Raw genomic sequence first — 229,038 nt, forward strand, 5'->3', positions numbered from 1 at the left:
GCGCGTCATGATCACCGGCGACCCAGGCGCCGGCAAGACATTGTTCTTCCGCGCCATTGCCGGCCTTTGGCCCTGGGGCAGCGGGAAAATCGGCCTGCCGGCTGGAGAAACTCTCATCTTCGTGCCGCGTGTTCCGTATTTGCCGGCCGGCACGTTGCGAGAGGTGCTCAATCACGCGAATGGGCATGCGCCCGCCAGCGATGCCGACATTTCGGCCGTGCTGACCGAGGTTGGTCTTGAACGGCTGTCATCGTCACTCGACCGCGTGGGACGCTGGGACCATGAGTTGGCCGATGACGAACAGCGCCTGCTGGGCGTGACCAGGCTCGCGTTGCGGCAGCCGAAGTGGGTGATCATCGACGAAGCGATGGATGCGTTCGACGGACCCTCGCTGAGGCGCGTGCTGACGATGCTGGAAAAGCATCTGAAGGGAGCCGCGATCATCAATATCGGGCGCGGCCAGCATCACAACCGGTTCTTTCCGCGTGGCCTGACAATCGTCAACGACACCGGTGCCAAGCCGCTGAAACCTGTTCGTGTCAGGGCCGGCGCCATTGATCCGGAGCCGGCTGCCGTCCGCCGCGAGCAATAGATCGATATTCAGATCGCATCGGGTGGTACCATCGCCTGTCCGGTTGGACAGCGTCCCTCACGTCCATATTTTGCGCGATGACTACGCAGTTCACTTGATGCAGCGCTTATCCTGCAGGGGACCTGCAGATCAGAGGTTCGCAGCGCGATTGAGGGTCGTGCCCGTTTGATCACCGAGCGATGGGCCCGCCCTGCCAGACCGACACCATGGTCTTGGCGACACGTTCGTCCAATCGCGGGCCAGCACCCAATGCATCATCTTCGAGGCACCGAGCAGGTAAACATCCAAGGAGCTTCCAGTGGACACCACGACAACCACCCCGCAGATTCGCCTGACACGCCGGACGCCCACCTATTGGCGAGTCACATTCGACAATGCCCCGCTCAACGTCATGGGTCCACAGATGGTGAAAGAGTTCACCCATCTGATTGACGCCATTGAGGCTGACGAAGATCTTCGGGTGGTGGTGTTCGACAGTAGCGTCGAGGGATACTTCCTCAACCATTCAGACTTCAAGGCGCGGATCGAGGATATGCTCGCGCTGCCGCCGGGACCGACGGGCCTGCCGCCCTGGCCGGATTTTCTTGTGCGGCTGACGCGCGCGCCGGTGGCCTCGATCGCCCTCATCCGGGGCCGCGCTACGGGCAACGGGAGCGAAATCACCCTTTCCTGCGATATGGCTTTCGCCAGTAAGGAAAAGGCCATCATTTCACAGTGGGAGGTTGGCGTGGGTATGGTCGCCGGCGGCGGACCGATGGCTCGCCTGCCTCACCTGATCGGTCGCAATCGCGCCATGGAGGTTCTGTTGACCTCCGAGGACATCCGTGGAGAACAGGCTGAGGCGTATGGCTACGTGAACAAAGCCCTGCCGGACGCAGAGCTCGACGCGTACGTTGATGCGCTCGCCACTCGGATTTCGAGGTTCGACAAATGGGCCATCGGGCAAACCAAGCGTTTGGTCAATACCAGTCTTCCGTCGGATGTAGAGCTGGGCGCAGGATGGGAAGCCTGCATAGCTTCGCTAAGCCGACCCGCCGCTCAGGAAGGCATCAAGTCGCTGACCGCCAAGGGCTTCCAGTCGCCGGGAGATGTCGAGAATCGGCTGGCTTTTCACCTGGGCGAGCTGCCTCAGCGATAGACCGCAGTCGATGGCGACGGCGTCCCCTCAACGATAAGGATCATTCCATGGATCTGCTCACGAAAGCGAAGTCGGTTGCCGAACGTGTGGAGGCAGAAGCGACAAAGGTCAACGTCCCTGTCGCCGTATGTATTATCGATGTTCACGGCAATCTGGTTCTCCAACACCGGATGAACGGCGCGCCTGTCTTCGCGCTCGAGATTTCCGAGCGCAAGGCGTATACTTCGGCACTGGTACGCCTTCGCACGGCGGACATCCTGCCGCTCGTACAGCCGGGCCAATCGCTATACGCGTTGCCCACAGTCGGCGGGGGGCGCTTTTGCCCTATGGGTGGAGGTGTTCCGCTGCTCGACGAGCATGGAAATGTGTATGCAGGTGTCGGCGTTAGCGGCGGCACTGCAGAAGAGGATGTTTGGATTGTGGAAGCTAGTGTCCGCTAACTGCGCTTCGGCCAAATTCGCCAGAACCCTCGGCTAGGGGCGACGGGATCACCTTGGAGCCCAACCGAACATCGGTGTGGGGGGAGAGCAGTAGCCGAGATTTCCATAGCGGTCCTGCGTCCTGTCACAAAATATTGGTCGGAGCGGTCTTGTGGCTAACGTCATGATCGACAAGCGCACCAGGCCATGCACTTTGACCGAGGTACACAGCGTCTCTCGGACACGTACGACGGCGAGTTCATGGGTTGCTCGCCAGATCTGCTGCGGAAGATTTGCTGAACCTTGCTTTGAGAAACATCCCCGGGGCACGATTGTTATCGACCGGCGGGCCGTCCACTACATATGCCTTTTTGAATATGATGATTGCCGGGAACATGGCGTTTTCGACGACGCGGCCCAGCTTACAAAGGCGTAGAACAAGGCGGGCTGCGGACGCCTTTTCCGCTCCGCCGTTGGGTGGCTAGCAGACCGAGTTGCTATAAGTCGAGGCAATCACGACGCTGGCTCAGGCTGCGGCGATAAATAGCGGTTTTGTTGAGCTTGTTGCTCGGCGCAGGCATTCTGCTGCAACCAAAAAGCATTTTCGTTGCCGAGTTCACCAAGTCGCCTTCGAAGTTCTACGGAGAATTAGCTCGGACGGCGGCAACGCCGGACTGTCCTCAGTTCAAGAGGTCAGGCTGACGCCGCTCGTTTCAATGAACTAGCATCGGCAGAGGCTCGAGCATCTCGCCATCGCTCCGGTAGCTCAGCAGATCGAGGATTTGCGCCTGGATCGTGCGTCGAGCATAACGGCTCGCTCATCAGGGACAAGCAAAGACAACTTCACAAGCGCAATGGGTATCATAACGCGCTGACGCATATATCGCCTGCTATCTGGTGCATATAGCTGTCGACGCGGGATCAGCGTCGGAAGTCTGGTACATGTTGCAACATACCAGACGCCCGCTTGCGCGCCTCGCGGCGGCCGACCGGATCGTGCAGCGCGACCATCTCTCGGCGAAGGTTGGCAGCCGGGTGCCCCTGGTCCTTGGCTCCCGGAAGATCACGGCGATCAAGGCTGCACATCCTGCTGGAACTGCTTTTCGCTGGAAGTAGCCTCCCTTCAGCGAGATGCAGGATGCTGTACTTGCCCGTCCGGAAGTGACGGCAATAATGAGCCTGTCATGGCTAAAATTATTGTCCTAACAACCAGCCATATAATCAGCAGGTTTGCGGCCGTAAAAATGGGAACAGCCAGAATGCCAGCCAAACCAGCGTCGCCACGAACGGCCAATTTTTCAATCGTTGTCGCCAACGCCGTGGCGCCGAAGCTGACGCTCCATAGACCGGCGGAAAAGCGGTCCATGATCCGTGGAAGCAAGCCGGCAAGAAGAATGGCCTGCAGGATTGCGTAACCGATGAGACAGTGAACAAAGACATCTCCGGATATAGCCGACGAGTTGACATAAGCTAGCGAACAAACCGCTGGAGGGGCGAGCTGTACGCCAAGGGTCGGCCTAATGTGATGTCCGAGCGGTTCGCCAAAATAGAGACGACGGAACAAGACGGAATCGATTGTAAGCCACGAGAAGAGCCCAGCGCCTAAAGCCAGTTGGGCCCACTCAAATTGCCCAAATGCCGACAGGCCAATGCTAAGGACGAACGACGCTGCGGCTACAGGCAGATATAAGGCGGGTGTCGCGTCCGATAGAGCAATTGCGTGTTTCCAGATCTTTTGCGAGTGCCAAAACCCAAATCCAATCGCGAGCACTCCACCGATGCATATCAGAATGGTGGCTACCGTCGCGTCGAACGGCAACACGCTTACCGCAGTTAGCATCATCCCGACACCCACCAGACCAGGGAAGCAACTCTGAACAGGATCCGCGAGCTCAGCTCGTACGGCCAATGGGGCCAACCACAACTTCAAAGCGTAAAGCGTCAAAAGAGCTGTCCATATGCACATGGCCAATACCACGGACGCCACAGCAATTCCTTTGGGGACCGCCCACAGTTGATGCGCGACCTGCCACATTATGGAGAACGAACTTGTCCCGAGGCCGATAGAAAAAAGCGAGGCGGGAAACCGAGCTATTGGAGATCGCTCCGTCGGGAGATGAATCAAGGCCTGGTGCTCTAGCGCCACCTTTCCCTTGGAATGCGGTCCAGTCACTTTCGCAACGCCTTCCGATTCGAACCACTCTTTAATATTGCATCCTCACGAGCCTGCCCCAAAATCGCAGAGCCATCCAATCAAAGGACATGGGCAGTTGAATGCACACCCTACGCCTTAGGTCGCTAACGCATCGCCGGCAATTTCAGCGTCACGACTGTGCCTGACCCGAGGATGCTTGCTAGATCGATGCTTCCACCCGAATCTTCAACGAAACGTTTGACCATCGGCAATCCAACTCCACCCAACCCCTCGCCTTTGGTCGTGAAGAAGAGATCAAATGCTCGCACCATCGTCTCGCTCGTCATCCCAATTCCTCGGTCTTCAACCCGAACATTCACCTCCCTGGGATTTCCCGACACCATGGCGTGAACTGATATCAAGCCGCCGTCGGGCATCGCATCGCGCGCATTGAGCAGAAGATTCAGGACGGCATTTTGCAGCCCGGCTCGATCGCACCTTACCAAAGGAAGGTCGGGGTCGATGCAAACCTCCACACGGAGGTTTTCATCCCACGCGCTACGTACAAGAGCTTCGACGTCGGCCAAGCAGATGCCCACATTCGCATGGGATACTACCTCTTCAATCTCTCTAGCTGTCCTAATGGTCTGCCTGACGAGACAACCCGCCTTTTCGAGAGCGGTCTTGGCGCCAGCAATCACCATCCCTGCGCCTGGAGCCGTTGCGATGTTAGGGTCTCTGCCCAGGTGGTTTAACGCGGATGACGCGACTTGAATGAGATTACCGAGGTCATGGACGACGCCGGCGGTGGACATCTGCAGGGCCAGGCGCCCTTGCGGAATGTTCCGATGCCCTTCAAATATACTATTATCTACTTGCAGGCTCGACATCCGACTTCTCCGCTTGTTCGATTCAACATTCGCTTACGTTCAGAAACCAAGCATAATCACTGCGTATCGTGATCGAGGACAAACCAACTGAATCCCAGGAGCGCTCTCCTCGCCGTTTGTTTCACACAGCTCCCGCATACAATCCCGCGCCAGCAGCCAGACAGATGATGACATCGTTACGTCAGTGGAGGATTGATGGAACCGGTTGAGAACTCGAGATGACAGTCCCTTGCGTCGTCCGATCTCGATACCTGTACATATGCCAATCAAAAGCGTTCAACTAATAGATTACTGACAGCGGTCAAAGTCCGGATATATTGAACGATGGTATTCCCGATACTTTGGTGTCGATCGATTCGGTGGCCCGACGTGCTAGTTTCCATTGGTGGGCGCTGACGCTAAGTATCCCCCGATCAGGGCTTACCCGAGCGCAACTGGCTGGTGGTGGCTGGCAGAAAGGACGCAGGGATGGCTCGCTTGCTGTCGGTCAATGTGGGTTTGCCGCGTGGCGTTCCTTGGAGCGGAAGGACAGTTGATACTGCAGTCTGGAAAACATCCGTTCAGGGCCCACGCCAGGTACGACGGCTCAACGTCGATGGCGACAAGCAGGGAGACATGGTGGGGCACGGCGGCGAACAGCGGGCCGTTTTGGTCTACCAATCCGAATCCTATCAGTATTGGCAACGCGAGCTGGGCCGCAATAATTTTTCCTACGGACAGTTTGGCGAGAACTTCACAGTCGATGGCCTGCCGGACCATGATGTGTGCATTGGCGATCGCTACCGGATTGGGAGCGCCTTGTTCGAAGTGACCCAACCGCGCGTCACTTGCTACCGGATCGGTATTCGCATGAATGAGCCGCGTATGGCTGCGCTGCTGGTTGCGCGAGCCAGGCCCGGCTTCTATCTGCGCGTCCTGGAAGAAGGCCAGGTCGAGGCTGGAGACGAGATCGTCCAGGTCGCGAGCGGCCCTGAGCAAATGACCGTGTCGGAGGTCAATGCCTTGCTATATTTGCCCAGTCACCCTCGCAGCCAAATCGAGCGAGCATTGCGCATCCCCGCGCTAAGCGAAGGCTGGCAGGGATCCTTCCGGGCATTGCTCGCACAAAGCAAGGACCGTGATGCCACGAGACGCAATGCCGGGCTTGATCCCATGTCGGAATCACCTCCTGCGTGGACGGGATTTCGCCCGCTGCGCGTGATGCACAAGATCCGCGAGAGCATCAGTGTGATGTCACTGGTCTTAGAGCCCGTTGATGGACCTCGCCTCGCAGCGGCGCTTCCTGGGCAGTTTGTCGTACTGCGCCTGCAAATGACGCCCGACGCCCCGGCCATTATGCGCAGTTATTCTTTGTCGGGTGAACCCGGTGAGCCCTACTACCGAATAAGCGTAAAGCGGGAAATACAAGGTGTGGCGAGTGCCTACATTGATGACCGGGTTGAAGTCGGAGACGTGCTGGAGATCAGCGCACCACGCGGCAGCTTCACTCTACGCCCAGGCAACGGTCCAATCGTGCTTCTAAGTGCCGGGGTGGGTTCGACGCCCGTGATTGCGATGCTCCATGCGTTGGCGGCAACGGGTTCGACAAGGGAAGTCTGGTGGCTCCACGGAGCTCGATGTGGCCACGAACATGCTTTTGCCCAAGAGGTTCGAGACTTGCTGAAAGACCTGCCCCGCAGCCACAGCCATGTAAGCTACAGCGCGCCTGATCGCGAGGACAGGCAAGGTTTGGATTTTGATTCCGCCGGACACTTGAACATCGAGGTGCTTCAACAACTCGATGTTCCGCGCCATGGCACCTTCTATCTCTGCGGGCCATCTGCGTTTATGGGCGACCTCGGCGCAGCGCTTGCAGACTGGGGTGTCGCCGCAGATGCAATCCATACGGAGCTGTTCGGCCCGCGTCCTTCGAGTACACCAGGTATTACTACATCCCCAGGGCGGCCGCCCCATCCACCTGCGGAATCCGCCGGCACGGGCCCTCTAGTTTCGTTCGCACGCAGTGGCTTGAGCGTCCATTGGGGGTCAGGATTCAAGAGTCTGCTTGAACTTGCTGAAGCGTGCGACGTCCCCACGCGATGGTCGTGCCGCACGGGGGTTTGTCACATTTGTCAGACCGGGCTCGTGGCTGGAACAGTCGCTTTTCAGCCTGATCCAATTGAGCCGCCGACAAGCAGCACCACCTTGATCTGCTGTTCCCAGCCTACTGGGGACGTCGTCCTTGATCTCTAAGGTAGTCAGACAGGACTTGTCGGACCGTCATGTGCCCGCACTGACCTGGATTACTGCATCGGCGAAAGCCCGCGGCGCTTCCTGCGGTAAATTGTGCCCTACGCCGCCCGTGATCAGGCGGTGAGAGTACCTTCCTGAGAACATCTTCGCGTAGGCGCTGGCTTCAGGGTGAGGCGCGCCATTAGCGTCGCCCTCCAGCGTGATTGTAGGAACGGTGATGACGGGCGCCTGCGCAAGCCGCTTCTCCAGGTTATCATATTGAGGTTCGCCCTCGGCGAGGCCTAGACGCCAACGGTAATTATGTATCACAATCGCCACATGATCGGGATTGTCAAAGGCGACCGCGCTACGGTCGAAAGTCGCATCGTCGAAATCCCATCGCGGCGAGGCGAGACGCCAGATCAGCTTTGCGAAATCGCGGGTAAATTTCCGATAGCCAGCCTGCCCGCGATCGGTCGCAAAGTAGTACTGATACCACCATTGCAATTCCGCGCTCGGTGGCAACGGCTGCCTCCCGGCCTGTTGACTGCCGATCAGATAGCCGCTCACCGAGACCATAGCCTTGCACCGTTCCGGCCATAGGGCTGCCATTATATTTGCCGTTCGGGCGCCCCAGTCACAGCCGGCAATAGTTGCCCGTTCAATACCGAGCGCATCCATCAGTGCAACGACGTCCAGGGCAACTGCCGACTGCTGACCGTTGCGCATCGTACTGTCCGAAAGGAACCGCGTTGTGCCGTATCCGCGCAGATACGGAACGATCACGCGATACCCCTCGGCAGCCAACAAAGGCGCCACACCGGCATAAGTCTGGATGTCGTATGGCCAGCCATGGAGGAGGACCACCGGCGCGCCGGTTCGCGATCCCATATCCGCGTATCCCATGTTAAGCATTCCGGCGTCGATCTGCCTCAAAGAATCCAGCAACTGTTGTGTCGCTTTGGTCGCGAGACCCTTGCTTGTGTGATCGACAGAGGATCTCGCCGCGGCGGGACTACCTGTCCCGAGCTCTAACGCAGTCATAGCCGCAACAGCCGTCCCGAGTAGGCGACGGCGATTGTGGTCAATTTGTTGGGGCACGTCATTCATTGTTAGCCTCCTTCAGGGAAATGATCCGTGTCTTCTTGCCCCCTGCAACTCAAACGCGCGGCCGGGGGGAGGGGGGACCCCCCCCCGCTACTGGGCGAAGGCGATGGGGGGAGGATCGCCTCTTTCGCCTCAGATTGATCGGCGTAACGATCTGAACGCCTCTCTGAGCTCGGCAGTGAAGACGTAAGGCTGCTCCCACGCCGCGAAATGGCCCCCTCTGTCCACTTCATTCCAATAAATGAGGTTGCGGAAGCTTCTCTCGCCCCAACTCCGTGGTGCGCGGTAGATCTCGGCCGGATACACGGTGACCGCCACAGGGACCTTTGGGATGTCAAACGCGTCAAACGGGCCACCGCCTGCTTGCGAGCTTTCCCAATACGTTCGCGATGATGAAGCTCCCGAGTTGGTAAACCAATAGAAAGAGATGGCATCCAGCATCTCGTTGTGGGTGAAGATCCGTTCTGGCTCTCCGTCGCTATCCGTCCACTCAGAGAACTTGTCGTAAAAGTAAGCTGCCATTGCGACGGGAGAATCGGAGAGGGCATAGCCGATGGTTTGGGGGCTCTGATTCATTATCGCCGCGTAGCCAAAGCCATCGCGATAGAAGTGCAGCAGCCGATCGTAGGCGTTCTTCTCCCGATCCGATAATTCGGCCGGCGCCGGGTCGAAATTGCGGAGATGCCGAAGAATGCCCGGCGGTACAGTACTTGGCATATTAACGTGAATGCCGAGAAGACCTTTCGGAGCCTGAACAGCCAACAACTGCGAGACAATCGCACCCCAATCGCCTCCCTGCGACACGTACTCGGTGTATTCCAGCCGGAGCATCAACTCATGAAACGCGGCAGCCGTCCGCGCCGGAGCCCAACCAGTGGCAGTTGGCTTACCCGAGAAGCCGTACCCCGGCATGGTTGGAAGAACGAGGTGAAAAGCATCTTCGATCCTCCCCCCGTGCGCAGTAGGATTAGTCAGCGGACCGATGACCTTCAAGAGCTCTATAATCGAGCCAGGCCAGCCGTGCGTCATAAGCAGGGGTAGTGCCCCGTCATGCTGTGAGCGAATGTGCGCAAATTGGATATCCACTCCGTCCACGCTGGTGATGAATTGCGGCAACTTGTTCAGTTTTGCCTCCACCCTGCGCCAGTCATAACGGCTGCCCCAATACTCAACGAGCGCCTGAAGCTTCGCCAGTTGGACGCCCTGCGAACGATCATCGACGGTCTCCCGTTCCGGCCACCTTACGGCTTTGATACGCCTGCGAAGATCTGCAAGCGCCCATGTCGGAACGTGGATATTGAACGGACGGATGGATTCTTCGCTAGCAGCTGCCCGCAACACTCTTGGCGCCAGATTGACAGCTCCAACCGCAGCGACCGCAACAACGACATCGCGACGAGTTGGTGATAACGACGTCGCTGACATTAAATCCTCCTGGTTCACGTCTATCCACACAATAATTACAAGGTCTTTATCCAAGGTGCAAAAATCTATAGAACGATGGTATCGGCGATACTTTCGCTGGTTGGATCAAGCGCCAAATACGCGCTGTCACGTCATCCAGAATCGTCAGGTACTGCGTGGTTAGAAAGCGCACCTGCTGGACATCGGCCGAAATCCTCCAATGGCCGTCAAGCCGTTGTCGAACAATCCTCGGGCTGGGTGTGCTTGTCGACGAATTTTGCGTTGTGCTTCACCTGCTCGAACAACGCCGCGCACCGCACTAATTACTACCCTGATACCCACGAACTTCGACGATTCCCACAACACAAACTCGTCCGATGCACCGTGGGCGTTATCCTTCTTGCGCCGGCGTGTACGAGTATGGCAGCACTCAGGCCGGCAGCGGTTTGCCGGTCTGCTCCGCTACAATGTACTCGGCGTACCAATCGGGCCAGCTGTCGTCCCTCTGTCCGCCCCTCCGCTTCTCATGCTCCCCATGGGCTTCTGCCGCGCGTCGGAGCGCAGCTGCAAGCTTGGCTGGCGAGGCAAACGTCGTGTCGCCATCGACGCGTCCCGGGAGTCTTGTGGTGATTTCCTGTAACAGCCACCCATTGCCGTCGGGATCCTTGAACGAAGTAAAGGAGTTGTAGGTTCGCCGCTCAGGATCCCTCCCTTTGATCGTCGGCTGTCCAGGCCCTGTACGATATGACACTTCGCTCGCATCGACCCCGCGAGCCGCGAGTTCGGCGTGCGCCGCTTCGATATCGGAGACGACGAGATAGAGCCCCTGTACGGAACCGGGCACGGCGGACGTGAGGCCGATACCGAAGTGGATCGAACTTGGCGAGCCGGGAGGCGTGAACTGGACAACCCGAAATGCGTCACCGACGGCAATGTCGGCATCGAGCCTCCAACCCAGGTCGCCGTAAAACCGCTTAGCCCGGTCGACATCCGAAACAGGAATGACAACGACCTCAAGCTTCATATCGACCGCCGGCAATTCCTGGCGCTTCTTGACTGCATCGGTGCGCTCTACATCATCGCTCATATCAAGCTCCATCGGTTCGGCGGCAACACTCCCCCCAGTGCCAACACGAGAGCAGAGCAACGCGACCCCATCAATTACCCGATGGTATCGGTGGTTGGCGTTCCACTGTACACAATGACTGGATCGAGCAGCCACCTCGCCACGGCCCTCGCCCGCTCGCTGAGAATCGTCTTGGATCCACGCCTTCAGCGTTCCGGGAGGGGCGCCGACGATCCCCACCGTCGCCAACGCCGCCAGGAACTCGCGCTCTGCAGGCAACAATGATCTCCTTGGCATAAGCTTCGGCCTCATTTGCTCCCGATGGAAAATCAAGGACCTATCTCCGGACACGTGCGCCACCTACTGAATGCAATTATCGTGCAAACCGAAATTGTGGGCCGCTTAAAGTATGGGATCCATGACGCTTTGGTATCAGGTGGAGCATTTGGCATCGCGCCAAGGACTACCTGCACACGGCGGGAAGCCATCGGAGAGCTGAGCAACAAGCCCCGATCGCACCGAATTCCTTCCTTGGCGTCCGACAGACGCACTTCAGGTCAGCATTTCTCGACGAACAATGCCAAAGTATCGGCGATACCATCGAACAATAGATTCGCGACGGTCTACAGGTACACTTCAATTCGTCCCGTTATAGCGTGGTCGGGAGAAGTATCGGTAGTTTATCGTGGCGATTGTCAGCTCGGCGGTTGCTCAGTGAGGAAAAGGAATACGTCATGGACGTTAGAGCTAAATGTCTCGTCACCGCATTTGCACTCTCAGTAATCGGGGGAAGCGCGTTTGCCGGCGCACTTGATGTCATCGACCCGATCAACCAGCTGTCGTTTAGCCATACCAGTTCCATTAAGAGGCAGACCCATACGGATCCGGTTATGAGGAGCAGGTTTAGGGCAGCCCTTGGAACCCTCCCAATGGGCAAGCGCAAGGCGATGATAAGAGAATGTCAGGACGCGGGGATGACCAAACCTTACGCAGAATTCTGTGCTGATCTGAATGCTCTTGGCCAGGGGCATTGAAGCTGTTCCGATCGAACAGGGGATCACCTATCCGTCAGTATTGTTCGAGGTGCCAGGTGATTCGGTCTATCGCTATCGGTTCGGGTGATTGCCGGGTCATGAGGTGTGCATTCTAAGAATCGCAGTCAGGGCGTTACTTTAACGCCAGGTTATTGGCGCTATCTACGATCATCAAATGATGTTCAGATTTATCGACAAACCGTCAATGTTAAATACTATTCGATGATAGGAGATTGTTATGCTTCTATACCGCTTCGCTATCTCGAGGGCAGCAGCAAGCGCCGGTTGTCTTATTCTCACTATTGGCTTCGGCTTGGCGCCAATCGGCGGTGCCCGCGCGGACACGTTGCCCGGACAGGCTGGTGCCCCTTACCAGAGTATGCCGTCGTTGGCGCCGATAGGCGCGCGCGTCGATCAGTACCTTCCGATTCCCAAGGAGGACGTAACCCCCGCCATCGACTGGAAGAAGGGATACCGGAGCCAAAAGCTGGGTCGCGGCCTCTACATGGTCACCGACAACGGGTACCAGTCGATGTTCCTGGTGTATGAAAAAGGTGTGGTTGTGATCGACGCCCCTCCGGGGTACTCGGCTCACATACGCCAGGCAATCGCTGAGGTGACGGATCGGCCTATCACATATCTCGTCTACAGCCATGCGCACGTGGATCATATTGGCGGCGCGAACGACCTCGGCGGCCGTCCAATTATCATCGCCCAGGAAGAAACCTTGAGGCTGCTCGATCGGGCCAAAGATCCCAGGCGCCCCCTACCGAGCGTCACATTCAAGGACCATTACACCTTGAACGTCGGTAGTCAGGTTCTTGAACTGACCTATCCCGGCAGCAGTCCACATGAGCCGGGCAACATCTTCATCTATGCTCCAGAACAGAAGGTCCTGATGGTGGTGGACGTGATCTTTCCTGGCTGGATGCCTTGGCGTCGCTTCGCACTTGCCAAGGACATCCCCGGCTACTTCGACCAAGTGGCCTATATCGATACATTGCCGTTCGAAACGCTTGTTGGGGGTCATGTCAATCGCGTAGGCACGCATTCCGACGTCCGTACTCAGCTCGAATTCATGAATGACCTGAAGGCCGCCGCAGCTGCTGCGCTGAAGTCAACGCCGCCCGGCGAAGAAATGGAAGCAGAAGACACGGCCAACCTCTGGGCTGTCTATGACAATTATATCGACCGCGTCGTCGTGCAATGCGTCAATGCGGTCACGCCCAAGTGGCAGTCCCGACTGGCCGGGTATGACGTGTTCATCTGGGACCAGTGCTACGCGATGGAGCAGAGCCTTCGTATCGATTGAAGGCCTACAATCCGAGGGTTTCAGACTGGGTTGTCCCTCTGGGCGATCTCGTCGAGGGGCGGTGCGGGGGCGTTCAATGGGTTTGCCGGACTAGCAGCCAATACGGCGACTGATCCGCGATCCGGCCACACCGAGCCAACTCGCAAGTTGACTAGCCACATGTTGGAGATTGGATCGTTGAAATGCTCCGAGCTGAAGGCTTTGAAGGACCCGCGCAACCGCCGTTTGAGAGTGATGACCAATCGCAACCAGCGGCATCTCCCGCAATCGGTTCTGTGGCTTCGTCTGCATCAACGCGAGCACCAATAGGTCAGGCTCGGAAGGTAGCTATCGTGGTGGTGGCGACTGTAACGATTTCGCTCTCGGGAGCCTGGGCCTGGCAATGGTATTTTCACGGCCGTTTCGAGGAGACCACGGACAACGCTTATCTGCGCGGCGATATAACGAGCATCGCGCCCAAGCTCTCCGGCTATGTGGTGGAAGTCCCGGTTGGAGACAACGCCAACGTTCGCAAGGGGAGTTTGCTGTTTCGCATCGACGATAGTGACTACCGGGCGAAACTCGACCAAGCCATTGCCACCCTGTCCACGCGACAAGCCGATATCGCAAACATTGGAGCAACGCAGAATCTGCAAGATGCCTTGATAGAACAAGCGGCGGCACAGGAGCGGTCGGTCTCAGCGGATCTGCTGTTTGCAAGAGCCAATCTTGACCGCTACACCGCTCTCCAGAAGAGCGGAACAGCCAGCGAACAAAAACTCCAGGATGCACAGACCGGGTTCACAAAAGCCGAGGCTGCGGATAAAGCCGCGGCGGCCAATACTCTGGCGCAGAGGCTCAAGCTTGGCGTGCTAAGTGCCCAACTCGCCGGCGCCCAAGCAGCGATGGCTCAGGCGAAAGCGTCAGTCAGCCTGGCCAGGATGGATCTTGCCAATACCCTCATACAGTCGCCAATCGACGGTGTCGTAGGCAACCGGCAAGTTCGCGTCGGGCGGTACGTCACTCCCGGCACCCCGGGTATGGACATCGTTCCGGTACAAGATGTGTGGGTCGTGGCCAATTTCAAGGAAACCCAGCTAAATCGAATGGAAATCGGGCAATCAGTTCGGGTGATGATTGACGAGTACCCTGGTGTTCAGATTGATGGTGTCGTTGACAGCTTTGCCCCGGGTAGCGGGGCTGCCTTCAGCGTGCTGCCACCGGACAATGCGACTGGTAACTTCATCCGCGTCGTTCAGCGCGTTCCAGTCAAGATAAGACTTACACACAATCCGTTGCCAGGCCGGCTGCTTCCCGGACTTTCAGCCCGCATTGCTGTCCGGGTGAGCCGAGAGACCGATCCCGCAACCACCTCTTCGAACCCGGTTGGCGAGCTTGCCGGAAATCGGCCTGGTGCGGCGAAATGAGCCGTCAGATCGGACCGCGACACTCAGTGGCGAAGCCCGAAGCGCTGGGCGACGTGTTGGTCTTGATCGGAGTTGTACTGACCGCCGTCATGGATTCGATCGCCAGCACGGCGCTCTCTATCGGGCGCCTGGATATGCTGGGCGACATACATGCCACGAGCGACGAATTCGCGACTTTAGACATCGCATTTCTCGCGGCCAAAATGACCGGCTTCTTGGTCGCGCCGCTGTTTGTTGCAGCGCTGAAGCCTACACCCTGTTTGCGCGCCGGCGCGGTCGCGCTTCTCCTGGCGTCTGCTGCAATGATCACTTCCGCCGATATTGCCTGGATTGACTTCTGCCGCATCGTTCAGGGTCTTGCCGGCGCGACTGTGCTCGTGGCAGGCCAGACGCTGCTGTTCTTGCGTTTCTCAAGCCCTCAGCAACCGGTAGTGCAAGCTGTTTTAGCCCTGGGCTCGGTGATGGCCCCGACGACCGTGACGCCAGCCCTGCAAGGCTGGCTTGTCGACCACCGGTCATGGGACTGGATATTCCTGAGCAACGTGCCGGTGGGCATTGTCGCCCTGGTCATGCTGGCGGCGGACCGGAGGCAAGCGTTCCGCGACAAGATCCGCCTCCCCTATCCCCAGGTCGTGCTGGTTGGAATCGCCGCTGCATCTTTGACGTATGTGTCGCAGCAAGGCAGCAGGTTCAATTGGTTCGATGACGGGCCCATCACTCTTTTCGCCCTGAGCGGCTTGCTGGCGGTCATCCTCCTGCCGCTGTGGGAACTTGGATTTGCATCGGACCGTTCGATCCTCCCCACGTCGCCTTTGGGTGATCCCGACTTTCGCTTCGCATTTGTCGTCAGTCTGGTAGCCGGATTCGCGTTGTCCGGCAGCGCCTTTCTCATCCCGGCCTTTGCCCTAAACGTTCTCAGTTTCACGGCTACGGATGCTGGAACACTCCTTTTGCCGAGTGGAGTAATCTTGGGGTGCACCCTGCTGCTGGCGGGGGTCGGGGTACAGAAAAGCAGAATAAATCCGCTTGCTTTGGCTCCTGTCGGTGTCGTGTGTTTCGCCTCGTCAATGTGGTTCCTGTCGGGTTCGACAAGCGACAGCGGAACTGTGGATCTGGAGTTTCCACTGCTCCTGCGCGGCTTTGGGCTGGGTCTCCTGTTCATCAGCCTGACGCTGTCTGCCTTCATGCGGCTTCCCGTCAAGGCCTTGCCATTCGGGATCGGTCTTTTCGGTCTTGGTAAACAGATTGGTGGTCTGACCGGTACTTCTCTGCTGCAAACTTATCTCGATCGACAACTTACTTATAACAGGACCATCCTGGCGTCCCACTTGGCCGTTGGCGATGTCTCGCTCGAGGAGCGTCTGAAAGCGGTGGCAGGCCAACTTGCGGGCAGGGGCCTCGACAGTGTTGTCTCTGGTAGGGCCGCGCTATCGCTTCTGCGGCAGGCTGTCGACAGGCAGGCGATCGCCATTTCCTTCAATGAGGCCTTCTTCGCGCTTGTGCTGTTGTTCTTGATCGCGGGGCCTTGCCTAGTCGTCTGCAAGAGGGTTCTTGGCCGTCGATCCTCGGGCGAATAAGTTTACCGAGGATCTAGGCTGCTATTGTCGGAAACGCCGGGGAAACATCTGTACTCAACAGATGACGAAACATAGTCGACCTAACTCAGGACTCGTCCTGGGGCGTTCCCATCGCCGCCTGTGCCTCTTGAGCATTGGCTGGGCCTCGGAGAATCTTGGCAGCGAATGCGGCAATAATCGCGCCTACGACCGGTCCCACGACGTAGACCCACCACGTTGACAGATCGCCTCGCGCCAGGTCGGGTCCGAAAGCACGGGCAGGGTTCATCGCTGCTCCTTCGTAGGGGCCCCCCAGGGTCCCCAGCGACATCACGTAGGCACCCACGGCGATAGGGATAAACTGGCCATTGAGCTTCGGGCCGTTTGCCATCGAGATCACCATCAAAACCATGCCAAATGTCAGGATGGCCTCGAAGAACACTGCTTGGATGAGTTGCTCAGGTTGCGGAATCGTGGCCGCGAGATTGCCTTCGATACCGAAGAACGAACGGGCAAGAAGTGATCCCGCCGCCGCGGCAATCAACTGCACAATGACGTAGGCCATGCACATCGGCCAACCCATATCGCCGCGCAAGGCAAACGCAAATGTCATGGCAGGATTGAAGTGCGAACTAATGTCGCCGAGAAAATAGATCGCCGCGACCAGCCACAATGCAGAAATCGCCGACAGGATGAACGCAGCGATGATGGGCTCAACCTTTATCCCGCCGTGCAAAACCAGAATGGCTGCACCGGCTGATAATACGAAAGTCAATCCTGCAGTGCCGATAAACTCTGACAATAGGCGCCTGAACCGATGTCGGGGACTTTTCCAGTTTGCGTTGAAACGAGACTCGCCGATCTGCAGTGCGAGAGCGGCCTCGCCGAAGCCAACAGGATGGGTGCTCATGGATATCCTCCTGGGAATAGCTAGTTGAAGGTGATGACCGCCTTGCCCAGGACGGCAGCAGCGGCCGCCGGCTTGGACGAGCTAACGCTCACCTAGGCGGATGTTGCGACGTACGGTCTCACCATCTTTTCTGGTTTAACCACGCGGTCGAACACTGCTTCGGAAACGAGGCCCAGCTTCAGAGCAGCTGCTTTCAGCGTGAGATCGTTGTCCATCGCATAGTGCGCAATCTTCGAAGCTTTATCATAACCAACGACAGGCGAGAGTGCGGTGACGAGCATCAGCGAATCGCGGACATCCCGGGCAATCTTCTTCGTGTTGGGCTTCGTACCCTCGATCAGGAACCGACGAAAGTTCGTGCAGCTGTCGGTGATGATCGTGATCGAGTGGGTGATGTTGTGGATGATCAGGGGCTTGTAGACGTTCATCTCAAGATATCCGCCGGCCCCGCCGAACCCCACTGCAACATCATTGGCCATCACTTGCACGGCAGCCATGGTTAGCGCTTCGGCCTGGGTGGGATTCACCTTGCCGGGCATAATGGAGGAACCCGGCTCGTTCTCCGGTATTATCAGTTCGGCGAAGCCTGTTCGGGGTCCGCACGACATGAGACGAATGTCGTTGCCAATCTTGTAAAGTGAAGTTGCCAGAGTGCGCATCGTGCCAGAAAACTGTACCAAGGCGTCGTGTGCGCCCTGGACGGCAAACTTGTTGGGCGCGGTTACAAATGGGAGCTGGGTCAGCCTCGCGATTTCGGCCGCGGCTGCTTCTGCGAAACCTGGTGCGGAATTGATCCCGGTGCCAACCGCCGTCCCGCCGAGGGCGAGACGATAGACGCCGCCTAATGAACTCTCGAGCCGATCAAGGTTGTCGGTCAGCATTTCAGCATATCCAGACCATTCCTGGCCCAAAGTCAGCGGCGTTGCATCCTGCATATGAGTACGGCCGATCTTGATGATGTCGTTCCACTCCTCGGACTTGGACCGGATGGCTTCCTCGAGCTGCTTGACCGCCGGAATCAGGCGCCGTTTAGCGTTGGTTGACGTCGCGATGTTCATCGCGGAAGGAAATGAATCGTTTGACGATTGCGCCATATTAACATGGTCGTTTGGATGAACTGGCGTCTTACTCCCAAGGACGGTCCCGGTCAGCTGACAGCACCGGTTGGAAATCACCTCATTAACGTTCATGTTGAACTGAGTACCGCTGCCCGTCATCCACACGTGGAGCGGAAACATGTCCTGATGCTGCCCCGCCAATATCTCGTCACATGCCTGCACAATCAGTCGATGGACTTGAGCATCGAGCCGTCCGCCTGCCTGATTGGCGTTGGCAGCGCCTTTCTTGAGCACCGCATAAGCTGTGATCATTTCCCGCGGAATCAAATCTCTCCCGATGGAAAAATGATCGAGAGACCTCTGCGTCTGAGCCCCCCACAGCTTGCGGGCTGGGACGTTCACCACACCCAGACTGTCGGTCTCCTTGCGCATGCGAGTCACGGTCCGTCCTCTTCACAACCCTTGATATTGCTCGTTGATTCGAGTCTCCGTAGACCGCTACCGATACTTGGCTGTATATTCGTTTAGGTTTCTCTCTACCTTTCCGGGCCGCTGTAGTCCTTCGTTGACGAGTACCTTTAGACGCGCCTGGGCCGCAGGCCGTTGTACGGAAGTGATGAACGCATCCCACCCCGGCTGCATCTCAGAGTCCGGTGGCAGGCTAGCTTGGTTGATCAAGGTCTTAGCGTCAGCGATCGCCTGCCCGTCGAACGACGCAATTCGCGTCGCCAAGGCGTCGATAAAACTGTCCAATTGTGAATCGGGCAGCGCCCGATTCACATAACCGTAGCGCTCGGCTAATTCGCCATCAAAGCCCTCGGCACCGATCAACATCTCGATAGCGCGGCCGCGGCCGACCAGCCGAGGCAGCCGCGCCATAGGGCCGCCCCCAGGGACGAAGCCGGCGCCAACTTCAAACTGCGACACAACCGCTTTCTCTCGACTGGCAAACCGCATATCCGCGGCGAGCGCAAGCTCACTGCCTATACCACTCGCCCGCCCACGAATTGAAACGATCGTCGCAGCCTTCAGCCGACTGATGCGTACCATGACATCAGGCACGGGATGCATACCTGTTGGCCCCGGCTCCATGCCTGTGGAATCCTTGAGGGGACCTAACAGGTCGTAGTGGGCGATGAAATAACCAGGGACCGCGCTGTCAAACACTACTACCTTGACCCTCCCATCAGCTTCGATCTGCCCAACAATTTTTGCAAGCTCGCGGACCTCGGACGGGCCAATGATATTGAGTGGAGGATTATTGAAAGTGACTTCCCAGTAGGCCTCGCTCTTGCGTGTCAGGCGGATCTTTTCGGTCGTTTTGCTCAGTGTCGCTGCAAGCGGCGCGCTAGCAACACTGGGCAACGTTGTTTCCTGTCCGAAAACGTTCGGAGGCCCCTGCAGGAATGCGACAACGGCCAACAATACTGACTTTTTGACCTTGGAATACATCATAGCCAATTTACCTCGCTAAATGTCAAAATCCGCCACATACAACATGATCACATCGCGACACCAAGGGTTCAGTTAAGCCACTTCACGCGCACAACTCACCCGTCACTGCCTCTTATCAGCAACAGAAGCTCTACTGTCCCTTTTATATATAAAATCTACTTCAGACACCACAATAATGTACGAATGTCGGGGCTGAGACGATAGCACCATGGTATCGTCAATACCTTGGGATTGATGGAGCCTCCCACCGCGCGATGGCGTTTGAATCGGTACCCAGTCGCGGAGAAAAGCGACTACTCAGCGGTGGCGAGTCGGGCTGCCATGTTCACCAGCTCGGCCAGCGAGCGGGCCTGCATTTTTCGCATAGCCTGGCCACGATGTGCCTTGACTGTGATTTCGCTGATGCCAAGCTCAAAGCCGACCTGCTTGTTCAAGAGACCAGAGACGACCAGCGTCATAACCTCTTGCTCGCGACGGCTGAGCGATCCGTGGCGATGCCTGAGAGCTTGCAAATCGGCGTCCAGAGCGAGAGCGGTCTTGCTCCTTTGGAGTGCCAGCTTGATTGCACCCAATAGTTCCTCTTCGTCGAATGGTTTGGTTAGAAACTCGACAGCCCCGGCCTTCATCGCCTTGACTGTCATCGGTACGTCCCCGTAGCCGGTTATGAAGATGATGGGCATAGGGGTACGCTCGTTAGCCATCAGACTCTGCAGGTCGAGCCCACTCAGATCCGGTAGATTGACGTCCAAGATGAGGCAGCTCGAAACCAGGGCAACCTGGGGTCGATCGAGGAATTCTTTTGCTGAACCGAACGCCTCCGGCTGCCAACCTGACGAGCAGATTAGCAACTCTAATGATTCACGCACCGAAATGTCGTCGTCTACAATGAACACCACGGATGCTTCGTCCGACATCGCGACACTGCCTAGTTCAGCCGCTACACCCGTGTACATGGCAATTATCCTCCTAAGCCGGCATTAACAATCCATCACTTTCAAGGCTTACAAACCGCCAGATGGAGAGCCTCCTGAAGGGCCCTATCGCTGAACGGCTTAAACAAGCACTCGACCGCACCCTGTTCGATGAGACGAAGCCGCATGGCACTGGTCCGCTGCGCGGTAATGTAGACGATCGGAATCTCTTGCCCGCGACGCGCTAGTTCCTGTTGCAGTTCGGGGCCTGTCATGACGGGCATGGTGACATCGAGAACCAGGCACTTGGCTTCATGAATGCTGTCAGACGCCAGAAACTCCGTTGCCGAAGCGAATGTGTCCACCCTGAAGCCCAACTCCTTGAGCAAATCTGGTAAGGACTCGCGCACAGACGTGTCGTCGTCAACCACTGACACCAGTGCATCCGCAGGCTTCATCTCGCTCCCGCCGATCTTCGAACACCACCGACCGCGGACGCCGTACCAACACTCACATCCTGCAAAGACAATCGCTCCCTGGAGTATTCGGGCACGGAGAACGTGAACGTCACTCCCGGGCCATCATTTGCTGCTGCCCATAGACGCCCGCAGTGACTCTCGATGATGGAACGGCTAACGGACAATCCCATCCCCATGCCTTCATTCTTGGTGGTGTAGAAGGGTTCAAAGAGCCGCTCCGCACCATCTGGGCCGAAACCTGTGCCGGAATCCCGTACAGACAGGCGCACATGGTCATTTCCATCCGCCTCGGTCTTTACTATCAACTGCCTTGGGCGATCATCTACCCCGCTCATGGCGTCCACCGCGTTTCGCATCAGGTTCATGATCACCTGCTGAAGCTGGACACGGTCGCCCGCAACGAGCGGCAGACCCTCAGCCAATTGGGGCTGAAGAACCACGCGACTGCTCTGAACGTCGCCCGACGACAAAGCGATCACCTCCCTTGCCGCCTCGTTCAAATCCACCGACTGAAGGGTAGGTGCTCGCTTGCTGAAGAGGGCGCGTAATCGCGTTATCACATCTGCGGCTAGATTGCCGTCGCGGATGGTTCGGCGGGCGGTTTCGCGTGCGCCGTCAATGTTTGGAGGATCGGCCGCCAACATGCGCAGGCAGGTGCTGGCGTTCGTAATGATCCCCGATAAAGGTTGACTGACTTCATGGGCAATCGAGGCTGTTAATACTCCGAGGCTCGAAACCCTGGTTACATGTGCGAGTTCAGACCGGGCTCTGCCAAGTGCTTGTTCAGCCTGTCGCCGCCCCGTCACGTCCTGCACTGCGGTGAGGCATTCCATGCGATCATCCTGATGGCGAATGACCTTGCCAAACGTGCGTAGAAATTTGACCCTGCTATCCGGCATCCGCAGCCGGATCTCATAGCCGAGATAACTCTGCCCGGCTCGAACCCGAGTCATCTGGGCGGACAGCGACTGGAGGTCATCCGCGTGGATTCGCTCACGGAGCCGTTCAAGCGTCACGGGGGAGTTCGGATCGAGTTCGAAGATATGATAGAGTTCCTCGGAAAAGGCGATCTCGTCAGTGTCCAAGCGCCAGGAGAACGCGCCCGTGGAACTTAAGCGTTGTGCTTCCGAAAGCAACGTTTCGCTCCGCCTGAGCGCTGCCTCGATAAGGGAACGTTCGATTGCAATGCTGGCGATTTGTGTGGCGTGCGCGATGAGATCCTGATGGTGCGGCGAAGGGCTCGCAGGCTTCCGTTGGACGATGCAAAAGGTGGCAAGCACCCGCCCCTCTCTGGAACAAATCGGAGTGCTCCACACCGACCTATATCCGTGCTTCAGAACATGTAGCCGCACAGGCGACGTATACCAACGGGGATCAGATTCCATGTCCACTGCGACCACCTGCGTTTTTTGATAGGCCGCTATGCCACATGGCAACAGGTCGCCGTCGACGGGCATGCCGGCAATCGGCGCGCTGTAGTCGGGAGGCAAGGAAGGAGCCACGGCATATTCGAATGTCGAGCTGCTCCAATTTATCAGGTGGACGTCGCAGAAGCAGTCGGGGGCGGCGTCTTCGACAAAAACGCACAACGCGCTGAGAACATCCCGAAGCAAATTGCCCGACGCGATCATCTTCAGCAAATGCTTCTCGCTGGCGAGAAAAGCTTCCGCCCGTTTCCGACCCTCAATATCGTGACTGATACCGTACCATCGGATCACCCGACCCGCTTTGTCGTGGACCGGCACGCGACGGGCAATGTGCCAGCGATATGTCCCGTCACTCGCACGAACGCGGTACTCATGCTCGAACGTTTCTCCGGTCGCGACACATGCGCGCCATTTGCTCTCTTCGAGCTCGATGTCATCTGGGTGGATTGCGCCCCTACAGCCACCATTCGTCACATCCTCAGCACACAGTCCAGTGAACTCGCGCCCCCGCTTTTTAATAGAAATTCGCGAGCCGTCGGGGTAATAAGCCGCAACCAGCGCCGGTATCCCGTCGATCGTTCGTTGTAGCTCGCCCTCAGCTTCGAGGGCCTTGTCCTCAGCCTGCTTCAGATCATCGATGTCAATGTTCAACCCATACCATTTGACGATGTTGCCCGACTCATCCCGCAACGGGTTAGCGCGGATAAGAAACCATCGATAAGTTCCATCAAATCGGCGCAATCTGGCTTCGGTTTCTCCGGCTTCGCCCGACACTATGATTGTCTGCCATAGGGTGAGCAGCCCATCCTGGTCGTCAGTATGGACCACAGTCGTCCAGCCCCACCCCCTCGCCTGCTCGCCGGAGAGGCCGGTGTACTCTAGATAATGCTGGCTTAGAAACTCAGTGAGGCCGTCTGGGCGAGCTGACCATGCCATCGCAGGAATGGTATCGATGATGAGTTTGAAATCGTGCTGGCTTGTCACGAGGGATTCATCGCTTTTTGCACAGTGCTTCTTCTGTTCTGCCGCGCTCACGCCAAAAACCTCATCGCCGTTGAAGAAAGAACAGCCATGACCCACGTCGCCGAGTTCAGATCCAGCGAAGGGAGCGGATGCGGCAGTTTCTTCATGACCGTTGCCGCCTACCAGAACAGGCCTACGTCCTGACACACCATGCCCCCGGGACAACACTAACGTCTATTATGCGTAGGTGTCGGTTTTGGGACGAGATCGAATGCGCGATGGGAAAAAGGAGTGCAACGCTGCAAGACAATGATCTGCGATCGACGGTTCGTCCATGTCTCTAGTAACGCGACTTTATCGTCCTCCATTCCTGCACGCTCGCGCGCCAGGGATCGAAACCACCGTCAGGCCATCACCTTTTTGCTCCAACTCGGCTAATCCTGGATCGATCTAGACGGACGTGTGTAGCGGCGGTTGTCAAACGTCACTCGGCAATAGGCAGTGACGAGTGGGTGAGTCGAAGTGCAGCATTTTCGTTTTCGTATTCATCCAAACCTCCTGCGGTGACACAGTGAAAACGCAAGGATTTGGGGCGGCTCCGGGCGGTCGCGATGATATCGGCTAGACCTGGTCTGGGGTCAGGATTGGACACGGACTTTGTCATCCAATGGTATTGTCAATACTATCGTATAAATGGATTTTGCGGTTTTCCTGCTATTGTATACTACTTGCTGTTTGCGTTAGCGACTTGACATTTATCAGTCGCAATCAGTGGTGCTATTATGCGATCCGATATTGTTCCCGGCTCTATTTTTCCGAATTATGAACTCTCAGATCACACTGCCGCGCGGCGAACGCTTTCCGAGTTGCAGGGACGGGATCCGTTGGTCCTCGTTCTCGGTAGGGGCGGGTATTGTCCCAAGGACCGCCGGCAGGCTGAAGGGCTAGTCCAGCTTCATCGAGAAATGGACGTGGGTTATTGCCGGCTTGTCACCATTACGACGGACAATCTTCTGGAGACGAGCGAATATCGTACTGGCGTGGGCGCCCATTGGCCTTTTCTCTCGGACCCGCGGCGCGTTGTGCAGAAGGACCTCGACATCGCGGAGTACACGGATCCGACGCACAACCCCATGATCCCTCACGTTATCGTCATGGAGCCGGGTCTTGTCGTCTATAAGGTCTACAATGGGTATTGGTTTTTCGGGCGACCCACGGTGGAGGAACTGCGGCAGGACATGCGAGCGGTGACTATGAAATGCCGGCCGGACTGGGACATCAACAGGCCGGAACTCAGGGCTGCGTGGCAGACTGGTCGTAAGGAGCTTTTCTATCCTTACGGAAAGACGCGCGTTCAAACATTTCGCGAACAGGAATGAATTCGAAAATTTGTGGGTGCGCGCTGTCCGTGCTGGCAAGGTGACGAGCTTTAGTCGCCGTGTGGGGTTTTGGCCTGAGGATGTTAAGAAGATCTAGCATGGAAGACTTGAGATACGAGCGGCTCTGGATCCCCACTGGGGTGCGATCGCTCGCTGTTTTTCGAGCGCGGTCACGCCTATTTCTATCTCGCCTACCGCATCTCGACATGCTGAATGTCTCGAGCTAGATCCCTGAGATCGGACCGGGCATGCCGAGTCGAAAGCTCGAGCCGCTCGAAGGCACTGCGATCATGCGGCTCAATCGCGGTATCGAGCGGTTCAGCGACCTGGCATGAGGACCGGGAAGGCTCGCCCAGGCGTTGCCGATCAATCATTCGCTCGACGGGCTCGATCTTTATAGCGAACGGCCGCTATGGCTCGTACGCGATGACCCACGGATCCGGCGATATCGGGCAGAGCATCAGGAATAAGAGACCGCCCCCTCCTGCTTTGGCCGCCATACAACACTTCAGTGTCACGCGCCGACTAGGATCAGTCATCGCGAAGCTCACGAATGAAGCGCAGGACGATCCCCGCCATTCTCTGCGTCAACGGACTTCGGGAGGGGTGTGTGCGACGAGTAGAGCACGGTCCGAGGGCGACGCCCCCACCATCCTGAACTAGTAGCTAGTGGAGAACAGCGTTGAGCGCATCAAGCAGCGCAGTATCAGTGAACGGTTTTAAGAGACATTCAATTGTCCCGCTCTGACGCAGACGCTGACAGACCCGATCATCTCCATGTGCTGTAATAAAGACGATCGGAATCTGCCGACCTTGGAGAGCCAGCTGGCGTTGGAGCTCGATGCCGGACATACCAGGCATTGCGATGTCAAGGACCAAGCACTTGGCTTGATTGACCCGTTTGGAAGCCAGGAATTCCTCTGCCGAGGAGAATGCTTCGGCTTCATGGCCAAAGATACCGATTAGATCCGGCAGAGACTCGCGAACAGACTCATCGTCGTCAACAACTGCGATGTATGCCCGTGTTATCATCATGTATGTCCAGTACTTTCCGCCAAACTCGACGGGACATTCCTAGAGCTGTTGAATGATGTTTGCGCAATCAGAGAAGGAACTGAGAAGTTGAACGTAGCGCCAAGGCCGTCGTTACGCTCAGCCCAAACACGGCCCTGATGATTCTCGACTATAGTTTTGCTAACGGACAAACCGATGCCCATACCGTCGCTTTTGGTCGTATAGAACGGGCCGAAGAGCTTCTCGACCAGAGCAGGATCGAAACCGCCGCCGGCGTCCTTGACCGAAACCCTAACATGGCCCGTTCGTTCTAGCTCAGTCGAGACGAACAATTCTCTCGGCCGATCCATCACTTCATCCATTGCTTCAGCGCCGTTCAGTATGAAGTTGAGAATTACCTGCTGCAGCTGAACGCGGTCACCTATTACGTGTGGTAGATTTTGGGCAAAATTGACTCGAAGGCTCACATTGCGTTTGTGTAATTCGTTCGATGACAATGCAACTACCTCTTGTGCGGCGGCATTCAGGTCCACGACCTCAGAGGTGGTGATTCTTTTGGTGAAGAGGGCGCGTAGCCGAGAAATTACCTCCGATGCGCGCTGAGCATCTCTGATTGTTCTCTTTGCAGTTTCACGAGCTCCGTCGATGTTCGGCGGTTCGGCAGTCAGCATGCGCAGGGCCGTACCGGCATTCGTCATGATGCCGGCCAAAGGCTGATTTAGCTCGTGGGCAATCGATGCTGTAAGCTGACTCATGGTCATCACGCGCGTTATGTAAGCGAGCGCCGCCTGGGTCTCGCGTAGTTCGTCTTGCGCCTCTTTCCATTCATGCATGTCGACACATACGCCGTACCACTTGAGGATTCGCCCGTCTTCATCACGCAGCGGTAGGCCTGTGGTTAGACACCAGCGAAACGAACGGTCGGCAGCGTGAATGAGGCGCGCTTCCACCTGATAAGGCCTGCCGGTCACGACACTCGTGGACCACGCGCGCGCAGCTTGAGCGAGATCATCCGGATGAACGAGACTTTTCCAACCGTCGCCCGTGATTTTCCCGGCAGTGAATCCGGCATAGTCAAGCAAACGCGTGTTGCAGTAGTCGATCGCCCCGTCAGGTTTGGCGCTCCAGAGCATCTGAGGAATGGTCTCCGTGAGATGACGCAGATTCCATTCGCTGGCGCGCAACCTCTCCTCCGCACGCTTCAATTCCTCGATATCTATCGTAACTCCGAACCATTTGACGGCACCAGTCTCATCACGAAGCGGATTTGCCCGAAACAAAAACCAACGGTATTCCCCGTCGAAACGACGGAAGCGGGCTTGTACTTCACCAGCACGTCCCGAAACTAACAAGTCCTTCCAGACACCGGCGCTTGCCTGACGATCGTCCGGATGAACCACGGCTGACCAGGGCCAATCCTGCATCTGGTCTCGCCCAATTCCGAGATATTCAAGATAGCCACTGTTGAGAAAATCGGTGCTACCATCGGCGCCAGCCGACCAAACATAGACCGGAATCGTATCGATAATTTGTGCGAGGGTTCGCTCGCTTGCTGCAATAGCTGATTCGGCCTCCTTTCGATCATGGATATCGATACAACTACCATACCATCGCAGAATTTGACCGAAGTCGTCATGGAGCGGCAACGCATCGGTCAAAACCCAGCGATAACTGCGGTCGGCAGCATGGAACGTCCGCACTTCGACCTGATAGGGCGTCCCATTCTCAATGGAAGCAAGCCAGACTTTCCTGGCCCGCTCGACATCGTCCGCGTGCAGCATTTTGATCCAACCACCGCCGATGATTTCACCAACCGAGAACCCCGTGTAATCCAACAAGCGCGCATTGCAGTAGTCAATGGATCCATCGGGTGTAGCGCTCCACAGCATCTGAGGGATGGTTTCAGTTAACTGACGAAGATTCCACTCACCAGTACGCAGCGCCTCCTCGGCTTTTTTGCGATCTTCGATGTCGATGTTGACACCAAACCATTTGACGACTCCGCCGGCCTCGTCGTGCAGAGGATTTGTACGAAACAGAAACCAGCGGTACTCGCCGTCGAAGCGCTTGAGCCGAGCCTCCGCTTCGCCTGCCTGACGTGAAGCCAACATCGCATGCCAACTCGCAATCAATCCCTCGAGATCCTCCGGATGAACTGCGTTCACCCAACCGGCCCCAAGCGCCTCGTCGACCGTAAGCCCGACGTAGTCGAGGTAGTGCTGGTTGAAGAACTCGGCCGAGCCATCGATCCGGGCGGACCACGCTAGACCCGGAATCGTGTTTACGAACTGCGCAAGATTACGCTCGTTTGCAGCGATCGCTTGCTCTGCATGGGCAGAGCGTTTCTCTTCGTCGAGTTGCAAAGCCGCCTGCAAGCCGATCGTCGCCTGAGCGGCCGCGACACTCAGGAGAACTGTTTCGGTCTCGCGCGGGAAATCCTCCCGCCGCGAACCTGTCACCAGCAGCCCGAACTCTCCAAGCGCGCCTAGGCGCACAGGCAGGATCGTAAGAACACTGCCGCCAACCGTAAGTCGTTGCGCCCATTCTGTCGCCTCGGCGGTCGTCAAGGGCCCCAGCATCGCCCCGAAATCCTCCGATGTGGCCACGCTTCGCGCCCATTGTGACAGTCGCGTTACTTGCCGTCGCGTATTGTCGTTGGCATCCTTGAAGTGCAAATGGGCGAAGTCGAGGTCCAGCATGCCGAGAACCAAGTCGAGTAGTTGACCGGCCATCAGGGATGGCTCGCGGCCACCCCATGTGCTGGGCAGCGCCATAACGCTACCCAGGTCGCTGAGACAGCGCTGAAGTCGGTTATTCTCGGCGAGGAGAACGTCGATTTGCATCATCAGCTTGCAGTTCGTTGCGAGAGCGCTTTGTCGGCACGGCGTTGAAGCAGTCTTTGAAGAAACTCTTGCGTGGTGGGTACGAAAGAATTTTTCTCGAGGATACCGAACTGACTGATGCCTGGGTCCAAGCCGGTAGTTCTGCGAAACTTCAACTCGTCAATGCGCTGCACTGTGATCGATCCCGTCGCTACCCCATTGGTTAGCATTGTGACGATGGCGACGTCGACCCGCCATCTGAACTACTCGATCGCCGCGGTCGAAGCATTTTATTAATGACATAAAACGCGATATCCTTGGTCCTCACTATTGAAGGAATACATAACGGCACGCGCTCGATCCAGCTGAGCGCCCTCAACCAGCACAGGCTGACCTGACGTGGCCACTTAACTGCCCAGCGCAGGACTTTCGTGTAACGCTGCTCCCTCCCATTCCGAAAATCCATAGCACCTTGGTATCGGTCTGAGTCTTTCTCGCCGGTCGCTGGGCAAAGATTCGCTCGTAAAAGGATACAGAATATCGCGCGTGCACGCTCTTCTTCCGAGACTAGAAAATGGTTCAATCTTGGAAATCGTAATTCGAAAGTCAGGTCCCTTGGATCACTCTTCCTCACTTCTTCTGGGAGATGATTTCGTTCAGACGCAGCATTTCTGCTGGTACTAGCAAGCGCCCTCGGGGACTGGCTGCCTGCCACGGGAACCTTGCTGTACGCATTGCTCGGCATGCTCCCTGTCGACTTCGTCTACGTGCTTCTCAATGGTGGCAGCGGCGCATTTGCGCCGTGGCCACCCTCGCACAATCGCTCGGAGAGACCCTTCAGCCGGGCGAGGTTGGTACGTCGTTGTCGGGGCGCTCGGAGGCTTGTCTCGCAGTGGCCGGCTGCCGGACGTACGGCTCTGGCGACGCCGAGTGTCGCCCGTGACAATGCCAATCGGGCTACCGGGATGATATTGGGATTATCGTTGTCGGATCACAAAAACCGGGGTTTTCCGACGCACCGATCAGCTGCTGTCGCAGCAAGTAGGGCGGCGTCGGGCTCTCCATTGGCCGCTCGATCGATGAGCACCACAAAGGACAGATCTGGGAGAGCGCATACCGGCCCGGGAGCGAGCGTTCCGTTCGCCATCCCTTACATCTCGGAACAAATCGCGGGCCTGAAACCGTGCATACGGAAAACGCGGCGCCCAGTCCGATGACCAACCGTCCGCTCGTGACGATCATCGATGATGACGTCCTGAAGCAGAGCCGGCCGCTCCGCCTGCGGGGACGGCCGGACTCTGCGCTCACCACGCCCACTTGGGAGGCGTGCAGGTCTGCACTGGCGGGGATCAGGCGCTACGTATCGACCTGAACGCAGCCCGGAGCTCGTTGGCGAAAACCTGCGGCTGTTCCCAGGCCGCGAAATGGCCGCCTTTCGGGAGACGGTTGTAATAGATCAGCTTTGGATAAGCCTTCTCAGTCCAGCTGCGCGGCGCTGTGTAGATCTCGTCCGGGAATGCACTCACCGCAGTGGGGAGCGGCACACCTTTCGGCGCAAAGAAAGCTAGCTTGCTTTCCCAGTAGAGGCGCGCCGAAGAGACCGCAGTGTTGGTGAGCCAGTAGAGCGCGATGTTGTCAACGACGTCTTCCTTGGACAGACCCTCGGACTTTCCGTCGAAGACTCGGGCGATCAGGTCGTAGCTGCGTGCATCGTGGTCGAGCATCCAGGCCGCGAGCCCGATGGGTGAATCCGCCAGCGCGTACAGCGTCTGCGGTCGGTTTGCCATCTCTTGGGCGTAGGCCAACCCATGCTTCCAAAAGAAGTCGAGTTGATCCCAGGCATAACGTTCGTCGGTCGATAGACCGGAGGGCGCAGGGCCGCCCGCCGCGAGCGCACTCGAGACCTCATCCGGCAACGTGGCCGGCATGTTCGTATGAATGCCGATCAGACCCGGCGGACTCTGCAGCGCCATCTGCTCGGTGACGGCATTTCCCCAATCGCCGCCCTGCGCCACGTATCGCGTGTACCCTAACCGCGTCATCAGTTCGCCCCAGGCTCGCGCGATCCGGATTGGATCCCAGCCAGCTGCCGTCGGCTTCCCTGAGAAGCCGTGTCCCGGCAGCGAGGGGATGACAAGGTCAAAGGCGTCTGCAGCGCCGCCCCCATGGGCCGTCGGATCGGTCAAGGGACCGATGATCTTCAACTGCTCGATGATCGAGCCCGGCCATCCATGGGTGACGATGGCCGGTAGCGCGTTCGCATGCTTCGAGCGAATGTGGATGAAATGGATATCCAGCCCGTCGATCTCGGTAACGAACTGCGGCAAGCCGTTCAGGTACGCCTCGCATTTGCGCCAGTCGTATTCGGTCTGCCAATAATGCGCGAGCGCCTTCATCGTCGCGAGCCTAACACCTTGGGCGGTGTCATTCACCGTCTCGCGCTCAGGCCACCGCGTAGCTTTGAGGCGGTGCTTGAGGTCGACGAGATCAGCGTCCTCAACGTGGACGCGGAACGGGCGAATGGTCTCAGACCCGCCACTCTTCATTGCTCCCGCGACACCCGGCAAGGTAATCATCGCAATAGCCCCTGCGGCGGATGCCGCGAGAACTTCCCGGCGGGTGGACATTGAAGATAATGATGACATCTGTACCTCCTCATAACTTGACTAAAGCTGCTCGCCTCGAGACAGCACGAATCAATGAGGCCAGTAAGTACCGGTCACTTCTATTGAACGTTGGTATCGCCGATACCTTGGTATGCTCCAAGTGCATCTCGCGACAACGCCGAGGCTCCGCCACTCGAGCTCAGGGCTGTTGCGGAGGCGCTTGCGGCAGACAGCGCGAAGGATTGGGCATTTCATCGTCGGCACAAAGGTATCGGCGATACTTGGGTCCAATTGATTTAGCGGGGCAGCGCGGGTCTCATACCCGCGAATCGATAATGGCCAGCGACTTCGATTTTCCGAAATGGATTCGGAATGAGAAAACGAAATCAGAGCCGCGGCGCTGATTCGTCCTGCCGTCCGCATTGACTGAGGCGCAAGATGTCACCGACACAGCAACGCCAGAGAGCCGTTAGCCATGGACCGCCGGCCCAATGGCCGCCGTAAGATCCACAGTATGTTGGCCGGGGCGGATTGAAACAGGCGACCCTAGCTATCAGCTCCGCCCGCCTGGCCAAGGGCTGGAGGCAGGAATGTCGGAGGCGATCTCAAATGCATCGGGAAGGGAGAAGAAGATGGCTGAATATCATACCAAACCGAACGGACCGGATCTGGTCAACGGCATCGCTTTATCTGACCTTCCCGATGGCGGAAAGCTCGTCGGTCATTCTGGCGGTGAACAGGTGTTGTTGGTACGCCGCGGGACTGAAGTTTTCGCCATCGGGGCGACATGCACCCACTACGGCGGGCCACTCGTTGATGGTCTTTTGGTTGAGAGCACGGTTCGGTGCCCATGGCATCACGCGTGCTTCGATTTGCGCACGGGCGAAGCATTGCGCGCGCCTGCCTTAAAACCACTCGCTTGCTGGTCGGTGGAGCTGCGCGATGATCGGATATTCGTGAGAGAAAAGCGAAAACGGACGGAACCAAAGCAGCGCGTAGGAGGGTCCAGCCATCCTCCCGGGAAGATCGTCATTGTCGGCGGCGGCGCGGCAGGCTTCGCAGCAGCCGAAAAACTGCGGCGCGAAAACTATCAAGGCAGCATCGTCATGCTCAGCAACGACGACGCGCCGCCGGTTGATCGGCCTATTCTTTCCAAAGACTATTTGGCTGGCAATGCGCCGGAGGATTGGGTTCCGCTTCGCCGGGAAAGCTTCTACGCAAAGAACGATATCGATCTGCGTCTCAATGCGGACGTCGCCAGCATCGATGCACGTTCCCATGAGGTTGTACTCGCGGACGGGACCCGGACACCCTACGACAGGCTACTGCTTGCGACCGGAGCCGAGCCGGTTCGCTTGGACATACCCGGCGCCGACCAGCCACACGTTCACACGCTGCGCTCGTTCGCGGATTGCAAGGCCATCATCGAGCACGCCTCGACCGCGCGCCGCGCCATCGTGCTCGGCGCCAGTTTCATTGGACTGGAAGTGGCCGCGGCCCTGCGCTCGCGTGGTATCGAAATTCACGTCGTGGCGCCGGATAAACGTCCTATGGAGCGGGTTCTTGGTTCGCAAATGGGCGACTTCATCCGCGCCCTCCACGAGGAGAACGGTGTCGTATTCCATCTCGAGGACATCGCGAGCAGCATCGATGGCAAGAAGCTGACTCTCAGGAGCGGAAATATGCTTGAGGCGGATTTCGTTGTCGCCGGTATCGGGGTGCGACCGCGGGTTAGGCTGGCCGAAAAGGCTGGACTCAACATAGATCGCGGTGTCGCAGTCAATGCCCTTCTGGAGACGAGCGCGCCTGGGATCTTCGCGGCAGGCGACATTGCGCGGTGGCCCGATCCAAATAGTGGCGAAAAGATTCGTGTCGAGCATTGGGTGGTTGCAGAGAGACAAGGGCAAACTGCAGCACTCAATATGCTCGGCCACAGCGAGAAATTCGTCGCACTGCCGTTCTTTTGGAGCCAGCATTACAACATACCGATCAACTACGTTGGTCATGCCGAGCGATGGGACGAGATCAAGGTTGATGGAGACATTGGTGCAAAAGACTGCCTGCTGCGCTTCAAGCGCGCAGGGCTTACGCTGGCCGTTGCTTCGATCTTCCGTGACATCGAGAGCTTGGAAGCTGAGGTGGAAATGGAGCGGCAAACAAGTGTTGGTAAGTCGTAGGGCTTGGGGACGAGCCACAGCGCTCCCGGTGGCCAAAAAGATCAGAGATGAGGGGCCGAGCGTTGGCGGTACAAATCCATGAAGGACGGTAGTCTGTTGACTTACCCACGTAGTCCGACGGTGAAGCGTTTTTTCGCTGATCCGCACGCAAGGATTTCTTTGGAGGGCAGATAGCTCCGGTTCTGCATATCTCCTCAATACCGTCAGTCCCGAGCCGGCAGTTGCACATTTGAATGCAAGGCAGGTCACGTATTTCAATATTGAGACCAGCCACGGAAGGGCGATGGCGGTTCGAGTCCGATCTGATTCGCCCTATTCAAGCTGAACACACCTACACCAAGGTGTCGACGACACCTTAGTGCGATAGATTTGGCGACACTGAGCGGCTCTGGTGGCGGAGTAGTTAACAGAAAGGTTGAATCATGCGCAGTTTCGTCAATATCGGTGCGATAGTCGGGGCATTTAGTCTGGCCGGCGCCACCGTCGCCCTCGGCGACGAGCCAAAGCCCACAATCGTCCTGGTCCACGGCGCATTCGCGGAGTCTGCCAGCTGGAACGGCGTGATCGCGGATCTGATCCATGACGGATTCACTGTGATCGCGGCGGCCAACCCTTTGCGAAGCGTCTCTGGTGACGCGGCTTATGTCGCAAGCGTCATTGGTTCAGTAAAGGGACCGGTCGTTCTTGTCGGCCATTCTTACGCTGGGGCGGTGATCTCCGCCATGGCGGGCCAGTTATCTAATGTGCGGGCGCTCGTCTATGTTGCTGCCTTCGAGCCCGAGATTGGTGAGAGCAGCCTCGAACTAACTGGTAAATTTCCGGGAAGCACACTCGGGTCCACGCTTGCGCCTCCAGTCAATCTGCCGAACGGTGACCAGGACCTGTACATACAGCAAGACAAATTCCATGCCCAGTTCGCCGCAGACCTCCCCGAGGCGGACGCGCGGCTGATGAGTGCGGCGCAGCGTCCAGTGAATCAGGCCGCCCTGGCCGAACGGGCAGTTCGTGCGGCCTGGAAAACCATTCCGTCCTGGTCGATTTACGGCGGTTCAGACCGCAACATCCCGCCGGCCGCTATGGCTTTCATGGCTGAACGTGCCCATGCGCGGAAGACAGTGGTCGTCCCAGGCGCTTCCCATTTGGTTATGGTCTCCCACCCTCGGGAGGTGGCTGCTCTGATCGAGGATGCGGCGAACGCAAAATGATAATGCGTCACAAGCGCAGATCCAAGTCCGATGAACCTACATTGCAGCATTTGCAACACTGAATAGAGTCGCGACCCTGGTTGATATGGGAGCCGTCAATTCGTCCGGTGGACGCGGTCCTGACGCTTCTCCGTACCGTCATGAGTTCGCTTCGCAGTGCGATCCGATCGGCCAAGAACCAACCGATGCTCACGCTGGGCAACGAATGCCTTTCTCGTTGCCCCACGACGATCATGAAGCCCCTCAGGCCGGGTGTCTTGAGCGAAATATCGGCCCGAAGACGCCGGCTAAATGCATCTGCGTACCTTCGGCGATTAGACCCGAGACTCCGCCTCTTGACGCCCCATTCGCAGTACTTTAATACGTATTAATAGGTTGTTGTTACGTATAAGGGACGATTTTGATTGCGCACTGGTCGGGCCACACAGAAAGACGTTGCGCGGCTGGCGGGCGTATCGCAGGCGAGCGTGTCGATGGTGATGAGCGGTGGCGGGTCTCCGGCGATTTCGTCGGAGACCTGGGAGCGGATCACCAAGGCGGCGGCGGACCTTGGCTATACGCCGAACCGGTTCGCGCAGGCGCTCAAGACCAACCGCACCATGACCATCGCCTGCGTCGTGCCCGACATCACCAACCCTTTCTATCCGGCGCTGATGCGCGGCATCCAGTCGGTGGCCGAAAACCTCAGCTATGACGTGATCGCGGTCAGCACCGACGGCTCGGCCGAGCGCGAGCGGCATTTTCTCGACTGGTCCCGTCAGGGGCGGGTCGACGGTGTGATCGGCGTGTTCTTCACCTTGCGCGCCGGCGACTTCAAACCGCTGCTCGATGCCGGCGTGCCGGTGGTGCGTATCGAGTCCAGCAAGAAGCGCGGCGGCGACATCGCCATCGACGACATTTTTGTCGACAGCTACGCCGCCGCCTTCTCGGTAACGCAGTTTCTCATCGGCCGCGGCCACAGGCGCATCGCCATGGTCGCCGGCCGCGGTGGCCCCCAGGGCGTGCGGGTCGAAGGCTATCGCACCGCGCTGACCGAGGCCGGCGGCACGCCCTACATCCTCGTCGACGAGGAATTCAGCGAGACCGGCGGCGCCCGTGCCGCCGAGGCGGTGCTGGCCAGCGGCTATGCGCCGACGGCGATCTTTGCCGCCAACGATTTGATGGCCATCGGCGTCATGCAGGCGCTGCGCGATCGCGGCATCGCCATTCCCGGCGACATTGCGGTTGCCGGCTTCGACGACATTTCGGCGGCGCGGCTGGTCACACCATCGCTGACCACGGTCGCGCAATTCCAGGGCGACATGGGGGAAAAGGCTGCACAGATCCTGATGGAGCGCCTGCGCGGCGCCTCACCGGGCGCGGGGACCGCGCTCGAAATGCCCTACAGCCTGATCGAACGCGGTTCGACCTGACTGCCATAAGAAACGATATCGGAGGAGAACATCATGCAACGCCGTACATTGGTCAAGACCGGCCTCGGGCTTGTCGCCCTGCCGCTGCTGCCGCGCCTTTCCTTTGCCGACGACAAGAAGCCGGTCGGCTTCTGGTACGAATCCGCTTCACCGGAAAACCAGGACAACCTCAAGACCATTCTGATCGACCCGTTCAATGCGGCGCATCCGGAGGATGATCTGTCGATCGACTTCCGCGGCTCCGACCTCGACAAGCAATTGCGCATCGCCATGCTGTCGGGCAATGGCCCGGACGTCGTCTTCACCGCCGGCCCGAGCTATGTCGCGTCGATGGCGCAGGCCGGGCAGTTGCTGCCGCTCGACGACTACGCGGCAAAGCTCGGCTGGAACGACCGGCTGCTGCCGCTGTTCACGGAACTCGGCAAGTACGAGGGCAAGCTCTATGCGCTGGCCAAGACCTACGAGACGCTCGGTCTGTTCTACAACAAGACACTGTTCGACAAGAGCAGCTGGAAGGCGCCGACCACCATCGCCGAGCTCGAGGCGCTGGCCGACGAGATGAAGGCCAAGGGCCTGGTGCCGTTCGGCGCCGGCAATGCCGACTGGCGGCCGGCCAACGAGCACCATGTCTCGATCGTGCTCAATTCGGTGGCTGGTCCCGACAATGTCTACAAGGCGCTGACGGGCGCCATTCCATGGACCGATCCGTCCATCCAGGCGGCCATCGATAAGCTCGATGAGTGGTGGCAGAAGGGCTATTTCGGCCCCAACTATTTCTCGCTGACGCTGGAGCAGGCCTTTGCCCAGGTGGCAACCGGCCAGGCCGGCATGGCGCCGAGCGGAACCTGGAGCTTTACCAACGTCCCGACCTATTTCCCGCCCAACAATGCCGAACCGGCTTTCGTCGGTTTCCCGAGCACGAGCGGCCCGCCGGTCTATGCGCTCGGCATCGGCTCGACGCTCTCGGTCAACGCGAAATCCGAAAATCCGGACGGCGCGGCGGCGGTGCTCGACTATATCTTCAGCGACACATTCTACGGCGCCATGAACTCGGCCTGGCAGGGCGAGTGGAACCTGCCTTTGAAGGATCTGTCAGGGGTAAAACTCTCCGACAAGGTGCTGCCGCTCTACACCGAGTCGATGAAGAACCTGTCGACCGCCGTCGGCGCCGGCCAATATGGCTACACGACATGGACCTTCCTGCCGCCCGCCACCGACACCTATCTGGTCAGCGGCATGGAGGAAGTCTGGCTGAAGAAGATCTCGTCGAAGGACTACCTCAAGAAGCTCGACGAAACGTTTCAGCAGGAAAAGACGGCCGGCAAGGTGCCGGCGGCACCGAAGCGGGCTTGAGGCACCGCAAAACCCAACCGAACCAGCGACGGAGCGGCGCCTGACCGGCGCTAAATCAATAGAGCATGATGTCGTCCGAAAACCGCTTCACACTTTTCGGCATCATGCTCCAAAACCCAGGGCAATTGTCCATGCACCGGCTCTATCTCGTCCCGACGCTGATCATCAATTTCGTCATCGTGCTGGTTCCGGCACTGCTGACGGTTGTCCTGGCATTCTGCAACTGGGACGGTATTTCGACGACGACTTTCTCCGGGCTGGACAATTTCCGGGCGCTGCTCGCCGATGGCGTGTTCTGGTCGGCGCTGACCAACAACATCATCTGGACCGGCATCTTCCTCGTGGTGCCGATCGCCATGGGGCTGCTGGCGGCGTCGATGCTCTTGATCGTGCGGCGCGGCAGCAATTTCTTCCAGGTCGTCTACTTCCTGCCGGTCGTCATCGCCACGGTCATCACCGCGCGCGTCTGGCAAGGCATGATCTACAGCCCGGTCACCGGCGTGTTCGGCATGCTGCAGCGCATGGGCCTGCCGGTCGCCAATCCGCTGGCGCAGCCATCGACCGCGCTGTTCGGCGTGGCGACCGTCGACCTATGGCACTGGTGGGGCTTTCTGTGCGTCATCTTCTTCGCCGCCCTTCGGCAGGTGCCTCAGGAGCAGATCGAAGCGGCGCGCATCGAGGGCGCCAGCTACGGCCAAATGATGCGCTATGTGCTTTTGCCGGGGATCCGGCCGACCATCATGCTGATGCTGATCATGACGGTGATCTGGAGCTTTCTCGCCTTCGACTTCGTCTACATCCTGACCCAGGGCGGCCCGGCGTTTTCAAGCGAGGTGCTGTCGACGCTCGCCTATCGCCACGCTTTCTACGACCTCAATGTCGGCCAGGCAGCGGCGGCGGCCCTGGTGATCAGCCTGTTCGGCCTCGTAGGCACCTTCTTCTATGTCCGGCTGCAGACGCAGGAGGGCGAGCAATGAGAATGGTCGAAAGCCGGACGACGCTCACCATCTCCTACATCGTGCTGGGCATCGGCGCCTTCATCGCGCTGTTTCCGATCGCGCTTCTGGTGCTCAACGCGCTGAAGCCGGCGGCGCAGATCGTGCAGAACCCGCTGTCACTGCCCAACCCGATCCGCTGGGAGAATTTCACCAACGCCTGGGCGCACGCCAAGTTCTCGAAAACCTTCATCAATTCGCTGCTGTTGTCGGGCACCACGATCATTCTCGTCTGCACGACATGCTCGCTGTCGGCCTATGTGCTGGCGCGCAAGAAAGTCGCCTCGTGGAAGATCTGGACGTTCTACCTGCTGGCGACCACCACGGCGCCGATCCAGCTCTACATTTTCCCGCTCTATTTCGGCTTCGCCAAGCTCGGCCTGGTCAACAATGTCTTCGGCGTCGCGTTGATCTACACCGCGCTCTACAGCCCGTTCGCGGTGATGCTGCTGAGGACCTATTTCATCGCCGTGCCGAAGGAGCTCGAGGAAGCCGCGCTGATCGACGGCGCCACCCATTGGCAGGTGTTTTCCAAGGTCATGCTGCCGATCGTGTCACCCGGGATTCTGACAGTCGCGCTGATCATCGGGCTCAATTCCTGGAACGAATTCCTGATCGCGACGACCTTCCTGCAGAAGGCCGACAAGGTCACTGCCGTCATCGGCTTCTACCTGCTCAGCGGGCAATACAGTTCCGACTGGGGTGAGATCATGGCCGCCGCGCTGATCATCGTGGTGCCGGTGGTGGTGCTGTTTGTCGCCATGCAGAAGCGGTTCATCGAAGGCATGGCGGGCGGCTCGGTCAAGGGCTGAAACCCGGGCTGAAATATTTCGAGTATCTGGAGCAGAACATGCAGTTACCCAATGACTATCTGGAACGGGTCTATGCCGGCGTGCTTGGTAAGCTGGTGGGGGTTTATCTCGGCCGGCCGTTCGAGGGCTGGACTTACCAGAAGATCATGAAAGAGCTCGGGCCGATCGACTATTACGTGCATGAGCGGCTGAACCAGCCGCTGGTGGTGACGGATGACGATGTCGCCGGCACCTTCACCTTCATCCGCGCGCTTGAGGATTACGGCATTTCGCCGGATTTGCCGGCCGAGGCCATCGGCAAGGCGTGGCTGAACTACATCGTCGAGGAACGCTCGATCCTGTGGTGGGGCGGCTCGGGCAATTCGACCGAGCATACCGCCTGGCTCAACCTCAAGAAGGGGATTCCTGCCCCACATTCCGGGTCGATCGCGACCAATGGTGCGACCGTGGCCGAGCAGATCGGCGCGCAGATCTTCATCGATGGCTGGGCGATGGTGGCGCCGGGGCAGCCGCTTCTGGCGGCAAAACTTGCCGAACAGGCCGGCAAGGTCTCGCATGACGGTGAATCCGTCTATGCGGCGATGCTGTGGGCAGCGATGGAGGCGGAAGCCTTCGTGTCCAGCGACATCGACCATCTCATCGACACCGGCCTGTCGGTGATCCCGCGCGACAGCCTGATCGCCAAGCTCATCGCCGATATCAGAGGCTGGGTGAAACAGCATCCCGACTGGCACGACACGCGTCAGAAGATCGAGGACAAATACGGCTACGACAAATATCCCGGCAATTGCCATGTCGTGCCTAACCACGCGCTGATGGTGATGGCTGTACTTTATGCGCCTGACGATTTCCAGAAGGCGCAGATGATCGTCAACACGTCCGGCTGGGACACCGACTGCAACGCCGGCAATGTCGGCTGCCTGCTCGCGCTGATGCTGGGCCTCGATGGCGTCGAGGCAGGTCCGGACTGGCGCGGGCCGATCGCCGACCGGCTGCTGATCTCGTCGGCCGATGGCGGCAATTCGATCAACGACGCGGTGCGGACGGCATACTACATCGCCAATCTCGGCATGACGCTTGCCGGCGGCAATCCGCTCGATGCGCCCAAGGGCGGCGCGCAGTTCCATTTCTCGCTGTCCGGCAGCCAGCAAGGGTTCCGCCCGGTTGAAGGCCATGGCGCAGCGATCGGCGTTCGCGTCGGCAATGTCGAATTCGAGAACGCGCGTGCACTGACCATAAACTATGGGGCGCTGGCGCCAGGGCTGAGCGCCGCGGTGACGACGCCGACCTTCTCGCCGCGCGAGGTGCTGTCGATGCGCACCTACGATCTGATGGCGACGCCGCTAGTCTATCCCGGGCAAGTGGTCAAGGCGCGCGTCGTCGCCGATCGCCACAACCAGGGCGCGGTGTCGGTGCGGCTGCGCATCCGTGCCTATGATGGCGAGGATCGTCTGCGCGATTTCGATGGCGATGCGGTCATCTTGAAGGCGGGCGAAGACCGTGTCCTGTCATGGCGCCTGCCGGATCTGGACGGCCAGCCGATCGCCGAGATCGGCATCGTACTCACCAGCGGGGGCAAGCGTGCGGATGGCCGTGTGCTGCTTGACTATCTCCGCTGGGACGGGGCGCCGGAACTCACGCTGCACCGTCCCGCCGGCGAATGCGATTTCTGGCGCATGGCCTGGGTGAATGGCGTCAGCTTCTTTTCCAAACGCTATCCTCCGAGCTTCCGCATTTCGCAAAGCCGCGACGAAGGCATCGTGATTCACGGGACGCGGCAATGGACCGACTATACAGTCTTCGGCGACATCGTCATTCACCTCGGCAATTATGGTGGCGTCTGCGCGCGCGTTCAGGGCCTGCGGCGTTACTACGCCGTGCGCGCCACTCGCGACGGAAAGCTGCAAATCGTGCGCACACGGGACGCCGACACCGCCGTTCTGGCGGAGACGGCATACGATCTCGTTTTCGAAAAGGCGATCCCGGTGACGCTGACCGTAAAGGGCAGCCACATCAAAGCGCTGTTCGATGGTGTGGCGATCGAGGCGGTCGACACCAGCGCCGAGGCATTGCCCGATGGCGGCATCGGACTGCTCATCGCCGAAGGTGCGCTCTCCACCGACGAACTACATGTGAGCGGCGCCTGAACGTGCTGCACCTACGATCATAGGGAAGATCTGAATGGCTTCAGTCGAAATCAACAACGTGCTGAAATCCTACGCCGGGCACGCCGTGCTGCACGGCGTCTCGGTCAAGATCCCGGACGGTCAGTTCGTCGTACTGGTCGGACCCTCGGGCTGCGGCAAGTCCACGCTGCTGCGCATGATCGCCGGACTGGAGGATATTTCGGGCGGCACGATCAGCATCGGCGACAAGGTCGTCAACGACCTGCCGCCAAAGAAGCGCGACATCTCCATGGTGTTCCAGAACTATGCGCTCTACCCGCATATGACGGTCGCCGAGAACATGGCGTTCTCGATGACGCTGGCCAAAGCGCCGAAGGCGGAAAAAAACGAGCGGGTGGCCAAGGCGGCGGAAATCCTTGGCCTGACCCAGCTGCTCGATCGCTATCCGCGCCAGCTGTCAGGCGGCCAGCGCCAGCGCGTCGCCATGGGCCGCTCCATCGTGCGCAACCCGCAGGTGTTCCTGTTCGACGAGCCGCTATCGAACCTGGATGCCAAATTGCGCGTGGCCATGCGCGCCGAGATCAAGGCGCTGCATCAACGCCTGCGCACCACCACGGTCTACGTCACGCACGACCAGGTCGAAGCTATGACCATGGCCGACCAGATCGTCGTGTTGAATGACGGGAGGGTGGAGCAGATCGGCAGCCCGCTCGAGCTTTACGATCATCCGGCCAATCTGTTCGTCGCGACCTTCATCGGCTCGCCGTCGATGAACATCATAGATGGCGTCGTGACGCGAAACAACGGCGCGCCGGCGGTGCGAACCAACGACGGCACGCTTTTGCCGGTCGCGCCGGGCTTCAGCGCGGCGGAGGGGAAGCAGGTGCGTTACGGCTTAAGGCCCGAACATCTCAGGATCCCTCTCTCGGGCAAGGGTATTGCCGCATCGATTGACGTGGTCGAGCCAACAGGCTCCGAAACACAGGTTCATTTGAGGATCGCCGGTACGCCGGCGGTCGCCGTGTTTCGTGAGAGAATCAGTGCCCGCCCCGGCGAGATTCTCTTTGTAGAGCCTGACATCGCCAAGGTGAGCCTGTTCGACGCCGAGACCAGTCAAGCTTTGCATCGACGATAACGGGGTCTCGCCTGGCCGGATGCATTGTCTCGAATCGAAAGAGCGTGTCGCGATTGATCGGCCTCACATCACGCAGTTTTGTAGACGTCTGCATTTCTGCTGGCTCGACATGTGCCAGATATACGGCGAGCCTCTCAGAGTGTCGAAAATTCTGGGCGTCTTCCTTCAAAGCCGCGCCTTGAGTTTCGAGTTAGCCATTTCGCCATGTGCCGCTTTGGCCAGTTGTGTGGCGCCGTCCTTCCTGTCGAAGCCTCATCGTCAAGCGACAGCTCGAGAGCGAGTTGCTCGATACCGAGCTGCGGGATCAGAGCGGTCAGCTTGATCAATGCGACGGACTCCTGACAGGTGGAACTCCAGGACGAAAGGCTGTCTATGTAAAGTGGCGTTTGTCCTGCAAGGCTGGGATCGGGCTGCGGCTCATTCGCAGCAAACCAATAAAGATGGACGCTCCGGCAGATTGACAGTAGGGTCGTGCTCGACTCCGGGTTTCGCGGGCCAATCTCTTTCTGTGACAAGGGCTCATTCTCCTAGCAATAAGAAGCTTGATGGCCGAGGATTCCGAGTACGCCTTGGAGGTGCTTCGCGAAGGGGCGGAGTTCACGCTCTACCGCGGCAAAGAGGTCGGCAACCAGACACCGATTCTAGCGGTGTCGGTCGCTGGTGAGCAGCCGTCACTTCAGAGTATTCGGCGGCTCGAACACGAATACGCGCTGGCGAGCGGACTTGATGCAGCATGGGCCGCCCGGCCCCTCGCCATTGCTCGCCACCAAGGACGAATGCTCCTCATCCTTGAGGATTCAGGCGGTGAACCCCTGGACCAAGCAATAGAGGAGCACAAAGGACTCCCCATCGATTTATCCCACTTGCTGCGTATTGCCATTGGTTTGGCAGTGGCGCTTGGTCAAGTCCACAAGCAAGGGCTCATCCATAAGGACATCAAGCCGGCGAACGCACTTGTAGACGACCGCGGTCGCGTTTGGCTTACAGGCTTTGGGGTTGCGTCTCGGCTTCCGCGGGAGCGTCAGCAGCCTGAAGCGCCCCAATTCATCGCCGGATCGCTTCCGTACATGGCTCCTGAACAGACGGGGCGTATGAACCGTTCTATCGATTCCCGGAGCGATCTCTATTCTCTCGGGGTCACGCTGTACGAAATCTTGACCAGCCGGCTCCCATTCACCGCTTCTGATCCGATGGAATGGGTGCACTGCCATATTGCGAGGCGTGCTGTCTCGCCCACTGAAAGTATAAGCGAAATTCCTCAGGTACTCTCGTCAATCGTGATGAAGCTTCTCCTGAAGACGGCCGAGGAACGCTATCAGACCGCGGGGGGGGTCGAGGCCGACCTGCGTCGGTGCCTAATGGAATGGCAGCTACATGGTCGCATCGAACCATTCCCACTAGCCGCCCACGACACATCGGGCCAGTTGATGATCCCGGAGCAGCTCTATGGGCGCGAAAGCGAGATCGAATCTCTGCTCGCGTCGTTCGATCGGGTAGTGGTCGAAGGCACCTCCGAACTCGTATTGATATCCGGCTATTCCGGTGTCGGCAAATCCTCAGTGGTGAACGAGTTACATAAGGTCATCGTCCCGTCGCGGGGACTTTTCGCTGCAGGCAAGTTCGACCAGTACAAGCGCGATAGCCCATACGCAACTCTGGCACAGGCCTTCCAGACCCTGGTCCGTCAGATTCTCGTTGAGAGCGAAGGGGAAGTGGATCGCTGGCGGCGTATCTTGTCAGAGGCGGTCGGTGTGGACGGACAGCTGATCGTCAACCTCGTTCCCGAACTGGAGTTCATCATCGGGAAACAACCGTCCGTTTCCGACCTGCCGTCCCAAGAGGCGCAAAACCGATTTAAGGCTGTGTTCCGTCGCTTCCTTGGCGCGTTTGCGACGCCGGAGCACCCGCTCGCGCTGTTCCTGGATGATCTGCAATGGCTGGACGCAGCCACACTCGACCTTATCGGGCACCTGATCACGCATTCGGAGGTGCGCAACCTTCTGCTGGTTGGCGCCTATCGAGACGACGAGGTCGGGCCCGCTCACCTGCTTTTGCATATGCTGGATACGATCAAAAAAACTGATGCGAGGGTGGGTGAGATAAAGCTGGGTCCCCTCGGGTCCGACGAGATCAGCCAGTTTACCGCGAGTGCAATCCGCTGTGATATCGAGCGTGCGCGGCCTTTGTCGGAGCTGGTTCAGGAGAAAACCGGGGGAAATCCATTCTTTGCAATCCAGTTTTTGACGGAATTGGCCGACGAGGGATTGCTCACATTTGATCCTGTTGCGCGAGCTTGGCATTGGGAAATCGATCTCATACACGCCAAGGGCTATACCGATAATGTGGTGGATCTCATGGTGGAGAAGCTGAAGCGACTTTCTCCCCTGACCCAAGACGTGTTGAAACAGCTCGCCTGTCTTGGCCACGCCACCGACGTCGCCATCCTGACTCTGGTTCAGAAAGAGACAGAGGAAGCAATGCACGAGACGCTCCGGGAAGCTGTTTATGCAGGTCTCATCGATCAGCAGGATGGCGCGTACAGGTTTCTGCATGATCGAATTCAACAGGCGGTTTATTCGCTTATCCCCGACGGACATCGAGTTGACGCCCACCTGCTCGTCGGCCGCACGCTTCTGGCGAACATGACGGATGACCAGCTCGCCGAGCACCTATTCGATGTCGCCGGCCAGCTCAATCGGGGCGCTGGACAACTGATTAAACCGCAGGAGAAATCCCAGTTAGCGACGCTCAACCTGCGCGCAGGGAGAAAGGCCAAAGCGTCCGCTGCCTATGTGTCCGCATCCGTGTATCTAGCGGCCGGCATGACCATGCTCGACAAAACAAGCTGGAACAAACAATACGAACTGACATTCGGCCTCTGGTTAGAACGTGCGGAATGCGAAATCTTGAGCGGCAACTTCGAAGAAGCTGAGCAATTGATAATTGATTTGCTGCAACGCGCGGCGTCGAAAGTCGACCTGGCGACCACCTATCGTCTGAAAGTCCTGCTCCACACTCTGAAATCGGAAAATGCCCAAGCCGTCGACAGCGCACTCTCGTGCCTGCGCCTGTTCGGCATTGACATCTCGGCGCACCCGACTGAGGCGCAAGTCCAGGCGGAATACGAAACGGTCTGGCAAACTCTTGGCGGACAGCCGATCGAAAACTTGATTGATCTGCCAATTATGACGGATCCAGAAATGCTGGCCGCGATGGATGTGCTGTCAGTGCTCCTCTCCCCTGCTAACCATACCGACTTCCATTTGTGGTCGTTGCTCGCGTGCCGGATAGCGAAGATGACAATGCAGCACGGAACCTGCGGCGCATCGGCCCATGGCTATGCCGATCTCGGCCAAATCCTGGGACCAGTATTTGGCCGTTACGGCGACGGTTATCGATTCGCTGAGCTCGCCTGCGAGCTTGTCAATAAGCAAGGTTTCGTCGCCTACCGGGGGAAGGCCTACCATGCGAAAGGCGTTGTCGCCGTCTGGACACAACCGATCGCAACCTCGATAAATTTTCTTGAGACGGCCTTTCGTATAGCAAACGACACCGGTGATCTGACTGTCGCCTGCTACTGCATGGACAAGTCGATAACGAATTTTCTGACGCGGAACGACCCGCTCGACGCAGTGTGGCGGGAGTCGGAAAGGGCCCTGGATTTTGTCCGGAAAGCTCGGTTCCATGACGTCGCTACCGTGATCGAGGCCCAGCAACGCTTCGTAGCGACCATGCAGGGCCGGTCCTTAACTTTCTCTACCTTCAGCGATGCGCAATTTGACGAAGCGGATTTCGAGGCGCAGATCATGGCTGACGGGACGGCCACGGCGACCTGCCTGTACTGGATCTTGAAGTTACAAGCCCGGTTCTTGTCGGGCGACTACGTCGAGGCGCTCGCATCGGCCGAGACAGCGAAAGAATTGCTTTGGGCTGCACCGGTTCATTTCCAGAAGCTCGACTATGTTTACTATACCGCGCTGACCGTGACTGCTCTCTATGAGAGCGCTTCGGTCGGCGAGAAGGGAGCTTGGCATGATCTCCTGGCGCTGCACCTGGAGCAACTCAGAGAGTGGGCTGCAAATTACCCACCGACCTTCGGCGACAAGCACGCACTTGTTTCCGCGGAGCTCGCCCGTATCGAAGGACGGGATGCTGAAGCCATGCGGCTCTACGAGGAGGCAATTTCCTCTGCTCGCGATCAAGGGTTCGTGCAGAACGAAGGCCTTGCCTATGAGTTGGCCGCGAGGTTTTACAATGCGCGCGGCTCAAAGATTTCCGCCATTGCCCATTTAGGTCATGCTCGGCGATGTTATGTCCGCTGGGGCGCCGACGGCAAGGCGCGGCAGCTAGACCGGCTTTATCCGCACCTGACCGCTCCGGAAGTGCAAGGTCGTGACGCGGGCATTGGCTCCCGGGTTCAACATCTCGACGCAGAGAGTGTCATAGCAGCCTCTCAGGCTTTGTCTGGAGAGATCGAGCTGCCCAAGTTAATCAAGCGGCTGATGAGGACCTTGATCGAGAACGCGGGCGCGGATCGCGGCCTTTTGATCCTGCCGTCAGGGGGTGAATATCTGATCCATGCGGAAGCGCGGGCGGCCGGAAATCAGATCGAAGTCACATTAAATCAAGAGCCGATCACGTCAATCACGTGTCCAGAATCCCTTGTGCGCTACGTCATCCGCACACGGGAAAGCGTCATTCTCGATGATGCCTCCAAACCTAACCTGTTCTCCGTGGACGGGTATCTGCACCATCAACTATCAAAGTCAATCCTGTGCGTACCGCTGATCAAACAGGGAGAGTTGACAGGAATTGTCCTCCTGGAAAACGCGCTGACCTCACACGCGTTCACGCCGGGACGAATCGGGGTCCTGGAACTGCTTGCGGCGCAAGCAGCGATCTCGCTTGAAAACACACGCTTGTATAGCGATCTCCAAGAGCGGGAGGCAAAGGTTCGGCGTCTTGTCGACTCCAATATCATCGGAATATGTATTTTCGATCTCGACGGTCGCATCATGGAAGCCAACGAGGCCTTTCTCCAAATCGTGGGATATAGCCGCGGCGATGTTGCTTCGGGCTCGTTGCGTTGGACCTCCTTGACACCCGCCGAATGGAGCTGGGCGGACGAACGAGCATTCGCGGACATGGCTTCTACTGGAACCTGCAGACCGTACGAGAAGGATCTTCTTCGGAAAGACGACAATCTCGTGCCCGTGCTTGTGGGTGGGGCGACCTTCGACGAACTCGGACATCAGGGCGTCGCATTCGTTGTAGATCTGACGGAGCGAAAACGCGCCGAGGCCGAGCTGGTGCACGCGAACCGCGTAGCGACAATGGGCCAACTCGCAGCCTCCATTGTTCACGAAGTCAATCAACCTATAGCTGCCACGCTGACGAATGCTGGAACCGCGATGCGCTTTCTCGCTCGTCAGCCGCCAGATTTGGATGGGGCCAAGCACGCCATCGATCGCATTATGAGAGACGGTAAGAGGACCGCTGATATTGTAAGCCGTATTCGTGACTTCTCCAAAAATGCCCCTGCCCGGAAGGAAAATTTGGAAATCAACGAAACAATTTTGGAAATTTCGGCACTAGCCCGTATCCCAATGTCAGAGAGAGGCGTCGTGGCGAAGATGCAACTGGCAGAGGGGTTGCCGCGCATTTTGGGGGACAGAGTCCAATTACAACAGGTGATCCTGAATTTGATCATGAACGCCATCGAAGCCATGAGCGAGGTTGGGCAGGTACTGCGCGAATTGTCGATCAGCACCAGCAAGGTTGACTCAGACGGCGTCCTTGTCGCGGTCAGCGATACGGGTCCGGGTCTATCTCAGGCCAATCCTGAGAGTATTTTCGAGGCGTTTTACACGACCAAGTCCAGTGGGTTGGGGATGGGATTGCCGATCTGCCGCACGATCGTGGAAGCGCATGGCGGCAGGCTATGGGCAACTCCGAACAAACCTCATGGCGCCGTGTTTAACGTTATGCTGCCAATTGAAAAATCGCCGTAGCGCATTTGTTGCCGTCATATCGAACGCTCGGCAGGAGTCTATGGGCCAAACTGCTAGAAAATCCGCCAGGTTGTTGGTGACATCATTATGAAATGCGTCCTTTCCCCGCACGCACGACGCATCTAGCATCGTGAGTGCGTCCTCATGGAAGATCGGGAATCGTATTTTTGGTTACTGCCTGGCATGACTTCTCTCCTCAACAGGCACGACAAAATGGAAGATTACTCCTCGAGTTTGGACCATAGTTGCCCATAGTTTTCCACCATGCGCCTCAATAATTGAGCGGCAAATCGAGAGCCCCATGCCGAGCCCGTCAGCCTTGGTCGTATAGAACGCTCCAAAAATGCGTTCGAGGTTTGCGGGATCGATGCCTGGTCCCGAGTCTTGCACCGATACATGGACTTCACCGGAGCCCGTGACCGCAGAGCTCACTCGGATTTCTCCTGCAGTGTCGCCGGTCCCCTTGATGGCATCAAGAGCGTTCATAATGAGGTTGAGAACGACCTGCTGCAGCTGGACTCGATCGCCCAAGATCAGCGGCAGCCTCTCGTTGAGCCGCATTTCGATTGAAACGCCACTTTTGATGGCTTCGCCATGTGTAAGGCTGATGGTCTCAAGGATGACTTCGTTTATATCCAAAATCGATTTTAGCGAGGGTGCCTTTTTAACAAGTGTACGGATCCGACTGAACACCTGCCCAGCGCGGGTGCCATCGCGGACAACTCGTGCGATCGCTTTTTGAGCTTCAGGAACGTTTGGCGCTTCGCCCAGCCATAGTAACGCCGTCTCCGCGCTGACAACCACACCTGAGATAGGTTGGCTCAGTTCGTGGGCGATCGAGGCCGCCAGATGTCCCATTGTGGTTACACGGTTTACGTGTGCGAGCGCCAGCTTGGTTTCGTGATATCGACGTTCACTTTCGCGCGCTTTTTCCTCGGCTAGTTGCCGATCCGTCAGATCGACGACGAATGCAACGCCCTCGGTTGACCGCATGTCGAAGAGTGCCGCACCGATCAAGACAGGAACGCGGGTGCCATCTTTTTTGACGTAGGCTCCCTCGAATGACGTCGCGGCGCCAGTAGCGCGCATTTCGTCCATAATGCGATCATCTTGCGGATCCCATTCATCGGGCATCAGGCTCTTCCAGCGCAGTGAGCCAGACTCGAGATCCTCACGTCGATATCCGATGATCCGCAAGAACGCATCATTCGCATCGGTGATTCTACCATTAAGATCCCAAGTGAATATCCCGATGATGTTGGCGTTGAACAGCCGCTGAACACGCGCCTCGCGTTCTTGCAGATCGCTGTAGAGACGCGTGTTCTCCAAAGAAATCGCCGCCTGGGTTCCCAAGAGTTCCAGGAGTGTTATGCGATCGGACGTGAAGGCGTGCGATGCCAAGGTGTTCTCAAGGTAAAGCATTCCGCCCAGAACCCCCTGACGAACCAGCGGAAGGCAGAGAACCGATCGCGGGTTGCGAAAAGTCATATATGGGTCGACTGAAAAGAGATGCTGCTTGGTTGCGTCATCGAGAATTACCGCTTCTTGCGTCCTCATGACGTAGCGAAGGATGGTTTCGGGAGCCACCAGTTCTGTGGAGTGGCCATATTGCAGGACGATGCCGTCGCCGACTATTCGAGCTTCAGCTTCGACCACGTAATCGTCCTGACGCGGTAGGATAAGCAGTCCTCGGTCAGCGCCCGCACTCTGCAAGGCGATCGTCATCAACTGCTCGACGAGTCGTGGCAACAGAATTTCGCTTGATAGAGCCTGAGAAGCCTTCAGAACGGCGGCGAGATCGAGGTGTTTGGCAGGCGTCGCCCCGTCGCTGCTTCCGACGTATCGGTTGACGATATTTAATCTGAGATGGTCAGCCTCTAACTGTCTTACCTTGCCCAGTGCGCCCCATCTCAAATAGCCGTCGCGGGCTTTTGAAAGATACATTTCTGCGATGTCTTCAAACCCCCTGGCGGAGTAAAACCGCGCGGCTGTCTCATAGGCGATCGCTTCATTGTGGAAAAACCCATTGACACGGGCGGAGCGAATTGCCTGTTCATACAGCTGCTCCGCCTCTAGATAGCGGCCTTCGAGCCGCGCTAACTCTGCACCAACCAGCGCAGCTCTGTTTTCAAAATTCTCTGGACAATTCTCAGCCCACAGCTCGAGCTGTCTGTGATGCGCCACGAGTGTCCGACAGTGGTCCTCGAGCGCACCTGGCCTCTTGGAGAAGTGCGATGTTGGATCGGCGGATTTCGCCAGGACTGGATTGCAGAAAGCAGCAAGAGAAAGCGCCGCGTAGAAATGATATTCCGCTGTCTCAAACATCGCAGCGGATGTCCAAAGCAACTCACGGGCTCTTGCCGCGCAGGCTAATGCAGTAGAATATTCCCCGGCAAAGAAGCGGACCTGAAGCTTCCTAATCCAATACCAACATTCGGGTTGTTTAGTTGCAGAGTTGGCCGCGTAGCGCCGTTCGAGCTCAAACTCGCTCACCTGCCCATCATCGAAACTGCCAAATTTGTAAGTCAGTCCCCGCAAACATCGTATAACACCCATTTGCGCCTTCATGAGATCGATTATGTGGTCGTATTTCGCTCGCACGGCGAGCTCCAAACCTCGCTCCGCCTGACGCTGTGTCTCTTCAAGCGGATCACCCGCCGCTAAGAAATTCGTGTTAAGGTTATCGAAACTATACACGGTGAACGTGAGGTCGCCAGCCTCCTTCGCCGTTTCAAATGCCCGCCAAATAAGCGCTCGACTAACGCTGACATGTCGGGTCCACGTTAATGAAAACTGCGCAAACCAGAGATAGGCACGGGCGCGAAATCGCTCCAGGCCCGGCCTGTCCACCAATTCATAACCGAGATGACCGAACGCGAACCCAGCTTTGTAATCGCCGAACTGGGGCCCGGCTATTTTGCCGAAAAAGACGTAGGCAACACAGGAGCCGTCGCCGTGCCCTTCGTCCAGGCTCAGATTAATTGCGCGGCAGATGGCAAGCGAAAGCAGATTTGCATCGGTGAAAAGCGCCGACGGAAAGATCCTCGTGAGCACGTCTAGTGTGCCGAGGGAAACAGCGTCTTTCATCAACGGCAAATCGACCAATTCTTGAACCGTCCGATCGCCGATCCGCTTCCAAATCTTGCCGTATTCGCGCTTCACCTGAGTTCGCGTGGGATGCGGTGACCAGTTCACTCCCAAGTGACCCAGATACTCGATGCAGATGTCAACGGCTTTGTCGCATTGATCGAGGGTCGTATACAAATCAATGCGCAGGCAAGCGACAGTCGCTCTCTCAAGCGTACTTCCTGCTCGGACAGAGAGCGTAGTGAGGCGTTCTTCGGCAGCCCATTTCTGACCGATAAGAAAATCGCATTCAGCCTGATAGAACTCAAGGGCAAACGCGAGTTCATGGCGATCTACCCAAGCTTGGGCTCCCAAAAGTGATGCGCCGGTAGCGAAATAATTGAGTGCTGGAAGAAAGGCGGCCGACGCCCTAGCTCGCCTGCCTGCAATCAGGTTGAACTCGGCGAGTTGTTCCTGCTCTTCCTTCAAGAAGATAAGTGCAGTGCCGCGGTTGAGCTGATTGACGATATCGAAAATCAACTCATCTCGCATTGAAGAGGGCGTGTTCAAGACCAGCACTCTACCGATGTGGAGATGCATCTCGATCCGTTTGTCGTGCGGGATCAGCGAATAGGCAGCTTCGTGTATTCGGTCATGAATAAATCTGTAGCTATCGTCACTCTTCTCGATGAAATTCCGCCGAACGGCATCCCAAAGCGCTGCATGGACGTGATCCTCCGACCTCGAGAGGACCGTCGCAAGCATCGCGGTGGAAGCGGCGGTCCCAAGACAAGCCAATTGGAGCAGTGCAGATTGCGTAACTGTTGACAGCTGGGCAAGCTTGCCCACCATCAGTTCAACCACATTTTCGGTGTATAATTTGCTTCGAATGCCTTCAGGATCCCAAGTCCAAGCTCCTATTGTCCGATCGAATTCAACTACGCCTTCATCGACAAGGGCAGACAGGAACTGCATTACAAAAAAAGGATTACCAGCGGTCTTTTCAAAAAGAATTCTAGCTAGAGCGACAGCGCGAGCCCGAACGCAATGAAACGCGTCCATCACCAGCTCTTCAAGATGTTTTCGGCTGAGAGGCGTCAGCTTAGTCTTTTCGACTTTCAGGCCCGTGCTTTGAATGGCCTCCAACTTGCGGGGGAGCGGGTGATCCAAATCGACTTCGTTGTCCCGGTAAGCGCCGATCACCAGCAGGTAGCGAAGCTCAGAACGGGTCATCAGATCTTCGAGGAGGTCGAGCGATGCCGCATCGACCCAATGCAAATCATCTAGGAACAGTACCAGCGGATGCTCTTCCGTTGCGAACACGCCGACAAAGCCTCGGAAGGCTATTTGGAAAGCCTGCTGCGCCTGCTGCAGCGGAAGATCCGGAGCAGGCGGTTGCTCCCCGATAACCAGCTTCAGTTCGGGCATGAGTTCGACTAGATGCTGTCCTTGTGACCCTACGGCCTCGCGCAATGCCCTGCGCCAGCCTGCCAGTTCCGAGTCGCCCTTGCCTAAGAAGCTGCGGATCAATCGCTGAAATGCCTGAGCGACCGTTGCGTACGGAATATCGCGCTTTTCCTGTTCGAACTTGCCGGAAGCAAAGAGGCCGCGAGACGATAATATGGCCTTATTCATCTCGTTCACGACGGAGGATTTTCCGATCCCGGAATACCCAGAGATAATCACCAGTTCCGTTGCCCCAGTCGTCGCGACGCGACCATAGGCATTTAGCAGGGACGCAATTTGGATATCTCTTCCGTAGAGCTTCTCTGGCATCATTAGTCGATCAGGCGTGTCACGGGCGCCTATGGTAAATGGGACGATCTTCCCTGCCGCTTGCCACTGCGACAGGCAACGTTGGAGATCATGCTCGACGCCAGTGGCGGTCTGGTAGCGTTCGTCGGCTGTCTTCGCGAGCAGTTTTGTGACTATATCGGAGATCGGGCCTGGTATATTCGCCACTCTTTCACACAGCGGCGCCGGAGTCCTGGCAATGTGGCAATGAATCAGTTCGAGGGGGTCGGACGTGGTGAATGGCAACACGCCCGCCAACATTTCGTAGAACACCACTCCGAGCGAGTAGAGATCGCTACGCGAGTCGATCGAGCGGTTCATTCGTCCGGTTTGCTCAGGTGCCATGTACGCAAGCGTTCCTGCGATGAACTCTGGTGGGCTAAGTGCCTGACGCTCACGCGGCAGTCGGGAGGCATGGCCAAACCCCGTCAGACACACTCGCTCAGATATCTGGTTCACCAGAATATGTATCGGCTTCAGATCCTTATGGACCAAGCCTCGTTGATGTGCATGGCTTAGGGCCGCTGCAGTGCTTATACCCAGTCGAAGGAACTGAGGTATCGACATCGGTTTACCGATATGGCGGTCAAGTGTTTCGCCACCGGGATCTTCCAATATCAGTATCGTTCTATCGCGGTCTGGAACGAGCTCTATGGGACGGGCAGACCAAGCACTGTCGAGATGGTCCTTGAGTTCGAACTCATGCGCGATCTGAGCGATGCTCGTCGGACGTGGGTGCACTGTGGTCAACCTGAGCGCAAGCACATTGCGCGGCGGCTGATCACCATAAGCCATTAGCTCTCGATGGAGCGCGCGCTCGCCGTCCTTCCACAGAACTTCAGGACCACTTTCGCGCGCAAAAAGCGAGATCTGCGGCTCCATCCATCACGCTCCACGGTTTTTCCAATTGGATATTGCGGAGGAGCGTTTCACAAAGAAACCGTGCTGACTAGGCTCCACTCGCCACCGGGCGACTGTTCCGCGACTGGCAGGCGAGCCTAGTTTGTCCAAATGCGGTAAAATGAAAAAAGGACACCAATCCCCGTGGCCGCTTCTTGGTACACGGCAAGGAAACTTCAGCGAGTTCTGGCGAACAATATGCCAATGTCATTGCGCGAGCGGTTGATCCTCACCTGGCTCCCTTCTCCGTCGCTAGACAGTGCCCTCTGATTTGCAAAAAAATGGGGTTTGGTACATTTACTACGAATGCCGAAAATACGCGGCTCGCCGCGATGAGCGGGTCGGCGCGCCAGAAGAGCGTAAGGGATGCACCAGAGGGAAAGATCATGTTCAACAAGGTTGCAATGATAGCCATCGCACTTGCGTGCGTCTCCAGCGTCGAAGGCGTCGCCATCGCCAAGCCAAACTTCATAATGGTGACCCATTCCCCGCCGTCCGATACGTATTGGTCGGGCGTTATCAAAGGCCTAGAGCAGGCAGGCAACGACCTTGGCGTGAATGTGCAGTATCGCGGCATCGAAAACAATCTAAACGACCCGAACCAGCAGCGCCGGAATCTTGAAGCCGCCATAGCCGCAAAACCTGACGGTATTATCGTGTCCGATCCAACGCCCGCTTCATTAAACGAGAGTATTAAGAAAGCGTCGGAAGCCGGCATTCCAGTAATTATCGTTAATCAGGGAGGCGACCAGGTGGCCGATGTCGGCGCGCTTGCGTTCGTTGGCGATGACCCGGGTAGACAGGGCGCGGTGGGCGCAGCGCAGTTCAATGCTCTCGGCTCGAAACACGCGCTGATTATCACCGCCCCTATTGGCGCATTGCCCTTCCTTGATGCGCGTACCAACGGGTTCAAGGCGGCATTTGCTGGAACTTCAGCTTTGGCCGAGATCCCGCTCACCGATTTCAACAATTCAAACCGGATCAAGACGATTACCGAATCGCAACTGCAAAAAGACCCCTCGATAGACGCCGTATTCTCTATCGGTGGATGTTGCATCGCGGCAATGACCCAGGTCCGCACCGACATAGGTGAGCGCGGAAAGGCGATGCATTGGGGCACGATCGATCTAACAGCAGGCGCCGTTTCGTCCCTCAAGGCGCACCAACTAGATTTCGCCCTTGATGCGCAACAGTACGCTCAAGGCTACTATCCGGTGATAATGCTGGCGCTGTATATTCGCCAAGCCATTCAACCAGCCGAGCCAGTGCTCGTGACCGGGCCCGTCGTTATCACTCCGAACAACGTCAACAGACTTGAGGCTTCCGCTCGCTAGGAGTAACCAGAATCCAGGGCTGGAGGCGCTGCATGTCGTTTGATACTAAGGCGCCACCATGGGAATCCTGAGCGCCAAGCGCATTGCTTCAGTGTTGGCCCGTCCAGAATTGACCGCCGTCGCCGGGACGGTAATCGTTTTTGTCTTCTTTGCCGTTTTCACAGGCGAGGCAGGGTTTCTGACACTGCCGATGACACGCAATTATCTGGAGGTCGCGGCGGAAATCGGCATTATTGCCGCACCGGTCACGCTCCTGATGGTAGCGGGCGAGTTCGACCTCTCTGTTGGATCTATGGTGGCGGCAGCCGAGTCGATTTTAGGCTACCTTTTAGTTGAATGTGGGTGGCCACTTTCAGCAGCTTTGGCCGTCACCATCTCGGCGGCAGCAGTTGTCGGAATAATCAACGGCCTCCTTGTCGTGACAACCAGGTTGCCCTCTTTCATAATAACGTTGGCGATGCTGTTCATTCTGCGCGGTGCTGCACAAGGCGGCTTACGGATGTTGATTGGCACAAGCACGGTGGATGGCGTTCGAGACGTGACGGCCGGGGACGCGTCGGCGGCATTGTTTGCATCCTCGATCGGTCCGTTTTCCATTTCGCTGTGCTGGTGGGTTCTCATAACAATCTTAGCGGCGTGGGTCCTGGAAAAGACCGCTTTCGGCAATTGGATCTATGCCACCGGCGGAGATTCGCGGACCGCTGTGCGGCTGGGTATCCCGGTCAAAAAGGTCAAAATCCTACTCTATGTGACGGTGGCGGTTTCAGCATCGTTAGTTGCCGCACTGGATATCTTTGCCATAAACCAAAGCAATGCCAACGCAGCGGTCGGGCGCGAATTCGAGGTGGTCACGGCTGCGGTCATCGGCGGTGCGCTCCTGACCGGCGGCTACGGGTCGCCAATCGGATCCCTTTTCGGAGCCCTGCTCTTTGGCATGGTCGACCAAGGCTTCTTCTTCACGCCGCTTCCCGATGTCTGGTTCATGACATTTCTTGGTCTCATGCTTCTGATAGCGGTGCTTATCAATAACTACACTCGATTAAAGGCGATGAAACCGGAGGGTGCGGCTCATAAAAGATGACCCTTACCTTGAGGCTGTCTGCGTCTCGAAATCGTACCAGAATGTTGCAGCGTTGGTTGACGTGAGCCTCTCCGTCCGGCCGGGGGAAGTGGTTTGCCTGCTAGGTGACAACGGAGCCGGCAAGTCTACGCTGATTGAAATCCTATGTGGCGTGGCAAAGCCCGACAACGGGACTGTACGCGTATCAGGGGTTGGAGTGCGTCTGGGGTCGCCGAGCGACGCTCTAGACATGGGCATTGCAACAGTCTTCCAAGACCTTGCCTTGGTGTCGATCATGTCCGTGTATCGCAATTTCTTTCTCGGGCGAGAGCCACGGATTGGCTGGGGACCGTTCCAGCGATTTGATTCCCGCAGCGCTATCGCGATGACCGAGGAAGCGCTGCGTGATCTAGGCGTCAGCTCGGCCGCCGTGCGTAGGTCGATCAACACCCTCTCGGGCGGTCAACGTCAGTGCGTCGCGATCGCTCGAGCCGTACATTTTGGCGCTCGCATTCTCATTCTCGATGAACCGACGTCGGCTCTTGGAGTGAATCAGGCCGAGATCGTCCTAGGCTACATACAGAAGGCGAAGGAGGCGGGAATCGGCGTGATCTTGGTTACGCATAACGCTCAGCACGCGTACTCGATCGGAGATACGTTCGTAGTGCTGTTTCTCGGGCGCCAACTCGGAACGTTCAAGAGGTCTGACCTTACGGAAAACCAGCTGATGAGGCTGATGGCGGGCAAAATTGATGAAGCAAACGGCGCATTGGAGCGGAACGCTGGTTGAAGACCCAGCGATCGCAGTCATCAGGCTACCTTCCAAAGTCATTTTTGCCGACGAAGCCTTCTAAGCACAAGATAGCATCCCTCACTGTTGCTGAGACCCCAAGCTACGGCATCATCCCTTGGGAGCTAGAGAAGCCGAACGGACACACATTACCAATTCTTCGATGCTGAAGGGCTTACAAAGGTAACCAATGATACCCTCGGCCGAAGCGCGCACATCGACCTCGTCATTGGGGTATGCCGAAATCAGAATCGTCGGAATACTATGACCTAGATCCCGTAATCGACGGTGCAGCTCGAAGCCATTCATATCCGGCATTTGCACGTCGGACACGATGCAAGCGCTATCCAGGACCTCAGGGGAGGCTAGAAACTCGGGGCCAGATGCGAATGTCGCGACCCGGAAACCCATCCAAAGAATTAGGCCCGCAACGGACTCGCGGATCGACTCGTCATCATCAATGATCGAGATTAGGACCTTTTGGCCAGTGGCCCGACCTGTGTCCGTCTCATGCGGTGTGGCCATCTACCACCTCCGAAGACAGTTACGCTCTGCTGACATTCCCGCCACCAGACTGACGCTCGCGGCCGTGCTCACCATGTCCGTAACCGAACGAACTTTCATTCTTGCATCACTCTCCCATGAGGTGCTTGCATCTCAATCCGCCTATGCCGCGTCTCGCACCGGTTCGACTCGCAAGCCTTGAGTGACCAAAACCATGACCTCTCGCAGGCGGCTGGTTAGCAATCCCGTAGTGCTCCGTCTGCCGCCCTGTCGTCCCGAACTTTCTACTACCGGTTAAAGATACGTGGACGAGAATCTGAACAGGGACGGCGGATCCTGTCTCATTGCCTCAGCAGCCATCGGAAAAGTCGCCGCTGGCGCAATGGATATGGTTAGCATGTCGAGCCGATCAATCGCAATCTGCTGCTGAGCGTAGATACGGTTCAGGTTTGTGACCAAGAGCGGCTTCGAAGGCAGTGGCACACAACCAAATTACGCCAGCTTATAGGATGCGAAGGTGGCGCTATGGCAGGCCGTGATCATGGCTTGACCCTTCCTATGCAGCGCCACGAGAAAGTCCAGGATGGACCGTGCGGCGTTCACCTCACGTCCGATGGACCATCTTTCGAGCGGAACCTAACGGCTTGGAGTTGACGCGCTCCGCAGGAAGCCGAAGCTGAGACTGGAGAAAGTGGTTTCGAAGTCCGTTTCGGCCCAACTCGGCTGAGACCGCGTCCAAATCACATTCAGCAGCCATGAACCGTCAATCGGCAATGTGAAGGTCGCTCTGCCCGCCTGATCGGTAAGGCGAGATTCCAAGGGCGCGGCGTCGTCCTCCAAATGGGTCAACTTGACCAACGCTCCGGCCAACGGCCGGCCCAAATATAAAACCCGCACGGGAAACTCCGCGGATCGTGGGAGTGCATAAGGGCTGCGGTCCGGTACGATCTCCAGTGGTAAACCCAGGGGGCGAGTTATCTGCCCTTGAGGACCTGTGCCAACGGGGCCGACCTGCATTATCGATTTCGCACATCGGCTGTAATTTTCTGATCCATCGCGGTCCATGCGACCAAGACGGGTCCGCAAATCGAGCGCCGGGGTCAGTCCTTCGGCCTCGAGATAGTCGTTGAATCGGATTGACGGCAAATGTGTTTGAGCGAGGCTGTCCGTCTGAAGAACAATCACGTTCAACCCGGGTTTCTGAAGGGCGAAACTGCCATCTTCCGCACTGCCTCCCAAATTTAGCCCTGCCTTCAAATCTGTTCTCGCACCGTCGGGTCCCACCGCTTCGAAACGGACTATGCGGCGCAGCGGGATTGGCGATCGCTGGCGAGATGGCCCATGCCCTACCTGAAGAGTCATCCCAACGACGACGGCGGGTGAAATCCAGTATGAACTTGGCGCAATCCAGAAATCATGGGCGCCTGCGGGAAACGCACTGCAAGCAAACAGAACAGAAAGTGCGAGCCATCCGCGCGAGCGCAAAATCCGACTAAATTGGCTTCGCCCATCTCTTGTCATGACAGTTCCTATTCGAGGTGGTCAGGAAGATATCCGGGGGTGACATGAAGGAATGGCAGTGTTCCGGCAAGCACAGCGATCGCGATGAGCCAACTCGATGCCACCTTGATAGCGATCGATGCATTTAACGCGATCAACCCGGCTGCTGGGACGATCACTGTAACCACAAGCAGCGCCCAGAAGGCGTCGGAGGGCACGCCGGAGAACGCTACCACCATGTGAGCCCAAACGCCTGCATTGACTGCAAGTGCAACGCTGCCTGATAGGCCGAGCCCGCGAGGCAGGTGAACAGCCGCGGCGGTGATAGCGGTGCTTATCCAGCATCCGAGAAATGCCATCTCGAGCCAGTCAGGCGGCAAATTCACCCGCAAAACTGAGGCAAGTATGCCGACGAGTGCGACCAAGCTCCACAATCGCGCGCGAAGCGGAGCAAAAGCGAGCGCGAGACCTAATGCCGCAAACAACAGCGCCGGTGGAAGTACCCCTCCCCTCACGGCCGTGTCGCCGCATATAGGAACCAGAGTCCGCTTGCTGTGATGAAGCCACCGGTCAGGCGGGTCGCCACTGCGCCCCAACGATAGCCGTTGAGGGCGCCAATCCCGATACCGAATACGTGTAACAAGCCGGTGGAGAGCACGAAGCCTGTGCTATATGCCACGGGGTCGGCCGCCGAGGGCAGTTCCTCCCCATGGGCATAGCCATGGAAGATTGCGAAAACACCGACGATAAGGGCGGCACACCAGATTGGAGCGGCCGCAGCGAAGGCGATGCAGCCGCCCAGCACCAGAACTGAAAGCGCGATGCCAACCTCGACGGCCGGCAGGCGCAAGCCGACCATTCCCAGCAGAGCGCCGCCTGCCATGACCGTCGGAAAAATTACCGGAAGCAAATAGATGAGCGGGCGTCCCAAATAGGCTCCCCATAGACCCACCGAAACCATGGCCAACATGTGATCTGCGCCGCTGAGCGGATGCAAGAACCCTGACGCGAACCCGCCAGGAAGACCGGTTCCCATGTGGGCCTGCGCCGAACTCGATGCGAAGATCAGCACGATTCCAACCAAGATCTTCATGGTCGATCTGCGACACGGAGCACCGCGGCGCATTTTAATGATCCACCCCTTTCGGATCGGGCGGCGCAAGGAACGGAAAGTCTGTTGCAGAAGGTCGATGCTCATCGCCAAGCAGACCGTCCCAAGCGATTTCGTTTGTGGTTCCTTGGACTAACAGAGATCGCCACATATTCGGTGTGTCGTAAACTGGGCTGCGGCCCCCGCAATCGGCGCGGTAGGCAGTCCGGCCGGCCAATGCTGCCAGTTCAACCGCCAGGAACTGCTTGCACTCACGGACCGCGCTGTTGACCCAGAGCCGGTCGTCAGCGAACATTTTAGCAAGCGCGCGATAGCGTGCCGGAGAAGCAGGCATCTTTTCCGCAAGCAGCTGATTGCCGCATTCTCCGTCAAGACTGTCCTGGAATGCCAACGAACCTTCGATCCGCGTCTCAAAGGTACCACCTCCTTTCACGCCGACCTCGTTGAACTTCTCACGTTCATCACCACTCGCATCGTCAGTCGAAAACGGAGAAACGCCCAGCAAAGTATTTCCAACAAACGGCCGGCCCATCCGATCGAGTAGTCGCTTCGAGGTGGCGGCGGAACCCCAGACCGCCAATATCGACCCCCCTGCCGAGATGGCGTCCAGGTCCACGGAGACAACGATCGCGGACGCCGTCCAATTGCCAAGGAGATTGGTTGCAGGACCGCCATCCGTGTGCCGCCATTGATCGGCAACCGCCTTCGTGGCTTTAGCGTCTAGTTGAGGACATCCGGCAGCATCGGGGGGGGCGCTTCCACCTTTCATGGCAGCAAGCCCCACGCCGTAGGCGCTAATTGAACCTTTGACATTGTTGTAAAAGGGATCGTCGCGCAGTCCCGCGAACAGCTGGAACCTGCCATTGCGGCTCCGTAGACCACCTATGTTGCTGGCATCCCCGTCCACCCGATCCGAGTTGCCAAGCTTGCAACTCGCTAATTTAGGCGTTGGGAAACGGCAGGTGATGGTCGTGGAAGCTGTCGTATGACCAAAGGTCTTCCCGCTATCGATATGCAGCACATATTGCAAACGGTCGGAAAGGCTGTGTCCGACCACTGTCATGACGAGATTCAACCGGCGACCATCAGGCGCTGTCCATGCGTACACGTCAGCAATATCCGCTTGGGGATTCGCGGTCATGGCGGGGGAATCGAAGTGATCAGAGCTCCACGCGGGCTCGATACCGCCGATACACAACGCTAGCATCGTCGCGGCGACAACCGCTCTCTGGGTCACATCCAATCGTTCATGCGGCATCGCGCGTACTCCCGTTTCCCGGCGTTTCAACAAAAGGCTCCGCTTCGCTACAGAATTGAGCCGAGATGAGGACACATCTATTGAACGAACGTATCGGCAATACCATTGAGCAATGGGTGGCTCGACGTAGACACAGGATGTCAATGGGCGGACATCCGCGCGATTGGATTACGACCTCAATGATTTGTGCTTTGACGAACTTGTCAGGCTCAGGCGGCCGAGCGCATTGCCCGATCTGCCGGCAAGACGGGCGTATCAAGCGAAGCCAGCAGCAAGCCAAGTTGTGGCCTTAGAGACAATCTGGAACACCGACCGCAGCAAAAGCAGCCAAAACGATACTGCCCTTTGTGCTCGCGGTGAATGCGCGCCGCAGGCCCAGCACGTGGCCGATCAACAATTCCTGTCGCCACCGAAAGAAGCAGGAGCAAGGCAGGTGACACTGAACGTGCAACTGGCGACCGGGCTTAGCCTTCGCCGCAATTCGGTTTCAACGCTTTGCCTATACGTGTCTGCCGTTCAACGTCAGCTGCTTGAAGTGATCATAGGTGTCAGCGATCTGCCGGCGGTGGGACAGCCATGCCGCCGTCTTTTATTGCACCGATACCAATGATGGATACTCTCCGGTCGCGTTGCCCGCTACACCGGTTTCGGCGAGCGTAGGGATATCTTTGAATGGCCATGGTCCCCGAAACCATATTGGATCCGCACCGCGACGGGGGTAGCGTGCTGAGAGCCTGCAAAATTGCTGAGAGATGGCGGTCATGGCAGGCTGATAATGCTCAATGTCTCCGAATTTCGCGAAGGAACACCACTATGTGTGAACGTGTGGCTGGTCGGCGCAAAGAATAGTAACCCAGCCTCGGAAGTGAATTCTGCTTGCTTCTGAGAGTGCAGCTGACGACACCAAGACGGGCAGAACAGGAAAGGGCATCGATGAGCGAAAAACTTCTCCACCCAGTAAAATTAAAAAGGGCATATGAGAGCCGTGACGTCAGCGACGGTACGCGGGTGTTGGTGGATAGGCTTTGGCCGAGAGGGGTGAAGAAGACGGACGCGGGCATTGATTTTTGGATGAAAGAACTCGCGCCGAGCACCCAGCTTCGGAAATGGTTTGGACACGACCCAGCACGCTGGGAGGAATTCCGCATGCGATATGTTGCGGAGATCAACGAGCATCGCGGTGAGCTCGACCGACTGCGCGATATGATACGGCAGGGAGCTATCACGCTCGTCTACTCGGCTCATGATGAAGCCCACAACGATGCCGTTGTCCTCAGAGATATTCTGCTGAAAGATTGGTAATCATGTCATATCGCTTTGCACGGACTACAATTACAACGGAAGCACCAAACTCGGCCGCTCATCGAAGCTGAAGTCGCATGTCCATCAAGTCTGAGGAACAGTTTCAGCCTCGTGAAGCAATCGCTCAAACCTAACAATCGTCTGGCGAATCAAATCGTGGGCAAGGTTGCTTTCGCCAAGACGCATAGCCGCCTCGCATTCATTGAGCATGGCGACAGCTTTCTGAATTTCGATCTTTAGATCATCAGTTTTTTCACTCATAGCCAGTCATAGCCCCACGGGCGCAACGCGGCAAATGATTACGCGCGCCGATCTACAATTCATGCTCCGACGCGGCGCTCGTAATTAGAAAAACCGACGGTATCGAACTCGTTCCGAGAGTGGAGGATTCGCTGTCCGTCATTGCGGTCGAGATGGACATGTCGAAGTTTGACCTTGTCAAAACCATCATCGGTGACTGGCTAATTGCCAACGCCTATCTGCCGGTGCCCCTTAATGGCCAAGGGATGAAGCGATGTCGTTGTGGCTCGCATGGAGGAGGTTGCACGGATGAGGGCGTTCTAATAGACAGACCCCACAAACGGGGACTTATGATGGACGAACACAACCACGACGTTCACCTGGCCGAGCTAACCGCTGATGTAGTCTCTGCTTACGTGACCAATAACCCGGTTCCCGTAGGCGCCCTACCTGACCTCATAGCCTCTGTGCACGCGTCATTGTCTGGCATCCGCCAGCCAGTCGCAGCCGATCGAGCAGAGCTGATCCCTGCGGTCAATCCAAATCGGTCGATATTCCCCGAATACCTCGTAAGCCTAGAAGACGGGAAGAAATTCAAATCCCTGAAGCGACACTTGGCGACGTCACACAATCTTACGCCTGACGAGTATCGCACCAAATGGGGTTTGCCGCGCGACTACCCTATGGTGGCGCCGAACTACGCTGCCGTTCGGTCCGCAATGGCAAAGTCAATTGGTCTAGGTCGAAAGACTACGCCAGCAAAGGCACCGGTTAAGCACAAAGCGAAGGAACGCGCCTGACTACCTAACACGAAAGCCGCCGTCCCATTCGCGAGACGGCGGACCTTCCCGTGCCCTACCCCGATATGTGCCTTGCAATTACGGAGCCAACAATAGTGCCCCATTCTGAGACGCTGACGTCGACGGCAATAATCGGTGCGTCGGGCTGCTGCCGCCCGGGCGGCTGCGACACCGGCAATTTTTTGTCTCGCGGAAATCGTCAAGTACGCGCTTGCGGGGCCGCGCTACCAGCTGCTCCAAGGATTGCACAAGCAAGGTAAGATCAGGGTCATTCGGAAACAGCCCAAAATCGTCGAGCGTCCCCTCGCGGGACGTCCATGCGCGTCACTGGCCGGATCGCCGGAATAGTCCGCTAGCCGGAATTTGGTCGCCCATCAGCGCGGGGCGAGTGCGGCAAGTGTCAAAGACATAATTAGGGCGATGCCGAGATCGCAACTGCGGCGATTAGTGGCAATGGACGCGTGTGCAAATCGAAACTCACCGCCGGGCCAGCCTATGCAGCTTGCTCCGCAAGCGTTGCAGGACCGGTATCGCGTTTCCCATTGATCAGGTTGAGAAGATGAGCTGCGGCGCGTGCGTCACAGAGTGCCCTGTGATGTCCTTTGAGGTCGATGTCGTACACGTCGCAGAGATTGGCAAGACTGTAGGATTTATGACCTGGGAATTGCTTGCGCATGGTCGCGCACGTGCAGAGTTTGGGAAACCGGAAGCGACGCTCGAGCCGTTCATATTCGCCGGAGAGAAAGCCGTAATCGAAGTTGACATTGTGGGCGACGAAGATGCCGTCGCCCATGAATTGCATGAAGCTGTCCGCGATCTCCGCGAAAAGTGGAGCGTCTCTTACCATAGCGTTTGTAATGCCGGTGAGCCGTGTGATGGCCGCCGGGATCGACCGCTGCGGGTTGATCAGCGACGTCCATTCATCGACAATTTCATGATTGCGGATTTTTACGGCACCGATCTCGGTAACACGGTCGCCATTCGACCAGCTTCCAGTCGTTTCGATGTCGACAACGACATATTCTTGATCAGGATCGAAGCGAAAATCGACACGTACGATTTCAGCCTTGATACCTGCGCTGGACAACTGACGCAGGCGCGTGAGTTGATTGCGGCGTACAGCGTCTCCTTCCGCCTTGACTTCAAGAAAAGCGACCTCGCCATTGAACTCGATCATCAAGTCTGGAAATCCGTCGCGCATAGCGCGAAAGTCTTCGCTCATGAGCCGAAGGATGGTGCTCACCCCGCCGGGATGAGCGGCAAGCAAGGGTCGTATCGCATCCATGTCGATATGATCCCAGGCAAAGAGCCCGTTCGGTGTCCCCCACTTTCCTGCGATGGTGCGCAAAATTAGGGCGAGCACGGACTGCGACGACACGGCAGACAGCTTCGCGTCAATATCGCGCGCGAACAGACGCGCGAAGCTCTTGTCTTTCAAGCAATGCGGCACCCAGTCGAAGCTCGAATGGAGCTGGCCAGACTCGAACAGCTCTTCCCAGAACAGCAAACCGAACAGGCAGTGCCAGAGCTTATTCTCTGCATAGAAGACCGTGCGCCCCTGCCTTCGCATGACGCCCGCTACGCCAGCCTCAGGATTTCCGCGCCAGCTGTCGTCGACTGTGACGGTATGGCCGGCCCGCAGTAGTTCGGTGCAAAGCCCTGTTCTCCGACCGTTGAACTTGCGGGCATAAAAATCATTTGCAAAGACGAATTCATCATCGCTCGCCGGATCGTCAATCATCCTGCGAAGAAGCTCTTCCGACCCTTTTTTATCTCCCGTTGAGTAGAGCAAACGCGTCAGGCGCTCATTACAAACAAAGGATGAACCGGCACGATACAGTTGTATCGCAATTCCCTTCTCGCCGTCTTTTTCAAAAAACTGTCCTGCCTTGTGCGCCGCTCGGCTTTTCAATTCCTCGGCGTAGTCGGTTGTGCATTCGGGACCATCGAGAATTTCAGAAATAGAGGCGCGAAAGGTAACCTCGGATTTGATCTCAAATCGATCAAGTAGCCGGCTGTAGTGGAAGCTTGCATGAGCCTCTTCAGCGTCGGTGAAGCGGGCACTCAGGTTTGCATTTTTGTTGGTGCGCAGGATGCCGAGGTCGCGCAGGGCGAAGTTCTTCAAATCTCGCTCGGTCTTCCCGAAATACAGGTACAGCAGGAATTCGACCGGGGCCGTGTCGCCGAGCGCGATGAAATCATCGCCTCCGCAATGGTGATAGGCTGTCTCAAATGAGACGTTCGCCAGATAATATTCGACCACCTTTCCCTTCGCCCAGGACGTTCGCAGATCGGTGAGGCCGGCGTCCTTCCCAGCCTTCGTGAGCGCTTCTTTCGCATGGCAGACGATGAAGGATGCATAGTCGCTGTGCGCGAGTGACCGCACATATCCAAGGGCCCGGAGCACTGCCACGGCGCGGCCAGGGTTCGATATCTCGGCGTAACGAAAAGCCGACTGTCGAAAGATGCTTCCGCGCCGATTTATCATGCGGATCAGAAGGCACTGCGCATCCTTCGAAATTGTCGCAAAAGTCGCGATAAACGCGCGGTGTCGATCCGTCAGCACCGCACCATAGGTATCGCTGACGATGTCGAGCATTTCGGTGAAATGATCATGATAATAATAGACCGGCAACACAGGCAGCTTCATTCAGGTTCATATCCGCTACGCAGTTCGACGCATGCCATTCCTGAGAAGGCTTGAGCGATCGCTCTTCACGGAAGCCGTTAATAGCGTCGAGAAAATTGGCACGTTCTACATTTGTTCCAATCCTGAGAAGATGTCAACGTGGACCTCAATCCGATTGTTTCCTCATGCGTCGCTCAAACGAATCGTCACCTTCGGCTCCGGTCGGAAGCACATAGCTGGTGACATGTTTTTCGTGCCATCAGGTGCGATACACTCGATCGCCAACACGGCATGACAGCGCCGCGGATTTCGTCCTCGGTTTCTCACGAGAAGCCCAAGTACTTCGGGATGCACGCCTCAAGCGATTCGTGGCAAAAGCTACCATTGAACACGGGTGAGTGACCACGTTGGATTGTGACAGCTTTGCGCCTCTTGTGAGCCGTTGAGGGCACCTTTGCCACCTTGTGAAAACGGACATTGTCGGCGACGAGGCATGACGCCCGCGGTCGCGACAGGCGCAAAGATCAGTCGAGGCTGATCCGCGTTCCTTTGGCGCCGTTGAGCAGCCGCTTGAGATGGAAGCTAGCGAGCTGGTCGTCCGGACATTTGCCGATCTGCGCGGCGAAAGCCGTAAGCGCGTTTGCATCGCCGGCCTCCAATCTACCGAAGGCTTCGAGATAGCTCGCCGTCGAAGGATCATCATACTGCTTTGACGACAAGGGCTCGAACGCGCGTAGCGCCTCGGCCCTGCCGCGCAGCATCAGATCGCCGACCGGCCGTCCGCGGAAGCCGTCGACCCTTGCAGCCGCGCTCCCGCTGACGCAGATACGCGTGCCCAACTGCTTGTTGGCGCTTTCCAGCCGCGCCGCGATATTGATGGTGTCGCCATAGGCCGTGTAGTCGAAGAAGCGGCCTCCGCCGAAATTTCCGACCAGCGCCGGACCTGCATGGACGCCGATGCGGGTCGTACCGACCGCGACGCCCTTGTCGCGCCAGCTATCGCGGAACGATTGCGACAGCGTGTCGAGCTCGAGCGCGCAGGCAACCGCGCGCGCCGCATGGTCCTGCTGCTCGCCAGGCGCGCCGAACAGCACATGCAGCGCATCGCCGACGATCTTGGCGACGGTGCCTTCATGCGCGAACACGACGTCGGTCATGCCGGCCAAATAGTCGTTGAGGAGCGCGCCTAGCGTGGCAGGGTCGATCGTTTCCACCAGCGTGGTGAAGCTGGTAATGTCGGTGAACAGCGATGCGACCTCGCGCCACTGTCCGGCTAGCGCCAACCCGTCGGCGTCGCCGGCCAGCCGCTCGGCCAGATTCGGCGAGAAGTAGCGCGACAGCGATGCATGCGCGCGCTCCGCGACCGCTTGCCGCCGATGCGCCTCGTGCAGCACCTCGCGATGCTTCAAGGTCTTGGCGATCGTGGTCTCCAGGTCGGCAAAGTCAATCGGCTTAGTGATGAAGTCGAAGGCGCCTCGGTTCATCGCGGTGCGGATGTTGGCCATGTCACCGTAAGCGGAGACGATGACGGTCGAAAGCTGCTGCCCCTCGGCCTGCTGCAGCTTCTCCAGCAGCGACAGGCCATCCATACGGGGCATGTTGATGTCGCACAGCACCATGTCAATGTCGCTGTTGCCGTCGATGACGGACAGGGCGTCCACACCATCGCTGGCAAACAGGAAAATGACCGCGCCGTCGCGGATCTGACGCCGGAATTTCTGGACGATCAACACCTCAAGATCGGGCTCGTCGTCGACCACGAGGATGCGCGCCGTCACGCCACCATTCCCAGCCGCGTTTCGATCTGTTGCCTGAGCGCCGCAAAGTCGATCGGCTTGGTCAGCAGCGCTTCAGCGCCGTTCTCCAACGCCTTGCGCTTGGTTTCGGCGTCGCCATAGGCGGTGATCATGATGACCGGGACGTAGGGCCGCAGCACCTTGATCTTCGGCAGCAGCTCGAGCCCGCTCATGCCGGGCATGTTGATGTCGGACAGCACCAGGATCAGAGTCACCCCTTCGGCGTGGTCGATCTGCTCCAACGCATCGACCGCCGATTGCGCGAACTCCATGGTGAAGCGGCTGGCTCGGATGTCGCGTCGGAACTGCTGGCGAAACAGCGGCTCGACGTCGGGCTCGTCGTCGACGACCAGGATGAGGAGGCTCATGCTTCACCTCCCGATTTTGCGAGCGAGGCCGCAGCGCGCGGCAGCACAATCCGGAACTCGGTGAACTCGCCTGGCTGGCTGTCGACGTCGATCGTGCCGGCATGCTGTTTGACGACGATGTCGTGGCTGAGGGACAGGCCGAGCCCGGTACCCTCGCCGGCTGGCTTGGTCGTGAAGAATGGATTGAACATCTTCTCCTTCACCCCCGGCGGAATGCCGGTGCCGTTGTCGCGGATCGTGATTTCGACACGGTCGCCGAGACTCCTGGTGGTGGCGGAGAGCGTCGGCTCATAGCCCGTGCCATTCGCCGCGGCGCTCCGCTTGGCCGTTGCATAAAAGCCGTTGGAGATGAGGTTGAGAAGCGCCCGCGTGATCTCCTGCGGGTAGAGATCGACATCCCCCGCCTGCGGGTCGAAATTCCGTGTCATCGTGATGTTGAATCCTGGCTTTTCGGCGCGCGCCCCGTGATAGGCAAGGTTCAGGCTCTCCTCCACGACGGCATTGATGTCGATCGGACGATGCTCTCCAGAACCCGCGCGCGAATGCAACAGCATGTTCCTGACGATGGAATCGGCCCGCTTGCCGTGCTGGACCACCTTGTCGAGATTGCTCTTGAGCACGCCTGTCAGCTCGGCGACCTCTTCGCGCACGGATGCCTCCAAAGGCGCTCCGGCCAGTACACTGCTCAAATCATCGATGAGTTCGCCGGAGAGAGCCGAGAAGTTGTTGACGAAGTTGAGCGGGTTCTTGATCTCGTGGGCGATACCGGCGGTCAACTGGCCGAGCGAGGCGAGCTTCTCCGTTTGCACGAGGCGGTCCTGCGCGGTCCTCAGATCTTCGAGCGAGCGTGACAATTCGCTGGTACGCGCCTGCACCTCGTCGAAAAGCCGGACGTTCTCGATCGCTATGCCGGATTGGTCGGCAAACGTCTCGACGAGCTCGATCTGCCTCGGCGTGAAGTCCCGCACCTGTGACCGCGTCAGCGCGAACACCCCTACCGGCGCGCCTTCGCGCAAGATCGGAACGCATAGAATGGTCCGGTAGCCGCCGAGCTGCTGAAGCTGAGTTGCCCCGTAGTCCGGGTCGGCGAGCACGTCCGAAACGTGGACGGCGCGGGCTTCGAGGGCCACCCTTCCGGTGATGCTGTCGCGACTGGCGGCAAAGGGATTGGCTTTGGCGAAAACCGCGGCTTCAGGCAAATTGCCGTACTCGGCCGACCACCGGTAGAGATCGCCGTCGCGTTTGAAGATGACGCTCGTGTCGGCGTCGCACAGCTTGGCCGCTGATTCCACCAGAGTGTCGAGCACCGGTTGCAGCTCGAAGGTCGAGCGGCTGATGGCTTTCAATACATCCGCCGTCGCGGTCTGCTGCCGCAGCGACTCGCTTAGCTCGGCAGTGCGCGTCTGCACCTCCTCAAACAGCCGCGCGTTCTCGATGGCGATGACAGCCTGATCGGCGAAAGTCTCGACCAGCTCGATCTGCTTTGGCGAGAACGGCCCGGGCGCATTGCGCATGACCAGAAGCAACCCCATCAGCTCCGTGCCGCGCAGGAGCGGAACGCCGAGGATGCAGCGAACGCCGCGCTGCCGCGCCACGTCGGTGAAGGTGAACTCGGGATCGGCTTCGAAATCCGGTACGTGAACGGTTTTCTGTTCCAGCAGAACGCGCCCCGACACCGATCCGCGCCCCGGCTGGCGCATGATCTTGGTATGGGCAGGGGCCGCTTCCGGATCTCGGCTGAAGGTCGTGGTCCACTGAAATCCGTCGTCAACCAGACGATAGAAATCGGCAATGTCCGCGTCGCAAAGATGCGCGGCGGACTCTGCCAGGGTGTCAAGGACGTTCTGCAGGTCGAAGGCCGACCGGCTGATGACCTTGAGCACGTCTGCTGTCGCTGTCTGCTGCTGAAGCGACTCGGTTAGCTCCGCGGTCCGCGCCTTGACCTCATCAAACAGGCGGACATTTTGAATGGCGATTACGGCCTGGTCGGCGAAGGTCTTCAGAAGTTCGACCTGCTTAGCGGCAAGAAAGCCCGTCTCAGCACGCCCGACTGCTATGCAACCGATAGGCAGGCCGTCACGCAGCATCGGCACGGCGACAGCACTGCGCAGGCCCGAAAAAGCCGCCGCGGCGCGGTGCGTGAATTCACTATCCAAGGTGAGGTCCGGGATCTGCGCCACGTCAAGATATAGAATTGCCCGTTCGGCAGCGCTGCCGCGAGTAGGTGCAACGGGAAAGGTATTGCGCACGATCTCAACGCTTTCTTCGGTGATGCCGTGATGCGCGACGAAATGCAGAAGCTCGCCGTCAAATCTGTAAACAAAGCAGAACTGTGCTTCGCATAGACGGGCGGCGCTTTGCGCGATCATATTAAACACTGGCTGCCCATCGGTGGGCGAGCGGCTGATGACGCTAAGCACATCGCTGGTCGCCGTCTGGTACTCCAGCGCCTCTGTGGCCTCCCGTGTCCGCTGCTGCACCTCCTCGAATAGGCGGACGTTCTCGATCGCAATTACGGCCTGGTCGGCAAAGGTCTGGACAAGTTCGATCTGGCTATCGGTGAAGGGCCCGGGTTCAGGTCGCGTCATTGCGAAGACGCCAATTACCGATCCTTCGCGCATGAGCGGTACGCAGAGCACAGCCGAATAACCTCCGAGTCGCGGAGCTTCGGGAAGGCCATGTTCTGTGTCCTTTGTAACATCCGGAATATGGACGACTGCCTTGTCAAGTGCTGTTCGGCCGACCCAGGATTGTCGGCTGATCGGACTCGGATTCGCCTCTTCATACGCGCGATACTCCGGAGTTTGGTCGTAGCCTGCCGCAAGCCGGAAGACATCGCCGTCCCGCATAAAGATGCCAGACGTTTTCGCACCGCAGAGCCTCACAGCAGAATCGATAAGTGTCTGCAGGACGCTCTGCAGGTCGAACGCGGAGCGGCTTATGACCTTGAGCACATCCGCGGTCGCGGTCTGCTGCTGTAATGCTTCGCCAAGATCGGCGGTGCGAGCCTGCACCTCTTCGAAGAGCCGCACATTGCCGATCGCGATGACGGCCTGGTTGGCGAAAGTTTTGAGCAGGCCAATTTGGCTGTCGCTAAAGGGCCGCGCCTCGATGCGCCGGATCATAAGCGCTCCGATTGCTTTTCCTTCCTGCAACAGCGGAGTGGCGAGAATCGCGCGAAAACCAAGACGTTGAGCCATCATTCGGCCGGTTGCAAACTCCTCTCCAGCGATGGTCAAGTCGTGAACGTGGACCGGCACCCGATCCAATACGGCGCGGCCGGTAACGATGTCGCGCGCGACCGGGAAGCCAGCACTGTCAACCGGAATCGGTCCGTGATGCGCTCCCACAGCCAGCCTGTCGGAGCGCAGCAGATAGATCGTTGCGTCATAGGCGTCGCAGAGCCGAGCGGCACTTTCAGCGACGGCGTCCAGCACAGGCTGAATGTCCGTGGGAGACCCGGCGATCACTTGCAATATTGCGCCCGTCGCTGTCTGCTGATCCAGCGACTCCGTCAGCTGACGATTGTGCCCCTCGACTTTCTCGAACAGCCGGGCATTCTCGATGGCGATCACGGCCTGGTCGGCGAAGCTCTCGACCAGTTCGACTTGACGCGGTGAAAATAGCCCGATCGTCCGCCGTGCCATGCCGAATACGCCGATGGTCTCCTGACCCCGCTTCAGCGGAACAGAAAGTACTCCGCGGAAACTGCCGATGATTGCGGCTTCCGGCCTTTCGTATTCCGGGTCTTCAAGCGCGTCCGCCACATGGATCGTCAATCCCTCCAGCGCGGCGCGGCCCTGAAACGTCCCTCGTCCCACGACATGCGGGTTGGCCCGTTCATAAGCATGCAGCTCAGCAGCCTGCCCCCCGCCTGCCATGAACCGCAACGTATCGCCAACGCGCAACGTGATTGCGCCCATGTCCGCCCCGGCCAGGCGTATAGCGGAGTCGACCAGCGTCTGCAGTACCGGTTGGATGTCGGTCGGCGATGCGGCGATCACCCTGAGGATCGCACTCGTCGCATTCTGCTGTTCAAGGAGATTGGCTACCTCCGAGGTGCGTACCTGATTTTCTTCGCGCGCCGCTATCAACTCGGACCGGAGCGAGCTGATCGTGACCTCAGAGTCGGAGTCAGGCCCTCCCACTGAGGTGCTCCTGTTTTTTCTCTGCTCAGTGTCGGCTTTGGCCAGCCCAGCGTCAAGTTTGGTGACCTGCAACTCCCGTTTGTGACCAGCGCAGCCGCTGGATGATGCAACTGAGCGCCGGCTTTCGGAGCTATTGCAGATGGGAATTCGTGCGAAGGTCGTAGGCGGAGTTTTCGCGCCTTGACCTAAAACCAGTCGGTCAGCTTCCGGCCCCCAAATTGGTCGCGCGGAAATCAGCGTTGGTCGATTGACCCGACCAAAACGCAGCTCCCGCAACTGGCGGCGAACAAGCACGCTGGGTGATCGTCCAGCGGTAATTCGACGATTGCTTGCGGATGGACATGCGCAAGCTCGTAAGCCGAAACTTTGCGCGCCTTCGTCTCGGTCAGGATTGACGCAGAAGGCCGTGGCCGAACGGGCCAACCTCAGTCAGCAATACGTAAGCGGATTGGAGCGAGGCCAGCGGAACCCTACCGTCGAGACGCTATTCGCTCTCTCCAAGCGTTGGGAGTTAGCCACGTCGAGTTGGTACAGTCGCCAGCCTACTCAGAGTGGCCGCGACGCAAAAAATGGCGTCGTGCGGGACGATGTGCTGTCGTCCTTTGGGCCTTGGCCGCTCGTGGGCCATGCGGCATGCATCGAGCGAGATCCGAGCATAGCCGCTACTATCGAAGAGGATGAGAGAGCTGCGGCTAATACGGCGGACGACCGTCCAATGGTTAAGCGAGCCGAAGACCGACAACACTACTGCCTGACCTGGTTGTCCAACCCAATCGCCGAGACGACGCAAGAGCTCTTCAAAACATGGCTGTTCGTCTCGACCCAGCATAGGTTTGGCTCGGATGGCCACGTCGTGTTCGGTCGCCAGATGCAAGATCGCGGCCTTCAACAGATATCTTAGAGGCTGTGTATCGATACCGTTCGACGCGGCGTGGGCCGCCCCTACTGACTGATCAACCGATTCCAGCAATGCGACAAAAAGATCCTGCCAAACGGGCGGCCGGAAAAGGTTGGCACGCACGCCGAGCGCGAGCCGGATTGCGTTGATGACGGCGTAAATGCCGCAGAGGCCATCAAGTTCGCCTTGGCGAAAGGGGAGAAGTGCGTGATGTGACATCAGGCTTCCCCCTGCGACGGCATGGCGGGTCGGAGCGCAAGGCGGCTACAATGGTGTCCGAGCGGGCACCAATGGAGTTCACAGGGGAGAGTGTCACGAATGTTGTTGCCATTGCAGACGGATAGTTCGTCAGCGGCGCAGAAACGCCAGACGGCATGCTGCAGCGCTCGTGGCGAGATGGAGAGGGTCGGCTCGTCAGCCATTTTTGCTGCGAGGTCGCGCAAGATAAACTCACAGCCGACAGCGCTGTAGCAGCGTTGCCCATAGAGATGGTCAGCTTGATAGGCAGCATGGATGCCAGTCCGGTGCAGAAAGTTATGCACCAGCGAGTCGACTACGACAACTGATGCGCCGACGGCGTGCCATCGTTGGCGATCGGGACCAGCGTTGAGGAGGATTTGTGAGAGCATCATGCCGGCAAGCTTGCGTGAGACGCCAACGACTTGCGTGAAAGCCGCCAGAAGCTCCTCTCGCCCGGCAGAGACCGGGTCTTCGCTCGTGTTGGTCACATCGAGCAAGCGGTCGATGAACGCGACCAGATCGCTGCGGCATTCGTCCCGGATGAACAGGTAGAGCGAGAAAGCTTGCTCGTTAAGAACACCCTTCCTCAATGCGAGCTTCGGCACAGGGCACGTGGCCAGGCTGTCGGGATTAGCGCAGGTCTGAATTGCCTTGCGATAACGGCAACCGCGATAGCTATCAAAGTCAGCCAGCTTCGGGCAGAGTTCCTGCTCGCTGGAACGCCCTTCTCTGCTGAGCGCATTGGTGACGCCGTACCATTCGGCGTTGCCGTGCTTTTCGATATAAGCGCGGGCGTGTGAGTCACGAATCCCCTGGTAGCTAAAACCGTCAATCAGTGATCGGTACAGCCAGGAAGTATCGGAATTGGCAATTGCCTCTGACGCATCTGAGGATTGGCCGAGCGCCAATGGATCAATGCCATGATGTTTTGATTGGGCTGGCAGAGAGACCAGCGCTGCCATTATCGCTCGGGCGTCATCAATTGTTTTCACCATCGTCATGCGCTCTCAATATTCATCGGCGCGCATGACGGTCATGACGCGAGAGGTGACGTTTCGGTCGGCGGCATCTGGTGAAAGAAACTGCCGTTTCAGGTCGTAATAGTCGATTTTCCAAATGATTTTGACGCCGTCGACGGTCATGACTGCGCAGTCATGCTCGCCGTTGGGATCGTTCTCAGGCGTGAAAGCATCGAAGGCGGCGATTGCGGCGATGGTCTTCGTTACGGCCGATGCGCCAAGGCCGGCGATACCAGCGGTAATGACAATTGTTCCGCCAAGGCGTCGGATCCTAAGGTCGTCGTTGAGTTGACGGATTTTCACTAGGTTTTCATCGAGCATTCCGCGGATCATTTCGATATCTGCCGGTGACATTCCGTTGTCTTTCTTGGTCATGAGCTTTTCCTTTCTTGAGCGCGAGCGAAGGCGGCACGGCAGCGATTGCTGCCGAGGTGACGGTCGTTGGATGTTCAGTGGGGGTTAGAGGAGACGCATCAGCTTGCGTTGAGCGGTAGCGTCGCCGTCGATGTAGGATTGGGTGGTATTCAGCGACTTATGGCCGGCGAGCTGCTGTACGTCGCGCAACGAGCCGCCGGCCTTATGGATCATTCGAGCAGCATGGGTGATAAATGTCCGGCGGCCGGAATGTGATGAGCAGCCGTCGAGGCTTAGATCGCCATAGACACGAGCAAACCAATTGACGATGGTTTTGGCACTCATTCTGTCTCTGCGTTCCGATACGATGACTGGCCCGATCAGGTCGGCACCGCGAACGAGTTGCTTTAGCGCCTGGCTGATTTCGGGGTGCATTGGAATGCGTCGACCGCTCCCCTTCTTCGCCGCCCAACCAGGCAACTCGATCAATGGCGCGATTTTGCCATTCGCTGTCGATACCATCGACCAATCGAGGGCAGCGATTTCACAAGCCCGGAGGCCAGCACGGAAACTCAAAAGTACTATTACACGATTTCTCAGCGGCAGTCGGCTTCGCTTGCTCCAAGTCAGAAGCGCGCGCAGTTCCGACGGCCGCAGCAACTTTGCTGGCTGACCTCGCATGAAGGGTTTCCTTGGGATTGGTTGCTGTCAAACCGCGGGCTGGCTTTAGCCGAAGCACCAACCGGCGGCATTCACCATCATAGCACTTGTTCAAGCCAAATGCAACCGAGGATTGTATAAGCAAATTTTGGTTGCACAAAGCGCCTTCGGCGGGCAACCTCCCGCCGAAGGTTGGCGCATGCTTAGGCTTTGGGCGAAGTAACGGCCACGCTGCGCCGCGAAGCGCCAAACGACGGCATTTTCGGCCAATCACGCCACGACAACGTCAAGCGGTCGCTAGAGGGATCGGCAGCAAGGACCACGGCCTCCCACCAGCCGTCTTCGCGGCCGACCGTGGCAAGCACCACCGAGCCCACGTCAATCGTTGACCACAAATCCGGCGTCGCAGGCGCGCTGGTAGCGCCACTCTTCCCAACGCTGCTTTGATCACCCGGCTTCAACTGATGTTCGGTGCCGATCAGCGCTGCGAACTTATCGTAGACTTCCTGCTTGACGGATGCACATACAACTTTGCCAGCCGATGATACCCGGCCAGATGATATTTCCCTGGCGACGGTTACCAATTCGTCGGTCGCTGGGACAACCACCGAAAGACCATGCAGATGGGCCGCAGCAGCCCCACCGTCGATCGCATCACCCGCAAACGTGCAGGCGCGCGGCTTACCTACAACGCCATCGTCTAAAACCACAGCATACCGTTCCATACCTAAATCCTTTCAGCTAATAAACACAGTTCACAATATAGAACATAACATGAACATCAAGCGATGTCAAATGGATACAAATATTATAAAAAATCAATTACACCTAATACTATGAGGAACAGGGAAATAGCGGGGTGGCCGGGGAATAACTTTGCAGTACGAATTCCGCCTCTACAACAACCGCCACAGTGCACACTTGGGGTAACGCGCCGTGAGGCCGCCCCGACACGGCCCGCGGCTCCCGTCTAATAGAACGCAGTCCGGCGTTGCTTTCGATCAAACCGGTCGATCAACAGAAAGGGGCGCCTATCGGCGCCCCCCAAGAGGTTGTGAGCCAACCCGTCGCAACGAGCGTTAGAGAGTTTGTGCCGGAAGTACGATCCGGTAGACCCGACCGACCGCGCATACCATTTTCGGTGTCTTGATGCTCATCTTGGGCTTCATCCCCCCTTCGCCCTTCAGGTAACCCTCTTTCTTCAGCTCGTTCAGCATCGCGGTATGATCAGAAAACGTCGACGTGAAGACTGATGTCGGGATCAGAACTTCGCTGTCGTCGGCCTTCATGATCCCTCTAGCCTGATGGAACTGTTCAGCAGTGAGTGGCCGCTTGCGCAAATTTTTTGCGTTCGCAAGGTCATTCTGGCTTACGTAATCGACTACACGGTCTATTGCCCTGGGCTTGGCTTTCGCTTGTTTTGCTCCGCGGATGGACTGGAGAATTTCGGCGAAAGCGGGAAGCAACCTGCCCCAGCCCTTTGGAACTACACCCCATTCCTTGGCCAAAACACCTGCTGCGAACGTGAGGGCCACGGTGTTGAGCACGCGATTAAGCCCTACCCCTTCGACCTCACCGACCTCCTTGCGGAACTTTCCAATCAGGTCTTGGATACGAATGCGTAGTCCGGCCTCATCTTCAGAGGCGTTCATCAAATGCTCCACAAACGCCCTTGATGCCACGCCGTAGTCGGCAAGAGCCGCGTTGCGGATCGCGTCGGCCGCCTCGCGCGATGTAGCAAATCCCTTTGGAAGAAACTTGAACACCCCGTATTCGTGCCGATCATCCACTTGAATGGTCGGCATGCGTGACATCAGAGCGTCTCGAGTATTTCCAGGGACTTCGACCAAATCTCGAAGGGGCGTGTTGCTTGTGCTCAGTACAGCCACATGTACCAGCGGTGTCTCAGTCACATCGATGAAACGACGGCGCATGCCCTTCGACGACATGGAAAAGATGCCGCGGCGAATGACTTCCTTCTGGCCCGCCTTGTCGGCGCCAGCCAAATTCCCTTCATCGAGAACTAAAATTCCGCCAGCGTGGGCTGCCTTGGCGCGATCGAGATACAGCGCGGTCACGTCCCAGGTTTGACCGCCCCCGACTTCGCTGTCAGGGTTGCCCGCCCACACTGATGCCGCCGCCACAGCGATTGTCGTTTTTCCGCACTCTGGCGGACCTACGAGTTCCAGCTGCGGGTTGAGGAAATTCGGCGGCGCGAATTTGAGCAGTGGTGCAACCAGTGCATAGATCAGCACAAAGAGGCAGACCGGCTGCTTTTTGACGGGTGACATAGCATCCTGCCACGCAATCAAGCTTCCCACTGGCGTGAATTTCCGATCCGGGGGAAATGTCACGATGAGTTCGCGAGCATCATTTTTCGGGGAAATGACCGTTCCATCGCCAAAAACGAAGTGCCTACCAACCCATCCTGAGGTGGCCGCCACCAGCCCCTTCCGATATTCCTTATGTTCCTCGACTGCTCCTTTAAATTTGTTACGGCTCTTGGATGTATAAAGGCGGACACCGCCATTAGTGAGCTTCGCGAAGAACGCCTTCTCATCGGTCGCCAACTCGGCTAGCGAAACCCAGCAAGAGTTCGTCGCCGTGCCGAATTTGATCCAATAATTACCGTGTTGATCGATGACTGCGTCTATAATCTGTGGCCCGTCGTCAGATGACACGAGGCCTGTAGTTGTTCGTGTGGTCGACATTGATAATTCCCTTTGAAGTGGAGTGATTTGAGGTGGCAGTGGGAAGACCGTTCCCACCCTTCCCACCGATTTCAGTTGCTTTTCGCGGCGATCAAAAGCACGACGACGCGAGCTTCGGCGCACGACCACAGTGTTGTCGGCACCAAGTGAAGGAAACTACATCTCCATGCCTCCTAAGGCACTGTTTGAGCAGAGGATCGCTGAAAGCAGAGAAAACGAGAAATACAAATCAGCAACCATGAAATTTTTCATTACGGAAGACGCAGTTGTTCAAGACCATAATGTCGGCCAGACCGCAGCGGTCCAGCCACTGCAAGTACATGGTATGGAATTCTCTTTTGATACGACGGTTCGCGCGCACCCGCTTTTCGACGCCGTCGATGGTGACAACCGGGCGCTCGGGCCAGAATGACTTCAGCAGGTAAGAGAACTGCTTGGGGCGGTTTTCAATTTTACAACGCTTGATCGGCACCGCACCCGTGGCAGTCTTTTCGTAACCCCAGCGCCCGCGAAGGCGACTGAGAAAGAGAGCGGCTTTCTCAGCCGTCGTCAGGATGTGGAAATGCAGTTGGAACTCGCCGGTCGTTGGCTCGTACTCGCCGTGCAAGAAGGCGACCAGAAAGCCCGGCTCGTCGAGAATTCCTGCACGCTGCAGGTGAGTGCGGAACTGTTGCTTGATCTGCGCCGCGGTGACTTTATGGAGTTGGCGGGCAGTGAAGCGCCATTTCCGGTTGATCACGGTAACGGTGCGGAGATCGCTGTCTGCAAAATGCACCACGGCGTCGAGGAGTGCGCCAATCGTGTTTGACCGCACTTGGCGCATGTACTGGGAGGATGCCAGAGTCGGGTATGGTTTGCCAGTGGCTAGACCATTTTCAAGTAGTGCTAGTAGCGTTGCTACCCGTAGTGCTGACTTTGTTTTGCGCCCGCCCGATTGGGACGTCCGGCGTCGTAGGTCGGCCTCAATCTTAGCAACGCGCACGGCGTCTTCATCCTTGCAGAACTGCTTGGTCTCAAAGAAGGCGGAAATGGCCATCGGCTCAGCCTTGGGAATGGCCAATTTGTTGTACGGATCGAGCAGAAATTTGTGCATGTATGGGTCCTCGGGCGACGCCACTATCGAGTGCGTCGCTTAATTCAGGTGGAAGGGAGGGGACGGCGCGGCACGCCTGCGCCGTCACTATTTTACTGATTGCTTGCCTGCGCGGACGCCTGGGGGAAGGCGGCAAGCCTTTCCCGCAGAGCGTTCAGAAGACCGGCGACATCGTCGCCTTTGTAATCAGCGATCGTCTGCACCAACGCGCCCTTCAGCGCGCTGGGATCTGCCGTTTCAATGATCGCCTGCCATTCCGCCTTGTTCGCGACGGCGATCGCCATCTTAGAAGCAGATACATCTTCGGGAACATTGACGACGTTCGGCGGATGCGTGTCAGTCGCTGGAGCGTTGACGCCGCCAACATCGTTCTGGCTAGACTCGCGTTTGATTTTGGCAAGCTTCGCCTTGCAGGTCGCGATGCTCGTGTTGGCCACCCAACTAGCGAAGTCGGCTAAAGGAATTTCCAGCTGTTCTGCACACTGGATGATCGCGGCATATTCGTAGCAGAGCTTCATATGGCTCGGTTCCGTGGGCTTGAAGGTCAAGCGCACCGCAATGACAAAGACCTTATCCTTCTGCGTGTTACCCTTCGTGTTCTTGAAATAAGGTTCGCGAAGGACCTGCTCAACGGCCTCTTTGCCTTCTTCCTTGAGACGGAGAGCAAGAGTAAGCGCCGGCACCAATCCTTCGTTAACTTTGTCCTTCCAGGCAATGCCAAACAGGCCATTCCCTTCATTCCAGTGGACACAACGTGCAATGGCGGCCGCCAGCGGAGAAGAGCTACACAGAGCGTCAGCAGGACCGTCCGTGCCGCCGTCGGAGACCACGAGAGCACGCGAGGATCCAGCGCTATCGAGCACACCGTCGCCGTCATCTTTTTCGGTTGAACCGAAATTGGCCGCGGTCGAACCCACATCGGGGCCCTCAACCGTCGGGGCGGTACGCTCGTCATCGGTCGAGGGCGAGACGGTTGCTTCGACACCACCGTAGGTATCAATGTTATTAGCGGTCATCGATGCCTCCTTCGACAAGTGCGCGAATATCTTCGACGCGCCAGACGGTGGTGCGGGGACCGAGCTTCATCGACGGCGGGAATTTGCCGGCGCGGACGCCGGCCCACCAAGTCGAACGAGATACGGGGATCGGGCCGTGAGGGGCGAGGATGGATGCGAGTCGGACAAAGCCGGTCGCGGGCAGCGGGGTATTCTTAAGCATCGGCGGCACTCCTTCAGTGGAAAGATGCCGGTGCTAGCGTAGATTGAGCGAGTTGAGGCCGAGCGGAAAACCGCTAAGCCGAATTCGGCTTAGGGCCGAAGGATTCGGCTTAGCGCATCCGATTTGTTGCTAGAAAGCGAACCCGTTACCATTGATGGCCAGCGACGCGAGTTGGAATTCTTATACAGGCGGAGCAAGCAATGTCCTGACGCTTTAGCCGATGACAATTTCGTCCTGCGGTGCAGCTTACGAATTTGAGGGTAAAGCGCAGCAGTTTGCATTCACGTCAGCGTTTGGGGAGTTAGCGATACGGAGCTATTCGACGGACCAGAGGTCGCAAATTGGAGTCTGAGACCGCGCCCCCGGCCAATTTTCATCTCATCGTCAGCTTTGGGGCCGGTAGCTGACCGGCAGCTTCGGTCTGCGAATCTTCAAGGCCGGACATTCAGGGTTGGCGTGGGCGCGTCGTGACTTGACCTGAAGGGAGCTTAGCGCACTCGACAAAGGGTTCCAGCTTTCAAGTGGTCGGCCTAGTCAGGATCCGATCATCGCCAGAATGGCTTTGCAAGTTCAGACTCCACTTCGTCCTCCGTCAATCCAATATCGTCGATCATGTGCGGCGCTACCCCCGATAGTCGCGCTAGGTCACGGCGGTAGAAATGCCGTTGCCGCCATCTTGAGACATAGCGAGCTATTCTGATTGCTCGAACCTCATGGGACAAGTCCTGAAACGTCGATGCAAGAAGATTGTTGCTCACCGTCAGGCCTCCGTGCCAACCTCGCGCTTGCAGATGACAGCGTAGGCAGACAGCGTACCGGCTACAAACCAGTCTTTCTCTGGGATAGGCTCAGAATTCCTGAGGTAGTGACAGTCGATGCGTCTCCCTTCACTCAATGCGCTTCGGGCCTTTGAAGCAGCCGCGCGCCACGAAAGCTTTGCGCGCGCGGCTGAGGAGCTATGCGTGACCGAAGGAGCGATCAGCAGGCACGTCAAGCTGTTGGAAACAGCATTGCAAGTGGAATTGTTTCGACGATTGCCGCGCCGGTTGGTTTTGACCGATGCGGGGCGCAATTTTCAACCGATCCTGGCGGCCGCGTTCGAAAGCATTGCCGCGGGAGCTCAAGACGTGCAACGCCAGCCTCGGCATCTGAAGGTTATCTGCCCGCCCACCTTCTCCATTCGGTGGCTGCTACCGCGGCTTGACCGTTTCAAGCAGCAATGGCCTGCAATCGGTATTCGGGTAACGACCGCTCCTTTTGACTGGGAAATTTTCTTCGGAGGTGAGTTCGATCTCGCCTTTGACTGCGGTTATCCAAATCGGCCGAAAGATATCGAGGCGGTGTTGGTGTTGCAATCGTTCGGCACCCCAGTTTGCTCTCCAAAGCTACTGGAGAGGGGCGTGCCAATAACGTTTCCTGCCGACCTGGTTCACCATAACCTGCTGCATGAGACGCCTGATCGGCACGATTGGAAAGTTTGGGCTGGGCGATTTGCGCCGAACCTTCTTGACGTGAACTCGGGTGAGGTTTTTCCCAGTGCCGATATGGCCTATCGTGCCGCGGCCATGGGCCAGGGCGTCGCGATCGGAGACCTCTCTGTGCTTCACGACGAGATTGCCAAGGGAGAACTGGTGCTGCCGTTCAAAGATATGCAGATCTCTGACGACACGGAGGCCTATCATTTGTGTTGCAGAAAAGATTGCTGGACCGACCCTCGTATCGCCGCGTTCCATAAGTGGGTTTCGGACGAGGCCACGTGGTCCTGAAGCCCGGAACGGTCAGGCCGCTGCCCGCCTCGTTGCGGTCGTTAGCCCTTCCCTCCGGCAAGGAAAGCTCCCAAAGCTACCGCTCGAAACAATCAAGGCCGCATCGGGGCCTCCGATCCTGACTACATTCAGGATGGCCAAAGCGGCTTCACCCGCTCAATCCGATACCTCTTCTCGAACTCACGGAGCACCATTTCGAGCGTTGCCTCAAAAGCACTCTGATCGAACATCATCGATTTCTTTGCCTCGTGAAGATAGCGCCAGTCGGTGAAGGCATCTTGGTGTTGATACAGAATGTGACGAATGCTGTACTCGATGTAGAAACCATTGGGATGATACGGGACCACTGACCTTTTGAACTCCGCGTCGAGTTTCTCTTGGCTTTCGGGCTTTAGGCGATCAAACAGCCTTATCAGGTTGTGCGATTTGACGACTCTTGGATTTTCATGGTCGAAGACGAACCACGCTTTGAGTGCCAGCTCCATAGAAAGCGCCAAAAGCATCGGTTCAACGCCGACGTGTTCGCGTTCGCTCAGGTCTGCATGCTTTCCGAATTCTCGGCTTGGAAAGCTCTGAGTTTTTCGGAAGATCGCCTTTGCGGCTTCCCCGATCCTAATGGCCGTCGATAAGCGCGCACTCATTAGGGGTCCATTAGATTGATCTAAATTAACGCCGGAGCTGAGCTGAGATATTGCAAGAACGCAATCGCTTAGGCCAGGAGGCACGGAACACAACTTACTGACGACAAGTTAGTGTTGAGTTCACCGCCGGCGACCCGTTTTCGGAAGGTGGGCGAACGACCGGAATGAGGCGGCGGGTTCAACCGGTCGTCGCAACCCGCTTTAATCTGAGAGGATGAAGAGGTGTTGCATGGTGACGTCACGGATCTGGTTTACGTCAGCGCAGAAGGTCGAGCTTTGGGAGCGATGGAACCGAGGTCAGAGCACTTGACCGCCGGAACAAGACCGGCGTTCAGCGGATCGTATCCTTACGCAGCGGCATTGCTCCGTCAGCTAGGCGTAGAGGGGCCTTGGCGCTCGGGCTGGCGGAACGCGAAGAGATCTCTCGCGGGATCGCGGCGGGTCTTGCGATCCGCGCTATTGCACGAAGTCTCGGGCGATCCCCATCGACAATATGTCGCGTTATCTCGCGCAATGGCGGTGCACAAGCGTATCGTGCAACCCGGGCCGACAAGCATGCTTGGGTGCGAGCGCTGCGCCCGAAGCAGTGTCGCCTGGCAAGCTCTGGGCGGCTACGATGGCAGGTGGCGCAAAAGCTAGCGCTGCAATGGTCCCCGGAGCAGATAGCCGGCTGGCTGAGGCGAGAGTACCCAGGCGATCCAAGCATGCGGATATCTCATGAAGCGATCTATCGAAGTCTATTCATCCAGTCGCGAGGGGCGCTCAAGAAGGAACTAACAGCGCACCTGTGTACCAAACGACAGATGCGGCTCGCAAAAGGCGCACAGAGCCGGACGGGGCAAGGACAAATACTCGATATGATCTCCATCCGCTAGCGCCCCGCCGAGGCTGAGGATCGCGCCATCCCAGGCCATTTGGGAGGGTGATCTGCTCACCGGCGCGAACGACACGCACATCGCCACCCTCGTGGAGCGACACAGCCGGTTCACAATGCTTGTAAAGGTGGCGAGGAGGGACTCGGCCACCGTCGTGGCGGCCCTTGCCCAGACGATCGGCACATTGCCCGAAGAGTTACGACGCTCGCTAACGTGGGACCAGGGCAAGGAGATGGCTCGGCACATGAGCTTCACCGTTGCAACCGATCTACAGGTCTACCTCTGCGATCCGCGAAGTCCCTGTCAGCGCGGCAGCAATGAAAATACCATCGGTCCGCTCAGGCAGTACTTCCCGAGAGAAACCAACCTCTCCCATGTCTCGCAGGCCCAACTCAACGCCGTCGCCCTGCAGCTCAATCAGCGACCCCGAAAACCCTGGACTTCGAAACGCCGGCCGATAGGCTACAGAAGGTGTTACGATGACCGGTTGAACCCACCGGCGCAAATTGGTCACGGCTCCACTCGTGAAGTGGAGCCGCACCTGATCAAACCTCAGTTGCCTCGGAAAGTTCGAGAGCATCCTCAACATCGACTCCCAGATAGCGGACCGTGTTCTCGATCTTAGTATGACCGAGCAAAATCTGGATGGCTCGCAGATTTCCCGTCGCTTTGTAGATAATCGAGGCCTTGGTGCGACGCAGGGAATGGGTTCCGTATTCCTCTGGTCTAAGCCCGATCGCCTCGACCCATTCGTCGACGAGGCGTGCATACTGCCTTGTACTCATGTGAGCCCTTGGATTGATCCTGCTCGGAAACGCGTAATCATCGACTGTTCCGCCGCGTCGCTCCAGCCATGCGAGAAGGCTGGAGCGTACGTCGCTCATCAACTCGAACTGAACAGGTCGGCCAGTTTTCTGTTGGATGACCATCGCGCGAGTTCGGACTTCCGGTCCTACCACGAGGTTGCCGATTTTGATCTTGACGAGATCGCAGCCGCGCAACTTGCTGTCGATCGCCAAATCGAAGAGCGCTCTGTCTCGCAGACGCAGCTCTCGATCGAGAAAGAAGCGTATCGCCCATATCTGTCGAGGTTTCAGAGGTCGTTTCGTCCCGACCTTCTTCCCGGCATTCCATGCCCGGCGGTCGGAGTCGGTGAGGTCGTAGCACGAGTGTCCCATTTCGCTTCTCCTGCAGCCATGATTGGCCACCAGAGAAACGCCGCTAGACTGTTGCGGGGCCGACTGCGGACTTGCGGCTTCGAGGCCTGGAATGTGAGAAGCGGACGTTCAGGCGCTCCCCATGCATCGACGTGAACTGACCGATTGTGTTGAAGAGTCCGACGCACCGCGAAGTCACCACCGATAATAGAATCCCGTTCCACCCTGACGCCTTGCATGGAATCAGGATTCACTTGTGGGGTCTTTTCGGAACGCCACGGTACGCAAATGCCGTAGGTAGCCGCGACGCGGACTTTTTCAACAGTATCGAACCAATGCGGACGTTTGCTTCCGGAACGGGGGCCGAGGTCCCTGGTTTGCAACCAGCCCTCCGCTGTCTTCCTAATGGAGGGCGTGCTAATGGTTAACTAGCTTGGGGATCAGGCCGATTTCAAATTTGATCGCTGGCGCGTGGGCGCCGAGCTGGCAAACATCTAGTAGTAATCCTGGAGGCGATCCCCGCCGCCTCGAAAGCGAGCAAGACGACATCACGACGAAGTAATCGAGGGATAGTTAACAGCCATAGGGCCGCGATAACGGCAGGGGCACAAATGACATTTCTGGTGCGCGTATGGCTAGCGTTGACGGTTGTTCTGGCAATTGTGGTTACTACCTTAGCGGTGCTGGTTAAGCTACAAAACGAGGCGGTGTATTCGCAGCTTGTGCGGCAACGACTTTCGGTCATTGCAGCGGCAACCGCCGCCCCCTTCCGGTCAGTCTCGGAACTTGGTCTCACGGTGGCGACGGTGCGCAATGCCCAAGAGCTGCTGAACCGGGCTTGGCAGACCGATCCCACGATTTCCAACATTGTTCTGCTTGATGCAGCCGGCGGAGTTATCCTTTCTGTTCCGGATGCTGCTGTTCCATTTAGCGCGCGCCAAATGGGTCGCGCGATGGAAGAGGGCTCCAACAGCCAGTGGGGTCTTGAGACTGCGACCGCGCTGATCAGCGGTGCCACCATAAAGGACGAGAACGACGAGCGGGCCGCTGCATTGGCAGTTATCTACCCGATGAACGAATTGCGGACCCACAATCGCCTTATCAGTTCGCAAATTTGGCTGTCGGCGCTGGCGCTTCTGACCGGATTCTCGACCCTAGCTTACGCCGCATTGCGCTATCGTCTGCGTCCGGCCATCCACACCCTCGACGACATCGCCAGCCATGCCGAAGACGACAGCACTTTGACTGCCGGCGACTTTGCCGATTTTCGAGCGACGCTCGCCGCGGGCACCGCAAAATACCGTTTGGCAACTACAAAACTTGCTGCGCTTATTGGGGCAGAGCGCGCGGAAGCTCCACCTGCGGGGCCACAGGGTGCCGACGTCATCTCGGTTCCCGATAGCCCCATGGCTGTAACGGTGTCGCGACGGCTTACGGCGCTCATAGCCGTCCTGGTGCTGGGGATCACCGTATCGCTCGGCACTGTCGCCTACCGCAGCATCGATGAGTCCTTTGCTCCCGAACTCGACAAGCGCACGAGGCTTATTGGCAGCATTGCCAATGATGCTATTGCCCGCACGCTTAAGGCGGGTGTGCCACTCGATATGATGGTCGGTGGACGCGAATTCTTCTCGTCCCTGCTTCGTGACTTTCCAGAAATTTCCTACTTCGCGCTGGTCACCAACCGACCCATTTTGGAGATGGGCACCCGCCCGCCCACCACGACGTCGGTGATGCTACAGGCAGGGACCGTCGTGCCGATCGTCGTCGACAACAAGCTGGTGGCCAATGTCGTCGTAATCAAGAACGCGGGATACCTTTCGCGTGAATTCCGCGATCTCATTCTCGACCTCCTGGTGGTGACGCTGGTGACAATCCTGTTGGCGGTTGAACTGGTCTCCTTGATGACCAATCACTCGCTAACCGGACCGTTGACCCGCCTCGACTACATCCTGAAGCTTCAGGCGGCCGGCGATTTCTCCCACCGCATCCTGGTGAGCGGGATTAGCGCCGTCGATAGGCTGGGCCAAGCCCTTTCCTTGCGTGCTGAGCGGCTTGCGGCAATGATGGCAGCCGCCCAGGAGCTACCCAAGGGCACCCGTGCCGTGCAACTGGAACCGGACTTCATTATACCGGCTGGCCGGCCGCTCATCATGAGATTTTGCAGTCTAGGCGATGTGCGACTTCCGCTTTTCCTCATCGCCGCGGCTGACTCATTTCCACTGTCGTTCTTTTCGCTTTATGTCCGGGATGCCGACAATCCGCTGACTTGGCTCAACCCAGGCATCGTTATCAGTTTGCCGCTCGCCGCCTATCTCACAGCCATTGTCTTCGGTTCGCCCTATGCGCGTCCGCTCGCGAAACGCTTCGGGCACCGCAACCTGTTCGTGTTTGCTTCCATCCCAGCGGCCCTCTCGAATTTTGGGTTCTTCATTTCCACCAATGTGCTCGAAATTATCTTTTTCTGTGTGTTCAGCGGCATTGGCTATGCTTTTGCTTCACTCTCTTGCCAGGACTACGTGATCGACGCTGCCCCAAAGGAACAGCGGGCCCAAGCGCTAGGGCTGTTCCACGTAGCGATGTTTGGCGGCTTCTATGCTGGAACGGCACTGGGGGGCGTGGTTGCCGACCGTCTGGGCGAGCGCAGCGTATTTCTGGTTTGTGCCGTCTTGATCGTTATCTCCGCAGCGATGATCTTGCGCATGCTCCCTGGCCCCACCCACGTTTCGGCGCTCACCGAGCAGGGCGGCCGCTCTAAGCTGCGGCAGTTGCTTGGAACAATTGCTGATGGCCAGTTCGCGACCCTGCTGTTTGGCATTATCTTGCCCCAAACGATCCTCGATCAGGTCTTCATCTCCTATCTCCTGTCGCTGCAGATGAACGCGTTGGGCGCCTCCACGGCCGATACCGGACGCCTGATGATGATCTACTTTCTGATGGTGATCCTGTCAGGGTCACTGTATGGGCGACTGCCTGCCGGCAGGATCTCGGCAGTGGGCATCACTGTCGCCGGAGCATTGCTTGGCGGAGTGACGCTGCTCGCAGCAGCGGCAGTTACCAACGGCTGGACAATGGTCGTTGCCGCAATCGGCACCGGCCTTGGCTACGGCCTGGTGAGCGGGCCGCAGACGGCCACGGTGATGGAACTTGCGGAAGGAAGGCTGGCCCATATCGGTTCGGAAAGGGTCCTTGGCGCTGTCAGGGTCATGGACCGAATTGGCAGCGTTGTGGGCCTTGTCGCGATCGCCGGCGTCGCTGGCAGTTTTGGCTATTCCGCCGCAATGGGCTTCATCGCCATCTTGGTGCTGGCCGGGGTTGGCTCGTATCTCATCTACCACGTGGCAAGCCACAGCTTGCCGATCATCGCAGGGAGGAAAGCATGAAATTGACATACCCTATGTTGGCCGGGGCCGCGCTAGCTTCTTGCCTCGTTCTTCCGCCTCGGGTCGAGGCGGCGGAGAAGACCGTTGTGATGATAACGTGGCTGGGCTGCGAGGATGTCTGCAAGGGCCTCAAGGACTCGCTTGAAGAAAAGAAAATTGATGTCAGCTTCGTCGTCGACGATGCGGCACAGGACAAGAGCAAGCTGCCCGACTTTGTCAAGGATGCACGCGACCGCAAGGCTGACGTGGTGGTCACCTGGGGCACCAAGACTACTCTAGGCATGGTCGGCACGTTGAAAGACCAGCAGAACAGCGATCTTCTCAATGACATCCCCGTGGTGTTCACCGTGGTAGCCGATCCGATCGGTGCGGGTATCATCGAAAGCTACGAAAAGACTGGCCGCGCCAATGTGACCGGTACCCGAAACCGAGTTCCCGAAAGCGTCAACATTAAGAGCATCAAGCGCTACCTGCCGAGCTTCGATCATCTCGGCCTCCTGTTCGACCGTAGTGAGCCCAACTCGGTGAAAAAGACGGAGGAACTGACAGCTTTGTCGGAAAAGATGAAGTTCAAATTCGACGCATTGCCACTGCCGGCGCTTGCCGATGGAACTCCGGATCCAGCCAAGCTCCCCCAGGCTGTCGCTCAGCTGAAGGCGGCCGGCGTGCAATTCGTCTACTTGGGCTCGAGCACCTTCCTTGAAAAGAATGCGGACGTCTTCACCGATGCTGCCGTGGCAAATGGTCTACCGGTGCTCAGCCCCTATGAGCATCTGGTCAGCGAATCCCGGGCGCTGATGTCGGTGGCCGCCCGCGACTACGACGTCGGCAAGCTGGCCGGCGAGCAGGTGGCCAAGATCCTGGCGGAGGGTGCCAAGCCTGGCGACATGCCTGTCGTCGCCATGGAGAAGTTCGCCTATGTGGTTAACATGAAGGTCGCTAAGAAACTCAACTTGTTTCCACCTGTCGAGTTCCTGCAATTCGTTGAGAAGGTGGAGTGACGCGAAGCGACTATCGCCGCACCCGCGACGCCCAGCGTGGTCGCCGGCAATGTCCGCTTAAAGGCAGTGACACAGTTAACTTTAATGACCGAGGTGAGGCGCTTTTCGGGCAGGCAGCTTTGGAGCCGATAGGGGAATGTCCGCTATGTGGCCATCAACTATGAAAAGTAGACGCTAGTTTCCGCGTGTGCCCTGCCAGCCTCGCGGCGGGAGCCTGTAGAGAGAACAACGCCGTCTTCGGCTACTACCGCACAAACCCTGGAAAAAATTCGGTACTTTTGAGGCGCTCTTTGATTGCGATCCTTTTGATATCGAGTGGCAAATGTTCCGCTCCAGCCCTCCGGATGTGGATTATCAGAGGTTGCCAGCTCACCTTGCAGCTATGTACTAGCCGATTGTGATCGTCGGGACGAAGGCCTGTGCAGTTCGGTTCTGGTCGTAGAGCTTCATCGCGAGGTCCGCTTTAGGCATCCAGACTCGGCCCGTTTCCACCGCTACGGACGCCGGCACTACCGGGAAGACATGCAGCAGCACGCCTTCCCCATGATATGCCTTAATCCGGTTGAATAGGTCGCGCAGCAAATGCTTGTAGGCTCCAAGGTCGTCCTTCCGCCGCATGATGTCATTGCCGGGGTGGTCGCAGGTGATTGACCAGATGGCAGCATCTTCGCCCAAGACCGAGGTAATGCGGTCGTCATTCACCGTGGCGCTCAGGGCCAGCTTCAACGCCACCGGCACGTCTTTCCTGCCGCTATACTCGTTAACGTTGTAGGTGATGCGCGGCTGGTCAGGCAACCATTTCCAGGTGTCTGGTTCGCGGTGCTTCTGATGCACGGCGACCGGCACTATGTCGCCTAGAAGGGTCCCGAGACGGATGAGCAGGGGCTGAGGCGCCAAGGCGAAGACGCTGAGTTGGCGGATTTCCCGCTGCTCGATCCGTTCCTTGATCTTGCGCGCAAAAAGGCGCTCCAGATTCTCGTTCTGCTGGGTCCAGTAGGCCTCTTCATGATCCTGGCGCTCCGACCCGATCAACTCGATGTCGATTGTCCGACCCTCCGCGGGATGGTGATCCGGGGGCATAGCGCTGAAAATCGAACGGGTTGTCACCAAGGAGTCGCGCTGGCCGATAGTTGCCGCGAACCTAACGACATGGGAGACGCGGTCGACATCCATGTCAGTAACGATCTCGATCCGGTCTTCATGTCCCGCTTTCATGGCCAGGAGGACGTCCTCGGGATAGTCAGCCAGGTAATCCACATCGATCGCCTTATGGTGGACGGGGCACATCAGCATCAGGTTGTCGATGTCCTGGGCAAGCAGGGGCGATCTGACTGCATCACCCCTGGGCCCGTCTGCCTCGTCAGCGACGATGTGGGCGATATAACCGAACTTGCCCGTGCGCTTACCAGCGATCAGATCACCGATCAGCAGCTTGTTGCATCCACGGAATTGGCACCGTCCCGCAGCCTTTGCCCAAAGCGCGTTTGCAACTTTTGGTGGAATAGAAGTCTTGGACATGTCGACCTTTCAATTGCCGCACCGAAGGCGACGCCTTTCAAATGAATCTTCTCTTCGATCGTGGCACCGGGTCGTCGATCATCTCGACGCGTTGAGGGTGCTGGCCGCGCATGAACAGGTATGTTCCCACCTGCAACATCACGAACATCCTCAGCCGAAAGATCATCAAGACCGAGAAGTCGATGTTGCCCACGTCCTCGACCATTGCCTGCATGGTCCTGATGTCGGTCGTGCTCGGGCTTACCGGAAAGCTTGGATGGGAATGCCATTCCCCCAAGTAGTTGAAACGACTGAAGTCGTTGCCATTCTTCTCGAAGAAGGCTTCCAGTGCCTGGGTGTGCAGTTCCGGGCGGCGCTCGAAGTACGCGCTCTCGCCGCCCCTCGGGTCCACAGTGACGTCCACTATCCGAAATCGCCCTTCGCCGTCCAATTGCTCCGCGAGCAGCAGGCCCCCAGTTTCCCGGCGTCCTGATAGGGACAGCTCCCTGCAAATTTTCTTGCGGACAGAACTAGGCAGGGCGATCTGCATCTTGGGCCTGTTTGGGGAAGAGAAGGGTCACAAGCTCTTTCAGCTTCACCTCATCGCGAGACGATCCCGCGTCCCAGCCTTCGGTGCCGCTATAAACAATGGGGTGGGTATCGAACGGGGCAGTGAATATCCAGCCTTCACCGAGGCCGACTGCATACGCCGGAGCGGGGAACTGGCTCCCACCGCCGCGAAGCGTGTCGATCGCCAGACGCGCTAGGTGACCGGCAATCACGGAAACGTCTGCATCGTCAGCGATCAACGGTGGCTGATCCGCCCGAAGGACGCCGTACTCCACCTGTCGAGAGGGCATCTCCCACTCGACGCCCTTATCGTCGCACCACGCCAAGATTTGGCGGCGCGCAATGTCGGGAGACGGATCGTGGCCGGGTCGGGATCGTGCAACTATTCCGCCGATTCCACCGCCGAAGACCTCGCCCCATACCATGGGTCGAACCTTGAATCTCGCGGCCGCCGCAGCGAGGCCGAAAACGGTCGCGTCCGCCGTAGCGTCGATGATCAGGTCACAGTTGGCTAGCGTCTCCAGCGCGGTGACGGTCCACTCGGAACTTTCCTGGCCGCCCAGGTTCACGATCTGCACCGTGACCTTCGCCTCTGGGGCAATTTCGAGCAGCCGCGCCCGCAGTGCCTTGACCTTGTGGGCCCCGACACCGCGCCAATCCAGCTCGTTCCTCACCAGGTTGCCGGGAGAGAGAATGTCGTCGTCGAACAGTTCGAGCTTCCGGGCACCCGATCGCACAAGCATTGCCGCTGTTCTCGATCCGAGTGACCCACAGCCGATCAGCGCGATCCGCTTCTCGGCCAGCGCCGCGTTCGTAGTGGGCAGTCGCTGTTGGTCGGCGTCGATAACAAACGTGGCGTAGCCGTAAGCCTGAACGCCACCGTCCGCCGTGCGGTTCACCATCGCCAACCACGCGGTCGTGTCGTCTACAAGCAGATAGGTGGCAGGCGGCCACGCCGGATATTCAGTCGTGATGCCCGCAGACAGGAGAGCAACCTCGAGGGTCTTTTCGGTGACCGGTCCTGGAAATTTCAGCCCCCGTGGAACACGGATTGCGGTACCCTTGTAGTTGGATGCAGTCGAGACCGGCTTGTTCCGATGCCAAATCCGAGCACTGTCCGGACCCAGGGCAGTCAGATGGGCCACGGCGGCTTCGCCATAATAGTGTTCGTCGACCTCGATCGGCTCTACGTGGCCATCAGCCATCGCCTGGATCAGGCGCAATGGTTCCTCGGGTATGACCAGCCTGAGATAGGTCCCACGAAGACGCTGGCCTTCAGATACCGCATGAGCAGACGGAACCCCGTGACCCACCAACTCCGGGCTCTCTCCGACGAGGAGTCGATGGGCGCTTTCGATCATCATCGCGCCCGTCCAACCGAGCTCCCAGTTGTCGGGCCGAAACTCCAGGCAAAGTTCGCCTGACAGACCATATTGATGTCCGGATAGAGGTTCGCCGTCCGCGTTGAACATCAACGGGGGGATGGAGGGGAAGAAGTCCGGGTAGTGCATCACGAGACGCCACCTGGAGTCGGCTTCGACAATCTCGAAATCCAAGAGCAACTTCAGGCCGTCAAGGCGCCACCGTAAGTTCTGCAGCCAGCCGGTGGACTGCTCCAGCCGAGCGATCGCAAGTCGCTCCGACAGGCCCCGGCCCGGATCCGAAACCCACCAAATCATCCGCCGCCGAACCCTGCCGGTTTGCCCGGAACACGCGCCTCCGCGGGGAAGGTTGGTACAGCAGCCGCTGCGGACGCTGCAGTGGCGGGGCGCAGGAGGGTCGGAGCGGGCTTTGGCGTCGCACGATCCCTGGCTCGCTCCGCAAGTCTACGACCGATGCGAGGGGCCACGGAGTCGGTGATCACCTGACGACTGGTCACCTGCGCTGCGTAGAAGAAGTCTCGCTTGGCTGCTTCCAGCCATTCGAAGAACGCCGCCCGGCGTTCCGGATGTTCGGCCCACTTGTCGGCGAAGTTCTCCAAGGGGTCAGACGGGTTTGGTATGTAGGACCGGACGCCATCGAAGCCTATGAAGCTGTGCATGTTGGTCAGGATCGAAACGAGAGCCTGGCCGATTGTTTCCTCGCCTTCGTATGCGTGGGCGGACAGGGTCGTGAGGATCACCGAGATCGGTTTGACATCCTTGCGTTCCGCGAACATCTGATCGCGATGCCGTTTCAAGATCATGATCGCCTGTTGCAGTGGGGTGACAACCCGGTATTCGGGAATGCTCTCAACGCTGGCTTGGGCCGCTTCGGCAAGCTTGCGGCGCTTGCGCGAGAAAGCCACGGCCATCCGCGAACGGAACCAGTTGGCATAGCCCTTTGGGTTGGAACGGGGCCAGTCGGTGGTGGGCTGATAGAACAGGGGGTGCTTGTTGTCCGTGATGGCGATCGCGGTGCCGGCCCACTGCGCGTCTAGGCCGCGAGACTCCAGCAACAACCGCGTGGCCGCGCCATTTGGGAGCGCCGGCACGATATCCATGTGGAACTGGGCGCCATCGGCATATTCTAGCGTCCAGCAACGACGGCCTTCGCCGAGCGGCTTCACCATTGCCTGTGCCGTGCGATACGCCTCGATCTCGACCCGAAGCAGTTCCTTGAGTGTGTACTGGGTCAACTGTCCCTTCGTCAGGGCGGTCAACTCGCAAACCGAGTCGATGTCGTAGTGCCCGCTTTCGTCCTCGGGTTTGACTACCGTACCCAGTCGGAACGAACCCTGGGAGTAGACTTGCGGGTCGTATTGTTTCACCTTCGAAGCGTCGCGATGCAGCCACTTGCCCAGCGACTCGTATCGGGCGACCGCCTGCTCATGTCTGGTGGGCGAGATCGTGAGCTCGTCTGCTAGTGCTTCGAGGAAGCCCTCGGCTTCCTTTGTAATCGTAACCATCGCGCCCTCATCCTGCTGACCCAGTGATGAGCACGACCACCGGCGCTTGCGCCGGAAGGCGCATGTCGTCCGACAACTTGGATAGGCCATGTCCCAAGACCTGACCAAGTGCGTCACGACGGACGAACCTGAATGGATAGTGCCCCGCGGCGATTCCCGCTTACTATATCTATGTTGGCGTCGAAAGCCGATCAAGGTGGCCTTGTTCGACGACTTGGCAGTAACAACACCCGAAGCTTGGGCTATCGGGCCGGTAGATATTATGCATCTGAGCTCGACCGAGATACCCCTCCGGTCGTCCCGCTCGATAAAGCAAATCCGCCAAAGTTAGGGGTCACGGAGCTGCTGGCGTCATTTAGAAAGAAAGACGAATAGGGATCACACTGACGGGAGAAAAATGGAGCAACTAGACCGCATCATTCGGGAAGCCACCGCAGCTATTGATGTCTATTTCCAGTTGCCTGTGGATGGGGGCGACCCTGTCTACCGCGAGCGCGTCTACTGCTACGAACTATATCATCAGATGAGATCGCTCTGGCCACAAGACTCTCGGTTTTCCCTTAACGGCGAAGTCGATAAGCGAGCGCATCCTCAGTGGGGGCGCATTCAGGCCCGCATCGCCGCTCCCGATATGCTGGTGCACACGCCGGGCCACATGGATGGCAACCATTGCGTCATTGAGATCAAGCCAGGTAACGCGCGCCGCGGGGGCATCGAAAAAGACCTTCTGACCCTATCGCAGTTCCGGGATCGTGCGGGCTACGAGCGAGCGATCCTTCTATTCTACGGCGGCATTCCAGATGTGCTTGAGGCAGCGATCGGGGACGCAGGGCAACTGCCTGAGATCGAGTACTGGTTTCACCCAGCGCATCACATCCCCGCCGAGCGCTTTCGATAGCGTCTTGACACCCTAGCCATTCGAAAGTCCGCGCCCCCGTCCTCAGAAGTCCATCCCACCTCTGGGGGCAAAGGTGCCAATGTGCCCTGGCTCGCCCATGTCCGTTTCTGGGCTCCGACCGCCGCTAGTGTAGTAACCGAGATGAGGCGCAAAGACGTCGTTGAGTCATGGTCAGCCCCATGTCCGCTAAGCGCCCTCATTGCGTTAAGCCGAAATAGTATATTTTTGGAAGCGGTTTCCTCGGTTTTAATAAGATATGCGCTTAGTTATCGGATGACCGCTTGGACTTTTCTTTTGGCACAAAGTCGTGGGCTTCCCGCAACTTATTTAGGATGGTGGTATTATCCGAACCTGGTAGCCTCTTTAGATCCATTTCACTCTTTATCCTCGCGGTAACATCACTTTTCGCCGTCGCAGGGTTATATCTATAGCTCTCCGACATTACTTTTATTATCGCGAGAAAGGTCTTTCGTTCAGTTTGACTTAATACCTTTTCAGCAAGCTGGCCTTTTAGATGTTCAACTGCGCGAGCGAGATCCTCTTTTTCATTCATCAACTGAGTCAGGCGATTTTCGTGCCCTTGGGTCACTTTGCGCCTCGCTCTAAGCTCAGATTCCAGCTCTGATGCCACTTCAATTTCCGCTGTTTTTGCCCACTCGACAAACAACTGAGGCTCAATAGGGTTCTCATTAACAGGCCTATCTCCGAGCAGGCCTGCGTCAACCGCCCGCTGCACTATCGTGCACAACTGATGGTATTTATAGACAAACGGCGACTGTTTGTCCAATTTCGATAAACTGGAAGCATTTACAATCTCCGGCGCTTTCCCCAAACATAATGATACCGTCTCTGCGACAGACCAAGTCGGCATCTTGCTCCAATACGGAAAATCCGCAATAGCTCGATCTTCATTGAAGAATTGAAAGCGGTCTTTTTCCGCATCTTCTAGTGAAGACTTCGCAAAATAATCTTCATTTTTCATAAATTTTAGTTCATACTCTCGTTTTTTGTAAAGCTTTTCCTGTAGATCAACAGCCTCCATAAGGATCGTTCGCTGGTCAGCAGATAACTCAACAGCAGTGCCTGAAGGTGAAAGAATCGCGTCACGAACTGCAAGACGCAATTTTCGAGGGTTATCTTCATCTATATCTTGAAACTCGTCCAGAATTCCCTCACACAATTCGATGAATTCGGGATACCTTCGTTCAACAATATCGGTGATAAGGTCATCCTTCCCGCTAATTCTTTTTTTTGTCACTTTCATGGACACCTCAGAATTTAATTATATTTCCTAGATTGGAAAGTAATTGATGGAAAACAATTTAGGCCTGATAGCCCCGTGCATTGTCCAGATATTCAGACCACCAACCTAACATTTTACGGCGGTCCACAAGCCATTCCGCCGTGTTATATGCTGCCCGAACATCGCTTCGCTCGCTATGGGCAAGTTGGCGCTCAATCCAATCTCGATTGAACCCATGCTCATTCAGAATGGTGCTAGCTGTCCCGCGAAAACCGTGAACAGTCGCTCGAGAATGGTAGCCCATTCTATAAAGAGCGTAGATCAATGTGTTCTGAGAAATCACACCGTCTTTGGTCGGCGCCGGCAGAATGTGCCGGCTTGTCCCTGCAAGATGCTTTAACTCGCTCAGTATGGCCGTCACCTGCGGCGTAAGCGGAACCAGATGCTCATTTCGTGTTTTCATTCGATGCGCCGGAATGCGCCACACCGGTGAACTCCCATCAAGACTCTCAAGTTCCTGCCACTGGCCAAACCTCAGCTCTGCCGTCCTCAGGAACGTGTGCACGATCAGCTTCAAAGCCAGTGCCGTCGCTCGCTCGCCTTGATATTGTTCTAGGCTTCGAAGGAATGCCGGCAACTCGCCTGCTTTAAGGGCGGCGCGATGTTTTGGCGCTCCAGCACTCCTCAACGCACCTCTCAAATCTTGAGACGGATCTCTCGATGCTCTTCCACTCGCGATCGCAAATCGAAACACCTGACCGGCGATTTGCAGTATACGTTTGGCCAGTACGATGGCACCACGTTTTTCGATCGCGCGGATAACTTGCAGTAGTTCAGGTGGCTCAATCGCGTTGATGGGCCGATGCCCCATGACGTCGAGAACATCAGACTGAAGGCGGCGCCATATTCGATCTGAGTATCCTGGCGTCCAAGCGTGTTTTCGCGCACCAAACCACTCCTCAGCCACCTTTTCGAGCGTATTTGAAGCCTTAAGTTTCGCTTCACGCTTTGCGATCTTCTTTTGCTCAGCAGGATCCAAGCCTTTGGCCATGAGTTCTTTTGCATCTTGGCGCAGGCGGCGCGCATCCTTCAATCCAACCGCAGGGAAGGCTCCAAAAGCTAGCGTTTTTTGTTTCAGCTGGAAGCGATAGGCGAGCCGCCAAAGTTTTCCTCCAGTTGGCTGTACAAGCAGAAACAGCCCGCCGCCGTCGCTTAACTTACGCGGCTTATCTCCGGCCTTGGCGTTTCGGCAAGAAGCATCAGAGAGAGGCATATGTTGGCATTTCCGTTAGTCGCTGTTGGCATACCAAAAAATGTACCAACAATCTAGCGAGATGTCCTCGCACTGAGCAAGACGCTACTGGCCGAGGAATTGAGCAATTGCTTAGGATTGTACCGGCGTATCACACTTAGCCGCATCATGTCGGATGAAGAATGGTGGGCCCGGAGGGACTCGAACCCCCAACCAAGCGGTTATGAGCCGCCGGCTCTAACCATTGAGCTACAGGCCCCACGCGCGCTGGATTAGTGTTTTTCCTTGCGCGGCACAAGGCTTTCCGGACGGGCTGGCCGAGATCGCCCAAATCAGCCCATATTCGCGCCCTAGTCGACAGGCGCGACTGGATCGCACACCGAGGAGATTTCATGACCAGACATATTTTGCCGCTCGCACTTGCCGCCGCGATCGCTTTTCCGGCGATGGCAAGCGCTGCCGATTCGCTGCCCCCGCCCCGCATCATCGTGTCGGGTGAAGGCCAGTCGACCGTGGCGCCTGACCTGGCGCTGCTGACGCTCAGCGTCATGCGCGAGGCCAAGACCGCACGCGCGGCACTCGACGCCAACAACGACGCCATGGCCGCCGTGATCGCGGCAATGAAGTCGGCAGGGATCAAGGACCGCGACCTGCAGACCGCCGGCATCCAGATTAACCCGCGTTACAACTACACCAACAAACCGGACGGCAGCCAGGAAGCCGAGCTTGTCGCCTACCAGGTGACCAACACACTCTCGGTGCGCATCCGCGACATCGACAAAACAGGTGAGATTCTCGACAAGGCTGTGTCGCTCGGCGTCAACCAGGGCGGCGGCATTTCGTTCTCCAACGAGGATCCGAAAGCTGCCGTCACCGAAGCCCGCAGGAAGGCGGTCGCCGATGCCATGGCCAAGGCCAAGACGCTGGCTGAAGCCGCCGGCGTCAGCATTGGCCGGGTGCTGGAAATCACCGACCAGAACGTTGCGCCGGCGCCGATGCCGATCAATGCCAAGGCCTTCGATGCGGCAGGCGCCGCGGTTCCCGTGCAGGCCGGCGAGAATGCCTACGCCGTGCAGGTAACAGTGACATTCGAGCTTAAGTAGCAGGCCGCCGGGCCGGGCGCGGTTCTGCTGAACCCGTCGGCCGGAACCGCAGATTTCCGACATGAAAAACCCCGGAGGACTGGCCTCCGGGGTTTTTTCGAGCCGCACCTTTCCGCGGAGGGAAAGGGGCTCCTGGCTGACCCTAGAAGGGTCATGCCGCTACTCCAGGCTGATCCTCGCAGAGGAACATGCCTCCGGATCGACCTTCGCAGAAGGTCGTATCCCAGACTGATCTTCGCAGAAGATCAGTCTGGTTCTCTTAGCGATAGATAACCGGGCAGCCGCGCTCATTGGCGAACACGACCACTACGCGATCGCCATACTGGCGGCCGGCGACCTTCACCACGCGGCGATTGACATCGACGATGCGGACGCGGTGCAGGCCCATGCGCTCGGCCTTGTCGAGGGCGCGGTCCGGCGAGCAGCGGCGCCAATTGCGGTCACGGCGAAAGGCGTCCTCATCGTCGCCGGTGTAGACGCCGACGCGGCGGTCATGGTTGTTGCCGAAGCCGAGATAGATTGAGTCCGCCTGAGCGGGCACTGCGGCAAGGGTGCCGAGAGCTACGAGACCCGAAAGGGCTGCCGTCTTGAATGAGTTGAACATTGTCTTCTCTCCTTGTTGAGGGCTTGCGCCCGTCTTGGTCGAACCGATGGGGGGAGAATGCTCCTTGCAATCTGAACTCTTCGCGAACCGGCCGTTCATTTTCGGTTAATCTGCCCGACAGGTTGAAAGCAACCGCCCCTTCCACCGCTGCAAACGATCCTGACCGTCAAAAACGTCCAATGGCGCAGAACGCCCTATGGCAGCGTCCGTTCCAGAATGCTCAGGGCTCGTCATCGAGCATATAGTCGAAATAGTCGTCCGGCTCGGCCAGATCGGTCTCACTGGCGCGGACGCGGCCGCGCATGGAGATGCCGGCATCATGAACGGTCTCGGCACTTCCCGACACCAGCCTGTGCCACCAATAGAGGTCGTGCCCCTCGGCAACCAGCCGGTAGGCACAGGTTTTCGGCAGCCACGTGATGGTGCGCACATTCTGCGGCGTCAGCCCGACACAGTCCGGCACGCGCGCCAGCCGGTTGGCATAGTCCGAACAGCGGCAGCTTTGCCCATCGAACAGCCGGCAGCCGACTGATGTCCAGTAGATCTCGCCGGTATCCTCGTCCTCGAGTTTAGACAGGCAGCATTTTCCGCAGCCGTCGCACAGCGATTCCCACTCGGTGGGCGTCATCGCTTCCAGCGTCTTGGTCTTCCAGAACGGCGTTTCCATTATGGGTCGAGATGTGGCCTCCGCATGCGGCAAGGTCAAGCTGTTGTGTGACTTCAAATTCCGGCCGCACCATACGAAAAACATGAAGTTGCCTTCAAAACGCCGGTCAATCGTCCTTGGGTGCGGGTAATGCCTGCAAACCGGAACCAATCCGGTCAAGGACAGTTTGGGCAGGGATGGGACCCCACAAGGAGAATTTAAGATGAAACGCCAACCACGGGTACTGGCAGGTACGGCACTTGGCCTGCTTATGGCATCCGCGCCGTTGGGCGCATCCCCGTTGCACGGCAACGCCGTTTTCGGCCCCTTGCAGCACACGGCCGCGCCACTGATCCTGGTCCAGGACGACCCTGCTGCAGATGGTCAGCAGACCGACCAGGAACTGCCGCGCAAAAAGAAACGCCAGCAGGCCGAACAGGCAGCGCCGGCCGCCGAGCAGCCTGCACCGGCTGCAGAGCAACCCGCCCCTGCCGCCGAGGAACAACAGCCGCGCAAAAAGAAGCGCAATCAACAGCAGCAGATCGAGGCGGCGCCTACGGATGAGGGCGGCGCCCAGGCAGCGCCGGCGACCGATGAGCAGCCGCTCAAGCCACGCAAGAAGAAGCGTGACCAGCAGCAGATCGAGGCAGCACCGGCTGAACAACCGGCCGAACAGGTAGCTCCAGCAAATGAAGAACAGCCGCTAAAGCCACGCAAGAAGAAGCGCGACCAACAGCAGATCGAAGCGGCGCCCGCTGAACAGCCGGCCCAGCAGCCTGCCGAGCAAGCAGCGCCCACCGAACAGGTGGCGCCGGCAAACGACAACAAGTCGGGCAAGAAAAAGCGCAAGCAGGATCAGCAGATTGAGGCCGCGCCTGCCGACAAAGCGCCAGACGTCAAAGTTGCGCCTGCCGGAGAGCCCGCGCCGCAGGCCGAGCCGATTCAGCCCCCGGCCGACCAGCAAGCGGCTCCCGCCGAAGGTGAACAGCCGAAGGATCAGGCGAAAAAGCACGGCAAAAAAACTGTCGGCGAACAGCCAGTGACGGGCGAACAGCAGCCTGCGACCGGTGAACAACGGCCTGCGGAGCAACCGGCCAATGCCGAGCAGCCGGCGCAAGGTGAGACCCCGGCGCAGGGCGAAGCCACGGCCAATCCAGACGAAGCACCCATCCTGGACAGCCAGAAGGATGCCAGGCGCAAGCACCGCAAGGACCAGGGCGGCAACAGCCAGAATGGCGACGGCCAAAATGGGAACGGCCAGAATGCTGGCGGCCAGACGGGCGAGCAGCCCGCGCAGGGCGGCACCGAGGCGCGAGCCCCGAAGCCGGCTCCGGTCGACCAGGGACCGCCGCCCACCGACGACAAGTCGGCTCAGCAGGCAATTCAGCCAGAAAAGATCGCCCCGGTGACGGAGGAAAAAGGCAAACGCGTCGAGCGTGCACCCGATGAGAACGTCCGCGACCGCCGGCGTCCGAAAGGCGTCGACGTCGTCAAGGAACTCGGCGACCGCGTCATCCTGCAGTTCAACAACCAGACGATCGTGCAAAGCAATGACGCCCCGCGCATGCACCGCGGCGCCAAGAATGTTTACTACGAGGACCTGTCGGGCAACCGCACCCGCGAAATCGTCGAGCGCGACAATGGCATCCAGATCGTCACCATCCGCAACCGCAATGGCGACGTCATCAGGCGATCGCGCATCACGCCGGATGGGCACGAATATGTGCTGAGCTATGTCGACGAGCGCAGCTATGACGACGACAATGACTGGCGCGATCCCGGTGACGACCTGCCGCCGATGCGGCTCACCATCCCGCGCCGCGAGTACATCCTCGATTCGGAAGATGTCGAAAGCCCGGACGATTATTACGAGTTCCTCGAACAACCGCCGGTGGAGAAGGTCCAGCGCCTCTATTCCATCGACGAAGTGAAGCGTTCGGCGCGCGTGCGCGACATTGCCCGTCGCGTCGACCTCGATACATTGAACTTCGAGTTCGGCTCGGCCTCGATATCCGACACCGAAGTGCAGAAACTGGAAGGCGTCGCCACGGCCATGGAGAAACTGTTGAAGAAGAACCCGGCCGAAACCTTCCTGATCGAAGGCCACACCGATGCGGTTGGCACGCCGGAAGCAAACCTTGCTCTGTCCGACCGGCGCGCTGAGTCTGTCGCCGAAGCGCTGACCAATGCCTTCGGGATCCCGCCGGAAAACCTGACCACTCAGGGCTATGGCGAGGAATACCTGAAGGTCAACACCACGGCGCCCAACCGCGAGAATCGCCGTGTCGGCATCCGTCGCATCACCTCGCTGGTGGCACCGGTGGCGAGTAACAATTGATCTGCTTTCCAATGGCTTGAGCAGCTTTCTGGAATCAGATCGACAACAAGGACCCATCCCGGCAGATCGGGATGGGTCGAGCTGCGGACAGCAATCCCGGTTCAGCAAGAATTGTACTGGTATTAGAACCGGCTCATTGAATAGAGCGGCCGCCCTCCCCAGATTCGAGGCTGGGCGTTCCCTGCCCCGTCCCGACTCCAGCGGGATGCATTGAACCCCGCCGGCCCTCCCGGCGGGGTTTTTTGCGTCGCAATTTGCCTTGCAAACCGCGGCAAGCTGATCGAAATACCCCAGTCGACCTCAGAAAGCTGACCGGAACCGCTGCATGAAACGTCTCGAACTCGCCATCGAATCGATCATTCTCGCCTCACGCTGGCTGCTGGTGGTTTTCTACATCGGGCTGGCCCTGGCGCTCGCCGTCTATGCGCTGTCCTTCGGCAAAAAACTCTACGAGTTCGTCATGGTCGCCTTCACACTCGACGACACCGACACCATCCTGAAGATGCTCGGCCTCATCGACGCCGCGCTTGTGGCCTCGCTGGTGGTGATGGTGATCATCTCCGGCTACGAGAATTTCGTCAGCCGCTTCGACGACCAGGATGGCGGCGTGCACTGGCTGGGTACGATCGATGTCGGTTCGCTGAAGGTCAAGGTCGCCTCGACCATCGTCGCTATTTCCTCGATCCACCTGTTGCAGGTGTTCCTGAATTCGTCTTCCTATACGATCGACCAGCTGATGTGGCTGACCATCATCCACCTCGCTTTCGTCGTCTCGGCGCTGATGCTGGCCTATATCGACCGGCTGATGGGACTGAGCAAAGGCAAGAAGGGCGAGGAGTGATGTGCCCCTTTCTCCCCGTTCATGGGGAGGTGAGGCTGGTCCGCACAGCGGGCGAAAAGCCAATTGCTTGGTTTTTCGAAAAACGCCGGCAGGTGGATGAGGAAGCAGCGCCGTCGGCCCGTGATTTCCGTCAGTAGATGCTTTTGACGTTCGTCGGCGAATTGGCAAATACCGCGTCCGGCACGAAAAAGTCTCCGGCCAGCGGCCCGGTCGCGCCCGGCGCGTAGGCCGCGAAATCGGTCACGCCCTCGGCCCGCAGCACCTCTTCATCAATGTAGAAATTGCCTGATGTCTCGCGCGAGGGCCGCAGGAAGATGGCGTGTGCGGCATCGGCCATGATGTCGGGCAAGCGGCTCATCGCCGCGACCGTCGCGCCACCGAGCAGATTGCGCACCGCAGCCGTGTCGATGGTCGAGATCGGCCACAGCGAATTGACCGCGATGCCGTCCTTGGCAAACTCGGCGCTCATCCCCAGCGTGCACATCGACATGCCGAACTTGGCCATGGTGTAGGCGACATGGTTCTTGAACCATTTGGCCTTCATGTCGAGCGGCGGCGCCAGATTCAAGATGTGAGGATTGCTTGCCAACTTCAGGTGCGGAATGCACATTTTCGACACCAGGAAGGTGCCGCGCGTGTTGATCTGGTGCATCAGATCGTAGCGCTTCATGTCCGTCTCCAGCGTGCCGGTGAGCTGGATGGCGCTAGCATTGTTGACGCAAATATCGATGCCGCCGAACTTTTCGACGGTCTTGGCAACCGCCTCAGCCACCTGCGCCTCCTCGCGGATGTCGCACAAAACAGGCAGCGCCTTGCCGCCGGCCTGCTCAATCTCCTCAGCTGCCGAGTAGATCGTGCCCGGCAGCTTCGGGTGCGGCTCGGCGGTCTTGGCTGCGATCGTCACATTGGCGCCGTCGCGCGCAGCGCGCAGCGCGATCGAAAGACCGATGCCGCGCGACCCGCCGGAGATGAACAGCGTCTTTCCCTTGAGCGACATGTCTTGGCACCTCCCTTGCTACATCACTGACGCGAACCATTGCGCGGCGGCAATGCACTGCGCAAGGCCTCGGCAGCCTGCAACGGGTTACGCAACGTAGGCTCAAACGGAAAAGGGGGTTAGACCAGCACCAGGCCCTGCCGCATCGCGATCGCGATAGCATCCGTGCGGTTCGCAGCACCCAGCTTGATCAGGATCGCGGCGACGTGGAACTTTGCCGTATGCACGGAGATGTTCAGCCGCCGCGCGATCACCTTGTTGGGCGCGCCTTCGGCCAGCAGCGCCAGCACTTCGGCCTCGCGCGGCGACAGCGCCGGACGGGCGGTAGCGCCATCGTCCAACAGCTCCTCGCCGAACAGCCCGCTATGGCTTCCGCCGTTGGCGGCGCCATCGAAATCGTCGTGGCGAGCGGGCGTCGAACGCCCATCCCTGGACACCCGGTAGCCGGCCGCCGCTAGTCTGACGGCAGCCGCGATCAGATTCGCATCCGACGCCAAAGGCAGCACGGCAAGCACCCGGTTTTCTGGCCGGCCAGCGCTCGCGGATAGCAGCACCCGTGGGATTGCGCTGTTGCCACCATCGGCCCGATCGAGCCAGGCCGCACTGTTCGCAACAGCGTCATCGACGACAGCGACGTCGGCAATCCCGCTGCCGGCCACGACCGGAAGCAGATCGTCCGCCATGGCAAGCGAAGCCGACAGGCGCTCGGCACGCGCGGCATCGTGCAGCGCGATCAGCACCACGAGCTGGCGTCCGCCGCCCGCCACCTCCGGCCCACCCACCTCCGGCCCACCCGCCTCCGGCCTTGTCAGCGTGTCGCTTTCCATCGGCCCTCTCAGCTCAGCGGCTTTTCACCGACGGTCAGCGCGACATCGCGCTGCTCGCCGCCGCGCACCACGCCGAGCGTCACCGCGGCACCCGCGCTATCCGGCCCGAGCTTTCGGATCAGTTCGCGCGGGCCGTGCACGGCCTCGCCATTCCACGCCACGATGATGTCGCCCACCGCAAGGCCGGCGGCCTTGGCCGGACCATTGTCGTCGAGGCTCATGACCATGGCGCCGCGCGCCGCGCCGTCACGGATCGGGTGCAGGCCGGCGCCGAGATAGCCGCGCGCGACATGGCCCTTTTCACGCAGCGTCGCCACGGCCCGCTCGACCGTCTCATAAGGCATGACCAGCGCACGACCACGCGGCCCGAACAGCAGCATGCCGATCAGCGCGCCCTTGGCGTCAAGCACCGGCCCGCCCTCGAAACGGCCGCCGGCATTGACGGCGAGATTGATGCGCCGATCGATGCTGCCGCCGCGCATCGAGCGCCAGGCGGGGCCGACCTCGCCGACCGAACCCGAGACGGCCAGCGCCGAACCCTGACTGCTGCCGATGGCGATGGCAAGATTGCCGGGCCGTACCGCGTCAGCCTTGGCGAGCGCAGGCGCCGCGACCGCGCCGGCCGGCTTCAGAAGCGCTACGCCGGTCGACGGATCGCGACCGACCAGTTCGGCCTTCACCGCTTCGCCCGAAGCCAATGTCAATTCGATCTCCTCACCGGCCTCGACAGCTTCCTCGGCGGTGACGAAATAGCCGTCACGCCAGTGGAAGGCGCTGGCGGTGCGATGGTGATGGGTGGTGAAACTTGCCGTTGCCGGCGCAGCCTTGGCGGCGAGATCGGCGATGGCCTCGGAAAATGCATTAAGGTTGAAGTCACTCATGATGATCTCCTGGGTTTTCTCATGCCCCAGATATCGCTCGGCAGTGCGCCCGGAGGTACTCGTCTGACGGCTAGTTACTGGTTTGACTGGCCATCTGGTCAGGTCGCGGCAGTTCGAGCCGCTCCGCACATATAGTCATCATCGCGCCTGAAAACACGGAGCCCCGCCAATGGCCCTCGCCGCCCACAAATTCGAGACCGACGACACACTGCTCGACGCCTATTCGACGACAGTCGCCGACGCCGTCGACCGCATCGGCCCAGCCGTCTGCCGCATCGAGCGCGTCGGTGGCCAAGGTGGCCATGGCTCCGGCTTCGTCATCACCCCGGACGGGCTGGTGGTTACCAATTTCCATGTCGTTGGCGATGCCAAAACGGTGCGCGTCTCTATGCCCGACGGCGCCTCCAGCGAAGGCCGCGTGCTAGGCCGCGACCCCGACACCGACATCGCGCTGGTGCGCGCCGATGGCAGCTTCACCGAAGTCGCGCCGCTCGGCGATTCCAAGCGGCTGCGGCGCGGCCAGATCGCCATTGCCATCGGCAATCCGCTCGGCTTCGAATGGACCGTAACGTCAGGCGTGGTCTCCGCACTTGGCCGTTCGATGCGCGCCTCGACGGGGCGGCTGATCGACGATGTCGTCCAGACCGATGCCGCGCTCAATCCCGGCAATTCCGGCGGACCGCTGGTGTCGTCGGCAGGCGAAGTCATCGGCGTCAACACCGCCATGATCCACGGCGCGCAAGGCATCGCCTTCGCGGTCGCTTCCAACACCGCCAACTTCGTCATTTCGGAGATCATCCGCTTCGGCCGCGTGCGGCGCGCCTTCATCGGCATCTCGGCCGACACCACCAGTTTGCCGCGCCGCGCAGCGCTCCTGTCGCAGGTGACCACCAGTACTGCGGTGCGGCTGCGCAGCGTCGAGAAAGACGGACCCGCGGCGAAGGCCGGCCTCAGGGAAGGCGACATCATCGCGGCGATAGACGGTCGCCCGGTCACCGGCGTCGACGACCTCGTGCGCATGCTCGACGCCGAACGCATCGGCCGCGAGACGCTATGCACAGTGGTGCGCCGCACCGGCGTCAGCCAGGTGACGGTGACGCCGGTAGCAAGGGCGAGCTGAGCCTTTATCGAGGCTTGAGCACCCGCCCGAGCAGCGACACCAGCAGTCGCGCAAGGTCACCGGTCGGGTCGAGGTCGGGATCGTAGATCGTCATGTCCAAGCCGGTGCAGCGCTGGTCCGCTGCCAGCGCCGACAGAATGGCAACGAGTTCATCGGGGTCGATGCCGGGGCTGCCGGGCGAATCCACCGCCGGCATCACCGTCTGGTCGAGCACATCGACATCGAGATGCAGCCAGTAGGGACAGCCGGCGCGCGCCAGCGTCGCTCTTGTCTTTTGCAACACTCCAGCCGCGCCGAGTTCCTGCGCGGCAAAGACGTCGATGCGCGTCACGGCGGTCGCATTGATGTCGGGCCAGGCAAAATCGGCATCGCGGCTCTCGCGTTCGCCGATCTGAACCACCGCCTCGTCGGCGACGAGCGGACCGACAACACCTGGCCATTGCGCCAGCAAAGCCTCGCCGCGTCCGGTGGCAAGTGCCAGATCCATGCCGGCAACCGAGCCGAGTGAGGCATTGACATCGTAGTTGCCGGGATGGCGGAAATCGCTGTGGCCATCGACATGGACCAGGGCGACTGCGCCCGAGCGCCGCGCGGCGACCAGTGCGCCAAGCAGGATCGAGCAGTCGCCGCCGATGATCAGCGGGAACTCGCCTTGCCCAAGCGCACCGGTGACGATCTCGGCAAGATCGAGGTTGAAGCGGCGGATCGCCGGACCATTACGCAGCCTAGTGCCCGGTTGCGTTCGGTACTGTAGGCGGGTCTGTCGAGATCGACCACCCGCCCCGGCGCCAGCGACTCGATCAAACCAGCTTGGCTCAGCGCCTGCGGCGCACGCCAGGTGCCGGGCACATGGCCCGGCTCCAAGGGCCGAAGGCCGAGATTGGATGGCGCACGAACAAGGCAGATGTCACGCATGCGGCAGGCCCAGCTTCAACATCACCAACATAGACCGCATGGTGCGGGTCCGGCCACAGCGGCCGGAGCCGCTGCCGACATTTGCTGCCATTGTTCAGGCGCCCGCCGCGCCCGCCGCGAATTGCGCCTGAAATTCCGGGCTGAGCGGGATCGGCTTGATGACGTCGATCAGCACGCCATTGGGATCCCTGGTGATGAAGTGGCGCTGGCCGAAGGGTTCGTCGCGCAGCGGGCACAGGATCGGCAGGCCGGCCGCAACGATCCGTTCATAGACAGCGTCAGAATCCCTCACCTCGAAATTGATCAGCAGCCCCGATGTGCGGCCGCGCCCCTCCTCGGGGATCGTCTCGTGGTCGCCTTGGACGATGCCGAGATTGACGCGGCGATCCTCGGCAGACTGCAGGTGCACATACCAGTCGCTCGCAAACAGCGGCTTGAAGCGGAAGTGATTGATATAGAAGGCTTTCGTGCCGGCTACGTCGCCCGTCATCAGCACCGGATAATAGCTCGTCGTCTTCATCTTTCTTTCTCCCGTCAGCCAACATACAGTTTGCATGCCATTCGAAATAACATACAGGCTGCATGTATGCAACGAGAAACCCCGCGCCGCTCCAACCGCGACCGCACCGAAGCGACGCGCGCCGACCTGATCGCCGCGGCGCGCAAACTGTTCATCGAAAAGTCCTATGCCGAGACCGGCACGCCGGAGATCGTTGCGGCCGCCGGCGTCACCCGCGGCGCGCTCTATCACCACTTTGCCGACAAGCAGGCGCTGTTTGCCGCTGTGGTCGAGCAGGAGGCGGCGGCGGTGGCGCAAGAGATCGAGCGCGCCTCGCCGCCTTCTTTGTTTGCCTTCAATGCGCTGATTGCCGGCTCGGACGCCTATCTCGCCGCCATGCGCGCGCCCGGCCGCACGCGGCTTTTGCTGCTCGACGGACCGGCCGTGCTTGGCCGCGCCGCCATGGATGCGATCGACAATCGCCACGGCAACCGGTCGCTGCGCGAAGGCCTGGTTGCGGCGATGCGCGAACAGTCGATGACCAGACTGCCTGCCGATGCGCTGACCGCTTTGCTCGCCGCCGCCTTCGACCGCGCAGCACTTGCCGTCGAGGCCGGCGCCTCGGCCGAAGACTATCGCGCCGTGCTCATGGCTCTGATCGATGGGCTGTCTCCGGCTCTCCCTCAGGCAGGTCGTCCGGTTCGAACTCGTTGAAGCAGCCGAGCTGGCGTTTGAACTGGTCGATCAGCCAGGCCGCCGCCGGTTTCGGGCTGCGGTCGGCGCGGTGCATGGCGTAGAGCGATGAGCGCACCTCGCTAAATGGTTCAAGGTCGAGTTCCACCAGCCTGCCGCTGGCCAAATCGTCCGCGATCAGCCAGCGCGGCAACCCGCCCCAGCCCAGCCCCTCGCGCATCAACGTATGCTTGATACGCACATCTGTCAGCCGCCATGTACGATAGGCAAAGACGCCGAAGTCGCGTCCCTTGGTGCGTTCCGACTGGTCGGTGACAACCAGCTGGGTGTGCTCTCGCGCATCCTCGAGCGCCACCGGTTTCGGCAGCAGTGCCAGAGGGTGGGTGGGGGCGGCAGCCAGCACGATCGACATGAAGCCGATGCGCACGAGATGCACGTCGACCTCGCCCAGCAAGCCACCGATGCCAAGATCCGACTGCCCGCTGACGACATGGTCGGGGATCAGACCGAGCGTGCCGATATGCAGTCGCATCATCACGGTCGGGAACTGCGCCTCGAATGCCTTAAGCACCCGCACCAGCACTGGCGAGGGCAGCGCCGCGTCAACCGACAGCGCAACTTCAGCCTCCAGCCCCTGATGGTGACCGTCGGCACGCGAACGGATGCGCTGCAGCATGCCGACCATGCGCCGGGCGTCCTCCAGCATCGCCCGGCCGATTTCGGTCAGCTGCGGCTCGCGCGTGCCCTCGCGCTCGAACAGTTTCAGGCCAAGCTGCGCTTCAAGATTGGCGATGCCGTAGCTGATGACGGACTGCGCGCGGTTAAGCTTGCGGCCGGCGGCTGAGAAGCTGCCGGTGTCGGCGACCGCAACCAGGATCTGTAATTGGTCGAGCGTCGGATTGGGCTGCACGGCATACCTACTTTATGGATGGATCATATAGATAATATACCAGTTTTTTGAATGGGTCGGTAGGCCCATATCAGGCGGGAGAAATCAATTCCCACTGGAGAGAACCGCTATGTCTATCCTGCTTGTAACCTCGAGCCCGCGCGGCGCTGCCTCGCACTCGACCCGTATCGCTACCGAATTCGCTGAAAAGCTCGTCGCCGCCGACCCGTCGAATACGCGCGTCGTACGCGACCTCGTGGCCAACCCGCTGCCGCATATCGACACCGATTATGCGACCGGCATCTACACCCCCGTTGAAGCCCGCACGCCGCGCCAGGCCGAAGTCGTCGGCGTCTCCGACATCGTGCTTGACGAACTGTTCGCAGCCGACACCGTGATCCTGGCCACCGGCTTCATCAACTTCAACATCTCCTCAACCCTGAAGTCCTGGGTCGATCACATCTCCCGCTCCGGCAAGAGCTTCTCTTATGGCGAGGGTGGTCCCAAGGGCCTCGTCACCGGCAAGAAGGTCTATATCGTACTCGCCTCGGGCGGCATCTATTCCGAAGGTGCGGCCGTGCAGTTCGATCACGCCATCCCCTATCTGCGCGGCGTGCTCGGCTTCCTCGGCATGACCGACGTCGACGTCATCCGCATCGAAGGCGTCGGCATGGGCCCTGATGCCGTCACCGCCGCACTTGCCAAGGCGACCGCCAAGGTCGATGCCGTGGTGGCCAAGACCGCGAGCGCGCAAATCGCCGCGTAAGCACACCCCGTCATTCGCATTGAAAGGCAGGCGCTTCGGCGCCTGCCTTCTTGCAGTCCGGGGCCGAGAGCAGGGTCCACCGGCAGATGGCGTGGTGTTCGTGGCGGGGTTTTCGATGGCTGCCAACTATTCTTGCCCGTCCATCAGCTGGCCCTCATAGGCTTGGAGCCCCCGGCATCGCCATCGGATTTGCCGTTGGTCCACGGCCAATCTGTTTTTGCACCGACGGATCGGGCTAAACTCGTGCATCCCTGTCAAAACAGAGAGGCAACTTATGGCCGAATGTCGGAGTGGAGGAGAGAACAACGGAATTGTCGCAAGCGCTGTTGCCGACGACGATCCGCGTCTCGCGTTCATCTATCAGGAGGCGGTGAGAGGTCTCACTCAACAGCAGACGCTTGTGGAGAACATGAGCACCCGCGCCGGCAGCCTTGTCTTTGCCACCGCATTTGCCAACTCGCTACTCGGCGGTGCGGCGCTTTCCAACGGGCTTGGGCTTTGGGATTGGACCGCAGTGGCCCTGTTGTTCGGCATCGGCGGGCTGATCGTCTTCATGCTTTGGCCCTATCACCAATATACATTCCGCTTCGATCCGGAAGATCTGCTTGATCAATATGTCGACGGCGACAGGCCGACGACAATGTCGGCCATGCGCCGCGCGCTTGCCCTTCGGATCAAGGCGGACATGGCCGGCAACTGGCGAATTATCCAGCGGCTCCGGCTGGCGTTGCAGATTGCGCTGGTTTTTCTGCTGCTCGACATCCTGGCTTGGCTTTTGGCAATTGCGGGCATCTGATCACGTCTCAAGGTGCACCGGCCTCGGTCGCGCATCATACCTGCGTCCTAGGAAATGGACAGGATCTCAAGTTCGCGCGGCCCTAGCTGGACAAAGTCGCCAACGGTTTTTCCGGTCAGCGCGATGGCAACCGGCGAACCATGCGATATGGAAGCTTCAGACGGGTTGGCCTCATCCTCTCCGACGATGCGGAAGGTCTGAGTGCGGCCATCATCACGCTTGAAGGTAACGGTGTGCCCGAAGGCGATCGCCTCATTAGAGGTGGGCACCGGCATAAGCTGAGCCGTACGCACGCGCTCGGCATAGTAACGCATATCTCGAACCGGAACCGCTGACTGGCGTCGCCGCTCATTGACATCTTCCAGCACGCTAGCGGCCTCGAGAGCTTGCTGGGCGCGAGCCAATTCAACCTGCAGCATCTTGAGGCCCGCTTCCGTGACAAGGTTGATCCGATCGGAGATAGGGCGAGCCGGCAGGATGGTTTCCGATGCAGCCTCGGCGCTTTCCTCCTTGGCAAATGCTACGCTCAATTGTCGAGACTTTCTGCTTGCGGCCCACTGCCGCTATTCGAGATTCTGGCGACGAATGACCGGCGCAAAACCTACGTTCGGCACCTCGACCAGTCCGGCCCTTACCCGAACATCCTCTCGCCTTGCTCGTCGACCAGTTGCATGCCCTTCTTGATCGAGATGTCGACGGCGTCGTCCAGTCCGGCAAAGCGATCGGCGCGGATGAATTTGTGTTCCTTCATCACGCCGTCGACCTCCTTCGAAACCACGCCGCAGGTCTGGTATTGGCCCCCCTCCGCCTTGTAGGGCGTGGCGCTGATCAAAAATCCCTTGTGCTCAACCTGCTTTGCCGGTGCTGCGCTCTTGGGCTCGCCCCCCTCACCGCCACCACCGAAAAGACGCTTCAGAAAAGACATGGGGCTTCCTCCAACGGCAATCATCCTGCACCACGTCTCGCGGTGCAGGATGATTTTCAGTACCGTTCCTCAGTCGAACGGGCAAGCGTTCTCGCCAGGGGTCAACCGCGCGATAGCGCTTCCAAGGCTTCAGCGGCGGCTTCCAGGACTGCAATCGCCTCGGCCTGCTTTTCAGCCGGCGCGTCGACGAGATCGCCGAGCGCGGCACGCAGCCGGTGGCGCACGGCGCGGAACTCGTCGCGGGCTTCCGAGCGACCCCGTCCACCACGCCGTCCGCCTTCCTCGCCGTCGTCGTTCCAGCCGAACCAGTCCCGCGCTTTGGCCATCTTGCGGCCGAAGCGCTCGAGATGCTCGAGCACGCCGTCGATCATCTCGCGGTTCTCGGCGAGATGCGCCTGGCCCGCCTCGGTGATCGAAAACACCTTCTTGTTGCCGTCGGCGGCTGAAGCCGCATAGCCGGCCTCTTCCAGGAAGGTCAGCGTCGGATAGACGACGCCCGGGCTCGGGCTGTAGATGCCGCTGGTGCGCTCTTCCAGCGCCTTGATGATGTCGTAGCCGTGGCGAGGCGCCTCGGCCAGCAGCGACAGCGTGATCAGCTTGAGATCGCCGTCGGCCAGCATGCGCCCGGCACGAAACATGTCGCCCGGGCCGCCGCGTCCACCGCCACGTCCGCCGTGGCCGAACGGACCAAAGCCGCCGCCCCCTCTTCCACCAAATTTGCCTGCCATGTGCAGGAATGCGCGCTCGGCGCGCTCGCCAAAGGGATGATGCCTGTGCATGAATTGCTCCTTGAGTTATATCTTACGATACATCTTAATTAGGCTTACCCCGCCGACGAGTCAAGATATATCTTACGATGCATCTAAAGGCGGCGCCAGAAGGTTGATTTCGCCGCCGCCGGCAGCTAGAAAGCGCGTGAGGGCCAAAACCTCTCCGTAAGCGTCTGACGTCAAGCAACGCATCCACCCCGGTCTTTCCGGGCAGTTCCGCCGGAAACCCGGCGCAATGGATGCCAAATGCGACGGACCGGATGTTTCAGGAAAATCCAAAAATGACCACGACCCGTAAGCGCGGCAAGCTGCCGGCGCGCTATGCCGCGATCGTCAGTCCGCTGGTGCTGTCGCTGCTGATGACCTTCATCGTCTCGTTCATATCGACGCTGAAAAGCCTTGGACTGCGACCTGATTTGCCGGCTGTCTGGCTCACTGCCTGGGGCCTGTCCTGGCTGGTAGCGTTCCCAACGTTGCTCATGGTGCTGCCGGCGGTGCGCCGCATTGTCGGCTGGCTTTGCGAGCCGGCGTCCCGGTAACGCCCATGACGGTAAGGCCCGCAGATATCTTCGGGCCTTGCCTCGCTACCAGCGGCCCTTGCGCCGGTTCCAGGCATAGAGAAGATCGGCGAAACGATCATAGGCCAAGCGCGTCAGCGGCAGCGCGGCCGGATTGCCGAAGAGCGTCGCCAGCCAGCCCTCGCCCGGCGTCGCCCGCCAGACGGCAACCGCGACATCGGCGCCGACCAGCAGCCTGCCTTCGGCATCGGTGGCATGCAGCCGGCGGCGTATGTCCTCCAGCGAGGCGCTGTAGCCAGAGAGCGCCGCCGGTTCGAGGTTGATGTCGCGGAATTCGATCCGCCCGGCCTTGATCGCCTCGATCAGCCGCCGTTTCTGCCGGGTGATGCCGCCATCGCAAACCGGGCAGCGTGTGTTGTACCAGACGGTCAGCGCAGGCTTGGACATGGAGCGACTATCACCCTGACGGCACGGCCCCGCAATATGACGCCGAGCCGCACGGACCCGCGCCCAGCGCTATCCAAGCGAAGTGACGATCTCGCGATAGGCAAATTCCGGGAAAGCCTTGAGCGTTCGCGTCTTGACGCTGCCACCCGTTGCCAGCATCAGGGCGAAACGAGCAAGCACAGCATCGTCGGGCGCCTCGATAATCGCCACCATGTCATATTCGCCCATAGTCAGGTAAAACGCCTTGAACGAGCCGCCCATGTCGGCCAGTTGCTTCTTGGCGGCATCGAGCCGCTTCGGCGACTCTCGGATATTTCTGGCGCCCTGTTCCGTCCAGTTCATCAGCAGGATGTAGGTTGTCATCACACACCTCCCTCCGGCGCCACGGAGCACGGCTGAGGACATCAGCCGGGGCGGACATCCGGTTTTTCGCCCAGAACATGCATCCGACCAGGCAAGTATCCTCCCGACGGAGATGGGCGACAAGAGCCTTCACCCGGCAACGAAAAGGGCGCCATCGGCGCCCTTTTCGAATGCTGGTCTGTTGCCGGTATCAGCTGTCGAGGAAGCTCCTCAGCTTGCGGCTCCGGCTCGGGTGCTTGAGCTTGCGCAGCGCCTTGGCTTCGATCTGGCGGATACGCTCGCGCGTCACCGAGAACTGCTGGCCGACTTCTTCCAGCGTGTGGTCGGTGTTCATGCCGATGCCGAAGCGCATGCGCAGCACCCGCTCCTCGCGCGGCGTCAGCGAGGCGAGCACCCGCGTGGTGGTCTCGCGCAGATTGGCTTGGATCGCCGCATCGATCGGCAGGATCGCCATCTTGTCCTCGATGAAATCGCCCAGATGCGAATCCTCTTCGTCACCCACAGGGGTTTCGAGCGAGATCGGCTCCTTGGCGATCTTCAAGACTTTGCGCACTTTTTCGAGCGGCATTGCGAGCTTTTCTGCCAGTTCCTCCGGCGTCGGCTCGCGGCCGATTTCATGCAGCATCTGGCGCGACGTGCGCACGATCTTGTTGATCGTTTCGATCATGTGCACCGGGATGCGGATGGTGCGCGCCTGGTCGGCAATCGAACGCGTGATCGCCTGCCGGATCCACCATGTCGCATAGGTCGAGAACTTGTAGCCGCGGCGGTATTCGAATTTGTCGACCGCCTTCATCAAGCCGATATTGCCTTCCTGGATCAGGTCGAGGAACTGCAGGCCGCGATTGGTGTATTTCTTAGCGATGGAAATGACGAGGCGCAGGTTGGCCTCGACCATTTCCTTCTTGGCGATAGCGGCTTCGCGCTCGCCCTTCTGCACCTGGTTGACGATCTTGCGGAATTCCAGGATCGAGATCGCCGTCTCGGTGGCGAGGTTCTGGATTTCCGAACGCAGATCCTTGATCGCGTCCTTCTCGTTCTTGGTGAATTCCTTCCAGCCGCGCGAGGTCAGGTTGCCGATCGAGCGCGTCCAGTTCGGGTCGAGCTCGGAGCCCTGATATTCCTTGAGGAACTCCTCGCGGCGCACGCCATAGCTTTCGGCTAGGCGCAGCAGCTTGCCTTCGTTCTGCACCAGGCGCTTGTTGATGTCGTAAAGCTGCTCGACCAGCGCCTCGATGCGCGCCGTATTGAGCGACAGCGACTTCACCGCCTTGATCAGCTGGTCCTTCAGCTCCTTCAGGCGGCGGTCCTGGCTGGGCGACAGCGTGCCGGTCGCGGCCAGACGGTTTTCGACCTGCTGGTCCTGCAGCTTGCGCAGCTTCTTGTAGGTGTCGGCGATGACGTCGAGCGTCTCCATCACCTGCGGGCGCAATTCCGCTTCCATCGCCGCCAGCGACAGGCTCGCCTCGTCCTCGTCTTCCTCGTCGTCATCGACCAAGCCGCGCGTGTCGGCGCCGACATTGGTGATGTCGTCTTCCTCGTCGCGTCCACGCCTCGGCTTGTCCTCGGCCTTGGGCGCCTCCTCGATGCGCTCGACCACCGGCGCCTGCTTGGCTTCGGGGCCCGCATAGGTGGCTTCGAGGTCGATGATCTCGCGCAGCAGGATCTTGGATTCGTTGAGCTCGTCACGCCAGATGATAATGGCCTGGAAGGTCAGCGGGCTTTCGCAGAGACCCGCGATCATCGTCTCGCGGCCGGCCTCGATGCGCTTGGCGATCGCGATTTCGCCCTCGCGCGACAGGAGCTCGACCGAGCCCATCTCGCGCAGATACATGCGCACCGGGTCATCGGTGCGGTCGGTCGGCTCTTTCTTGGTGGTCGTAGCGGCGACGGCGGTGCCGGTCTGCTCGGCCAGTTCGTTGGCGTCTTCCTCGGCGTCGGCATTGCTGTCGGCGGCCTCGGGCTCCTCGCTCTGATCGTCGTCCTCGACCACGTTGATGCCCATGTCGGACAGCATCGCATTGATGTCTTCGATGCGATCCGGATCGGTCTCTTCCGACGGCAGCACCGCGTTCAGTTCGTCGAGAGTCACATAGCCGCGCTTCTTGGCGGCCTTGATCATCTTCTTGACAGCATCATCGGAAAGGTCGAGCAGAGGCCCATCGGTGGCGCCTTCACGTTCGGTCTCGACCTCTTCCTTTTCCTTTGTCGCCATAGTCTTTATCTTCTCCTAGCGGCCGAGCATCGAAGCCGCCTAGCTGCCGCACCGGTCAAACTACATGCGCTGGTGGCGCTTAACCGGGCCGGTAACCGAATCAACTCTTTTGTTTGTTCATATCGTGCCCCCAAAACCGGTTTTCACTTTTGGGCGATATGCATTAAGTCCAGATTAACCCTGATATCTGTGGCAGGCTGACAGCCTGTCCAGTGATCAGCACCTCGCGTCAGTGCATTCCATCGACGCCGGCACGGGTTAAGGTTTCGAATCGTCCTGATTCCGTCATTCTGCCAGAAGGTCAAGCGCCTCTCGCATGATTCGCATCAAAAAAGCGAATCAATTACCCGACTTAGAGGCGTCGATTCGACGCGCAGCACGTACATCATCCATTCTTGCGCAGGTTTCGACCTACACGCGCCCACCCCTGCCCGAGGACACACCGAAGCCTTCGATCAGCGCTTCCGTTGCTTGTACATCACGGAATTGCGCCTGAATCTCGATGAGGTGCCGGTAGTTTTCGTCAGTGGGATCGCTGGCGAGCGCTGCTTCCGCCTGTTTCAGCTCCTTATGTAAGGTGCGCGCGCTGCGCTGCAAGTGCAGCGCCTGGTTGAAGGCGTCGCGGGCATCGTCAAGCGCTGCGGTTTCCAGCGCGGGCCATTGCCTGGCCCGTTGGATGAGCGCCACGGCGCGCCCCCAGATATCGCTGCAGCCGGCACGTTCGATGGTGGCGATCACCGCGCTACGGTCATTGGCCATGTCGTGCGCCATCGCATCGAGGATGGCGGCGTGCAGCCGCTGCAGATCGGTGTTGGCGAGATCGAGGAACTCGACATGGGCGAAGTTCTCGTCGATCAGCGGCGGATGGTTGACGAGGGCTACGATGATCGTCGCCTCGCGCACCGACATCATCTCGCCACCGCGTTTGACCATGGCGGAGCGGCCGAGGCTTTCGGTGATCGCGGCGCGCGCGCCTGCCCCGCTGCCTTTGGCGAACTGTCCGCCGGGTGCGGGCGTTTTGCCCTGCCCCGGTTTCCAGTCCTGGCGACCTTGCCGCACTTCGCGCTGGGCGCTGAAGAAGGTCAGCTCCCGCTCGCGCATCCACTGCTGGTAGTGGTAGCGCTGGCTCTCATCGCGGATGCGGCTGGTCAGTTCGCGTAGCGTCTTTGTCAGCCCCGCCCGCCGCTCCGGCGTGTCGAAGACGCCACCGGATGTCTCACGCATCCACAACAAATCAGCGAGAGGCCGCGCTTCCGCCAGCACGGCACGAAACGCGTCCGGCCCTTCTGCCTTGACCAGATCGTCGGGATCCTTGCCCTCCGGCAACAGCGCAAAGCGCACCGACCGCCCGGCCTGCACCGACGGCAGCGCGAGATCCGCGGCGCGCCACGCCGCCTTCAGCCCGGCCTGGTCGCCGTCGAAGCACAGCATCGGCTCAGGCGCCATGCGCCACAGAAGTTCGAGTTGGTTTTCGGTGAGCGCGGTGCCGAGCGGCGCCACGGCATTCTCGAAGCCGGCCTGCGCCAGCGCAATCACGTCCATATAGCCTTCGACGGCAATCACCGTGCCGCCTTTCGCCAGCGCTTTGCGGGCGCGGGCGAAATTGTAGAGCACGTTGCCCTTGTGGAAGAGCTCCGTGTCGGGCGAATTCATGTATTTGGCCAGCGCATCGGGCGCCAGTGCGCGGCCGCCAAAGGCGATGATCTTGCCGCGCGAATCCGGGATCGGGAACATGATGCGATCGCGGAACCAGTCATAGGAGACCGGGATGTCGTCGCCATGACGCACCAGCCCGCAGGCCTCGATGTCGGCCTTGGGCACACCCTTGGCGGCAAGATGTTCCTTCAGCGCATTGCGGCTGTCGGGCGCAAAGCCCAGCCGGAACGATTGCTGCGTCGCCGGCGTCAGCCCGCGATCCCTGAGATAGGCGCGGGCTTTTGCACCCTCCGGTCCTTGCAGCCGCTCCTGGAAGAAGGCAGTCGCCATCTCCATGACATCGGTCAGACTGGCGCGTTCCTTCTCACGCTGTTCTTCCCGCTCGTCGCGCACCGGCATCGGCACGCCGGCCATGTCGGCGATCTTCTCGACCGCTTCGGGAAAGCTTAATCCGTCGAGCTCGGTCAGGAACTTGAAATGATCGCCCGACACCGAACAGCCGAAACAGTGATAGCGGCCCTTCTTGTCCTCGCAGTGGAAGGAGGGGCTCTTTTCGCCATGGAACGGACAACAGGCCCAATAGTCGCCGCGCGAGGCGTTGGTCTTCTTCCTGTCCCATGCGACGCGCTGGCCGATGACCGATGAAATCGGCACACGGTCGCGTATCTCATCGAGAAAGGCGGGCGGAAAGCGCATTGGGGAACTCGTTTGTCCCTCATATAATCATGCTCGCGGAATCCGACGACCCTTATTGCGGACCATACCCGGTTTCCACAGCCAAAAAGCCCGGTTTCTACAGCCAAAAGAAAGGCGGCCGTTTCGGGCCGCCTCCTTTCAAGTCTCTGCATTGCGCCGGCGAGGCCGGGCTTAATGCGCGGCAATGGCGCCGAAGATGATGCCGGACAGGACGCAGACCAGCACATAGTCGTTGCCGACGCGGATCCATTCCTGGCCGCGGCCGGGGCGATGCAGGCCATAGCGGCCATAATCGCGGATCGGCTGGTGCCGCTTCCAGCTGGAATATTTCTGGCCATTGCGCCAATGGCTGCGCTTGACGACCACCGTCTTCTTCACGACGCGCTTCCTGACATCGACATGCTTGCCGGGCCTCTGCCAGTCGACCCGCGTGTAATTCGACTGCGGTGCGACCGGTGCGTTCACCGGTGCGGCCTGGCCGGTAAGCGAAGTGGCGGCCAGCATCGAGAAAGCGAGGGCGGAAAGAACAACACGTTTCATAGCGGGGCTCCTTGGTTGTCGATGCCTAGGGAATAGCGCCCGAAGGATGAACCGAAACTGAACACTAGCATTACATTTACGTAATGAAATCCGGTGCTTATCCTGGATATTTGAACATCATCGCAAAGGCGATTGCCGGGAGTCCGGCAAACCGGGACGATCCGCTGCCATCACCAGGGATCCGCCATGCAACCATTTGCGCATCCGTCCATTTTCCGACACGCCCTGTCGCGCCGCGACGGCTCTTGAAATCGACAAGATTTTATTACCCGGCTAAAATATTCCGGATATTGTTCAAGACTGTCATGACCATGATTCGCAGCCCCGTTTTCCTCCCTGCACTGCGCGCCCTCCGCGTCGCGGTAGCTGTCTGCGTGCGGGTTTCGAAATGAGCGGCTCCGTCGTCCTGCTGCATCTGGCGGGCGCGGTGGCGCTGATGCTGTTTGCCACCCGCATGGTCAAGACAGGCGTCGAGCGCGCCTATGGCGACGTGCTGCGTCACCGGCTGCGCTCCACCATGCGCAATCCGATCATGGCGGTGCTGGCCGGCTGCGGCCTGTCCATCGCGCTGCAGAGCTCGACCGCCGTCACGCTTCTCGTCGGCTCCTTCGCCGGCGCCGGCATCGTCTCGGGCATGTCGGGCCAATTGGCTGTGCGCGGCGCCGAGATCGGCTCGGCGCTGGTGGTCAAGCTCTTGACCTTCGATCTGACGCTGCTGGTGCCGATCTGCCTCGTCGCCGGCACGGTCATGTTCATGGCCACCGAGCGGCGCGATTGGCGCCAGTTCGGCCGTATCCTGGTCGGCATCGGCCTTCTGGTACTGTCGCTGGAAATGATCGGCCAGGCGTCGGAGCCGCTGCGGCAGAGCACGCTGATGCCGCTCATCATCGAATATTTCTCCAGCGACTACGTCACCGCCTATCTGCTCGCCGCGCTCGTTACCTGGCTCTTCCACTCCTCGATCGCCGCCGTGCTTTTGATGGTGACGCTGGCCGGCCGCGGCTTCATCCCGCCCGAACTCGGCATCGTGCTGGTGCTCGGCGTCAATCTCGGCTCGTCGATCATCGCGCCGCTGCTCACCCGAAGTGCCGAACCTGGCGTGCGCGTCGTGCCGATCGGCAATCTGTTGATGCGCGGCATGGGCTCGCTGATGATGCTGATCCTGTTCATGACGCTGAAGCCGCCGGTCGCCTTCCTCGGCGCCACCGTGCCCGACCAGATCGTCAACGCCCACATCCTGTTCAATGTGCTGATCCTGCTCGCCGGCCTGCCGCTTGCCAGCCTGATCTATCGTGCCTCTGAGAAGATCGTCGCAATGGGCACCAAGCCAGCGCCGGCTACAGAGCTCGATGTGGTCGAACTCTCCGCCCTCAACGACGGCGCGCTCGACGTTCCGAGCCAGGCGCTGGCCAACGCCACCCGCGAGGTGGTGCGCGTCTGCGAGACGGTCGAGATCATGCTCAAGCGCATCATCGAGCTGTATGAAAGCGCCGACGGCGACAAGATCAAGGCGCTGGCCGCCCTTGACGACCGCGTCGACAGGAAGCACGCGGCGATCAAGCTCTATCTGGCCAAATTGACCAGGAACTCGCTCACAGAGGACGAGGCGCTGCGCTGCCAGGAGCTGATAGGCGCCTGCGTCAAGCTCGAGCAGGTCGGCGACATCATCGTGCGCAACATGCTGGTGCATGTGAAGAAGAAGTTCGAGCGCGGGCTGGAGTTCACGCCCGAGGGCTGGAGCGAGCTGCTCGCCTTTCACACCTCGGTGCTGGCCAATGCCAGGCTTGCTTTCAACGTGCTGGTGTCGCGCGACCCTGAGACCGCCCGCCAGCTGGTGCTGGAAAAGGACCGGCTGCGCGACCGCGAAAAGGAAACCAGCGCCAGCCATTTCGTGCGCCTGCGCGACGGCACCGCCAAGAGCGTCGAAACAAGTTCCATCCACCTCGACACCATCCGCGACCTGAAGCAGATCAACTCGCTGCTGGCGTCGATGGCCTACCCGGTGCTGGAAGAGCGCGGGTTGCTGGGTGGGTCGCGGTTGAAGGCAAGCTGATCAAGAAAACCTAAAGCGGCGTCGATAATTTCTGCATTGCCCACGAACCCCATCCATGGTTTGAGGCGACCTTATCCGAGGATCGCTTCCGTCATGCTCCCGCTCATTGCCCTGTTCATTGCCGCCTTTGCTTTCGGCACCACCGAATTCGTCATCGCCGGTGTATTGCCGCAAGTGGCCGACGGCCTTGGCGTTTCGATCCCGACTTCCGGCTATCTCGTCTCCGGCTACGCCGGCGGCATCGCCGTTGGTGGGCCATTGCTGGCGCTCGCCACCAAGGGCATTTCCCGCAAGACGCTGCTGCTTTGCCTGACCGTCGCCTTCACCATCGGCCAGGCCGCTTGCGCGCTGGCGCCCGATTTTACCTCGATGCTGCTCTTGCGCATTGCGGTCGCCGTCGCACACGGCGCCTATTTCGGCGTCGCCATGGTAGTGGCTGTCGGCCTCGTGCCCGAGGACAAGCGCGGCATGGCCGTGGCTGTGATCCTCTCCGGCCTCACCGTATCCAATGTCATCGGCGTGCCGGCCGGCACCGCAATCGGCAATCTCTGGGGCTGGCGCGCCACCTTCTGGGTGATGTGCGCGCTGGGCGTGGTAGCCTTTGCCGCCATGGCTGCGCTTTTGCCGCGCACGACAGGCGCATCAAGGCCATCCGCCAGTCTTGGCAGCGAGGTTCGCGTGCTGGCGCGCCAGCAAGTCTGGACCTCGCTGATCCTGATGCTGACGTTGATGATCGGCCAGTTCGGCCTGTTCACCTACATCACCCCGACACTGCTTGAGGTGACCCATCTCGACGAGAGCCTGATCCCCTGGGTGCTGCTGCTCAACGGCGTCGGCGCCACCGTCGGTGTGTTTCTCGGCGGCAAGCTTTCCGATTGGAAGCTGATGCCGTCGCTGATCACCATGCTTGCGCTGCAGGCGGTGATGTTGGGCGTGATCTATGCCGTCAGCCCCTACCCCGTGCCGATGGTCATCGCCATCGTTATCTGGGGTGGCCTCAACTTCGCCATAGGCACGCCGATCCAGACCCGCATCCTGGCCTGGACGGCGGACGCCTCCAACCTCGCCTCCTCGCTCATCCCCTCCGGCTTCAATGTCGGCATCGCGCTCGCCGCCTCGCTGGGCGCTGCCATGCTCAATGCCGGCTACGGCTATCGCAGCCTGCCGGTTGTGGGCGCTGCCGCCATGCTGGTGGCGGTGGTGGTGGCACTTGCCTCCTACATCTGGGAGGGGCGCAGCCGGGCAGCGCCGCCGCTGCCGGCACCGGCCGAATAGCGTCGGACTACAAATCGATCCGGAACAACAAACTCTCGGCGCCGCCATACGCGGCGTCCTTGATGAACGGACCGACCACACGGCCGCCATTGGCCAGCACCACCTTCTGCGAGGCCGGATTGTCGAGGTCGGTGGTGAGCTCGACATATGGCAAACCAACAGCCCTCGCCTCGTCCAGCATCAGCCGCAGCGCCTCGGTCGCATAGCCTCGTCCGCGCTTCCACGGCACCACGGCATAGCCGATATGGCCGAGCACATGCGACGGCAGTGCGGCCGTACCCGGCTGCCAGCGAAAGCCGATCGAGCCAGCGGCCTCGCCGTCCCAGATCCAGCGCCGGAAGCCCGGCAGCCGCGGCACGGTCGTGCCGTCCGGCAAGGTAATCGGGCCTCCTTTGGCCTCGGGATCGTCGAGGCTGGCAAGGAACGCCGCGGGATCCTCGTCGATCGCCGCAAGTTGCTCGCGCGTCGCTTCCATCAGCCGGACATTGTCCGGCGACCAGCCACGCTCGAGCGCCGCCTTGTAGGAGGGCAGATGTTCGAGCGTGGGTTTGACGATTTCGATTATGGTGGGGCTCTCCGGCAGGTCAAGGCTTGGCTCGCTTAAGCCGGTGCGGACCGTTTCTTGCGCAGAGGTGATGTCCCGCCCCCTGCTCTCCTTCGCCATTGAAGTGGTGTCGGCTCCTACTGCAGCAGGCCTTTGACGATGCCGCTGGCCTTGCCGAAATCCATCTGGCCGGCATATTTCTGCTTCAGCACAGCGATCACCTTGCCCATGTCCTTCTGGCTGGTCGCACCGGTAGCAGTGATCGCTTCGCGCGCTGCTGCAGTCACCGCCGCCTCGTCCAACTGCGTCGGCAGGAAGCCGCGGATGATCTCCATCTCGCCACGCTCCTGCGCCGCCAGTTCCGGGCGCTTGCCGTCCTCGAACGCCTTGGCCGATTCCTCGCGCTGCTTCACCATTTTGGCCAGGATCTGCAGGATCTCCTCGTCGCTGGCGGGGTCCTTGGCCGAGCCGCGATTGGCGATGTCGCGGTCGTGAATGGCGGCCTGGATGAGCCGCAGCGTCGGCAGCCGGTGCTTGTCCTGCGCCTTCATCGCGCTTTTCAGGGATTCGGCGATTTTTGCGCGCATGATGCTTTCTCCTTCGAACGGCGCGGACAATAACCGCGGCCCATCCGCAAAGCAAACGCGCCAAAGCCCTGATATCGTTCGACGAAACAAATGCTCGCCGTTTTTGGCACGGGCATCATTGACCGCTCTGGCGCCTTCCCCTATGTACTCGGCCTTGCACAAGACAAAGAATTGATTCGCGCAGGCTCGAGAGATCGGCCGCGCCGTTTGCTGCGCAGATGGCCCGCCATCGAAGCGCGCAGCGTAACAGGAGCGTCGCCATGGCCGAGATGACCCCCGAACTGACCCCGCCTTGGGCAACCGAAAAGCCGACCGCCGTCCTGGTGCTGGCCGACGGCACCGTCATCGAGGGTCGCGGCCTCGGCGCCACCGGTTCCGCCGTTGCCGAAGTCTGCTTCAACACCGCGCTCACCGGCTACCAGGAAATTCTCACCGACCCGTCTTATGCCGGCCAGATCGTCACCTTCACTTTCCCGCATATCGGCAACATCGGCACCAATGACGAGGACATCGAGGACCTCAACCCGGTCGCCCGCGCCGGCGCCGTCGGTGCGGTGTTCAAGGCCGATGTCACCAACCCGTCCAACTACCGCGCCGGAGCCGGCCTCGACCAGTGGCTGAAGAAGCGCGGCATCGTCGCGCTGTCGGGCATCGACACCCGCGCGCTCACCGCGCTGATCCGCGAAAAGGGCATGCCCAACGCCGTCATTGCGCACGCGCCCGACGGCATCTTCGACATCGACGATTTGAAGCGGCGCGCCGCCGCCTGGTCGGGCCTGATCGGGCTTGACCTCGCCAAGGAAGTCACCTCGGGCCAGTCCTCGGTCTGGCGTGAAACGCCCTGGGTGTGGAACGAAGGCTTTGGCGAACAGGCCGAGCCGTCGATGCACGTCGTCGCCATCGACTACGGCGTCAAGCGTAACATCCTTCGCCTGCTTTCCGGCCTCGGCGCCAAGGTCACCGTGGTTCCGGCCGGTACCGGTTCGGAAGAAATCCTGGCCATGCAGCCCGACGGCATCTTCCTCTCCAACGGCCCCGGCGACCCGGAAGCCACCGGCGACTACGCCGTGCCGGTCATCCAGGACCTGCTCAAGACCGATATTCCGGTGTTCGGCATCTGCCTCGGCCACCAGATGCTGGCCCTGGCGCTGGGCGGCAAGACCGCCAAGATGCACCAGGGCCATCACGGCGCCAACCACCCGGTCAAGGATCATACCACCGGCAAGGTCGAGATCGTCTCGATGAACCACGGCTTTGCCGTCGATGCCGACTCGTTGCCCGAGGGCGTCGAGGAAACCCATGTCTCGCTGTTCGATGGCTCCAACTGCGGTATTGCGCTCACGGGCCGTCCGGTGTTCTCGGTCCAGCATCACCCCGAGGCCTCGCCCGGTCCGCAGGACTCGCACTATCTGTTCCGCCGTTTCGTCAATCTGATCCGCGAAAAGCGCGGCGAGGAACTGCTGGCCGAACGGGTTTGATTTTACAGGTCTTCGCCTAGCCGTTGCCCAGATCGTGATGCTCCGAATAGCCGGAGTTACAAACGCGGCGCGATTGCCCTTGTCTTGGGTCAATGGAATAAACCGGTCAACCGGTCTGTTTGTGACGGCGCGAAGCGACGAAGGCTTCGAGAGCGCCGACGGCATCCCCTGAGCCCAAGCCCTCCTCATCGCTTCGCTTGCGCCGCATTAACGGACGAAGCACACACCTATGGCGGGTTCGAAGTTCGCGCCTGGGTAACCTTACGCCACCGGCCGGCCTTCGCTGGCCTCCAGTATGGCAAACCATTGCTGGCGGTCGAGGTCGATCTCCAGCGCCTTGACCATGGCGGCCAGCCGCTCGGGCTTCATCGTGCCCAGCACCGGCGCCAGCCGCGCCGGATGACGCAGCAGCCAGGCGATGGCGACGGCGGCGAGATCGCCGGCGCCGATCTCGGCAGCCACCGCCGCGATTGCCGCCCTGACCCGCGCCTCGCGCCCTTCCTTGCCGGTGAACAGCAAGCCGCCGCCGAGCGGCGACCAGATCATCGGCGCATAGCCGAGGCGTTGCGCGTGATCGAGGCTGCCATCCACCAGCGCATTGGTCTTCAGCACCGACATCTCGATCTGGTTGGTGGCCAAGGCAAACGGCAGCCGCGAAGCCAGAAGGTCGAACTGCGACGGCGTGAAATTGGAGACCCCGACCGCTCTCACCTTGCCCGACTTGACCAGCCCGGCAAGGGCCGCCGCCGTCTCGTCGGCATCCATCAGCGGATCCGGCCGGTGCAGCAGCAACAGGTCGAGATAGTCGGTGCCGAGATTGGCGAGCGAACGGTCGACCGAGGCGGCAATGTGGGCCGCACTGGTGTCGTAATGCTTCAGCCGGTTCTGAGGCCGGTTGGCCGATGCCAGCATGATGTCGCATTTCGAGATCAGCTCGATGCTGTCGCGCTTGCCCTTCCAGCGCGACAAGCCGGCGCCAAAGGCAGCTTCCACCTGGTAATGCCCGTAAATATCGGCATGGTCGAAGCTGGTCAGGCCGAGATCGACCGCAGTGCCGATCAGCCGCGCGATCTGGTCGGCGTCCGGGCGCGCGGCGTTGTCGAGCAGGCGCCAGGCGCCGAACACCAGCCGCGACAGCGACACTCCGTCCTTGGTTAGCTCTATGCGGCTGTCATGGCTCATATCTGGGCTCCATCTTCCGCAGCGCCGGTGGCAACGCTTCTCACCGCCGTCGGCCTCGCAACTTTCGTCACAAAGACAATGACCGCAAGCGTCAGGAAGCACGCGCCAACCAGATAGGGCGCGCCGCCGAACACCACGGGCGCATTCGGTCCGGTGAACCAGGAAAAGATCGCGGTGTAGAGCAGCGGCGTGATGATCGAGGTGATCGAGAAGATCGACGTCATCGCGCCCTGCAATTCGCCTTGCGCCGACGGCGGCACCTTGGCGGCGGCAAGGCTTCTCAGCGGCGGATCGGCCAGTGCTTCCAGGCAGCCGACGACGATCACCGCATAAATCATCCAGCCTTGCGAGGCGAAGGCGTAGCCGAAGGCGCTGGCCGCCGTGAATGTCAGGCCGATGACCGCCGTCCTCCATTCGCCAAGTTTGGGGATCACGCGCGGCAGCACCGTCGCCATGACGATCGCCCCACACAGGCCGAAGGCGCCGAGCGAGAAGCCGATCTGCTGCTCGCTCCAGCCATAACGATAATTGGACACGAACGACCACACCGCCGGATACATCATGTGGCCGAGCGTCATTAGGAAGAAGGCGAGCCCGATCCAGCCGATGCCCTGATATTGGCGCATCTGCAGCAGCGTGCCGACCGGGTTGGCGCGTTTCCACTCGAAGCGGCGGCGGTGCTTTTCATCGAGCGTTTCAGGCAGGAAGAACATGGCGATGAGGAAGTTCACGAAGGCAAGCCCGGCGGCAAAGTAAAACGGCACTCGCGGCCCGAACGTGCCGAGCAGCCCGCCCAGCACCGGCCCAATGACGAAGCCGACGCCGAAGGCGATGCCGAGCAGACCGAAATTCTTCGCCCGGTTGTCATCGTTCGAGATGTCGGCAATGAAGGCCGACGTCGTCGAATAGCTGGCGCCCGAAATGCCGGCCAGCACGCGGCCGATGAACAGCATCGGATAGGACCAGGCGATGGCGCAGATCAGATTGTCGATCGAGAATGTAAGCACCGAGGCAAGCAGGATCGGCCACCGCCCGAAGCGGTCGCTCAATCCACCCATGATTGGCGCGAAGAAGAACTGCATCGCCGCATAGACGAAGAACAGCCAGCCGCCTTCGATCGCCGCTTCGCTGATGCCGACGCCGGAAAGCTCCCTGAGAAAGGCCGGCAACACCGGCATGATCATGCCGAAGCCGATAATGTCGAGCAGCAGCGTGGTGAAGACGAGCGCAAGGCCCCGCCTGGCGGTTTTGGGGTCGATCATGATGGCGTCTGCTCCCTGAGACCGCCCTTGGGCGGGCGCCCGTTATAGGCGAGGCGCCACTTTGGAACAATAGGAGAACGCCTCAGGCGTTCTCCTCCTGACATCTGTTGCCGGTGGTGAATCGGCCCGCCGACGGATGCGCTTTGGACCGCGGTCGGCTGGAACTTGCGAGCGCCTCAAACCGGACCGGTCAGCGTGTTGCAGTCCGACAGCTTGCCGCTCTTGTAGCCGCGCGCCAGCCAGGTCTGCCGCTGCTGCGACGTCCCGTGGTTGAAGCTTTCCGGCACGACATAGCCCTGCATCTTCTTCTGCAGCGTATCGTCGCCGATCTGCTTGGCGGCGTTGAGCGCCTCTTCGATGTCGCCCTGTTCCAGAATGCCCTTCTGCGCGGTGAAATGCGCCCAAACGCCGGCGAAGCAGTCGGCCTGCAGCTCGATGCGCACCGACATCTGGTTGGCTTCCGCCTCACCCATCGACTGCCGCATCTGGTTGAACTTGGGCAGGATGCCGGTGAGGTTCTGCACATGGTGACCGACTTCATGAGCGATCACATAGGCTTGGGCGAAATCCCCCGAGGCGCCGAACTGCTGGTCGAGCTGCTGGAAGAAGGTGGTGTCGAGGTAGACCTTGTGGTCGCCGGGACAATAGAACGGTCCGGCTGCCGTCGAGGCGGAGCCGCAGGCCGAGCGGATCTGGCCGCTGAACAGCACAAGCTTCGGGTCCTCGTATTTCAGGCCCTGCGACTGGAAGATGCCGGTCCAGGTCTCTTCGGTCTCGGCCAGCACGGTCGCCACGAACTGCTTCATCTCGTCGGAAGCAGGCGTGCCGGCGCCGTCGTCCTGGCCGCCGCTGTTGTCGGTAATCTGGCCACCGCCACCCGGCAGCACGCCGCCGCCGTCGCCGCTGCCCAGGATCTGCGACGGGTCGAAGCCGAAATACCATCCGGCCAGCACCACGAGGACGACCAGCAATATGCTGCCGCCGCCGCCGGTGCGGCCGCCGATCGGGATGCGGAACTGGCCAGGGCTGCCGCCGCCGAAACCACCACCGCCGCCGCTGTCGCTGCGCTCGTCCTCGACATTGTCACTCTGACGGCGGCCCTTCCAGAGCATGGCAACTCCCCGTATGCAAATTTCGGCTGGCTTGGCCGATGTCGTGGCCCAGTCCGACCCAACAGACAATTATCGCAATGGTTGCGCCAAGTCACAGTATTTTTCGTGGCAGCGGCATCGCGTTCGCACTCTGGTCGAGGCGGCATGCGCGCTGTAGCATCCGGTTCGAACGGGGGTGTCGGGGACTTGCGGACAATCGGTCGATTTCTGCTGCTGGCGGTGGTGCTATGCCTCGGCCCGTCGCCGGCGCGCGCCGTGACGCTCGATTCCAGCGTCGCCGTAACCGATCCCGAGACATTGCAGGCGCTTGAGCGTGGCGGCCTCTCGATCAGCCGCCTGCTCGGCCCGGCGCTGGGTCTCACGCGCGAGGTCGACAATCGGGGCCTGTTTTCGGTGCGCGCGCTGACCCCTGTCCGCAACGCCGTAAAGCAGGAGATCGCCGACGAGCCTGCCAATAGCCCCGATCCTTACGTCGCGGCCATGGCCAAGTCGAAGGACACCAGCCAGAAATTCAACCCGAAATACATCGACGATGACGGCTCGACGCTCGACCTGACCGGCGTCGTCAACCGCATGGACCGCGGCTATCTCGGCCACACCGAATGCGGCGAGATCAGGCTGATCTACCGCTTCCATTATTCGGTGGCGGAGAAGCCCACGAAGGGAAAGACAGCGCAACGAATCTCGTCGCGGCTGCCGCTGACCATGAGCCTGGTCTTCAACGCCAGGCCCGGTGAGGCTCACGCCCGCGCTTCGAGAGACCGTCCAAGCGCCACCGCCGTTTCCTGTGCCGAAATCGCCAAGCGCTGGCTCGCCGCCGGCCAGAAGAACCTTGCGCCCGAGCAACTGGCAGCCTGGCTGCGCTCCGACGAAGGGCCGCTCTCCAACGCCATGCTGAATTCGTCGCAGATCATGCGACTTGAGCTGAACATGCAGGTTCTCCGGCTGTCGGCCTCGAGCCGCCGCGACTTCGGTGGCCACGCCGAATATCTCCTCAAGATTTTCAAATGGGACCCAACGACGTCCACCTTCCAGGAATCGAAGATGGAGAACCAGATCGACCGGAAAGTGGTTCTGGCCGACCGGCCGGCCTTCGCCAAATGGCTGCTGACCGACCGCAACCTCTACGACCTCGATCGCGGCCGGCTGGTCATCGACGACAAATTCCTGGCGACCAGCGCCGTCTCGGTCGCACCCGGCGGCATGGCCAGGTCGCAAAACAATATCGCCTATGGGCTGCTCGACGATGCCGACATCGACAAGGCACTGCAGGACTATGTCGCCAAGGGCAACGAGCTGCGCAGCGTGAAATCGGTGGCCGGCTTCAATCTGCGTCTCAACGAAATGACCTGCACCGGCTGCCACCAGACGCACGGCATTGCCGGCTTCCATTACACCGGCGCCGATCCGGCCAGCGAGCCGCGCCGCAACGCCGTCTTCGTCCCCGGCTCGGCGGTGTTCTTCGCCGACCTGCCGCGCCGCCGCGCCATCGTCGAGGACTTCGCCGCCGGCGGCCATCCGGATTTCTCACGCGGCTTCGCCGCCCGTCCGGACGCCAAACTCGCCGAAGCGCTGAAAGGCACCGATCTCTACAATGGCTGGGGGTCGATCTGCTACAGTGGCGAGGATACGAGCTTCAAGGACTGGAACTGCGGCGAAAGCCTGCGCTGCGCCGGCGTCCATGAAAGCGACATCCATCCGGGCTTCGGCACCTGCGTCAGCGAGGCGGCCACCGCAGTCGGCGACCCCGTCGAGTTCGGCGAGATCAAGATGTCGAGCTGGGGCAGCGACAAATATTGCCGCCTGTCGCCGGCCACCGCAAAAGCCTGCGCCATCGATCCGGCGCGCGACAAGAAACCGGTAATCAAGCTCGCCGGCTATGGCGCGGCGCGCCAACGCTATGACAACCCCGAGCAGAAGACCGGTGGCTTTCCCGGGGGCATGCTGCGCAAGGCAAGCTGCGACAAGCTTCCCGACGAGGCGACTTGCGGCCGCCTGGCCAAGACCGGTTTCAACGACTGCATCGCGTCGGGCAAGGACCACAAATTCTGCACCAAGGAATTCACCAAGACCGCCGGCCTGCGCGCCTGCGACAAGGCGCATCCCTGCCGCGAGGACTATATCTGCACCGCCGGCTACGACGATCTGGCCGCAGCCAAGCCTGGCAAGGGCTCCTGCATTCCGCCCTATTTCATATTCCAGTTCCGCGTCGACGGCCATCCGCGCAGTTGGGTGCAGGACACCGAGGAATGAGCGGCAGGTTGCCGCTTGCGAACAGAACTCAGATCTTCTGCTTGGTGCCGGCGCTTTTGCCGTCCGAGCTTTTGGAGCGTTCCTCGAAACGCGCGGCGCCCTTTTTCAGCGCATGGCCGGTTTCGACCTCGGTCTTGCGTTCGTCCTTTGCCGCTGCCTGCCTCAAACCCTCGGCCGCCTGCTTGCCCTTCGCGGTCGGTGCCTGTTCGACGCCCATGTTTTCCTCCTTGGCGCGCAACAATCACGCGCAACGTCAGGAGCAACGAGCCTGACGTGCGGAGGTTCCAGTGGTGCGGCCCCGGCACCCCTCAGCGCGGCGCGATCATCGCCTTGCGAAAGGCTTCCAGCGTCTCGGCGCTGACATGATGCTCGATGCCCTCGGCATCGATGCGCGCCGTCTCGGCGCTGACACCGAGCGAACGCAAAAACGCTTCTACCGTCTGGTGGCGGATGCGGCTCTCTTCCGCCACCTTGCGCCCGGCGTCGGTCAGGAACACACCGCGATAGGGTTTTCTGGAAACGAGCCCGTCGGCGCACAGCCTGGTCAGCATCTTGGCCACCGTCGGCTGGGCGACACCCAGCCGCGCAGCAATATCGACCTGACGCGCCTCATTGCCGTCCTCGATCAGGTCGGCGATCAGCTCGACATAATCCTCGACCAGCGCGCCGCGGCGCGCTTCGCGCTGCTGCCGGAACCCTTTCGAATGAATCTCGGCGTCCGGCAGCGGCTCCTCGCGTCCAACCCGTCTGTGCTTCAGCGCCAACACGCGCTCCTTCCTATCTTTTGACAAGAATCGGCTTTGGGCAAAGCAATCGCCCTTTGCCATTCATAGCACGGGCTTAACTATTCCAGCCGTTTATTTCCATTCCATGGCAGGCGCAACCGGCGTTTGCGATCCCCTGCCGGCCTGCCGGTCGGCGCAACAGGAAGCACATACAATGAAATATAGCCTATTGCATAATGTTGAGCCCTGGCATAGATAGGATGACGTCAACCGATCCACCCAGTGGAAAGCCCTCCATGTCCGAAGCTGACGCTACCTTGGGATCATCCTGGCGATTTGACAGGCCGGAGGACAATCCTCCCAGCCTGCGCGAGGTGAACTCCACGATCGCGGTGCCACAGTCCGGCGTCTGGTTCCGTCGCCTGTTCGCCTTCATGGGACCGGGCTACATGGTCTCGGTCGGCTATATGGATCCGGGCAACTGGGCCACCGACCTCGCCGGCGGCGCCCAGTTCGGCTACACGCTATTGTTCATCATCATGCTGTCCAACCTGATGGCGATCCTGCTGCAGGCGCTTGCCGCCCGGCTTGGCATCGCCACCGGCCGCGACCTCGCCCAGGCCTGCCGCGCCTATTATCCGCGTCCCGTCAGTTTCGTGCTGTGGATCGCCTGCGAACTCGCCATCATCGCCTGCGACCTCGCCGAGGTGATCGGCACGGCGATCGCGCTGCAGCTTCTGTTCGGCATTCCGCTGATCGGCGGCGCGTTGCTGACGGCGCTCGACGCCTTCATCGTGCTGCTCTTGATGAACAAGGGTTTCCGCTATCTCGAAGCCTTCGTCATCGCGCTTCTGATCATCATCTTCGGCTGTTTCGCCATCCAGATCTTTGCCGCTGCCCCTCCGGTCGGCTCGATCCTGCATTCGATGTTCGTGCCGTCGACGGAGATCGTCACCAATCCGGCGATGCTATACATCGCCATCGGCATCATCGGCGCCACGGTGATGCCGCACAATCTCTACCTGCATTCCTCGATCGTACAAACACGCGCCTATGAACGGACCGAAAAAGGCAAGCGCGACGCCATTAAATGGGCGACGACGGACTCGACCATCGCGCTCGTCCTGGCGCTGTTCGTCAACGCCTCGATCCTGATCGTCTCGGCGGTGGCCTTCCATGGCACCGGCCATCAGGATGTCGCCGAGATCGGCCAAGCCTTCGAGCTCTTGTCGCCACTGCTCGGCCTCGGCATCGCCTCCATCCTGTTTGCGGTGGCGCTGCTGGCCTCCGGCCTCAACTCGACGGTTACGGCAACGCTTGCCGGCCAGATCGTCATGGAAGGCTTTTTGCGCCTGCGCATTCCGCAATGGGCGCGCCGGCTGCTGACGCGCGGCATCGCCATCGTCCCGGTGGTGGTCGTCACCGCGCTCTATGGCGAAAAGGGCACCGGCCAGTTGCTGGTCTTCAGCCAGGTGGTACTGTCGATGCAACTGCCCTTCGCAGTCATCCCGCTGGTGCAGTTCGTCTCCGACAAGAAGAAGATGGGCAACCTTGCCATTCCCCGCGGCGTGGCGGTCCTCGCCTGGGTCGTCGCGGCGGTCATCCTGGTGCTCAACTTCAAGCTGCTCTACGACACCGTCTTCGGCGTCGGCTGAGTTTCATTCCCGACCGCGACAAACCGGCCGCTTGCGCTATCTTGATCGCCATCATGACAAGTGTCGAAGACGCCAGGAAATTTTACGCGCAACTGATGGCGGCCAATGCCGGCTCGGCCGATCCGCGCCTCGAAGAGGCGTTCGCCACCGTGCCGCGCGAGGCCTTTCTCGGTCCTGGACCCTGGGCGGTCGTCGCCGGCAGGGCGCTCACCACCGGCAACGGCAAGATCATGACGCCGAGCGCCGATCCTGTTCACATCTATCAGGACGTACTGGTGGCGCTCGATGCCGACAAGGGCATCAACAATGGCGAACCCTCCCTGCACGCCATGTGGATCGGCAGGATCGCCCCCAGACCGGACGAGGCCGTCACCCATGTCGGCGCCGGCACAGGCTACTACACCGCCTTGCTGGCGCGGCTGGTTGCGCCCGGCCCGGTGACCGCCTTCGAAATGGAGGGCGATCTTGCTGCCAGAGCGACAAAGAATCTCGAGACCTACGGCAATGTAAGCGTCGTCCACGGCGATGCCGTCACCGGCGATCTGCCGCCGTCCGACATCATCTATGTCAATGCCGGTGTCGTCGCACCGCCGGCTGCCTGGCTGCGGGCGCTGAAACCCGGTGGCCGCATGATCTTTCCCTGGCGCCCGTCCCAGAGCGTCGGCCTGGCCGTGATGGTGACCCGCACCAAACAAGGTTTTGCCTGCGACCCCTTCATGCGCTCGTGGTTCATCCCCTGCGTCGGCGCCTCGGTCGCCGGTTCGGCGGCCAAAATCCCCGACCTCCAGAAGGCCGCGCGCAGCCGTTCGATCTGGCTGACGTCAGACAGGGCGCCGGACCGAACCGCCACCGCCATCATCGGCGACGTCTGGTTTTCGTCGCAGGCGCTTGGCGGCGGGCGACGGCGGTAGGTACTCTTGTCGGCCGCAGCGTTTTTTTGCCAACGCCTGTCGGGCGGCCGCCGGCCTGTCCGTCCTTAGATCGAAATCCGGCCCTGACGGCGCGGATCCTGGAAAAGGAAAATCCAATGCGAAAGATCATCGCCGCTACCTTCGTCAGCCTCGACGGCGTCATGCAGGCGCCGGGCGGCCCGGAAGAAGACCCGGTTGGCGGCTTCGAGTTCGGCGGCTGGACGTTCCACTACTTCGACGAGGTGGCGGGCGTGGCCATGGAGGAATTGTTCTCTAAGCCCTTCGCCCTGCTGCTCGGCCGCAGAACCTACGACATCTTCGCCGCTTACTGGCCGTACCAGAAAGATGCCATCGGAGATGCCTTCAACCCTGCGACTAAATATGTGGCGACGCATCGGCCGGATTCGCTCACCTGGGAAAATACGCAATGGCTTGGAGAAGATATCGTCGCGGCGTTGCGCCGCCTCAAGAAGGAAGATGGGCCTGACCTGCTCATCCAGGGTTCGAGCGAGCTGATCCAGACTTTGCTCGCCAACGGGCTGATCGACGAGATCCGGTTGATGATCTTCCCGCTGCTGCTGGGCAAGGGCAAGCGGCTGTTCGATGGTGGTGCGATGCCCGCCGCTTTCAAGCTGGTCAAGTCGCAGGCCACTACCACAGGCGTCATCATGGCGACCTACGAACGCGGGGGTGAGGTCAAGGTCGGGTCGTTCGCTACGCAGAAGCCGTCAGAGGCCGAGCTCGAGCGGCGTAAGAACTGGAAGTAACAGGGACAGGCTTGGCACCTTTCCTCTCCCCCGATCGACGGGGGAGAGGAAATGCAAGTTCTGTCAAGCCGCCACAGCCCGCCGTGCCAACCCACCCCGGATATACCGCGCGAACTCCTGCGCTGCCGGCGCCGTGCCGTACTTCGGCAAATGCAGATTGATGGAAAAATTCGGCAGCGGCGGCAGCCCGGCATCAAAAGCCAGGATGTCAAGATCGGCAGGCACGGTGGAGGCCAGCCAGGCGGTGACGGCAAGGTCGGAGCGCACTGTCGCGGTCGTCGCGTCGATGTTGCCGTTCTCGAACACGGTGCGCCATTCCAGCCCGTGCTCGTTCAGCGCCGACAGCACCACCGGGCGGAAGGCGCAGGTGTCGGCGACGATCGACACCGGCAGCGGCCGCTTGGCGCGGGCGACGCCGCCCTTGGCCCCCACCCAGACCAGCCGGTCAATGGCCAGGCACTCACCGGCCGACGGGCCGACCCGTTCCTCGATGACGGCAAGGTCGATGGTGCCGGCCGCGAGGGCCGCGGCAAGGTCCGGCGAAGCCGCACAGAGCAGTGAAATCTCGACCTGCGGATAGGTCTCGGCATAGGCCTTCAGCACCGGCGCCAGCAAAGTGCCGACAAGGTCATAGGGAACACCGAGCCGCACCTGGCCGGCGACCTCGGTGCCCGCCATCTCGGCCCAGATCTCGTCATTGAGGCCAAGCAACCGTTTGCCCTTGCCGAACAGCCGCTCGCCGGGCCGCGTCAGCCGCAAGCCACGCCGGTCGCGCTCGAACAGGCTGCAGCCGAGCGCTTCTTCCAGCCGCTTGATCTGCTGGCTTACGGCGCCTTGCGTCAGATGCAGCGCGTTCGCCGCCGCCGTCATGCTGGCCTTGTCGGCGACAGTGACGAAGGTGCGGATCAGCGCTGTGTCGAGGTTGCGGATCATGGATGGCATTATATCTGCTAATGCCAACCATCGCAAACATTGCATTTACTGAAGTATGCGGAAGTCTACCATTGGGCTTTTGATGAAGGACGCCTCATGTTGCAGCCCATCTTTCCGCTCATCCTGTTTGCCTTCGTGGCCACCGTCACGCCCGGCATCGCCACCACCCTGTCGACTGCCTCAGGTGCACAGTTCGGTTTTCGCCGTTCCGTTCCCCTATTGGTCGGCAGCGCCGCCGGTCTCGCCACCGTGACCGCTGCTGCCGCCGCCGGGCTCGCCGGTCTGCTGCTGGCCATGCCTTCGCTGCAACTGGCGATGAAAATCATCGGCTCGCTCTATCTCATCTGGCTGGCAATCAAGATCGGCCGCGCCGGGCCGCCCAATCTCGATGTGGCGATGGCAAAACCCAACAGCTTCTTCGGCGGCGCCGGCATTCAATGGATGAACCCGAAGGGCTGGGCGATGGGACTGGGGGCGGCGGCCTCGTTCGCGGCCCTTGCCGACGGGCCGGGACAACTCGCGCTGCTGCTCGGCTCGACCTTCGGCCTCACTGCAGCCGTCTCGCTGTCGATCTGGTGCGTGGCGGGCATGGTGCTGGCACGGCTGCTCGAGACCGAATGGCAATGGCGCGCGCTCAACATCGTGCTGGCGCTGGTGCTGGCTGCATCGATCATACCTATGTGGCGGGGAGCGTAAACGCAGAGGTCGGCGCCAGTACCCCCACCCGGACCTGCGGTCCGACCTCCCCACAAAGGGGAGGTAGGGGAGCGCGCACTTTACCCTCCCCCTTGTGGGGAGGGCCGCGAACGAAGTGAGCGGGGTGGGGGTCCTGGTTCGCGAAGCGAACCAGCTCTCTCCTCAGACCGCGTAGCGGGCAGCAGGCTTGTCGGCGTGCAGGCTGCCGTAGAAGACTTGCCTTGCGCCGAGGAAGGCGTCGAGCTTGGTCGCATCGGCAAGTGCCGGCACGGTGACGGCTTCGCCCCTGGATAGGCCCACAAGCGCGGTATCGACCATATCGTCGGCGGACATGATGATCTCCTTCGGCAGATTGTCGATATCGCCACCGGCGAGCTCCCAGAAATCGGTGCGGGTCGCGCCCGGCAGCACCGCCTGGACCTTCACATTGGTGCCGGCGACTTCGCGGTGCAGGGCCTCGGTGAAGTTGACGACATAGGCCTTGGTGCCGCTGTAGATGCCGCCGAACGAGGTATCATAGGCGAGCACAGAGGCGATGTTGACGATGGCGCCGCGGTTGCGCGCAAGAAGCCCCGGCAGAACGGCGCGGGTCAGGCGGGTCAAGGCGATGACGTTGACCTTGATCATGCGCTCGGCCTCGTCGGCGTCGGCCGTTGCCACCACGGCCTGGCCACCAATGCCGGCATTGTTGACCAGCAGCGTGACGCTGTCGTCGGCTGCGATCGCCTGCTCGACGCGGCGCACATCATTGTCGTCGGCAAGATCGGCTGATATCACGCTGACCTTGCGCTTGTAAGCATATCGCAGCTTTTCAGCCAGTTCCTCCAGCCGGTCGGCGCGCCGCGCTACCAGCACCAGATCGTAGCCTTGCCCGGCCAGCCGGTCGGCATAGACCGCGCCGATGCCGGCCGATGCGCCGGTGACGACTGCGGTACCCTTGTTGTCCTGTCCACTCATTGTCCTGTTCCTTTTTTCTGCCCGGCGAGACAGGTCGATGAACCCTTGTCCCGCCCTGATCTCCAATTAGTGGCATATACCACTTTCCGGGAAGTAGGCATATACCACCATCTTGTCAACGGAGGCGGCAGAAACTATTTCTGCGACAGGCCGGCAGCGGTTTTGCCGGCAAGGAGTCGTGATGAGCAAGACCGCGCTGCCGGGATTCAGCCTTTGCAACAACGCCACGCTGCGGCGCGCCGCGCGCAAGCTCGGCCGCTTTTATGACGATGTAATCTCGCCTTCGGGTCTGAAGGGCACACAGTACGGCCTGCTCTACCAGATCCATGTCAGCAACGAGCCGGCGATGGGCACGATAGCCGAAGCGATGGTCATGGACCTGTCGGCGCTCGGCCATACGCTGAAGCCGCTGATCCGCGACGGCTATGTCGACACCTTCGCCGACAAGGACGACCGCCGCGTCAAGCGGGTGCGGCTGACGCCGCAAGGCCAGGCCAAGCTCGAGGAGACGACGAAATTGTGGACCATTGCCCAGCAGCGCTTCGAGGCGCTGGTCGGCCAGCAGCGAGCGGCAGATCTGCGCGCTATGCTGGATGAAGTCGCGGCGCTGGAGTACGACGTGCCGGCGGCCGCCCCTTCAAGCTGAAAGAGCGGCCGCCGGTCCTTTGCAAAGATCTATTCGGCCGGCATGGCGACCGGCCGGGCCGCCCAGCGGCCGGCCAGCACCACGCCAAGCCCGATCAGCGGGAAGATGGCGGCGACCAGGCCGAGATCGGCCGGCACGCCGTAGCGCAGCACGGCGCCGCCGACCACAGCACCCAGCGCCACGCCGAGATAGAGGGCCGAAGCGTTGAGCGACAGCACGATCGGGGCGGCGTCGGGCGCCAGCTTGATGATGCGGCTGGCCTGCGCCGGCGGAAATGCCCAGCCGACCATGCCCCACGGCACCATCATGGCCATCAATGCCGGCCCGGCGAGATGCTGCGGCAGGAAGGTCGGGATGACCGAGAGCATCACCAGCATGACGGCGCTCAGCGCCAGAGACCAGCCGACGGTGCGCGTCGCACCAAAACGGTCGGCCGCCTGGCCGCCGGCTATGTTGCCGATGACGGCGCCGACACCGAAGGCGAGCAGCATGCCGGGCAGCGCAATCGGGCTGAGGCCGCCGCTCTGGATGGCCAGCGGCGCGATATAGGAAAACACCGAGAAGGCGCCGATCAGGGCAAGAGCGGTGGTCAGCAGGATCGGCATGACGCCGGGGCGCAGCGCCGCAGCCAGCCGCCGCCTGAGCGGCAGCTTGGTACCGACAATGCCGCGCGGCAGCCGGTACCACAGGATGGCGCCGACCAGCGCGCCGAGCCCGGCAATGGCAAAGAAGGTCCCGCGCCAGCCGGCTATCGTGGCAACCAGCGCGCCGAGCGGTGCACCGAGCGCAACCGCCACCGTGGTTCCGCCGACGACGACGGCAATGGCCCGCGCCCGGTGGTGGTCATCGACCAGCGCCACCGCCGTGCCTTGAGCGGTCGCGGCAAACAAGCCTGACGACAGCGCCATGATGATGCGGGCAATGAGCAGCAGTTCGAAGGACGAGCTCAGCGCCGCCACCACATTGCCGATGACGAAGAACGCCAGCGTCCACAAGATGACGCGGCGCCGGTCCCATTCGCCGGTCAGCGTTGCCAGGATCGGCGTGCCGATGGCGTAAGCCAGCGCGAAGGCGGTGATCAGCGTGCCGGCGAGCGGAATGGAAATGCGGGCGTCGGTGGCGATATCAGGCAGCAGGCTGGAGATGACGAAGCCTTCGGTCGAGATCGTGAACGATCCGAGCGCAAGCCAGAAGAGGCGCTTGTCCATAGGGCGTGTCCTTAGTTCAAAACTTATTGAACAATTGGACATAACAGGACATGATGTCAATGAAGCCAGGTGAAAATAGCTGAAGCCTGCTGACAGCCCTGTGTCAGGACAGCCATTGGGCCAATCGCGAAAACGGACTGTGCATGCCCGCGAAAGATCGACGCGTTGAAATCGCCACCGACTGTGCTTAGTTTCGGGCCATGACTTTGCCGCACCCCAATACAGACCAGATCAGCCTGCCGGTTGTGCTCGGCGTGCTTGGCGACCCGACCCGGCTCGCCATCGTGCGCTATCTCGCCAGCAAGGAAGGCGTGCCGCTGAACTGCAGCCGGTTCCTCGACCTCGGCTCCAAGACCAATCTCAGCTATCACCTGGCCAAACTGCGCGAGGCCGGCGTCACCCGCGCCGAGGTGGCCGGCACCAACCGGATGATCACGCTGCGCCGCGCCGACCTCGACGCCCGCTTCCCCGGCCTGCTCGATAGCGTGATTGCGGCGGCCGGAGATGATCCGGCACTGCCCATCGTCGGTGCCCACGACATCGAAATGCCGGGCTAACCGGTTCAGAGGTCAAGGTCCTAGCGCTGCCAAAAACCGATATGCGGGGCGAGGAGCTCCTCGTCCATCTCGGGGAAAGGGCCGTGGACCTCGACCGGCTTCTGCCCGGAGCCGAGGACTGTGCGCGACGAGAGGTTCATCGTCGGGTTCTCTGCGTGATTGCCGGTCAGCGCGAGAAGCTTGGTTTCCTCGAAGCCGTAGACCAGCCGGCCGATATTCGCCCAGTACAGCGTTCCCGTGCACATCGCACAGGGCTCGCCGGTTGTGACCAGCGTGCAAGACCAGAGGAAATCCGGCGGATAGGTGTCGGCGGCACGCCGGGAGAGCTCGGTTTCGGCGTGGCGCACGGTGTTGATGTTGCCTTGCCGCATCAGGATGCGATCGTCGGGGCCGACGAGCACGCAGCCGAAAGGATGGTGCCCGTGCGCGGCAGTCTCGCGCGCGACGTCATTGGCGGCGCGAAGGTGGGCAACCATCTGGTCGCGGGTCATCGCCTGTCCTCCCCCGGATGAACTCTGGAGCGGCGTGGACGCTAGCAGATGGAGTGCTTCCGCGATAGGCGGGGCTCCCGGCTGTCTCGAACGATCTCAAGGGCTTGATAATGAAGGCAGGGGCTTGATAACGAAGACGGGCCGCAAGCCTCAACGGGCTGCACCAAGGAGCCCGCCGCATGCGCATTGCCGTTCTCGCCGACATCCATGGCAATGTGCTGGCGCTGGATGCCGTGCTCGCCGATCTAGCGCGGCGCGGCGGCGCCGATCTCACCGTCAACCTTGGCGACTGTGTCTCCGGCCCGCTCTGGCCGCGCGAGACATTCGAGCGGCTCGAAGCGCTCGACCTGCCGACGGTGCGCGGCAACCATGACCGCCGCGTCGCGGTCGATCCGGCCGACGATATGATGTGGGCTTCAGACCGCTATGCGCAGGAACGGCTGACATCAGCGCAGCGCGAAGCCCTGCTCGCCCTGCCCTTCACGCTGGAGATTGTTCCCGGCGTGGTCGCTTTCCATGCGCGGCCCGACCATGACGAGAAATACCTGCTCGACGCGATCGTCGATGGCCAACTGGTGCGCGCGCCGCTTGCCGCTATTCAGCGGCGGTTGCAGGCGCTGGACGCGGCCTGCCGCATCGTGCTGTGCGGCCACAGCCACCGCGCGGAACTGGTCCGTATCCCCGGCGGCCCCTTGCTCTTCATTCCCGGCAGCGTCGGCGCCCCCGCCTATGAAGATGACACGCCCCCGGCGCATGTTTCGGAGCAAGGCAGCCCGCATGCGCGCTACGGCATCCTCACCTTGGATGGCGATGGTCCAGACCGTTTCGAGACCATCGCCGTCGACTACGACCACGAAGCGGCGGCGAGACAGGCCGCACAGGCGGGCCGACCGGAATGGGCGCATGCGCTGAGGACCGGCTTCATGCCCAAACCCTCTTGGCAAGGCTCCGCTTGACCGCATGGCTGCGCCCTGCTTCCGCCTCGCGGCACCAAACATCGGACGCATTTTCAGACTTACATGGCCGCGTATCGTCCCTTATAAAACCGCCTTGGCATACGGCAGGACTGCTGCCGCAAGGGTAATCGGCGCACGGCCAAATGATGAGGCGCACAATCCGAACCATTTTGCATCGACTGACTGGCGCTCCGCTCCTGCGGGCAGCCCGGTTGTTGGCGGGTCCGTTGGTGGTGGGCCCGTTGTTGGTGAGCTTGCCGGCCAATGCCGAGGACGCGCCTGCAGACATCGTTTCCATCGTGACCGAACTCGGCCCAGGCGATCTCCTCAACATCCGCGCCACGCCGTCGCCGGTCGGCAGAACCCAGGCGCGCCTGCCGATCGGGTCGAGCGTCAGGAATTTCGGCTGCAACGAAGTGGATGGCCACCGCTGGTGCAAGGTCGAGGAGATCGACAATCCACTGGTCAAAGGCTGGGCGCCCGCGCGCTATCTTATCCCCGACAATCCGACCGTGGTCGAAGTTGACGCCGCGCCGCCCCAGGTGACCGCCAGCGCTGAAGCCGGCGGCCCGACGCTCGCGCCCGACATGTCGACGCAGCCGGCCGACGTGGCCGCAGCGCCCCGGACGACTGCACCTGCCGCCTCTGCCGCTCCGGCTGCACCCACTCAGGCTCCACCCACCCCGGCTGCACCCGCGCCGGCTCCACTCGACCTGACGGAGCGCCTTGGCGGCACGAATCCAGGCGCGCCGAAGTCCGCCGCCGAGATCGGCAGGACCGCCATGCAGGATGCTTACGGCCTTGCCTTCGCAGCGAATGAAAGTCCGCCGACGGATGAAATCCCTGCCACAGAGGCTCCGGCAACGGAGGCCACAGGGACGCCGGAACTCGCCGCCGCCGCGTCTGCGGGAGCAGCGCCGGATACGGCGTCCGCGCCGGGGGTACTATCCCCGACGCCACGGCCAGACCAGGCCAAAGCTGCGACCGCTACGCAAACCGTTGCACGGCTGGAACCCCCGCCCGCCCTCGGCGCCACCGCCGAGATCCCCTGCGCCCGCTATGTCGGACAACCGATGACCCGCTGCGCCGTCAACATCGTCCACAATGGCGCTGACGAGGCAGACATCACCGTGACCTGGCCCGACGGCGGCACCCGCGTCATCTCCTTCTCTGCCGGCATGCCGGCCAACTCGGATTTGGGCAAGGACTTCCGCTTCACAAGGGAAGGCAGCCTCAACATGATCCGCGTCGGGGTATCCGAGCGGTTTGAGATTACGGATCAGCTCGCGCTGGGGGATTAGGTGTCAGGCAGTAGGGAATGGGCAATAGGCGCCTTAACCTCGCTCCTGCCTAATCCCCACTGCCTGATCCCTACTGCCTAATCCCTACTGCCTAGCCTCATTTTCGGGGTTACATCTCCCAAAACTCTTCCCTATAAGGCCCTCCTAGCCTGATACCAGAATCGCAAGCACAACCGGCCGGGTCTTCCCGTCCCGGTTTTTCGTGCAAGCCGCTCGCCGAACGGAACTCACAACGATGCCAAGACGCACCGACATCAAGTCGATCCTGATCATCGGGGCCGGCCCCATCGTCATCGGCCAGGCCTGCGAGTTCGATTATTCCGGCACACAGGCCTGCAAGGCGCTGAAGGAGGAGGGCTTTCGCGTCATCCTGGTCAATTCCAACCCGGCCACCATCATGACCGACCCGGAGCTGGCCGACGCCACCTATATCGAGCCAATCACGCCTGAAGTCGTCGCCAAGATCATCGCCAAGGAGCGGCCCGACGCGCTGCTGCCAACCATGGGCGGCCAGACCGCGCTAAACACCGCTCTGTCGCTGCGCCGCATGGGCGTGCTCGAGCGCTACAATGTCGAGATGATCGGCGCCGACGCCACGGCCATCGACAAGGCCGAGGACCGGGCGCTGTTTCGCGAGGCGATGAAGAAGATCGGCCTCGAAACGCCGAAGTCGATGCTGGCCAATGCCACCGACGTCAAGAACGCCGACCGCAAGACCCATGAGGCCGAGCGCGCCGCCGTCAAGGCCGAGGCGCCTGCCGACCTCGATGCCGCGCTCGACGCGCTGGAAACCCGCTGGAACCTCGGCGAAGGCGACCGCAAGCAGCGCTACATCAGCCATGGCATGGCGATTGCCGCCCAGGCGCTCGACCATGTCGGCCTGCCCGCCATCATCCGCCCGTCCTTCACCATGGGCGGCACCGGCGGCGGCATCGCCTACAACCGCGCCGAATTCTACGACATCGTCCAGTCCGGCCTCGACGCCTCGCCGACCACCGAAGTGCTGATCGAGGAAAGCGTGCTCGGCTGGAAGGAGTATGAGATGGAGGTCGTCCGCGACAAGGCGGACAATTGCATCATCGTCTGCTCGATCGAGAACATCGACCCGATGGGCGTACACACCGGTGACTCGATCACCGTCGCCCCCGCGCTGACCTTGACCGACAAGGAATACCAGATGATGCGCAACGCCTCGATCGCGGTGCTGCGCGAGATCGGCGTCGAGACCGGCGGCTCCAATGTGCAGTTCGCCGTCAATCCGGCCGATGGCCGGCTGGTCGTCATCGAGATGAACCCGCGCGTCTCGCGCAGTTCCGCCTTGGCTTCGAAGGCGACCGGTTTTCCGATCGCCAAGATCGCGGCCAAGCTCGCTGTCGGCTACACGCTGGACGAGCTGGAGAACGACATCACCGGCGGCGCCACGCCCGCCTCCTTCGAGCCGAGCATCGATTACGTCGTCACAAAAATCCCGCGTTTTGCCTTCGAGAAATTTCCCGGCGCCGAGCCGGTGCTGACCACCGCCATGAAGTCGGTCGGTGAAGTCATGGCCATCGGCCGCACCTTTCAGGAATCGCTGCAGAAGGCTTTGCGCGGTCTGGAAACCGGCCTGACCGGCCTCGACGAGATCGAGATCCCCGGCCTCGGCCACGGTGCCGTGGCTGCCAACCACGCCGACGACCGCAACGCCATCCGCGCCGCGCTCGGCACGCCGACGCCCGACCGGCTGCGCATGGTGGCGCAGGCGATCCGCATGGGCACCTCGCTGGAAGACGTGCACGCAATGTGCAAGATCGACCCGTGGTTCCTCGAACAGATCGCCGGCATCGTATCCATGGAAGCCCGCATCCGCGAGCACGGCATCCCGCAGGACGCCGTCAATCTGCGCATGCTGAAGGCGATGGGCTTCTCCGATGCCCGCCTCGCCTCGCTGACGAAGACCGACGCCGAAGTGATTCAAAGGATTCGTGAAAAGCTCGACGTTCATCCGGTTTATAAGCGCATCGACACGTGCGCGGCCGAGTTCGCCTCGCCCACCGCCTACATGTACTCGACCTATGAAGTGCCCTTCGCCGGCGCGCTGGCCAATGAAGCGCAAGTGTCAGCGCGGAAAAAAGTCGTCATCCTCGGCGGCGGTCCCAACCGCATCGGCCAGGGCATCGAGTTCGACTATTGCTGCTGCCATGCCGCCTTCGCGCTGCGCGACGCCGGCTATGAAGCGATCATGATCAACTGCAACCCCGAGACGGTCTCGACCGACTACGACACCTCGGACCGGCTGTACTTCGAGCCGCTGACGGCGGAAGACGTGCTGGAGATCCTGCGCGCCGAACAGGCGTCGGGCGAACTGGTCGGCGTCATCGTCCAGTTCGGCGGCCAGACGCCGCTGAAGCTTGCCGACGCGCTGGAGAAGGCCGGCATCCCGATCCTGGGCACGTCACCCGACATGATCGATCTGGCCGAAGACCGCGACCGTTTCCAGAAGCTGTTGCACAAGCTCAACCTCAGCCAGCCGAAGAACGGCATCGCCTATTCGGTCGAGCAGGCGCGCCTGGTCGCCGGCGAGCTCGGCTTCCCGCTGGTGGTGCGCCCCTCCTATGTGCTCGGCGGACGTGCCATGCAGATCATCCATGACGAGGGCATGCTGCAATCCTATCTGCTCGACACCGTGCCCGGCCTGGTGCCGGAGGACATCAAGCAGAAATACCCCAACGACAAGACCGGCCAGATCAACACGCTGCTGGGCAAGAACCCGCTTTTGTTCGACACCTATCTCTCGGGCGCCATCGAGGTCGATGTCGACTGCCTCTGCGACGGCAAGTCGACCTTCGTATCGGGCATCCTCGAACACATCGAGGAAGCCGGCATCCACTCCGGCGACAGCGCCTGCTCGCTGCCCGTTCACTCGCTGCCTTCCGAACTGGTCGACGAGCTGGAGCGCCAGACGGCAGCACTTGCCCGAGCGCTCAATGTCGGCGGCCTGATGAACGTGCAGTATGCGATCAAGGACGGCATCGTCTATGTGCTGGAGGTCAACCCGCGGGCATCGCGCACCGTGCCCTTCGTCGCCAAGACCATCGGGCGTCCGATTGCGAAAATTGCTGCCCGCATCATGGCCGGCGAGAAGCTGGAAGACGCCTTCGCCCATTACGGCGCCATGCCCGACCCGCGCAACCCCGGCCACATCGCCGTCAAGGAAGCGGTCTTCCCCTTCGCCCGCTTCCCCGGCGTCGACATATTGCTCGGCCCGGAAATGCGCTCGACCGGCGAGGTCATGGGTCTCGACCGCGACTTTGCGCTGGCCTTCGCCAAGAGCCAGCTCGGCGCGGGTGTTGATCTTCCCCGCTCCGGCACGCTGTTCGTCTCGGTACGCGACGAGGACAAGGCCGGCATCCTGCCGGCGGTCAAGCGCCTCGCCGGTCAGGGCTTCAAGGTGCTCGCGACATCCGGCACCGCCCGCTTCCTCGCCGAGAACGGCGTCGACGCGCAGAAGATCAACAAGGTGCTCGAGGGCCGCCCCCACATCGAAGACGCCATCCGCAACCGCCAGGTCCAGATCGTCTTCAACACCACGGACGGCCAGAAGGCGGTGTCGGACTCCAAGTCGCTGCGCCGCGCAACGCTGATGCAGAAGGTGCCGTATTACACGACGCTATCGGGTGCGGCCGCGGTGGCGGAGGCTATTGCGGCGTTGAAGGCGGGGAGCCTGGAAGTCAGGCCGCTGCAGGAGTATTTTGCATAGAGATTGGCGAAAACGCTGGCGACAGCGTCCTCCTCCGAGTCACGTGTAGAAGGTGCCGCCAAGCAGATGAGGGTGGCGTCGCCCGTGCTCTACTGTGAAGCTCAGCGCTGGACGCCTCAGTGGGAACCTTAACGAGCACTGCAAGGGTAGGCTCAACCTCTTTCCGACATTGAGCCCGTAGAGCAAATTAAGTTTCACGCTTAAGTATAGCTACCGGAAACAATAGCAGATTCTATCTTCGTCCTCGTTCCGGCGTCTTTGAAGAATCTATTCAACGAAAAAAGTGGATCCACACTTTTCTCAGGCTTAACTAACCGCTTTGTAAATTCCACCGCCTCATCAATTTTGCTCAAAGCCAACGGCAGATCGAAGGGATTAATAGAATCCTTTACGCATAGGCGCTTAACTGCAAAAAGTATATGGTATGCCCCGTCAATAATAAACAGATCATCTGGGTCAATTGAAAGCTTCTCACGAACACTTTTTTGAACAGCCTTCTTTTTTCTTTCAATGGTCTCCAACACCCTAACAGGGGTTATCAAATTTATCGGATCCAAGTCCTCCGAGAAAACCGTATCGAACAAGTCACCAAACGTTCTACCCCTATCCTTCTTCGCAATTTCCGGCATATCCAAACCGTACGCCAAATAAGCTTGACCAGCTAATAATGAATCAATTCGCTTTGATTTTTCGATAGTTCGATATTGGTCCTTCTTTCTCTCATAAAAAAGACCAATCGCTTTCATAGATTGTTCAATTTTACGCTGAACAGAAGTATTCGCTCTGAGGTCTCGGCTCTTTATCGGAGTCTGGCTGTTTGTTGTCTCGGATACTTTCTGCCCGATATCGTCTGCCTTGGCCTCTATAATTCGAACCAACACCAAAACATCATCAAGCTTTTCAGAATCCTGACGATTTGCCTCAAACAAAGCATTTGATGTCTGGCCCCCATTCACGATTTGTACATTTTGGAGGCTGACGAGTGGGCCACGAGAGCCTTTGGCATAAGAGAAAGAGCTACAGGTTATTGTAAGACCATTATTGAGATACCAAAAAAAGAAGCGATCTTCTGATAGAGCCGTCGCTATAATTTCTCTATTGATCGGATTCAAATGGTTTTGATAGACGCGGACATTTTCATCAAAGATCGGGGTGTAAACTTTACTCGGATCATTGGGGTCAGATATCATCTGAACAATTTGTTTAGCGTCCACACTGCAAATTAAAGCTCGAGCTTTCCCATCCGTCCTTTCAAAATAATCCTTGTCTACAATATATATGTCCTTGTTTATTAAAGGTTTTTCCAATTCAACAAAGTTCTGAACGATCTCCTCAAGCGAATGCCCTATCGCGCGAACATACCTATACTTTGCGAAAGCGTCATCAACTCGCTTTTTATCGTGAGCGGTCAGCGACTGCATGTTCCCACAGAAATGAACCTCAATACGAGGACTTTTCTTAGCCAAAGAGTCCCATATTTCTTGGACCTTGTCCCACAACAACGGGTTACAAGTCTGTTTCAGCCTGAGATCTTTATCCAGGACGTCCGATAGAAATGAAAGAACCTTATCAATCTCCCCTCCTGGGAAATTGTTCCTCGTTTTCTCGAAACTACCTGTATACTTGAATTGAAACAGGTGGACCGTGTTGTCTCCGTCACGCTGATCGACGTAGACTCCATCAATCCCTCGATCATTGCCGCCATCAACAATCGCGTCATATGCCTCCTCGTCGCTTACGCCGAGAACTGTCGCCACCATCAGAGCTGCGAAGGCTCGCGGTTGAGTTTCGAACCCTGCGGAGGGATCTAGCCATTCGGCCACTTTGTGATTGAGCGTATTGAAATCTAGAAGTGTTGCCATACCCTGCCTACCCACATTGCATGCTCACGGAATGAACCATAGCCGCCGAACTTGCAAGACCGTGAACCGCCTGATTGCCAGCCTCACGCCACCGCCACACACTCGATCTCGATATCGAACTCCATCGGCCATGATGCCACCGGCACAAAACTGCGCGCCGGCGGGTTCACGCTGAAATACCTGGCATAGACTCGGTTGATGGCGTTGTAGAAGCCGGAATTGACGGCGTAGATGCGCACCATCACCACGTTGTCGAGCGAGGTTCCCGCCGCTTCCAGGCAGTGCTTCAGCGCCTTCAGCGACGCCTCGGTCTGGGTTTCGATATCGCCGCGCACCATCTCGCCGGTCACCATGTCGACCGGCGGCGTCGCCGAGATGAACACGAAGCCGTTGGCCCTCACCGCCGTCGAGCAGGGCAGCCCGAGCGCCCGCACCTTGGCCGACATCACGGGCACTTCGATGACTTCTTTTTTCATGGTGATCTTCCCCTTGTTTGCCAAGCTGGCGCCAAGGCCCCCTCACCCAGCCTCCGCTTCGCTCGGCTGACCTCTCCCCGAGGGGAGAGGAGCCGGTCAGCGCCAGCGCTTCCCTCTTCTCCCCAGTGGGGAGAAGGTGGCCGCGAAGCGGTCGGATGAGGGGGCCTGCGCCACCTTTGATTGTTAGGAGCTTATCCCCCCGCCCAGCGAACACCAGCGCCGAAGCATGGTCCAGCGCTCACCCCTGCCCCGGATACGGCGTGCCGTCCTTGTGCAGGAACCTTCCATCTGAGCTTGGGCTCATCATGTCGATGTCGGAGCAAGTGATGAGATCATCCGGATTGCGCGAGCCGACTTCGAGATAGCGCGCCGTTGTGGACGAGCGGTTGATCATGTGGTGGCCGTTGCCGCTGTTCTTGGCAAAGGTCGCGCAGTCGCCGGCCTTGAGCAGGGTCTCGCCGCCATCCTCGACCAGCACCAGTTCCCCTTCCAGCACATAAACAAGCTCGTCCTCATGGCTGTGCCAGTGGCGCTGGCTCGACCAGCCGCCTGATGGCAATGTCATCAGGTTGACGCCGAAGTCGGTGAGGCCGCCGGCATCGCCGAGGCGATGGCGTGTGCGCTCGGCGCAAGGGGCGTCGAAGGGTGCGGGGTAGCCGGAGCCCTTGCGGACAGGCACGGTGGACAGGTCGATCTTGGGCATGGGAGCTCCATGAATTGGTGGCGGCAGTGTATGTCACTGCCGGCGCAGCCACAGAGCCACTTTGCCGCAATGCCTTGCCAACGGCAGGCATCGGCCGTCGCACTCTACGGCGCCCCCCTCTGTCCTGCCGGACATCTCCCCCACGAGGAGGGAGATTGGCTGTCGCCTCAGCCTTCGCCAATTTTCACCGTCGCAAGAAAAGCACGGCGCCGACGCTGCTGATCTCCCCACTCGTGGGGGAGATGTCCGGCAGGACAGAGGGGGGCGCCGTAGAATGCTATTGCTGGCCAGTCACCAGTCCTCAACCCTGATGCGCCGCCGCGAGTTCCTTCACGTGCTTCTCGTGCATCTGCAGCGTCGGCAGCGTCTTCTTGGCGAATTCCTTCATCGCCGGGTCGTCGCCCGAGTTGGCATAGCTGCTGAAAAGGGCTACGGCCTCCTTGTGCGCGTCCGTCTGCATTTGGATGTACTTGGCGTCAAAATCCTTGCCGCTTGCGCTCTTCAACTCGTCGAGCATTGCCTGCTCCTTCGGCTGCAGGGCCGGCCCCGCGGCTTTGGTCGAACCGGTGGTCTGGCCCTGGCTCAGCGCCGCCTTGAACTCCTTGCCGGCTTTGGTGTGGTCCTTGACCATCTGCTTGGCGAATTTCCTGACGTCAGCCGCCTTGGATTTCTCCTCGGCGAGCTTGCTCGACTGGATTTCGAATTCGTTGGAGCTGGGCACGGTCTTGACGAAGGTTGGGGTATCGACCTTGCTGGCGGCCATGGCAGGCGCGACCGCGGTCGAGTTGGCCGCAAGGGCGGCAGGGGCACCGGCGAACAAGGCCACGGCGGCAATGGTGAGAAGCGTTTTCATCTGAGGTCTCCGATTTTGAAAATTTCCCTCGGCTAATCAAACGCGGCATTGGCGGCAGGGTTGCGTCCGGAGAACTATTCGTCAGCGATCATCTGCCGAAGGGCCGTCCCGCGCCCCTGGCGGACAGCACGCCTCGCCATATGCAGCTGTTCGTTCCAGTTCGGCCGACCCTCAGGCGTGAAATCCATAAGGTTCCACAGGATCTCGCACGCGCCGATGGCGCGCGGATCCTGGTCCTGATGGACGGCGCGGCATTGGGAACCGGTTGCTTTTCCCGCATTGGGTCCGCAGGCTAGGCTTCCGGAGCTGGGGAGACACATGCAAGAGGATGAAGAGATCGATCTGCGCTGCCCGCAAGTGGTGGCCGACAATGCCGCCAAGGGGTTGAGGCTGCGCAAGCAGTTCGGCCGTGGCGGCACCGAGATCGGCGTCGCGCGGGCGACGGAACTCAAGAACCGCGAAAAGCTGGCGCCATCCACCATCCGCCGCATGGTCAGCTACTTCGCCCGCCACGAGGTCGACAAGCGCGGCAAGAACTACGGCAATGAAGACAATCCATCGGCCGGCCATATCGCCTGGCTGCTGTGGGGCGGCGACGAGGGCCGCGCGTGGGCGCTTGAGCTCAAAAAGAAGATCGGCAATGCGCCCGATATCTGAGGGCTGCCGTAAAACGACTGGCGGGCCCCAAACCCCCGCCTGGGACCCGCCAAGGAGTGGCTGAACACATGCCGGTGCAGCCGCCCCACATCTGCCAGTCGTCGATCCGCCATCGGTCGAAAGGCATGGATGGTGAGGTAGCATCCGGTTGCGGCGGCCAATGTGAAGCAGTTCACAATCCGGAGGTTTTCAACAGCGCTCGAGCAATTCCAGGAAAGGTGGGAACCGGTTTTCCCGGGAAAAGCGCGTAGCGTTTTCCCCAGGGAATTGCGGCAAGAAAAAAGCCCTTATCCTTCCCAGGCGACAGGCATCATTCCCAGCCGCTCGTAGAGCCGGAGCGCGGCGGCGTTCTCGACCGTGTTGGTCTTGAGGTCGACATGGGCCGCGCCTCGATCCCGAAAGGCGTTGAAAGCCTGCCACATCAGCGCTTCGCCAATGCCTTTGCCGCGCGCTTCGGGATGGACCGCGAGGTCCTTGACGAAGGCCCTCGTCCAGCACAGCGCTGCCGCCGCCAGCCGTCCCTTGGCGTCGATGACGAGGAAACACAGCGCCGGGTCGAATTCGGCATCGCTGGATATGCGCGGCCACCATTCGTCGAACGGGCCGTCAGCGCCGTCCTCGAACACCTCGGTCAAAAGCGCATGCAAGGGCTGCGCGTCACCATGTTCGAAGCAGCGCATGGTAAAGCCGGCGGGCCAGTGCGGTGCAACGAGCGTCTCGTCGAGGATCTTGCGCAGCCGGATGTCGTTTGGAGCCGGCGGGCGCGGTTCAGGCATCGCGCTCAGGCGTCGGGCTGCAGCCGGCGGCGCTTGCGGTCGACACCGAGGCCGGTGGCCTCGAGCAGGCCTTTGCGCTTGGCGTCGAAATAATAGCCGGTCTGGTAGAGCCAATCGGCCTTCTTGGCGTTGCCACCCGCCACCAGCCAGGCGCCACGCAGATATTTGACCGCGTATTTCAGATTGGTTTCGGCGTCGAACAAGCCCTTGGCCGGCCCGTCATAGCCCATTCCGCGCGCCGTCGCGTGCTTGATCTGCATCAGCCCCCAATGGCCGTTATTGTAAGCCTTGGGATTGTAGGTGCTTTCGCGGTTGACGACGTGGCGCACCAGATCGACCGGCACCTCGTAGAGAGCAGCGTATTTCTGGATCAGCCGGTCGACGTCGCCGCGCATGCCGGTCGCATGCTCTTCTTCCGGGAGACCGAGCGGCGCGGCGGGAAACTGGCCCAGGGAAGCCGGATTCTGCGGCACGACATAGGCTACCTGCTGCACGCCGGGCATGGCGTTCTGGCCGCCCTTGGCGGTCGCCGGCATGACAAGGCCGGCGGTCTTATATTGCGCCGCGACCGGCTGTCCGGCCTTGGCGGGCGCAGGCGCCTGCCAGGCATTGGCGGCCATCACCGCAGGCACGGCCGGGGCCGTGGGCGTCGCGCCGGCAAAGGCCGCCGTCGCGGCAACCGGCTGCGCAGCGGCATCGAGCGCTGGCGTGGCCGGCGTCGCTTCGGCCGCCTGGACGGGTGTTATGCCCGAGGATTGCGGCAGCACCGAAACCGTATCGGGCAGCGGCAAGGTGAAGCCGGCATCGCTGCCGGCGGCGGTCGCGGTTTCGGTCAGCGCAGGCGTAGCCTTCATCTGCGAGGTCGATTGGCAGCCGCTGAGGGCAGCTGCGCCGACGATCACAGAGATCGCGAAAAGGTTGAATTTTGCTGGCAAGCCGCGCGGGTCCGATTTGTCGGTTGTTAAGAAGTCCTTACACCAGCGATTCCTGGTGGGCAATCGGGACCATCTGGTGGTTTTCGGGTGGCGAGAGCCGGGCTCAGATGCCATATTGTTCTGCATATGTACCGGTCGATATCCCGGTTTTCGCCGCTTTGCGGAAAGGAGCGCATCATGGAAACGGCATCTTCGATCACAGCCGGCCACGCAGTGTTAGAAACAGTGATCGGCTTCATGGGCATCGCCTGGAGCGAAAAGGGCCTGATCCGGCTCTGCCTGCCCGAAAGGAGCCGCGAAGCAGTGGAGCGCCGGCTGATGCGGCATGCCGGTGTTGCCGCCAATACGACTGCGAACATTGGGCAGCCGCAATGGGTGGTCGAGCTGATCGCCTCGATCAAGGCGTATGCGTCAGGCGAGGACGTCGATTTCTCCGGTGTGCCGGTCGATCTCGACGGCGTCGACGACTTCCGTCTCGCCATCTACGACGCGGCGCGGAAACTGCATTACGGCGAAACCACCACCTATGGCGAACTGGCCAAGCGCGCCGGCCAAGCCGGCCTGCCGCGCGAAACCGGGGCAGCGCTGGGCGCCAACCCGGTGCCGCTGGTCATCCCCTGCCATCGGATACTAGCCGCGGGTGGCAAGATCGGCGGCTTCTCGGCGCCCGGCGGCTCGGCCACCAAGGAAAAGATGCTGGCCATGGAAGGCGTGCGCGTCGGCCCGCCGCCGGCGGCGCAGGTCTCGTTCGGGTTCTAAGAGCTTGAATGGTATGCCGGCTGGGTATGTTGAGATTCAGGTCAGGCCGCACCGAGAACTATGGTCTTCGAGAACCGGAGCGGAGCGTACTTAATGTACGTGGGCGCCGGAAGCGCAGAAGACCGGCCTCACTTGAATATCAATATGCCTAATGACGGCGCAGGAAGCGGCGGTGAAAATGGTCGTTCTCGATCCGCTTGCAGAGATAGACCGGGCAGGATTCGGTATCGGCGCTCGGCACATAGGCGCGCTTTCTGACCTCGCCGACATTGCAGAATTGCTGGCTCTGCACATAGCGGTCGAAGAGCGGCAGCCCCGGCACGCGCCTGGACTGATAGCGCAGGATGACCGCGCCCCGGCGGGCGATCGTGCCTTGCACCCTGTCGCAGCTCATACGAGTGGGGTCGTAGCGCGAGATCGCCTGCGCCTCGGCGGCCGCCAGCGTCAGGCAGGCGGCAAGCAGAATGGTTTTCACAACCGTTTTCATGACAGTCTCCCAAAACCGGACTAACGCCGTCGGGCGTCCCGATCTTCCCGATTGCTCGACGCTTTCATGCGATTGGGGCGGCCTTTGGGCGGCGCCACCGCAACGCCATTTTTCGAGCCATCTTGTTTTTGGTGCGAAACCCGCCTATATCAGCTCCATTGATATTTCGGCCGATCGATCCGGGCCTCGCGATCTTCGCGTTTGCTGACGTCTATCTCCAAAATCTCGATACAAACCGGCTGAACCTCGGTTCGGTCAAACCAAAGCAAATGCGAGGACTATTCATATGGCAACTGGTACGGTCAAGTGGTTCAATGCCACCAAGGGCTTCGGCTTCATTCAGCCTGATTCGGGCGGTGCGGACGTTTTCGTTCACATCTCCGCTGTCGAGCGCGCTGGACTGTCGACCCTGGTCGAAGGCCAGAAAATCAACTTCGAGATCGAGCAGGACCGCCGCACAGGCAAGTCGTCCGCTGGTTCTCTGAGCAAGGCAGCCTGATTTTGCGATAGCGCGCGCCGGACGAGAGTTCGGGGCGCGCGGCGAGTCACGGATGTACTGACGGTCGCGCGAGAAGCGCGCTGGAGCAGAAAGACCCGACAAGCTGGATCAGCAGATAGCTGCCGGCCCGGACTTAAAGCTCCGATCAGGCTACCGAAAATGGGAAGGCGGGATTTATCCCGCCTTTTTGTTTGTCTGGAATTGGACGATGGCCATGCTAGTTTCGCCCCATGACCAAGCTCGAACAGATTGAAAGATCCATCGCAGCCCTGAAGACCAAAGAACTAAAGGCCTTTACCAAATGGTTCGCAGCGTATCAGGCAGAGGTGTGGGATATGCAGATCGAGGCGGACGCCAAGGCTGGCCGGCTGGATAAGTTTGCCGAGCAGGCTTTGGCTGAACTTCACGCGGGCCGAGTTCGCCCTCTTTGAATGCGCGCTACGGCCGAAGGCCGCAAGCCCAACCGGGCATCGCGCCCGTTGGCGTCCGGTCCGGAACGAGCCGCGAAGCGGCGGCAAGCGCGAGCACAAATCAGCGCCGCAGATGCAGCGGCACCACCTTGTTGTCGGCGCCAAGCAGCGCCTCGATCGACAGCGGCTCCCGGTTGAAGATCGTGCCGGCCAGCGCCGGGCGGCCGAGATGGAACCCCTGTAGCAGGTCGACGCCGCCATCCAGCGCGACGCGCAGATGCACGGATTGCTCGATGCCTTCGACCAGCACCTTGGCGCCGCGATCGTGTAGCGACGAGACGAGCGGCCGGAAGAAGCGCTCGGCGGCAGCGTGGCGGCAGAATTCGGCGAACCAGCCGCCGTCGATCTTCACGATATCCGGCTGGAGCAGGTTCATCCGCTCCGCGGTCGAGTGGCCGGTGCCGAAATCGTCGATGGCGATGCGGATGCCGTGGCGCCGCATCTCGCGCGCCAGCGGGGCCAGCACATTATCGTCGGCCGCCTGTTCGGTGATCTCGCAGACCAGCATGGCGGCATGCAGGTCGAGATCGCCGAGATGCCGCGTCATCAGCCGGATCTCGGCCAGCGCCCGCCCGAGATGATCGTTGATCATCGGATTGTAATTGAAGAACAGGTCGAGCCCGTCGACGCCGATGTTGCGGAAGTTTTTCAGATGCAGCATCCGGCACATCGTCTCGACAAGCAGGCGGTCGCCCGGCGCGACGCTGTCGAAGAACATGGCCGGTGCAACCGGCATGGAAGCGCGCTGCGGTTCGATCAGCGCCTCGACGGCAACCGCGGCCAACGCGCCACCGCGTGGCGCAAAGATCGGCTGGTAGGCGCTCTTCAGCCGGAACGCGCCATAGACGCCATATTCGATGCCGACCTCGTCGGCAAAGATCGCTTCGCCGATATCGCGACGCCTCTCGCGCTGCCCGGTCATGGCCCGGTCCTGCGCCCGAACACCCTGCCCGGCCGCGCCGGAGGCGCTGCAGTCGGGCCGGCAGGCGTCTTGCCAGGCTCGGCCGCCGCGACAGACGGCTGCGTATCCTTGCCGAAAGCGCGAAAGCTGGTCGGCGCCAGTTCCGGCTTTGCCAGCACAAAGCCCTGCACCATCGATGCGCCGGATTTCTCGGCTAGTTCAAGCTGCCAGCCTTCCTCGATGCCTTCGAACACCGTGCGGATGCCCTGTAGTTCGAAGTTCGTCACCATGGCAGTCAGCAGGGCAAAGCCGGCGCCGGATTCCATGAGCTGCGTGATCCAGTGCGCATCGAATTTGACGATGTCGGGCTTGAGCTCCTTGATGCGGTTGATGTCGGATTCATCGGCGCCGTAATCGTCGACGGCAATGCGAAAGCCATTGGCCCGCAGCGCCTCGACAAAGCTGTAGAGCGTTTCCTGCGACGCCGACTTCTGCTCGGTCACCTCGCACACGATGCGGCGCGGATCGATCCCGGCTTCGTGCAGCACCAGCCGCATGTCGCGCAACGCGTTGTCGGCGATGGAGCGCTCGGTAAACACCGACGGATCGAAATTGACGAAGATCGAAGCCTCTTGCGGCAGGCAGGCGCCGGCATTGAGCAAATGCAGCGTGCGCGTCAGCGCCTCGATATGCAGGCGGTCGCCGGCCGGACAGGTGCGGAAGAAGTTCATCGGCGATTGCGGCTCGCCGTCACGAAACGGCCGGATCAGCCCCTCGAACGCTGCGATCGAGAGCTTGCCGTCCTTGAAGGCGAAGATCGGCTGAAAGGCGCTCTGCAGCGTGTAGGGACCCCAGACACCTGAAGCGGTGCCGTCATCGTGACGGATGATGTGGGCAAGCCCGGTGCTGCGCGACAAGGGTCCCTCGCTCCGCGAGACAGGCGAAATGGCTGGCGATCCTGCCGTCAAAGGTTTTAGCGGCCGTTGATGAATTTAGTCTTGCCGGGGATAGGCGTCGATTGCAGAGCCCGCAACGCAGAGTGAAACCGTCATGCACGCGCTCCAAAAAGCCGATCTCCACGGGTCCTTGACCCCTGGCTCATCCGACAATGCTTGCACTTGCCGGGTCGATGCGACATGAGAAGCGCCGCAGCTGTTTGCGGTTGCGCCGACCCCTCTGGAGATATCTGGTCATGGCCTTTCTTGCCGACGCCCTTGCCCGCGTAAAGCCTTCCGCCACCATCGCGGTGACGCAGAAAGCCCGCGAGCTGAAAAATGCCGGCCGCGACATTATCGGCCTCGGCGCCGGCGAACCGGATTTCGACACGCCCGACAACATCAAGAATGCGGCGATCGAGGCGATCCGCCGCGGCGAGACCAAATACCCGCCGGTTTCGGGCATCGCGCCGCTGCGCGAGGCGATCGCAAAAAAATTCAAGCGCGAGAACAATCTCGACTACAAGCCCGAGCAGACCATTGTCGGCACCGGCGGCAAGCAGATCCTGTTCAACGCCTTCATGGCGACGCTGAACCCAGGCGACGAGGTCATCATCCCCCGCCCCTATTGGGTCAGCTATCCCGAAATGGTGGCGATCTGCGGCGGCACCTCGGTGTTCGCCGACACCTCGATCGACAATGGTTTCAAGCTCACTCCCGCCGTGCTGGAAAAGGCGATGACGCCGAAGACCAAATGGCTGTTGATGAACTCGCCATCGAACCCGTCCGGCGCCGCATACACGGAAGCCGAGCTGCGCGCGCTGGCCGACGTGCTCTTGAAGCATCCGCATGTCTGGACACTGACCGACGACATGTACGAACACCTGACCTATGGCGACTTCGTCTTCAGGACGATCGCCGAGGTCGAGCCGAAACTCTACGAGCGCACGCTGACCATGAACGGCGTCTCGAAAGCCTACGCCATGACCGGCTGGCGCATCGGCTATGCCGCGGGTCCCGTCCAGCTGATCAAGGCGATGGACATGATCCAGGGCCAGCAGACCTCGGGCGCCTGCACCATCGCGCAATGGGCCTCGGTCGAGGCGCTCAACGGCCCGCAGGATTTCGTCGCCAGGAACAAGGCGATCTTTCAGGGCCGTCGCGACCTCGTCGTGTCGATGCTCAACCAGGCGCGCGGCATAACCTGCCCGTCGCCGGAAGGCGCCTTCTATGTCTACCCGTCCTGCGCCCAGCTGATTGGCAAGAAGACCAAGGCCGGCAAGATAATCGACACTGACGAGACTTTCTGCTCCGAATTGCTCGAAGGCGAGGGTGTCGCGGTGGTGTTCGGCTCGGCCTTCGGCCTCGGCCCCAACTTCCGCATCTCCTACGCCACGTCGGAGACGCTGCTGGAGGAAGCCTGCACGCGCATCCAGCGGTTCACGGCATCGCTGACCTGAACTGGCGGCACCGAGACATGAAACCCGGCTTCGAGCCGGGTTTTTGTCAGGAGCAGACCTCAGCCGCCATACTGCTCGCTGGTGACCGCTTCCATCCAATCTGCGTGGACGCCGTCCAGCGCTTCCTGCATGGCGACGTGGGTCATTGTCGTCTTTGGACCCGCGCCGTGCCAGTGCTTCTCGCCCGGCTCGAACGAGATCACGTCGCCCGCCTTGATCTCCTGGATCGGCCCGCCCCATGTCTGCGCAAGGCCGGCGCCCGACGTGACATAGAGCGTTTGGCCGAGCGGATGCGTGTGCCAGTGGGTACGCGCGCCAGGCTCGAAGCTGACCAGCGTGGCCCGCAGCCGCGCCGGCGCTTCCTTCTCGATGATGGGCGTCTGCAGCACGCGGCCGGTGAAATACTTCTCCGGTGCGATGATGGTCGGCACGCTGCCGCAGGCAATGATCTTCATCTCTGGTGACCCCTGAGTTCAGTAGAACCTACCCTGCCCCGGTGCTCGCTACCACCCCAGCCGGGGCCAGAACAGGCCGGCACGTACGCGATAGTCCGCGTAGGCTCCGGCCAGCGGCGTGCGCGAAAATTTCTTCTCTTCGTCCAGCGCCGCAAACACATAGAGGATAGCGATCCCGGCGACCGGCACCAACGCCCAGACCGACCAGGTCGCGATCCCCCAGCCGATCCAGAAGACGATGTAGGACGTATAGAAGGGGTGGCGGACATGGCCGTAGGGGCCGTGGGTCAGCAGGCTGTGCGGATCGTCGGGTGCGAAGACGAAGCGCAGCCGCACCTTGCGCGACGTGACGATCGCCCACCAGAACAGGGCAGAGCTCGCCAGTTCGACGGCAAGTCCGGTGAGCTTTGCCGAACCCGGCTGCGATTGGATCCAAAGGGTGGCGAGAAAGAACAGCGCCGTGGCGATGACCGCCGCCGAAATCACCATGGCGCCTGGAGACATCGCCTGCGATTGGAAATGCGCCCGCATCGACCAGACATATTGGCCAAGCATCGCGATGCTGCAGATCGAGACAAGAAGATCGAGGACTGGTTCCATTGTCGGGATTCCGCGCGTGATTGCCATGGAGCCAGCAATCGTGCCGGCTATCTCTTTAGAAATCCTTTCTTAACCACATGTTTAAAGAACATATAGAGCCAGCGATGCGATGTTGGCGGTCAGGCAAATCTCAAGGTCTAATCCAGCATGAGCATCACTCACCGCACCATCCGCACGCCGCAGGCCGACTTGCGCCTCAGCCAGTCGTCTGGGTCCGGCATGCCCATCGTCATGATCCATGGGTCGGGCAGTTCGCGCGCCGTGTTTGCCCGTCAGTTCGATAGCCCGCTTGCCGACGGCCATCGGCTGATCGCCTTCGACCTTCCCGGCCACGGCGAGTCCTCCGATGCCCGCGACCCGGCGACCGCCTATACGATTACCGGCCTTGCCCAGACCACAGCCCGGCTTCTCGACGCTTTGGGCATCGGCCACGCCATCATCTTCGGCTGGTCGCTCGGCGGCCATGTGGCGGTCGAACTGGCCAGCTTTCACCATGCGGTCAGCGGCCTGGTGCTGACCGGAGCGCCGCCGGTGTCGCGGGGGCCGCTTGGCATGCTGCGCGGCTTTCACGCCAACTGGGACATGCTGCTGGCCTCCAAGAAGGTCTACTCCGAACGCGACATCGAGCGCTTCGAGGCGCTTTGCTTCGGCGATACCGCCAGTCCGTCTTTCCGCGAAGCCATAAGGCGCACCGACGGCAGGCTTCGCGCCGGCGTGGCGCGCAGCATGTTTGCCGGCAAGGGCGCCGACCAGAAACAGGTGGTCGAGCACGCCCCGTTCCCGGTTGCGGTGATCAATGGAGAGCATGATCCGCTGGTGCGGCTGAGTTACTTCGAGACGGTGGCCTATGGCTTGCTGTGGGAACAATGCCATGTCATATCAGGCGCCGGCCATGCACCGTTCTGGGAACGCCCAGACCTGTTCAACCCGTTGCTGTCGCGCTACGCCGAGATGGTGGTGAAGCAGAGTGCAGCCGCCACGCCCACGCGCCGCACCCAGGCAAGCTGAAATCGCCGGACGGTTCTGATCCCGGGGTCTTGCCTCGGCCGCCTGACGGCGCACCGGATTCCTATTTTCCTTGCCCTGCCGGCTAACCCGTGGGACGATGGGCTTGGGCAGGTGGCTAAGAGAAACAACCCCGCCCCGCGACGGTCGAACAGGCCGGCCGCCGCTCACGACAGGGTGCGATCGGCGCAAAACCGTTTCCACTTTTGCTGATCGCACTCCAAGGGCCAAGCCTGAGTGGAGGTCAGCCATGGGTACTCGCGCCGGAGGACGACGCACGGGACCGAAATGCATTGCCATAGTCGGTCCCTTTGCAAGCGGTAAGACGACACTTCTCGAAGCCATCCTCGCCCGTACGGGCGCCATCCCCCGCCAAAATCCCGTTTCATCGGGAAGCACCGTTTCCGATCATTCGCCCGAGGCGCGGGCGCACGCCATGAGCGTCGAGGCGACCTTTGCCACCACCGAATTCATGGGCGAGCAGATCACCTTCGTCGACTGTCCCGGATCGATCGAATTCTCCTTCGAGGCCGAGCCGGTGCTGGCAGCCTGCGATCTCGCGGTGGTCGTCGCCGAGGCCGACGAGAAGAAGATCCCAGCCTTGCAGCTCATCATGCGCAAGCTCGACGATCTCGGCGTGCCGCGCATCCTGTTCCTCAACAAGGTCGACAAGGCAATCGCCGGCGTACGCGATACGCTGAAGATGCTGCAGCCGACGAGCGCGGCGCCGCTGTTGCTGCGCCAGATTCCGCTGCGCAAGGACAATGTGGTGATCGGTTCCATCGACCTGGCGCTAGAGCGCGCCTACATCTACCGCGAATATGCCGAAAGCCAGGTTGCCGAAATTCCAACTGACGACAAGGCGCGCGAACTGGAGGCTCGCTTCTCCATGCTGGAGACGCTTGCCGACCATGACGACCAGTTGATGGAGCAGTTGCTGGAGGAGATCGAGCCGCCGAAAGACGCGGTCTTCGACGATCTGTCCGCCGACCTGCGCGCCGGCGCCATAACGCCGGTGCTTATCGGCACCGCCGAAAAAGGCAACGGCGTGCTGCGCCTTTTGAAGGCGATCCGCCATGACGCACCGGATGTCGAGGCGACGCGCAAACGGCTCGGCGTCCCCGACGGCAATCACACCGTGGTCCAGGTGATGAAGACCATCCACACCGCGCATGGCGGCAAGCTGTCCGTGTCGCGCGTACTCTCCGGCCAGATCGCCGATGCAGCCGAACTCTATTTGTCGAATGGCGAGACGGCGAAGGTCTCCGGCATCTACAAGATGCTCGGCAAGGACCAGTCCAAGCTCACCGCTGCCAAGGCCGGCGACACGGTGGCGTTGGGCAAGCTGGACGAGGTCAAGACCGGCCAGACGTTGAGTTCCACGAAGGGCGGTATCAAGCCGCTGGTCACGCTTACGCCGCCGCAGCCGGTCTTTGCCTTTGCGCTACGGCCGAAGGAGCGCAAGGACGAGGTCAAAATGTCGGCGGCCATCCAGCGCCTGGCCGAGGAAGATCCCTCGCTCACCTTGCGCCACAACCAGGACTCGGCCGAGACCGTGCTGTCCGGCCATGGCGAGATGCATCTGCGGGTCGTGCGCGAGCGGCTGGAAGGCAAGAATCAGATTCCGGTCGAAGGCCATGCGCCTGCCGTCCCCTATCGCGAGACGATCCGAAAGACGGTGCAGCAGCGCGGCCGCCACAAGAAGCAGTCCGGCGGCCATGGCCAGTTCGGCGATGTGGTGATCGAGATCAAGCCGCTGCCGCGCGGCTCCGGCTTTCAGTTCTCGGACACCATCACCGGCGGCGTCGTGCCCAAGACCTACATCCAGTCGGTCGAAACCGGCGTGCGCGATTATCTGAAATCCGGCCCGCTCGGCTTCCCTGTCGTCGATGTCGCCGTCAACCTCTCCGACGGCTCCTACCACGCCGTCGATTCCTCCGACATGGCTTTCCAGATGGCGGCCAAGCTGGCCATGAAGGAAGGCATGGCGGCCTGCTCGCCGGTGCTGCTCGAGCCGGTCATGAAGGTCGAGATCGTCACGCCGTCCGAAGCCACTTCGAAGATCATCGCGCTGATCCCGCAACGGCGCGGCCAGATCCTTGGCTACGACGCGCGGCCTGACTGGCCGGGATGGGATGTCGTGGAGGCGACCATGCCGCAGGCCGAGATCGGCGACCTGATCATCGAACTGCGCTCGGCGACCTCCGGCGTCGCCAGCTATCGTTGCGCCTTCGATCACATGGCCGAGCTGACCGGTCGGTTGGCCGACGAGGCGATGAACGCCAACGGCAAGGCTGCCTGACAGGCCGAAGGATGATCCGCACAAAAAACGGCGCCCGGATGACCCGGACGCCGCTCTTATTGCGGACCGTCTTCTTGGGAGGAAAACGGCAGGTCCGCCGCACGTATCCGCCGCGCCATGCGGCACTGACAGACGAATAGGTTCGGACGCGGTAGCCGCCTGAGCCCGGATCTTCCGAGTGATGCCCCCATCTCCCGGTCGAACCACACCGCGTCCTATGATCTGCTTAAACGATGAATCGCGCCTGCGGCATGTTACCTGAGGTTACATGTCACTGTTACGCGGCGATTTTGCTCGATTTTTCGCTGGCTACGGCAGGCCCGGAAACAAAAAAGCCGGATCAATGAAGATCCGGCTGAGTTTGATTGGAAGTGCCTGTTAAGGCTAACCTCCAGAGGGGAACACTCGAGGGCGCTAATGGGAGGAGAACGCGCCCAGGAGATGATCTATATATGTGCTGTTCATGCCCAAGAAACAAGCATCTATTTTGCAACACACGCATGCAAAAAGGTACAGGCTGTGGTCTAACCCATGTCTAGGGGCCATAGGACCACGAAAAGTTGCCAAATGAATGGCGCGACCGTGCTGTTGCCTTCGCAGAACCGCAAGTCGGGCTGATTCTCGCGCTCGCGGGCAAAAAGCCGAATGACGTTGAATCGGGCAACAGGCGTTTATTTTTGCGGCAGCGGGATGGGAAGGGTCGGCCGGAAGAAGGGAGACCTGACATGCGGACACCTCAGGCGATCGCCGGCAGCGCGGTCTTCTTCATCGCCGCACCTTGTGTCGTTGCCGGGCTGGTGCCCTGGCTGCTCACGGACCGCTACCGTCTGCCGCTGTCGACGGTGCCCGGCTTCGTGCCGGCCGGCTCCATCCTGATTGTCGCGGCCATCGCCCTGCTCGTCCATTCCTTTGCCCGCTTCGCGCTCGAAGGCCTCGGCACGCCGGCGCCTGTCGCGCCCACCGAGAGACTGGTGATCGGCGGCGTGTACCGCCATGTCCGCAACCCGATGTATGTCGCAGTACTGTCGATCATCCTGGGCCAGGCGTTGCTGTTTTCAAGCTGGAGCGTCGCTGCCTATGCCGCCATCGGCGCGATCGTCATGGGCTCTTTCGTCAGGTTCTATGAGGAGCCGACTCTCGCCCGCCGCTACGGTGGCGAATACGAGACCTACCGCCGCAATGTTCCCGGCTGGCTGCCACGGCTGACGCCGTGGCGGGGGTGACCAGCACCTCCCAAGGCCATGTTTAAAATGACCAGCTGCGCGCTTTGGCGATGATGAAGTCGCGGAAGACGTGCAGCTTGGCCTGGTTCTTCATTGCATCGGGATAGGCGAAATAGGTGTCGAAGGACGGCACCTCGGTCTCCGGCAAAAGCTGCACCAAATCCGATTCCTTGGAGATCACGTAGTCGGGCAGCATGGCGATGCCGGCGCCGCCCTGCACGGCGCGCTTGATCGACAAGATGTCGTTGATCTGCAGCGTCGGCACCCTTTGCCCACCGTCGAAATCGCCGATCGTTTCCAGCCAGTTCAGCTCCGACAGATGCGACGGCACCGGCACGCCGAAAGTGACGATGCGATGGTTCTTCAGATCGGCGACCGAGGTCGGCTTTCCGTGCTTGCCGACATAGGACGGCGAGGCATAGAGGTGGAAATGCACGGTGAACAGGCGGCGCTGGATAAGGTCGGGCTGCTGCGGCTGGCGCAGCCGTATCGCGCAGTCGGCCTGGCGCATGGTGAGGTCGAGTTCCTCATTGGCCAGGATCAGCTGCAGGCTGATTTCGGGATAGAGCTCGATGAACTCCTGCACCCGTTCGGTCAGCCAACCGGCGCCAAGCCCGACTGTCGTCGTCACCCTGAGCACGCCTGAGGGACGGTCCTTTGCCTCGGTCAGCTTCGACTTGATGGTCTCGAGCTTCATCAGCACGTCATGCGCCGTGCGGAACAGCATTTCGCCCTGCTCGGTCAGCACCAGGCCGCGGGCATGGCGATTGAACAGCGGCACCCCGACATCATGTTCGAGCGCGCTGACCTGGCGTGAAATCGCCGATTGCGACAGGTGCAAAGTCTCGGCGGCATGGGTAAACGACCCAGCCTCCGCCGCTGCGTGAAACACGCGAAGCTTGTCCCAGTCCAACGCCATTGAGTTCCCCTCGTTCTGTTTTTGGCGTCTGAATGAAAAATCAGGCTTTTGAACGGCTTGCGACGCCGTCTTGATAGATTTTATTCCGCCGCTTCGCGGTGCACCTCGATGCCGGCCAGGTATTTTTCCGCCTCGAGCGCGGCCATGCAGCCGAGCCCGGCGGCGGTCACCGCCTGACGGTAGATATCGTCGGTCACGTCACCGGCGGCGAACACGCCGGGAACGTCCGTGCGGGTCGAATTCGGCGCCGTCCACAGATAGCCGTTCGGCTTCTGCTTCAGCTTGCCGACAAACAATTCCACCGCCGGCGCATGGCCGATCGCCACGAACACGCCGTCCACCTGGAGATGGCTGACCTCGCCGGTCACCGCATTTCTGAGCTTCAGCCCTTCGACCGAAGGCGGCAGCGGCGTCTTGCCGGGCCGGCCGGTGATCTCGTCGACGATCGTGTCCCAGATGACTCCGACATTGTCCTTTTTCAACAGCCGCTCACGCAGGATGCGCTCGGCGCGGAAATCGTTGCGCCGGTGGATGACGGTCACGCTCTTCGCCAGATTGGAGAGATAGAGCGCCTCCTCCACCGCCGAATTGCCGCCGCCGATGACAGCGACATCCTTGCCGCGATAGAAAAAACCATCGCAGGTGGCGCAGGCCGACACGCCGAAGCCCATGAAGGTCTGTTCGGTGGGGATGCCCAGCCATTTCGCCTGCGCGCCGGTGGCAATGATCAGCGCGTCGGCCGTGTAGGTGGTGCCGGAATCGCCCGTGGCGCGGAACGGCCGCACATTGAGGTCAACCTCGGTGATGATGTCGTTGATGATATCGGTGCCGACATGCTCGGCCTGCTTCAGCATCTGCTCCATCAGCCACGGGCCCTGGATCGGATCGGCGAAGCCCGGATAGTTTTCGACATCGGTGGTGATCATCAGCTGCCCGCCCTGCTGCAAGCCTGCTACGAGCATCGGCTTGAGCATGGCGCGCGCGGCGTAGACTGCGGCGGTATAGCCGGCCGGGCCGGAACCGATGATAAGGACAGGCGCGTGCTTGGTGGTCATCTAAAGCCTCTGCGGGGCAGACAATCGAGTGTGCCTTGGAAAACGACGTGAAATGTTGCTGGTAATGTAAGGGTTGCCAACCACGCCAGCAAGACGATCAGGCAGTCGTCCCCGGAAAGCTTCGGCCTACAGGCTTATTCGCGCAATGGCCGCTTTCGTTACGGTTGCGAAATCGCCCGACCAAAGGGCTGGCATCGACACGAAAGTCGTTTAAGGACGAGAGCGCGAAAGATTCTTGCGCTAAGCCGAGACCGCCATGCCCCTGAAAGCCGACCTCGACGCCATCGACTGGAAGATTCTGCGCGAGCTTCAGGCCGACGGGCGCATGACCAATGTCGAACTGTCGAGCCGCGTCGGCATTTCCGCCCCGCCCTGCCTGCGCCGTGTCCGGCGGCTGGAGGAAACCGGCATCATCAGAGGCTATCGCGCCTTGCTCAACGCGCCGGCGCTCGGCATGGATGTCGTCGCCTTCTGCCTGATCGGCCTGCATCACCAAGCCGACGCGGAGCTCAAAGCTTTCGCCGAGCGCACTCGCGGCTGGCCGATCGTGCGCGACGCCTGGATGGTCTCGGGCGAATCCGACTTCCTGCTGCATTGCGTGGCGAGCGATCTCGGCACGTTCCAGACCTTCGTCATCGAAGAACTGGCCTCGGCCCCCAATGTCGACACGGTGCGCACCGCGCTGACCATCCGCCGCGTCAAGGACGAAGGGCTGGTGGCGTTCAGCGCCTGATAAGCGAGATTAACTTCGAAAAAGCATGTGCGACGCCGACCAAGACATACCCCAACAGACACACTGCTACCTCTCCGACAACTGGCAAAAGAATGAAGCCGTCGCCAGGGCCGGGGCTCTCGCCAGGAGACATCTCCGGCAAAGCTAAAAAGCCTAGCAAAATAGGTGAGCAAGCAAGCCAGACGAATGTGATGACATGCGGCAACCATTTGAGACGGAAAATGTTTTTTGACGCGAGAAACGCCGCGCCGATCACAATTATGTTGACGACGAATATGAGCCAGAAAGCGAATTCTGGCGCCAAAATCGTAGGGTATTCCGGGTCAGATTGCGTGAACATGAGCGGCCAAGGTTGAATATGCCATCCGGTTTCAGCTACGGAATCGGGAGTACTTTGACCACCCTGCCAAGGGCAGGATCTGCTACCTGCGCTCCACCGTGAGAACAACAGGCAATCCCCAGGGCACATCTAGCGGTGCTTGAAGCAGTGAGACGTCGCCATCCGCGACCTGGGCTTCCCACTTGGCATAGTGTTTCAACCGGTAGTTCCCGGAGCGGACGCTGAGGCAGGCAACAGGCCCGCCATCGAGGTTTAGCGCCGTCTTGAGATCGAGGTCGGTCTGCAACAGGAAGTTTGCTAGCCGGTCCAGCGAGAAGAAAGCGTCCTTGGTCGAACCGACGATGATCCAGCCCTGACGATCTTCCGCGATAAAGGTGCGTTGGCCAACCAGTTGCTCTTGGCGCGTACATTGTTGCGGCCGTCCTCACCGACAAGCAATGGATAGGAAACCATAGCGTTTTCGGCATTCTCCGTGACTGCGCGCCAGTCGCGCGAGGTCAGATCGACCACATGCGTGCCCGAAGCATTCACGATCCACGCGCCGGCCCTGGCGTCATATTCATCCGGCCCGAGCCTGGCGCCCATGCTGATCAGCGGCGTGTCGGCCTCGCCCTTCAGCCCGAAATAACTGCCATTGACGATCAGAACGGTGCCGCCTGTGCCTTGTGGATTGAGTGCCGCTTCCCACTGGTCGATGTCCTTGGCACCACTGGGCTCGTTACGGGCAACGAAACGGAATTTGGCTGGATCGAAACGGTTGAGATAGAGCCGGTCAATTTCACGGTCGCCCGCCATGACGGGGATTTCTCTGACCTGGAATCCAGGCTCGGTTTCATTCCATGAGCTGGCTCCAGCGGTCACATCAGGAATTTCCGATTTCAACGCAAGCTGCATGGCAGGCGAGAGACGCGCATCGTCGGGTGCAACGGCGATCCAGTAGCTTCCGCCGCGGCGAAGAAGTGCATTGAGCCCGTACACGCCGTGTTTTTGCCAGACATACCCCACGGCTGAAAGCACAGCCAATATCAACAAGACAACGGCAACAGAGATTGCTTTCTTCAATGAATTCCCCTCGTTCTCGATGGAATGACATCTGCAAATTTCTTGCTTGAATGATGTCTGATCTCTGCAGTTTTTCCGCAAAAGAGCGTGGTGCTTTCCTGGGGAATAGCGTCAAAGCAAAGAAATGGATCGGCTCGCCGTTTCTGCGAAACGGTGAAACGCTCAAGCTAACCCATTGAGATTGCGTCGCAACAGATCCGGAAAGCTAAATCAGTCTCGATCCGAGCGACTCGACAGCCCTCAAAAGCCGTTCCAGATCATCGGGGTTGCGCAGCGGCAGAACCTCGAAGCCCGGCTCATTACTTCCCTCGCCATCCACCAGCCAGCCGCGCGGCAGGCCGGCACGTTGTCCGGCCTGCATATCCGCGGCCTTGTCGCCGACTATCAGCGAGCGCTTGAGATCGAGGCCGAGACGCTGCCGGGCCTGTAGCAGCATGCCCGGATTGGGCTTGCGCATTGGATGGTCGGCGACCGCCAGTGGCCCGCTGCCCGCCTCGTGGTAGGCGCAGGCCAGAACCATGTCGACGAAGGCATCGCCGGCGGCAAGCAGCTTGAGAACCCGGCCGTTGACCGCGGCAAATTCCTTCCAGCCGAAATAGCCGCGCGCGATGCCGGACTGGTTGGTGACGATGACCACCGGGATGTTGCCCCGGTTGGCCGCCGCGATGACCGGCACGATGCCGTCGCGCAGCACCATTTTGGCGGGATCGTCGGGATAACCCGTATCGACATTGATGGTGCCGTCGCGGTCGAAGAACAGCGCCGGCGTCCCAGCGAGAAAGGACTGCAAACCCACCCGCTCAACCCACAGGCCGGGCTCAGCCAGCGGGTATGGACCGTAGGCCCCGGTGTCAGCCATTCGACAGACGGTCTTCCACCACCTCGCAGAGATAGTGGTAGAGGCAGAGATGTCCCTGCTGGATGATCGGCGTCGAGGTCGAGGGCACGTTGAGCAGTATGTCGGTGAGCGGCTTGAGTTTGCCACCGCTGTCGCCGGTGAGGCTGACCACCGTCATGCCCATCATCCGAGCCTGTTCGGCGGCAGCCAGAATGCTCGGCGAATTGCCGCTGGTCGAGATGGCAAGCAGCACGCCGCCGGGCGCGCCATGCGCCTCGACCTGGCGCGAAAACACGGTGTCGAAGCCATAGTCATTGCCCCAGGCGGTCAGCATGCCCGCGTTGGCCGGCAGCGCAATCACATTGTAGGCCTTGCGCTCCTTAAGGAAGCGGCCGACCAGTTCGGTGGCAATGTGGATGGCGTCGCTGGCCGAGCCGCCATTGCCGCAGACCAGCAGCGCCTTGCCCGAGGAAAGCGCGGCGACGACCGCACTCACAGCACGTTCCATCTCGGCGGTCAGGTCACGCTCGACTGTCGCGGTGATCGCGGCCGCCGAGCGGACCAGATAGTCATTCAGTCCGGACATGAAATCCCTCAGTTGGTACCGCCGCCGGCGCGCAATTTGCCGATCGTGCCGGTGGTGCTCTTGCCGGCGACAAGGTCGACCAGGACGACGCGCCCGCCCGCCTTCTGCACCACATCGGCGCCGACAACGGTTTCGACCGTGTAGTCGGCGCCCTTGACCAGAATGTCGGGCAGAAGCGCCTCGATCAGCGCCAGCGGCGTATCCTCTTCGAACACCACGACCGCATCGACCGAGGCCAGGGCGGCGAGCACGCAGGCACGATCATGCTGATCGTTGACCGGGCGCCCGGCGCCTTTCAGCCGACGCACCGAGGCATCGCTGTTGAGGCCGAGCACCAGCCGGTCGCACTGGCTGCGCGCCGCGTGGAGAAGACTGACATGGCCGGCATGCAATATATCGAAGCAGCCATTGGTGAAGCCGACGCTCAGGCCCTCGTCCTTCCACGCCGCCACCATGCGCGCGGCCGATGCGGCGTCGAGGATGGCGTCCTTGTGAGCGGTGGGGCCGTGCGAGCGGAACAGCGCACCGGTGAGTTCCTCCACGGTCAGCCGCGCGGTGCCGCGTTTGCCCACCACCACACCGCCGGCGGCATTGGCGATGGAGGCGGCCATGACGCGATCGGCGCCCGCGGCCAGAGCCAGCGCGAAGCTCGCGATGACCGTATCGCCGGCGCCCGAAACGTCGAACACTTCGCGCGCCTGGGTGGCGATGTGGCGCGCCTCATCCGCGCCGACGACGCTCATGCCCTTTTCGCTGCGGGTGGCGACCACGAAGTCGAAGCCATGTGCCGAAATCAGCTGGCGTGCCGCCGCGACGATCTCGTCGTCGGCGAAAACCGGGCGACCGACAGCTTCGCCAAGCTCCTTGCGGTTAGGCGTGATGGCGGTCGCGCCGGCATAGCGCGCATAGTCGCGGCCCTTGGGATCGACCAGCACCGGTTTTCCCGCCTCGCGGCAGATGGCGATCAGGTCGGCGGCGACGCCGTCGAGCAAGATGCCCTTGCCATAGTCGGACAGAATGACGATGTCGGCGCGCGCCAGTGCGTCGCGGAAATGCCGGACCAGGTCCGCCCGTTCCTTGTCGTCGAGCGGCTTGATCTCTTCCTCATCGAAGCGCAGCACCTGCTGATTGAGCGCGCTGAAGCGGCTCTTCGACGACGTCATGCGACCGCGCTCCTGCGCCAGGCCCACCGTGTCGGCGCCGAACTCGCCAAGCATCCGCACCAGATTGTCGCCGGCCACATCGGTGCCGATCACCGATATGGGAATAGCGCTGGCACCCAGCGAGACGATGTTGGCGACAACGTTGCCTGCGCCGCCCATCGTCGAGGTCTCGCCGCGCCCGTGCAGCACCGGGATCGGCGCTTCCGGCGAGATGCGCTCGATGACGCCGTTGACGAAACGGTCGAGGATGAAGTCGCCGACCACCAGCACGGCAACGTCGCCAAAGCGGGCAATGGCGCGGTGCAAAGGTTCGGGCGAAGGCGGATTGTGCTTGATCATGTCACTGGCAATGCGAGGGAAAGGCCGACCTCAATCACCCTGAAAATTGTCAATTTACGGGCCGGATCGTTCATGGCGAAGCCGATATACCGCAAATCCGCGCAGCGCAACGTCAGGGCGGCCGTCAGCTCTTCTGCAACGCGACGTGGACGCCCAGTCCGACCAGCACCGCCCCGCCCGCCCTCTGCATGATGCGCTGCGCACGGCTGGAGCGCTTCAGCCGGGCGATCACCATGCCTGCCAGCAACACGCAGACAATATCTGCCGAAGAGAACATTAAATTGACGATGGTGCCCAGCACGACGAATTGCAGCCACACCGGGAAACCCGCCGAGGCATCGATGAACTGTGGCAGGAACGCCATGAAGAAGATCGCCGTCTTCGGATTGAGCACTTCGACGGTGATGCTCTCGAAAAATGCCCGGCGCGCCGATTTGCGCTCGATCGCCGGCAGCGCCGTGTCACCGTCCCCGCGCTTGCGGAACAAGGACACGCCAAGCCAGATCAGATAGAGCGCGCCGATGAGCTTGACCGCCATGTAGAGCGGCGGCACCGCATGGAAGAGCACCGACAGCCCGGCGGCAGCCGCAAAGACATGGAAATAACCGCCAAGATGGATGCCAAGTGCCGCCGTCAGCCCCGACCAGCGCCCGCGCGCCATGGTCTGCGCGGCGGCATAGAGCATCGCCGGTCCTGGAATATAGGCAAAGATCGCCGTGGTGGCGAAAAACGCAATGAGCAGTTCGGTCGACGGCATTTTTTGTCCCCTAGCTTGCGGGCCTCGAATAAAGCGGGCCGCTTCGCGGTCTCGCTGTGGCGTCGTGGTGCTTCATCGACAGTACGCTTGGCCTCCCTTATAAGGACCGGAATCGCAAGCAACCAGAGGCCTTCATGATCATCGTCACGGGCGGGGCCGGCATGATCGGCTCCAACATCGTCGCCGCACTCAATGCCGAAGGCCATGATGACATCCTCGTCGTCGACGACCTCACCGACGGCCACAAGATCGCCAACCTGGCCGATTTGCAGATAGCCGACTATCGCGACAAGGACGAATTCTTGGCCACCTTGGAAGCCGGCGACCTAGGCCGCGTCGAGGCCGTCTTCCACCAGGGCGCCTGCTCGACCACCACGGAATGGAACGGCAAGTTCATGATGGACGTGAACTACGCCTTCTCAAAGCGCTTGCTGCATGGCTGTCTTTCGCTGCGCATACCGTTCCTCTATGCCTCCTCGGCTTCCGTCTACGGCGGCGGTTCGGAGTTTCGCGAGGATCCCGCACTTGAGCGGCCGCTCAACGTCTACGCCTATTCGAAGAAACTATTCGACGACTATGTCAGGCGCACCGTGTTCGACACCGATCATTCGCAGGTCGCGGGCCTGCGCTACTTCAACGTCTATGGCCCGCGCGAGGCGCACAAGGGCGCCATGGCCTCGGTCGCCTTCCATCTGTTCAATCAGGTCGGGCGCGGCGAAAACCCAAAGCTGTTCGGCGCCCATGACGGCTTCGGCCCCGGCGAACAAAGCCGCGACTTCATTCACGTCGGCGATGTCGCCGACGTCAATCTGTGGCTGTGGAAGCGCGGCTCGAGCGGCATCTTCAACTGCGGCACCGGCCGCGCCCAGCCGTTCCGCGCCATTGCCGAGACCGTGATCGATACGCTGGGCCAGGGCGAGATCGAGTTCATCGAATTCCCCGATCACCTCAAGGGCAGCTACCAGAGTTTTACCCAGGCTGATATGTCCCGCTTGCGCGCAGCCGGCTATAATGGGCAATTCCGCAGCGTGGAAACCGGCGTCAGAGACTATGTCGAATGGCTGAAAGCCCAACGATCCTCGTGATCGGCCCACGCTGGGTGGGCGATATGGTCATGGCGCAGTGCCTGTTTTCAGCGCTGAAGGACGTCCATCCCAACGCCGCCATCGACGTGCTGGCCCCGGCCTGGGCGGCCCCGCTGGTCAAGCGCATGCCCGAGATTCGCCAGCAGATCGATTTCCCGCTGCAACCGGGCGCGCTCGAATTCACCATTCGCCGCCGCTTCGGCCGCCTGCTGCGCGGCCGCTACGACATGGCCTACGTCCTGCCGGGCAGCTGGAAATCGGCGCTGATCCCGTTCTTTGCCCGCATCCCCCGCCGCTTCGGCAATCTCCGGGAAATGCGCTACGGCCTGCTGACCGACATCGTGCCGCTGCCCGATGCCGTCAAACGGCGCACCGCGCAGGCCTATTTTGGCCTCGCCCAAGGCGGACATTTCCGGCCGCCGCGGCTCACCGTCGACGCCGGCAATCAGAAAGATCTGCTCGCTCGCTTCGCAGTGCAGCCGGGAAAATTCGTCGCCATGATGCCCGGCGCCGAATTCGGTCCGGCCAAACGCTGGCCTAGCGAAAGCTATGCCGGCCTCGCCGGAGAGATGATGGCGAAAGGATTCAAGGTCGCGTTGTTCGGCTCGAAGAACGATCGCGACGTCACCGCCGAGATCGCAGCACTCGCGCCCGGTGTCGTCGATCTGGCAGGAAAGACACGGCTGGAGGACGCCATCGACCTGATCGCCGCGGCCAGGCTGGCGGTGTCCAACGACAGCGGGCTGATGCATGTCGCGGCCGCCGTCGGCACGCCGGTCGTTGCCGTCTACGGTTCGACCTCGCCGGAAAACACGCCGCCGTTGGCTGAACAGCGCGAACTGATCTGGTTGCATCTGTCCTGTTCGCCCTGCCACCGGAAGGTCTGTCCGCTCGGCCACCTCAACTGCCTGAAGACGCTGGACGTTGCCCGAGTGGCAGCGGCGGCGGACAGGTTGCTGGAACTCCCGGCCGCCGCATGAAGGTGTTGATCGTCAAGACCTCCTCGATGGGCGACGTCATCCACACCTTCCCCGCCGTCGAAGATGCACGCCGCAAGCGCCCCGATATCGCCTTCGACTGGTGCGTCGAAGAGGCCTTTGCCGGCATCGTCGCGCTGCATCCGGCGATAGCAAAGATCCATACCGTCGCCATCCGGCGCTGGCGCAAGCATCTGTTCAACGCCGGCACATGGCGGGAGGCGACAAGCTTGCGCCGCGCTCTGCAAGCAGGCGAGTACGACCTCGTCATCGATGCGCAGGGGCTGCTGAAATCGGCCCTGGTTGCGAAACAGGCAGCGGCACCAATCGCAGGTTTCGACCGCGCAAGCGCGCGGGAGCCCTCGGCAACGTTGTTTTACCAGCGCAAATACGCCGTGCCGCGCAACCTGCACGCCATCGAACGCACGCGCCGGCTGTTCGGGCTGGCGCTCGGCTACGAGCCCGATCTTTCGGCGCTCGCATCCGGGATTGTGCCGCCTCCCGGCGGCCTGGCCGGCATTGACGGCAAGACGGCCTTCCTGCTGCACGGCACCAGCCGCGAGGACAAGAAATGGCCCGCCGAAGACTGGATCGAAACGGCTCGCCTGCTGGTTGGTAGCGGAATGACGCCGGTCACCACCTGGTCGAACGAGCGTGAGAAGGCGGTGGCCAAGGCGATCTCGAAAGCCGTGCCGTCAACGATCGTGGTGCCGAGATCGCCGCTGGCAGACATTGCCGCGATCCTTGGCCGCTCGACGCTGGTTATCGGCGCCGACACCGGTCTGACCCACCTCGCCAGCGCCTTCGGCCTGCCGACGGTCGCGGTGTTCCTGGCGACCGAGCCGGGTTTGACCGGCCCGCGCGGGCAATATGCCTCAACGTTGCTGGCCGCAGCGGGGGAGCGCCTCATGCCGGCACAGGTGGTGCCGGAAGCAGAAAAGCTATTAGCCCTTAAGCTCCAAGCTTCGGCATAGGACCTTCCAGCAATTCTGAGGTGCTAGATAAATTGCACCTGGACGATCTCATAACCCCTGGCGCCGCCGGGGGCGTTGACCTCGATGGCGTCGCCGACTTCCTTGCCGATCAGCGCGCGCGCGATCGGCGAGGAGATCGAAATACGGCCCGATTTCACATCCGCTTCCTGGTCGCCGACAATCTGGTAGGTCTTCTTTTCCTCGGTGTCCTCGTCGACCAGCACCACCGTGGCGCCGAACTTGACCTTGTCGCCGCTAAGCTTGGTGACGTCGATCACCTCGGCCCGAGCAATATAGTCTTCCAGTTCGTTGACACGGCCCTCATTGAGGCTCTGCGCCTCTTTGGCGGCATGATATTCGGCATTTTCGGACAGGTCGCCATGCGAGCGCGCTTCGGAGATCGCCTCGATGATACGCGGCCGCTCTTGCTGCTGGCGCCAGCGCAGTTCTTCCTTCAATGACGCGAACCCCTCGCCTGTCATCGGGACCTTGTTCATGATGCCTGACCTTTCCTGCCGCCACCCCCGCATTTCGGGGAAAGCCTTGTCGATGGGTATAAAAAGAAAACGGGTCCGGCAGCCTCGGGCTAACGGAACCGTTTCACCGCAATTTTCCCCAATATAGCGATCCTCGCGCGTTTTTCACGCTGAAAAAGCAGGCTTTTTGAAAAATCATGAGCCGACTTGCGCAATTGCCGTCACGGCATGTGCAGCGTGTTGCAGTTGCGACAACAAAAACCGGCTGCGATTGCTCGCAGCCGGCCCAGAAAAGCCGTTGGGGTGGGGTCAGCTTCTCATGAAATGGTAGATCTGTTCGGCCAGCATGCCGTATTCGCGCGAATCTTTGCCCGTCCGCTTCTCGATCTCGGCCAGCTGCGCCTGGGCGCCGACCAGATCGCCGATCTGCAGATGGGCCTCGCCGAGATATTCGCGCACCAGCGTGTAATCCGGGTTGATGCGGAGCGCTTCCTCGTAATAGCCGAGGCCGACGGTGACACGGCCGGAATGGCGATGCGAATAGCCGAGATAGTTGAGGATGCGTGGATCCTGCTTGTTGGCGGCAAGGCTGAGCACGGCGATCGCCTCGTCATAACGCCCGGCCATGGCCAGGTCGTGACCAGCATCATAGATGTTATCGTCGTCCAGCATGCCGTACTTCGGCGCGACGCATTTCTGCTTTTTCTTGTCCCAGACCTGCCCCTTCTTGCACTGGGTGGTGGTCTCGGTACCACCGCCACCGCCGCCGGCCGCAAACACCGGAACCGCAAAGAACTGCAGCGCCACAAGCGCCGCAGCCGCCTGGATCAACACTCTTTTATGCATCGAAGCCTCCTTGAGGGATAATGACGATCTTGAGGGAAAATGACGATAATGAAAAGCTAACGCCGGGATGCAGACTTTTCATCCCGGAAACCCGCAGCCGCCGAAACTATTTGTGCGGCCGTGCCTAACCTGAATTCGGTCAAAGGCGGGAGCCAGGGATCAGAACATGACGTGACGCGCGCTGCAAATCCGCTATCATTCGGGAAATGATCAGCGGGGGTGCCCGAGAGTGCAACAGCGCCGTGAGCGGGAATGGGAGCTATCGATCGGCCCGGACACCGTGCGCCTGTTCATTCTCAAGGCAAAGGGACTGAGTGCTGCCGTCAACGAAGACTATGCCGACGGTGCCGAGCATGAGGTCGAGCTCGATGGTGAATCACATGCCAATCACCACCATGACGGTCTGGCGGAGGAAAGCGCGGAAGACCTCACCGAGGAAGAGCTGCGCGAGCTGATCAACGACCTCAACGTCGACGAAGCGGCCGAGTTGATCGCGCTGGCCTGGGTCGGCCGCGGCGACTATGACGCAGCGGAATGGTCCGATGCGGTTGCCGCCGCGCGCGACCGCGCCAACAAGCGCACGGCGAAATACCTGCTCGGCATGCCGCTTTTGGCCGACTGGCTGGAAGAAGGGCTGGAAGCGATTGGCGCGTAACGACGTCGTTACCGTTCGTGATGGGCCGCAGGCAACCTCCGGGCGTTCGCGCCGTTGAGGACGATGGGGTCGCTTGTACTTTCCCGAACATCCAGGGTTGCACTGGTCATGGTCGTCACGGCTCTGCTGCTGACGCCCCTGCTGACGCAAGCCGACGCCAAACAGCGCAAAAAGCATTACACGCCGCTGTCACAGCGGTTGGAGCAGCTGTTTTCACCGCAGGTCGACTCGCATCCTAAGCCGCGCAGCAAGCACCGCCAGAAGCCCAGTCCAAAGCGGCACATCACGCCAAAGCAGGTGGAACAAAAGACCCCGGATAAAAAGCCCTCGCCCGCCGATGTTCCGGTGCAGCCCTCGCGCGTTGTCCCGCTGCCCGAGGCGCGTCCTTCAGAGGCGCCGAAGACCGGCGCGGCACCGATCGAAAAGCAAAAGGCCGAAGGTCCGAACGCCCTTGGCGCGCCCAACCGGTCCAATGACGATCGATTCAACGAAGAAAAATCCGGTTTTAAAAAGCAGGCGCGGCCCGGACCGTCAGCCCCGAAGCCATCGACCGATAGGCAAAGCGAGCCCGAGCCGCCGGCCGCGGCGCCGATTCCGACACAAAAGCCAGACACTTCGGAACCTGAAGCTCAGCCGCCGGCCGTTGCTCCGCAACCACCTGAAAAACCCGATGCCGGCGACAAGAAGATGCTGCCCGATGCGCGCTCGGCCGATTTGCCCGATGCAAAAATGCCGGCGGCGGAAGTCGCCTGTCGCGAGCGGCTGACGGCCCTTGGTGTCGAATTCGAGGAGCATAAGGCGGAAAGCAATCCCGACATCGGCTGCTCGATCCCCTATCCCCTGGTGCTGAAGTCGCTCGGAAAATCCATCGCCATCGGCCCCGCGACCGAACTCAACTGCCCAATGGCCGAGGCTGCAGCCCGCTTTGCCGCCGAAATCATACAGCCGGCGGCGAAAGCCGAGTTCGGAGCCGACCTGAAATCGATCAACCAGGCATCGGCCTTTGTCTGCCGGCCGCGCAACGGCACGCGCCATCTGTCGGAACATGCCTTCGGCAACGCGCTCGATATTGCCAGCTTCACGTTGTCAGATGGCAGAAAGGTCGAAGTCGGTCCAACGCCGCCCGAGAAGGACGGCAAATTCCTCAATGCGGTGCGCAAGGCCGCCTGCGGACCGTTCAAGACCGTGCTTGGACCGGGCGCGGACCCGGACCATTCCCTGCATTTCCATCTCGATCTCGAACCGCGCCGGAATGGTGGCACTTTCTGCCAGTGATGGCCCTTCAGTGATCGTCATGCCGGTGATGGTCTGGCTGCCGCATTTCGGCCGCAGGCATGAACGGGAACGCTGAGTTTTCCTTTACCCTTGATCGTTAAAATCCCACCGATCAAGGACAGGATTCCGCCCATGGCCGCAATATTTCGCGCCGCGAAGGCAAAAAGCGCAGCGATACTGGCCGCCGGTCTTGCGCTGGCCGCCGTTTCGGCTTGCAACACTGGCAGCGTGCTGTCGCTGCAGCCGGCCGTCGATGTCGGCTCGCAGACCGCGGCCGTGCCGCAATATGAAGGCATGCAGAAGCTCGTCCCGTCCAATCCCTATATGACTGCCGCCTATCCGCACATGGACGAGCCGATGTCGGAGTCGGAGCCGCAGCAGATGCCGGCCAGCGAAACCGATTGCCGTGGCGAGCTGAAGCGGCTTCGCGTCGTCTACACCGATGTCCAGCCGATCCACGAGGGACAGTGCGGCATAGACTGGCCGGTCAAGGTCTCCGCCATCGGCGGCATCCAGATGAAGCCCGCCGCAACATTGACCTGCGACATGGCCGCAAGTTTCGCCGCCTGGACCAGCAACGAACTGGTTCCCTCCGCCCGCTGGCGCTATTTCTCGGGCGTCAAGACCATCCACCAGGGCTCAAGCTATTCCTGCCGCAACATCGCCGGCGAAGGTGTCCTGTCCGAGCACGGCAAGGGCAACGCCCTCGACGTCATGAGCATCGAGCTCAACAACGGCGACGACATCGACGTGCGCAAGCCCGGCCTGTTTGCCTTCCGCACCCGCGGCTTCCTCAACAATGTGCGTGCCGACGGCTGCCAGTATTTCACCACCGTGCTCGGTCCCGGCTACAATTACGATCACCGCAACCATTTCCATTTCGACATCAAGAACCGCAAAAGCGGCTACCGCGCCTGCCGCTAAGGCGTTTCACCGTTCAGAAATCAGTCGGGATTGGCGTTCCTGGTGGAAGCGATGATTTGCTGGGCCACCAGATCCTGGATGCGCCAAAGGTTCCTGTCGCGGATACCGCTCTCTTCCAACTTGCTGACGGTTCGGAACAGGTATTGAGCCGACGAGCCCCAATGCCCGGCAGCCCGCGCCAGCGTGTCGGCAACCTGCTCCAATGGCAGCCGGCCCGCATAGGCCCTGCCGTCTGGCGCGGCGACGAAAGCCAAGGCCCGCAACGGCCCATCCTTGGTCTTGACCTTGATCCAGCATGGCACGTTAGTCGGCGGATTGGCATCGATCTCGCGGCGCATCAACTGGCCAAGTTGCCCGACATGGTCTTCCGCGGGCAGCCGATAGACGATGCCGTTGCAGCTGCCGCCTCGATCGAGCGCCAGCATCAGCGCCGGCAAATCACGGGTTCCGCGCCAACGGGTCAGCGTCAGGCAGAACGAGCGGTGCCATCCTGGCGCCGTGGCCGGGCGCTGCTCGACATGGGCAAATTCGGGGTTCCAGATCAGCGACCCGTAGGCAAAGACCCATAGCGCTTCAGGCCGATGCTCCGACAGAAGTTGCTCGACAAGACTATCGAACTCCGCGTCTGTATGCTCGGTTGTTCCGGGCTCGGGACCCGGATCCGGTTCGACACGCTCGACCCTTGCGACAAGGTCCGCGGTCAATGCCATCGAGCTGCGACCCACCGGCTTCTTATCCATTCCTGCTCACCCCCCGCAAAAACGATGGCCGACGATAGAACGGCTGCTCGCCGCTGGCCATTGATTTCCAGGGTCCGTCAGGCACAGATACCGCACGGATCGAGCCGCTTTCATGAGCCGACGAAGCCTGCAACGACGCGCATTGACCTGGCTCGCCGCTCTTCTGGCGGTCTGGCTGGCCCTCGCCTATGTCGCTGCGCCGGAATTCTGGACGGTTCGCGACCGCGGCTTTCGCACGCAGACTTTCGAGATGGTGACACACACGCCGCAAGGCATTCCCGGCGACCCGATCAATATCGGCCTTGTCGGTACCGAAAAAGAGATGGTCCATGCCTTCGCCATGACCGGATGGGATACGGCCGATGGCGTGACGCTAAAGACCGCGATCGAAATCGGTGAGAGCGTGCTGTTCGACCATCCCTATCCTGACGCCCCGGTCAGCCGGCTGCTGTTCGAAGGCCGCGCCCAGGATCTCGCCTTCGAAAAGCCGGTCGGCGGGAGCGCCGACCGGCGCCATCATGTCCGCTTCTGGCGCAGCGATGCGACCGGCGACGACGGCCGAACGCTCTGGATGGGCTCGGCCAGCTTCGACCGCGGCGTTGGTCTCAGCCACGATACCGGCGCCATCACCCACCATATCGCCCCTGACATCGACGCCGAGCGCGATCTCGTGATCCACGACCTGTCGGCGGCCGGCATGGTGATCTCGGTGAGCGACATCCCGGGCATCGGCGCCACCAGGACCGGACGCAACGGCGGCGGCGATCCCTATTTCACCGACGGCAAGGCTGTTGTCGGGGTGCTCAGGCAATTCCCCTGAACCACTGTCATTTTCCAAAAATCATCGCGGACTATTTTCCTGCGGCCCGCCGCAATGCTATTGAGCCCTGATGCTATACGTCGAAATCGCCACCGTGGTCGTCCTCATCTGTGTGAACGGCCTTCTGTCGATGTCCGAGCTCGCCATCGTGTCGTCGCGCCCGGCGCGGCTCAAGGCGATGATCGACCGCGGCGTCAATGGCGCCGGGCGTGCGCTGACGCTCGGCTCCAATCCCGGCAAATTCCTGTCGTCAGTGCAGATCGGCATCACTCTGGTCGGCGTGCTGTCGGGCGCCTTCTCCGGCGCCACGCTGGGCAACAGGCTGTCGGTGTACCTGGCCTCGACCGGCATGCGCGAAAACATCGCCGATCCGCTCGGCGTCGGCATTGTCGTTGCGATCATCACCTATTTCTCGCTGATCGTGGGCGAGCTGGTGCCCAAGCAGATCGCGCTGCGCGATCCCGAGCGTGTTGCGGCCCGCGCAGCGCCTGCGATGACCATCCTCGCCACCGTCTCGGCGCCGCTGGTGTTCCTGCTCGACATTTCCGGCCGCGCCATATTGTGGCTGCTTGGCCAGCGCGGCGAGAGCGAGGAGAAGGTCACCGACGAAGAGATCAAGATGCTGGTCGCCGAGGCCGAGCACCACGGCACCATCGAATCCGACGAGCGGCGCATGATCGCCGGCGTCATGCGGCTCGGCGATCGCGCCGTGCGCGCCGTGATGACGCCGCGCACCGAGGTCGACTGGATCAATTTGCAGTCCGATGAGGGTGCCATCCGCAAGCTCTTGATGGAGACCCAGCATTCGCGCCTGCCGGCCGGCGATGGCGGCGTCGACGTCATGGTTGGCGTTGTTCAGACGCGCGACGTGCTGGCCGCCCTGCTCGCCGGCCGCGCACTCGATCCGCGCAAGCATGTGCGCGCCGCCCCCATCGTCTACGATCAGGCCGACGCGCTGGATGTGCTGCAGAAGCTGAAGGAATCCGACGTGCCGATGGCGCTGGTGCATGACGAATACGGCCATTTCGAAGGGATCGTCACGCCTGCCGACATTCTCGAGGCCATCACCGGCGTCTTCCGCGCCGACCTTGATGCCGGCGACGAGGAAAACGCCGTCAAGCGCGAGGACGGCTCATGGCTGCTCGCGGGATACATGCAAGCCGACGAGATGGCTGACGTTCTCGGTATCGACCTGCCGGAAAACCGCGACTACGAGACCGTCGCCGGTTATGTGCTGTCGCACATGCACCATCTGCCGGCGACCGGCGAATGCGTCGACGCGCAAGGCTGGCGTTTCGAGGTCGTCGACCTCGATGGCCGCCGTATCGACAAGCTGATCGCCACCCGGCTGCCCAGCGGCCATCGCGAAGTGGTGCGTTGACACTCTGCCGTCAAAGCGAATAGCGCCCTCAGACCGCGGCTTCGATCGGTTCGGCAAGCTTCGGATTGGAGCGCGAGGCGATCAGGCAACTGGCCACGATCAGGGCCGCTCCAGCCAGCGTGGTCCAGGTCGCCGCCTCGTCGAAGAACAGCCAGCCAAACACGATCGCCCAGATGAAGGCAGAATACTCCGTTGGGATTAGATATTGCGCTTCGGCCCGCGCGTAGGACCAGCTCATCAGGAACTGGCCGGAGAGCGACAGCGCCGTCACTCCGGCCAGTGGAAGCCAGAGATTGCCCGGCAGGGCAACCGCGAGCCAGGGAGCGGCGGGGAGAAGGACGGCGACAACGCACAGGTTCTGGAACAGCATGATCTCGACTGGTTTGGCCACCAGCGCCTGCCGCCGCGAGAGGATCAGATTGTAGGCGTAGAACACCGTCGATGCGAGCACCGCCACCGTGCCAAGCAGGGCATCCCCGGTATAGTTCCCTTGCCCGAACTGTCCGGCCATGATGATGACGACGCCGGCGATGCCCGCCAGCGAGGCCCAGATCGCCTGGCGCTGTATGCGTTCGCCCAAAAGCAGCGCCGCCAGCAGGAGAGCGAACAGCGGCGCGACGAAACTAAGCCCGATCCCATCCGCTAGCGGCAATCTGGCAAGGCCCCAGAAGAACGACAGCAGAACGATGCCCACGATCACGGCGCGCAGCGCGTGTAGCCGCAGCACGGAAGGCGTGGGAAGGGAACGCGGCCCCGCCGCCCAGGCCGTGCCCGCGACCACGCTCGCAAGCATGCTTCGCCACAGCACCGTGTTGTAGACACCGACGGCGATCACCAGGATTTTCATCGCCGCATCCATGGCGGACAGAAGGAAGATCGCAAGTGCACAGACCAGCACCGGGGTCATGGGGGAAACGACGCCTGACAGGCTGGGTGACTTCACGGGGCATGCTCATGTGATGGATCGCAGCCGGATATATCAGGGGAGGACGGCCAGGCCAGATGGCAGGGCCGTGCATATGGCGGTCCAACCGATCTTCGCAGCCCCTCGATTTGAATTCGGTGCGTCGGCAGCGCCTTTCGCTATCGGCCCCAGCCTGCCCTCACCCATGATTGATCCGCTGGGCGAATGGCAAAAGCAGCCAAAGCCTCTATATCGATTGTCATGGATGCATCGAACGAACACGCGCTAAACGACGAGCTTCTCCAAGATATCCAGCGCCTGTCCTTCGAGTATTTTCTCAACGAGGCCAACCCTGCCAACGGCCTGGTCGCCGACCGCAACACGCAGGCGTCGCCTGCCAGCATAGCCGCCGTCGGGCTCGCTTTGTCGTCCTATCCCGTCGGTGTCGAGCGCGGTTTCATGACGCGCGATGCCGCAATCGAGCGGACGCTCGCCACGCTTCGCTTCTTCTGGAACGCCCCGCACGGGCCGGAGCCCGATGCCACCGGCTACAAAGGTTTCTACTATCATTTCCTCGACATGAAGACCGGCCGCCGCGTCTGGAATTGCGAACTGTCCACGATCGATACCGCCCTTTTGCTTGCCGGTGTTCTGGCCGCCGGCGCTTATTTCGACGAGGACGATGAGCTCGAACTGGAAATCCGCCAGCTTGCCGATGCGCTCTACCGCCGTGCCGACTGGCGCTGGGCGCAGAACGGCGGCGCCACCGTCACCCATGGCTGGCGGCCTGGAAAAGGCTTTCTCCGCTACCGCTGGGAAGGATTTGACGAGGCGCTGATCCTGTACGTCCTGGGTCTCGGTTCGCCGACCCACTCGCTAACTCCCGAGAGCTACGCGGCCTGGCTGTCCACTTACAAATGGAAGACCATCTACGGCCGCGAGATGGTCTATGCCGGCCCGCTTTTCATCCACCAGTTCTCGCATATCTGGATCGATTTTCGCGACATCCGCGATGCCTTCATGCGCGATCACGACCGGGACTATTTCGAAAACAGCCGCCAGGCGACGTATCTGCAGCGCGATTACGCAATCCGCAATCCGAGGGGGTTCGCGGGCTATGGCGAGAATTGCTGGGGCGTCACCGCCAGCGACGGCCCAGGTCCGATCGCGCGGCGAGCCGATGGACGCCGCTTCTTCGGTTATCTCGCCCGCGGCGCACCGTTTGGCCCCGATGACGGCACGCTGTCGCCATGGGCGGCAATCGCCTCCTTGCCTTTTGCGCCGGAAATCGTGCTGCCGGCGCTGCGCCATTTCCACGAGATGGACCTGCGCGACGGCAACCCTTACGGCTTCACCGCGAGCTTCAACCCGACGATCGCTGCCGACGACGGCCGCGCCTGCGGTTGGGTATCGCCGGACCATGTCGGCATCAACCAGGGGCCGATCGCCCTGATGATCGAGAACTACCGGTCCGACTTCCTGTGGCGATTGATGCGCCGCGTGCCGGCCATCACCACAGGACTGCGCCGGGCCGGGTTTTCCGGCGGTTGGCTGTGACAGGCGGCGATCCTTCGCGCGGGATCGTCAAGGCATCAGCGCGACCTTGCCGGTCCGACTCCACCATCCGGCCAAGGGAGCCGAGAGCGCCTCTTCACGTGAATGAAAAAGGGCGGCGCAAACGCCGCCCTTTGGAAAAATCATCGGTCCTTGGGAGGATAAGGCTCAGGCCGCCTGGGCTTCGCCGGCAATCGCGTCGGCCTGACGCGCTGCCTTGAGCACGCGGGCCCACCAGGCAACGTCGTTGACCAGCGCCGTGGCAGCCTGGTTCAGATGCTCGATCTCCTCGAGCTTCTTCTCGCCCTGGCGCACCGCCAGGAAATCGCTCCAGGCAATGTGAACGGCGGATTTGACCGGCGCCATCTGCAATTCGACCGCGGCAAGACGCAAATGTTCGACAGCGCGCGAGCCGCCGACGCTGCCATAGCCGACGAAACCGGCCGGCTTCTTGTTCCATTCATTGGCGGCGTAATCGATGGCGTTCTTCAGCACGGCCGTCGGGCCATGATTGTATTCGGCGGCGGTGAAGATGAAGCCGTCGAATTCGGCGACCTTCTTTTGCCAGCGCTGGGCAACTTCGTTCTGCGACGGCGCCCAGGCGGACGAGGCGACCTCGTCGAAGAAGGGCAGCGGCCAGTCGCGCAGGTCGACGGTCTCGACGTCGATGTCGGCATGAGATTTCGCGATCTTGGCGATCCACTGGGCGGGCACATCGGCGAAACGCGCGGCGCGTGTCGAACCGACGACGATGGCGATTTTGGGCTTGGACATGGGGCTCTCCATATATGCAAAAGCTGGTATCGTTTGGATACCGGCGCTATATGAGATACTGACAAATGGCAGCGCAAGGAGGCACCGTTATGTTACTGAGGCACCCGCACAACACCGAAGACTGCCGCGCCGTCTCGGAAATCCTGCAGCGCGTCGGCGACAAATGGACCGTTCTGGTCGTCGGCAAGCTGGGCGGCGGACCGCTGCGTTTCAATGAGTTGCGCGCCGCTGTCGGCGGCATTTCGCAGAAGATGCTGACCACCACCTTGCGCGGTCTTGAGCGCGACGGCTTCGTCACCCGAACCGTGTTCCCGACCATCCCGCCACGCGTCGACTATGAGCTGACGGAGCTCGGCCATGAGCTGCTGGTGCCGGTCGGCGCGCTCGGCGAATGGGCGCGGAAGAACACCTCGCGGGTCCAGGCGGCGCGTGAAAGATTCGATGGCGTGCACGCCTGAAAACCGTTGCCCAGCAATAGTTTACGGATTTTGCCGTCGACGACGCGTACCCGGGTTTAACTGGATCCGCCCTGGCATCGTTGGTCGCGCCATCGCGACATAGCTGCAGCGTTTCGTTCGCCGGCGCATGATCATTTTGAGGCTGACGAGGTCTTCCGCTGACGGGCCCTCAGGCCTTTGACGCAGGGTTGCTGCAACACACTGCGCCGCACGTCTCTACCCTTGCAGACCGCTGGGCAGTCCGCTCGTTGCCAACGGTCCGGTCGTGCGTGCAGGCAACGCTTGGAAGCTCTTTCCTGATCTCGGTATAAGCGGTCGTGCCAAGCAGCCAGATCACCGCGACGAGGGCCGCCACGAGCCAGCCGTTCAGCATGTGTTGACGCATTGTCTTCCCTCCGCCGCCCGCAGAATCGGATGTGAAGGCAACCATTGGATGTCGCGCAGCGCATCGCCCGCGCGGGGGATGTTACATAAGCGCAAGCTTGGCAGAATCGACGATGTCAACTTTCGGTTGGAATCGGCTTCGGCTTGCCGTCGCTATCCAGCGCCACCATGACGAAATCGGCGTGGGTGACCTTCTCCATCAGGTCGGAGAGGTAGCGTTGCGCCCAGGCCTCGACCTTGAGCGTCATGGAGGTGCGGCCGACGCGCTCGACATGGGTGTAGATGCACAGCGTGTCGCCGATCTTCATCGCCTTGGCGAAGGACATTTCCTTGACCGCCGCCGTCACCACGCGGCCCTTGGCCCGCTCGGCCGCACGGATGCCGCAGGCAAGATCCATCTGCGCCATCACCCAGCCGCCAAAGATGTCGCCGGCCGCATTTGCATCGGCCGGCATGGCGAGCGTACGCAAGGTCAGATCGCCGATCGGCCGTCCGTCCGCGTAATGCACCATCCGAGATTCCCCTAAAGCGATAGCCCTTGATCCCGTAGCGTCACGGGCCCAAGAGGTCAACGCGACGGGCGAGGCTCCCGGCGCAATGTCGGTTCCATGGTGGCTTTTCCGACCAGGCGTCTCACGGTCGCTTTTTTCACAAGCCATGCCGGAAGCCGCAGGGGCGCGGCCAAGCCGTCGCGGATAGGCTGCGCTCAGTTTTGCGGAGCCGCCAACACCAATCATGCAGACTTATGACTTCATCATCGTCGGCTCCGGCTCGGCCGGCTCGGTTCTGGCCGACAGGCTGTCGATTTCGGGCCGCTTCTCCGTGCTGGTGCTGGAGGCCGGCGGCAGCGACCGCCGCTTTTATGTCCAGATGCCGCTCGGCTACGGCAAGACCTTCTTCGATCCGGCGGTCAACTGGAACTACAAGCCCGAGCCGGACCCCGGCCTTGCCGGCAATGTCGACCATTGGCCGCGCGGCAAGCTGCTTGGCGGCTCCAGCTCGATCAACGCCATGGTCTGGATCCGTGGCGCGCGCGAGGACTTTGACGACTGGCGCGATGCCGGAAATCCCGGTTGGGGCTATGACGATCTGTTGCCGGGCTTCAAGGCGCTTGAGGACAATGAGGCCGGCGCCGACAGATGGCGCGGCACCGGCGGGCCGCTGCATATCACCGACACGACGAACGCCGTCCATCCGCTGACCAGGCGCTACCTCGCAGCCGGCCAGCAGGCTGGGCTGCCGCTCAACCCTGACTTCAACGGCGCCGCCCAGGAAGGCGTCGGCGTCTACCAGATCTCGACCAGGAATGGCCGCCGCATGTCGGCCGCGCGCGCCTTCCTGCGCCCGGCGATGAAGCGCGCGAATGTGCGCGTCGAAGCCAATGCGCTGGCGACCAGAATCCTGTTCGAGGGCAAGCGAGCCGTCGGCATCGAATATCTGCAGAACGGCGAGACCAAGACGGCGCGGGCCGGCCGCGAGGTGATCCTGTCCGCCGGTTCGATCAACTCGCCGCAGCTGCTGCAACTGTCCGGCGTCGGCCCCTCGTCACTGCTCAAGGGGCTTGGCATCCCGGTCGTCCACGGCAACGAAAATGTCGGCGCGCATCTGCAGGACCATGTCGGCATCAACTATACCTTCAAGGGAAACGTGCCGACGCTCAACCAAATCCTGCGGCCCTGGTGGGGCAAGCTGCTGGTCGGCATGCGGTACATCCTCACCCGCTCCGGCCCGCTGTCGCTGTCGATGAACCATGGCGGCGGCTTCTTCCGAACCGACCTGGCGTTTTCGCGCCCCAACATGCAGCTTTATTTCCAGGCTTTCTCGACCGTCATTCCGAAGAGCGGCGAGCGGCCGATCCTGACGCCGGATCCGTGGCCGGGCTTTTCCATCGGCCTCTCCAACTGCCGCCCGTCCAGCCGCGGCGAGATCATGATCCGCTCCAGCAATCCGCTGGACTATCCCAGGATCGTCGCCAACGCCTATTCCACCAACGCCGATGTCGACGAGATGCTGGCGGCGGTGAAATTCGTGCGCAAGATAGCCTCGATGCCCGCCATGGCCGAGATCATCACTGAGGAGGTTTTGCCGGGCCCATCGATCCAATCGGATGCCGATCTGATCCAGGATTTCAGGAAGCGCTCAGGCACCGTCTATCACCCGGTCTCGACGTGCCGCATGGGGCCGGGCGCCGGGGCCGCCGTCGTCGACCCGCGCCTGAAAGTGCACGGGCTCGCAGGTCTGCGTGTCATCGACGCCTCGATCTTTCCCGCCAACATCACCGGCAACACCAACGCCGCCTCGGTCATGACCGGATGGAAGGGCGCCGAACTGGTTCTGGAGGACCAAAAATGAAGATCACCGACGTCAAGACCTGGGTAGTCGGCAACCCGCCGCCCGGCATCGGCGGCAAGTATTTCATCTTCGTCAAGCTGACCACCGATGGCGGCGTCGTCGGTTACGGCGAGGCCTACAACGCCACCTTCTCGGCTCACATAACAGCGAAGCTGGTCGAGGACATGGCCGAGCGTTACCTGATCGGCCACGATCCGCATGACATCGAGACCTTCTTCCGCCGCGCCTATTCCTCAGGATTTACCCAGCGCCCCGACGTTACCGGCATGGGCTGTTTCTCGGCGCTGGAAATGGCCTGCTGGGACATTGTCGGCAAGGAAGCCGACAAGCCGGTCTACAAACTGCTCGGCGGCCAGGTGCACGAGACGCTGCGCTCCTACACCTATCTCTATCCGCACACCGGCAGCGTCCATTCGGAGGACGCGCCGGACGGCCGGAACGTCTACAATGACCCCGAATTGGCGGCCGCCTGCGCGCTCGAATATGTCGAGCAGGGGTTCAACGCCGTCAAGCTCGACCCGGCAGGCCCCTACACCGCCTTCGACGGCCACCAGCCGCGCCTGATCGACATCGATGTCTCCACCCGCATGGTCAAGGCGATCCGCGAAGCCGTCGGCACCCGCGCCGATATTCTGTTCGGCACGCATGGCCAGTTCACCGCATCGGGTGCGCTGCGCATGGCACGCGCCATCGAGCCCTACGATCCCTTGTGGTTCGAAGAGCCGGTGCCGCCCGACATGCCCGAAGTGATGGCTCAGGTGGCGCGAGGCACGTCGATCCCGATCGCCACCGGCGAGCGGTTGACGACCAAGTTCGAATTCGCCCGAATCATCGAGAACCGCGCCGCCACCATCCTGCAACCGGACCTTGGCCGTTCCGGCGGCATTCTCGAAACCAAGAAGATCGCCGCCATGGCCGAGGCATACCACATCCAGATCGCGCCGCACTGCTATTGTGGGCCGATCGTTGGGGCCGCCAACATCCAGCTGGCGGTGACGCTGCCCAATTTCCTCATCCTGGAATCGCTGAAGCAGTGGGACGGCTTCCACGCGACACTGCTCAAGAAGAAGATCGAATGGCAGGACGGCAATGTCATTCCATCGAAGGAGCCGGGCCTCGGCGTCGAGCTGGACGAAGCGGTCTGCGACGCGCATCCCTACACCGGCAAGGACCTGCATTTGCAGATGATGCAAACGCCGCTGATGCCGTGAGCGAACGCTACGCCTTCATCGGCCTTGGCCATCTCGGCGGCAACCTTGCCGCCAGCCTGTTGCGCAACGGTTTTGTCGTCATCGTCTTCGACCGCGACCCCGCCGCCGTCGAGCGCCTCGTGGCGCTCGGCGCCACGGCCGCGACCAGCCCGGCCGAAGCGGCGGCACAGGCCGGCAATGCCATTACTTGCCTGCCCTCGCCCAAGGTCAGCGAAGCGGTGCTGGCTAATGCCGGCGGCCTGCTCGAGGGTCTGCCCAGGGGCGGCTCCTGGATCGAGATGTCGACCAACGGCCGCGACGAGATCCTGCGCCTCGCCGCCCTCGCCGCGGCCAAAGGCATCGAGACGCTGGAGTGCCCGGTCACCGGCGGCGTGCATCTGGCCGCGGTCGGAAAGATCACCGCGCTTGTCGGCGGCGATGCTGCGCTTTACGAGCGCCATCGTCCGGCCATCGAAGCGATGTGCGCAAAGTCGTTCCTGATGGGTCCGGTCGGCTCCGCGGCGGTGATCAAGGTGATCACCAACATGCTGGCCTTCATCCATCTCGTCGCCGCCGGCGAGGCGCTGATGTTGGCCAAGCAAGGCGGCCTCGACCTCGCGCAATCCTACCACGCCATCGTCGCCTCCTCCGGCAACAGCTTCGTCCATGAGACCGAAAGCCAGCTCATCCTCAACGGCTCCTACGACATTGGCTTCACCATGGACCTGGCACTGAAGGACCTCGGCTTTGCGCTTGCGATGGGCAGAGAGTTCAGACTGCCACTCCAACTGGCGCCGCTTGTGAGTGAGATTTTCCTGATGGGCAAACAGGAATATGGCGGCGGCGCCTGGTCGACCCAGATCGTCAAACTGCTCGAGGATGCCGTCGACATGGATCTGCGCGCGCCCGGTTTCCCAGCCAAGCTGGAAAGCTAAGCCGGGTAAATATGTCCTGCGATTTCAGGCCTTTGGCCGGTTCGCCGGAATCGCCGCTCAAACCACCTGAATCAATCCCTCAACGCCTTGATTCAATATCTCAGCGTCAGCGCTCCGGGCAGGATCTCAAACGTCGCGGGTATACGCCCCGGCGACTCGCCATCTATGTCGACCAGCGCGCCGTTCTTCTCGACATCGCCGATAGGTTCGACCACCACTTTCCGGCCACGCAATATGGTGATGGCCGGATGGTTGCGGTGCCGGCCGCCATAGAGCAGCCGAATATCCCAGATCAGCTTCAGCTTGCCGGCCGCGCGCAGGATGACGATGTCGAACTGGCCGTCGGCGAGTTCGGCGTCCGGGGCGATCATCATGCCGCCGCCGAAGAACTTTCCGTTGGCGACCGCCACCAGCGCCATGCGCGCCTCGACCGGGGTGCCATCGTCGACGGTGATCCTGACGTCCTGGAAGCGGTAGCGGATGAACTCGACCACGGTGCGCCAGAAAAACAGCGCCTTGGCCGACATCCTGCCCTTGCGCTTGTCGGCATTGACCGCACGGTCCGTGGCGCCGGATAGGCCGAGGCTGGCGATATTGATGAAGTGCCGGCTGGCCAGCGCGCCATGGTCGTCGATGTAGCAGATGCGCCCTGCATCGACCTTGCGCGCCTTGGCTTCGGCGATCCGCTTCAGCACCGCATCCACCTCTTTCGGCAGCCCGAGCCCGCGCGCGAAATCGATGCCGGTGCCGCAAGGCAGCAAGGCAAGTTCGGTTGTCCGGCCGCTCTCATCGAAAGCCTGCAGCAATCCGTCGGCCACTTCGCTGGCGGTGCCGTCGCCGCCGGCCGCGATCACCAGCTCGAAGCCGCTTGCCGCGAGGTCGAGCGCCAGCCTTTCGGCGTCGCCCTCGGCCTGCGTCTCGCGCAGCTCGAATTCGCCGAAATGCTTTTTCAGCGAAGCAGCCACCTCCGGCCAATGCCGTTTCAGCCGGCCGCCGCCGGCAATCGGATTGAGCACCACCCCGACTTTCAATGCGCACCCTCCCCGCACCGAGCCGATAGGCTCGATGCTTTGCCTGCATTGAAGCCCGCGCCAGCCGGCGGAGCAAGGGGCACAGCCGATCAGGCGCCAAAAAGCGGGCGGGCTGTCTAATGCAGCTGGAGTCGAAATTCCGAGCTTTGTGGCAAACCGTCCCCGATAATCCCGTTATCCACAGGCTCACGCCCATTCCCCAAAACCCTTACCCGGCGTAAGTTTAACTCATCTCAGGCGGCTACCGATCGCCACGCCGAAAGGCAAAGCGAAAAGGCGGATTTCCTGAGGCCCGTACGGCCCGAAGCGAGAGCAGGCTTGCCTGTTCGAGGGACGGATGCCGAGACCTACGGGGCCGCGGAAAGCGTGCGAACGCCAACGGCGGACCGATGCTGCCATGAAGGACGGCGAAAACCTTCGATGGCGCGCCGAACGAAGCTCGCAAGGGTGGAGAACGGCGTGGTCTGGAACGGGCACTGCCCTCGGGCGGTGACTGGCAGGACCGTCAAAATCAAGGCCGGCATGGCGCGACGACTTTGCGGAAGTTGCTGCCGCGACCGTGTCCTGATCTGACAGGGAGGCGCTGGGAGAAATCCCGGCGCCGACTGTCTTTTGGGCCAAGGGTCCGGTCGGCGAAGCGACGCGTAAGAAGCCGATACTTTGCTGGAACGCGATTTCGGCGCTGACGGCACCAATTCATCACCAGGCGCGGTCAGCAATTCACCGACATGATCCCGCGCCTGATCGACAGAGGCGTGTCCTTCGTCGAGATCGGTGGCAACGACGCGATCATGCTCACCGTGTTTCGGCGGCGGACTTCGCTCCGCCCAAAGGCTCCCGCACGCCGTTCAGCCAACCGGTTCCGATCGATCCGGCCACCCGTCGCACCGGCTGATCGTCGCCGTGCGCAAGCTGCACATCGTGCTGCCGGCGCTGTTCGAAGCAGGCACCAGGCTGGAATACGTCTACGACTGAAGACGCGCCCTGCACGCGGCCTGCCCGGCGGGCCGAGCTACTTCTTCGGGCCGATGCCCGGGATCAAATTGAGGCCAGCGTTTATATATTCCGGCCGTATGGCGCCGCTGATGAGCGTGAAGGTGGCGAGCATGATGCTGGCCAGCGCACCGTCATGCCACGGCCTGAGGGCCAGCGCGTTGACGGCATAGGCCCAGAATGGGAAGGCGAGCATCGACATGACGATGTTGGCTCCCGGAGCCTCCGCATTGTCGGCTGAATCGCTGACCGATTTCAGATACACCGGCGTCATCGCCAGCGCGACGATCAACATGATCCATGAAATGGTCCAGACGCTGATACCGGCCATTTCAATCTTATAGATGGCTGCCTGCACCTTACCCGGAATGTCCCCCGGATTGCCTTTGGTCTCTTCCGCCACCGCATCGGTCAACGCCTTGGCAACCGGCTGCTCGGTGGCATTGACCAGGATGGAGTTGACGAAGATGAAAAATGCCACGACTTCGGCAGGCACGTACTTCGCAACCCGGTCGAGATAGCCGTCGCCGCCTTTCGATCCTTGATCTTCTTGCTTGTCATCGTCGACGCCGAGCGGAGCATCGCCTGGAATGCCCTCGAGCGTTGAATCCCTTTTCGGCACAGGCTCGGCGGACCGGACAATTCTTCCCATGACAAACCCCTCCTATATTGTTGTATCGCCCCGTGAGTATCGTAGTAGAAAACCGGGCCAAGAAACAGTTGTCGCGGCCATAGCCGACAAGATTTATTCAGGCTTCTTCCTGCAAATGCATCACGCTCCCGCCCTATCTGCTACCGGGTGTCTCGAAATCCACCTATAGTGAGCCGTACCCGAAAAACGCATTCCCCGGCTCATCGCGTAATCGCGGCCAAAATCCCGCCTTGTTCGCGCGCGATGGAAGGACTGGCTGCCGGGGGGCAATCCGAAGGACAAGACCGTGATCAAGACCGCCCTTGTCGCCATGACCATTGTCGGCTGTGACTGCGACGCCAAGCTTTGCGAATATATCGGCGAGACCCCGGCGAAGTGGGCGACCATCGCCGACTGCGAAGCGGCGATGAAAGGCCAGATGCTGCACCAGAAGAACTTCGACTATCCGCTGGTCTCTGGCATCTGCCGCAGCAAGGAGTCGGCGTCTTCTTCGCAACTGGCGGCGGCCGCATCCCGCCCGGAACTGAAGCCGGCCAGCCGGAATGTCCAAACCCCGTTGCCGCCGGAACTGAGCCATCGGCCGAGCGTTCCCGTCGGCTCCCCGACGACGGCCATGGAGGCAGCAGCGGTACGGCCCGTCGCCTACGAGCAAGTGGTCGATGGCGGAACAGGCGTGCTCTACCGCACCAGGAACGGCTACGCCGTGGTCAAGACAGATCTCGGCCGCGTCGCGTCGGCAACGGTCGGCATGGCCAAGCGGTCCGCGAACTGGCTGGCAGGCCTGGTGTCGAGCGGGTTGTGAGCGGCCTGCCGGTCGGACCGTACCACGCTGTCGCACTGCCGTTGAAAACTCTAGATAGATGCATGATGGTGTCAGCATCGACACGCAGGAGCGCCATTTCATGAAGCATGCAGTTCGAACCGTGCTGTCCCTGGTGCTGGCCTTGGCGCCGATTCCGGCCGGTGCGCAGGATTCCGGCCAGGGCGGCGACAAGGTTGTAGGCGTCGCCAGGGACGATCCGGACATGGCGGCGGCCATTGCGCAGGCGCGCGCCAGCCTCGATGAATTCCTGTCCTTGTCGGATGCGCCGCCAGCCGGGACAACCAGCTACAAATTGAAGGTCGAGGTCAGGGACGGAGACGCCTCGGAGCATTTCTGGATCATCCCCTTCCACAAGACCGCGACCGGATTTGCAGGAACATTGGCCAATGAGCCGCAAGCGGTGCACAATGTCGTGGCCGGCCAGGAACTCGAATTCAACCGGGACGATATTTCCGACTGGGGCTACACCAGAAACGGTCGCCAGGTCGGCAGCTTCACCGTCTGCGTGATGTTCAAGACGATGGCGCAAGAAGACGTCGAATATTATCGCCAGAACTACGGCTTCGCCTGCTGACGCGCGGCAGCCTGGCTAATGCATGCGCCCAAACAGGACCGCCGTTTTGGGGCAACGATATGCATGAAAACAAGACCTGAAGCGCGTCGCATGAATTCGTTTCGACGCGCGGCGCTTTAGGCCTCGCCATCCGTCGCGCCGATCTTGCGCACCAGCGCCGCGGTCGCCAAGATCGCGCCCATATCGGCGATCATCGGCGCGATGTGCTTGGTGTAATCGAGCGGCACGGAAATGGCGGGCAGTTCGAAGAAATTCTTCGGCTGCGGCAAGAGCAGGAAACCATCGCTGCCATTAAGTGCCACCCGCGCCGGATCATCGCGCCATGTCTCGTGCAGCCATTTCAGCGCCTGCGCCAGCCGGCCGCTCACCAGCGGCTGCGCGGCGGCGACATTGTCGGTGCGAAATTCGTAGTCGCCGTCGAGCAGCGGATCGCCGCTGGACAGTTCCTCCATCTTGCCGGCGAAGATGCCGCGGAAGAAACCGACCACCGCGTTGCTGCGGCGCGTCGCGACCAATATGCCGGGGAACGGCGCGATCGTCTCGAACGCAACGATGACGCCCTTGAAGACCGTCGACGAGCCTTTGCCCGAACCTTGGCGCAACTCCGCCTCGTAGAGCTCGAACGGAAAATCCTCGTAGCGGCCTGACACGATGTCGTCGAAGCTCTGCCGGTTGAAGGCGCCGACCACGGCGCGCGGCAGCCGGTCGAAGGAATTCGGCGTCACGCTGTGCAGATAGCGCACATCCCTGATGAAGCCGAAGATGATCGGCAGCAGCGTGTCACGGAACGATTGCTGCAGCCGCGTCGCCGGCCTGATCGCCAGGAAGTACAGCAGCAGCGCCGCGAAGAAACCGCCGACATAGAGGAACACATGCGGCGTCGAGAACCATTGCTCGTTCAAGTCGGCGACCTTGTTGAACAGCCAGGCCACCAGCACGACAAAAACCAGCAGCAGCCCCAGAAACACCGGCACCCGCCAGCGCACCTGGCGGCAGGCCGAAGCCCGTCCAGCCTCATAGATCTCGATATTCTTCCTGATGCCGGCGACCACCGCTTCATCAGGCATGAACTCAGCTGCTTCCATCGCCCCCTCGCAAAGTCCTATTACACCTATGATAACGGGAAAGTTGTCAGTCGCCAAAGATCGCCTTCAGCCTGGCCTCGACCTTGCCCTTCATCCGGCCAGTCAGCGCCTCGACCGGAACCAGCCGCTCATGCCCGCCTGCGCGCAGCCGCATGAAGGGATGCATCCGGTAGCCGGCGATCGCGCCGCGCTTGCCGAGATCGGCGCTGACATCGACGACGAAAATGCCGGCGATGCGGCCGGGCCAGGGCTGCCGCGCCAGCGCCGTGCCGAGGAAGTCGCCAAGCCCGTAAGCCACGAGCGTCTTGCCGACCCATTGCACCGGCTGCACGACATGGGCGTGGTGCCCGGCAATCAGCCCCACGCCGTGACCGGCCAGCAACTTCGCCAGCGTTTGCGTTTGCGGCTGCGGAAAATGCCGGAACTCCCAGTCCCAGTGCGGCACCGCACAGGTGAGATCGATGTTCTTGTCGGCCGCGCCTCTCGGCCATGCCGCCGGATCGCTTTGCATCGAGACAAGCTCGGTGAATGGCCCGGCGTCGCCATTGCGCCACAGTGTGAAGGCGGCAAAGCCGATCGTCAGCGGCCCGGCCTTGACCTGCTCGACCGGTCCTTTTTTCGCGGTGCCGATGGTGCGGATGCCAAGCCGCTTCAGCGCCGCAGCCGTCTCGTCGAAACCGGCGACGCCCTGGTCGAGCACATGGTTGTTGGCCAGCGACAGCACGAGCTTTTCACGCGCGATGCCTACGGCGGCAAGCGCCGCGGCAAGAAACCGCTCGCTCATCGCATGGTGCGTGCCAAGCCGCGTGCCGAGCGCCACGCTCGGCCGCTCGACGACCGGACTTTCGCAATTGCCGATCACCAGATCGGCTGAGCCCAAGAGTTTTGCGATTTCCGGATCGCACTCCGGCGCACTACGGTTGGCCACCGCCGAAATATCGCCGACAAAGGCCAGCCGCACCTTCCGCCCTGGCGGTGGATCAATGAGTGTCGTTGCCGCGATCGGCGCAAAATCCCTGACATCGCCGCCAAGCGACGGCTTCAGGAAGCGCGGCAGCCATGACAGTTTGTAGGAATGCGGATAGTTCGACACGCGACGCCCAATCGTTTGCCCAATCGGTTAGCTTGTGTAGACGGTCTGCCCGGGGAGTGTCGACCGTCAGTCCTTGAAACACTGCCGCCGGCAGACACGGCGCCAAATGCGTGTAATGTCTGCGCATCACATAGTGGAGGGATGAGATGACACGTTTTGCAGGCCTGCTGGCGTCCGCCTTCCTCCTGTTGCTGCCGCTATCTTCGGCCCGCGCCGCCGCGCCCAAAGCGGCAACCGCTTTGTTCGAGGCCAAAACGGTGACCGAGCGCAACCGTGCGCTCACAACGCTTGAGTCTGCAGCGAAAGGCGATCCGGCGTCAGCCTACGCCGCCGGCGCCGGCGAATTCTTCACCGCCCTGGAAATCCTGGCCGGCGGCCTGCACCGCCACGGGTTCGAAAGCCCGCAATCCTTCATGCTGCCGCTGATGCGGCTGCCGATTCCGGACAATCCCAATCCCGAACCGCTGACCTATGAGCAGTTCCGCGCCATCCTGGTCGCCTTTCGCGACCGGTTGGAACGGTCGGCGGCGACACTGGGTTCGGTGCCCGCGGGAGCCGATATCGGCATGGTCGTCGACCTCACCCATGCCGGGATCGATCTCAACGAGGACGGCAGTATCACGCCGGATGAAAGCATCGCGGCGGTCATGGCCGCGCTGTCGCGCGGCGGTATCTCGTCGGACGGCGCCGCTCCCTCGCTCACATTCCGCTTCGACCGGGCCGACGGTTTCTGGCTGCAGGGCTATGCCGAATTCCTGATGGCGCAGGCCGATTTCTGGCTGGCGCATGATTTCAGGACCATGTTCGACGGCTCGTTCCACATGCTGTTTCCGCGCGCCAAACTGCCGCTGCAGGACATTCTCGTGCCTCCCGCCGGCGACATGGGCAGCAGCATCTTCTCATCGGAATGGCGCATCGCGGATTTCATCTCCATGGTTCACCTCGTCAACTGGCCGGTGGTCGAGCCGGAGCGCCGTCAAGCGGCGCGCCGCCATCTGCTCGAAATGATCCGGCTGTCGCGCGAGGACTGGAAGGCGATCCGCGCCGAGACCGACAATGACCGCGAATGGCTGCCGGGACCGCAGCAGAAGGGCGAGAACCCGCTCACCGGGCTCGAAGTCGGCGAGGAGCAGGTCGAGGCCTGGCTCGCCACTCTGACCATGGCCGAAGACCTTTTGGAAGGCCGCAAGCTGCTGCCGCATTTCCGCATCACGGTCAGCACCGGCCAGGGCATCAACATGAAGCGTTTCTTCGAAGAACCGAAGCCTTTCGACCTGGTGCTGTCGATTACCGGCCCGGCCATCGCGCCCTACCTCGAGAGCGGTGAGATCGTAACCAGCGGCGAGTTCGACCAGATCCAGCGCCAGTTCGGTGGCGGTGGGTTTTTGACCTTCGCGCTGTGGTTCAATTGAGCAGGCGGCCCGGCTTCGCGTAACACAGCTCCTGACACCCTTGTGTCAGGAGCTTCGACCCGCTTAGCGCCCTTCGCCACTGCACTCTTTCCATTTTGGCGGACTCTGCCCATATTTGGGGCATGGCCAAACTCCCTGACAAAAAGACACCGTCTCCGGCGGGTGACAACGGCGCTTCGCCGCCGAAGCGGCGCAGCCCGCTGACCGATTTCCTCGATGCCTCGGAGCCTCTGCACAGAGGCGGCTTCGCCGAGGCGCCGCAGGCCGACTTCACCGGCACGCCGCTGACCGGCTCGATTGCCGACTGGGCCGAGCAGATCGAGCAGGAGGCCGAGAAGGAAGGCCGTCTCACCGGTAAGGGCGATGGCAAATCACCAAGGTCCGCGAAGAAGATCCCGGAGCGGTCCGCTGCGCCCGGCCGCAGTTCGCGCGGGACCTCGATGGGTGGCGCGGCAACGGCGCGCGAGCGCACCGCCGCCGGCCTCAACCCGGTCGCCGGTCTCGACATCTCGCTGGAAGACGCCGAGACGATGGCCTCGGGCAGCGTCACCGCGACGGTCGCGGCGCTGTCGGCGCTGATCGAATCCGGCAACCCGCTGCACAAGGGCGGCGTGCTGTGGACGCCGCACCGCCCTGCCCGCCCGGAAAAATCCGAAGGCGGCATCGCCATCAAGATGGTGTCGGATTTCGAGCCGGCCGGCGACCAGCCGACCGCCATCAAGGATCTTGTCGAGGGCGTCGACAACAATGATCGCACTCAGGTGCTGCTCGGCGTCACCGGCTCCGGCAAAACCTTCACCATGGCCAAGGTGATCGAGCAGACGCAGCGCCCTGCTTTGATCCTGGCGCCCAACAAAACGCTGGCCGCGCAGCTCTATTCCGAGTTCAAGAAATTCTTCCCAGACAATGCGGTGGAGTATTTCGTCTCCTATTACGACTACTACCAACCGGAAGCCTACGTTCCGCGCACCGACACTTTCATCGAGAAGGAATCCTCGATCAACGAGCAGATCGACCGCATGCGCCATTCGGCGACGCGTTCGCTGCTCGAGCGCGACGACGTCATCATCGTCGCTTCGGTGTCCTGCATTTACGGTATCGGCTCGGTCGAGACCTATACGGCGATGACCTTCCAGATGCAGATCGGCGATCGGCTCGACCAGCGGGCGCTGCTCGCCGACCTCGTCGCCCAGCAGTACAAGCGCCAGGACATCAATTTCGTGCGCGGCTCGTTCCGCGTGCGCGGCGACACGATCGAAATCTTCCCGGCCCACCTTGAGGACCGCGCCTGGCGCATCTCGATGTTCGGCGACGAGATCGAGGCGATCACCGAATTCGATCCGCTCACCGGCCAGAAGACCGGCGAGCTGAAGAGCGTCAAGATCTACGCCAACTCGCACTATGTGACGCCGCGTCCAACGCTCAACCAGGCGATCAAGTCGATCAAGGAGGAGCTCAAGCACCGGCTGGTCGAGCTCGAGCGCGCCGGCCGCCTGCTGGAGGCACAGCGGCTCGAACAGCGCTGCCGCTTCGATCTTGAGATGCTGGAAGCCACCGGCTCCTGCGCCGGCATCGAGAACTATTCGCGCTATCTCACGGGACGCCAGCCGGGCGATCCGCCGCCGACTTTGTTCGAATATATCCCGGACAATGCGCTGGTCTTCATCGACGAAAGCCACGTCACCGTGCCGCAGATCGGCGGCATGTATCGTGGCGACTTTCGCCGCAAGGCGACGCTGGCGGAGTATGGTTTTCGCCTGCCCTCCTGCATGGACAACCGTCCGCTGCGCTTCGAGGAATGGGACGCCATGCGACCGCTCTCCGTCGCGGTTTCTGCGACACCCGGCGCCTGGGAGATGGAACAGGCCGGCGGCGTGTTCGCCGAGCAGGTCATCCGCCCGACCGGCCTGATCGATCCGCCGGTCGAAGTCCGCCCGGCGAAAAGCCAGGTCGACGATGTCGTCGGCGAAATCCGCGACACCACGGCCGCCGGCTACCGCACGCTGGTCACCGTTTTGACCAAGCGCATGGCCGAAGACCTGACCGAATATTTGCATGAGCAAGGCGTGCGCGTTCGCTACATGCACTCCGACATCGACACGCTGGAGCGCATCGAGATTCTGCGCGATCTCCGCCTCGGCGCTTTCGACGTGCTGGTCGGCATCAACCTGCTGCGCGAAGGCCTCGACATTCCCGAATGCGGTTTCGTCGCCATCCTCGACGCCGACAAGGAGGGCTTTCTGCGCTCCGAGACGTCGCTGATCCAGACCATCGGCCGCGCCGCCCGCAACGTCGACGGCAAGGTCATCCTCTATGCCGACCAGGTCACCGGCTCGATGGAGCGGGCGATGGCCGAGACCAACCGCCGCCGCGAAAAGCAGATGGAATGGAACGCGGCCAACGGCATCACCCCGGAATCGGTGAAGTCGCGCATCTCCGACATTCTGGACTCGGTCTACGAGAAGGACCATGTCCGCGCCGACATCTCGCAGTTCACCGACGGCGCCGGCGCGATGATGGGCAACAATCTGAAGGCCCATCTCGACGCCATGGAAAAGCAGATGCGCGACGCCGCCGCCAATCTCGACTTCGAGAAGGCCGCCCGCATCCGTGACGAGATCAAGCGGCTGCGCGAGATGGAACTGTCCATCTCGGAAGACCCGCTGGCCAAATACGCTGACATGGAAAGCCCGGTCTCGGGCCGCGAGAAGGGCAAGCACAACAAGGGCGTGGCCAAGCACCGTACGGCTGAGGAACAGGAGCGTTTCCGCAAGTTCGACGACGCACGCGCGGCTGAAGAGGCGGCCAGGGCTGCCCGGTCCAACCTCTTCCGCAAGCCGGCGCTCGACGAAATGGGTGCCGAGGGCGCCGTGCCGGTGAAGAAACCGCTATTTGCCAAGCCGTCGATCGACGATATGGGGCCTGGTACCGACATGCCGACACCGTCAGGCGCGGTGTCGCGCTCGCTGTTCAAGAAACAGTCGGCGCAGGAAGCGCACGGCTCCGACTTCGGCATTCCGGGCGGCGCCACCAAGCCACTGTTCAAGAAGAATTCGCTCGACGAGATGACCGTGCGGCGCACGGAAAAGCCGGTCGAAGGGAAAGTGCCGGCCAAGCCCCAGCCAATCTCCCCCCGAGTGGGGGAGATGCCCGGCAGGGCAGAGGGGGGCGCGAAGGAACGCGACGATTCCCCAAAGCCATTCGTTCGCCAGCGCGCCGGCATCGGCTCCTACGAAGACCCAGGCGACGCCCGCCGCGAAAAGCGCCGGCCGGGCAAGACGGGACGGCCGGGGAAATAGCACCTCTTTCCTTCTCCACTTGTGGGAGAAGGAAAGAGCGCTCCACCACCGCCGCATCCGTCGCCCACTTGCCTCCACCCCCGCCTTTGGTGTAATCGCTCCACACACTCAAAGTTTTGTCTTGAAAGGAGGGCTGCGTGTCTATCGATCACCATCGTCAGCGTGGCCCGATTTCTGCCCTGCGAGTTCGCTTGCAGGGCTGACCAGGGACATTACGGGTTTTTTCCCGTTTCGATTTTTTGGTCTGCCCTTCGTGGTGCGCAAAGCTGAGCCTGATGGCCGGCAAGCACACCGTCAAAGTGCATCCGGAGTTGTCTCCGGCAAGACCAGAGAAATCGCAATGGCCCTGATCAGCCTCAAATCCCTCGGCGTCACCATGAGTGCGCCGCTGTTTTCCAATCTCGACCTCACCATCGGCACCGGCGACCGGCTCGGCATCGTTGCCGCCAATGGCCGCGGCAAGTCGACCTTGCTTAAATGCCTGACCGGCGCGCTGGAGCCGACCTCGGGCGACATTTCTCGCACGCGCGGCCTGCGTGTCGGCCATGTCGAGCAGTCGGTTCCACCTGCCCTTCTTAGCCGCACCTTCCATCAGGTGGTGGCCGATGCCTTGCCGGCCGAGCAGGCCGACAGCGAGATGTGGCGCGTCGATGTGGTGCTGGATTCGCTCGACGTGCCCGAGCCGATGCGCGAACGGCCGATGCAGGCGCTGAGCGGCGGATGGCAGCGGCTGGCGCTGATTGCCCGCGTCTGGGTCACCGACCCCGATGTGCTTTTGCTCGACGAGCCGACCAACCATCTCGACCTCGCCAAGATCAGCCAGCTGGAAAGCTGGCTGAACGCGCTGCCTCGCGAGGTGCCGGTGGTCATCGCCAGTCACGACCGCGCCTTTCTCGACGCCGTCACCAACCGCACGCTGTTCTTGCGCCCGGAGGACTCGCCGGTGTTTGCACTGCCCTATTCCAAGGCGAGGCAAACGCTCGACGACCTGGACGCTTCGACGGCGCGCCGGTTCGAGCGCGACATGAAGGTGGCGCAGCAGCTGCGCAAGCAGGCCGCCAAGCTCAACAACATCGGCATCAATTCCGGCAGCGACCTTTTGACGGTGAAGACCAAGCAACTCAGGGAACGGGCGGAGAAGCTGGAAGACGCCGCGGTATCGGCGCATCGCGAGAAATCGGCCGGCGCGATCCGGCTGGCCAACCGCGGCACCCATGCCAAGGTGCTGATTACGCTGGATGACGCCACGGTGGAAACGCCGGACGGCACGCTGCTGTTCAAGACCGGCAAGCGCCACATCTGCCAGGGCGACCGCATCGTGCTGCTCGGCCGCAACGGCGTCGGCAAGTCGCGTTTCGTCGATCTGATCCGCAACGCCATCGCCGAGCCGGACACGGTGCCGAACGTCAAGGTGACGCCGTCGACGGTGCTCGGCTACAGCGACCAGGCGCTGGCCGGCATCAGTGGCGACGAGACGCCGCTGGCCCTGGTCTCGCACCGCTACGATGTCGGCGAGCAACGCGCCCGCTCGCTGCTTGCCGGCGCCGGCGTTGTCATTGAGATGCAGGAGAAAAAGATCGGTGTGCTGTCCGGCGGCCAGAAGGCGCGGCTGATGATGCTGGCGCTCAGGCTCACCCACCCCAACTTCTACCTGCTGGACGAGCCGACCAACCATCTCGACATAGACGGCCAGGAAGCGCTGGAGGAGGAACTGCTCAAGCACCAGGCGAGCTGTGTGCTCGCCTCGCATGACCGCTCCTTCATCCGCGCCGTCGGCAACCGCTTCTGGCTGGTCGACAAGCGGAAGCTGACCGAAGTCGAAGACCCCGAGGATTTCTTCCGCTCGGTGGCTGAAACGGTGGGCTGAGGAACTACCACCATGGGCCGCACCGTGTTGCGGTCCATGCTTTCGCATCTCCCGCAAATATTTTCAGCGTTCTGTCGGATCGGCTGAACCTGCTGCGTCCTTGGGATGCCGACACGATGATGCCGGCTTCATCTGAGGAGAACGCATCATGTCCATTTTGTCATCCATAGGCCGCGTCGCCGCCCGTTACGCACAGAACCGCGCCCGCTATCGCAGCGAGCGCGAGCTTCTGGCCCTGCCGATCGAACTGCGCAAGGATATCGGCTGGCCGGAAATCCTCATCGACGCGCAAAACGGCCCGCGGATCTGCAGGGCGCCCTGACCATGCAGTCGGGAAAGATCGATGCAGGCCGCCGCGGGGCGATCGTTGCTCAGTCATGCGTATCGCCCGACAGCGGCGTCGCCTGCATCGATCGACGCTTTTCGAACGCCTCGAACCAGCGCGTCAGCCGCGCCCGCGCGCGAAAGGACGGCAGCTGGCGGAACGCCATCCAGGACAGCGTGGTGGCAAGCGCTATATGGCCGACATGGAGCGGTGTCTCGTCGTCCAGCGCGCTTTCGATCCAGTCATAGCTGGCCTCGATTTTTTCCCGGTAGCCTTCGGCAAGCGCTGCATAGCGCAACTGTTCGGGCCGCCTTTCCGTCTCCCAGCGCAGGCCTATGCCCGTCTGCGCCAGGCCTTGGGCGACCGCCTGCAGCCGCAACGCCTGCCAGCGCGCTTCGCCGTCCTGCGGCAGCAATTTGCGGCCGTCATGCAGCGTATCGAGATAGGCGCAGATGACATCGGAATCGAAGAGCGGCGGCGCATCCGGCCGCAGCAGCACCGGCACCTTGCCGAGCGGGTTTTCGGCGCAGACACGGGCATTGCGCAAGGTCGGGCTGGTCTCGTGATGAATGACCTCGAGCCGGTCGGCAAGCCCGACCTCATGGGCGAAGACGAGCGCCTTGCGCGCAAAGGGCGAATGGGTCTGGTAATAGAGGATCATTGTCGTCTCAGCGGGTTGGAGAAGCGGTCACCTTTCTAGCCTGCTGACAGCGAGGATTGCGCTCTGATTGGGCGCCGCCGACGCAAGTTCGTTTCGCCAGAAAATCGCATCGGCCCAGAAAATCGCATCAGACATGTAGGATCGCCGCCGCCTCGTTCGTCCTAGGGTTCGCAAGGCCAACCAAGCGCCCAGACCAAACCCAAAGAGGAACAAGACATGACCGACCAGACCCCCATTCAGCCGGCCGCGAAAGTTCTCGGTGGATTGACCCCCTATCTGCAGCTGGACGGCGCCTTCAAGGCCGCCGAATTCTACAAGAAGGCTTTCGGCGCCGAACAGGTGTTCTTCTATCCGCCCGATGAGCAGGGCCGCACGATGCACATTCATCTCCACATCAACGGCTCGACGCTGATGATTTCCGATTTCTACCCCGAAAACGGCATGCCTGCCGTCAAGCCGCAGGGCTATACCATGCAGCTCCATCTCGGCGCCGACGAGATCGATGGCTGGTGGAAGCGCGCAGTCGGTGCCGGCTGCGAAGTCGCAGTGCCGCTGCAGCTGATGTTCTGGGGCGACCAGTGGGGCAACATGCGCGACCCCTTCGGGGTCGAATGGGCGATGAACGCGCCGGCGAAGAAAGACTGACCACCGCTGACAAAGCTCCTCACCGGCTGACGCCGGTAAGGAGCTTTGTGAGATACTCCAAGGAAAACCCAATGTCCTATGTCGATGGTTTCGTGCTCGCCGTGCCGAAGGCAAATATCGATGTACAAGAAGCTGGCCAACCTCGCAGGCCCGATATGGAAGGAACACGGAGCGCTCGCCTATGTCGAATGTACCGCCGACGACGTGCCCTATGGCGAGTTGACCTCGTTTCCGCGTGCCGTTCAGGCAAAAGACGACGAGATCGTCGTCTTCGCCTGGGCCGTCTATTCGTCCAGGCAAAGCCGCGACGCGGTAATGGCCAAGGTTATGGCCGATCCGCGTTTGACGCCCGATTCGGGGCCTATGCCCTTCGATATGAAGCGCATGATCTTCGGCGGCTTCCAGCCCTTCATCGAGCTTTAGCCGCTGCTCAGGCCAGCTTGTCCAGCAGCGGCTTCAACCTGTCGCCATAGCGCTTCCAGAGATCGACCGAACCCTGATACATCGGCTGGCGCACCTGCGCGGCCGAGGCCGTGCGCACCGGACGGTCGGTCTCGTGGAACGACAGCGCCTTGTCGTCCCAGGACAGGCCGAGATGCGCGATCAGCGCCCGCGTCTGTCCCTCTTGGTCGGCCACGAAATCCTCGTAACGCACGTCATGGACGACGCCCGGCAGAACATCGTGCCAATGCGCCATGATGTCGGTGTAGATGTTGTGGAAGTCGGCGAGCTCGCCCAGATCATAGCCGTAGCGGTGGTTGTCGCCGCGGAAATGCACCTTGTAGATCGAAAGGCAGGTCGCCGCCGCATCGCGCGCGCAATGGATGATCTTGGCTTTCGGCAGCATCATATGGATGAAGCCGATGAGCAGGAAGTTGCCTGGCATCTTGTCTGTGACATGCCTGAAGTTGGGATAGCGCTCATGCAGCATGTCGAGATAGGCTTGGCCCGCCTCCGCAAACTCCGCGTCGGATACATCGACCAGTCCCCAGGGGAAACCTCCCGGCATGGTCAGCGGAAATTGCTTGCCGACCGCGGTTTTCAACATGCTGAGCTCGCCCGCGCCATAGACTTGTGGATGGCTGGCGATGATCTGTTCGACCAGCGTGGTGCCGGAGCGCGGCATGCCGACGACGAAAATCGGCGTGTCGTCGGAGATTGCACTTGGCTTGTGCTTTTCGAAAAAGCCGGCGTTGAACACCGTCTTCATCGCCTCGAATTCGGCCCGCGTCCTGACCGGATCATAATCGATGCCCTTGCGGCGGATCGCATTGCCTTCAGCGAAATAGTCGAAGGCCCTGTTGTAGTCCTTCAAATCGTCATTGGCCTTGCCGAGACCGAAGGACAGCTGCATGCGTGCCAGGCTGTCGGCCGGCGCCTTGGCATGCTGGGCCTCCATGCCGGCGAGTTCGGCGTCGCGCTCCTTCTGGCGCTTGACCTGCGTCAGCATCAGCCAGGCTTTTGCCATGCCTGGCGTGATCGCCAACGCCTGCCGGAACAGGTCGGCCGCCTCATCGAGCTTGCCTTTTTCCATCAGCCCGACGCCGAGCCCGTGCAACAGGTCGGCATCCCTGGGCCGGATCGTCAGCGCCTCGCGAAAGGTCGCCAGCGCCTCGTCCAGACGACCGGCTTCCTGCAACGTTTCGGCAAGCCCGATGCGGGCGCGGACATGGAAGGGATTGCGCCCGATTGTGCCGCGATAGATGTCCTCCGCAGCCTCGAACTGGCCGAGCTGTTTCAACGCCGAACCCAGATTGTCGCGTGCCGCGAGCTGGTCGGGCTTGAGATCTACCGCGCCGCGGAAGAAATCGGCGGCCGCTGCGATGCGGCCGAGATCGCGCATCACCGTGCCGAGATTGTTGAGGAAATCGGGATTCTTCGGCTGCAGACGCACAGACTGCTCGATCAGCTCCAGCCCTTCGGGGCTGCGCCCGGTCTGGTGCAGCAACAGGCCCAGGAAATGCGCCGCTGCCGGGTGATTGGCCTTGCGCGCCAGCACCTGCCGGTACAGCGTCTCGGCCTCCTGCCGGCGCCCGCCCTGATGCAGCTGCAGCGCCTGCTGCACATATTGGTCGAGGCTCAGCGGCGGCTGTCCGCCAGCTCCAGCACCCGCCGCTCTTCTCTGATCTCTGTTGATGGGAAACCTGCCGTGTTTTGTCCGCTTGCCGCGATCTAGGCCATCGGCGCTGCAGGTTCAAGGGAAGAGTGGGCTCGCCAAGGGCGCGGACCTCTTCGAAACTCTAGAGGAATTCCAGGAAAATGTAGCGTTCAAATCAGCCGGTTGCTCTCGGCGAGCCGGCGCTCCCGCCGTTGCGTGCCGTCGGTGTCGGCAATCTTGCGCCGTGCCGCTTCGTCGCTTCTTATCGTCAGGCGCACTGATATTGCCTTGGGGAAGAGGACGATTGGCTCGATTGTTGCGGTCGGACGATCCGGCGTTTTCATGATTCTCATATATTTTGCCCTTTCGTAAAAATAATCTTAGGCACTGGAATAATTATTCCGATGCTCTCTAAATAAGAAACTGGCTGATATTGTTCCAGGATAGCAGATTTATTAGAGGTTTATACGAGAAATTTTTATATCAGTCGAGCCGTGGCGGAAATCAGCTTGAATAATCAGCAATTTCGGATTATTGGTCTGAGATCGTTTTTTGGGTCAAGCTTGGCATATAGCGGCGTCGGAGATACTCGACCCGCCAAACTCATTCCAATCGCCGATGGTTGAGTTCCCGGTTGATGCCGGAAAGCATCGACGAACCAGAGCCAAGCCAATGCCGGATCGCACCACCCATTCCATCGCCCATTTCGCGGCACCCTTCGTGCTTAGCGGGCTGGAAGGGCAACTGCCGGCCGGCGACTATGACATCGATCACGACGAAGAGCTGATCGAGGGCATGTCGCGGCTTGCCTGGCGTCGCGTCGCCACCTTCATCCATTTGCCGGCAAGGGCGGTGAAGAACCCGGCCACCAGCCAGCTTGTCGCCATCGACTACTTCGAACTCGAAACAGCGCTGGGGCGCGACCAGGAGAACGCAGCATGATCCGCTTCCAGCAGAATGCGCGTCCGCGCACCGACACGCCCTCGCACCTCTTCGCCATCGGCCAGATCGTGCGCATGAAGAGCCGCAGCGGGCTCGCCCAGAAGACCGCCGAGCTGTTTCAGATCAAGAGCAGATTGCCGGTCAAGGATGGCTCGCCGCAATATCGCATCCGCAGCGAGCAGGAGACGTATGAGCGGGTCACCACGGAAGACAACCTCGAAGTAGCGGACGCCCCGGCTGTCCCCGACAGCCAGGCCGTCTGATACCGCACCCACCCAGCACGTACGAAGGAGCAGACAGATCGCCAAGGGTCAGCAGCGCAGCAATCGCGAAACGCGCAAGCCCAAGAAAGACAAGGTGGTGGCCAAGGCCGCCTCCCCGTTCGGTTCCTCGGTCAAGCAAGCCGAGAGCGGCCTGAAGCCGAAGTCGAAGGGCTGACCAGCCAGGGGCGCGCCTGGCGCACCTGCCGGCAATGGACTGACGATCTCGGACTGACGATCTCGCGCAAAACTCTGCAACGGAGGCGTGCTTGACGTTCTTCATCGAGCCGCTCGCGCGACGCCGACGAAGCCACGCTCGACAAGGTATCGCTGGACGCGCCGAACCTGCGCGCCGCCCTGCAGGGCGCCACCGCGCTGTTCCACAGCCTCGCCATGCCGCAGATCCCCGACCGTCTGCGCATTTGCGACGAGGACGGCGCAGAGCTTTATGCCGGCCCGGCCGACGGGGCGTATTCGGCGTAGGCAACCACTCCGATCCGCGACCTTGCCTTCTCCCTTGGGGGTGAGAAGCGGTCCGCGCAGCAGACGAAAAGCCGATTGTTGGCTTTTCGAGTTTCGAACGCCCTGAGCCTGCGAAGGACCAAGGGTGGTCCGGTCCACCCGCCCGGTCCCCGCTGCTTCGCAGGGTCCCGGCATTCGCCGCCTTTTATCGTGCCAGTGGGACGGTGAATTCGCCTCCGGCGGACTCACCCGACAGGGGAGAAGGAAAAATCAGCAGGGGCCGTCCTCGACGACGCGGTAGTCGGCGGCACGGGCCTCGCAGGCGTTGGGAAAGGTGCGCAGCTCGCCATGGCGGCGGGCGCAGACCGGGGCGTATTCGCGCGTGCAGAATGTCGGCTCTTCGCCGCCACCACCGCCACCACCGCCGCCGTCGCGGCAAGGGCCGTCGCGAACGATGCGGTAGCCTTCCCGTTCGGCAAGGCAGGCATTGGCGAAGGTCTGGCGGTCACCGCCGCGCCGCGCGCAGACCGGCTCGTATTGCCTGGTGCAGAATTCCGGTTCCGGCCGTGGCGGGCGCGGACGTGGTCCCGGCCCGTCATCGACGACGACGGTGCAGGCCGCAAGAAGACCCGACAGGAAGAGAATGGCAAAACCCTGGCGCGAGAAGATCGTCGCAAGAAATCTCATGAATATGCCTCCCTCGAGCCGGCGCAAAACGCGCCTGTCGATCCTCGCCATTCCCTTTCCAAATGCAACCCCCGTTTGCCGCGCGGGAGCCATGCGATGCCTCGCCCCCGCATTGGTCTGGCCCTGGACCAGACCGCTGGACCATGCGTGGCCGGGCTCTGGCTGGTGAACTCTCAAGAGGCCGGGTTTATCGAAGCGCCTGCGTCGGGACGCGTCGATGGACGCGGCCCGCGGCGCTATCTTGCAACGATCACGTTTCCGTGCGATAAATTTTGTGTTCGGGCATTTGCGACCCGGAGAGCGGAACGTTTTGGACGACCTTTCCCCGATACTGTGAATCTCTGACGGCCCCGTTTTCGGCGGGGGGTTTTACCATGCGCAAATGCAGGACTGCCGAAGCAACCACCGGGACTTGCCCACGATGCCAGGCGGCGGGCAAACCACAAGACTGACACGGGTGAAGGAGTTTCCCCAATGGCCCAGACCGGCACCGTTAAATTCTTCAACGCGACCAAAGGCTTCGGCTTCATCACGCCCGACGGCGGCGCCAAGGATGTGTTCGTCCACATTTCCGCGATCGAGGCCTCGGGTCTGCGTACCCTCGTCGACGGCCAGAAGGTCACCTTCGACGTTGAACCCGACCGCATGGGCAAGGGTCCGAAGGCGGTCAACCTCCGCGCGGCCTGAACCGGCGGTGCCCGCGCGCCCGTCAGGGCGCTCGAAAAAGCACCTAAAGGGTGTTTGAACCGGCTTTGTCAGCCGTCCAGAGTTTCGAAGGCGCGACGTTTCCCGTTGCGCCTTTTTCATGACCGCCGTCGCCGGAGGCAAAGGACGCTTTATCGGTCAATGCCGTGGCTGATCGCCGGAGCAATCGTCTGGCGCGAATTGCCTTCGGTGCCACGATCTATTTGAGCAGCCTTCAGCGTTGCCGCCGTCGCCAAAACTTTCTCTTGCCGATAGCGCTAAAATAAAGGACAAATTTCCCTTCGGGCATTTGCCGGCCCGAAACTGGACTTTATGGGATCAAAGGGAGCTTCCCATGCCGCAGACCGGCACCGTCAAATTCTTCAATCATGCCAAAGGCTTCGGCTTCATTACGCCCGACGACGGGCAGAAGGATGTCTTCGTTCATATTTCGGCCGTGCAGGCTTCGGGTCTTTCCGGTCTGGAGGATGGACAAAAAGTGACATTCGACACCGAGCCGGACAAGCGCGGCAAGGGTCCAAAGGCCGTCAACCTGTCGGTCGGCTAAGCCGGCTCAAGACAGTCCGGACGGAGATTGACGAGGCGGAGCGCCTTGCGTACGCGCTTGGTTTTGCCGCAAGAACTGGATCGTATCAGCCAATTCCGTTCAGCCCCCGTTCAGCCACGGTCTTCTATTAATCGTCCCCTAGGCTGGACCGCATCCCCGAAAACTATCCGGGCCGGCACGAAGGAGACCAAAATGAATCGCATTTTCAAGACCGCCATCCTGGGCGCCGCTCTCGCCGCGACCACCCTCGCCACCTTGCCTGCCGCCAATGCCAAGGACTGGAACCGCTGGCATCATGGCCATGGTCGTCATCATAATGGCGACGCGCTTGCGGCCGGTGTCGTCGGCCTTGCGGCCGGCGCTCTGATCGCCGGTGCGCTGAGCAACCCGCAGCCGCGCTACAGCAGCTATGATGACGATTACGACTACCGCGAAGTGCGGCCGGCGCCGGTGCGCCGTTACTATGCCGAACCGCGGGTCGTCTATGCCGACCGCTATGCCGAGCCGTGGACCCGCGACTGGTACGAATACTGCTCGGACCGCTACCGGAGCTTCAATGCCCGCAGCGGCACGTTCACCGGCAATGACGGTGAGCAGCATTTCTGCGTCGCGAATTGAGCTTCCCTGTCCCACAAAAAGCGCTGACCGCAAGGCCAGCGCTTTTTTTTGGCAGAAAGACATCGCTAAGTTAGGAAGGGATTGGTCCGCCTCTCCTCGCCAAAGCGGCCACCCGGGCCGTGGCCGCAGATGAAGCCGATCTCGTCACCGAGCGGCAAAAGCTTGTTCTTAATCGAGGCGATCAGCGCCGCATGGTCGCCGCCCGGCAGGTCGGTGCGCCCGACCGAGCCGCGAAACAGCACGTCGCCGACATGAGCGAACTTCGCCGCGCGATTGTAGTATACGACATGGCCGGGCGCATGGCCGGGGCAGTGCAGCACCTCGAACATATGTGAGCCGAACGAAACCGTCTCGCCCTCTGCGAGAAACCGGTCGGGCACGCAGTTGCGCGCCCCGGCAATGCCGTAGCGCTGGCCCTGGTTCTCGAGATTGTCGAGCAATAGCTTGTCGGCTTCGTGCGGGCCGATGATCTCGATGCCGAGTGCTTCCTTCAGCTCCATGGCGCCGCCGGCGTGATCGATGTGGCCATGGGTGATCCAGATCGCAGCGGCGGTGATCGCATTGTCCTTCAGCACCGCCAGCACCTTGTCGATGTCGCCGCCCGGATCGACGACGACGCCATGCTTGTCATCCATGTCGAACAGGATGGTGCAGTTCTGCTGGAAAGGCGTGACCGGCACGATGCCGGCATTGAGCTGACCCATGATTGTCCTTTCGCTGTTCCAGCGTGATGTAGAGGCGCGGGCGAAGGCCGTCCACTGCTGAAAGGCAAACAGTCCGTCCCAAAACAGAAATGGGCGGCCCAACGGCCGCCCATTTGACGAAGCCTGAGTCTCGAGCAATTCCAGGAAAAGTGTAAAGCGGTTTTCCGTCCGGAATTGGGTAAAACAACAAACTAGATCATTCGCCGTGAAACGGTGAATGATCTAGAGGCTTACTTCTTCATCGCGCCCATGACCGCACCGATGATGCCGGTCAGGATGGCGCCGCCGCCGGCGCCGCCGAGCAGGTTTTTGAGGTTCAGCGTATCGCCCAATCCGCCCGCTGCCGTTGCAGCCGCTGCCGGGTCGGCCGTGCCGCCGAGCAGGCTGCCGAGGATCGCCGCCCCGCCAACGCCGCCAACCGCGCCGCCGAGGATTTTGGTCAACTGGCCCATCGCCGCATTCTTCAGCGCAACGCCGACCGCCTGACCACCGACAACACCTGCAATTACCTGTACAACGAGCGCAATGAGCGTATTCGTATCCATGTACCTAGTCCCTCCATAGCTGCCAGCCTCCCGGGCCGACACCATCATGAGACGCTGAATTGTACGAAAGTCAAATGCACAGATGCTGAAATAAAGGGGCGGGCCTCAAAACCGCCCCTGCTTGCGAAAAAAGCTGTGACTTTCGTTATTCTGCGGCTATCGCATGCTTAGGTTGCACCGCAGCAGAATAGTCGTTCATCAAAGTCTTGGCGATCTCGCCGACCTCGAATCGGTACGGACCGATCTCGGAGACCGGCGTCACTTCCGCTGCCGTTCCGGTGAGGAAGCACTGTTCGAAGCCTTCGAGTTCCTCAGGCATGATGGCGCGCTCGACGACTTCAAGGCCGCGGTCCTTGGCGAGGCCGATGACGGTGCGGCGGGTGATGCCGTCGAGGAAGCAATCGGGCTTCGGCGTGTGGATCTTGCCATCCTTGACGAAGAAGATGTTGGCGCCCGTTGCTTCGGCGACCTGGCCGCGCCAGTCGAGCATCATGGCATCGGCATAGCCCTTGGCCTCGGCGGCATGCTTGGACATGGTGCAGATCATGTAGAGGCCGGCGGCTTTCGACTTCGACGGCGCGGTGCGCGGATCGGGCCGGCGCCATTCCGCCAGATCGAGACGGATGCCCTTGAGCTTCTGCGCCGGGTCGAAATAGCTCGGCCATTGCCAGATGGCGATGGCGCAGTTGATGCGGCTGTTCTGCGCCGACACCCCCATCTGTTCGCTGCCGCGCCAGGCGATCGGCCTGACATAGGCGTCCTGGAAACCCTGCTTCTTCAGAAGCGTGGTCGAGGCGTCATTGAGCTCGGCCACGGAATAGGGAATATTGAAGCCGAGCAGGCGCGCCGATTCATGCAGACGCTCGGTGTGCTCGTTGAGCTTGAAGATGGCGCCGCCATAGGCGCGCTCGCCCTCGAAGACGGCGCTGGCATAGTGCAGGCCGTGGGTCAGCACGTGGATCTTGGCATCGGCCCATTTGACGAACTCGCCGTTGATCCAGATGAAGCCGTCCAGTTGGTCGAAGGGAACGGATGCCATGGAAACCTCCCGCGGGCGGCGACCCGCACATCATTAGTGTTGTTCTTGTTGCGCGACAGCCGCGTCGGGCGGCCCTTGAAGCGTAAGCGGAGAATCGAACTCTGGCAAACTCAGGAAGTTCCGGAAAAACCGCACTCCCTTGCCTTTTCGTTCGCATTCAGCCGAAAAGCTTGTCAAAAATTACCATCGCGGGGAAATTACGTCAATAGTACTGACATAATTTCCCTCTATGGACGGAGAAATGATGACGGATCGAAGCCCAGCTGCCGGAAAACCGATCAAGACGCCGATCACCGACGAGGACGGCATCGACTTCGCCATCATCGAACTGTTCTTCTTTGCGTATCGCGATTTCACTTCCGATCCGGACCAGATCCTGGCCGATTACGGCTTTGGCCGCGCCCATCACCGGGTGCTGCATTTCGTCAACCGCCGGCCGGGACTGACGGTCGCTGAACTGCTCGACGTGCTCAAGATCACCAAGCAGAGCCTGGCGCGGGTGCTCAAGCAGTTGATCGACACCGACCATATCGTGCAATTGCAGGGTCCGCGTGACCGCCGCCAGCGGGAGCTCTATCCGACAGCCAAGGGGCGCGCCCTGGCGCTGGCCCTGGCGCGGCCACAGTCACGCCGCATCCGTGCTGCATTGGAAGATTCCGGAGCCAGCGAGCGTCCCTTGATCGAACGATTCCTGGAAGCCATGGTCAATCCGGAACTAAGGGCGCAGATCGACATTGTGCCTGCAAACATGTCAGGGAAAAGCCATGGAGACCATTGAGAGGGTGGACCAGCCGACGGCGCCGGACGATGACGCGCCGCACCTGCTTGTGGTCGACGACGACACCCGCATCCGCAATTTGCTCAAGCAGTATCTGACCGAAAATGGCTTTCGCGTCACTGTCGCCGGAAATGCCGGCGAGGCCAGGCGCAAGCTCGCCGGGCTCGACTTCGACCTCCTTGTCCTCGACGTCATGATGCCCGGAGAGACCGGCGTCGACCTCACCAAGGCGCTGCGGGCGGAGAAGAACGTACCGATCCTGATGCTCACCGCGCTATCGGAAACCGACAGCCGCATCACTGGGCTCGAGGCCGGCGCCGACGACTATCTGCCCAAGCCCTTCGACCCGCGCGAACTGATCCTGCGCATCAATAACATTCTGCGCCGCGGCGGCCCGGCGACGACGCCCAAGGTCGAGCAGCTGGTCTTCGGCCCCTACACCTTCCAGATCGCCAGGCGCGAGCTGAAGCGGGGCGGCGAGGCGCTGAAGCTGACCGACCGCGAGCAGGAAATCCTGGCGATCTTTGCCGCGCGGGCTGGCGAGACCATACCGCGCCATGAGCTTGTCGGCGACGATTCGGAAGTCGGCGAGCGCACCATCGATGTTCAGATCAACCGGCTGCGCCGCAAGATCGAGCGCGATCCGTCCAATCCGGTCTGGCTGCAGACGGTGCGCGGTATTGGGTATCGGCTCAGCGTGGAATAGAATGCCGCTGACGGCCGCCTTTGGCCATAGATATGTGGCCATCGACCAGCGGCGATTGACCCAGCGGAAGGACAAATGGCGACCACGCAACTGGAACGGCCGGAACAGGGCGGCTTTGGCGCGCGCGTATCACGGGCGCTGAAAGCAATGCCGCGTGCCTGGAAGCGGTTCTGGCGGCTGGTTGCGTTCTATATGCCCAAGCGGCTTTATGCCCGCTCGCTGATCATCGTCATCGCGCCGATGATCCTTCTGCAGTCGGTCGTCGCCTTCGACTTCATGGAACGCCACTGGGCAACCGTGACGCAGCGCCTGTCGCAGGCCACCGTGCGCGACATCGCCGCGATCATCGACATGATCGAGACCTATCCGCACGATGGCGACTACGCGAACATCATCCGCATCGCCCAGGACCGCATGCAGTTGAAGGTCGACCTCTTGCCGCCCGACCCGTTGCCGGCGCCTGGACCCAAGCCCTTCTTCTCGATCCTTGACGACGTCCTTTCCACCGAGATCACCCGCCAGATCAACCGCCCGTTCTGGATCGACACGGTCGGCAATTCCAACATCGTCGAGGTTCGCATCCAGCTCGAGGGCAAGGTGCTGCGCGTATTCGTGCGCCGCAGCCAGGCCTATGCCTCCAACACCCACATCTTCCTGATCTGGATGGTCGGGACGTCGCTGGTGCTGCTGACGATCGCCATCCCCTTCCTTCGCAACCAGATCCGGCCGATCCTGTCTCTGGCCGAGGCCGCCGAAAGCTTCGGCAAGGGCCGGCCGATGCCGCGCGATTTCCGCCCACGCGGCGCCGAGGAGGTTCGCCGGGCCGGCTTTGCCTTCATCCAGATGCGCGAGCGCATCGAACGCCAGCTGGAACAGCGCACCGCCATGCTGACCGGCGTCAGCCACGATCTCAGAACCATCCTCACACGCTTCAAGCTGCAGCTGGCGCTGGCCGGCGGCAAGCCCGAGACCAAGGCCGCGCTCAACCAGGACATCGACGACATGCAGTCGATGCTGGAAGGCTATATCGCTTTTGCCCGCGGCGAAGCGTCGGAAGATGCCGGCCATTTCGATCTCGAGGCCTATTTCCAAAAGCTCGGCGAGGAGGCGTCGCTGCACAAGCGCAAGCTATCGACCGTGCTTGCCGGTGATCCGGACGTGCATGTGCGCCCGCACGCTTTCGCCCGGCTGTTGTCCAATGTCGCCGGCAATGCCTTGCGCTATGCCAAGACGGTGGAGATCAGCGCCGATCACGGCCGCGGCTCACTCGTCGTCACCATCGACGATGACGGTCCGGGCATCCCGCCGGAAAAGCGCGAGGACGTGTTCAAACCGTTCGTGCGGCTCGACGAGGCGCGCAACCTCGACGCCAGCGGCACCGGCCTTGGTCTCTCTATCGCCCGCGATATTGCCCGCAGCCATGGCGGCGACATCATGCTGGAAGACAGCCCGCTCGGCGGCCTGCGGGCGGTGATCAAGGTGCCCGCCTGACCAAAGCATGATCTGGAAGTCGGGCTCGGCCAAAAACCACCTTCATCCGCCCGTCATGAAACCATGGTCAAGAGCGCGCATGAAGCGCGCGACCTCAGTTGATTCGGCTCAGCCGCCTTACTTCGACCTCGTGCCTGCCCGGGTGCGGTGGAGCGAAGCGAGGGCAGCCGGGCCGTACCGCTATCGCATCAAGGCAACCGTCGACCCGAGCAAAGGACCGCCATGCGCATCCTGATGGTCACCGACGCCTGGCGGCCGCAAGTCAACGGCGTCGTCCACACGCTGGAGCGGCTCACCGAAACGCTGAAAACCTTCGACGTTGCGGTCGACTTCCTGACCCCGAACATCTTTCGCACCTTGCCGTTGCCGACCTACCCCGACATCAGGCTGGCGCTGACCACGCCCGGCCATGTCGCGCGGCTGATCGAGGCTCGCAAGGCCGACCATATCCATATCGTCACCGAAGGCCCGCTCGGCATCATGGCGCGGCGCTATTGCCGCAATGCCGGCCGTCCCTTCACCACCAGCTATCACACCCGCTTTCCCGAATATCTCAGCGCCCGCCTGCCGGTGCCGGAGAGCTGGGCCTATCGCTGGCTGCGTGATTTCCACAATTCCGGACAAGGCACGCTGGTCGCCACCCAGTCGCTGGCGGAGGACCTTGCGTCGCGAGGCTTCACCAAGCTCAGGCCGTGGACGCGGGGCGTCGACACCGATCACTTCCGCCCCGACAAGAAGAAGGACCTCGGCTTCCCTGGCCCGGTATTCCTGTGCGTCGGCCGCGTCGCCATCGAGAAGAACCTGAGCGCCTTCCTCGATCTCGACTTGCCCGGCAGCAAGGTGATCGTCGGCGAAGGACCGGAACTGGCCAGGCTCAGGGCGAAGTACCCGCAGGCGCATTTCCTCGGCCATCGCCCGAACGATGAGCTGGCCGAGATCTACGCCTCGGCTGATGTTTTCGTCTTCCCCAGCCGCACCGACACGTTCGGCAACGTCATCATCGAGGCGCTGGCCAGCGGCACGCCGGTGGCCGCCTATCCGGTCACCGGACCGATCGACATTGTCGGCGACGGCATCGGCGGCGCGGTGTCGACCGATCTGCGCGAGGCCTCGCTCGCCGCGCTCAATGTCGACCGCGCCGAGGCGCGCGAACGCGCCATGCGCTACAGTTGGAAAGCCTGCGCCGAAATGTTCATGGACACGGTCGAAGAGGCGCTGAGCACAAGGCGCAAGCTGGCCGCCTGACGCAATCTTCCTAAAACAACCTGCCGCCGTCCGGCACCTTGCGCTCGATGGCGCCAAGGACCACGGCGCCTTCCTCATCAGGGAAGCCGAGCGTGAGCACTTCCGACATGAACGGACCGATCTGGCGCGGCGGGAAATTCACCACCGCAAACACCTGCCGTCCCACCAGCGTTTCCGGCGCATAGTATTTCGTGATCTGTGCCGAGGATTTCTTCACGCCGATCTCAGGGCCGAAATCGATCTTCAGCTTGAAGGCGGGTTTGCGCGCCTCGGGGAAAGGCTCGGCCTCGACGATCGTGCCGGCACGGATGTCGACACGATCAAAATCGGCAAAGCTGATCTCGGGCTTGCGCGCGCTGCTCGAACTCATGGAAGCTCAAGCGTTGCCATAGGTCTCGAACAGGACGCCGGCCAGCGCATCCTTGGCCGAGGTTCCCGACCAGACAACGAACTGGAAGGCCTGGAAATAGCACTCGCAGGCTTCAAGCGCCGACGACAAAAGCACCTCGACCTGCTGGCTCGACGGTTCGACCCCGCCGGCGAGCAGCAGCGACTGGCGAAACATGATCGCGCCCTCCTGCTCCCAGAGATCGAAATGGCCAAACAGCATCTGCTCGTTGATCAGCGACAAAAGCCGCATCACTTCCAGCGCGCGGGCTTCCGGCACCTTGATGTCGAAAGCACAGGCCAGATGCAGCGCCTCGAAATCCTCCATCCATGAGAAGGAGACGTGATAGTCGGTCCAGCTGCCGGCAACCGAGATCGAGATTTCGTCATCGCCGGCCCTTTCGAAGGACCAGTCATTGTTATGGGCGACCTGCTCGATGACATCCACCGGATGGATTTCGCGGGAGAATTCGAGTTCGAGAAGTTCCATGGAATGCTTCCTGTGTTCAGGGGAGCGCCACACGCTCCGCGGGGCACACACGACGAACAATCTTGTCTTGAACTCGGACGGCCAGGACTTCACGACACAAAGACCCCGGACCGGACCCCACCGCCCGGCCGCATGACCCTGCTCCGAATCATGCAACAAATTCAGTCTATTGATCGGGAGTCGCGTGAACAGCCTAATTTTTCGCACTGCGTCATCAGCATGTGGAAAGGCGCTGTCACAAAGATTCATGCATTGCCGGTAAACGATTCACGGCAAAGCATTTTTTCGGATTGTGCTTTGTGGAAAAGTTCAAATTTTATTTTTTTGCTTTGGGCTTTGCCGCAGCCGCAGGTGCGGCCTGTCCGGTCAATTCGGCAAGCCTGGCCTCGAGCGCATCGATGCGGGCGGCCAGCCTGGTGTTTTCTTCGCGGGCCTTGGCAGCCATGTCGCGGGCAGCCTCGAACTCCTCGCGCTGCACCACATCCATGGTGTTGAGGATGCGCTCGGCCTGCCCCTTGAAGGCAGTCTCCACCTCGCGGCGCACGCCTTGTGCGGCACCCGCGGCATCGGTCATCAGCTTGGCGAATTCATCGAGAATGCGGTTCGGTCCGGTCGACATGGCAAATCCTCGCTTGCTGGAATTGACGTAGTGGCACTGCCTGCGGAATGCAAGAACGTTGAAGCTGGTGCGGCTTCATGTCGGACGCGATTTGGCTCACGGTCCGGCCGACAGATTGCTATTATCGCAAATGGATTCTTGGAACGACGGTTGCCGTGACGGACAGTGCGGACTTGGAGAAGCGCTTTGCAGCACTCGATGCAGCACTCGCAAAGGGCATTTCGGATGCCAGTGCGGGCCGGGTCTAGCCTGGCGACGAGGTGCTGGACAGGCTTGAAGCCAAATACAGGGCAATGGCAGAGAGAACCAAGTGAAGTTACTGGTCTTCACAGACCAGCGGCCTAGTTTTCCTCACGACTTGCTCCAGGCAAGAGTCACTCTCATTCAGGATCAACCAATGGCAACGCCCCCGCGCCGACCGACCAATCCGATGGAAGCCGCTGAAGCGGCCTTCAAGCCAGTCAAGAAACCCGCGCCTCCCATTCGCGAACCCTCCGCCGCACCAAACGTTCGCGAGCTTGTCTCGATCAGGATCGATCGCGCCGTGCTCGACCATTTCCAGGAAGATGGCCCCGGCTGGCAAGACAGGATCAACGATGCGCTCAGGCAATTGGTCGCCGGCAAGCCGCAGGGTTGAGCCCATTATCTCTGACGATCAGGCTGTCGTCACCTTGCCTTGACCCCGCCAAAACCCTGCCGCATGGTCCGCGCCCTAACGCGAGCCCTCCCAGGAGATCCTGTTGAACGACTATTTCCCGCTGCCGATGGCGTCGCTGTCCTTCCCCAACATCGACCCGATCCTGGTTCAGATCGGCCCGCTGGCTGTGCACTGGTACGGCATCGGCTATATCGTCGGCATCCTGTTCGCCTGGTGGTACGCCAAGCGGCTCGTCACCAACACAAGGCTGTGGCCTGATGGCGTCTTGCCGATGAAGCCGATCGACCTCGACGATTTCATCGTCTGGGCCGCCGTCGGCGTCGTGCTCGGCGGACGCACCGGCTATGTGCTTTTCTACGATTTAAAGCGCTATATCGACCACCCGCTCGACATCTTCGCCGTCTGGCAGGGCGGCATGTCGTTCCATGGCGGCCTGCTTGGCGTCATCCTCGCCATGACGCTGTTTTCCCTCAAGCGCGGCATCCGCACCTGGACGCTGTTCGACGTGGTGGCAGCCGGCGTGCCGGTCGGGCTCGGCCTCGTCCGCATCGCGAACTTCGTCAATGCCGAACTCTGGGGTCGCGTGACCGACGTGTCGTGGGGCGTCGTCTTCTGCAACGAGCGTCTCCAGCAGACCGTGGCGGGTTGTGTCGCGGGCCTGGAGCCCCGCCATCCGAGCCAGCTCTACGAAGCGCTGCTCGAGGGCGCGGTGCTGTTCCTGGTCCTGCGCTTCCTCACCCATTCGCGGCTGAAGCTGAAGACGCCGCGCTTTGTCGGCGGCGCCTTCATTTGCGGCTACGGCCTGTCACGCATCTTCGTCGAGTTCTTCCGCGAGCCCGACCAGCAGCTCGGCTACCTCCTCGGCGGCTGGCTCACCATGGGCATGGTGCTGTCGCTGCCGATGGTGCTGGCCGGCATCTGGGCGATGGCCACAGCCAAACCGGCGCCGCAACCACAGCCGGCATGACACGGCTGAAGACCCGCATCGTCGACCTGATCGGCGCGCTCGGCCCCCTCCCCGTCAACGAGTACATGGCGCTCTGCCTGTTCGATCCCAGCGACGGCTACTACACCACGCGCGAGCCGTTCGGCGCCGCCGGCGACTTCGTCACCGCACCCGAGATCAGCCAGATGTTCGGCGAACTCGTCGCCGTCTGGCTCTATCAGGCCTGGCTGGCGATCGGCCGACCCCTGCCGGTCACCATCGCGGAGATCGGGCCTGGCCGCGGCACGCTGATGAAGGACATGCTTCGCACCCTGACGCGGCTCGATCCGGCTATCGCCGCCGGAGCCTCCTTCGCTCTGGTCGAGACCAGTCCGCGGCTGACCGAAATCCAGAAGCAGACGCTTGCCGAAACTCCGGTTGAGCTCGGCTGGCACGAAACCATCGCCACACTACCGCAGGCGCCGTTGCTGATTGTCGGCAACGAATTGTTCGACGCTGTGCCGATCCGCCAGTTCATCCGCGCCGGCGCCGGCTGGCGCGAACGGGTGATCGGCCTCGATGTCTCAGACGAGTTGAGCTTCTTCGCCGGCGCCGGCTCGGTCGAGGCGATGCTGCTGCCGGAAGACGCCGCCGAGGCGCCACAAGGCTCTATTTTCGAAATAGCACCGGCCCGCGCGGCACTGATGGCGACCATTGCCGAACGCATAGCCGACCACGGCGGCGCCGGGCTGTTCCCCGATTACGGCCATCTCCAGCCCGGTTTCGGCGACACATTGCAGGCCGTGCGCAGGCACGCCCCCGAAGATGTGCTGGCCAATCCCGGCGAAGCCGATCTCACCGCCCATGTCGACTTCGCTGCACTGGCCGCCGTCGTGCGGGCGCATGGCCTCGATGTGGAATTGGCGACGCAGGGCGACTTTCTGCTTGGCATGGGATTGCTTGAGCGAGCTGGCCAGTTGGGCAGCCAGGCAAGCCAAGAGGCACGACAAACCATTGCCGATGCCGTCGAGCGCCTGGCCGGACCCGACGGCATGGGCACGCTGTTCAAAATCCTGAAAATCCTGCCGCATCAGCCAGTCTGACCCTCAGAGATCGTTACAAGCCGTCCCGCGACGCCGCCTATGGTCGCATGCCTGCTTTTGGCCAATGCAAAGTCGACGCAGCAGCACTGTCGCAATCACTCGGCCGAACTTCGCCTTGACGAAAACGCCGGCGCGGACAACAAACCCATCCATGCTGAATCAGACCAAACCGGATCCTGTTCGCTCGCCGCTGCTGGAAGCGGCCAAGCCGCGAGGTATCCGCCATGGCTATTTCACCCGTATCGGCGGCGTCTCCGGCGGCATCTATCAGGGACTTAACATCGGCACCGGGTCGGATGACGATCAGATGCTGGTCGCCGAGAACCGCCGCCGCGTCGCTGCCTGGATGGGTGTGCCGGCCAGCCATCTCCTGACCGCGCATCAGGTCCACTCGCCCGATGTCGTTATTGCCAGGGAACCCTTTCCCGGCCCGCGGCCCAAGGCCGACGCCATCGTCACCGACCGGCCGGGCATCGCCATCGGCGCCTCGACGGCCGATTGCGGCCCGGTGCTGTTCGCCGATGCGCAAGCGCGCATCATTGGCGCTGCACACGCCGGCTGGAAGGGCGCTTTCACCGGTGTGCTTGAAAACACCATTGCCGCGATGGAAAGCCTCGGCGCCCGCCGTGAGCGCATCATTGCGGTTCTCGGTCCTTCGATCGGCCCCGACAATTACGAGGTCGGGCCGGAATTCGTCGCCCGTTTCGTCGAAGCCGATGCCGAAAACATCGGCTATTTCGCGCCTTCGGCCAATCCGGCGCATGCAATGTTCGATCTCAACCTCTATACGGTCGACCGGCTGAAGAAGGCTGGCGTGACCGCGCAGGGGCTTGGCCGCTGCACCTATGCCGAGGAGGATCTCTTCTTTTCCTACCGGCGCGCGACGCATCGCAAGGAACCGGACTACGGTCGGCAGGTTTCGGCAATTGTTTTGGAGAACGGATAATGGCGCTGCATTTCGAACGGTCGGAATTTGACGCCCGGCGTGACCGGTTGATGATCGAGATGACGGAAAAGAAGCTCGATGCTGTACTGCTTTTCGCCCAGGAGAGCATGTACTGGCTAACCGGCTACGACACGTTCGGCTTCTGTTTCTTCCAGTGCCTGGTTGTGAAGGCTGACGGCTCGATGGTGCTGCTCACCCGCTCGGCCGATTTGCGCCAGGCGCGCCACACATCGATCATCGACAACATCGTGCTGTGGACCGACCGCGACGGCGCCAACCCGGCGGTCGACCTGCGCAACCTGCTCAACGACCTCAATCTCCTCGGCGCCCGCATCGGCGTCGAATACGACACCCATGGCCTGACCGCCTTCAACGGCCGCCGCGTCGACGAGCAGTTGCAGACCTTCGGCCAGATCGCCGACGCCTCCGGTATTGTCGGCCGTCTGCGCCTGTTCAAGAGCCCGGCTGAAATCGCCAAGGCCGAAAAGGCCGCCAACCTTTCCGACGACGCGCTCGAAGCGGCCCTGCCGCTGATCAAGCAGGGCGGCGACGAAGCGCTGATCCTTGCCGCCATGCAGGGCGCGGTGTTTGCCGGCGGCGGCGACTATCCGGCCAATGAATTCATCATCGGCTCGGGCATCGACGCGCTGCTCTGCCGCTACAAGGCCGGGCGCCGCAAGCTGACCAAGAACGATCAGCTGACGCTCGAATGGGCCGGCGTGTTCCATCACTATCACGCGCCGATGATGCGCACCGTGCTGACCGGCAAGGCGTCGAAGCGCCATCAGGAGCTGTTCGACGCCGCCCGCGCGGCTCTTCTGGCGGTCGAGAAGGCGATGACGCCCGGCAACACCTTCGGCGACGTCTTCGACGCGCATGCCCGCACGCTGGAGGCGCACAGCCTGACCAAGCATCGGTTGAATGCCTGCGGCTATTCCGTCGGCGCCCGCTTCACCCCGTCCTGGATGGACATGCCGATGTTCTACCAGGGCAATCCCGAGCCGATCGCGCCCAACATGACATTGTTCGCGCACATGATCATCATGGACTCCGAAACCGAGACGGCGATGACGCTTGGCCGCACCTACCTGACCACCGAATCCCAGCCGAAGCCGCTTTCACGCCATGATCTCGACTTGATCGTACAGTGAATCCATAATGGTTGGTCCACGCGGGGGCGTTCACGACTAAGGAGTTTTCGGGCAGATGAGACGATCGCATGTGACGACCGTGTCATTGCTCGCAGCGCTTGTGCTGGCCGCTTGCACCAACGCCAAGGACGTCCTTGAGCCGTCCGCCATCACGCCGCCGGCAGCCTCGGCTCAGCCCTTGGCTGCCCCGGGCATTGCGCCCGCCGCCACACCAGCGCCGGCCGTCGGCGCCACGACACCCGCCAACCCCGCGCAGAGCGCCGCCGCTTTGTCGAAGACCCGGCTGCAGATCGCGCCGATCGTCGGCGCCTCGGTGGAAGCGGCAACGCCGCTGACGGCCGAACTGCAGACACGCGCCAAGCAGCGCGGCATCACCCTTGCCGGCAGCGCCGACCAAGCCGCCACCCATGTGCTGAAGGGCTACTTCTCGACGATGACGGAAGGCAAGGACACCACCGTTATCTATGTCTGGGACGTCTATGACCCCGCCGGCAACCGGCTACACCGCATCAATGGCCAGCAGAAGGCGCCCTCGGTCAATGCCGCCGAAGGCTGGCCCGCGGTTGCACCCGCTACCATGCAGGCGATCGCCGACCAGACGATCGACCAGTTCGCGGCCTGGCTCGGCGGCAGCGCCGGCTGATCCGCCTGTTACCGGCTTCCGTTCACTGTTGACGTTTTTGAGATTAGCCGGCGGATTCCCGTCAACGAGGCTTGCAATACCGGCACGGCTCGCTACAAGCCCGATTAAGAGGACCTCCCCATCCTTCGCCAGGAACGGTGCATGAAGCTTTTCGCGGGCAATTCCAACCGGGTGCTGGCCGAAGCGGTCGCCCGCTATCTCAATGTCCCGCTGGGCAAGGCCAGCGTCAGACGCTTCGCCGATCAGGAAATCTTCGTCGAAATCCAGGAAAACGTGCGCGGCGAGGATGTCTTCATCCTGCAGTCGACCTCGTTCCCGACCAACGATCATCTGATGGAACTGCTCATCATGATCGATGCCTTCATGCGCTCGTCGGCCAAGCGCATCACCGCGGTCATCCCATATTTCGGTTACGCCAGGCAGGATCGCCGGGCCTCGGGCCGCACACCGATCTCGGCCAAGCTGGTCGCCAACATGATCACCCGCGCCGGCGTCGACCGCGTCTTGACGCTCGACCTCCATGCTGGCCAGATCCAGGGTTTTTTCGACATTCCGACCGACAATCTGTTCTCGGTGCCGGTGATGGCCCGTGACGTGAAGGCAAAATACAAACAGCTTGCCAATGTCGTCGTCGTCTCGCCCGACATCGGCGGCGTGGTGCGCGCCCGCGCGCTCGCCAAACGCTTCGACGCACAACTGGCCATCGTCGACAAGCGCCGCGAACGTCCCGGTGAATCCGAAGTGATGAACATCATCGGCGCGGTCGCCGGCAAGGATTGCCTGCTGATCGACGACATCGTCGATTCCGGCGGCACGCTGTGCAATGCCGCCGATGCGCTGCTCGCCAACGGCGCTACCAGCGTCACCGCCTATATCACCCACGGCGTGCTGTCGGGCGGTGCGGTCGCCCGGATCAGCGGCTCGAAGCTGCAGGAACTGGTGATCACCGATTCCATCCAGCCGACGCAAGGCGTGCTCGACGCCCCGAATATCCGCGTCATCTCCATCGCCGACCTGATGGGCGAGGCGATTTCGCGCACAGCGACCGAAGAGTCCGTGTCGAGCCTGTTCGATTAATCCATGTTGCCCAAAAGCGTGCCCACGGGCCTGGCTCGGGGGTAATCTCCTTTTTGGAATCTGCCCCAAACCGTCGTGAAAGGAGCCAGCTGATGCGCAATCGAATCAAGGCTGCAGGCATCGCAGGAATGCTTCTCGCAATCGGCATCGCCAGCGCGGCCTATGCGCCGACAATCGCTCCGGTTTCGACCGCGCAGGCGCAAACGGAATATCTTCCCACCGAAAAGGATTTCATCGGCAAATGGAGCATCGCAGGGTCCGCAATCCGGCCACCGCGTGATCTGAAAGAGCCGGCGAAGCCCGACCAGGAAGCGTCTGCGACCGAATTTCAGCAGACTGTGACCGCCTTTTATGGCGCCTTCGACTATCTGGAGATCACGGCGGACGGCCGCTACAATTTTCACCAACCGGGTGACCCGGCATCGGGGCCTTGCGTCTGGTGCGGGACATGGTCGTTCAAGAACGATTCCCTGTGGCTCGAACTGGACACGGCGCCCAGGCTCGACATCTACGCCGAGGGCGGCGACATGCAGATGACCTACACGGCCGAGCCTGAAGAGACGTCACGATACAAATGGCTTGTTTTCAGCTGGACCAAGGCTGATTGAACTGAGGGGTGAGGCGTTCTCGCGCACGCCAACCGAAGCATCGGTGTCAAGCCCGATCTCCTGAGGCGGGCAGTCAGTCCATGGTTGCATTGTGCGAGGAGTTCACCATGGCCATACTGCCCCTCCAATCAACGGAGGAGTAGCAGATGCGGCGTAGGACTTTGCTCGGGCTCGCGGTTTCCATCGCAGCCACCCTTTCAGCACCGGCGGCCTGGGCCGCCGATTTTCCGGACCGGACCATCACCATGGTTGTCCCCTTTTCCGCCGGTGGCTCGACGGATCTGGTCGCGCGCCTGGTCGCCAACAAGATGTCCGAAAAGCTGGGCCAGCAGATTGTCGTCGAAAATGTCGGCGGCGCGGGGGGCAGCATCGGCGCTGCCCAGGTCGCCCGAGCCGAACCGGACGGCTACACGATCCTGATGGGCACGGTCGCAACCCACGCGCTCAACCCGCTGATCCTGAAGACAAAGCCCTACGACGCGGAGAAGGATTTTGCGCCGATATCGTTGCTCGTGCTGGTGCCAAACGTCCTGGTCGTAAACCCTGAATTCCCCGCCAAGGACGTCAAGGAACTGATCGAGATGCTGAAGAAGGACCCGGACAAATATGCCTACGCCTCATCAGGCAATGGCACCCCGCTGCATCTCTCCGGCGAGCTTTTCAAGACGATGGCCGGCGTCAGTATGCAGCACATTCCCTACAATGGCGCCGGACCGGCCTTGAACGACGTTATCGGCAATCAGGTGCCGATGATGTTCGACAACCTCCCCTCTTCATCGGGCCATATCAAGAGCGGGACGCTGAGAGCGCTTGGCGTCACCACCAAGGAGCGCGTTCCCTCCTTCCCCGACATACCGGCCATTGCCGAAACCATTCCCGGCTATGAAACCTACAGCTGGAACGCTCTGTTCGCGCCCGCAGGCACGCCGCCGGAGGTCGTCGCCGTTCTTCAGAAGGCGGCAGTTGAAGCCCTGAAAGACCCTGATGTGATCGCCCGCATGGCCCAGTTCAGCGCCTCGATCGTGGCCTCCACCCCGGAAGAGCTTGGAGTGCATGTGAAGGCCGAACTCGCCAAATGGGAACCGATCGTCAAGGCCAGCGGCGTTCAGCTGGACTAGGGCCTACGGCAAAGTACTGCGGGCTTTTCCTGGCGCTACGGCGCCGGGGCCTCAAGTCGAGGCTGAGCCCGCCGCATGCCTTCGTCGCGGGCGCCGCGCATATAGCCGCGCGGCGAGGCGCCGAGCATGCGCTTGAACATGGTTATGAATGCCGGCACGCTGTCATAACCGAGGTCGAGCGCCACCCTGGTGATCGGCTCGCCATCGGCGAGCCTGGGCAGGGCCGCAAACAGGCAGGCCTGCTGGCGCCAAGTCGACAAGGACAGTCCGGTCTGGCGCTGGAAGGCGCGGGTGAACGAACGGCGGCTCATGCCTGCGGCATCCGCCCACTCGTCGATCGTGGCGTGCGGCGAAGGT

Annotated in this window: 209 protein-coding genes, 1 tRNA gene and 3 pseudogenes (1 of these 213 only partly in view); 102 read left to right on the forward strand and 111 right to left on the reverse strand. The window is 60.8% G+C overall.

Annotated features, from left to right (window positions below; all coding sequences use genetic code 11):
* From NKI96_RS08935 to NKI96_RS08945, 3 genes are all read left to right on the forward strand, one after another.
* Positions 1 to 592 (forward strand): ATP-binding cassette domain-containing protein (locus NKI96_RS08935; protein ID WP_352803808.1); only part of this gene is annotated, 592 nt, incomplete at its 5' end.
* A 298-nt stretch (positions 593 to 890) separates the two neighbouring features.
* Positions 891 to 1,730, forward strand: coding sequence for an enoyl-CoA hydratase/isomerase family protein (locus NKI96_RS08940; RefSeq protein ID WP_031199880.1), 840 nt, complete (start codon positions 891 to 893; stop codon positions 1,728 to 1,730).
* A 47-nt stretch (positions 1,731 to 1,777) separates the two neighbouring features.
* Entirely contained in the window at positions 1,778 to 2,170 is a 393-nt protein-coding gene (locus NKI96_RS08945) for a GlcG/HbpS family heme-binding protein (RefSeq protein WP_023734859.1), read from the forward strand.
* A 1,102-nt stretch (positions 2,171 to 3,272) separates the two neighbouring features.
* Here NKI96_RS08945 and NKI96_RS08950 read toward each other — a convergent pair.
* Together NKI96_RS08950 and NKI96_RS08955 are read right to left on the reverse strand one after the other, a co-directional pair.
* Positions 3,273 to 4,322, reverse strand: a complete 1,050-nt coding sequence (locus NKI96_RS08950) for an SLAC1 family transporter (protein ID WP_352803812.1) — start codon at positions 4,320 to 4,322, stop codon at positions 3,273 to 3,275.
* A 125-nt stretch (positions 4,323 to 4,447) separates the two neighbouring features.
* Positions 4,448 to 5,173, reverse strand: coding sequence for a sensor histidine kinase (locus tag NKI96_RS08955; protein ID WP_023734862.1), 726 nt, complete (start codon positions 5,171 to 5,173; stop codon positions 4,448 to 4,450).
* Between the two features lie 468 nt (positions 5,174 to 5,641).
* On the opposite strand from NKI96_RS08955, the gene NKI96_RS08960 reads away from it, so the two are divergent.
* Entirely contained in the window at positions 5,642 to 7,405 is a 1,764-nt protein-coding gene (locus tag NKI96_RS08960) for an MOSC and FAD-binding oxidoreductase domain-containing protein (RefSeq protein WP_023744394.1), read from the forward strand.
* A gap of 27 nt (positions 7,406 to 7,432) precedes the next feature.
* Here the strand turns inward: NKI96_RS08960 and NKI96_RS08965 are convergent, their stop codons facing one another.
* The 3 genes from NKI96_RS08965 to NKI96_RS08975 all read right to left on the reverse strand — a co-directional run bounded on the left by NKI96_RS08965 (position 7,433) and on the right by NKI96_RS08975 (position 10,982).
* Positions 7,433 to 8,485: an alpha/beta fold hydrolase gene (locus NKI96_RS08965; protein WP_023734864.1), complete on the reverse strand. Its 1,053-nt coding sequence runs from the start codon at positions 8,483 to 8,485 to the stop codon at positions 7,433 to 7,435.
* 138 nt (positions 8,486 to 8,623) lie between these two features.
* The gene (locus NKI96_RS08970; protein WP_023734865.1) at positions 8,624 to 9,916 is read right to left on the reverse strand and encodes an epoxide hydrolase family protein; all 1,293 of its coding nucleotides are present in this window, start codon (positions 9,914 to 9,916) and stop codon (positions 8,624 to 8,626) included.
* Between the two features lie 409 nt (positions 9,917 to 10,325).
* Entirely contained in the window at positions 10,326 to 10,982 is a 657-nt protein-coding gene (locus NKI96_RS08975) for a VOC family protein (protein ID WP_050590574.1), read from the reverse strand.
* Positions 10,983 to 11,695: 713 nt separating this feature from the next.
* On the opposite strand from NKI96_RS08975, the gene NKI96_RS08980 reads away from it, so the two are divergent.
* From NKI96_RS08980 to NKI96_RS08995, 4 genes are all read left to right on the forward strand, one after another.
* Complete coding sequence (locus NKI96_RS08980; protein WP_023734867.1) at positions 11,696 to 11,995, forward strand: hypothetical protein; 300 nt, start codon at positions 11,696 to 11,698, stop codon at positions 11,993 to 11,995.
* Between the two features lie 238 nt (positions 11,996 to 12,233).
* Positions 12,234 to 13,307, forward strand: coding sequence for an MBL fold metallo-hydrolase (locus NKI96_RS08985; RefSeq protein WP_023734868.1), 1,074 nt, complete (start codon positions 12,234 to 12,236; stop codon positions 13,305 to 13,307).
* 329 nt (positions 13,308 to 13,636) lie between these two features.
* On the forward strand, positions 13,637 to 14,713 hold the full coding sequence (locus NKI96_RS08990) for an HlyD family secretion protein (RefSeq protein ID WP_460221877.1): 1,077 nt from the start codon (positions 13,637 to 13,639) through the stop codon (positions 14,711 to 14,713).
* Positions 14,710 to 16,290, forward strand: a complete 1,581-nt coding sequence (locus tag NKI96_RS08995; protein WP_023734870.1) for an MFS transporter — start codon at positions 14,710 to 14,712, stop codon at positions 16,288 to 16,290. The genes NKI96_RS08990 and NKI96_RS08995 overlap by 4 nt, the downstream gene beginning before the upstream one ends.
* 85 nt (positions 16,291 to 16,375) lie before the next feature.
* Here NKI96_RS08995 and NKI96_RS09000 read toward each other — a convergent pair whose 3' ends face one another.
* From NKI96_RS09000 to NKI96_RS09025, 6 genes are all read right to left on the reverse strand, one after another.
* Positions 16,376 to 17,179 (reverse strand): MIP/aquaporin family protein, encoded by an 804-nt coding sequence (locus NKI96_RS09000; protein WP_023734871.1) that lies wholly within the window; start codon positions 17,177 to 17,179, stop codon positions 16,376 to 16,378.
* A 92-nt stretch (positions 17,180 to 17,271) separates the two neighbouring features.
* Complete coding sequence (gene fumC / locus NKI96_RS09005) at positions 17,272 to 18,669, reverse strand: class II fumarate hydratase (RefSeq protein WP_031199887.1); 1,398 nt, start codon at positions 18,667 to 18,669, stop codon at positions 17,272 to 17,274.
* A gap of 66 nt (positions 18,670 to 18,735) precedes the next feature.
* Complete coding sequence (locus NKI96_RS09010; protein WP_023744391.1) at positions 18,736 to 19,692, reverse strand: enoyl-CoA hydratase/isomerase family protein; 957 nt, start codon at positions 19,690 to 19,692, stop codon at positions 18,736 to 18,738.
* 293 nt (positions 19,693 to 19,985) lie between these two features.
* The gene (locus NKI96_RS09015; RefSeq protein ID WP_023734874.1) at positions 19,986 to 20,645 is read right to left on the reverse strand and encodes a response regulator transcription factor; all 660 of its coding nucleotides are present in this window, start codon (positions 20,643 to 20,645) and stop codon (positions 19,986 to 19,988) included.
* A 41-nt stretch (positions 20,646 to 20,686) separates the two neighbouring features.
* On the reverse strand, positions 20,687 to 21,061 hold the full coding sequence (locus NKI96_RS09020; RefSeq protein ID WP_023734875.1) for a response regulator: 375 nt from the start codon (positions 21,059 to 21,061) through the stop codon (positions 20,687 to 20,689).
* Entirely contained in the window at positions 21,058 to 23,679 is a 2,622-nt protein-coding gene (locus tag NKI96_RS09025) for a PAS domain-containing protein (RefSeq protein WP_155923331.1), read from the reverse strand. The genes NKI96_RS09020 and NKI96_RS09025 overlap by 4 nt, the downstream gene beginning before the upstream one ends.
* A gap of 575 nt (positions 23,680 to 24,254) precedes the next feature.
* Here NKI96_RS09025 and NKI96_RS09030 point away from each other — a divergent pair.
* A complete protein-coding gene (locus NKI96_RS09030; protein WP_023734878.1) occupies positions 24,255 to 24,851 on the forward strand; it encodes a redoxin domain-containing protein in 597 nt (198 codons plus the stop codon).
* A gap of 666 nt (positions 24,852 to 25,517) precedes the next feature.
* Here the strand turns inward: NKI96_RS09030 and NKI96_RS09035 are convergent.
* The 3 genes from NKI96_RS09035 to NKI96_RS09045 form a co-directional block, all read right to left on the reverse strand.
* Complete coding sequence (locus tag NKI96_RS09035; RefSeq protein WP_031199892.1) at positions 25,518 to 25,886, reverse strand: response regulator transcription factor; 369 nt, start codon at positions 25,884 to 25,886, stop codon at positions 25,518 to 25,520.
* Positions 25,883 to 28,711 (reverse strand): PAS domain-containing protein, encoded by a 2,829-nt coding sequence (locus NKI96_RS09040; RefSeq protein WP_050592352.1) that lies wholly within the window; start codon positions 28,709 to 28,711, stop codon positions 25,883 to 25,885. Before NKI96_RS09040 ends, NKI96_RS09035 begins: the two co-directional genes overlap by 4 nt.
* 1,325 nt (positions 28,712 to 30,036) lie before the next feature.
* Positions 30,037 to 31,332, reverse strand: a complete 1,296-nt coding sequence (locus NKI96_RS09045) for an epoxide hydrolase family protein (RefSeq protein WP_023734883.1) — start codon at positions 31,330 to 31,332, stop codon at positions 30,037 to 30,039.
* A 593-nt stretch (positions 31,333 to 31,925) separates the two neighbouring features.
* On the opposite strand from NKI96_RS09045, the gene NKI96_RS09050 reads away from it, so the two are divergent.
* The 9 genes from NKI96_RS09050 (at position 31,926) to NKI96_RS09090 (ending at position 48,519) form a co-directional block, all read left to right on the forward strand.
* Positions 31,926 to 33,470: an FAD-dependent oxidoreductase gene (locus NKI96_RS09050; protein ID WP_023734884.1), complete on the forward strand. Its 1,545-nt coding sequence runs from the start codon at positions 31,926 to 31,928 to the stop codon at positions 33,468 to 33,470.
* A gap of 422 nt (positions 33,471 to 33,892) precedes the next feature.
* Complete coding sequence (locus NKI96_RS09055; protein ID WP_023734885.1) at positions 33,893 to 34,675, forward strand: alpha/beta fold hydrolase; 783 nt, start codon at positions 33,893 to 33,895, stop codon at positions 34,673 to 34,675.
* Between the two features lie 404 nt (positions 34,676 to 35,079).
* The gene (locus tag NKI96_RS09060; protein WP_352803824.1) at positions 35,080 to 36,087 is read left to right on the forward strand and encodes a LacI family DNA-binding transcriptional regulator; all 1,008 of its coding nucleotides are present in this window, start codon (positions 35,080 to 35,082) and stop codon (positions 36,085 to 36,087) included.
* A 33-nt stretch (positions 36,088 to 36,120) separates the two neighbouring features.
* The gene (locus NKI96_RS09065; protein ID WP_023734887.1) at positions 36,121 to 37,440 is read left to right on the forward strand and encodes an ABC transporter substrate-binding protein; all 1,320 of its coding nucleotides are present in this window, start codon (positions 36,121 to 36,123) and stop codon (positions 37,438 to 37,440) included.
* A 131-nt stretch (positions 37,441 to 37,571) separates the two neighbouring features.
* Positions 37,572 to 38,417, forward strand: coding sequence for a carbohydrate ABC transporter permease (locus tag NKI96_RS09070; protein ID WP_023744387.1), 846 nt, complete (start codon positions 37,572 to 37,574; stop codon positions 38,415 to 38,417).
* Positions 38,414 to 39,247: a carbohydrate ABC transporter permease gene (locus NKI96_RS09075; protein WP_023744386.1), complete on the forward strand. Its 834-nt coding sequence runs from the start codon at positions 38,414 to 38,416 to the stop codon at positions 39,245 to 39,247. Before NKI96_RS09070 ends, NKI96_RS09075 begins: the two co-directional genes overlap by 4 nt.
* A gap of 38 nt (positions 39,248 to 39,285) precedes the next feature.
* Positions 39,286 to 41,394 carry an ADP-ribosylglycohydrolase family protein gene (locus NKI96_RS09080; protein ID WP_023734890.1) on the forward strand — a complete coding sequence of 703 codons (2,109 nt, stop codon included), beginning with the start codon at positions 39,286 to 39,288 and terminating at the stop codon, positions 41,392 to 41,394.
* 34 nt (positions 41,395 to 41,428) lie between these two features.
* Entirely contained in the window at positions 41,429 to 42,508 is a 1,080-nt protein-coding gene (locus NKI96_RS09085; protein WP_023734891.1) for an ABC transporter ATP-binding protein, read from the forward strand.
* Positions 42,509 to 43,053: 545 nt separating this feature from the next.
* On the forward strand, positions 43,054 to 48,519 hold the full coding sequence (locus NKI96_RS09090) for an ATP-binding sensor histidine kinase (RefSeq protein ID WP_023744385.1): 5,466 nt from the start codon (positions 43,054 to 43,056) through the stop codon (positions 48,517 to 48,519).
* Between the two features lie 171 nt (positions 48,520 to 48,690).
* Here the strand turns inward: NKI96_RS09090 and NKI96_RS09095 are convergent, their stop codons facing one another.
* Positions 48,691 to 54,261: a trifunctional serine/threonine-protein kinase/ATP-binding protein/sensor histidine kinase gene (locus NKI96_RS09095; RefSeq protein ID WP_023734893.1), complete on the reverse strand. Its 5,571-nt coding sequence runs from the start codon at positions 54,259 to 54,261 to the stop codon at positions 48,691 to 48,693.
* Between the two features lie 404 nt (positions 54,262 to 54,665).
* Here NKI96_RS09095 and NKI96_RS09100 point away from each other — a divergent pair, with 404 nt between their 5' ends.
* Genes NKI96_RS09100 through NKI96_RS09110 form a run of 3 tightly spaced genes read left to right on the forward strand, consistent with a single transcriptional unit; the run spans position 54,666 to position 57,463 of the window.
* Positions 54,666 to 55,613, forward strand: a complete 948-nt coding sequence (locus NKI96_RS09100; protein ID WP_196813636.1) for a sugar ABC transporter substrate-binding protein — start codon at positions 54,666 to 54,668, stop codon at positions 55,611 to 55,613.
* A gap of 58 nt (positions 55,614 to 55,671) precedes the next feature.
* Entirely contained in the window at positions 55,672 to 56,694 is a 1,023-nt protein-coding gene (locus NKI96_RS09105) for an ABC transporter permease (protein ID WP_031199895.1), read from the forward strand.
* Positions 56,684 to 57,463: an ATP-binding cassette domain-containing protein gene (locus tag NKI96_RS09110; protein WP_031247018.1), complete on the forward strand. Its 780-nt coding sequence runs from the start codon at positions 56,684 to 56,686 to the stop codon at positions 57,461 to 57,463. Before NKI96_RS09105 ends, NKI96_RS09110 begins: the two co-directional genes overlap by 11 nt.
* Before the next feature lie 111 nt (positions 57,464 to 57,574).
* Here the strand turns inward: NKI96_RS09110 and NKI96_RS09115 are convergent, their stop codons facing one another.
* The 5 genes from NKI96_RS09115 to NKI96_RS09135 form a co-directional block, all read right to left on the reverse strand.
* Positions 57,575 to 57,988 carry a response regulator transcription factor gene (locus tag NKI96_RS09115; RefSeq protein ID WP_050590565.1) on the reverse strand — a complete coding sequence of 138 codons (414 nt, stop codon included), beginning with the start codon at positions 57,986 to 57,988 and terminating at the stop codon, positions 57,575 to 57,577.
* A gap of 615 nt (positions 57,989 to 58,603) precedes the next feature.
* Positions 58,604 to 59,488, reverse strand: coding sequence for a DUF4198 domain-containing protein (locus tag NKI96_RS09120; protein WP_081726953.1), 885 nt, complete (start codon positions 59,486 to 59,488; stop codon positions 58,604 to 58,606).
* A gap of 8 nt (positions 59,489 to 59,496) precedes the next feature.
* Positions 59,497 to 59,892: a hypothetical protein gene (locus NKI96_RS09125; RefSeq protein WP_352803833.1), complete on the reverse strand. Its 396-nt coding sequence runs from the start codon at positions 59,890 to 59,892 to the stop codon at positions 59,497 to 59,499.
* A gap of 86 nt (positions 59,893 to 59,978) precedes the next feature.
* Positions 59,979 to 60,560, reverse strand: coding sequence for a HupE/UreJ family protein (locus NKI96_RS09130; protein ID WP_023734901.1), 582 nt, complete (start codon positions 60,558 to 60,560; stop codon positions 59,979 to 59,981).
* A gap of 34 nt (positions 60,561 to 60,594) precedes the next feature.
* Entirely contained in the window at positions 60,595 to 61,866 is a 1,272-nt protein-coding gene (locus tag NKI96_RS09135; protein ID WP_156933155.1) for a hypothetical protein, read from the reverse strand.
* Between the two features lie 133 nt (positions 61,867 to 61,999).
* Between NKI96_RS09135 and NKI96_RS09140 the strand changes: the two genes are divergently transcribed.
* Together NKI96_RS09140 and NKI96_RS09145 are read left to right on the forward strand one after the other, a co-directional pair.
* On the forward strand, positions 62,000 to 62,446 hold the full coding sequence (locus tag NKI96_RS09140; RefSeq protein ID WP_155923334.1) for a hypothetical protein: 447 nt from the start codon (positions 62,000 to 62,002) through the stop codon (positions 62,444 to 62,446).
* A gap of 323 nt (positions 62,447 to 62,769) precedes the next feature.
* Positions 62,770 to 63,138: a DUF488 domain-containing protein gene (locus tag NKI96_RS09145; RefSeq protein WP_023744381.1), complete on the forward strand. Its 369-nt coding sequence runs from the start codon at positions 62,770 to 62,772 to the stop codon at positions 63,136 to 63,138.
* 84 nt (positions 63,139 to 63,222) lie between these two features.
* Here the strand turns inward: NKI96_RS09145 and NKI96_RS09150 are convergent, their stop codons facing one another.
* Positions 63,223 to 63,399, reverse strand: coding sequence for a hypothetical protein (locus NKI96_RS09150; RefSeq protein WP_155923335.1), 177 nt, complete (start codon positions 63,397 to 63,399; stop codon positions 63,223 to 63,225).
* A 158-nt stretch (positions 63,400 to 63,557) separates the two neighbouring features.
* On the opposite strand from NKI96_RS09150, the gene NKI96_RS09155 reads away from it, so the two are divergent.
* On the forward strand, positions 63,558 to 64,178 hold the full coding sequence (locus NKI96_RS09155; protein ID WP_352803837.1) for a Ros/MucR family transcriptional regulator: 621 nt from the start codon (positions 63,558 to 63,560) through the stop codon (positions 64,176 to 64,178).
* A gap of 493 nt (positions 64,179 to 64,671) precedes the next feature.
* Here the strand turns inward: NKI96_RS09155 and NKI96_RS09160 are convergent, their stop codons facing one another.
* The 4 genes from NKI96_RS09160 to NKI96_RS09175 form a co-directional block, all read right to left on the reverse strand.
* A complete protein-coding gene (locus tag NKI96_RS09160) occupies positions 64,672 to 66,828 on the reverse strand; it encodes an exonuclease domain-containing protein (protein WP_023744379.1) in 2,157 nt (718 codons plus the stop codon).
* 503 nt (positions 66,829 to 67,331) lie between these two features.
* The gene (locus NKI96_RS09165; RefSeq protein WP_352803840.1) at positions 67,332 to 68,585 is read right to left on the reverse strand and encodes an adenylate/guanylate cyclase domain-containing protein; all 1,254 of its coding nucleotides are present in this window, start codon (positions 68,583 to 68,585) and stop codon (positions 67,332 to 67,334) included.
* Positions 68,582 to 68,971, reverse strand: a complete 390-nt coding sequence (locus NKI96_RS09170) for a response regulator (protein WP_352803843.1) — start codon at positions 68,969 to 68,971, stop codon at positions 68,582 to 68,584. The genes NKI96_RS09165 and NKI96_RS09170 overlap by 4 nt, the downstream gene beginning before the upstream one ends.
* On the reverse strand, positions 68,968 to 73,191 hold the full coding sequence (locus NKI96_RS09175; RefSeq protein WP_352803845.1) for a GAF domain-containing protein: 4,224 nt from the start codon (positions 73,189 to 73,191) through the stop codon (positions 68,968 to 68,970). Before NKI96_RS09175 ends, NKI96_RS09170 begins: the two co-directional genes overlap by 4 nt.
* A 263-nt stretch (positions 73,192 to 73,454) precedes the next feature.
* Between NKI96_RS09175 and NKI96_RS09180 the strand changes: the two are divergent.
* Positions 73,455 to 73,653 (forward strand): annotated as a pseudogene (locus tag NKI96_RS09180) (helix-turn-helix domain-containing protein); the annotation flags it as partial.
* Here NKI96_RS09180 and NKI96_RS09185 read toward each other — a convergent pair.
* The 9 genes from NKI96_RS09185 to NKI96_RS09225 all read right to left on the reverse strand — a co-directional run bounded on the left by NKI96_RS09185 (position 73,631) and on the right by NKI96_RS09225 (position 81,312).
* Positions 73,631 to 74,236, reverse strand: a complete 606-nt coding sequence (locus NKI96_RS09185) for a hypothetical protein (protein WP_245265776.1) — start codon at positions 74,234 to 74,236, stop codon at positions 73,631 to 73,633. The pseudogene NKI96_RS09180 and the gene NKI96_RS09185 sit on opposite strands and share 23 nt — an antisense overlap.
* Entirely contained in the window at positions 74,236 to 75,258 is a 1,023-nt protein-coding gene (locus tag NKI96_RS09190; protein WP_050592351.1) for a hypothetical protein, read from the reverse strand. Before NKI96_RS09190 ends, NKI96_RS09185 begins: the two co-directional genes overlap by 1 nt.
* A 6-nt stretch (positions 75,259 to 75,264) precedes the next feature.
* The gene (locus NKI96_RS09195) at positions 75,265 to 75,651 is read right to left on the reverse strand and encodes a DUF3768 domain-containing protein (protein ID WP_245265745.1); all 387 of its coding nucleotides are present in this window, start codon (positions 75,649 to 75,651) and stop codon (positions 75,265 to 75,267) included.
* Positions 75,652 to 75,735: 84 nt separating this feature from the next.
* A complete protein-coding gene (locus NKI96_RS09200) occupies positions 75,736 to 76,311 on the reverse strand; it encodes a tyrosine-type recombinase/integrase (protein ID WP_023744372.1) in 576 nt (191 codons plus the stop codon).
* Between the two features lie 182 nt (positions 76,312 to 76,493).
* Positions 76,494 to 77,015, reverse strand: a complete 522-nt coding sequence (locus tag NKI96_RS09205; RefSeq protein WP_023744371.1) for a hypothetical protein — start codon at positions 77,013 to 77,015, stop codon at positions 76,494 to 76,496.
* A gap of 354 nt (positions 77,016 to 77,369) precedes the next feature.
* Positions 77,370 to 79,001, reverse strand: a complete 1,632-nt coding sequence (locus NKI96_RS09210; protein WP_084558258.1) for a DUF927 domain-containing protein — start codon at positions 78,999 to 79,001, stop codon at positions 77,370 to 77,372.
* Positions 79,002 to 79,230: 229 nt separating this feature from the next.
* Positions 79,231 to 80,094, reverse strand: a complete 864-nt coding sequence (locus tag NKI96_RS09215; RefSeq protein ID WP_156936369.1) for a hypothetical protein — start codon at positions 80,092 to 80,094, stop codon at positions 79,231 to 79,233.
* 92 nt (positions 80,095 to 80,186) lie between these two features.
* Positions 80,187 to 81,110, reverse strand: coding sequence for a hypothetical protein (locus tag NKI96_RS09220; RefSeq protein WP_023744368.1), 924 nt, complete (start codon positions 81,108 to 81,110; stop codon positions 80,187 to 80,189).
* Entirely contained in the window at positions 81,100 to 81,312 is a 213-nt protein-coding gene (locus NKI96_RS09225; protein ID WP_031247014.1) for a helix-turn-helix transcriptional regulator, read from the reverse strand. Before NKI96_RS09225 ends, NKI96_RS09220 begins: the two co-directional genes overlap by 11 nt.
* 875 nt (positions 81,313 to 82,187) lie before the next feature.
* Between NKI96_RS09225 and NKI96_RS09230 the strand changes: the two genes are divergently transcribed.
* Positions 82,188 to 83,078, forward strand: a complete 891-nt coding sequence (locus tag NKI96_RS09230; protein ID WP_023692425.1) for a LysR substrate-binding domain-containing protein — start codon at positions 82,188 to 82,190, stop codon at positions 83,076 to 83,078.
* 128 nt (positions 83,079 to 83,206) lie between these two features.
* Here NKI96_RS09230 and NKI96_RS09235 read toward each other — a convergent pair whose 3' ends face one another.
* Positions 83,207 to 83,719: a hypothetical protein gene (locus tag NKI96_RS09235; RefSeq protein ID WP_023731489.1), complete on the reverse strand. Its 513-nt coding sequence runs from the start codon at positions 83,717 to 83,719 to the stop codon at positions 83,207 to 83,209.
* A 229-nt stretch (positions 83,720 to 83,948) separates the two neighbouring features.
* On the opposite strand from NKI96_RS09235, the pseudogene NKI96_RS09240 reads away from it, so the two are divergent.
* Positions 83,949 to 85,077 (forward strand): annotated as a pseudogene (locus NKI96_RS09240) (IS30 family transposase).
* Between the two features lie 62 nt (positions 85,078 to 85,139).
* Here NKI96_RS09240 and NKI96_RS09245 read toward each other — a convergent pair.
* Entirely contained in the window at positions 85,140 to 85,772 is a 633-nt protein-coding gene (locus tag NKI96_RS09245) for a tyrosine-type recombinase/integrase (protein WP_023697492.1), read from the reverse strand.
* A gap of 590 nt (positions 85,773 to 86,362) precedes the next feature.
* Between NKI96_RS09245 and NKI96_RS09250 the strand changes: the two genes are divergently transcribed.
* Both NKI96_RS09250 and NKI96_RS09255 read left to right on the forward strand, forming a co-directional pair.
* Positions 86,363 to 89,134 carry an MFS transporter gene (locus NKI96_RS09250; RefSeq protein WP_352803852.1) on the forward strand — a complete coding sequence of 924 codons (2,772 nt, stop codon included), beginning with the start codon at positions 86,363 to 86,365 and terminating at the stop codon, positions 89,132 to 89,134.
* Positions 89,131 to 90,135, forward strand: a complete 1,005-nt coding sequence (locus NKI96_RS09255; RefSeq protein ID WP_084013687.1) for an ABC transporter substrate-binding protein — start codon at positions 89,131 to 89,133, stop codon at positions 90,133 to 90,135. The genes NKI96_RS09250 and NKI96_RS09255 overlap by 4 nt, the downstream gene beginning before the upstream one ends.
* 387 nt (positions 90,136 to 90,522) lie before the next feature.
* Here NKI96_RS09255 and NKI96_RS09260 read toward each other — a convergent pair whose 3' ends face one another.
* The 4 genes from NKI96_RS09260 to NKI96_RS09275 form a co-directional block, all read right to left on the reverse strand.
* Positions 90,523 to 91,653: an SAVED domain-containing protein gene (locus NKI96_RS09260; RefSeq protein WP_023744365.1), complete on the reverse strand. Its 1,131-nt coding sequence runs from the start codon at positions 91,651 to 91,653 to the stop codon at positions 90,523 to 90,525.
* A 37-nt stretch (positions 91,654 to 91,690) separates the two neighbouring features.
* A complete protein-coding gene (locus NKI96_RS09265; protein ID WP_023744364.1) occupies positions 91,691 to 92,182 on the reverse strand; it encodes a M67 family metallopeptidase in 492 nt (163 codons plus the stop codon).
* Positions 92,163 to 93,758, reverse strand: a complete 1,596-nt coding sequence (locus NKI96_RS09270; RefSeq protein ID WP_198022432.1) for a ThiF family adenylyltransferase — start codon at positions 93,756 to 93,758, stop codon at positions 92,163 to 92,165. The genes NKI96_RS09265 and NKI96_RS09270 overlap by 20 nt, the downstream gene beginning before the upstream one ends.
* A gap of 119 nt (positions 93,759 to 93,877) precedes the next feature.
* Positions 93,878 to 95,089 (reverse strand): nucleotidyltransferase domain-containing protein, encoded by a 1,212-nt coding sequence (locus NKI96_RS09275; protein WP_023744362.1) that lies wholly within the window; start codon positions 95,087 to 95,089, stop codon positions 93,878 to 93,880.
* A gap of 397 nt (positions 95,090 to 95,486) precedes the next feature.
* On the opposite strand from NKI96_RS09275, the gene NKI96_RS09280 reads away from it, so the two are divergent.
* Entirely contained in the window at positions 95,487 to 95,987 is a 501-nt protein-coding gene (locus NKI96_RS09280) for a hypothetical protein (RefSeq protein WP_023744361.1), read from the forward strand.
* Between the two features lie 262 nt (positions 95,988 to 96,249).
* Here NKI96_RS09280 and NKI96_RS09285 read toward each other — a convergent pair whose 3' ends face one another.
* The 3 genes from NKI96_RS09285 to NKI96_RS09295 all read right to left on the reverse strand — a co-directional run bounded on the left by NKI96_RS09285 (position 96,250) and on the right by NKI96_RS09295 (position 98,741).
* Positions 96,250 to 97,251, reverse strand: a complete 1,002-nt coding sequence (locus NKI96_RS09285; RefSeq protein WP_023744360.1) for a hypothetical protein — start codon at positions 97,249 to 97,251, stop codon at positions 96,250 to 96,252.
* A gap of 58 nt (positions 97,252 to 97,309) precedes the next feature.
* The gene (locus NKI96_RS09290; RefSeq protein ID WP_023744359.1) at positions 97,310 to 98,503 is read right to left on the reverse strand and encodes a tyrosine-type recombinase/integrase; all 1,194 of its coding nucleotides are present in this window, start codon (positions 98,501 to 98,503) and stop codon (positions 97,310 to 97,312) included.
* Between the two features lie 162 nt (positions 98,504 to 98,665).
* A tRNA-Ile gene (locus NKI96_RS09295) sits at positions 98,666 to 98,741 on the reverse strand.
* A gap of 133 nt (positions 98,742 to 98,874) precedes the next feature.
* Between NKI96_RS09295 and NKI96_RS09300 the strand changes: the two genes are divergently transcribed.
* Entirely contained in the window at positions 98,875 to 99,585 is a 711-nt protein-coding gene (locus NKI96_RS09300; protein WP_023731628.1) for an SIMPL domain-containing protein, read from the forward strand.
* 259 nt (positions 99,586 to 99,844) lie between these two features.
* Here NKI96_RS09300 and NKI96_RS09305 read toward each other — a convergent pair whose 3' ends face one another.
* Both NKI96_RS09305 and NKI96_RS09310 read right to left on the reverse strand, forming a co-directional pair.
* Positions 99,845 to 100,189, reverse strand: coding sequence for a hypothetical protein (locus tag NKI96_RS09305; protein ID WP_352803857.1), 345 nt, complete (start codon positions 100,187 to 100,189; stop codon positions 99,845 to 99,847).
* A gap of 220 nt (positions 100,190 to 100,409) precedes the next feature.
* Positions 100,410 to 100,856, reverse strand: a complete 447-nt coding sequence (locus NKI96_RS09310; protein WP_023672465.1) for a YcgN family cysteine cluster protein — start codon at positions 100,854 to 100,856, stop codon at positions 100,410 to 100,412.
* A gap of 202 nt (positions 100,857 to 101,058) precedes the next feature.
* Between NKI96_RS09310 and NKI96_RS09315 the strand changes: the two genes are divergently transcribed.
* Positions 101,059 to 103,173: an OmpA family protein gene (locus NKI96_RS09315; protein ID WP_352803859.1), complete on the forward strand. Its 2,115-nt coding sequence runs from the start codon at positions 101,059 to 101,061 to the stop codon at positions 103,171 to 103,173.
* A gap of 325 nt (positions 103,174 to 103,498) precedes the next feature.
* A complete protein-coding gene (locus NKI96_RS09320) occupies positions 103,499 to 104,014 on the forward strand; it encodes a TIGR00645 family protein (protein ID WP_023672463.1) in 516 nt (171 codons plus the stop codon).
* A gap of 130 nt (positions 104,015 to 104,144) precedes the next feature.
* Here the strand turns inward: NKI96_RS09320 and NKI96_RS09325 are convergent, their stop codons facing one another.
* The 3 genes from NKI96_RS09325 to NKI96_RS09335 form a co-directional block, all read right to left on the reverse strand.
* Positions 104,145 to 105,011 (reverse strand): SDR family oxidoreductase, encoded by an 867-nt coding sequence (locus NKI96_RS09325; RefSeq protein ID WP_352803861.1) that lies wholly within the window; start codon positions 105,009 to 105,011, stop codon positions 104,145 to 104,147.
* Between the two features lie 119 nt (positions 105,012 to 105,130).
* The gene (locus NKI96_RS09330; protein ID WP_155924148.1) at positions 105,131 to 105,838 is read right to left on the reverse strand and encodes a helix-turn-helix transcriptional regulator; all 708 of its coding nucleotides are present in this window, start codon (positions 105,836 to 105,838) and stop codon (positions 105,131 to 105,133) included.
* An 8-nt stretch (positions 105,839 to 105,846) separates the two neighbouring features.
* Positions 105,847 to 106,719, reverse strand: coding sequence for a S1C family serine protease (locus NKI96_RS09335; RefSeq protein WP_352803865.1), 873 nt, complete (start codon positions 106,717 to 106,719; stop codon positions 105,847 to 105,849).
* A gap of 169 nt (positions 106,720 to 106,888) precedes the next feature.
* Here NKI96_RS09335 and NKI96_RS09340 point away from each other — a divergent pair, with 169 nt between their 5' ends.
* Positions 106,889 to 107,839: a S1C family serine protease gene (locus NKI96_RS09340; protein WP_023705829.1), complete on the forward strand. Its 951-nt coding sequence runs from the start codon at positions 106,889 to 106,891 to the stop codon at positions 107,837 to 107,839.
* A gap of 4 nt (positions 107,840 to 107,843) precedes the next feature.
* Here NKI96_RS09340 and NKI96_RS09345 read toward each other — a convergent pair whose 3' ends face one another.
* Positions 107,844 to 108,479, reverse strand: coding sequence for an arginase family protein (locus tag NKI96_RS09345; protein WP_352804279.1), 636 nt, complete (start codon positions 108,477 to 108,479; stop codon positions 107,844 to 107,846).
* On the opposite strand from NKI96_RS09345, the gene NKI96_RS09350 reads away from it, so the two are divergent.
* The gene (locus tag NKI96_RS09350; protein WP_352803868.1) at positions 108,372 to 108,593 is read left to right on the forward strand and encodes a hypothetical protein; all 222 of its coding nucleotides are present in this window, start codon (positions 108,372 to 108,374) and stop codon (positions 108,591 to 108,593) included. The two genes, NKI96_RS09345 and NKI96_RS09350, sit on opposite strands and share 108 nt — an antisense overlap.
* 255 nt (positions 108,594 to 108,848) lie before the next feature.
* Here the strand turns inward: NKI96_RS09350 and NKI96_RS09355 are convergent, their stop codons facing one another.
* On the reverse strand, positions 108,849 to 109,274 hold the full coding sequence (locus tag NKI96_RS09355; protein ID WP_023713894.1) for a VOC family protein: 426 nt from the start codon (positions 109,272 to 109,274) through the stop codon (positions 108,849 to 108,851).
* Between the two features lie 66 nt (positions 109,275 to 109,340).
* On the opposite strand from NKI96_RS09355, the gene NKI96_RS09360 reads away from it, so the two are divergent.
* The gene (locus tag NKI96_RS09360) at positions 109,341 to 109,967 is read left to right on the forward strand and encodes a TetR/AcrR family transcriptional regulator (protein WP_023731624.1); all 627 of its coding nucleotides are present in this window, start codon (positions 109,341 to 109,343) and stop codon (positions 109,965 to 109,967) included.
* Here NKI96_RS09360 and NKI96_RS09365 read toward each other — a convergent pair.
* Positions 109,900 to 110,856, reverse strand: a complete 957-nt coding sequence (locus tag NKI96_RS09365; RefSeq protein WP_352803871.1) for a LysR family transcriptional regulator — start codon at positions 110,854 to 110,856, stop codon at positions 109,900 to 109,902. The two genes, NKI96_RS09360 and NKI96_RS09365, sit on opposite strands and share 68 nt — an antisense overlap.
* Positions 110,857 to 110,965: 109 nt before the next feature.
* Here NKI96_RS09365 and NKI96_RS09370 point away from each other — a divergent pair, with 109 nt between their 5' ends.
* Positions 110,966 to 111,601, forward strand: a complete 636-nt coding sequence (locus NKI96_RS09370; RefSeq protein WP_352803874.1) for an FMN-dependent NADH-azoreductase — start codon at positions 110,966 to 110,968, stop codon at positions 111,599 to 111,601.
* Between the two features lie 217 nt (positions 111,602 to 111,818).
* On the forward strand, positions 111,819 to 112,397 hold the full coding sequence (locus NKI96_RS09375; RefSeq protein WP_245266126.1) for a hypothetical protein: 579 nt from the start codon (positions 111,819 to 111,821) through the stop codon (positions 112,395 to 112,397).
* Positions 112,398 to 112,444: 47 nt separating this feature from the next.
* On the opposite strand, the gene greA (NKI96_RS09380) is transcribed toward NKI96_RS09375, so the two are convergent.
* From greA (NKI96_RS09380) to NKI96_RS09390, 3 genes are all read right to left on the reverse strand, one after another.
* A complete protein-coding gene (gene greA, locus NKI96_RS09380) occupies positions 112,445 to 112,927 on the reverse strand; it encodes a transcription elongation factor GreA (protein ID WP_352594851.1) in 483 nt (160 codons plus the stop codon).
* A gap of 101 nt (positions 112,928 to 113,028) precedes the next feature.
* Positions 113,029 to 113,322 (reverse strand): HlyU family transcriptional regulator, encoded by a 294-nt coding sequence (locus tag NKI96_RS09385; protein ID WP_023672451.1) that lies wholly within the window; start codon positions 113,320 to 113,322, stop codon positions 113,029 to 113,031.
* A gap of 101 nt (positions 113,323 to 113,423) precedes the next feature.
* Complete coding sequence (locus NKI96_RS09390) at positions 113,424 to 114,101, reverse strand: PadR family transcriptional regulator (RefSeq protein ID WP_023672450.1); 678 nt, start codon at positions 114,099 to 114,101, stop codon at positions 113,424 to 113,426.
* 272 nt (positions 114,102 to 114,373) lie between these two features.
* Here NKI96_RS09390 and NKI96_RS09395 point away from each other — a divergent pair, with 272 nt between their 5' ends.
* The gene (locus tag NKI96_RS09395; protein WP_023697083.1) at positions 114,374 to 114,631 is read left to right on the forward strand and encodes a DUF2798 domain-containing protein; all 258 of its coding nucleotides are present in this window, start codon (positions 114,374 to 114,376) and stop codon (positions 114,629 to 114,631) included.
* 45 nt (positions 114,632 to 114,676) lie between these two features.
* Here the strand turns inward: NKI96_RS09395 and NKI96_RS09400 are convergent, their stop codons facing one another.
* The 5 genes from NKI96_RS09400 to NKI96_RS09420 all read right to left on the reverse strand — a co-directional run bounded on the left by NKI96_RS09400 (position 114,677) and on the right by NKI96_RS09420 (position 120,527).
* Positions 114,677 to 115,057 carry a thiol-disulfide oxidoreductase DCC family protein gene (locus NKI96_RS09400; protein WP_352803879.1) on the reverse strand — a complete coding sequence of 127 codons (381 nt, stop codon included), beginning with the start codon at positions 115,055 to 115,057 and terminating at the stop codon, positions 114,677 to 114,679.
* A 69-nt stretch (positions 115,058 to 115,126) separates the two neighbouring features.
* Positions 115,127 to 115,420: a GYD domain-containing protein gene (locus tag NKI96_RS09405; RefSeq protein ID WP_023672447.1), complete on the reverse strand. Its 294-nt coding sequence runs from the start codon at positions 115,418 to 115,420 to the stop codon at positions 115,127 to 115,129.
* 190 nt (positions 115,421 to 115,610) lie between these two features.
* Positions 115,611 to 117,635 carry an RNA polymerase sigma factor RpoD gene (rpoD, locus tag NKI96_RS09410; RefSeq protein ID WP_023672446.1) on the reverse strand — a complete coding sequence of 675 codons (2,025 nt, stop codon included), beginning with the start codon at positions 117,633 to 117,635 and terminating at the stop codon, positions 115,611 to 115,613.
* Between the two features lie 411 nt (positions 117,636 to 118,046).
* Positions 118,047 to 119,987 (reverse strand): DNA primase, encoded by a 1,941-nt coding sequence (gene dnaG / locus NKI96_RS09415; protein ID WP_352803882.1) that lies wholly within the window; start codon positions 119,985 to 119,987, stop codon positions 118,047 to 118,049.
* Between the two features lie 171 nt (positions 119,988 to 120,158).
* Complete coding sequence (locus NKI96_RS09420; RefSeq protein WP_352803885.1) at positions 120,159 to 120,527, reverse strand: RcnB family protein; 369 nt, start codon at positions 120,525 to 120,527, stop codon at positions 120,159 to 120,161.
* A gap of 388 nt (positions 120,528 to 120,915) precedes the next feature.
* Here NKI96_RS09420 and NKI96_RS09425 point away from each other — a divergent pair, with 388 nt between their 5' ends.
* Together NKI96_RS09425 and NKI96_RS09430 are read left to right on the forward strand one after the other, a co-directional pair.
* Positions 120,916 to 122,580: a Na/Pi cotransporter family protein gene (locus NKI96_RS09425; RefSeq protein WP_023691517.1), complete on the forward strand. Its 1,665-nt coding sequence runs from the start codon at positions 120,916 to 120,918 to the stop codon at positions 122,578 to 122,580.
* A gap of 93 nt (positions 122,581 to 122,673) precedes the next feature.
* Entirely contained in the window at positions 122,674 to 123,855 is a 1,182-nt protein-coding gene (locus tag NKI96_RS09430; RefSeq protein WP_023672442.1) for an MFS transporter, read from the forward strand.
* A gap of 7 nt (positions 123,856 to 123,862) precedes the next feature.
* Here the strand turns inward: NKI96_RS09430 and NKI96_RS09435 are convergent, their stop codons facing one another.
* Complete coding sequence (locus NKI96_RS09435) at positions 123,863 to 124,420, reverse strand: GNAT family N-acetyltransferase (RefSeq protein ID WP_023672441.1); 558 nt, start codon at positions 124,418 to 124,420, stop codon at positions 123,863 to 123,865.
* 116 nt (positions 124,421 to 124,536) lie between these two features.
* Positions 124,537 to 124,986: a GatB/YqeY domain-containing protein gene (locus NKI96_RS09440; RefSeq protein ID WP_031197556.1), complete on the reverse strand. Its 450-nt coding sequence runs from the start codon at positions 124,984 to 124,986 to the stop codon at positions 124,537 to 124,539.
* Between the two features lie 260 nt (positions 124,987 to 125,246).
* Here NKI96_RS09440 and carA point away from each other — a divergent pair, with 260 nt between their 5' ends.
* Positions 125,247 to 126,464, forward strand: coding sequence for a glutamine-hydrolyzing carbamoyl-phosphate synthase small subunit (gene carA / locus NKI96_RS09445; protein ID WP_081730888.1), 1,218 nt, complete (start codon positions 125,247 to 125,249; stop codon positions 126,462 to 126,464).
* A 261-nt stretch (positions 126,465 to 126,725) separates the two neighbouring features.
* Here carA and NKI96_RS09450 read toward each other — a convergent pair whose 3' ends face one another.
* The 3 genes from NKI96_RS09450 to ypfJ all read right to left on the reverse strand — a co-directional run bounded on the left by NKI96_RS09450 (position 126,726) and on the right by ypfJ (position 130,020).
* A complete protein-coding gene (locus NKI96_RS09450; RefSeq protein WP_023749976.1) occupies positions 126,726 to 127,646 on the reverse strand; it encodes an aldo/keto reductase in 921 nt (306 codons plus the stop codon).
* Positions 127,643 to 128,908 (reverse strand): TCR/Tet family MFS transporter, encoded by a 1,266-nt coding sequence (locus NKI96_RS09455; RefSeq protein ID WP_352803888.1) that lies wholly within the window; start codon positions 128,906 to 128,908, stop codon positions 127,643 to 127,645. Before NKI96_RS09455 ends, NKI96_RS09450 begins: the two co-directional genes overlap by 4 nt.
* A 176-nt stretch (positions 128,909 to 129,084) precedes the next feature.
* A complete protein-coding gene (ypfJ, locus tag NKI96_RS09460) occupies positions 129,085 to 130,020 on the reverse strand; it encodes a KPN_02809 family neutral zinc metallopeptidase (RefSeq protein WP_023672436.1) in 936 nt (311 codons plus the stop codon).
* A 186-nt stretch (positions 130,021 to 130,206) separates the two neighbouring features.
* On the opposite strand from ypfJ, the gene NKI96_RS09465 reads away from it, so the two are divergent.
* Positions 130,207 to 132,273: a hypothetical protein gene (locus NKI96_RS09465; protein WP_352594840.1), complete on the forward strand. Its 2,067-nt coding sequence runs from the start codon at positions 130,207 to 130,209 to the stop codon at positions 132,271 to 132,273.
* A gap of 28 nt (positions 132,274 to 132,301) precedes the next feature.
* Here the strand turns inward: NKI96_RS09465 and NKI96_RS09470 are convergent, their stop codons facing one another.
* Both NKI96_RS09470 and mntR read right to left on the reverse strand, forming a co-directional pair.
* The gene (locus NKI96_RS09470) at positions 132,302 to 132,490 is read right to left on the reverse strand and encodes a hypothetical protein (protein WP_023672434.1); all 189 of its coding nucleotides are present in this window, start codon (positions 132,488 to 132,490) and stop codon (positions 132,302 to 132,304) included.
* Between the two features lie 91 nt (positions 132,491 to 132,581).
* On the reverse strand, positions 132,582 to 133,037 hold the full coding sequence (mntR, locus tag NKI96_RS09475; RefSeq protein WP_023683789.1) for a manganese-binding transcriptional regulator MntR: 456 nt from the start codon (positions 133,035 to 133,037) through the stop codon (positions 132,582 to 132,584).
* A 257-nt stretch (positions 133,038 to 133,294) separates the two neighbouring features.
* On the opposite strand from mntR, the gene NKI96_RS09480 reads away from it, so the two are divergent.
* The 3 genes from NKI96_RS09480 (at position 133,295) to NKI96_RS09490 (ending at position 136,331) form a co-directional block, all read left to right on the forward strand.
* Entirely contained in the window at positions 133,295 to 134,653 is a 1,359-nt protein-coding gene (locus NKI96_RS09480) for an Nramp family divalent metal transporter (RefSeq protein ID WP_023672432.1), read from the forward strand.
* Positions 134,654 to 134,706: 53 nt separating this feature from the next.
* On the forward strand, positions 134,707 to 135,564 hold the full coding sequence (locus NKI96_RS09485; protein WP_023697070.1) for a protein-L-isoaspartate O-methyltransferase family protein: 858 nt from the start codon (positions 134,707 to 134,709) through the stop codon (positions 135,562 to 135,564).
* Between the two features lie 116 nt (positions 135,565 to 135,680).
* Positions 135,681 to 136,331, forward strand: coding sequence for a dihydrofolate reductase family protein (locus NKI96_RS09490; RefSeq protein ID WP_023731609.1), 651 nt, complete (start codon positions 135,681 to 135,683; stop codon positions 136,329 to 136,331).
* Between the two features lie 63 nt (positions 136,332 to 136,394).
* Here NKI96_RS09490 and NKI96_RS09495 read toward each other — a convergent pair whose 3' ends face one another.
* Positions 136,395 to 137,273, reverse strand: a complete 879-nt coding sequence (locus NKI96_RS09495; RefSeq protein ID WP_444848984.1) for a LysR family transcriptional regulator — start codon at positions 137,271 to 137,273, stop codon at positions 136,395 to 136,397.
* Positions 137,274 to 137,360: 87 nt separating this feature from the next.
* Between NKI96_RS09495 and NKI96_RS09500 the strand changes: the two genes are divergently transcribed.
* Positions 137,361 to 137,960 carry a LysE family translocator gene (locus NKI96_RS09500; protein WP_023689744.1) on the forward strand — a complete coding sequence of 200 codons (600 nt, stop codon included), beginning with the start codon at positions 137,361 to 137,363 and terminating at the stop codon, positions 137,958 to 137,960.
* 162 nt (positions 137,961 to 138,122) lie between these two features.
* Here the strand turns inward: NKI96_RS09500 and NKI96_RS09505 are convergent, their stop codons facing one another.
* Positions 138,123 to 138,917, reverse strand: a complete 795-nt coding sequence (locus NKI96_RS09505; RefSeq protein WP_352803892.1) for an SDR family NAD(P)-dependent oxidoreductase — start codon at positions 138,915 to 138,917, stop codon at positions 138,123 to 138,125.
* Between the two features lie 181 nt (positions 138,918 to 139,098).
* Here NKI96_RS09505 and NKI96_RS09510 point away from each other — a divergent pair, with 181 nt between their 5' ends.
* Positions 139,099 to 139,563 (forward strand): MarR family winged helix-turn-helix transcriptional regulator, encoded by a 465-nt coding sequence (locus NKI96_RS09510; RefSeq protein WP_023689742.1) that lies wholly within the window; start codon positions 139,099 to 139,101, stop codon positions 139,561 to 139,563.
* Positions 139,564 to 139,592: 29 nt separating this feature from the next.
* Here the strand turns inward: NKI96_RS09510 and NKI96_RS09515 are convergent, their stop codons facing one another.
* Positions 139,593 to 140,771 carry an MFS transporter gene (locus tag NKI96_RS09515; RefSeq protein WP_023683782.1) on the reverse strand — a complete coding sequence of 393 codons (1,179 nt, stop codon included), beginning with the start codon at positions 140,769 to 140,771 and terminating at the stop codon, positions 139,593 to 139,595.
* 200 nt (positions 140,772 to 140,971) lie between these two features.
* On the opposite strand from NKI96_RS09515, the gene NKI96_RS09520 reads away from it, so the two are divergent.
* Entirely contained in the window at positions 140,972 to 141,328 is a 357-nt protein-coding gene (locus NKI96_RS09520) for an ArsR/SmtB family transcription factor (RefSeq protein ID WP_352803895.1), read from the forward strand.
* 20 nt (positions 141,329 to 141,348) lie between these two features.
* On the opposite strand, the gene NKI96_RS09525 is transcribed toward NKI96_RS09520, so the two are convergent.
* Positions 141,349 to 141,819: a nucleoside deaminase gene (locus tag NKI96_RS09525; protein WP_023672423.1), complete on the reverse strand. Its 471-nt coding sequence runs from the start codon at positions 141,817 to 141,819 to the stop codon at positions 141,349 to 141,351.
* A gap of 179 nt (positions 141,820 to 141,998) precedes the next feature.
* Here NKI96_RS09525 and NKI96_RS09530 point away from each other — a divergent pair, with 179 nt between their 5' ends.
* The 3 genes from NKI96_RS09530 to carB all read left to right on the forward strand — a co-directional run bounded on the left by NKI96_RS09530 (position 141,999) and on the right by carB (position 147,815).
* A complete protein-coding gene (locus NKI96_RS09530) occupies positions 141,999 to 142,775 on the forward strand; it encodes a metallophosphoesterase family protein (protein WP_352803897.1) in 777 nt (258 codons plus the stop codon).
* Positions 142,776 to 143,023: 248 nt separating this feature from the next.
* On the forward strand, positions 143,024 to 144,076 hold the full coding sequence (locus NKI96_RS09535) for an SH3 domain-containing protein (RefSeq protein WP_352594945.1): 1,053 nt from the start codon (positions 143,024 to 143,026) through the stop codon (positions 144,074 to 144,076).
* Positions 144,077 to 144,311: 235 nt separating this feature from the next.
* On the forward strand, positions 144,312 to 147,815 hold the full coding sequence (carB, locus tag NKI96_RS09540; protein ID WP_352803899.1) for a carbamoyl-phosphate synthase large subunit: 3,504 nt from the start codon (positions 144,312 to 144,314) through the stop codon (positions 147,813 to 147,815).
* Between the two features lie 200 nt (positions 147,816 to 148,015).
* Here carB and NKI96_RS09545 read toward each other — a convergent pair whose 3' ends face one another.
* The 4 genes from NKI96_RS09545 to NKI96_RS09560 all read right to left on the reverse strand — a co-directional run bounded on the left by NKI96_RS09545 (position 148,016) and on the right by NKI96_RS09560 (position 151,709).
* Positions 148,016 to 149,677, reverse strand: a complete 1,662-nt coding sequence (locus NKI96_RS09545; RefSeq protein ID WP_352803902.1) for an AIPR family protein — start codon at positions 149,675 to 149,677, stop codon at positions 148,016 to 148,018.
* A gap of 83 nt (positions 149,678 to 149,760) precedes the next feature.
* Positions 149,761 to 150,153 carry a Rid family hydrolase gene (locus tag NKI96_RS09550; RefSeq protein WP_023833494.1) on the reverse strand — a complete coding sequence of 131 codons (393 nt, stop codon included), beginning with the start codon at positions 150,151 to 150,153 and terminating at the stop codon, positions 149,761 to 149,763.
* Positions 150,154 to 150,391: 238 nt separating this feature from the next.
* A complete protein-coding gene (locus NKI96_RS09555) occupies positions 150,392 to 150,856 on the reverse strand; it encodes a cupin domain-containing protein (RefSeq protein WP_352803904.1) in 465 nt (154 codons plus the stop codon).
* A gap of 301 nt (positions 150,857 to 151,157) precedes the next feature.
* Positions 151,158 to 151,709: a DUF4142 domain-containing protein gene (locus tag NKI96_RS09560; RefSeq protein ID WP_023821931.1), complete on the reverse strand. Its 552-nt coding sequence runs from the start codon at positions 151,707 to 151,709 to the stop codon at positions 151,158 to 151,160.
* Between the two features lie 318 nt (positions 151,710 to 152,027).
* On the opposite strand from NKI96_RS09560, the gene NKI96_RS09565 reads away from it, so the two are divergent.
* Positions 152,028 to 152,366 (forward strand): hypothetical protein, encoded by a 339-nt coding sequence (locus tag NKI96_RS09565; RefSeq protein WP_023683772.1) that lies wholly within the window; start codon positions 152,028 to 152,030, stop codon positions 152,364 to 152,366.
* A gap of 287 nt (positions 152,367 to 152,653) precedes the next feature.
* Here the strand turns inward: NKI96_RS09565 and NKI96_RS09570 are convergent, their stop codons facing one another.
* Complete coding sequence (locus NKI96_RS09570) at positions 152,654 to 153,142, reverse strand: GNAT family N-acetyltransferase (RefSeq protein WP_352803908.1); 489 nt, start codon at positions 153,140 to 153,142, stop codon at positions 152,654 to 152,656.
* A 5-nt stretch (positions 153,143 to 153,147) separates the two neighbouring features.
* Positions 153,148 to 154,077, reverse strand: a complete 930-nt coding sequence (locus NKI96_RS09575; RefSeq protein WP_352803910.1) for a transglycosylase SLT domain-containing protein — start codon at positions 154,075 to 154,077, stop codon at positions 153,148 to 153,150.
* A 177-nt stretch (positions 154,078 to 154,254) separates the two neighbouring features.
* On the opposite strand from NKI96_RS09575, the gene NKI96_RS09580 reads away from it, so the two are divergent.
* Positions 154,255 to 154,836 (forward strand): methylated-DNA--[protein]-cysteine S-methyltransferase, encoded by a 582-nt coding sequence (locus tag NKI96_RS09580; protein WP_023671959.1) that lies wholly within the window; start codon positions 154,255 to 154,257, stop codon positions 154,834 to 154,836.
* Between the two features lie 148 nt (positions 154,837 to 154,984).
* Here NKI96_RS09580 and NKI96_RS09585 read toward each other — a convergent pair whose 3' ends face one another.
* Positions 154,985 to 155,311, reverse strand: a complete 327-nt coding sequence (locus NKI96_RS09585) for a hypothetical protein (protein ID WP_352804283.1) — start codon at positions 155,309 to 155,311, stop codon at positions 154,985 to 154,987.
* Positions 155,312 to 155,609: 298 nt separating this feature from the next.
* Here NKI96_RS09585 and NKI96_RS09590 point away from each other — a divergent pair, with 298 nt between their 5' ends.
* Positions 155,610 to 155,822 (forward strand): cold-shock protein, encoded by a 213-nt coding sequence (locus NKI96_RS09590; RefSeq protein ID WP_015316174.1) that lies wholly within the window; start codon positions 155,610 to 155,612, stop codon positions 155,820 to 155,822.
* A 230-nt stretch (positions 155,823 to 156,052) separates the two neighbouring features.
* Complete coding sequence (locus tag NKI96_RS09595; RefSeq protein WP_023713920.1) at positions 156,053 to 156,253, forward strand: hypothetical protein; 201 nt, start codon at positions 156,053 to 156,055, stop codon at positions 156,251 to 156,253.
* Between the two features lie 100 nt (positions 156,254 to 156,353).
* Here NKI96_RS09595 and NKI96_RS09600 read toward each other — a convergent pair whose 3' ends face one another.
* Positions 156,354 to 157,214, reverse strand: a complete 861-nt coding sequence (locus NKI96_RS09600; protein WP_352803914.1) for an EAL domain-containing protein — start codon at positions 157,212 to 157,214, stop codon at positions 156,354 to 156,356.
* A complete protein-coding gene (locus NKI96_RS09605; RefSeq protein ID WP_023683766.1) occupies positions 157,211 to 158,110 on the reverse strand; it encodes an EAL domain-containing protein in 900 nt (299 codons plus the stop codon). Before NKI96_RS09605 ends, NKI96_RS09600 begins: the two co-directional genes overlap by 4 nt.
* 275 nt (positions 158,111 to 158,385) lie before the next feature.
* Here NKI96_RS09605 and NKI96_RS09610 point away from each other — a divergent pair, with 275 nt between their 5' ends.
* Entirely contained in the window at positions 158,386 to 159,588 is a 1,203-nt protein-coding gene (locus NKI96_RS09610; protein ID WP_352803917.1) for a pyridoxal phosphate-dependent aminotransferase, read from the forward strand.
* 59 nt (positions 159,589 to 159,647) lie between these two features.
* Here the strand turns inward: NKI96_RS09610 and NKI96_RS09615 are convergent, their stop codons facing one another.
* Both NKI96_RS09615 and NKI96_RS09620 read right to left on the reverse strand, forming a co-directional pair.
* On the reverse strand, positions 159,648 to 160,043 hold the full coding sequence (locus NKI96_RS09615; protein WP_023683764.1) for a (R)-mandelonitrile lyase: 396 nt from the start codon (positions 160,041 to 160,043) through the stop codon (positions 159,648 to 159,650).
* Positions 160,044 to 160,091: 48 nt separating this feature from the next.
* Positions 160,092 to 160,643 (reverse strand): methyltransferase family protein, encoded by a 552-nt coding sequence (locus tag NKI96_RS09620; RefSeq protein WP_023683763.1) that lies wholly within the window; start codon positions 160,641 to 160,643, stop codon positions 160,092 to 160,094.
* Positions 160,644 to 160,790: 147 nt separating this feature from the next.
* Between NKI96_RS09620 and NKI96_RS09625 the strand changes: the two genes are divergently transcribed.
* The 3 genes from NKI96_RS09625 (at position 160,791) to NKI96_RS09635 (ending at position 165,173) form a co-directional block, all read left to right on the forward strand.
* Positions 160,791 to 161,651, forward strand: coding sequence for an alpha/beta fold hydrolase (locus NKI96_RS09625; RefSeq protein ID WP_023671967.1), 861 nt, complete (start codon positions 160,791 to 160,793; stop codon positions 161,649 to 161,651).
* A gap of 247 nt (positions 161,652 to 161,898) precedes the next feature.
* The gene (locus NKI96_RS09630) at positions 161,899 to 163,950 is read left to right on the forward strand and encodes an elongation factor G (protein ID WP_023683761.1); all 2,052 of its coding nucleotides are present in this window, start codon (positions 161,899 to 161,901) and stop codon (positions 163,948 to 163,950) included.
* 725 nt (positions 163,951 to 164,675) lie between these two features.
* Complete coding sequence (locus NKI96_RS09635) at positions 164,676 to 165,173, forward strand: methyltransferase family protein (protein ID WP_023689721.1); 498 nt, start codon at positions 164,676 to 164,678, stop codon at positions 165,171 to 165,173.
* Positions 165,174 to 165,195: 22 nt separating this feature from the next.
* On the opposite strand, the gene NKI96_RS09640 is transcribed toward NKI96_RS09635, so the two are convergent.
* Both NKI96_RS09640 and trxB read right to left on the reverse strand, forming a co-directional pair.
* On the reverse strand, positions 165,196 to 166,092 hold the full coding sequence (locus NKI96_RS09640; RefSeq protein WP_023671970.1) for a LysR family transcriptional regulator: 897 nt from the start codon (positions 166,090 to 166,092) through the stop codon (positions 165,196 to 165,198).
* A gap of 80 nt (positions 166,093 to 166,172) precedes the next feature.
* Positions 166,173 to 167,147, reverse strand: a complete 975-nt coding sequence (gene trxB / locus NKI96_RS09645) for a thioredoxin-disulfide reductase (protein WP_352803920.1) — start codon at positions 167,145 to 167,147, stop codon at positions 166,173 to 166,175.
* 256 nt (positions 167,148 to 167,403) lie between these two features.
* Between trxB and NKI96_RS09650 the strand changes: the two genes are divergently transcribed.
* Positions 167,404 to 167,880 (forward strand): Lrp/AsnC family transcriptional regulator, encoded by a 477-nt coding sequence (locus NKI96_RS09650; protein ID WP_023689719.1) that lies wholly within the window; start codon positions 167,404 to 167,406, stop codon positions 167,878 to 167,880.
* On the opposite strand, the gene NKI96_RS09655 is transcribed toward NKI96_RS09650, so the two are convergent.
* The 7 genes from NKI96_RS09655 to NKI96_RS09685 form a co-directional block, all read right to left on the reverse strand.
* Positions 167,870 to 168,220: a hypothetical protein gene (locus NKI96_RS09655; protein WP_352655132.1), complete on the reverse strand. Its 351-nt coding sequence runs from the start codon at positions 168,218 to 168,220 to the stop codon at positions 167,870 to 167,872. The genes NKI96_RS09650 and NKI96_RS09655 overlap by 11 nt on opposite strands.
* Positions 168,221 to 168,302: 82 nt before the next feature.
* Positions 168,303 to 168,611 carry a phosphodiester glycosidase family protein gene (locus NKI96_RS09660; protein WP_352804286.1) on the reverse strand — a complete coding sequence of 103 codons (309 nt, stop codon included), beginning with the start codon at positions 168,609 to 168,611 and terminating at the stop codon, positions 168,303 to 168,305.
* Positions 168,518 to 169,282: a hypothetical protein gene (locus NKI96_RS09665; RefSeq protein ID WP_352803923.1), complete on the reverse strand. Its 765-nt coding sequence runs from the start codon at positions 169,280 to 169,282 to the stop codon at positions 168,518 to 168,520. Before NKI96_RS09665 ends, NKI96_RS09660 begins: the two co-directional genes overlap by 94 nt.
* Positions 169,283 to 169,487: 205 nt before the next feature.
* Positions 169,488 to 170,141 carry a D-glycero-alpha-D-manno-heptose-1,7-bisphosphate 7-phosphatase gene (locus NKI96_RS09670; RefSeq protein WP_352803926.1) on the reverse strand — a complete coding sequence of 218 codons (654 nt, stop codon included), beginning with the start codon at positions 170,139 to 170,141 and terminating at the stop codon, positions 169,488 to 169,490.
* A complete protein-coding gene (locus NKI96_RS09675) occupies positions 170,134 to 170,706 on the reverse strand; it encodes a D-sedoheptulose-7-phosphate isomerase (RefSeq protein ID WP_023671975.1) in 573 nt (190 codons plus the stop codon). The genes NKI96_RS09670 and NKI96_RS09675 overlap by 8 nt, the downstream gene beginning before the upstream one ends.
* An 8-nt stretch (positions 170,707 to 170,714) precedes the next feature.
* Positions 170,715 to 172,208 (reverse strand): D-glycero-beta-D-manno-heptose-7-phosphate kinase, encoded by a 1,494-nt coding sequence (gene rfaE1, locus NKI96_RS09680; protein WP_023817626.1) that lies wholly within the window; start codon positions 172,206 to 172,208, stop codon positions 170,715 to 170,717.
* A gap of 124 nt (positions 172,209 to 172,332) precedes the next feature.
* The gene (locus NKI96_RS09685; RefSeq protein WP_023671977.1) at positions 172,333 to 172,965 is read right to left on the reverse strand and encodes a LysE family translocator; all 633 of its coding nucleotides are present in this window, start codon (positions 172,963 to 172,965) and stop codon (positions 172,333 to 172,335) included.
* A gap of 134 nt (positions 172,966 to 173,099) precedes the next feature.
* On the opposite strand from NKI96_RS09685, the gene rfaD reads away from it, so the two are divergent.
* The 3 genes from rfaD to waaC are packed head-to-tail and all read left to right on the forward strand — an operon-like array spanning position 173,100 to position 176,001.
* The gene (rfaD, locus tag NKI96_RS09690) at positions 173,100 to 174,050 is read left to right on the forward strand and encodes an ADP-glyceromanno-heptose 6-epimerase (RefSeq protein ID WP_023748181.1); all 951 of its coding nucleotides are present in this window, start codon (positions 173,100 to 173,102) and stop codon (positions 174,048 to 174,050) included.
* Positions 174,023 to 175,030 (forward strand): lipopolysaccharide heptosyltransferase II, encoded by a 1,008-nt coding sequence (gene waaF, locus NKI96_RS09695; protein ID WP_023695762.1) that lies wholly within the window; start codon positions 174,023 to 174,025, stop codon positions 175,028 to 175,030. The genes rfaD and waaF overlap by 28 nt, the downstream gene beginning before the upstream one ends.
* Positions 175,027 to 176,001, forward strand: a complete 975-nt coding sequence (gene waaC, locus NKI96_RS09700) for a lipopolysaccharide heptosyltransferase I (RefSeq protein WP_023683754.1) — start codon at positions 175,027 to 175,029, stop codon at positions 175,999 to 176,001. The genes waaF and waaC overlap by 4 nt, the downstream gene beginning before the upstream one ends.
* A gap of 23 nt (positions 176,002 to 176,024) precedes the next feature.
* Here waaC and greA (NKI96_RS09705) read toward each other — a convergent pair whose 3' ends face one another.
* Together greA (NKI96_RS09705) and NKI96_RS09710 are read right to left on the reverse strand one after the other, a co-directional pair.
* Positions 176,025 to 176,498 (reverse strand): transcription elongation factor GreA, encoded by a 474-nt coding sequence (greA, locus tag NKI96_RS09705; RefSeq protein ID WP_023683753.1) that lies wholly within the window; start codon positions 176,496 to 176,498, stop codon positions 176,025 to 176,027.
* A 288-nt stretch (positions 176,499 to 176,786) separates the two neighbouring features.
* Positions 176,787 to 177,323 carry a tetratricopeptide repeat protein gene (locus tag NKI96_RS09710; RefSeq protein WP_023705872.1) on the reverse strand — a complete coding sequence of 179 codons (537 nt, stop codon included), beginning with the start codon at positions 177,321 to 177,323 and terminating at the stop codon, positions 176,787 to 176,789.
* A 229-nt stretch (positions 177,324 to 177,552) separates the two neighbouring features.
* Between NKI96_RS09710 and NKI96_RS09715 the strand changes: the two genes are divergently transcribed.
* The 3 genes from NKI96_RS09715 (at position 177,553) to NKI96_RS09725 (ending at position 180,177) form a co-directional block, all read left to right on the forward strand.
* Complete coding sequence (locus tag NKI96_RS09715; protein WP_023683751.1) at positions 177,553 to 177,978, forward strand: DUF3775 domain-containing protein; 426 nt, start codon at positions 177,553 to 177,555, stop codon at positions 177,976 to 177,978.
* A gap of 198 nt (positions 177,979 to 178,176) precedes the next feature.
* A complete protein-coding gene (locus tag NKI96_RS09720) occupies positions 178,177 to 179,253 on the forward strand; it encodes an extensin-like domain-containing protein (protein WP_352804287.1) in 1,077 nt (358 codons plus the stop codon).
* 132 nt (positions 179,254 to 179,385) lie between these two features.
* Entirely contained in the window at positions 179,386 to 180,177 is a 792-nt protein-coding gene (locus tag NKI96_RS09725; protein WP_023695766.1) for an extensin-like domain-containing protein, read from the forward strand.
* Between the two features lie 20 nt (positions 180,178 to 180,197).
* On the opposite strand, the gene NKI96_RS09730 is transcribed toward NKI96_RS09725, so the two are convergent.
* The gene (locus NKI96_RS09730) at positions 180,198 to 180,917 is read right to left on the reverse strand and encodes a gamma-glutamylcyclotransferase (protein WP_023705875.1); all 720 of its coding nucleotides are present in this window, start codon (positions 180,915 to 180,917) and stop codon (positions 180,198 to 180,200) included.
* Positions 180,918 to 181,029: 112 nt separating this feature from the next.
* Between NKI96_RS09730 and NKI96_RS09735 the strand changes: the two genes are divergently transcribed.
* A complete protein-coding gene (locus NKI96_RS09735) occupies positions 181,030 to 181,737 on the forward strand; it encodes an LssY C-terminal domain-containing protein (RefSeq protein ID WP_023705876.1) in 708 nt (235 codons plus the stop codon).
* A 70-nt stretch (positions 181,738 to 181,807) separates the two neighbouring features.
* On the forward strand, positions 181,808 to 183,118 hold the full coding sequence (locus NKI96_RS09740; protein WP_023695769.1) for a hemolysin family protein: 1,311 nt from the start codon (positions 181,808 to 181,810) through the stop codon (positions 183,116 to 183,118).
* A 28-nt stretch (positions 183,119 to 183,146) separates the two neighbouring features.
* Here the strand turns inward: NKI96_RS09740 and NKI96_RS09745 are convergent, their stop codons facing one another.
* A complete protein-coding gene (locus tag NKI96_RS09745) occupies positions 183,147 to 184,025 on the reverse strand; it encodes a DMT family transporter (protein WP_352803929.1) in 879 nt (292 codons plus the stop codon).
* 258 nt (positions 184,026 to 184,283) lie between these two features.
* Here NKI96_RS09745 and NKI96_RS09750 point away from each other — a divergent pair, with 258 nt between their 5' ends.
* Complete coding sequence (locus NKI96_RS09750; protein WP_023701604.1) at positions 184,284 to 185,579, forward strand: glucoamylase family protein; 1,296 nt, start codon at positions 184,284 to 184,286, stop codon at positions 185,577 to 185,579.
* A 165-nt stretch (positions 185,580 to 185,744) separates the two neighbouring features.
* Here NKI96_RS09750 and NKI96_RS09755 read toward each other — a convergent pair whose 3' ends face one another.
* Complete coding sequence (locus tag NKI96_RS09755) at positions 185,745 to 186,350, reverse strand: NADPH-dependent FMN reductase (RefSeq protein WP_023671992.1); 606 nt, start codon at positions 186,348 to 186,350, stop codon at positions 185,745 to 185,747.
* Between the two features lie 89 nt (positions 186,351 to 186,439).
* Here NKI96_RS09755 and NKI96_RS09760 point away from each other — a divergent pair, with 89 nt between their 5' ends.
* Positions 186,440 to 186,808: a winged helix-turn-helix transcriptional regulator gene (locus NKI96_RS09760; protein WP_023683744.1), complete on the forward strand. Its 369-nt coding sequence runs from the start codon at positions 186,440 to 186,442 to the stop codon at positions 186,806 to 186,808.
* A 500-nt stretch (positions 186,809 to 187,308) separates the two neighbouring features.
* On the opposite strand, the gene NKI96_RS09765 is transcribed toward NKI96_RS09760, so the two are convergent.
* On the reverse strand, positions 187,309 to 187,704 hold the full coding sequence (locus tag NKI96_RS09765) for an acyl-CoA thioesterase (protein ID WP_023671995.1): 396 nt from the start codon (positions 187,702 to 187,704) through the stop codon (positions 187,309 to 187,311).
* Positions 187,705 to 187,927: 223 nt separating this feature from the next.
* On the opposite strand from NKI96_RS09765, the gene NKI96_RS09770 reads away from it, so the two are divergent.
* From NKI96_RS09770 to NKI96_RS09780, 3 genes are read left to right on the forward strand one after another with little or no spacing between them, the layout of a single operon-like run.
* A complete protein-coding gene (locus tag NKI96_RS09770; protein ID WP_023701603.1) occupies positions 187,928 to 189,544 on the forward strand; it encodes a GMC family oxidoreductase in 1,617 nt (538 codons plus the stop codon).
* Positions 189,541 to 190,755 carry a mandelate racemase/muconate lactonizing enzyme family protein gene (locus NKI96_RS09775; protein ID WP_023671997.1) on the forward strand — a complete coding sequence of 405 codons (1,215 nt, stop codon included), beginning with the start codon at positions 189,541 to 189,543 and terminating at the stop codon, positions 190,753 to 190,755. The genes NKI96_RS09770 and NKI96_RS09775 overlap by 4 nt, the downstream gene beginning before the upstream one ends.
* On the forward strand, positions 190,752 to 191,669 hold the full coding sequence (locus NKI96_RS09780; protein WP_023683741.1) for an NAD(P)-dependent oxidoreductase: 918 nt from the start codon (positions 190,752 to 190,754) through the stop codon (positions 191,667 to 191,669). The genes NKI96_RS09775 and NKI96_RS09780 overlap by 4 nt, the downstream gene beginning before the upstream one ends.
* A 92-nt stretch (positions 191,670 to 191,761) precedes the next feature.
* Here the strand turns inward: NKI96_RS09780 and NKI96_RS09785 are convergent, their stop codons facing one another.
* Positions 191,762 to 192,700, reverse strand: a complete 939-nt coding sequence (locus NKI96_RS09785; protein ID WP_023683740.1) for a diacylglycerol/lipid kinase family protein — start codon at positions 192,698 to 192,700, stop codon at positions 191,762 to 191,764.
* Between the two features lie 774 nt (positions 192,701 to 193,474).
* Here NKI96_RS09785 and NKI96_RS09790 point away from each other — a divergent pair.
* On the forward strand, positions 193,475 to 193,675 hold the full coding sequence (locus NKI96_RS09790; protein WP_023689701.1) for a hypothetical protein: 201 nt from the start codon (positions 193,475 to 193,477) through the stop codon (positions 193,673 to 193,675).
* A 37-nt stretch (positions 193,676 to 193,712) separates the two neighbouring features.
* On the opposite strand, the gene NKI96_RS09795 is transcribed toward NKI96_RS09790, so the two are convergent.
* Positions 193,713 to 194,345, reverse strand: coding sequence for a hypothetical protein (locus NKI96_RS09795; RefSeq protein ID WP_155923215.1), 633 nt, complete (start codon positions 194,343 to 194,345; stop codon positions 193,713 to 193,715).
* Between the two features lie 286 nt (positions 194,346 to 194,631).
* Here NKI96_RS09795 and NKI96_RS09800 point away from each other — a divergent pair, with 286 nt between their 5' ends.
* Together NKI96_RS09800 and NKI96_RS09805 are read left to right on the forward strand one after the other, a co-directional pair.
* Positions 194,632 to 195,147: a hypothetical protein gene (locus NKI96_RS09800; RefSeq protein ID WP_352803932.1), complete on the forward strand. Its 516-nt coding sequence runs from the start codon at positions 194,632 to 194,634 to the stop codon at positions 195,145 to 195,147.
* Positions 195,148 to 195,247: 100 nt separating this feature from the next.
* Positions 195,248 to 195,742 carry a YegJ family protein gene (locus NKI96_RS09805; RefSeq protein ID WP_352803934.1) on the forward strand — a complete coding sequence of 165 codons (495 nt, stop codon included), beginning with the start codon at positions 195,248 to 195,250 and terminating at the stop codon, positions 195,740 to 195,742.
* Between the two features lie 116 nt (positions 195,743 to 195,858).
* Here the strand turns inward: NKI96_RS09805 and NKI96_RS09810 are convergent, their stop codons facing one another.
* Both NKI96_RS09810 and NKI96_RS09815 read right to left on the reverse strand, forming a co-directional pair.
* Positions 195,859 to 196,827 (reverse strand): hypothetical protein, encoded by a 969-nt coding sequence (locus NKI96_RS09810; RefSeq protein ID WP_352803937.1) that lies wholly within the window; start codon positions 196,825 to 196,827, stop codon positions 195,859 to 195,861.
* Positions 196,828 to 196,873: 46 nt separating this feature from the next.
* On the reverse strand, positions 196,874 to 197,920 hold the full coding sequence (locus tag NKI96_RS09815; RefSeq protein ID WP_352803939.1) for a CapA family protein: 1,047 nt from the start codon (positions 197,918 to 197,920) through the stop codon (positions 196,874 to 196,876).
* Between the two features lie 146 nt (positions 197,921 to 198,066).
* Here NKI96_RS09815 and NKI96_RS09820 point away from each other — a divergent pair, with 146 nt between their 5' ends.
* The 4 genes from NKI96_RS09820 to NKI96_RS09835 all read left to right on the forward strand — a co-directional run bounded on the left by NKI96_RS09820 (position 198,067) and on the right by NKI96_RS09835 (position 204,820).
* Positions 198,067 to 199,332, forward strand: a complete 1,266-nt coding sequence (locus NKI96_RS09820) for a hypothetical protein (RefSeq protein WP_352803942.1) — start codon at positions 198,067 to 198,069, stop codon at positions 199,330 to 199,332.
* Between the two features lie 122 nt (positions 199,333 to 199,454).
* On the forward strand, positions 199,455 to 202,631 hold the full coding sequence (gene uvrB, locus NKI96_RS09825; protein ID WP_352803945.1) for an excinuclease ABC subunit UvrB: 3,177 nt from the start codon (positions 199,455 to 199,457) through the stop codon (positions 202,629 to 202,631).
* 340 nt (positions 202,632 to 202,971) lie between these two features.
* The gene (locus NKI96_RS09830) at positions 202,972 to 204,498 is read left to right on the forward strand and encodes an ABC-F family ATP-binding cassette domain-containing protein (RefSeq protein WP_352803948.1); all 1,527 of its coding nucleotides are present in this window, start codon (positions 202,972 to 202,974) and stop codon (positions 204,496 to 204,498) included.
* Positions 204,499 to 204,646: 148 nt separating this feature from the next.
* Complete coding sequence (locus NKI96_RS09835; RefSeq protein WP_023672009.1) at positions 204,647 to 204,820, forward strand: hypothetical protein; 174 nt, start codon at positions 204,647 to 204,649, stop codon at positions 204,818 to 204,820.
* Positions 204,821 to 204,869: 49 nt separating this feature from the next.
* Here the strand turns inward: NKI96_RS09835 and NKI96_RS09840 are convergent, their stop codons facing one another.
* On the reverse strand, positions 204,870 to 205,484 hold the full coding sequence (locus NKI96_RS09840) for a glutathione S-transferase (protein WP_023695782.1): 615 nt from the start codon (positions 205,482 to 205,484) through the stop codon (positions 204,870 to 204,872).
* Positions 205,485 to 205,700: 216 nt separating this feature from the next.
* Between NKI96_RS09840 and NKI96_RS09845 the strand changes: the two genes are divergently transcribed.
* Together NKI96_RS09845 and NKI96_RS09850 are read left to right on the forward strand one after the other, a co-directional pair.
* Positions 205,701 to 206,129, forward strand: coding sequence for a VOC family protein (locus NKI96_RS09845; protein ID WP_023691563.1), 429 nt, complete (start codon positions 205,701 to 205,703; stop codon positions 206,127 to 206,129).
* 71 nt (positions 206,130 to 206,200) lie between these two features.
* Positions 206,201 to 206,552, forward strand: a pseudogene (locus NKI96_RS09850) (DUF1428 domain-containing protein).
* Between the two features lie 7 nt (positions 206,553 to 206,559).
* Here NKI96_RS09850 and NKI96_RS09855 read toward each other — a convergent pair.
* Complete coding sequence (locus NKI96_RS09855) at positions 206,560 to 208,194, reverse strand: tetratricopeptide repeat-containing sulfotransferase family protein (protein WP_352803950.1); 1,635 nt, start codon at positions 208,192 to 208,194, stop codon at positions 206,560 to 206,562.
* Between the two features lie 203 nt (positions 208,195 to 208,397).
* Positions 208,398 to 208,580 (reverse strand): hypothetical protein, encoded by a 183-nt coding sequence (locus tag NKI96_RS09860; RefSeq protein WP_352803953.1) that lies wholly within the window; start codon positions 208,578 to 208,580, stop codon positions 208,398 to 208,400.
* 319 nt (positions 208,581 to 208,899) lie between these two features.
* Here NKI96_RS09860 and NKI96_RS09865 point away from each other — a divergent pair, with 319 nt between their 5' ends.
* Both NKI96_RS09865 and NKI96_RS09870 read left to right on the forward strand, forming a co-directional pair.
* Positions 208,900 to 209,169 carry a hypothetical protein gene (locus NKI96_RS09865; RefSeq protein WP_352803956.1) on the forward strand — a complete coding sequence of 90 codons (270 nt, stop codon included), beginning with the start codon at positions 208,900 to 208,902 and terminating at the stop codon, positions 209,167 to 209,169.
* Positions 209,166 to 209,432, forward strand: a complete 267-nt coding sequence (locus NKI96_RS09870) for a hypothetical protein (RefSeq protein ID WP_352803958.1) — start codon at positions 209,166 to 209,168, stop codon at positions 209,430 to 209,432. The genes NKI96_RS09865 and NKI96_RS09870 overlap by 4 nt, the downstream gene beginning before the upstream one ends.
* 729 nt (positions 209,433 to 210,161) lie before the next feature.
* Here the strand turns inward: NKI96_RS09870 and NKI96_RS09875 are convergent.
* On the reverse strand, positions 210,162 to 210,578 hold the full coding sequence (locus NKI96_RS09875; protein WP_352803959.1) for a Kazal-type serine protease inhibitor domain-containing protein: 417 nt from the start codon (positions 210,576 to 210,578) through the stop codon (positions 210,162 to 210,164).
* Positions 210,579 to 211,052: 474 nt separating this feature from the next.
* Between NKI96_RS09875 and NKI96_RS09880 the strand changes: the two genes are divergently transcribed.
* The 3 genes from NKI96_RS09880 to NKI96_RS09890 all read left to right on the forward strand — a co-directional run bounded on the left by NKI96_RS09880 (position 211,053) and on the right by NKI96_RS09890 (position 212,448).
* Positions 211,053 to 211,265 (forward strand): cold-shock protein, encoded by a 213-nt coding sequence (locus NKI96_RS09880; RefSeq protein WP_006202520.1) that lies wholly within the window; start codon positions 211,053 to 211,055, stop codon positions 211,263 to 211,265.
* Between the two features lie 352 nt (positions 211,266 to 211,617).
* A complete protein-coding gene (locus NKI96_RS09885) occupies positions 211,618 to 211,830 on the forward strand; it encodes a cold-shock protein (RefSeq protein ID WP_023672019.1) in 213 nt (70 codons plus the stop codon).
* Between the two features lie 192 nt (positions 211,831 to 212,022).
* A complete protein-coding gene (locus NKI96_RS09890) occupies positions 212,023 to 212,448 on the forward strand; it encodes a BA14K family protein (protein ID WP_023672020.1) in 426 nt (141 codons plus the stop codon).
* Between the two features lie 65 nt (positions 212,449 to 212,513).
* Here NKI96_RS09890 and NKI96_RS09895 read toward each other — a convergent pair whose 3' ends face one another.
* From NKI96_RS09895 to NKI96_RS09905, 3 genes are all read right to left on the reverse strand, one after another.
* On the reverse strand, positions 212,514 to 213,152 hold the full coding sequence (locus NKI96_RS09895) for an MBL fold metallo-hydrolase (protein WP_023695789.1): 639 nt from the start codon (positions 213,150 to 213,152) through the stop codon (positions 212,514 to 212,516).
* A gap of 230 nt (positions 213,153 to 213,382) precedes the next feature.
* Positions 213,383 to 213,697, reverse strand: a complete 315-nt coding sequence (locus NKI96_RS09900; protein WP_023672022.1) for a hypothetical protein — start codon at positions 213,695 to 213,697, stop codon at positions 213,383 to 213,385.
* A gap of 145 nt (positions 213,698 to 213,842) precedes the next feature.
* Positions 213,843 to 214,736, reverse strand: coding sequence for a branched-chain amino acid aminotransferase (locus tag NKI96_RS09905; RefSeq protein WP_023672023.1), 894 nt, complete (start codon positions 214,734 to 214,736; stop codon positions 213,843 to 213,845).
* 244 nt (positions 214,737 to 214,980) lie between these two features.
* On the opposite strand from NKI96_RS09905, the gene NKI96_RS09910 reads away from it, so the two are divergent.
* The 4 genes from NKI96_RS09910 to NKI96_RS09925 all read left to right on the forward strand — a co-directional run bounded on the left by NKI96_RS09910 (position 214,981) and on the right by NKI96_RS09925 (position 218,956).
* A complete protein-coding gene (locus NKI96_RS09910) occupies positions 214,981 to 215,514 on the forward strand; it encodes a MarR family winged helix-turn-helix transcriptional regulator (protein WP_023683723.1) in 534 nt (177 codons plus the stop codon).
* The gene (locus NKI96_RS09915; protein WP_023672025.1) at positions 215,501 to 216,220 is read left to right on the forward strand and encodes a response regulator; all 720 of its coding nucleotides are present in this window, start codon (positions 215,501 to 215,503) and stop codon (positions 216,218 to 216,220) included. Before NKI96_RS09910 ends, NKI96_RS09915 begins: the two co-directional genes overlap by 14 nt.
* Before the next feature lie 75 nt (positions 216,221 to 216,295).
* On the forward strand, positions 216,296 to 217,711 hold the full coding sequence (locus NKI96_RS09920; protein WP_023672026.1) for an ATP-binding protein: 1,416 nt from the start codon (positions 216,296 to 216,298) through the stop codon (positions 217,709 to 217,711).
* Positions 217,712 to 217,933: 222 nt separating this feature from the next.
* Positions 217,934 to 218,956, forward strand: a complete 1,023-nt coding sequence (locus NKI96_RS09925; protein WP_023683722.1) for a glycosyltransferase family 4 protein — start codon at positions 217,934 to 217,936, stop codon at positions 218,954 to 218,956.
* A gap of 10 nt (positions 218,957 to 218,966) precedes the next feature.
* Here the strand turns inward: NKI96_RS09925 and NKI96_RS09930 are convergent, their stop codons facing one another.
* The 3 genes from NKI96_RS09930 to NKI96_RS09940 form a co-directional block, all read right to left on the reverse strand.
* Positions 218,967 to 219,326: a tRNA-binding protein gene (locus tag NKI96_RS09930; protein ID WP_023672028.1), complete on the reverse strand. Its 360-nt coding sequence runs from the start codon at positions 219,324 to 219,326 to the stop codon at positions 218,967 to 218,969.
* Between the two features lie 6 nt (positions 219,327 to 219,332).
* A complete protein-coding gene (locus NKI96_RS09935; RefSeq protein ID WP_006202532.1) occupies positions 219,333 to 219,833 on the reverse strand; it encodes a type III secretion system chaperone family protein in 501 nt (166 codons plus the stop codon).
* A gap of 316 nt (positions 219,834 to 220,149) precedes the next feature.
* Positions 220,150 to 220,452, reverse strand: a complete 303-nt coding sequence (locus NKI96_RS09940; protein WP_023711152.1) for an accessory factor UbiK family protein — start codon at positions 220,450 to 220,452, stop codon at positions 220,150 to 220,152.
* A 77-nt stretch (positions 220,453 to 220,529) separates the two neighbouring features.
* Between NKI96_RS09940 and NKI96_RS09945 the strand changes: the two genes are divergently transcribed.
* The 10 genes from NKI96_RS09945 to NKI96_RS09990 all read left to right on the forward strand — a co-directional run bounded on the left by NKI96_RS09945 (position 220,530) and on the right by NKI96_RS09990 (position 228,681).
* On the forward strand, positions 220,530 to 220,700 hold the full coding sequence (locus NKI96_RS09945; RefSeq protein ID WP_023683721.1) for a hypothetical protein: 171 nt from the start codon (positions 220,530 to 220,532) through the stop codon (positions 220,698 to 220,700).
* Between the two features lie 149 nt (positions 220,701 to 220,849).
* Positions 220,850 to 221,089: a BrnA antitoxin family protein gene (locus NKI96_RS09950; RefSeq protein WP_023683720.1), complete on the forward strand. Its 240-nt coding sequence runs from the start codon at positions 220,850 to 220,852 to the stop codon at positions 221,087 to 221,089.
* A 103-nt stretch (positions 221,090 to 221,192) separates the two neighbouring features.
* Complete coding sequence (gene lgt / locus NKI96_RS09955; protein WP_023672032.1) at positions 221,193 to 222,077, forward strand: prolipoprotein diacylglyceryl transferase; 885 nt, start codon at positions 221,193 to 221,195, stop codon at positions 222,075 to 222,077.
* Positions 222,074 to 223,138 (forward strand): class I SAM-dependent methyltransferase, encoded by a 1,065-nt coding sequence (locus NKI96_RS09960; protein WP_352803961.1) that lies wholly within the window; start codon positions 222,074 to 222,076, stop codon positions 223,136 to 223,138. The genes lgt and NKI96_RS09960 overlap by 4 nt, the downstream gene beginning before the upstream one ends.
* A gap of 151 nt (positions 223,139 to 223,289) precedes the next feature.
* Positions 223,290 to 224,084, forward strand: a complete 795-nt coding sequence (gene pgeF / locus NKI96_RS09965) for a peptidoglycan editing factor PgeF (RefSeq protein WP_023695793.1) — start codon at positions 223,290 to 223,292, stop codon at positions 224,082 to 224,084.
* Positions 224,084 to 225,235 carry a M24 family metallopeptidase gene (locus tag NKI96_RS09970; protein ID WP_023733348.1) on the forward strand — a complete coding sequence of 384 codons (1,152 nt, stop codon included), beginning with the start codon at positions 224,084 to 224,086 and terminating at the stop codon, positions 225,233 to 225,235. The genes pgeF and NKI96_RS09970 overlap by 1 nt, the downstream gene beginning before the upstream one ends.
* A 55-nt stretch (positions 225,236 to 225,290) precedes the next feature.
* Positions 225,291 to 225,878, forward strand: a complete 588-nt coding sequence (locus NKI96_RS09975; RefSeq protein ID WP_023737819.1) for a hypothetical protein — start codon at positions 225,291 to 225,293, stop codon at positions 225,876 to 225,878.
* A 141-nt stretch (positions 225,879 to 226,019) separates the two neighbouring features.
* Positions 226,020 to 226,955, forward strand: a complete 936-nt coding sequence (locus NKI96_RS09980) for a ribose-phosphate pyrophosphokinase (RefSeq protein ID WP_023686119.1) — start codon at positions 226,020 to 226,022, stop codon at positions 226,953 to 226,955.
* Positions 226,956 to 227,047: 92 nt separating this feature from the next.
* The gene (locus NKI96_RS09985; RefSeq protein WP_023686120.1) at positions 227,048 to 227,563 is read left to right on the forward strand and encodes a hypothetical protein; all 516 of its coding nucleotides are present in this window, start codon (positions 227,048 to 227,050) and stop codon (positions 227,561 to 227,563) included.
* A 146-nt stretch (positions 227,564 to 227,709) separates the two neighbouring features.
* Positions 227,710 to 228,681 carry a Bug family tripartite tricarboxylate transporter substrate binding protein gene (locus NKI96_RS09990; RefSeq protein WP_352803964.1) on the forward strand — a complete coding sequence of 324 codons (972 nt, stop codon included), beginning with the start codon at positions 227,710 to 227,712 and terminating at the stop codon, positions 228,679 to 228,681.
* Positions 228,682 to 228,716: 35 nt separating this feature from the next.
* Here NKI96_RS09990 and NKI96_RS09995 read toward each other — a convergent pair whose 3' ends face one another.
* Positions 228,717 to 229,038, reverse strand: the 3' portion of a protein-coding gene (locus NKI96_RS09995) for an AraC family transcriptional regulator (RefSeq protein WP_023733350.1). 551 nt of this gene lie beyond the right edge of the window; only the last 322 of its 873 coding nucleotides appear in the window; its start codon lies beyond the right edge, outside the window — the gene reads right to left on this strand; the stop codon is at positions 228,717 to 228,719.

It is taken from the genome of Mesorhizobium sp. M0292 (genome assembly GCF_040321695.1).
Lineage (GTDB): Bacteria > Pseudomonadota > Alphaproteobacteria > Rhizobiales > Rhizobiaceae > Mesorhizobium.

Coding starts and splice junctions, on each gene's coding strand:
- NKI96_RS09205 (WP_023744371.1), bottom strand. CDS start 77,015: ATGGAACGGTATGCTGTGGTTTTAGACGATGGCGTTGTAGGTAAGCCG.
- NKI96_RS09860 (WP_352803953.1), bottom strand. CDS start 208,580: ATGAGAATCATGAAAACGCCGGATCGTCCGACCGCAACAATCGAGCCA.
- NKI96_RS08955 (WP_023734862.1), bottom strand. CDS start 5,173: ATGTCGAGCCTGCAAGTAGATAATAGTATATTTGAAGGGCATCGGAAC.
- NKI96_RS09980 (WP_023686119.1), top strand. CDS start 226,020: ATGAAGCTTTTCGCGGGCAATTCCAACCGGGTGCTGGCCGAAGCGGTC.
- NKI96_RS09975 (WP_023737819.1), top strand. CDS start 225,291: ATGAGACGATCGCATGTGACGACCGTGTCATTGCTCGCAGCGCTTGTG.
- NKI96_RS09280 (WP_023744361.1), top strand. CDS start 95,487: ATGGAGCAACTAGACCGCATCATTCGGGAAGCCACCGCAGCTATTGAT.
- NKI96_RS09580 (WP_023671959.1), top strand. CDS start 154,255: ATGGAAACGGCATCTTCGATCACAGCCGGCCACGCAGTGTTAGAAACA.
- NKI96_RS09405 (WP_023672447.1), bottom strand. CDS start 115,420: ATGACAACCTACATCCTGCTGATGAACTGGACGGAACAGGGCGCCAGA.
- NKI96_RS09260 (WP_023744365.1), bottom strand. CDS start 91,653: ATGTCCAAGACTTCTATTCCACCAAAAGTTGCAAACGCGCTTTGGGCA.
- fumC (WP_031199887.1), bottom strand. CDS start 18,669: ATGCGCAAGGAGACCGACAGTCTGGGTGTGGTGAACGTCCCAGCCCGC.
- NKI96_RS09725 (WP_023695766.1), top strand. CDS start 179,386: ATGGCCGCAATATTTCGCGCCGCGAAGGCAAAAAGCGCAGCGATACTG.
- NKI96_RS09145 (WP_023744381.1), top strand. CDS start 62,770: ATGAGCGAAAAACTTCTCCACCCAGTAAAATTAAAAAGGGCATATGAG.
- NKI96_RS09120 (WP_081726953.1), bottom strand. CDS start 59,488: ATGACAAGAGATGGGCGAAGCCAATTTAGTCGGATTTTGCGCTCGCGC.
- NKI96_RS09630 (WP_023683761.1), top strand. CDS start 161,899: ATGGGTACTCGCGCCGGAGGACGACGCACGGGACCGAAATGCATTGCC.
- NKI96_RS09530 (WP_352803897.1), top strand. CDS start 141,999: ATGCGCATTGCCGTTCTCGCCGACATCCATGGCAATGTGCTGGCGCTG.
- NKI96_RS09200 (WP_023744372.1), bottom strand. CDS start 76,311: ATGCGAGGTCAGCCAGCAAAGTTGCTGCGGCCGTCGGAACTGCGCGCG.
- carA (WP_081730888.1), top strand. CDS start 125,247: ATGGCCGAGATGACCCCCGAACTGACCCCGCCTTGGGCAACCGAAAAG.
- NKI96_RS09615 (WP_023683764.1), bottom strand. CDS start 160,043: ATGAAGATCATTGCCTGCGGCAGCGTGCCGACCATCATCGCACCGGAG.
- NKI96_RS09545 (WP_352803902.1), bottom strand. CDS start 149,677: ATGGCAACACTTCTAGATTTCAATACGCTCAATCACAAAGTGGCCGAA.
- NKI96_RS09640 (WP_023671970.1), bottom strand. CDS start 166,092: ATGGCGTTGGACTGGGACAAGCTTCGCGTGTTTCACGCAGCGGCGGAG.
- pgeF (WP_023695793.1), top strand. CDS start 223,290: ATGCTGAATCAGACCAAACCGGATCCTGTTCGCTCGCCGCTGCTGGAA.
- NKI96_RS09560 (WP_023821931.1), bottom strand. CDS start 151,709: ATGAAAACGCTTCTCACCATTGCCGCCGTGGCCTTGTTCGCCGGTGCC.
- NKI96_RS09745 (WP_352803929.1), bottom strand. CDS start 184,025: ATGACCCCGGTGCTGGTCTGTGCACTTGCGATCTTCCTTCTGTCCGCC.
- trxB (WP_352803920.1), bottom strand. CDS start 167,147: ATGACCACCAAGCACGCGCCTGTCCTTATCATCGGTTCCGGCCCGGCC.
- NKI96_RS09395 (WP_023697083.1), top strand. CDS start 114,374: ATGACCACGACCCGTAAGCGCGGCAAGCTGCCGGCGCGCTATGCCGCG.
- NKI96_RS09795 (WP_155923215.1), bottom strand. CDS start 194,345: ATGGGAAGAATTGTCCGGTCCGCCGAGCCTGTGCCGAAAAGGGATTCA.
- NKI96_RS09760 (WP_023683744.1), top strand. CDS start 186,440: ATGTTACTGAGGCACCCGCACAACACCGAAGACTGCCGCGCCGTCTCG.
- NKI96_RS09315 (WP_352803859.1), top strand. CDS start 101,059: ATGAAACGCCAACCACGGGTACTGGCAGGTACGGCACTTGGCCTGCTT.
- NKI96_RS09570 (WP_352803908.1), bottom strand. CDS start 153,142: ATGCCTGAACCGCGCCCGCCGGCTCCAAACGACATCCGGCTGCGCAAG.
- NKI96_RS09440 (WP_031197556.1), bottom strand. CDS start 124,986: ATGCGCGCAAAAATCGCCGAATCCCTGAAAAGCGCGATGAAGGCGCAG.
- NKI96_RS09670 (WP_352803926.1), bottom strand. CDS start 170,141: ATGGCTGACACCGGGGCCTACGGTCCATACCCGCTGGCTGAGCCCGGC.
- NKI96_RS09235 (WP_023731489.1), bottom strand. CDS start 83,719: ATGAGTGCGCGCTTATCGACGGCCATTAGGATCGGGGAAGCCGCAAAG.
- NKI96_RS09095 (WP_023734893.1), bottom strand. CDS start 54,261: ATGGAGCCGCAGATCTCGCTTTTTGCGCGCGAAAGTGGTCCTGAAGTT.
- dnaG (WP_352803882.1), bottom strand. CDS start 119,987: ATGCGCTTTCCGCCCGCCTTTCTCGATGAGATACGCGACCGTGTGCCG.
- NKI96_RS08960 (WP_023744394.1), top strand. CDS start 5,642: ATGGCTCGCTTGCTGTCGGTCAATGTGGGTTTGCCGCGTGGCGTTCCT.
- NKI96_RS09625 (WP_023671967.1), top strand. CDS start 160,791: ATGAGCATCACTCACCGCACCATCCGCACGCCGCAGGCCGACTTGCGC.
- NKI96_RS09085 (WP_023734891.1), top strand. CDS start 41,429: ATGGCTTCAGTCGAAATCAACAACGTGCTGAAATCCTACGCCGGGCAC.
- NKI96_RS09490 (WP_023731609.1), top strand. CDS start 135,681: ATGCGAAAGATCATCGCCGCTACCTTCGTCAGCCTCGACGGCGTCATG.
- NKI96_RS09735 (WP_023705876.1), top strand. CDS start 181,030: ATGAGCCGACGAAGCCTGCAACGACGCGCATTGACCTGGCTCGCCGCT.
- NKI96_RS09900 (WP_023672022.1), bottom strand. CDS start 213,697: ATGGATACGAATACGCTCATTGCGCTCGTTGTACAGGTAATTGCAGGT.
- NKI96_RS09945 (WP_023683721.1), top strand. CDS start 220,530: ATGTCGGACGCGATTTGGCTCACGGTCCGGCCGACAGATTGCTATTAT.
- NKI96_RS09515 (WP_023683782.1), bottom strand. CDS start 140,771: ATGGACAAGCGCCTCTTCTGGCTTGCGCTCGGATCGTTCACGATCTCG.
- NKI96_RS09010 (WP_023744391.1), bottom strand. CDS start 19,692: ATGATGTATTCCAAGGTCAAAAAGTCAGTATTGTTGGCCGTTGTCGCA.
- NKI96_RS09220 (WP_023744368.1), bottom strand. CDS start 81,110: ATGACCGCTAATAACATTGATACCTACGGTGGTGTCGAAGCAACCGTC.
- NKI96_RS09500 (WP_023689744.1), top strand. CDS start 137,361: ATGTTGCAGCCCATCTTTCCGCTCATCCTGTTTGCCTTCGTGGCCACC.
- NKI96_RS09115 (WP_050590565.1), bottom strand. CDS start 57,988: ATGGCCACACCGCATGAGACGGACACAGGTCGGGCCACTGGCCAAAAG.
- NKI96_RS08980 (WP_023734867.1), top strand. CDS start 11,696: ATGGACGTTAGAGCTAAATGTCTCGTCACCGCATTTGCACTCTCAGTA.
- NKI96_RS09485 (WP_023697070.1), top strand. CDS start 134,707: ATGACAAGTGTCGAAGACGCCAGGAAATTTTACGCGCAACTGATGGCG.
- NKI96_RS09510 (WP_023689742.1), top strand. CDS start 139,099: ATGAGCAAGACCGCGCTGCCGGGATTCAGCCTTTGCAACAACGCCACG.
- NKI96_RS09130 (WP_023734901.1), bottom strand. CDS start 60,560: ATGAAGATCTTGGTTGGAATCGTGCTGATCTTCGCATCGAGTTCGGCG.
- NKI96_RS09455 (WP_352803888.1), bottom strand. CDS start 128,908: ATGATCGACCCCAAAACCGCCAGGCGGGGCCTTGCGCTCGTCTTCACC.
- NKI96_RS09210 (WP_084558258.1), bottom strand. CDS start 79,001: ATGTCGACCACACGAACAACTACAGGCCTCGTGTCATCTGACGACGGG.
- NKI96_RS09775 (WP_023671997.1), top strand. CDS start 189,541: ATGAAGATCACCGACGTCAAGACCTGGGTAGTCGGCAACCCGCCGCCC.
- rfaD (WP_023748181.1), top strand. CDS start 173,100: ATGATCATCGTCACGGGCGGGGCCGGCATGATCGGCTCCAACATCGTC.
- NKI96_RS09055 (WP_023734885.1), top strand. CDS start 33,893: ATGCGCAGTTTCGTCAATATCGGTGCGATAGTCGGGGCATTTAGTCTG.
- NKI96_RS09160 (WP_023744379.1), bottom strand. CDS start 66,828: ATGAAGCTGCCTGTGTTGCCGGTCTATTATTATCATGATCATTTCACC.
- NKI96_RS09080 (WP_023734890.1), top strand. CDS start 39,286: ATGCAGTTACCCAATGACTATCTGGAACGGGTCTATGCCGGCGTGCTT.
- waaC (WP_023683754.1), top strand. CDS start 175,027: ATGAAGGTGTTGATCGTCAAGACCTCCTCGATGGGCGACGTCATCCAC.
- NKI96_RS09730 (WP_023705875.1), bottom strand. CDS start 180,917: ATGGATAAGAAGCCGGTGGGTCGCAGCTCGATGGCATTGACCGCGGAC.
- NKI96_RS09495 (WP_444848984.1), bottom strand. CDS start 137,273: ATGCCATCCATGATCCGCAACCTCGACACAGCGCTGATCCGCACCTTC.
- NKI96_RS09350 (WP_352803868.1), top strand. CDS start 108,372: ATGGCGGAAATCGCTGTGGCCATCGACATGGACCAGGGCGACTGCGCC.
- NKI96_RS09185 (WP_245265776.1), bottom strand. CDS start 74,236: ATGTCACATCACGCACTTCTCCCCTTTCGCCAAGGCGAACTTGATGGC.
- NKI96_RS09950 (WP_023683720.1), top strand. CDS start 220,850: ATGGCAACGCCCCCGCGCCGACCGACCAATCCGATGGAAGCCGCTGAA.
- NKI96_RS09370 (WP_352803874.1), top strand. CDS start 110,966: ATGTCTATCCTGCTTGTAACCTCGAGCCCGCGCGGCGCTGCCTCGCAC.
- NKI96_RS09930 (WP_023672028.1), bottom strand. CDS start 219,326: ATGAGTTCGAGCAGCGCGCGCAAGCCCGAGATCAGCTTTGCCGATTTT.
- waaF (WP_023695762.1), top strand. CDS start 174,023: ATGGCTGAAAGCCCAACGATCCTCGTGATCGGCCCACGCTGGGTGGGC.
- NKI96_RS09430 (WP_023672442.1), top strand. CDS start 122,674: ATGCTCCCGCTCATTGCCCTGTTCATTGCCGCCTTTGCTTTCGGCACC.
- NKI96_RS09330 (WP_155924148.1), bottom strand. CDS start 105,838: ATGGAAAGCGACACGCTGACAAGGCCGGAGGCGGGTGGGCCGGAGGTG.
- NKI96_RS09820 (WP_352803942.1), top strand. CDS start 198,067: ATGACACGTTTTGCAGGCCTGCTGGCGTCCGCCTTCCTCCTGTTGCTG.
- NKI96_RS09840 (WP_023695782.1), bottom strand. CDS start 205,484: ATGATCCTCTATTACCAGACCCATTCGCCCTTTGCGCGCAAGGCGCTC.
- rpoD (WP_023672446.1), bottom strand. CDS start 117,635: ATGGCGACAAAGGAAAAGGAAGAGGTCGAGACCGAACGTGAAGGCGCC.
- NKI96_RS09015 (WP_023734874.1), bottom strand. CDS start 20,645: ATGTACACGGGTGTAGCGGCTGAACTAGGCAGTGTCGCGATGTCGGAC.
- uvrB (WP_352803945.1), top strand. CDS start 199,455: ATGGCCAAACTCCCTGACAAAAAGACACCGTCTCCGGCGGGTGACAAC.
- NKI96_RS09940 (WP_023711152.1), bottom strand. CDS start 220,452: ATGTCGACCGGACCGAACCGCATTCTCGATGAATTCGCCAAGCTGATG.
- greA (WP_023683753.1), bottom strand. CDS start 176,498: ATGAACAAGGTCCCGATGACAGGCGAGGGGTTCGCGTCATTGAAGGAA.
- NKI96_RS09765 (WP_023671995.1), bottom strand. CDS start 187,704: ATGGTGCATTACGCGGACGGACGGCCGATCGGCGATCTGACCTTGCGT.
- NKI96_RS09150 (WP_155923335.1), bottom strand. CDS start 63,399: ATGAGTGAAAAAACTGATGATCTAAAGATCGAAATTCAGAAAGCTGTC.
- NKI96_RS09285 (WP_023744360.1), bottom strand. CDS start 97,251: ATGAAAGTGACAAAAAAAAGAATTAGCGGGAAGGATGACCTTATCACC.
- NKI96_RS09520 (WP_352803895.1), top strand. CDS start 140,972: ATGACTTTGCCGCACCCCAATACAGACCAGATCAGCCTGCCGGTTGTG.
- ypfJ (WP_023672436.1), bottom strand. CDS start 130,020: ATGCTCTGGAAGGGCCGCCGTCAGAGTGACAATGTCGAGGACGAGCGC.
- NKI96_RS09885 (WP_023672019.1), top strand. CDS start 211,618: ATGCCGCAGACCGGCACCGTCAAATTCTTCAATCATGCCAAAGGCTTC.
- NKI96_RS09960 (WP_352803961.1), top strand. CDS start 222,074: ATGACACGGCTGAAGACCCGCATCGTCGACCTGATCGGCGCGCTCGGC.
- NKI96_RS09935 (WP_006202532.1), bottom strand. CDS start 219,833: ATGGAACTTCTCGAACTCGAATTCTCCCGCGAAATCCATCCGGTGGAT.
- NKI96_RS09610 (WP_352803917.1), top strand. CDS start 158,386: ATGGCCTTTCTTGCCGACGCCCTTGCCCGCGTAAAGCCTTCCGCCACC.
- NKI96_RS09890 (WP_023672020.1), top strand. CDS start 212,023: ATGAATCGCATTTTCAAGACCGCCATCCTGGGCGCCGCTCTCGCCGCG.
- NKI96_RS09265 (WP_023744364.1), bottom strand. CDS start 92,182: ATGCAGATCGCCCTGCCTAGTTCTGTCCGCAAGAAAATTTGCAGGGAG.
- NKI96_RS09300 (WP_023731628.1), top strand. CDS start 98,875: ATGACCAGACATATTTTGCCGCTCGCACTTGCCGCCGCGATCGCTTTT.
- NKI96_RS09555 (WP_352803904.1), bottom strand. CDS start 150,856: ATGCCCAAGATCGACCTGTCCACCGTGCCTGTCCGCAAGGGCTCCGGC.
- NKI96_RS09020 (WP_023734875.1), bottom strand. CDS start 21,061: ATGAAGCCTGCGGATGCACTGGTGTCAGTGGTTGACGACGACACGTCT.
- NKI96_RS09835 (WP_023672009.1), top strand. CDS start 204,647: ATGTCCATTTTGTCATCCATAGGCCGCGTCGCCGCCCGTTACGCACAG.
- NKI96_RS09385 (WP_023672451.1), bottom strand. CDS start 113,322: ATGTCTTTTCTGAAGCGTCTTTTCGGTGGTGGCGGTGAGGGGGGCGAG.
- NKI96_RS09925 (WP_023683722.1), top strand. CDS start 217,934: ATGCGCATCCTGATGGTCACCGACGCCTGGCGGCCGCAAGTCAACGGC.
- NKI96_RS09895 (WP_023695789.1), bottom strand. CDS start 213,152: ATGGGTCAGCTCAATGCCGGCATCGTGCCGGTCACGCCTTTCCAGCAG.
- NKI96_RS09215 (WP_156936369.1), bottom strand. CDS start 80,094: ATGCACAAATTTCTGCTCGATCCGTACAACAAATTGGCCATTCCCAAG.
- NKI96_RS09675 (WP_023671975.1), bottom strand. CDS start 170,706: ATGTCCGGACTGAATGACTATCTGGTCCGCTCGGCGGCCGCGATCACC.
- NKI96_RS09425 (WP_023691517.1), top strand. CDS start 120,916: ATGAGCGGCTCCGTCGTCCTGCTGCATCTGGCGGGCGCGGTGGCGCTG.
- NKI96_RS09245 (WP_023697492.1), bottom strand. CDS start 85,772: ATGGGACACTCGTGCTACGACCTCACCGACTCCGACCGCCGGGCATGG.
- NKI96_RS09550 (WP_023833494.1), bottom strand. CDS start 150,153: ATGAAAAAAGAAGTCATCGAAGTGCCCGTGATGTCGGCCAAGGTGCGG.
- NKI96_RS09910 (WP_023683723.1), top strand. CDS start 214,981: ATGACGGATCGAAGCCCAGCTGCCGGAAAACCGATCAAGACGCCGATC.
- rfaE1 (WP_023817626.1), bottom strand. CDS start 172,208: ATGATCAAGCACAATCCGCCTTCGCCCGAACCTTTGCACCGCGCCATT.
- NKI96_RS09325 (WP_352803861.1), bottom strand. CDS start 105,011: ATGTCGCTCAAGGGAAAGACGCTGTTCATCTCCGGCGGGTCGCGCGGC.
- NKI96_RS09275 (WP_023744362.1), bottom strand. CDS start 95,089: ATGGTTACGATTACAAAGGAAGCCGAGGGCTTCCTCGAAGCACTAGCA.
- NKI96_RS09970 (WP_023733348.1), top strand. CDS start 224,084: ATGGCGCTGCATTTCGAACGGTCGGAATTTGACGCCCGGCGTGACCGG.
- NKI96_RS09870 (WP_352803958.1), top strand. CDS start 209,166: ATGATCCGCTTCCAGCAGAATGCGCGTCCGCGCACCGACACGCCCTCG.
- NKI96_RS09480 (WP_023672432.1), top strand. CDS start 133,295: ATGTCCGAAGCTGACGCTACCTTGGGATCATCCTGGCGATTTGACAGG.
- NKI96_RS09155 (WP_352803837.1), top strand. CDS start 63,558: ATGTCGAAGTTTGACCTTGTCAAAACCATCATCGGTGACTGGCTAATT.
- NKI96_RS09990 (WP_352803964.1), top strand. CDS start 227,710: ATGCGGCGTAGGACTTTGCTCGGGCTCGCGGTTTCCATCGCAGCCACC.
- NKI96_RS09230 (WP_023692425.1), top strand. CDS start 82,188: ATGCGTCTCCCTTCACTCAATGCGCTTCGGGCCTTTGAAGCAGCCGCG.
- NKI96_RS08995 (WP_023734870.1), top strand. CDS start 14,710: ATGAGCCGTCAGATCGGACCGCGACACTCAGTGGCGAAGCCCGAAGCG.
- NKI96_RS09225 (WP_031247014.1), bottom strand. CDS start 81,312: ATGCTTAAGAATACCCCGCTGCCCGCGACCGGCTTTGTCCGACTCGCA.
- NKI96_RS09310 (WP_023672465.1), bottom strand. CDS start 100,856: ATGGAAACGCCGTTCTGGAAGACCAAGACGCTGGAAGCGATGACGCCC.
- NKI96_RS09000 (WP_023734871.1), bottom strand. CDS start 17,179: ATGAGCACCCATCCTGTTGGCTTCGGCGAGGCCGCTCTCGCACTGCAG.
- NKI96_RS09875 (WP_352803959.1), bottom strand. CDS start 210,578: ATGAGATTTCTTGCGACGATCTTCTCGCGCCAGGGTTTTGCCATTCTC.
- NKI96_RS09915 (WP_023672025.1), top strand. CDS start 215,501: ATGGAGACCATTGAGAGGGTGGACCAGCCGACGGCGCCGGACGATGAC.
- NKI96_RS09595 (WP_023713920.1), top strand. CDS start 156,053: ATGACCAAGCTCGAACAGATTGAAAGATCCATCGCAGCCCTGAAGACC.
- NKI96_RS09105 (WP_031199895.1), top strand. CDS start 55,672: ATGGGAATCCTGAGCGCCAAGCGCATTGCTTCAGTGTTGGCCCGTCCA.
- NKI96_RS09750 (WP_023701604.1), top strand. CDS start 184,284: ATGGATGCATCGAACGAACACGCGCTAAACGACGAGCTTCTCCAAGAT.
- NKI96_RS09655 (WP_352655132.1), bottom strand. CDS start 168,220: ATGTTCACGCAATCTGACCCGGAATACCCTACGATTTTGGCGCCAGAA.
- NKI96_RS08985 (WP_023734868.1), top strand. CDS start 12,234: ATGCTTCTATACCGCTTCGCTATCTCGAGGGCAGCAGCAAGCGCCGGT.
- NKI96_RS09525 (WP_023672423.1), bottom strand. CDS start 141,819: ATGACCCGCGACCAGATGGTTGCCCACCTTCGCGCCGCCAATGACGTC.
- NKI96_RS09920 (WP_023672026.1), top strand. CDS start 216,296: ATGGCGACCACGCAACTGGAACGGCCGGAACAGGGCGGCTTTGGCGCG.
- NKI96_RS09045 (WP_023734883.1), bottom strand. CDS start 31,332: ATGTCATCATTATCTTCAATGTCCACCCGCCGGGAAGTTCTCGCGGCA.
- NKI96_RS09450 (WP_023749976.1), bottom strand. CDS start 127,646: ATGAGCCATGACAGCCGCATAGAGCTAACCAAGGACGGAGTGTCGCTG.
- NKI96_RS09985 (WP_023686120.1), top strand. CDS start 227,048: ATGCGCAATCGAATCAAGGCTGCAGGCATCGCAGGAATGCTTCTCGCA.
- NKI96_RS09100 (WP_196813636.1), top strand. CDS start 54,666: ATGTTCAACAAGGTTGCAATGATAGCCATCGCACTTGCGTGCGTCTCC.
- NKI96_RS09360 (WP_023731624.1), top strand. CDS start 109,341: ATGCAACGAGAAACCCCGCGCCGCTCCAACCGCGACCGCACCGAAGCG.
- NKI96_RS09250 (WP_352803852.1), top strand. CDS start 86,363: ATGACATTTCTGGTGCGCGTATGGCTAGCGTTGACGGTTGTTCTGGCA.
- NKI96_RS09340 (WP_023705829.1), top strand. CDS start 106,889: ATGGCCCTCGCCGCCCACAAATTCGAGACCGACGACACACTGCTCGAC.
- NKI96_RS09390 (WP_023672450.1), bottom strand. CDS start 114,101: ATGCACAGGCATCATCCCTTTGGCGAGCGCGCCGAGCGCGCATTCCTG.
- NKI96_RS09845 (WP_023691563.1), top strand. CDS start 205,701: ATGACCGACCAGACCCCCATTCAGCCGGCCGCGAAAGTTCTCGGTGGA.
- NKI96_RS09685 (WP_023671977.1), bottom strand. CDS start 172,965: ATGCCGTCGACCGAACTGCTCATTGCGTTTTTCGCCACCACGGCGATC.
- NKI96_RS08970 (WP_023734865.1), bottom strand. CDS start 9,916: ATGTCAGCGACGTCGTTATCACCAACTCGTCGCGATGTCGTTGTTGCG.
- NKI96_RS09030 (WP_023734878.1), top strand. CDS start 24,255: ATGCGATCCGATATTGTTCCCGGCTCTATTTTTCCGAATTATGAACTC.
- NKI96_RS09505 (WP_352803892.1), bottom strand. CDS start 138,917: ATGAGTGGACAGGACAACAAGGGTACCGCAGTCGTCACCGGCGCATCG.
- NKI96_RS09420 (WP_352803885.1), bottom strand. CDS start 120,527: ATGAAACGTGTTGTTCTTTCCGCCCTCGCTTTCTCGATGCTGGCCGCC.
- NKI96_RS09740 (WP_023695769.1), top strand. CDS start 181,808: ATGCTATACGTCGAAATCGCCACCGTGGTCGTCCTCATCTGTGTGAAC.
- NKI96_RS09335 (WP_352803865.1), bottom strand. CDS start 106,719: ATGAGTGACTTCAACCTTAATGCATTTTCCGAGGCCATCGCCGATCTC.
- NKI96_RS09355 (WP_023713894.1), bottom strand. CDS start 109,274: ATGAAGACGACGAGCTATTATCCGGTGCTGATGACGGGCGACGTAGCC.
- NKI96_RS09065 (WP_023734887.1), top strand. CDS start 36,121: ATGCAACGCCGTACATTGGTCAAGACCGGCCTCGGGCTTGTCGCCCTG.
- NKI96_RS09075 (WP_023744386.1), top strand. CDS start 38,414: ATGAGAATGGTCGAAAGCCGGACGACGCTCACCATCTCCTACATCGTG.
- NKI96_RS09865 (WP_352803956.1), top strand. CDS start 208,900: ATGCCGGATCGCACCACCCATTCCATCGCCCATTTCGCGGCACCCTTC.
- NKI96_RS09170 (WP_352803843.1), bottom strand. CDS start 68,971: ATGAGCCTCCTCATCCTGGTCGTCGACGACGAGCCCGACGTCGAGCCG.
- NKI96_RS09830 (WP_352803948.1), top strand. CDS start 202,972: ATGGCCCTGATCAGCCTCAAATCCCTCGGCGTCACCATGAGTGCGCCG.
- NKI96_RS09035 (WP_031199892.1), bottom strand. CDS start 25,886: ATGATGATAACACGGGCATACATCGCAGTTGTTGACGACGATGAGTCT.
- NKI96_RS09255 (WP_084013687.1), top strand. CDS start 89,131: ATGAAATTGACATACCCTATGTTGGCCGGGGCCGCGCTAGCTTCTTGC.
- carB (WP_352803899.1), top strand. CDS start 144,312: ATGCCAAGACGCACCGACATCAAGTCGATCCTGATCATCGGGGCCGGC.
- NKI96_RS09805 (WP_352803934.1), top strand. CDS start 195,248: ATGAAGCATGCAGTTCGAACCGTGCTGTCCCTGGTGCTGGCCTTGGCG.
- NKI96_RS09590 (WP_015316174.1), top strand. CDS start 155,610: ATGGCAACTGGTACGGTCAAGTGGTTCAATGCCACCAAGGGCTTCGGC.
- NKI96_RS09770 (WP_023701603.1), top strand. CDS start 187,928: ATGCAGACTTATGACTTCATCATCGTCGGCTCCGGCTCGGCCGGCTCG.
- NKI96_RS09635 (WP_023689721.1), top strand. CDS start 164,676: ATGCGGACACCTCAGGCGATCGCCGGCAGCGCGGTCTTCTTCATCGCC.
- NKI96_RS09620 (WP_023683763.1), bottom strand. CDS start 160,643: ATGGAACCAGTCCTCGATCTTCTTGTCTCGATCTGCAGCATCGCGATG.
- NKI96_RS09470 (WP_023672434.1), bottom strand. CDS start 132,490: ATGGGCGTCGAACAGGCACCGACCGCGAAGGGCAAGCAGGCGGCCGAG.
- NKI96_RS09190 (WP_050592351.1), bottom strand. CDS start 75,258: ATGACGATGGTGAAAACAATTGATGACGCCCGAGCGATAATGGCAGCG.
- NKI96_RS09650 (WP_023689719.1), top strand. CDS start 167,404: ATGCCCCTGAAAGCCGACCTCGACGCCATCGACTGGAAGATTCTGCGC.
- NKI96_RS09810 (WP_352803937.1), bottom strand. CDS start 196,827: ATGGAAGCAGCTGAGTTCATGCCTGATGAAGCGGTGGTCGCCGGCATC.
- NKI96_RS08945 (WP_023734859.1), top strand. CDS start 1,778: ATGGATCTGCTCACGAAAGCGAAGTCGGTTGCCGAACGTGTGGAGGCA.
- NKI96_RS09050 (WP_023734884.1), top strand. CDS start 31,926: ATGGCTGAATATCATACCAAACCGAACGGACCGGATCTGGTCAACGGC.
- NKI96_RS09710 (WP_023705872.1), bottom strand. CDS start 177,323: ATGCATAAAAGAGTGTTGATCCAGGCGGCTGCGGCGCTTGTGGCGCTG.
- NKI96_RS09305 (WP_352803857.1), bottom strand. CDS start 100,189: ATGTTCAACTCATTCAAGACGGCAGCCCTTTCGGGTCTCGTAGCTCTC.
- NKI96_RS09070 (WP_023744387.1), top strand. CDS start 37,572: ATGCACCGGCTCTATCTCGTCCCGACGCTGATCATCAATTTCGTCATC.
- NKI96_RS09040 (WP_050592352.1), bottom strand. CDS start 28,711: ATGATGCAAATCGACGTTCTCCTCGCCGAGAATAACCGACTTCAGCGC.
- NKI96_RS09600 (WP_352803914.1), bottom strand. CDS start 157,214: ATGACCGGGCAGCGCGAGAGGCGTCGCGATATCGGCGAAGCGATCTTT.
- NKI96_RS09400 (WP_352803879.1), bottom strand. CDS start 115,057: ATGTCCAAGCCTGCGCTGACCGTCTGGTACAACACACGCTGCCCGGTT.
- NKI96_RS09755 (WP_023671992.1), bottom strand. CDS start 186,350: ATGTCCAAGCCCAAAATCGCCATCGTCGTCGGTTCGACACGCGCCGCG.
- NKI96_RS09905 (WP_023672023.1), bottom strand. CDS start 214,736: ATGGCATCCGTTCCCTTCGACCAACTGGACGGCTTCATCTGGATCAAC.
- NKI96_RS09195 (WP_245265745.1), bottom strand. CDS start 75,651: ATGACCAAGAAAGACAACGGAATGTCACCGGCAGATATCGAAATGATC.
- NKI96_RS09880 (WP_006202520.1), top strand. CDS start 211,053: ATGGCCCAGACCGGCACCGTTAAATTCTTCAACGCGACCAAAGGCTTC.
- NKI96_RS09320 (WP_023672463.1), top strand. CDS start 103,499: ATGAAACGTCTCGAACTCGCCATCGAATCGATCATTCTCGCCTCACGC.
- NKI96_RS09090 (WP_023744385.1), top strand. CDS start 43,054: ATGGCCGAGGATTCCGAGTACGCCTTGGAGGTGCTTCGCGAAGGGGCG.
- NKI96_RS09290 (WP_023744359.1), bottom strand. CDS start 98,503: ATGCCTCTCTCTGATGCTTCTTGCCGAAACGCCAAGGCCGGAGATAAG.
- NKI96_RS09565 (WP_023683772.1), top strand. CDS start 152,028: ATGCAAGAGGATGAAGAGATCGATCTGCGCTGCCCGCAAGTGGTGGCC.
- NKI96_RS08975 (WP_050590574.1), bottom strand. CDS start 10,982: ATGAGCGATGATGTAGAGCGCACCGATGCAGTCAAGAAGCGCCAGGAA.